Consider the following 229,317-nt stretch of genomic DNA (forward strand, 5'->3'; position numbering starts at 1 on the left):
CGCCTCGCTCTTCCAGTACCTCGAGCGCGAGCTCCGGCTCACGAGCAGCGCCGCCGCCCGGCGCATGACGGCCGCCGCGCTCGTCCAGCGCTTCCCCGCCGTCGTGGAGCCGCTCCGCGATGGGCGCTGTGCATGTCGGTCGTCTACGAGCTCTCGAAGGCGCTCACCCCTGAGAACGCGAGCGAGGTGCTGCCGCGCTTCTACGGGCTCTCGAAGCGCGAGGCGGAGGCGCTCGTCGCCGAGCTCAGGCCGGTCGCGAACCCGCCGCGGCGCGAGGTGGTCACGGCGCTCGCGCGCACCGCGCCGCCACTGCGCGCGAGCGCGCCCGCGGAGGCGCGCACCGCCTCGCCTGTACCCGAACGGACTTCGCCGGCGAAGTCCGAAAGGGTACAGCCAGACGCAGACCTCTTCTCCGCGCCGGCTCGCCCGCGCGACGAGGTGGTGCCCCTCGACGCCGAGCTCCGCCGCTACCACGTCACCGTCTCGAAGGCGTTCCTCGCCAAGCTCGACGCCGCGAAAGACGCGCTCTCCCACGCCATCCCCGACGGCGACACCGAGGCGGTGCTCACCGCCGCGCTCGACCTCCTCCTCGAGAAGGCCGCCCGCCGGCGCGGCCTCGTGAAGCGGCCGCGGCCGGCGCCTCAGAAGCCCTCCGCTGACCCGCGCCACGTCCCGGCGGCGGTCGCGCGGGAGGTGTGGAAGCGGGACGGCGGCCCCTGCAGCTTCCGCCTGCCGGACGGGAGCGTCTGCGGCTCGACCAAGCGGCTCGGGCTCGACCACATCCGGCCCGTAGCGCTCGGCGGGCGCAGCACCGCCGACAAGCTGAGAGTGGCTTGCTGCGATCACAACTCCCTGCACGCGGAGCACGTCTTCGGCAGGGAGCACATGGAACAGTTCCGGAAGAACGCGGGCCGGAGCGCTCCATCCACCGCCGCTGGCGGAAGCACTTCAGGGGCGTGCGGCGAGGGCGCTGAGGCCGCTGGCTCGACGCGGACGCAGGGACAGCGCTGTACCGGATCGTGAGCCGATCTCGCGGACGCCGCAGCGGACGTGGGGGGCGGCGCCTCGCCGGCGTCGCTCGCCGGACGGTGCCGCCCGGCTCGACGAGGCGGCGACCGCTGGACGCGCGACGACCCGCGCGCGGGCGCAGAGCGGCGGGGGAAACGGCGGGGGGGCCGCTCGCGGAGCCGCACCAGGCGAGTTGCCTCGAGCTCGACCGCGGCGGGGGACGAGGCCCCGCCCGACAGCCCGAGGAGATCCCGACCCCGACCGCGATCTCGACCCCGACCGTGGAGTCGACGGCGACCTCGACCGCGACCCCGACCTCGTCCGCGGCCCCCACGACTGCTACTGCGACGCCGCGAGCGCCGGCCGATGTCAGTGCGGCAACGGATCGAGCGGGGGGGGGTCCTTGCGCGGGCGCGGGGGCGCCTTGAGCTCCAGCTCCACCACCATCTCGACGCGGCGGTTGAGCTCGCGCGCCTCGAGGGTGTCGCCCTGGGCGATGGGGCGGGTCGAGGCGAAGCCGGTGGCGGAGAGGCGGTGGGGGTCGGCGTGGTGGGCGCGCTCGAGGTAGCTCGCCACCGTCGCGGCGCGGGCCGCGGACAGCTCCCAGTTGTCGTGGAACCGGTCGCCGGCCACCGGGGTGTCGTCGGTGTGCCCCTCGATCCGGAGCGGGCGCTCGAGCGGGACCACCTCCTCGGCGATGGCGTCGAGCAGCGGCATGATCTGCGGGCGGAGCGCCGCCTGGCCGGCGTCGAAGAAGTCGGCGGCCGCGAGCCGCACCGTCACGCGCTGGCCCTCGACCGACACCGTGACCGCGGTCGGGCCCGGACGCTGCATGATGAACGGGCGGACCCGGTTCTCGATCTTGCGGCGGAAGTTCTCGATGGCCGCCCGCTGCGCCGCCGAGGTGCCGCCTCCGCCGGCGGGCGCCGAGACCACGTCGCCGCCGTCCGACGGCGGCCCGTCGAAGAGCGGGAGCTTGCCGACGCCGCCGGTGCCGTTCATGTGCAGGGCCCACTTGATCGACTCGGTCGCCTGGGAGAGCCGCTTGTTGTCGACGCGGCTCACCGAGTACATGACGACGAAGAAGGCGAAGAGCAGGGTGATGAAGTCGGCGTACGAGACCAGCCACCGCTCGTGGTTCTCGTGCTCCTCCTCGTGCTTCTTCTTCGCCATGGCGGTCCCGGGCGCGCGCTAGGCGGCCTTCTTGGCCTCGTCCTTGGGGGGCGGCGGCTCGCCGGTGAGCGCCCGCAGCTTCTCCTCCAGGACGCGCGGGTTGAGCCCCTCCTGGATGGCGAGCACGCCCTCGGTGATGACCACCTTGCGCTCCATCGCCAGCGCGAGCTTCCGCTTCAGCTTGTTGGCGATCGGGAGGTAGATGAGGTTCGCGGTGGCGACGCCGTACACCGTCGCCACGAAGGCGACCGCGATGCCGCCGCCGAGCTTGGAGGGGTCGGAGAGGTTCTCCATCACGTGGATGAGCCCCAGCACCGCGCCGATGATGCCGATCGTGGGCGAGTAGCCGCCGGCCGCCTCCCACACCTTGGCGCCCATCATGTTCTCGCCGTGCTCGGCCTCGATGGAGGCCTCGAGCGAGGAGCGGGTGACGCTGGCGTCGACGCCGTCCACCACGTACGTCAGGGCCTTCTTGAGGAACGGGTCCTCGATCTCGGCGAGCTTGCCCTCCAGCGCCAGCACGCCGTCGCGACGGGCCACGCTGGCGAGCTCGACGATCTGCTTCGTGACCGCCGGCAGGTCCTCCTTCTTCTCGGTGAACCCCATCTTGAACATCTTCAGCCCGCGGACGAAGTCCTTCCTCGGGAAGGACACCATGACCGCGCCGAAGGTGCCGCCGATCACGATGATGGCGGCGGTGTCCTGCATGATGGAGCCGACGTGCCCACCCTCCAGCACCTGGCCGAGGAGGATGGCGCCGAAACCGAGGACGAGGCCGGCGACGGTGGTGAGGTCCATGAGGCGCTACTCCTGCGGCACGCCGCGGGGGAAGGGGAGCACGGTGCCGCGCGCCTCGGGGGGGCCGTGGACGCGGCGCTGCCAGGCCGCCATCCGCTCCACCACCTCGCTCACCGGCTCGAGCACCATGAGCTTCAGGCCGGTGGTGAGGAGGAGCACCGTGTCGGGGGTGGCCTCGGCGGTGAGGATGTGGTCGGCGTTCACGACCAGCTCCTTTCCGTCGAGCCGCGTGAGCGCGATCATCGGCTGGTCCTCCGAGCGTTCATCGTCACGCGCGGCGCGGGCGATAAGGGCTAGCGCTTCATCTGGATGAGCTCGGAGAGGAGCTGGTCCGAGGTGGTGATGGTCTTCGAGTTCGCCTCGAAGGCGCGCTGGGCGGCGATCATCCGCACGAACTGCTCGGCGATGTCGACGTTCGACTGCTCCAGCGTGCCGGCCGAGATGTAGGCGCGGCCGCCGTCGCCCGCGGCGCCCATCACCGCGTCGCCCGAGCTCGGGGTGAGGGCGTAGAGGTTGCCCCCGACCCGCTCCAGCTGGTCCGGCGCCGCCACCCGGGCCACGCCCACCTGCCCGAGGGCGCGGGACTGGCCGTTGGTGAAGATGCCCATCACGGTGCCCTTCTTGTCGATCTGCACCGAGGTGAGCTCGCCCGGCGCGAAGCCGTCCTGGCCGACGAAGGTGGTGGCGCTGGCGCTCGCGAACTGCGTGATGCCGTCGAGCCCGCTGCCGCCGGCGCCGGTGGGCGTGCCGAAGTTGAAGGCGAGCGCCTGCGGGGCGGTGGCGTTGAGCGGGTTGAAGCTCGACGCCTGGGTCTGCGCGGTGAGGAGGCCGTTCGAGTCGAAGGTGAGCGTGCCCCCCGCGATCTCCGAGGGCACGCCGGCCGTGCCGCCGGCGACGGCGCTGCCGTCGGTCACGGCGTGCCACTCCCAGGTGCCGGCGCCGGAGCGGCGGAAGTAGACCTGCGCCTGGTCGGCCTTGCCGAGCGAGTCGTAGATGGTGACGCTGGTCGAGAAGTTGGAGGTCGCGGCGGGCTGGGTGGGGTCCCACGCCGCCGGGATGACCGCGTCGGACTGGAGGTTTGCCTTGAGGCTGATGGTGGTGGTCGGCTGGGGGGCGGAGCTGGCGTTGCCCACCTGGAGATCGCCCACCGCGCTCGTGACGTTGCCGGCGGCGTCGGCGCCGTAGCCCTGCACGCGGAGGCCGTCGAGGTTCACCAGGAACCCGGTGCGGTCCACCGTGAACTGGCCGGCGCGGGTCACGTAGGTGCCGTTGCGGCCGTCGCCGGTGGTGCCGCGCACCTCGAAGAACCCGCCGCCCTGCAGCGCGAGGTCGGTCGAGACGCCGGTGTTGGAGAGCGCGCCCTGGGTGATCAGCTTCTGGACCGCCTGCAGGCGCGAGCCGAGGCCGATCTGGCCGGCGCCGCCGATGACGGTCTGGGCCAGCGCGTCCTCGAAGGCGGCGCGCTCGGCCTTGAAGCCGACGGTGTTGGAGTTGGCGATGTTGTCGCCGATGACGGCCAGCTCGGTGGAGGCGGAGGCGAGGCCGCTGGTGCCGGAGGCGAGGGAGGTGAGGAGGCTCATGGCTGCGTTCCTTTCGTGCTCGTGCGCATCTGCCCGCCCGCGGGTCAGGCCTGGGTGATCTCGGAGACGTCGGAGAGCTTCACGTGGTCCTGGCCGATGAGGAGCTCGGCCGCGCCGCCGTCGAAGGTGATGCCGGTGACGCGGCCCTGACCGCGGGCCTCGACCGCCACGTCCTGGCCCTGCGCGTCGCGGGCCGAGAGCTGGAGGGTGTACTGGCCGGCCGGCAGCGGGGCCCCGGACGCGTCCCGCCCGTCGAAGCCCAGGTCGAACGTGCCGGCGTCGCGCGCGCCCAGGACCAGGCTGCGCACGGTGCGCCCGCTCGCGTCCTGGACCAGGCAGGTGACGCTGGCGTTCGCGTCGAGCTTCACGGACAGGCCCGGCGCGGTGGTGCCGTCGAGGGCGACCGAGCTGGTCTTGTAGGAGACGCTCTTCCCGACCAGCGAGGCGGTGCTGAGCTGGTTGTTGGAGGCGGTGGCGAGGAGGAGCGTGTCGAGCCTGGAGGTGACGTTCTGGAGCTGCTCCAGGCTGGAGAACTGCGCCAGCTGGGCGATGAACGCCTGGTTGTCGACCGGCTGCAGCGGGTCCTGGTTGGCCAGCTGCGCGGTGAGGAGCTTCAGGAAGTCGTCCTTCCCGAGCACGTTCTTGGCCGCGGCGCTGGCGCTGTCGCCCTGGGTCGCGCTGGAGCTGCTGGTGACGGCGGTGGTGTCCATGGGTGTCCTCGCTAGGCCTCGACGTGCACGCCGCGGTCGCTCCTGGTCGGGGGCGCGCCCCGGCCGGCCGGGGCGGGCGGCGCCGCGGTGGGGCCCTGGCGGGCGTCGGCCGCCTCCTGCCACGCCTCGCGCCGCTCCTCGAAGCCGCGCCCGCCCTGACCGCCGAGCGAGGCGCCGGCGTCGCGCGCGCCGACCTCGATCGGCGCCAGCTCGAGGCCGTGCCCCGCCAGCGACCGCGAGAGCTCGCCCGCGTGCGACTCGACCGCGCGCGCGGCGTCGCCGTCCACGCGGAGCAGGACGGCGCCGTCGCGCACCCGCAGGTGCAGCTCGATCGCGCCCAGGGCGCCGCCGGCGTCGACCTTGAGGTGGGCCGCGCTGTGCAGCACCGCGCCCTGGACGTCCTGTCCCGCCGGCGCCGCCGGGAGCGGCGCGGGAGCGGCGGCGGCGGGCGCCGCGGCGCGGCTGGCCGCCCGAGGCTCGGCCAGGGCCGGCGCCGGGGCCGTGAGCTCCGCGCGCGCCGGGGTGGCGACCTGCTCGGCGCGAGGCGCCTCGCGCTCGCGCGCCTTCTCGCGGGCGGGCGCGGCCTGGGCAGCGCCCTTGCCGGCGGCGTGGACCGGGTCGGCGGGTGCGGCCGTGCCGGGCGCCGCCAGGGGGCCCTTGGCGGCGGCGCGCGCGGCGAGCCGGCCCACCGCGGCGTCGACGCTCGCGAGCGGGGCCTTCACGCCGGCGGCGCCGGCCGCGGCGGCGGGCGTGCCGCCCTGCGGCGCGTCGCCGGCCCGGGCCGGAGCGCGGCGGGCGGCGGGGGTGCCCGCCAGCGCAGCGGCGGCCGCTGTCTGCGCGGCGGTGGGCGCGTCGCCGGCGGCCTTGGGCTCCGCCTCCTTCGGCTCGGCGCGCCGGCCGCGCCGCTCGCCCGCGGGGCCGGTCCGCTCGTCGCTGACCTCCGCCGCCGGGCGGGCGCGCGCGCCCGGGCCGGCGGCCTGGGCGCCGTGCGCGAAGGCGGCGGCGGCGTGCCCGGCGGCGTCGTCGGCCGAGAGCGCCCGGCCGAGCGCGGCGCCGAAGGCGGCGTGCCCTTCCTTGGAGCCGCGGCCGGGCTGGGCGGCGCGCGGGTCGCGGGCCGGGGAGGCCTCGCCGGCCGGCGCGGGGTCGAGGAGCTGCAGCGAGAGCGTCGTCACTTCGTGCCTCCAGCGAGGTTCGAGAACAGTTCGGCGGCCAGCTCCGGCTTCATCTTCTCGAGCACCGCGGCCGAGTCGCCGGGGCGCATCCGCCGCAGGAGCCCGACCGCCAGCGGCCGGTCGAGGCGCGCGAGCAGCGCCGCCGCCTGGTCCGGCTTCATGCTCCTCAAGGTCTTCGCGAGCGCCTGCCCCTCCGCCTCGGCGGGGGCGCCCGGGCGCGGCGGGCCGCTCGGCCGGGCCGCGCCGGCCGCCTTCTCGGCGGCGGCCTTCTTCACCCGCTCGTCCAGCCGCGCCGTCTCCTCGCGCAGGGCGGCGCGCGCCGCGGCGAGGTCGGCGGTGAGCTTCTCCAGCCGCGCCCGCTCGCGCGCCAGCGCGGCCAGGTCCTCCTGCCGCTTGTGCGCGGAGGCGCGCAGCTCGTCGCGGAGCGCGGACCCGGTGAGGGCGGGCGGGAGCGTCGGCGGCTCCGCGATCGGCGGCCGCTGCGGCGCGGACAGCTCGAAAAGCGGCTCCTCCGCCGCCTTGCGCTCGGCGCGCGCCGCGCTCTTGTGCCCCCGCCCCCTGCCGCCCGCGGTCGGGTGCGACGTCGAGGTCGCAGTCGCAGCCGGGTTCGGGTTCGCGCTCGGGGTGGGGTTCGGGTTCGCCGTCGCGGGCGCGGGCGCGGGCGCGGTCGCCGTCGCCTTCGGGGTCGAGGTCGCGGTCGAAGTCGAACTCGGGCTCGCGCTCGCGGCCGGCCCCTCGACGACGGGCGCCACCGGCGCCGCCGGCGCGGCCGGCGCCTCGGGCGCGGCGGCGACGAGCAGCGCCGCGAGGATCAGGCTACCCACGGGCCACCTCCGCTCCGAGCGCGCGCTTCAGCCCGGCCAGCATCTCGGGCAGCGCCGTCCGCTCTCCCGGCTCCTGCCGCAGGAAGGCCTGCAGCGCCGGGAGGCAGCGCAGGGCGCGGTCCACGCGGGGGTTGGAGCCCGCGGCGTAGGCGCCCACCTCGATGAGGTCGGCCGCCTCGCGGTAGGCCGAGAGCGCCTCGCGCGCCTGGCGCGCCAGCTCCCGGTGCGCCGGCTCCACGATGTCGTTCATGACGCGCGAGATGGAGGCGAGGACGTCCACCGCCGGGAAGTGGCCCGACTCGGCCAGCTTGCGCGAGAGCACCACGTGCCCGTCGAGCGTCGCCTTGGCGGCGTCGGCGATGGGGTCGGTCTGGTCGTCGCCCTCGGCCAGCACCGAGTAGAAGGCGGTGATGCTGCCCGGGCCGGCGTCGTTGCCGGCGCGCTCCACCAGGCGCGGCAGGATGGCGAAGGCGGAGGGAGGGTAGCCCTTGGTGGTGGGCGGCTCGCCCGCGGCGAGGCCGATCTCGCGCTGCGCCTGGGCGATGCGTGAGAGCGAGTCCACCAGCAGCAGCACCCGCTTGCCCTGGGCCCGGAAGTGCTCGGCGAGGGTGGTGGCGACCATGCCGGCGCGGACGCGCTTGAGCGGCGACTCGTCGCTGGTCGCGACGACCACCACCGCCCGCCGCAGCCCGGCGCCGAGATCGCGCTCGATGAAGTCCCGGACCTCGCGGCCTCGCTCGCCGACCAGCCCGACCACCACCACGTCGGCGTCGGCCGAGCGCGCCAGCATCCCGAGCAGCACGCTCTTCCCGACGCCCGGGCCGGCCAGGATGGCGAGGCGCTGCCCCTCGCCGACGGTGAGGCACGCGTCGATGGAGCGGATGCCGAGGCCGAGGGGACGGGTGACGCGGCGCCGCTCCATGGCGGGCGGCGGCGTGGCGTGGAGGCGGGCGCGCCCGCGCAGCATGGGGGTGGGGCCGCCGTCCATGGGGTGCAGGGCGGCGTCCACCACCCGCCCGAGGAGGCCGTCGCCCACCGCGATCTTGTCGGCGGAGGCGCGCGGGACGACCGTGCACCCCTCGCCGATGCCGTGGATGTCGGCGAGCGGCATGAGCCGGGCGGTCTGGCCGAAGAAGCCCACGACCTCCGCCATCACCGAGGCGCCGTCCACCGCGCGGATCTCGCAGGCCGTCCCCACCGGAACCCGGGGCAGCGCGGCCTCCAGGACGAGGCCGGCGGCGCGCACCACCGTCCCGGTCAGGGGGAGCGGGTCGGCCTCGGCGATGGCGCGGGTGATGGCGTCCATGGAGAGCACTAGGCGGCCCCCTCGCTGGCGCCGTCCACCGCGCGCCGGACCTCGGCCAGCCGCGTCGAGAGCCGGCCGTCCACCTGCCCGAAGTCGGTGTCCACCACGCAGTCGCCCCGCTCCAGCGCGGCGTCGGCCAGGAACTCGACCCGGGCCGCGGTGACGCCGTCGAGCGCGGCCCGTCCGGCCTCCGACTGCAAGAGCGCAGCGTCGTCCGGCGCGAGGCGCACCGCGATGCGGCGCGACTCGCCGGCGCGGCGGACCGCCGAGCGCACCAGCGCGAACAGCGCCTCCGGGCTCTGCCGCACCTCCAGCTCGAGGATCTTGCGCGCCACCTGGAACCCGATCTCGATGGCGTCGGCGCGCGCCTGCTCCGCCAGCCGGTCGGCCTGGGCCCGCAGGGTCTCGAGGGCGGCGTTCACCTTCTCCATCGCGTCCCGCCGGATCTCCGCCAGCGGCACCTCGACCTCGACCCGCGCGGCCGGGAGCGCGCCGGCGGGAGGGGCGGGCGTCCTCGCGGGGCTCCCCGCGGCCGGGGCGCGGGCGGCGGCCGCCGGGAAGCGGGCCGGCTCGGCCGAGGGCACCTCGGGCAGGGAGGCGAGGAAGCGGGGGCGGCGGGCGAGGGGGGTCGTCATGGGCTAGAGCATCGTCTCGTTGGCGCCGACGATCGTGATGCGGCCCTGCTGCGCCACTTCCTGGGTCAGCTTGGCGATCTCGCCCTGGGCCGTCTCGACCGTGGAGAGCTTCACCGGGCCCATCGCCTGGAGGTCGTCCTCCAGCATCTCGGCGGCGCGGGCGGAGAGGTTCGAGAGCAGCTTCTGCTTGAGCTCCGGCGTGGCGCCCTTGAGCGCGATGGCGAGCTTGGTGGTGTCGATCTCCCGGAGCAGGGTCTGGAGGTCGCGGTCGGAGAGCGTGCGCAGGTCGTCGAAGGTGAAGAGCCGGCCGCGCAGCTCGGCGGCGAGCTGGGAGGAGTCCTTCTCGATCTCGGCGATCACCTCGCCCTGCTGCTGCGCGCTGCAGCGGCGCAGGATCTCGAGCGCCACCGCCTTGCCGTTCACCTTGCGCATCCCGCCCGCCACCAGCGCCTTGAGCTCGGAGGTGAGCGCCTGCCCGATCTCGCGCAGGACCTCGGGCGCCACCGCGTCGATGACCGCCATGCGGCGGAGGATGTCGGCCCGGTGCTGCTCCGGGATCCGCTCCACCACCGCCGCGGCCCGCGCGGGCTCGAGCGAGGAGAGGACCAGCGCCACCGTCTGCGGCTGCTCGTGCGAGAGGACCATCGCGAGCGACTCGGGGTCGGCGTGCGAGACGTGGCCGAGCGCCTCGTCCGGCGGCGGCGGGGGCTCGGTGCCGTCGAAGGCGCGGGCGGCGTCCGCCCCGAGCGCCTTCACGGCCGCCTCGCGCAGCAGGTGATCGGAGGCGAGCGTGTCGCCGCCGAGGGACTCCATGGCGTCCACGAAGGAGCGGAGCGCGTCCGGGACCGCGCCGGGCGACTGCTTGCGCAGCCCCTTGGCGCCGAGCGCCACCAGCCGCAGCTCCCCCTCGCCGAGCTGCCGGAAGAGCGAGCCGGCCGCCTCGGGGCCGAGCCCGAGCAGCACGGCCGCGGCGCGCGCCAGGCCCGGGCCGGGCTCCGGCGGCGGCGGGGCGTCGCCGGCGGGGGTGAGGGTCTCGTCAGGCATTCGGGCCTCCCTCGCTCATCCAGGCCTTGAGGATGTGCGCCGCGCGCGCCGGGTCCTTGGCCGCGAGCAGGCGCGCCTTCTCGCGCAGCTCCTCCTGCGGGTCCCTGGGGGCGGCGGGGAGCGCGCCGGCCACGCCGGCCACGCGCGCCTCGAGCTGGGCGACGCTCTGGCCCGGCACGAGCTCCGGGCCGCCGCCGCGCGCCGGGGCCCGGCCGCGCGCCAGCAGCAGCACGAGGACCACCAGCGCCGCCAGCGCCGCGCCGCCGCCGATGAGCCAGCTCCGCGGCGGCAGCTTCGAGGCGGCCGGGGGCGGCGCCGGGGCCGCGGCGTCCTCGGCGCGGACGAAGGGGGCGCTCGAGATGTCGAGGTCGTCGCCCCGCGCCGCGTCGAAGCCGACCGCGCGCTTGGCGAGCTCGCCCAGGCGCGCCACCTCGGCGTCGGGCCGGGGCTTGCCGGCGACGCCGTCGAGCAGCACCGCCACCGACAGCTTCTTGAGGCGCGGCGCGCGCTGGACGGTGGTGGTGGTGGTGCGCGACACGTCGTAGTTCTTGATCTCGTCCTGCATCGAGGAGGAGCCGCGGTTGACGGCGCCCGCCGGCTGCGGCTGGGCGGCCAGCGGCTGGTTGGCGGCCGCGCCCGCCACGCCGGCCGGCGCGCTCGCGTCCTGGCTCTGCGACTGGGTCACGTGGCGCTCGCTGCGGAGCGCCGTCGCGTCGGGGTCCACCGTCTCGGAGCTGGTGCTCACCTCGGCCGCGTCCACCTGGGCGCTGACCTTCGCCACCACCGCGCCGGCGCCCACCGCCTGCTCCAGCAGCTCGCGGACGCGCGTCTCGAGGTCGCGCTCCAGCTTGCGCTGGAAGGCGTTCGCCTCGCCCCACGACGTCTCCGCGGAGAGCACGTTCCCCTTGCCGTCCACCACCGTCACCGCCCCCGGCGCGAGGCCGGGCACCGCCGAGGCGGTGAGGTGGCGGATGCCGGCCACCTCGCGGTCCTCGAGCGTGCGGCCCGGCTGCAGGTTCAGCACCACCGCCGCCGAGGCCTTGCGGTCGTCGTCGCGGAAGAGGCCCTTCTCAGGCAGCGTCAGGTGGACGCGGGCGGAGCGCACCGGCCCGAGCCGCGAGATGGTGCGGGCGAGCTCGCCCTCGATGGCGCGGCGCAGGTTCACCTTCTGGGTGAACTCGGAGACCCCCAGGTCCCCCTTGTCGAACAGCTCGAAGCCGACGCCGCCGCCGCGGGGCAGGCCCGAGGCCGCCAGCAGGAGCCGCGCGTCGTAGACCTTCTGCGACGGCACCGCCAGGGCCGTGCCCCCCGCCTCGAGCCGGAAGGGGACGCCGGCCGCCTTGAGCTGCGCCGCGGCCTCGCTCGAGTCCTCGGCGGTGAGGTTGGTGAAGGCGTACTGCCAGGTGTCCGCCGAGGAGAGCGACAGCGCCGCCGCCGCGGCGCCCAGGCCAACGAGGACCACGAGCAAGAGCGCCTTGGTGGCGGCGGGGAGGGCGCCGAGGCGGGACGGGAGCTGACCGAGCTGCTTGAGGAGAGGATCCATGGGTCAACCGCTCAGACGCTCATCCGCATGATGTCCTGGTACGCGTCGACGACCTTGTTGCGCACCTTCACCGCGAGGCGCATCGCCACGTCCGCCTTCTCCATCGCCAGCGCCGCCTCGTGCAGGTTGCCGCCGCCGAGCGCCACCTCCTGCGCGTTGCGATCGCCCTCCTGCTGGAGCTGCTCCGCCTTGCCGAGCGCGTCCGAGAGCGCGTCGGCGAAGCTGGCGCCGCCCTGCGGGCCGGCGGCGCCGGGCAGCGCGCGGGAGGGGTCGAGGGCCTCGGTGGGCCGGAGGACCGGCGGGAGGGTGACGGGCATGGGGGCCATCCGCTACCTCGCGATGTCGAGGGCCCGCTGGGCCATGGTCTTGAGGGTCTCGACCGCCGACGCGTTGGCGTCGTAGGCGCGCGAGGCCGACATGAGGTTGACGACCTCGTGGATCGGGTTCACGTCGGGCAGCGTCACGAACCCCTGGGCGTCGGCGTCGGGGTGCGACGGGTCGTAGACGCGGCGGCCGGCGGTCTCGGCCTGGCGCACCTGCGCCACCTGCACCCCCATGGCCTCGCCGCCCCCGGCCGCGCTGGCGAGCTGGTCGCCGAAGGGGACCGCCTGCAGCACCGGGTCGAGCCGCTTGTAGGGCTTGCCGTCCGGGCCGCGGGTGGACTCGGCGTTGGCGAGGTTGGAGGAGGCGAGGTTCACCCGCACGCGCTCGGCGGCGAGGCCTGAGGAGCTGATGCGGAGGGCGGAGAGGAAGTCCATGCGTGCTCCTCTAGGCGGCGCCGTCGGAGGCGACGTAGCGCAGGATGGCGAGCTTCTTCCCGGCCGCCCGCGCGGCGGCGTTGTACTGGATGGCGTTCTCGGCCACGGCGGCGAGCGCCCGGTCCACGTCGACGGCGTTGCCGTCGAGCCCGGCGCCGGCCCCGCGGGCCGCGATCACCGGCGAGCCGGGCGCGCCCGGGGCGGCGGCGTCGAGGGCGCCGGCCGAGGCGAGCGGGATCTCCCCCGCGCCGCCCGCGCCCGCCACCGGGTGGCCGGCGCTGGCGAGGTCGAGCGGCGCGCGCGGGACGAGCGGAGCGCGGTCGAGCTCGCGGGCGCCCTCGCGCATGGCTGCGGCGAAGTCCACCTCCCGCGGCACGAAGCCGGGGGTGTCGGCGTTGGCGAGGTTGCCCGCCAGCACGTTGTGCCGGAGGAGCCGCGCGTCGAGCGCGCGCTCCAGGGTGCCGAGGGTCTGGTCGAAGATCTTCACGAGCGCTCCTCTTGCGAGGGGCGTGCCTGCCAGCGCGTCAACGCACCGTCGCGCTCCGGCTCCAGACCGGCGGCGCGCGCGCTCGGCCGAAGCTGCCCACCGGCCGGCCCGGCCGGCTCCACCTCCACCCCGGCCTGCCGGTACAGGCGCAGCTTGTTGCGCAGGGTGCGCAGCCCGATCCCCAGCAGGCGCGCCGCGTGGGTGCGGTTTCCGCCCACCCGCCGCAGCGCCTCCGCGATGGCGAGCTTCTCGAGCTCCGCCAGATCGACGGGGAGCTGCCCCGAGGCCAAGGCGTTCGCGGTCGCGGCCGAAATCGTGTTCACGGTCGAGGTCGAGGTCGAGGTCGAGGTCGCGGTCGCGGTCGCGGTCGCGTTCGCCCCCAACCCCAGCCCCAGCCCCCCCGCCGTCAGCACCGCCCCCCGGCACCGGACCAGCGCCCGCTCGAGCGCGTTCCGCAGCTCGCGCACGTTCCCCGGAAACGGGTGCGCGGCCAGCGCCGCCAGCGCGGTGGCGTCGAGCGCCGGCGCCGGCCGCCCGAGCGCCGCGGCCAGCTCCTCGAGGAGCTCCGCCGCGAGCGGGGGGAGATCCTCGGAGCGCTCGCGCAGCGGCGGCAGCGCGATGGGGAACACGTTCAGGCGGTAGAAGAGGTCGGCGCGGAACTCCCCGCGGCGGACCATCTCGCCGAGGTCGCGGTTCGAGGTCGCGACGACCCGCACGTCGACCGGCACCGGGCGCTCGCCGCCGACGCGGTCCACCTCGCGCTCCTGCAGCACGCGCAGGAGCTTGGCCTGGAGCGCCGGCGGGAGCTCCGAGACCTCGTCCAGGAGCAGCGTGCCGCGGTGCGCCTGCTCGAACCGGCCCGCGCGCCGCTCGGCGGCGCCGGTGAAGGCGCCGCGCTCGTGACCGAACAGCTCGCTCTCGAGCAGCTCCCCGGGGAGCGCCGCGCAGTTCACCGCGACGTAGGGGCCGGGTCGGCCGGACGCGTCGTGGAGGAAGCGGGCGACGAGCTCCTTTCCGGTGCCGCTCTCGCCGAGGAGAAGGACGGTGGTGGGGGTGGCGGCGACGTCGCGCGCCGCCTCCATCACCTCGCGCATGGCCGCGCTCGCCGCCACGGGGGCGGGGCCGGGCGCGGCGGCGGGGGTGAGCTCGAGCGACGGCGCGGGCAGGCTCACGGGGTGCCTCCTTCCAGGGCGCGCGCCGCGCGCGTGGCCTGGTCGGCCGCGGCGAGCAGCGCGCTCACGTCTTCGGCGGGCGCGGCGGGGGGCGGGGTGCGGCTTGCGGTCCGCCGGGCGGCGGGCGTCAGGGCCCGGAGCACCGCAGCCCAGCGCGTCCCGGGGAGCGCCCTGCGAACGGCGCGGGCGCGCGCGAACTCGGCGACCACGCCGGCGCGGATGGGGTCGCCGGCGGCGAGGTACATCTCGGCGGTCCGGAGCAGGTGCTCCGGCAGGGCGGCGGCGGGCGCGCGCGCCGCGGCGGCGGCGAGGACGCTGGCGGCGAACCCCGGCGCGCCCTCGCGCTCGGCCACGGCGGCCGCGGCGAGCTCGGTCTCGTAGGCGGCGGGGCCGCGGTCGCGGGCCGGCAGCTCTACCCACACGGCGAGCGCCTCCACCGCCGCCGGCCCCGGCTCGCGCAGCGCGAGGAGGGCGAGGCGCTGGCAGACCGCGGGCGCGGAGGCGCAGGCGGAGGCGGCGTCGCCGGCGAGGGCGCGCAGCGCCTGGGACGGCTCGCCGGCGAAGGCGAGGGCGCGGGCGCGGCGGAAGGCGAGGTCGCGCGCGAGCGGCTCCGGCAGGCCGGTCGCGGAGGGCGCGGCCGCGAGGCTGGCGGCCCCGACGCAGGGGGCCGAGAGCTCGCACAGGCGCGCCGCCGCGGCGCGCTCCCAGGGTTGCCCGTGAGCCCGCGCCCAGTGGGTGGCGGCGCCGCGGAGGTCGCCGGCGGCGTAGGCGAGGTCGCCGAGGCGCAGCGCCGCGTGGCCGGCCGCGGGGTCGGCCGCGATCAGCTCCTCGGCCAGCGCGGCCCGCGCGGCGTCGAGGTCGCCGCGGGCGAGGGCGCACTCGCCGCGCCCGCCCGGCGTCGAGCCGGGGCAGCCGTGGCCGAGCCCGACGGCGGGCGGGTCGAACGGGAGCAGCGGGGGCGCGTCCTCCCCCTCCCACGGCAGCCCGCGCGTCTCCCAGATCTCGAGGAGCGCGCCGCGCGGGCGGTCCACCAGGCGCGCGACGATGCGGCGGGAGCGGCAGGTGAGGCGGAGCTCGCTGCCGCGCGCGCTGAGCCCCGGGCAGACCGCCCGCGGCGCGGCGCGCACCGCCCGCGCCACCTCGGCCGCGTCGCGCGGCGCCTCGAGCACGATGAGGCTCTCCAGGGCGCGGACGCGGAGCCGGACTGCGCTCCTCCCCACCGGCAGGGCGACGTGCTCGATGGCCTCGAGGCCGTCCACCGGCGCCGGCGCCGGCGGCGGAGGGGCGGGGGCGGCCGGGGCGGCGGCGAGCGTCAGGAGGGCGACGAGGAGCGTCACGCGGCTGTCTCACTGCAAGCCGCTTGCCGCGGGGCGGCGTCAGCGGCGCGTCACCCGGCGGTGGCCGTCGCCGCCGGCGCGCTCTCGCGCTGGCGCCGGCGGAGCTTCTCCACCAGCGTGGTGCGCTGCAGCCCGAGCAGATCGGCGGCGGCCTTCTTGTTGCCGCCGGTGCGCGTCAACGCGGCGTCGATGTATGCGTCCTCGAGCGTCCGGAGCAGGCCCGGCAGGTCGATCCCGCCCTCCTCCGGGAGGTGCACGGCGCCCGGCGCCACCGGCGCGGGCGCCTCCGCCTCGCGGAACAGCGCCCGCACCTCACTGGCGGAGCTGGGGGCCTCCACCACCGGCCGCGCCAGCGGCGGCGCCGCCAGCGGCGTGACCTCGAAGCTGTCCGGGCGCAGGTGGCTCGGCAGATCGGCGACGCGGATGGCGCTCCCCTCGCTGCAGACCGACAGCCGCTCGACCAGGTTCTCCAGCTCGCGCACGTTGCCGGGCCAGGCGTGCTCCTCGAGCAGCTTCAGCACGGTCGGGTCGACCGGCCGGCGCTCGCCGCGCGCGGCCCAGAAGTGCGCGAAGAGGTGCGGGATGTCGCCGCGGCGCCGGCGCAGCGGCGGGACCTCGACCGGGCAGACGAGGAGCCGGTAGTAGAGGTCGCGCCGGAAGCGGCCGGCCTCGACGTCGGCGGCGAGGTCGCGGTTGGTCGCCGCCACCAGCCGGAAGTTCGCCGGGACCGCCTCGGTCGAGCCGACCGGCTCGTAGCACCGCTCCTGCAGGACGCGCAGCAGCTTGACCTGCAGGCTGAGCGGCAGCTCGCCGATCTCGTCCAGGAAGAGCGTCCCGCCCTCGGCCGCGGCCAGGCGCCCGCGCCGGGCCGAGACGGCGCCGGTGAAGGCGCCCTTCACGTGGCCGAAGAGCTCGCTCTCGAGCAGCGCCTCCGGGATGGCGCCGCAGTTCACGGCGACGATGGGCCGGGCGGCGCGCGCGCTCCGCTCGTGGACCAGGCGCGCGAACACCTCCTTGCCCACCCCGGTCTCGCCGGTGATGAGGACGGTCGCGTCGCTCATCGCGATCCGGGCGCAGGTGCGGACCAGATCGAGGAGGGGCGAGCCGGGGCCGTGGACGAGGGCCGTGCGCGGGGTCGAGGCATCGGGGGTGGCAGCGGTCAGCGGCATGTCGGTCTCCGTCACGTCGATGCCGGACCTCGCAAGCTGGAGGCCAGCTCGTCAGCGCGCTGACGTCGGCGGAGAAAACGCGGGGTTATGCGTGCCGGGGGGCTGACACGGGTGGGAGTCGGGCCAGCCCCGGGGTCCTGGGCGGTATCCCAGGTCGGCGCGGGTGGGGCGGCGCCTCCGGGCGCCGCCCACCTGTCACGACAGCGGCGCCGGGATGCCGGGCCGGATGAAGGCGGCGGCGATCCAGCCGATGACGGCGAAGAGGACGACGGCGCAGATCATCACCACCGCGGTGTACGCGAGCGCCTTCTCCTTCGGCACCTTCATCAGCACCGGCAGGCCGAGGTAGAGCAGGTACAGGCTGTAGAGCCCGAGGATGCCCAGGATCGCGAGCGCCGGGATGAGCGCGAACAGCCCGGCCAGCCAGGCCGCGGTGCTGGCGTAGGCCGCCACCTTGAGCGCCTGGATCCGGCTCCGCTGGCCGCCGAAGGAGGGCGCCAGCGCGTCGATGACGAGCGCCAGCACGAACACGCCGCCGAGCGCCAGCGCGTAACGCACCACGCCGCTCGCGAGCGCGCTGCCGAACGGCGCGCGGTAGCGCCCGAAGAAGGGCAGCTCCACGCCGAAGAGCGACATGCCGATGAGCGTGGCGATGGGCCCGATGGCGGCCAGCGGGGCGATGTACGTCCGGTAGAGGCCCGCCACGCTGGCGGGCTCGCGGTCGATCACCTCCCATTCCTGCTGCGGGTGGACGAGGATCTCGCGTGCGTGCACGACGAGGCTGTTCGCGCTCATGAAGCCCTCCCTGCGCCGGCGTCCGGCGGCTGGAACTCCAGTGCAGTATGTGGCCCGGGGGCGGCGGGGGTGACGGGTTCGGGCGGGGCGGGCGGCGGCCGCGGGGCCCCGCGCGGGCGTCCGCTATCTTGACGGGTGCGCGCGGCGGCGATTAACGTCCGCCCCTTCCCGATGGCCCTCTCCGAGACGCCAGCCGACCCCGGCGCGGCGGCGCGCGCCGCCTTCATCGCGCCCGAGACGCGCTTCGTCGAGCTCCGCGCCCCGCTCCCGCTCGAGCTGGGCGGCGAGCTGCCGGGCGTGCGCGTGGCCTACCGCAGCTGGGGCCGCCTGGCGCCGGCGGGCGACAACGCGGTGGTGGTCTGCCACGCGCTCACCGGCTCGGCCGACGCCGACCGGTGGTGGACCGGCATGTTCGGGCCCGGGCGGGCGCTCGATCCCGAGCAGGACTTCATCGTCTGCTCCAACATCCTGGGGAGCTGCTACGGGACCACCGGCCCCGTGTCCCTCGACCCGGCCACCGGGCGCCCGTGGCTCGGCGACTTCCCCCTCGTCACCATCCGCGACATGGTGCGCGCGCAGCGGGAGCTCCTCCGGGCGCTGGGCGTCACCAGGGTGCGGCTGGTGGTGGGCGGCTCGCTGGGCGGCATGCAGGTGCTGGAGTGGGCGCTCACCTTCCCCGAGCTGGTGGAGGCGATCGCCCCCATCGCCACCAGCGCCCGCCACTCGGCCTGGGCCATCGGCCTCTCCGAGGCGCAGCGGCAGGCCATCTACGCCGACCCGCGCTGGCGGGGCGGCCGCTACGACCTCGCCGATCCGCCGGCGGGTGGGCTGTCGGCGGCGCGCACGATGGCGATGTGCACGTACCGTCACAAGGGCAGCTTCGAGGAGCGCTTCGGCCGGCGCCTGCAGGCGGCCGGGCTCTTCGCCATGGAGAGCTACCTCCGGTACCAGGGGCGCCAGTTCGTGGAGCGCTTCGACGCCGCCAGCTACGTGGCGCTCACGCGCGCCATGGACACCCACGACGTGGCGCGCGGCCGGGGCGACTTCGACGAGGTGCTGCGCTCGGTGCGCTGCCCGGCGCTGGTGGTGTCGATCGACTCGGACGTCCTCTACCTGCCCGAGGAGCAGGAGGAGATCGCGCGCGGCATCCCGGGCGCGCGCCTCCTGCGCCTCGCCTCCAGGGACGGCCACGACGCCTTCCTCATCGACGTGGACTGGCTCTCGGGCGCGGTGGCCGAGTTCCGCGGCCGCGCGCCGGCGCGCCGCGCCCCCATCCGCAGCCCCTCCCGCCCTGCGGTCGAGGGGGGCGAGCGACCCGAGGTGTCGCTCTTCGTGCTCGGCAAGGGCAAGGTGGGCGGGGAGCTGCTCGACCAGATCGCCCGCCAGCTCCCCACGCTGGAGCGCGACTACGACGTCGCGCTGCGGGTGGTGGGGCTGGCCGACCGCCGGCGGACGCTGGTGGACGAGGGCGGGGTGGACCTCGCGCGCTGGCGCGAGCTGCTCGCGGCGGCGCCCGAGACCGGGCCGTTCGGGCCGGCCACCGCGCGCCCGGCGCTGGAGCGGCTGGCGCGGGCCGCGCTGCCGGTGCTGGTGGACGTCACCGCCGCCGACGGCATGGAGCAGGTGTACGCGGAGGCGTTCCGGCGCGGCGTGCACGTGGTGGGCGCCAACAAGCGGCCGCTGGTGGTGCCCTGGGGCGCGCGCGAGGCGCTGGTCGCGGGGCGGCGCCAGGCGCACCGGCACTGGCGGTACGAGACGACGGTGGGCGCCAGCCTCCCGGTCCTCGACACGCTGCGCGGCCTCGTCCGCGCCGGCGACCGGGTGCGCCGGGTGGAGGGCTCGCTCTCCGGCACCCTGGGCTTCGTCACCAGCGAGCTCACGAAGGGCTTCCCGCTCTCGCTCGTGGTGCGCTGGGCGCGTGAGCTCGGCCACACCGAGGAGGACCCGCGCGACGACCTGTCCGGCCTCGACGCCGCCCGCAAGGCGGTCATCCTCGCCCGCGAGCTGGGGGTGGCGGCCGAGGTGGCGGACGTGGCCGTGGAGCCGCTCGTCCCGCGCGAGGCGCTCCCCGGCGGGTCGCTGCAGGAGCTCTACGAGGGGCTGCGCCGGCACGACGCCGGCTTCGCCGCCCGCTGCGCCGCGCTGCGCGATCGCGGCCTCGTGCTCCGGTACGTGGCGCGGCTCGACCTCTCCGGCGACCGGCCGGCGCTCTCGGTGGGCCCGGTGGAGGTCCCCGCCTCGCACCGTGCCGCCTCGCTGCAGGGGGTCGAGGCCTATGTCGCCTTCACGACCGATCGGCACGCCGACCTGCCGCTGCTCGTCCAGGGCGCCGGCGTGGGCGGCGCGCTCACCGCCGGCGGCCTGCTGTCCGAGATCTTCGAGGTCGCGGCCGGGCACGGGGCGCGCTGAGCCCCGCGACGCTACGGCGCCGCGACGCCGTACTTCTTGAGCTTCCCCTGCAGCGTGCTCGGCTTGAGCCCGAGCAGCGCCGCCGCACCCTGCGCGCCGTAGATGCGCCCCTCGCTGGCGGCCAGGGCGCGGGAGAGGAGGTCGCGCATCTCCTCGTCGAACCGGCGCGGCGGCCCCGCGGGCTGCTCCGCGCGGGGCGCGGCGTCGGCGGCGGCGGCGGGGGAGGGGAGCTCCGGCAGGCGCAGCTCCGGCCCCGGCGAGAGGATGAGCGCGCGCTGCACGAAGTTCTCGAGCTCGCGCACGTTCCCTGGCCACGGGTAGCTGGCGAGCGCGCCCCAGGCCGCCTCGGGCACCAGCGGCGCCTTGCGGTGCATGAGGGCCGCCTCGCGGGTGAGGAAGTAGCTCGCCAGCGCCCGGATCTCCTCGCGCCGGTCGCGGAGCGGGGGCAGCTGGAGCGGGAAGACGGAGAGCCGGTAGTAGAGGTCCTGCCGGAAGGTGCCGCCGGCCACCATGGCCTCGAGGTCCCGGTTGGTGGCCGCCACCACCCGCACGTCCACCTTCAGGCTCTCGGTGCCGCCCACGCGCTGGAGCTCGCGCTCCTGCAGCACGCGCAGGAGCCGTACCTGCACCGAGGGCGGCGCGTCGCCCACCTCGTCGAGGAAGATCGTCCCGCCCTCCGCCTGCTCGAACTTGCCCGGCCGGCGTCGTGCGGCGCCGGTGAAGGCGCCCTTCTCGTGCCCGAACAGCTCGCTCTCGATGAGGGTGTCGGGGAGCGCGCCCAGGTTCACCGTGACGAACGGAGCGTTGAACCGGGGCGAGAGGTCGTGGACCATCCGCGCCAGCCCCTCCTTGCCGGTCCCGGTCTCCCCCCGGACGAGGACGGTGGTCTGCGAGGGCGCGACGAGCCGCACCCGCTCCAGCACCGCCTGCATGGCCGGGCTCTCCGCCACGTACCGCGCGTCGCGCTTGATCTGGCGGAGCTCGTCCTTGAGGAGCCGGTTCTCGCGGTCGAGCAGGCGGTTGAGGCGCTGCACCTCGTCCACCATGAGGCTGTTGTGGAGCGCGATCGCGACGAGGTGCGCCACCTGCCGCGCCACCTGGAAGCAGCAGTCGAGGAGCCCCTCCCGCGGCGGGTGGGCGATGTTGAGGACGCCCAGCGCCTGGTCCTCGAAGAGGAGGGGGAACGAGACGAGGGAGCCGTAGCCGAGCCCGGCGAGCCAGGTCTCCTCCCGGAAGCGCGGCCGATCGGGGTCGATGGGGTCCACCACCACCGGCTGCTTCGAGGCGAGCGCCTCGCCGGCGATCGACCCGGACAGCTCGAACCACTCGCCGAGCCGCGCCCCCGGGTGGAGCGGATCGGACACCAGCGCCACCTGGGCCCGGCCCGGGGCGTCCGGGAAGAGGCGGTGGATCGCGACGCGGGTCTGGCCGAACCGGTGGTTGAGCAGGCGCCCGGTGCGCTCGAGGACGGCCTGCAGGTCCACCGTCGAGAGGACCGCCTCGATGGCCTCCTCCACGATCTTCTCGTGGATGTCGTGCTGGGGAAGGACGGGCAAGACGGCCATGGCTTCCTTTCGACGCGTGCGCGCGGCTACCCAAATGCCGGTATTACCCATATCCCGGTGGACCTGCACCCGAATCGCGGTGGCGCCGCGCCCGCTTCGGGTGGGGCGCGTCGTGCAAGTGGCGGAATCACAGGCTGAAGTGGTGAGCGGGCCCCGTGGCACGCCCCTCGCTCATGCAACTCGCTTTCCCCGAGCCGAGCCGACCGCGGGGTCGGCTCCGAAGGACGAGCGAGATGGACGCCATCGAGACCCTGATGACCGAGCACCGGCTGATCGAGCGCGCCATCGGCGCGCTGGCCGGCTTCGCCGACGAGGTCCGCCGGAAGGACGGCGACGACAAGGAGGAGCTGGCGCGGTTCGTCACCTTCCTGCGCGAGTTCGCCGACACGCACCACCACGGCAAGGAGGAGGACATCCTCTTCGCCGCGATGGTCGAGGCGGGGTTCCCCCGCCACGGCGGCCCGGTGGCCGTGATGCTCATGGAGCACGAGGCGGGGCGCGCCCACATCCGCGCGCTCGCGGAGCTCGCCGCCCAGCAGGCGCCCTGGAGCCCGGACGATCGCCAGCGCCTGGCCGACGCCGCCCACGGGTACGGCAACCTCCTGCGGGCCCACATCCACAAGGAGGACGCCGTCCTCTACCCGATGGCGGAGCAGCGCCTGCCGCAGGAGAGCCTGGAGCGGGTCTCGGCCGAGTGCGCCGCGCACGACGCCGCCGGGGCCGACTCCGGCCGCCAGGACGAGCTGCACGCCCTCGCCCAGGCGCTCCTCGCCCGGCACGCTCCCCTCGACCGGGACGAGAGCTCGGCCAGGCCGCCGCCTCGCTCCCTCCAGGGCTGCTGCTGAGGCCCCCCAGATGACCTCTCCTCTGAGTGGAGTTCACACCCGCGCAGGCGCTTGTCGCCCCTGCGCGCGAGGGCTGTAGTCCCGGGCCATGCCGATCAAGGCGCGCCTCCCGGAGCTCGGCGACTGGAAGGCCCAGGTGAAGTGCCAGATCGGCTGTCCGGTGACCACGGACGCCGGCCGGTACGTGCAGCTCATCGCCGAGGGCCGGGACGAGGAGGCTTACCTCGTCGCGCGCGCGCCGAATCCGTTCGCGTCCGTGTGCGGCCGCGTCTGCGCCGCCCCCTGCGAGGACGCCTGCCGGCGCGGCTCCGTCGACGCGCCCATCGCGATCCGCGCGCTGAAGCGGACCGTCACCGAGAAGTTCGGCGTCGAGTCGATGCGGCCCGACACCCAGGACCGGCTGCTCGACGCCGGCTTCGGCGAGGGCAACCGGTACGTGGACCACCTCCCGGTGACGCCGTTCGGGCGCGCCCACGCCGCCGGTCGCAAGGTGGCGGTGGTGGGCGCCGGGCCGGCGGGCCTCTCGGCGGCCCACGACCTGGCCCTCCTCGGCTACGCCGTGACCGTCCTCGAGGCCTCCGAGGAGCCGGGCGGCATGATGCGCTTCGGCATCCCCGAGTACCGGCTCCCGCGCAGCCTCATCGCGGCGGAGATCGACAAGATCCGCGGGCTGGGCGTCACGCTGGAGCTCTCCTCGCCCCTGACCGCCGAGCGCGGGCTGGCGGCGCTCCGCGCCGAGGGGTTCGAGGCCGTCTTCCTCACCGTCGGCGTGCAGCGCGGCCGCGACCTGCAGATCCCCGGCGTCGAGCTCGACGGCGTGGTCAAGGCCGTCGACTACCTCCTCAACGCGAACCGCGGCTACCGGATGGACCTCGGGCGGCGCGTGGTGATCATCGGCGGCGGGTTCGTCGCCTTCGACGCGGCCCGCACCGCGCTGCGGGTCGGCCGCGAGGACGAGCCTGCGCTCTCGCAGGCGGTGGGCGTGGGCGGCGAGCGCATGAAGGAGGCGTTCGACTCGGCGCGCGAGGCGCTCCGGGGCGGCGCGGCGGAGGTGACCATCGCCTCGCTGGAGTCGTTCGAGGAGATGCCGGTCCTCCGCACCACGCAGGGGCACGAGGAGTTCGAGGAGGCCCGGCGCGAGGGCGTGCGCTTCCAGCCCCGCCGCGGCCCCCGGCGCCTCCTGGGCGACGGGCGGCTGCGCGCGGTCGAGCTGCGGCGGGTCACCTCGGTCTTCGACGCCGCCGGCCGGTTCGCGCCGCAGTACGACGACGCCGATCTCCTGACGGTGGAGGCGGACGCCTGCGTGCTCGCCATCGGCCAGCGCGCGGATCTGTCCTTCCTCCAGCCCGGGGACGGGGTCGCGCTGACGCCGGGGGGCACCATCCAGGTGGACCGGGAGACGCTCGCCACCACCGCGCCCGGCGTCTACGCCGGCGGCGACGTGGCGTTCGGGCCGCGCAACCTCATCGAGGCGGTCGCGAACGGCAAGCGGGCGGCGCGCTCCATCCACCGCTACCTGGCGCGCGACGCGGCGCGGCTGGAGGCGGTCGTCGACGTCGAGAAGATCCCGACCCGCAGCTACCGGATGATCGCCGGGTTCGAGCTCCTCGATCGCGTGCCGCCGGACACCTTGCCGCTCGGGCGCCGCACCGGCATCGCGGAGGTGGAGACGGGGTACGGCGAGGTGGAGGCGCGCCGGCAGGCCGCCCGCTGCCTCGTCTGCCACGTCCAGACCATCTACGACCCGGAGAAGTGCGTCCTCTGCAACCGGTGCGTCGACGTCTGCCCCGAGTACTGCCTGGCGCTGGTGCCGCTCGAGGAGCTCGACCTGCCCGAGGCCGAGCGGGCCGCCCTCGTCGCCGCCGCGGGGGCGAACGGGCTGCCGCTGTCGGCGATGGTGAAGGACGACACCGCCTGCATCCGTTGCGGCCTGTGCGCCATCCGCTGCCCGACCGACGCGATGACGATGGAGCGCTTCACGATCAGCGAGCGGTGGGCCCCGGCGCAGCCGGCCGCCCCCGGCGAGGAGAAGCGATGAGCGACGGCTCGGATCGCAGGGAGTTCCTCAAGCGGCTCGGGATCGGGGCCGGCCTGGCCGCCGTCGCGTGCCAGGGCGCCGCCTCGCTGCGCTCGCTCGTGCCGAACGTCTCGTACGACGCGCCCACCACCGTCAAGCTGGGCCCCCCGGCCGAGTTCCCCGACGGGATGAAGTTCCTCCCCGAGCAGCGCCTGTTCGTGTTCCGGGAGAACCGGATCTTCCACGCCATCTCGGCGGTGTGCACGCACCTCGGCTGCACCGTCCGCGCCGAGGCGCTGGCGCACTACGAGGTGCGGAAGATCGGGGGGTCGGAGGTGAAGCTCACCCACCGCTTCCTCTGCCCGTGCCACGGCTCGCGCTACGAGGGCGACGGCACGAACGTGGCCGGCCCCGCGCCGAAGCCGCTCGCCTGGTACGAGCTGTCGATCGCGCCGGACGACGGGCAGCTGGTGGTGGACCTCGCGAAGCCGGTGGATCACGCGTTCCGGCTCACGATCGCGTAGGAGCGCGCCATGGCCATCTCCCCCGATCAACCCGAGCGGCAGCCCACCAGCGCTCCCGGCGTCCACCCGCGCCCGGGGTGGAGCGTCGCGCCGGCCTCGGATCGCGAGGCGGGCGACGCGGTGGTGGCGAACTTCCTGCTGCACTGGTTCCCGGCGCGGGCGCTGAAGGACTCGCTCGCCTGGCGCTACTCGCTGTGGCTCGGGACCATCAGCACCGCGCTGCTCGCGCTGCTCGTCGCGTCGGGGATGCCGCTCCTCTTCCTCCACGTGCCGTCGGTGGAGCGCGCCTACGGCTCGGTGAAGGACATCGAGAACGTCGTCACCTTCGGCGCGTGGCTGAGGTCGGTCCACCGGCTCTCCGCCCACCTCATGGTGGCGCTCGTCTTCCTGCACCTCGCCCGGGTGTTCCTCACCGGGGCCTACAAGAACGGGGTGGGCCGCGGGCAGCACCGCGAGTGGAACTGGGTCATCGGCGTCGCGATGTTCCTCGTGACGCTCTTCCTCAGCTTCACCGGCTACCTGCTGCCCTGGGACCAGCTCGCCTACTGGGCCGTCACCGTGGGCACCAACATCGCCTCGGCGGTCCCGCTGGTGGGCGACCAGGTGCGGGAGCTCATGCTGGGCGGCCGGACCATCGACCAGCCGACGCTGACCCGGTTCGAGATGCTGCACGTCATCGTGCTGCCCGCCGTGCTCGGCGTCCTCTTCGCGTATCACATGTGGCGCATCCGGAAGGACGGCGGGCTCGCCACCGCCGATCGCGCCGCGCTCCTCCCGGCGCGCGCGCCGGTGCCCGAGGCGGCCGGCCGGACGAAGACGTACACGCTGCTCGGGATCGCGCGCGGGCAGGGGCCGCTCATCCGGAGCGCGTCGCTGGAGCGCCCGGAGACGACGGTGAACGCGGTGCCGGACCTCACCCGGCGCATCGGCATCGTGATGCTGGGGACGGTGGCGCTCATCTCCATCCTGGCGGTGTTCGTCCACTCGCCGCTCGAGGAGCCGGCGAACCCGCTCGTCACGCCCAACCCGGCCAAGGCGCCCTGGTACTTCCTCTGGCTGCAGGAGATCGTGACCGACACCACGATCCGGATCGGCTCGTTCACGGTCAACGGCGCCTTCGTCGGCGGCGTGCTCCTGCCCGGGTTGCTCGTCGCGCTGATGGTCGTCTGGCCGTGGCTCGACCGGAGCACGGCGGCGGCCGCCGGTCGCTGGTTCCCGCGCAGCCGGCGCACGCAGAACGTCGTCTTCCTGGTGCTCGTCGCGGTCGTGATCCTCCTCACTCTCATCGGCACCTTCGTCCGCGGGCCCTTCTGGCGCATGTACTGGCCGTGGCAGGGCTGGCCCGAGATGCCGACCCGGTTCTGACCATGGAACGGCGCACGCTCTTCCCGCAGGCCCCGCGCGACCGGCTCATCCTGGGGATCGTCGGCGTCCTCCTCGTCGTCTCGACGGTGCTGTTCATCTGGAGCGACCGGGCGAAGGACTGGCGCTGGTACCAGGCCGAGTTCCGCCGGCGCGTCACCGAGAAGTACGGCGCGGAGAAGGCCGCCACGGTGCCGTCCGGCCTGAAGCAGCTCTGGATCGCCGACCTGCGCCGGGCCGATCGCTGCATCACCTGCCACCAGGCGGTGGCGTGGAAGGGGTTCGAGACGGCCGAGGAGCCGTTCCGCACCCACCCGCCGGAGCTCCTGCGGTCCCACCCGGTCGAGCGCTTCGGCTGCACCGCCTGCCACGGCGGCGAGGGCTACGCCATCGACGCCGAGGACGCGCACGGGCCGACGCCGCACTGGGAGGAGCCGGTCCTCGGCACCACGCTGGGCGAGGCCTACTCGATCCAGGGCGACCAGGGCGCGCTCATCCAGATGAACTGCAACGTCTGCCACCGCTACGACCGCGAGACGAAGGGCGCCTCGGCCATCAACCTCGCGAAGCAGCTGGTGCGCGAGAAGGGGTGCCGGGCCTGCCACGTCGTGAACGGGCGCGGCGGGCAGATCGGGCCCGACCTCACCTACGTCGGCGACAAGGCGCCCGAGCAGTACGACTACTCGCGGCTCCTCGGCCAGAAGACCGCCTTCGCCTGGCACGTCGCGCACGTGAAGGAGCCGAAGGCGCTCGTGCCCGACACCGTCATGCCGACCTTCGGCTTCTCCACCCAGGAGGCGCAGGCGCTGGCGATGCTGGTCATGTCGTGGCGCCGCGCCACGGTGCCGGCCGCCTACGTCTCGGGCGCGCCCCGGGGCGAGCCGCAGACGCCCCGGGAGGTCGCCGAGGAGGAGCGCATGAAGACCGGTCCCGGCGCCTGGTTCGTCAAGACCGGCTGCTACATCTGCCACAACATCTCCTCGCTCGGAGTGAAGAGCCCGGCGCAGATCGGCCCCGACCTCTCGGTGGCGGTCGAGGACGTCCAGAAGCGCTTCGGGCGCACGCTGGACGACTTCCTGCGCGAGCCGACCGGGACCATGTCGGTGGTGCTGTCCCGCCAGATCGTCCTCACCCCCGAGGAGAAGGCCGTCGCGGTGCAGAAGCTCCGCGAGGCGTTCGCCGAGTTCCAGAAGCAGAAGGCGGAGGGCGAGGGGGCCGGGGCGAAGCTGCGCAAGCCCGGCAACGAGCCTTCCAACGAAAGGAAGACGCCATGACGAACCGGATCGGTGGCTCCCTCGCCCTCGCCGCCGCCGCGGCGCTGCTCGCGGCCGGCTGCGCCCCCTCGAAGCCGAAGGGCGCCCAGCGCCAGCAGCGCGGCGCGTCCGACCTCGCCGTCGCGGCGGAGAAGACCTACGTCGCGCCAGGGGATCTCGACGAGTACTACATGTTCTCGTCGGGCGGGCACTCCGGGCAGGTCTTCGTCTACGGCATCCCGTCGATGCGCCACATCACGACCATCCCGGTCTTCACCCCCTACCCGGGCGTCGGGTACGGCTTCGACGACGACACGAAGAAGATGCTGGGCGAGTACACCTGGGGTGATGCCCACCACCCGGCGCTCTCGGAGACGAACGGCGACTACGACGGCCGCTGGCTCTTCATCAACGAGATGAACGGCCGGATCGCGCGCATCGACCTGCGCGACTTCAAGACGAAGCAGATCCTGGGGCCCATCGCGAACATCTCGGGGAACCACGGCTCGTCCTTCGTCACGCCCAACACCGAGTACGCGATGATGTCCACGCGCTTCTCGGCCCCCATCCCGAACGGCACCTACGCGCCGATCGAGAAGTACGCCACCGACTACAAGGGCGTCATCGCCGGCATCAAGATCGACCCGAAGTCGGGCGAGATGTCGCTCGGCTGGGAGGTGGTGACCCCGCCCTTCGACTGGGACCTGGGCGACGCGGGGAAGGGCCCCTCCGACGGCTGGATGTTCTTCACCTGCTACAACTCGGAGCGCGGCACCGGCAAGCTCGAGGTGACCGCGTCGCAGCGCGATCGCGACTACATCGGCGCGGTGAACTGGAAGCTCGCCGAGAAGGCGATCCAGGAGGGCAAGGGGAAGCTCATCGGCGGGGTGAAGGTGCTCGACCCGCGCGACGTGCCCGGCCTCATGTACCTCATGCCCTGCGGCAAGTCCCCCCACGGCGTCGACGTGTCTCCCGACGGGAAGTGGATCGTCGGCTCCGGGAAGCTGCAGGGCGTGACGACCGTCTTCAACTTCGAGAAGGTCCAGACCGCCATCCGGAACAAGGAGTTCACCGGGGACGAGGACGGCATCCCGGTGCTGCGCTACGAGGCGATCAAGGACGCCGAGGTGCCGGTCGGGCTCGGGCCGCTCCACACCCAGTTCGGCGGCGACGGCTACGCCTACACCTCGCTCTTCGTCGACAGCGCCATCGCCAAGTGGAAGCTCGGCACCTGGGAGGTCATCGACAAGATCCCCGTCTCCTACTCGGTCGGCCACCTGGCGGTGGCCGGCGGCGACAGCGCCCACCCCTGGGGCAAGTACCTCGTCTCGCTCAACAAGCTCTCCCACGGCCGGCACCTGTCGGTCGGCCCCTCTCAGCCGGAGAGCTCGCAGCTCATCGACATCAGCGGCGAGAAGATGAAGCTGCTCTACGACGCCTTCACCGAGCCCGAGCCGCACTACGCCCAGATCATCAAGGCGGACAAGGTCCACCCCATCGAGATCTATCCGAAGGAGGAGAACCACCACCCGCTCGCCATCTGGGACGTGAAGGAGGCCGGCCCGACGCGGCAGGGCGACAAGGTGGTGGTGAAGACGGTGGTGGTGCGCTCCACCATCACGCCCACGAGCGTGGAGGTGAACCAGGGCGACACCGTGACCTTCGCCATCACCAACATCGAGCAGACCACCGACGAGCTGCACGGGTTCGGCCTGCTCGGCTACAACAAGAACATCGTCATCGACCCGGGCGAGACGAAGACGGTCACCATCAAGGCCGACAAGCCGGGCGTCTTCCCCTACTACTGCACGAACTTCTGCTCGGCGCTCCACCAGGAGATGCAGGGCTACCTCATCGTGAAGCCGAGGAAGTGAGGGAACCGTGAGCGGGATCTTCGAGCGGGAGGGCCGGGTCCTCCAGTCGACGGCGGGGTGGGCGCCGCGCGCGCTCCTCGTCGCGGCGGCCGTGCTCGTGGCCGTGGCCGGCACCACCTCGCTCTGGGACATGACGATGTTCGCGCCCCAGTACGGGGATGGCCTCCGGCTGCACATCCACAGCTCCCGGCTGGAGGGCGGCAACCGCGGCCAGGACCTGAAGGAGATCAACCTCCTCAACCACTACATCGGGATGCACGAGCTCTCGCAGGAGAGCTTCACCGAGTTCCAGTGGATGCCGTTCATGATGGGCGCGCTGGCGCTGCTCTTCCTGCGCGCCGCCTTCTTCGGCACCGTCGGGCACCTCGTGGACGTGGCGGTGCTCTTCCTCTACTGCAGCCTGTTCTCGCTCTGGTCGTTCGCCCACAAGCTGTGGGCGTACGGGCACGAGCTCGCGCCGACCGCGCCGGTCAAGGTGCCCGGCTTCATGCCGCCCATGTTCGGGCGCTCGCAGCTCGCGAACTTCGAGGTCTACTCGTACCCCGGGCCGGGCAGCTACGCCTTCGCCGCGGTGGCGCTCGCGCTCGCGGCGGCGCTCTTCCTCGGGCTGCGCGGCGCGCGCACCGCCTCCGTCGCTCACCCGCGGGGAGCCTCGGCCACGGGGTCCTGAGCCATGGCGTCCGGGGCCGCGCTCCTCGCGCTCGTCGCCGCGGCCGGTGGGGTCGGCGACATGGCGAGCATCCAGCCGGGCGGGCTCGAGGGGCGGCCCCCGCCGTCCGAGGCCTCGCCGCTGCAGGCGCTCGTGGACGCGGCGGCGCAGGGCGCGACCGTGACCATCCCGGCCGGCACCTACCGGGGCGATCTGATCGTCGATCGTCCGCTGCGCCTCACCGGCGTCGGCCGGCCCCGGCTGGTGGGGTCGGGCCAGGGCAGCGTGGTGCGCATCCGCGCCCCGGACGTCACGGTGGAGGGCCTCGACGTGGACGGGGTGGGCGGGGGCGACCTGGGGCGCGACAGCTCGGGCGTCCACGTGGCCGCGCCGCGCGCCACCGTCCGCGACGTCCGGATCGAGCGCTCGCTGTTCGGCGTCTACCTGCGCGAGGCGCCGGGCGCCGTGGTCGAGCGCTGCGTCGTCCACGGCATCCCGGGGAAGGACGCCGGCGAGAAGGGCTCGGGCATCCACGTCTGGAACACCGAAGGGTTCACGCTCACCGGCAACGACCTCTCCGACGTCCGGGACGGGCTCTACATCCAGTCCTCCTCGCACGGGCTCATCCGGGGCAACGCCGCGCGCGACCTCCGCTACGGCATCCACTACATGTACTCGGACGACAACGTGTTCGAGGACAACGTGTTCGAGCGCTCGGCGGCGGGCGGCGTGCTCATGCACTCGCGCCGCATCGTCTTCCGCCGCAACCAGTTCCTCCACAACCGCGGGTACGCCTCGGTGGGCCTGCTCTTCAAGTCCTGCGACGACTCGCTGGCGGAGGACAACCTCATCGCCGACAACGCCCGCGGCGTCTTCCTCGAGGGCTCCTACCGCGACGTGCTGCGCCGCAACGTCGTGGCCCGGTCGGACGTCGCGCTCGTCCTGTTCGACTCGTGCGGCGACGTGCGCGTCGAGGGGAACGCGTTCCTGGGCAACCTCGCGCCGCTGGAGCTCGTCGGGCGGCGCACCGACACCCGCCTCGACGGCAACTACTGGTCCGACCACGACGCCCCGGACCTCGACGGCGACGGGGTGAGCGACGCCCCCTTCGTCATCTCGAGCCTCTTCGACCACCTGCGCGGGAACGTCCTCGCCGCCGACCTGGTGGCGCAGAGCCCGGCGGCGGCCGCGCTGGGCGCGGCCGAGCGCGCCTTCCCGGTGCTGCGGCCGATCGAGGCGGTGGATCACCGGCCCCTGGCCCGCCGCCCGGCGCTGCCGGACGTCCCGCGCCCGGCGCGGCCCGGCCGCGGCGCCGATCCCGCCGGCCTGGCGCTGGCGCTGGGGACGCTCGCCGCGGGGGTGGCGGTCCTCGCGGGCGCGGGCCGCGGCGCGGGGGGGCGGGCGTGATCCGGTTCGAGCGCGTGTCGAAGCGGTACGGGCGGCACGTGGCGCTCTCCGGCCTCTCGCTCGAGGTCCGGCGCGGCGAGGTGGTGGCGCTGCTCGGCCCCAACGGCTCGGGCAAGACCACCACGCTCAAGGCGGCGGCGGGCCTGGTCCACCCCAGCGAGGGGACGGTGATGCTCGGGGAGCCGCCGCGGCCCGCGGCCGAGCCCGACGCGCGGCGGACGCTCTCCTACCTGCCGCAGAAGGTCGCCTTCCCGGAGGCGCTCACCGGGCGCGAGGTGGTCGAGTTCTACCGGCGGCTGCGCGGCCTCGGCGCGGCGCGGACCGACGAGGCGCTGCACGTGGCCGCGCTGAACGGCGCCGGCGCTCGCCAGGTGGGCACCTACTCCGGCGGGATGGTGCAGCGGCTCGGGCTCGCCGTGGCGGCGCTGCCGGACGCGCCGGTGCTGCTGCTCGACGAGCCGACGTCGTCCCTCGACACGGCGGGGCTGGGAGCGGTGTACGCGCTGGCGGTGCGGGCGCGGCGCGAGGGGCGGGCGGTCCTGTTCACCTCGCACCAGCCCGCGGACGTGGAGCGGCTGGCCGATCGGGTGGCGGTCCTGGTGGGCGGCCGCCTCGTGGCGCTGCTCGGGCGGGGGGAGCTGGCCGAGCGGCTCGCCGCGCGCGGCGTGCTGCGCGCGCGCGTCGAGCGGGTCCCGCCCGGCCTCGGCGAGCGGCTGGCCTCGCTCGCGCCGGGCGCGGCGGTCGAGGGAGACCAGGTGGTGGTGCCGGGCGACGCGCGGACGCGCGCGGCGGCCCTGCAGCTGCTGGCCGAGGCGGGCGCCCGCGTCCGCCAGCTCGCGGCGGAGGAGGGGCGCCTGGATCTCCTCTACCAGGAGCTCGCCGGAGGGGACGCGTGACCGCCCCGCGCACCGCGGTCGCGCTGCTGGTGCTGGCCGCCTGCTCCCGCGGCCCCGCGGGGCCGGCCCCCCTGGACACGCGCGCGGAGACCTGCGCGTCCTGCAGGATGGCCGTCTCGGACGCGCGCTTCGCCGCGCAGCTCGACGCCCCCTCGGAGGAGCCGCGCTTCTTCGACGACGTCGGCTGCCTGCGCGACTGGCTCGCCGCCCACCCGCGCCTGCCGCGCGGGGCGGTGGCGTGGGTGGCGGACCACCGCACGAAGGCGTGGGCGCGCGCCGCGCGCGCCGCCTACGCCGAGGCGCCCGCCGTCGAGACCCCGATGGCCTCCCACCTCCTCGCCTTCGCCGACGCGGCGTCGCGGGCCGCCGATCCCGCGGCCGCCGGCGCGCGCCCGCTCGGACCGAGCGAGGTCTTCGGACCCCACGGTCCGCCGGACGGCGCTCCGTGAAGCGCGCCACGCCGCTCCTGCTGGTCGCGCGCGAGGAGCTGCTCCTCGCCGTCCGCTCGCGCTGGACGCTCATCTTCGCGGGCGTCTTCGCGGTCCTCGCCACCGGCGTGGCCGCCGCGGGCTACGTCCTGTCCGGCGGCAGCGGGCTGCAGGACCTGGCGCGGACGAGCGCCTCGCTGGTGCAGCTCGTCGTGCTGGTGGTGCCGCTCGCGGCGCTGCTCATGGGGGTGCTCTCCATCGCGCCGGAGCGGAGCACCTCCGAGCTGCTGTTCGCGCAGCCGGTCTCGCGGCGGGCCATCCTGCTCGGCCGCGCGGCCGGCCTGTTCGCCGCCCTCGCCGCCGCCGAGGCGGTCGGGTTCGGCGCCGCCGGGCTGCTCGTCTTCGCCCGCGCCGGCGACGAGGGGGCGGCCGGGTTCGCGCAGCTCGTCGGGTTCGCGCTGCTCCTCACGGCCATCTTCGTCTCGCTCGCGGCGCTCATCGCCTCCACGGCCACCGGGCGGCGCCGCGGGCGGGCGCTGGCGGTGGCGCTCGTGGTCTGGTTCGCGGCCGTCATCCTGGTCGACCTGGCGGCGCTGGGCCTCGCGTCGCTGCTGCCGTCAGGCCCCGCCTCGCGGGTGCTGGTCGTGGCCGTGCTCGCGAACCCCGCCGCCGCGGTGCGCACCGGCGCGCTCCTCGGCATCGAGGGCACGGCGGCCTTCGGCGCGGGGTCGCTGGCGCTGCTGCGCGCGACGCACGGGCCGCTCGGCGCCGCGCTCGCCATCGCCGCGTCGAGCGCGCTGTGGGTGTGTGTCCCGCTCGCGTGGGCCGACCGCCGCCTCCAGCGTGTCGACCTATAGGCAGAGAGGGTCCGAGCGGGGGCGGCGGGGTGGCCCTCCGGCGGTGCTCGGCAAACGACCTGCCGGGCGGGATCCGGCGGCCGGTGCAGAAACGCTCGGCGGCTTGCACCGCAACGTGCCGCGCCGCGGAGGCGCGAGAGGAACGCGCGCCGGCGCGGCACCGGCGGTGCAGCGCCCGTTCATCGGGAGTGGTCTTCCGCAGGTCGGCCTGCGCTCCGGCGGAGGGCCACCCCGCCGCCCCCCTGGCGGACGGGATCACGCGATCCCGCCGAGCGGTCGGACCCCAATGCGCGGGAGTCGGGGTGGCCACTCGCCGGAGCGCAGCCAGACCTGCGGACGGACCCGCCCGCCCTACGCCCGGCCAGCAACGCCGGTGCCACGCCGACCCGCGCGCCGCGCGTACCGCGGCGGCGTGGCACGTTGCGTTGCCCGGCCTGGAGCGTTTCCGCCGACGCCCGCCTACCCAGCCCGGCAGGTCGTTGGCGAGCACCGCCGAGTGGCCACCCCGACGCACGCAAACCGGAACCGATCTTGCGGGGGCGAAGGGGAACTCCCCCGAAGCCGCTCCCGCGCCGCGCTGCGGCACCCAAATCGCGTCGCCCACCGGGATATGGGTGCGGGGCACCCGCATATGGGTGACCCCGCCCGAAATCCCTCGTGTTGTCGCGGCGGGGCCGCTGGCCGCTCTCTTGCTCTTGGGGCGCGCGCACCGAGAGCTTCGGCCGGGGTCGACCCCGCCGTGAGCCGGAAAGGACTCAGCGTGAACAACCAGCGTTCCAAGGCGATCCTCCTGTTCGTCCTGGTGGCCGCCTTCAGCGTGCTGATCTTCGGCGGCGCCAAGATCAACCAGCACAAGCCGCCCATGCCGGCGAAGATCGTCGACGCGCAGGGCCAGGTCGTCTTCACCTACGACGACCTCATGGCCGGCCAGCGCTTCTACCTGGCCCACGGCGGTCAGCACATCGGCTCGATCTGGGGCCACGGCGCCTACCTCGCGGCCGACTGGTCGGCCGACGCGCTCCACCGCACCGGCCTCGTCGCCGCCGGCCTCGCGCACGGGCTCGCGGCGGACGCCGCCCGCGGCTTCCAGCAGGCGGACCTCGACGCGCTCGACGCCGGCGAGAAGGGCCGGGTCCAGGCGCTCGTCGCGCAGGAGCTCCGGCAGAACCGGTACGACGCCGCGAGCGACACGCTCGTCCTCTCCACCGGGCAGGCCGCGGCCGTCCCGTCGCTGGTCGCGTACTACACGCAGCTCTGGCAGGGCGGCTCCGACGCGATGTCGATCCCGCCCGGCGTCGTGAAGACCGCCGAGGAGGGCCGGCAGCTCACCGCCTTCTTCTGGTGGACCGCCTGGGCCGCCGGCACGAACCGCCCCGGCGAGACCTACACCTACACCGCGAACTGGCCGTATGACCCGCTCGTCGGCAACGGCCCGCTCCCGTCGGCGCTGGTGTGGTCGATCGCGTCGGTGCTCCTGCTCATCGCCGGCACCGGGCTCGCCATCTACCTCTACATGAAGGGCCGCGAGGGCGACGACGAGAAGCCCGAGTTCGCGAAGTTCTCCGAGCCGAACCCCACCCCCAGCCAGCGCGCCACGCTGCCCTACTTCCTCGTCGCGCTCGTCCTCTTCATCCTGCAGGCCGCGCTCGGCTCGATGACCGGCCACTACGCCGTCGAGGGCAACAAGGTCTTCGGCGTGGACCTCACCCACCTCCTGCCGTACGCCGCCAGCCGGACCTGGCACCTGCAGCTCGCCGTCTTCTGGATCGCCACCTGCTGGCTCGCGACCGGCCTCGTCATCGGCCCGGCGGTGGGCGGCAAGGAGCCGAAGGGCCAGAAGGCGCTCGTGCTGACCCTGCTCGGCGCGCTGGTGGTGGTCGTCCTGGGCGCGCTCTTCGGCACCTGGGCCGGCATCCAGGGCAAGCTCGGGAACGACTACCTCTTCGGCACGCAGGGCTACGAGTACATCGAGCTCGGCCGCGTCTGGCAGGTGGCGCTCATCGCCGGGATGCTGCTCTGGCTCGCGCTCGTCTACCGCGCCATCCAGCCGGCCCTGCGGCAGGAGAAGGACGCGGGCGGCCTCACCCACCTGCTCCTCTACGCCGCGGTCTCCATCCCGCTCTTCTACGCGGTCGGCCTGTTCTACACGCCGGGCAGCCACATCTCGAACGCCGACTACTGGCGCTGGTGGGTGGTGCACCTCTGGGTGGAGAACTTCTTCGAGGTGTTCGCCACCGTCGCGCTCGCCTTCGTGCTCTCCCGCGTCGGCGCCGTGAAGCAGGCCTCCGCCACCCGCGCCACCTACTTCTCGATCATCCTCTACCTGGGCTCGGGCATCATCGGGACCTTCCACCACCTCTACTTCACCGGCTCGCCGCTCTTCATCACCGCGCTCGGCGCGAGCTTCTCGGCGCTGGAGGTGGTGCCGCTCACGCTGCTCGGCTTCGAGGTCTACCAGACCCTCAAGCTCGCGAAGCTGGGCGGGGACGCCGCGCCCTACAAGTGGCCGCTCTACTTCTTCACCGCGGTCGCCTTCTGGAACATGGTCGGCGCGGGCGTGTTCGGGTTCCTCATCAACCCGCCCATCGTCCTCTACTACGCGCAGGGCCTCAACACGACGCCCATCCACTCGCACGGCGCGCTCTTCGGCGTGTACGGCTTCCTCGCCATCGCGCTCATGCTCTTCTCGGTGCGCAACATCGTGAAGCAGGCCGCCTGGTCCGACACGCTCCTGAAGTACGCGTTCTGGGGCCTCAACCTCGGGCTGGCCGGCATGATGGTGATGTCGCTCATCCCGGCGGGCTTCTACCAGTTCGCCATCGCCATCAAGCACGGCATCTGGTACGCGCGCAGCCCGGCGGTCACCGGCAGCGACTTCATCCACACCGTGACCTGGCTGCGCGTCATCCCGGACGTGGTCTTCGACCTGGGCGCCTTCGCCCTGGTCGGCTTCCTCGGGCGGGCCATCGCGGTGGACGTTAGGCTCCGCCGTGCCGAGCGGAACGCGACCCCGAGCCAGAGCGCGCCCGGCCGCCGCGCCGCCTAGCACCCGAGCCGAAAGGAGTCCCACGTGACGCACCCGCGCACGCTGGCCCTCCTCGCGGTCCTGACCCTCGCCCCCGCCGCCGCCCTGGCGGCGGGGGGCGAGGCGCGCCCGAAGAAGGCCGCCCCGGCGAAGCCCGCCGCGGCGGCCGTCGCCGTTCCGGCGCGCTCGCAGGGCTGCGTGGAGTGCCATCAGACGTCCAGCCCCGCCCTCGTGACGCAGTGGCACGACAGCACGCACGCCCGGAAGGGCGTCGCCTGCCTCGACTGCCACCAGCGCCAGGCCGGCGCCGCCGACGCGTTCCAGCACGGCGACGCGCTCATCGCCACCGTCGTGACGCCGCGCGACTGCGGCCGCTGCCACCAGAAGGAGGCGGAGGAGTTCGGCCGGAGCCACCACGCCAAGGCCGGCAACATCCTCGCCTCGCTCGACAACTACGTGGCGGAGACGGTGGAGGGCGCGCGCGTCCCGTTCAACCCCCACGGCACCACCCCCGGCTCCTCGCCGATCATGGTGAACGGGATGGCCAGCGCCGAGTCGGGCTGCCAGCAGTGCCACGGCACCAAGGTGGCGCTCCGGGCGAAGGACGGGGGGAAGCCCATCACGGTCGACGACCTGAAGCCGGGCGCCGACGGCAGGCCCACCGACCAGGCGGCGCTGGCGCGCGTGGCGCGCGACGCCGACGGCAAGCCCGCGCTGGTCGAGGCGACCTGGCCCAACACCGGGATCGGCCGCATCAACCTGGACGGCTCGCTCGGCTCCTGCTCCGCCTGCCACAGCCGGCACGACTTCGCGCCCCGCCGCGCCCGCCAGCCGGAGAACTGCGGGAAGTGCCACCTCGGCCCGGACCACCCGCAGAAGGAGATCTACGAAGAGTCGAAGCACGGCATCGCCTACCGCGACCAGCGCGACAAGATGAACCTGGACGCGAAGAAGTGGGTGCTGGGCGAGGACTACGCCGCGGCGCCGACCTGCGCCTCGTGCCACATGTCCGCCAACGCGAACGGCGGGAAGGTGACGCACGACCCCGGCGAGCGCCTCTCCTGGACGAACCGCCCCCCCATCTCGCTCCGCATGGACACCGACGCCCAGCACCGGGTGGTCACCGAGCAGGACCCCGCCAAGCGCCAGGCGCTGGTGGCCGACACCGCCGCGCAGAAACGCGACCGGATGAAGGGGGCCTGCACCACCTGCCACGCCTCGTCCTACGTCGACGCCTTCTACAAGCAGTACGACGACTTCCAGGCCCTCTACGCCGAGAAGTTCGCGAAGCCCGGGCAGGAGCTCATGAAGGCGCTCCACGACAACGGGCTGCTCACCAAGATCGACTTCGACGAGAAGCTCGAGTGGGACTGGTTCTACCTCTGGCACCACGAGGGCCGGCGCGCGCGGATGGGCGTCAGCATGAACGCCCCCGACTACGCGCACTGGCACGGGATGTACGAGGTGGCGGAGGACTTCTACCAGAAGATCGTACCCGAGGCGCGCGCCCTCATCGACGAGGCGGCCCGGCACGGGAAGGCGGCGCAGGCGAAGGCCGCCGGCGCCGTGCTCGACGCCATCCTCGCCCGCCCGGAGCACGCCTGGTACCTCGAGCAGCGGGCGCAGAACCCGCCGGTGCAGGGCGAGTCCGTTCGCCCGCCGGCGCGGGCGAACTGAGGAGCGCTCACACCTCCAGCCCGACCGCCCGCATGAGCGCGAGCGCGTTCGACCTCGTCACCACCCCCGGCCGCAGGCGGTAGTCGAACACCACCTCGCCGCCGTGCACCTCGTCCTCGAAGTGGGCGTTCGCCGCCTCGCCGAGCGCGGTGGCGGCCTCGGAGAGCGCCAGGTCGTGGGTGGTCACGAGGCCCACCGCGCCGCGGGCGAGGAGGGTGCGCAGCACCGCCTCGGCGCCGATGCGGCGGTCGCGCGAGTTGGTCCCGGCGAGCAGCTCGTCGAGCAGGAACAGGAGCGGCGGCGTCCCGGCGGCGAGGTCGAGCAGCGCCCGCAGGCGCGTGATCTCGGCGTAGAAGCGCGAGCGCCCCTCGGCCAGCGAGTCCTGGATGCGCAGCGTGGCGCCGGCCTGCAGCGGGGTGAGCGCGAGCCGCCGCGCCCGCACCGGCGCGCCCGCCAGCGCCAGCGCGGTGTTCACGCCCACGGTGCGGAGGAGCGTGCTCTTCCCGGACATGTTGGAGCCGGACACGATGAGCAGGCGCGCGCCCGCGCCGAGCCGGACGTCGTTGCGGACCGCGCGCCCCTCGTGGAGGAGCGGGTGGGCGAGGCCCTCCGCCTCGAAGCGCGCGCCGCCGGCCGGCTCGAGGAGCTCCGGGTACGGGTCGCCCGGGTGCAGGAAGGCGTGGGCGCCGAGCGCGGAGAGCGCCTCGAGCTCGGCCGCGGCCCCGAGCCAGGCGCGCACCTGCCGCCCGTGCGCCGCGCGCCAGCGCTCGACGGCGAGCGCCGCCTGGAGCCGCCACAGGAGCAGGAACGCGACCGGGGCGAAGACCTGGTTGTCCGCCCAGCCGCCGCGGTCGACGATCCGCCCGAGCTGCCGGATGCGAGCCGAGGCCGCCTCGCGCCCGGTCCCGAGGGCGGCGCCCAGGTCGCGCAGCCGGGCATCCTCGAGCGGCTCGCGCTCCAGCCGCGCCAGGAGGTCGGCGAGCAGGAGCAGCTCCGCGCCGGGCCGCTCGACGCCGCCGAGGATCTCCGCCAGGGTCCCCTGCGCGGCGCGCAGCGCCAGCCACTCCACCGCCGCGACGCCCACCACCGCCAGGCCCGGCACCGCCCCCGCGAACCAGCCCACCAGCGCCGCCAGCGCGACCCCGCCGGCGAGGAGCGCGGGCAGGGCGAGCCAGCCGGGCAGGGCGCGCGGCAGCTCGGCCCAGGCGGCGAGCCGGTCCGGGTGGAGCTCGGCGCGGGCGTCGCCGCCCAGCACCGCCAGGTCCTCGCGCAGGTCGAGCCGGGGCGCGAGGTCGGCAGCCGCCCCCTGGCGCGCGCGCACCTGGGCGACCGGGGCCGGCGCGAGGAGCCAGCGCGCGAGCAGGTCGGCGCCGGGGCGCGTCCGCGCGGTGCAGAGGAGCTCGAAGACCGAGCCCCGGCCGAAGAGGTCGAGGTCCTTCGCGTAGGGGTGGTCGTCCGCCGCGTACCGCTCGCCGCCGTCGCCGCGGCCGGCCCACGAGCCGTCGAGCCGCGCCAGCCCCTCCTGGTGGAAGGCGACCGCCCGGCGGGCGCGGGTGAGCCGGCGCAGCGTGCGGTCGTGCCATACGACGAGCGCGAGGAAGAGCGCGCCGGGCGCGAGGAGCCACCAGGCCGAGAGCCGGTGGAGCGCGAGCGAGAGGACCGCCACCGCCGTCAGCGCCGCGAAGCCGAGGAGCCGCAGGAAGGCGATGCGCGCGTCGCGCCGCTCCCACGCCGCCACGGCGCCGCGCCGCGCGCCGAGCCGCGCCTCGAGGATCGCCCGGGGATCGTGCATGGCGCGACAGGGTAACCCGCGACCGGGCGCGGCGGCTGCGCTAAGTAGGTGGCCCGAGGAGAAGCCCATGGCCCGCCCACCGCTCACCGTCCCGGTCGCCCGCGCCCGCGAGGAGGAGCTCGCGCTGCTCGCCCGCATGGCGAACCGGCACGGCCTCGTCGCCGGCGCCACGGGCACCGGCAAGACCGTCACGCTGCGGGTGCTGGCGGAGGGGCTGTCGCGGCTCGGGGTGCCGGTCTTCATGGCCGACGTGAAGGGCGACCTCTCGGGGTTGGCCCGCCCGGGCGCCGACGCCCCGCCGGTCTCCGAGAGGGTGAAGAAGCTCGGCCTGTCCGACTTCGCCTACCAGGCCGCGCCGGTCGCGTTCTGGGACGTCTTCGGCAAGCAGGGCCACCCGGTGCGCGCCACCGTCACGGCGCTCGGCCCGCTGCTGCTCGCCCGGATCCTGGGCCTCAACGACGTCCAGGAGGGCGTGCTCCAGATCGTCTTCAAGTTCGCCGACGAGCAGGGGCTCCTCCTGCTCGACCTGAAGGATCTGCGGGCGGTGGTGGCGGAGGTGTCCGACCGCGCCTCCGAGCTGCGCGCGAAGTACGGTAACGTCTCCACGGCGAGCGTGGGCGCCATCCAGCGCGCGCTCCTCGCGCTCGAGGCGCAGGGCGGGGACAAGCTCCTCGGCGAGCCCGCGCTGGAGCTCGAGGACCTCATGCAGACCGCGGAGGACGGCCGCGGGGTGGTGAACGTCCTCGCCGCGGACGAGCTCATCCGCGCGCCGCGCGTCTACGCGACGCTCCTCCTCTGGATGCTCTCGGAGCTCTTCGAGCGGCTGCCCGAGGTGGGCGACCCGGAGAAGCCGCGGCTGGTCTTCTTCTTCGACGAGGCGCACCTCCTCTTCGACGACGCGCCGAAGGCGCTGCTCGACCGGATCGAGCAGGTGGTGCGGCTCGTCCGCTCGAAGGGCGTGGGCGTCTACTTCGTCACCCAGAGCCCGCTCGACGTGCCGGAGACGGTGCTGGGGCAGCTCGGCAACCGGGTCCAGCACGCGCTGCGCGCCTTCACGCCGCGCGACCAGAAGGCGGTGCGCACGGCCGCGGACACGTTCCGGCAGCGGTCTGGGCTCGACGCCGCCGAGGTCATCACCCAGCTCGGCGTGGGCGAGGCGCTCGTGTCGCTGCTCGACGAGGGCGGCACGCCCACGCCCGTGGACCGGGCGCTGGTGCTCCCGCCGCGGAGCCGGCTCCAGCCGCTCACGCCGGACGAGCGCGCCGAGGTGGTGCGCGCCTCGCCGCTCGCGGCGCACTACGGCCAGGCGGTGGATCGCGAGTCCGCCTACGAGCAGCTGCGCGCCCGCGCCGGCGCCGCCCAGCGTGGCGAGCCGGCGCCGCGCGGGCGCTCCGGGGGCGGGTGGGGTGGCCGCGCGCCGCTCCCCGGCGACGCGGCCGGCGCCGCGCTCGACATGCTCGGCTCGGCGGCGAAGAGCGCCGCCCGCGCCGCCGGGTCGCAGCTCGGCCGCGAGATCATGCGGGGCGTGCTCGGCTCGCTCTTCGGGGGCGGGGGGCGGCGGCGGTGAGGAGGGGAGGCGCGCGTCGCGAGGAGCCCGCTGGCGCTCGAGGGCCCCTCCGCCTGGGAGTCTCGGCCTGCCTGCTCGGGCAGAACGTGCGCTACGACGGCGGGCACAAGCGGAACGACTTCCTCACCGGGCTCCTCGCGCGCTTCGTCGAGTTCGTGCCGGTGTGCCCCGAGGTGGAGCTCGGGCTCGGCACGCCGCGCGAGGCGATCCGGCTCGTGCGCGACGGAGGCCTGGTGCGGCTCGTGGGTCGCGCGACCGGCGCCGACCACACCGCCGCCATGCGGCGGCTGGCGGAGCGGCGCGTGGCCGAGCTCGCCCGCCTGGACCTCGACGGCTACGTCCTCAAGAAGGACTCGCCGTCCTGTGGAATGGAGCGGGTCAAGGTGTACGGCGGCGCGGTGGCGACGAAGGACGGCCGCGGCGCCTTCGCCGCCGTGCTGCTCGACCGGTTGCCGCTCCTGCCGGTGGAGGAGGAGGGTCGCCTCCAGGATCTGCCGCTGCGCGAGGCCTTCGTCGAGCGCCTCTTCGCCTACCGGCGGCTCAAGGCCCTCTTCGCCGGCCGCTGGGCGCTGGGCGAGCTGGTGGCCTTCCACGCGGCCGAGAAGCTCCTCCTGCTAGCCCACGAGCCGGCGGCGTACCAGCAGCTCGGGCGGCTCGTCGCGGGCGCGAAGGGGATCCCGCGCGCCGAGCTCGCCCGCCGCTACGGCGAGCGCTACCTCCGCGCGCTCGCGAAGCCGGCCACCCGCGGCCGCCACGTCAACGTGCTGCAGCACATGGCGGGCTACCTGAAGGACCTGGCCGCCCCCGGCGAGCGGCAGGAGCTGCAGGAGGCCATCGCCGACTATCGCCAGGGCCTGGTGCCGCTCGTCGTCCCGGTGACGCTCCTCCGCCACCACGTCCGGCGGCACGGGATCGCGTACCTCGCCGGGCAGCGCTACCTCGAGCCCCACCCCAAGGAGCTCATGCTGCGGAACCACGCCTGAGGGTGGCGCTACCGCGCGCTCGCCTTCACGTAGCGCAGCCCCGCGGCGGTGGTGAGCGGCTGGCCGTCGCCGAGGATCCCGGCGTCGACCACGTTCCCCACCACGAGGACGTGGTCGCCCGACTCGTAGATCGCCGCCACCTCGCAGTCGAGGTACGACAGCGCGTCCTTCAGGATGGCCGCGCCGGAGTCGCCCTCGCGGGTCGCCACCGCGTCGAGCTTGTCCTCCTCCGCCATCGCCTGGCGAGAGAAGTGGGCGGCCAGGCGCTGCTGGCCCTCGCGCAGCACGTTCACGGCGAAGTTCTTCGTGCTGCGCAGGAAGTCCACGCTGTAGTGGTGGCGGTCGGCCGCGAACACGACCTGCGGCGGGTCGAACGAGGCCGGCGCCACCCAGGAGACGGTGAGGGCGTTCTCCGCGCCGCCGCGCCCCACCGTCACCACCGTCACCGGCAGCGGGAACTTCTGCAGCACCTGCGTGAAGGCGTTCTTGTCCATGAGGGACCTTTCGCCTCGCTGGGACGCTCCGTCAACGCCGGGCGCCGAGGACGCCCCCTCCGAGACGGACCGGGATCAACCCCGGGGCTCGGGGCCCGCCCTCGGCTCGGCCGGGGCCCGGTCCTCGCCCCAGCGCGCGAGGTACCGCGCGAGCCGCAGCTTGCGCGCCGTGTTCGCGCTCGTCATGTAGCGCACCGTCCCGAAGACGGGCCGCTCCGGGCCCCACGGCCGGTCGTAGCGGCCGAAGCACCACAGGATGCCCGCGTACGAGCACGGGTCGCGGCCGTCGAGCGCCCAGCGGTCGTTCAGCGCCACGGCCGTCTCGAGCGCCTCCTCCGGCGAGCGGGACCACTCGAGGATCTTCTTTCCCCACAGCATGCGCAGGTAGCCGTGGATGCGCCCCTCGCCGCGGAGCTGGCGCTGGGCGGCGTTCCAGAGCGGGTCGCCGGTGCGCGCCTCCTCCAGCGCGGCCCGGCCGTACACGGCCGGCCGCGGGTCGGCGGCGTGCTTCGCGAGCGTCGCGCGCGCCCAGCCCGGCAAGGAGCCGTACGCCGCGTGGTCCTCGCGCTTCGCGGCCATGTTGAAGCCGAGCTCGCGCCAGGTGACGAGCTGGTCGAGGAAAGCCTCGGCCGAGGGGCTCGTCCCCCACCACCCCTCCCGCTGGCCCCGGGGGCGCGCGCCGAGCCGCGCGGGGGTCCATCGCTCCGCCTCGGCGACGGCGCGGAAGACCTCGTGGGCCGAGAGGTGCCCGAAGTGGAGCCACGGCGAGAGGCCGCTGCCGGCGTCGAGGTCCGGGTGGTTGCGATCCCGGGCGTAGCGCGCGAGCCGCTCCTCGACGAACCGGCGCAGGGCGGCCCTCGCCGCGCGGGTCCCGCCGGGGATGGGCGAGGGTGGCACCGCGTGGTCGATGGGGAGCCGCGCCAAGTGGGCGGCGTCGCCGGCGAGGAGCGCCGGGGTCGCCGCGGGCCAGCGGCGGAGGAGCTCGGGCGGGAGCGGCGGCGCCTCCGGCAGCGGCTGGCCGCGGAAGGGGTGGGGGGAGGGGGAGGCGGTGAGGTGCTCCGGCAGCTCGGACTGCAGGAAGCGGCGGAACGCGTGGGCGGTGGGGAAGACGCGCGTCGCCGCCGCCACCGGGAGGAGCCCGTTCCCGTCCACCGCCTCCAGGCGTACCGCGAGCCTCGCCCCGGCGGCGGCGAGCATGCGCGGGAGGAAGAAGGTGGGGAAGTCGTCGGTGACGACCGCGCAGGCCTCCGCCGCGAGCGCCTCGAGGAGCCCCCGGCCGTCGCCCGCGCGCGCCTCGACGTAGGGGTGGTAGACGACGCGAGCGCGGGCGAAGGCGGCGGCCTGCTCGGCCATCCCCTGCAGGACGAAGCGGTGCAGCCGGTCGCTCGCGTGCGGGTACCCGGCCCGGAGCGCCTCCAGCACGACGAGCGGCCGCGCGAGCTCGCGCGCGAGCCCGATCGCCCGGTCGAGCGCGAAAGAGTGCGAGGCGCGCCGCGCGGCGACCATCCAGTACACCACGTACCGACCGTCCGGCCGGAGCGGGGCGGCGTTCAGGGCGCGGAGGCGCGCGGTGGGCACCTTCACCCGGGGCGCTCCGCGGCCGCCGCGCTGGCGCTCGCGCCGACGCGCTCGATCAGGTGACGGAAGATGAGGGCGTGGATGGGGTAGAGCAGGTACCAGTAGGCGAGGCCGGCGAGGCCCCGCGGCGCGAAGAAGGCGGTCTGCACCAGCCGCGTCGCCCCGCCGGCCGCCGGGTGGACCTCGAACTGCAACCAGGCCCGGCCGGGCACCTTCATCTCGGCGCGCAGCCGCAGGAGCCGGGCCGGCTGGACCTCCTCCACGCGCCAGAAGTCGAGGGCGTCGCCGGCGCGCAGCTCGTCGCGATCCCGCCGGCCGCGGCGCAGGCCCACCCCGCCGAGGAGGCGGTCGAGCGCGCCGCGGAGCCGCCACGCCCAGCCCGCGTACAGCCAGCCCCGGTCGCCCCCCAGGCCGGAGAAGGCGCGGAACACGTCCGCCGGCGCCGCCGCCACCTCGCGCTGGCGCCGCTCGACGATGAGCCCCGCGCCCTGCGCCAGCGTCACCGGCGCGCGGTCGCCCTGGCTGGTGGCGAGCGCGTCGCTCCAGCTCGCCTGGACGTCGCCCCGGTCGAGCCCGGAGAGCGCCTCGGCGAGGGCCTCGCGGTAGCCGAGCGGGACGATCTCCGGGAAGAGCCGCCGGGCCAGGTCGTCGCGCACCACCACCTCGCTCCGCAGCCCCTCGATGAGCGGCCGCGCCAGCCCCCGCGGTACCGGGGTCATCCAGTGGACCCAGTGCGAGGAGAGGCCCGGCGAGAGCACCGGCACGGGCACGAGGACGCGCCGCAGCCCGCGCAGCGCCGCATAGCCCAGCATGAGCTCGCGGTAGGTGAGGGCGTCGGCGCCGCCGATCTCGATCACGCGGCCGGCGGCCGCCGGCGAGGTCAGGGCGGCGACGAGGTAGGCGAGCACGTCCCGGACGGCGATGGGCTGGACCCGCTGGAACACCCACCGCGGGCAGATCATGACGGGGAGCCGCTCGGTGAGGCAGCGCACCATCTCGAAGGAGATCGAGCCCGCGCCCACCACGATGGCCGCGCGCAGCTCGGCGACCGGCACCGCGCCCTCACGCAGCCGGTGGCCGGTGGCGTGGCGCGAGGCGAGGTGCTCGGAGAGCGGCCCGCGCTCGTCGCCGAGCGCCCCCAGGTACACGATCCGGCCGAGCCGGGCCGCCTCGGCCGCCTCCGCGAAGTGTCCCGCGGCCGCGCGATCGCGCTCGTCGAAGCGCGCGTGCGGGCCCATGCTGTGGACGAGGTAGTAGGCCGCGTCGCAGCCGGCCAGCGCGGGCCGCAGCGTCTCGGGCGCGAGCACGTCGCCGCGCGCGATCTCCACCTGGGGAGCCCAGCGGCGTCCCGCCACCCGCGCCGGGTCGCGCGCGAGCACCCGGACCTGGTGCCCCGCCTCGAGGAGGCGCGGCACGAGCGACCCCCCGATGTAGCCGGTCGCTCCGGTGACGAGGACGCGCATGCCCTCTCTTAAGCCGTCCCGCGCGAGCGCGCGGAGGGTCAGCGGGGAACCGCCCGGATCGCCCTCGCAAAAGCCCCGTGGCGAGGTGCGCCCGGGCGGGCCCCCTCCCAGGCGGACCCAGACCGGCGGCCGGTTGCGAGGCCGGCTGAGGCACCGCAGCTTGCGGGGAGCGATGGACGCCTCCGCCCAGCCGAGCCACGCGCCGCCCGCCCGCCCGTCGCCCGCTCCGGGTACGCCGGCCGCGGCGCGCTATCGCGCGGTGCGGGCCCGCACGGAGGCGCTCTGCGCGCCGCTCGGGCCGGAGGACATGGTGGTGCAGTCGATGCCCGACGCGAGCCCCGCCAAGTGGCACCTCGCGCACACCACCTGGTTCTTCGAGACGTTCCTCCTCGGGCCGCGCGAGCCTGGGTTCGAGCCGTTCCACCCGAAGTACGGGTTCCTCTTCAACTCCTACTACGACACCGTCGGCCCGCGCCACGCGCGCGCCAAGCGCGGCCTCCTGACGCGGCCGCCGCTCCCCGAGGTGCGCGCCTACCGGCGCCAGGTGGACGATCGCGTGCTGGCGCTCCTCGAGCGCGGGCTCGATCCGGAGGGCGCGGCGGTGCTGGAGGTCGGCCTCCACCACGAGCAGCAGCACCAGGAGCTGCTCCTCACCGACATCAAGCACGCCTTCTCGGAGAACCCGCTCCGCCCGGCCTACGCGCCGCCGCTCGCGCCGTCGCGCCGGTCCGCGCCGCGGCTCGCCTGGGTGGAGCACGAGGGCGGCCTGTGCGAGCTCGGGCACGGCGGCGGCGGCTTCGCCTTCGACAACGAGGGGCCGCGGCACCGGGCGTGGCTCGAGCCCTTCGCGCTCGCCTCGCGGGCGGTGACCTGCGGCGAGTACCTCGGCTTCCTCGAGGACGGCGGCTACCGCCGCCCCGGGCTGTGGCTCTCCGACGGCTTCGCCGCGGCGGCCCGGGCCGGCTGGGAGGCGCCGCTGTACTGGGAGCGCGACGGCGCGGGCTGGAGCGTGTTCACCCTCCACGGGCCGCGGCCGCTCGATCCCGCCGAGCCGGTGGTCCACCTGTCGTACTACGAGGCGGACGCCTACGCCCGCTGGGCGGGGGCGCGGCTCCCCACCGAGGCGGAGTGGGAGGTGGTCGCGAGGGGCGCCGCCGAGGACGGGGCGCTGGCCGACGGCGGTCGCTACCACCCGGCGGCGGCGGGGGAGCAGCGCCCGGCCCAGCTCCTGGGCGACGTCTGGGAGTGGACGGCGAGCGCGTACGCGGCGTATCCGGGGTACCGCCCCGCCCCCGGCGCGCTCGGCGAGTACAACGGCAAGTTCATGGTGAACCAGCTCGTGCTGCGCGGGGGCTCCTGCGCCACGCCGGCCGGGCACGTGCGCCCCACCTACCGCAACTTCTTCTACCCGGAGGCCCGCTGGCAGTTCTCGGGCCTCCGCCTGTGCCGGGAGGCGCGCCGATGCTGACCACCACCGAGGGGCTGTTCGAGGTCCGCCCGCTCGCCCGCGAGAGCCGCGCCGAGTTCCTGGAGGACGTCCTGTGCGGCCTCGCCCGCGCGCAGAAGGAGCTCCCCTGCAAGTGGCTCTACGACGCGCGCGGGTCGGCGCTGTTCGAGCGCATCTGCCAGCTCGAGGAGTACTACCCGACGCGGGTCGAGCTCGCGATCATGGAGCACCACGCGCGGGAGATGGCGGCGCTGCTGGGACCGGACTGCGCGCTCGTCGAGTACGGCTCGGGGTCGAGCCTCAAGACGCGGCTGCTCCTGCAGCACCTCCGGCCGGCCGCCTACGTGCCGGTCGACATCTCGGGCCCGGCGCTGACCGAGGCCAGCGACCGGCTGGCGCGCGCCTTCCCGCAGCTCCCGGTGCTGCCGGTCTGCGGCGACTTCACGAAGCCGCTCCTGCTCCCGCTGGACGGCGTCGCCGCGGGGCGGCGCTGCGTCTACTTCCCCGGCTCCACCATCGGCAACTTCCACAAGCCCGAGATGGTCGGGTTCCTGGCCTCGGTGGCCCGCCAGTGCGGCCCCGGCGGCGGGTTACTCCTCGGCGTGGACCTGCGCAAGGAGCGTGACGTGCTGGAGCGCGCCTACGACGACGCGCAGGGGGTGACGGCGTCGTTCGACCTCAACGTGCTGGTGCGCGCCAACCGCGAGCTCGGGGCCGACTTCCGCCTCGACAGCTTCCGCCACGAGGCGCGCTGGGACGAGCGGCAAGGGCGGATGGAGATGCACCTCGTCTCCACCCGGGAGCAGACGGTCCACGTGGGCGGCGAGGCGTTCCGCTTCGACGAGGGCGAGAGCATCTGGACGGAGTCCTCGTACAAGTACGACCTGCGCGAGTTCGCCGTGCTGGCTGCGCTGGCGGGGTGGCGCTCCGAGTCGGTGTGGACCGACCACCGCGCCTGGTTCAGCGTCCAGTACCTCACGTGCGCCTGACCCCGGGGGCGGTTAAGCCCCCGCCATGATCTCTCCCGAGATGCAGGAGGCGCTCTCCGAGCACGCCTCGCAGGAGGTGTACTCGGCGTACCTGTACCTGGCGATGGGCGCCTGGTGCGACACCAAGGCCTACAAGGGCTTCGGTCGCTGGCTGCGCGTCCAGCACGGCGAGGAGCTCGAGCACGCGCGCAAGTTCGTGGACTACGTGCTCGACCGCGGCGGCCACCCCAGCTTCGCCGCGGTGGCGGCGCCGCCGCGCGAGTTCGGCACCATCACGCAGGTCTTCGAGGCGGTGCTGGCGCACGAGCAGCAGGTCACGCGGCGGATCCACGGGCTCTATCAGGCGGCGCTGGCCGGGAAGGACACGGCGGCGCAGGTCTTCCTGCAGTGGTTCGTGGGCGAGCAGGTCGAGGAGGAGGCCGCGGCCCAGGAGATCGTCGACAAGCTCCGGCTCGTCGGCGAGCGCCCCGGCGCCGCGCTCTACCTCGACAAGGAGTACGGTAAGCGCGGGAAGAGCGGGTAGGGCGCGGGGTCCTCCCCTCCACCCCCTCTCCCCCCCCGGAGCGCCCGTGCCCCACGCCACCGACGACCGCAACTACCGCCTCCCCACCTCCGTCCGCCCCGCCCGCTACCAGCTGACGCTCTCGCTCGACCCCGGGCGGCGCGTCTTCGCGGGCGAGGGTCAGGTCGGGCTCGAGCTGGCGGCGCCCACCGGCGAGCTCGTGCTGCACGCGGCGGCGCTCGACCTCACGCGCGCCGAGCTCCGGACCGCCGACGGCCCGCGGGCGGTGCGGGTGGTGCCCGCGCCGGCCAGCGAGACGGTCCGGCTCGTCCTCGAACGGCCGGCGCCGGCCGGCGCGGCGACGCTCGAGCTCGCCTGGAACGGCCACGTCAGCGACGGCCTGCGGGGGCTCTACCAGGCCGCGGGGGTGGCGGTGACGCAGTTCGAGGCGGCCGACGCCCGCCGCGTCTTCCCGTGCTTCGACGAGCCGGGCTTCAAGGCGCCCTGGGCGCTCACCGTCGAGGCGCCCGCCGGGCTGGCGCTCCTCTCGAACGGCGCGCCGGAGCGGACCACCGAGGCGGCCGGCCGGCAGCGCGTCGCCTTCCGCGAGACGCCGCCGCTCCCCACCTACCTCGTCGCGCTCGCCTGCGGCGCCCTCGAGGCGCGGCCGGCCGGCGCGGCGCGCGGCGTCCCGGTGCGGACCTGGGCCGTCCCGGAGAAGCTCGCGCTGACCGCCTTCGCGCAGGAGGTCGCGCTCGAGGTGCTCCCGCGCCTGGAGGACTACTTCGGCCTCCCCTACGCCTTCGGGAAGCTCGACCAGGTGGGCGTGCCGGAGTTCGAGGCGGGCGCGATGGAGAACGCCGGCCTCGTCACCTACCGCGAGGCGGCGCTCCTGCTCGACCCCGCCACCGCCGCGCTGCCGGTGAAGAAGCGCGTCGCCGAGGTCATCACCCACGAGCTGGCGCACCAGTGGTTCGGCAACTGGGTCACCATGCAGTGGTGGGACGACCTGTGGCTGAACGAGTCGTTCGCCACCTGGATGGCGGCCAAGATCGTCGACGGCTGGCGGCCGGAGTGGCGGGTCTGGCTCGACTTCGACGCCGGCAAGGCGGCCGCGCTCCACCTCGACGCGCTCCGCTCGACGCACCCGGTCCGGGCCGAGGTGAAGAACCCCGAGGACATGACCGAGAGCTTCGACGTCATCACCTACGAGAAGGGCGGCGCGGTGCTCCGGATGATCGAGGGGTACCTGGGCGAGGGCCCGTTCCGCGACGGCATCCGCCTCTACATGCGGCGCCACGCGAAGGCGAACGCGGTGGCCGGCCAGCTGTGGGCGGCGCTGGCGGAGGCCTCGGGCCAGCCGGTGCCGGAGCTGGCCGACGCGTGGATCGGAGGGCCCGGCTACCCGGTGGTGGAGGTGCGGCGCGAGGGGCGCCGGGTGGCGCTGGGCCAGCGGAGGTTCTACTCGGAGCCGGGCGTGGCCGAAGCCGGCGAGCGCTGGCCAGTGCCGCTCGTGCTGCGGTACGAGGACGCGGGCGGGGTGAAGGAGGCGCGCCACCTCCTGCGCGGCGCGGCGGGCGAGCTCACGCTCCCGGGCGAGGGCGAGGTGCGCTGGCTCGTCGCCAACGGGGGCTCGACCGGCTTCTACCGCGTCGCCTACGACGCCGCGTCGGCGGCCGCGCTGGCGCGCCACCTGCCTCGGCTGGCGCCCTCCGAGCGCATCGGGCTCATCGCCGACCAGTGGGCGCTCGTCCGCGCCGGCGCGCGCGAGCCGGCCGACTTCCTCGACCTGCTGGCGGCCTTCGGCGGGGAGGAGGACTACGCCGTCCTCGACGAGCTCGTCGGGCGGCTGGCGGGCCTCGAGGCGCGCCTCGCCGACGAGCCGGTCCGCCAGCGCTTCCAGCGCTTCGTGGCGAACCTGGTCGGCCCCGCCTTCGCCCGCGCCGGCTGGGATCCCGCGCCGGGCGAGCCCGACGCCTTGCGCATGCGGCGCGCCGCCCTGCTGCGCGCGCTGGCGCTGGTGGCGCGCGAGCCGGCGGCGGTGGCGGAGGGGGCGCGCCGCCTCGACCGGTTCCTCGGCGGCGACGCCGCCGCCCTCGAGCCGAACCTGCACGACGCGGCGGTGGCGATGGCGGCGCGGGCGGGCGACGAGCGCCGGTTCGAGGCGCTGCGCGCGCGCTTCAAGGTCGAGCCGGACCCGGCCCTCAAGCGCCGCTACCTGACCGGCCTGGCGCTCTTCGAGGACCCGGCGCTGGCGGCGCGCGCCGAGGCGCTCGCCTTCGGCGACGAGATCCCGCTCCAGGACGCGGCCTCGTACATGGGCGCGCTGCTCGCGAACCGCACCGCGCGCGAGGGCTTCTGGGGCGCGCTGCGGCAGCGCTGGGACGCGGTGCAGCAGCGCGTCGGCGGCGCCCCCATGCTGCTCCGCCGGGTGGTGGAGGCGGTGGGCCAGCTCCCCGAGCGCCGCCACCTGGAGGAGGCGACCGCGTTCTTCGCCGCGCACCCGGTCCCGGCGGCGCGGCAGGCCATCGCCCAGACCCTGGAGCGGATGCGCCAGGACGTCGCGCTGTGGGAGCGCCTCGGTCCGGCCGTCGCCCGGTGGCTCGCGGCGCGGTAGGTCCGGCGGGGGGTTCGGGGTAGATTCCGGCCGTGACCGAAGCCCGCCCCTCGCCCCCCTGGATCTTCTCGCTCACCATCCTGCCCTTCGCGGCCGCCATCGGCTACGTCACCATCGCGGCGCCGTTCTGGCTCGCGACGCGGGGGGTGTCGCTCGTCGCCATCGGGGCCATGAGCGCCACGGCGCTCGCGCCGCACGCCTTCAAGTTCCTGTGGGCGCCGCTGCTCGACCTGGGGGCGCGCCGGCGCGCCTGGTTCGCCGCGACCAGCCTGCTCAGCGCCGCGCTGCTCGGCGCGCTGGCGCTCCTGCCCGCGCCCGAGGCGCACCTCGGCGCCTTCACCGCGCTGGCGTTCGCCGCCAACGTCGCCGCCACCACCGCCTGCGCCGCCGCGGACGGGCTCATGGCCATCACCACCGCGCCCGAGCGCAAGGGCGCCGCCGCGGCCTGGCGCATGGCGGGCAACGTCGGCGGCACGAACGTGCTCGGCGCGCTCGTGCTGTGGGTCTCGAAGTACAGCTCGGTCGGCGTGGCGGGCGGGGCCCTGGCGGCGCTCACCGCCGGGTCGGCGGTCGCGGCGCTCTTCATCCACGAGCCGCGCGCCGCCGCGTCCGCGCCCGGCGCCCGGCTCCTCGCCGCGGCGGGCCGCAGCCTCGCGGCCATCGGGCGGGACCTGTGGGGGATGGTGCGGAGCCGCGAGGGCTGGACCGGCATCGTCATCTGCGCCGTGCCGGTGGGGGCCGGGGCGCTCACCAACATCTTCAGCGCCATGGCGCCGGAGTACGGCGCCAGCGAGGACGTGGTGGCGATGGTCAACGGGCTCTGGGGCGGCCTGGTGGGCGCGGGCGGCTCGTTCCTGGGCGGGTGGCTCGCCGACCGGATGAACCGGCGCATCGCCTACGCCATCTCGGGCGTCCTCATCGCCGCGAGCGCCCTCGCCATGATGGCCGGGCCGATGACCCCGGCCACCTACACCTGGGGCACGCTCCTCTACAACTTCGCGACCGGGATCTCCTTCGCGGCGCTGGCCGCCTTCGTGCTGGAGATGGTGGGCCACAGCGTGGCGGCCGCGACGAAGTACACCCTCTTCATCGCGGTGGCGAACCTGGCCGGCTCCTACGTGACCGCGCTCGACGGGTGGGCCTCCGAGTTCCGCCACCTCGGCGCCCGCGGCGCGCTGGCCGCCGACGCCGCGCTCACCGTGGCGGGGATCGCGGTGCTGGCGGCCATGGTGTGGGTCACGCGGCGGCCGCGCGCCGCGACGCCGGAGGCGGTGCAGGCGTGAGCCACGACCCGGGGCGCGGCGCGCCCTCCTCGCTGACCGCCCGCTTCCCCGCGCTCCGCCACCGCGACCTCGCGCTGCTCCTCGGTGGCCAGCTCGTCTCGCTCACCGGCACCCAGATGCAGCAGGTGGCGGTGGTGTGGCAGCTCTACCTGTTCACCCGCTCGCCCTGGGCGCTCGGGCTGCTCGGGCTCTTCCGCGTCCTCCCGCTCATCGTGTTCGCGCTGGGGGGCGGGGTGGTGGCCGACGTCTTCGACCGGCGCCGCCTCATGATCGCGACCCAGTCCACCCTGGCGCTCGTCTCGGTGGCGCTGGCGGTGCTCTCGGCCACCGGCGCCGCCGGCGCCTGGGCGCTCTACGCCGCCGCCGCGCTCACCGGGGCGGCCGCCGCCTTCGACGGCCCCGCGCGGCAGGCGCTGCTCCCGCTGCTGGTGCCGCGCGAGGACCTGCCGTCGGCGCTGGCGCTCTCCGCGTTCGTCTGGCAGATCGCGACCGTGGTGGGACCGGCGGTGGGCGGGGTGGTGCTGGCCTGGACCGGCGTCGTGCCCATCTACGCCCTCGACGCCGCCTCCTTCCTGGCGGTGATCGGCGCGCTCCTCGCCATGCGCCACCGGGCGCCGCCGCGGAGCGGCGCGGCGGTGGGGCTCTCGGCGGTGCTGGAGGGCCTGCGCTTCATGCGGCGCGCCCCCATCATCCGCACCACCATGCTGCTCGACTTCGTCGCCACCTTCTTCGGCGGGTCGATGCTGCTCATGCCGATCTTCGCCGACCAGCTCCTGGCGGTCGGGCCGCGCGGGCTGGGGCTGCTCTACGCGGCGCAGCCGGCCGGCGCCGCCCTGGCCGGGCTGGTCCTCTCCTCCCGGGGCGTGCCGCGGCGCCAGGGCCTGGCGGTGCTCGTCTCGGTGGCGGCCTACGGCCTCGCGGTGGCGGTGTTCGGCGCCTCGCGCTGGTTCCCGCTCTCGCTGCTCGCGCTCGCCGCCTCGGGCGCGGCCGACACGGTGAGCATGGTGATCCGCCAGACGCTGCGGCAGCTCCTCACGCCCGACGCGCTGCGCGGCAGGATGACGTCCATCAACATGATCTTCTTCGCCGGCGGCCCGCAGCTCGGCGAGGTCGAGGCCGGGGCGGTGGCGCGCGCGTTCGGGGCGCGCGTCTCGGTGGCGTCGGGCGGGCTCCTGTGCGTCGTCGCGGTGGCCGCCACCGCGCTGCTCGCCCCGTCCCTGCGCCGTTACGAAAGCGCGCGCTGAGCACCTCTCGGAAGGCGCGCCGGGCCTCCGCGCGGCTTACCTTCCGAGGTGCGAGCGCGCCCTGCGCGGGCGCTCGACCAGGCACCCACGGTGTTCCGCCGCGACACCAGAACGCCGGACGATCCGGCCAACGGGACGGCTGCCGAGCAGCCGGTCTTCTACCGTTCGGTCCGCGAGTTCCTGGGGCAGCTCCCCGGGGTCGCGCAGCGGTTCTGGCTCCTCGTGGTCGCCACCGGCGTCATCTCGGGGCTGGGGGCGGTGGCGCTCCTCGAGCTGCTCGCGCTGGTGAAGCGGCTCGCCTGGGACGGCGGGCCCACCTTCCTGGCCGCGTTCCAGCACGCGTCGCCCGCCCGGCGGGTGATCGTGCCGACGCTCGGCGGGCTGCTCGTGCTCCTGGCGATGCTGGGAGTGAAGCGGCGCCTCGGCGGGCACGGCACCTCCGGCATCATCGAGGCCATCTGGGTCCACCAGGGACGGCTGCAGCTCGGCCGCGCGCTCCTGCGCGGCGCCCTGGCCATCGTGTCGGTGGGGATGGGCGCCTCCCTGGGGCGAGAGGGCGCGCTCCTGCAGACCGGCGCCGCGGCCGGCTCCTGGCTCGCCGACCGCTTCGGCGTGACGCGCCGCCAGGCGCGCCTCCTCGTCGCCTGCGGGGCCGCCTCCGGGCTGGCGGCCGCCTACAACGTGCCGATCGGCGGCGCGCTCTTCGGGCTGGAGGTGCTCCTCGGCAGCTTCGCGCTCGAGCTGTTCGGCCCGGTGGTGGTGAGCTGCGTGACCGCCACCATCATCGCGCGCATCGCCCAGGGGCCCTCGCCGAGCTACGTCATCCCCGCGTACGAGCTCATGCGCCCGCGCGAGGTGCTGGTGGGGCTCCTGCTCGCGCCGGTGCTCGGCCTCGCCGCGGCGGTGTTCGTGAAGGTTATGGGCTGGGTGGAGGTGCAGCTCTACCGCGTGAAGCCCGGGCCGGCGCGGCTCCTCCCCCCGCTCGCCATGGCGCTCCTGGGCCTGGTCGCGGTCCGCTTCCCGGACCTCCTCGGCAACGGCTACGACACGGTCAAGTCGGCGCTGCTGGGCGAGGTGCCGCTGGCGCTCCTGCTGGCGCTGCCGTTCCTGAAGCTCGCGGCGAGCGCGCTCTGCGCCGGGGCCGGGGTGCCGGGCGGCCTCTTCACGCCCTCGCTCTTCTACGGCGCGCTCCTCGGAGGCGGGCTGGGCGAGCTCCTGCAGCGGGCCTTCCCGTCGCTGCACGCCGCGCCGGGGGCGTTCGCGCTGGTGGGCATGGCGGGGGTGCTGGCGGGCACGACCCACGCGGCGGTCTCGGCGGTGCTCATCATCTTCGAGCTCACCGGCGACTACGGCGTCATCCTGCCGCTCATGCTCTCGTCGGCGGTGGCGGCGGCGACGAGCCGCGCGATCGAGCCCGACTCGCTCTACACCGCCCCGCTGCAGCGCCGCGGGGTGAAGCTGCCGGAGCTGCCGCGCCCGGAGTGGCTGCGCGCGACGCCGGTCTCGGCGCTCCTCTCGCGCGACGCCGAGCGGTGCGGCCCCGAGACGCCCTTCCGGACGCTCTTGCCGCGCCTGCTCGCGCTGCCGCCCGGGCACGACCTGTACGTCGTGGGGCCGGGGGGCGAGCTGCTCGGGATCCTGGCGCTCGACGCGCTCAAGGGCACCATCTCGGACGAGGCGCTGCTGTCCATGATCGTCGCCGCCGACGTGATGGACGAGGGCGCGGCGCCCATCACCAGCCACATGACCCTGGCCGAGGTCGCCGCCCGCTTCGCCGAGGCCGACCTGGAGCGGCTGCCGGTGGTGGACGACCAGCACCGCCTCATCGGGACGGTGTCGAAGCGCGACCTCCTGAAGCACGGGAGGTTCTGACCGGGGCGGAGCCCGAGGGGTCGCGCTGCCGCGTTCGCCAGCTACCGCAGCGCCACCACCGCCCCCGCCACCACGACGTAGTGGCACACCGCCGCGATCACCACCAGCGCGTGGAACACCTCGTGGTACCCGAACACGCGCGGCGCGGGATCGGGGCGCCGGAGGGCGTAGACGGCTGCGCCGGCGGTGTACGCGAGGCCGCCGGCGAGGAGCAGCAGGACGCCGCCGAGCCCGACCGCCGCCCGCAGCTCCGGGAGGAGCGGGAAGATGATCCAGCCGAGCCCGACGCACAGCGCCGCCAGGAGCGCCTTCGGCGCGTGGAGCCAGAACACCGCCTGCACGACCCCGAGCGCGGCCCCCGCCCAGACCGCCACCAGCAGCCAGAGGCCGCGGCTCCCGCCCAGCAGGAGGCAGAACGGGGTGTAGGTGCCGGCGATGAGCAGGAAGATGGCCGAGTGGTCGAGGCGCCGCATGAAGGCGCGCGCCGGCGGCCGCCAGGTGGGGCGGTGGTAGAGCGCGCTCACCGCGAACAGCGCCGTGAGCGTCACCCCGTAGACCGCCGCCGCCAGCGCGGCGCGCGGCGTCGGGGCGGCGCGGACCAGGGCCAGCGCGCCGGCCGCCGCGGCGAACGCCGCGATCTCGTGCGAGACGCCGCGCAGGAGCGGCTTCTCGCGCGCGGGGAGGGCCTGGCTGCTCATGTCCACCATGCTGCGCGCCCGCTGTCACGTGCGTGTCACGGCGGGCGCGGCCGGTGAGGGGAGGGTGCGCTCAGCTCAGCGGAGCAGCCCCAGCGAGCGCAGCGCGCTCACCACCGCGGCCCGCTCGGGCTGGCCCGACCCGCGCGCCGCGCCCTGCGCCAGCTGGTCGACGATCTCGTTCACCGCGTGCCCGTCGTGGCCGCGCACCCAGCGATACTGGACGCCCAGCTCCCGGGAGCGCGCGTCGAGCGCCTCGATGAGATCCCGGTTCAGCACCGGGCTGCCGGACGAGGTGACCCAGCTCTTCTTGCGCCAGCCGTGGATCCACTTCGTCATCGCGTCGACGACGTAGCGCGAGTCGGAGACGACCTCGATGCCGGCCGCCGCGGGGAGGCCGTCGAGCGCCTCGAGCGCGGCGCGCAGCTCCATCCGGTTGTTGGTGATGGGGTATGGCCCGTCCACCTCCCAGCGCGTGCCGCCGAAGCGGAGCGCGTGACAGGCGCGGTCGACCACCACGAACCCGGTGCCTCCCGGGCCGCCGGGGTTCACGAGGGCGGAGCCGTCGCAGAAGGCGACGAACCTGGCGTCAGGAGGCATGCGGCGCGCAGCCTAGACGACGGGGCTGACGCCGGCGGGGCGGCTCACCGGCCGCGCTGGCTGCTGCGGGCCGCGGGCTGGTGCGCGACGAACGGGTTCTTCGGCTTGCCCGCCTTCATGACCGGGTGCGACGGGTGTCCCTCGGGGTGCTCGGTCGACGCCTGGGCGCCGCTCGACGGGGCCTGGCGCTGCACCGGCTTGCCGGCCTTCTTCCGCTTCTTGCTGACGGGCATGTCGTCTCCCTCTCCGTGGCCCGATGGATGCGCCCGGTCCGGGCGGTTGTCAACGGCGAAGCGCCTCGTCCAGGAAGGTCGCGGCGCGCGCCTCGGCGAAGAACTCGAAACGCCAGGGCCGGCCCGAGACGAAGCCGACGTGGCCGCCCGCCGGGTAGGTCTCGAGCCTGAGCGCCGGGGTGTGGCGCGCGACCTCGAGCGGCAGGCTCTCGCGCGGCACGATGGGGTCGTCCTCCGCGGCGATGGCGAGGAGCGGCCGCGCGAGCCCGGGGAGCGCGCGGCCGGACGAGCAGCGCGTCCAGTAGTCGCGCGCGCCCGCGAACCCGTGGAGGCGCGAGGTGACGGCGTCGTCGAAGCGAGCGAACGTGTCGCAGGCGCGCACCTCGGCGGCGGTGAAGGGGAGCCCCTCGAACCGCCGCGTCTTGTCCAGCGCCTTCGCCCGGAGCGTGCGGAGGAAGCGCGCCCGGTAGAGCCGCGCCATGCCGCCCGAGCCGTCGATGGCGTCGGCGCAGCGGGCGAGGTCGAAGGGCACGGAGATGACGGCGCCGGCGCGCACCTCGGGGGGGAGGCGCTCGCCGCCCTCGCCCAGCCACTTCGCGACCACGTTGCCGCCGAGGGAGAAGCCCGCCACGCCGAGCGGGCGCCCGGGGCGCTCCGCGACGAGCCGCGCCACCACCCGGTCGAGGTCCGTCGTCTCGCCGGAGTGGTAGAGGCGCGGCAGGCGGTTGCGCTCGCCCGAGCAGCCGCGGAAGTTCACCGCCACGCTGGAGAGCCCGCGAGCCGCGCACGCGGCGACGAGGCGCAGGACGTAGGGCGCCCGGCTCGAGCCCTCCAGGCCGTGCAGGATCACCACCGCCGGCGCCCCCGGCTCGCCGTGCCGGTCCACGTCGAGGAAGTCGCCGTCGTCGAGCTCCCAGCGCTCGCGCCGCGGCGCGAGGCCGGCCGGCCCGCGCGCGAGGCGGGCGAAGATGGTCATGAGGTGCGGGCCGGGGAGCCAGCGCGCCGGGGCGTAGCTCACGCGCACCTCGCCGCCGGGCCCGCGGAGGGGCGCCGGAGCCGCCAGCTCCGCTCCAGCGCGGCGGCGTGGAGCGCGTCGAGCGCGCGTGCCGCCTCGGCCTCGCCGAGCAGGTGGAGCGCCCCCGCCATCGCCTCGAGGGTGCAGCGCCCGCCCGCGACCGTCGGGCGACGGATGGGGTCGGCCCCGCCGGCGGCGGCGCGCTCCGGGAGCGCCAGCCTGGGCAGGGTCTGGAGCGCCGGGACGCGCTGGATCATGCGGCGCGCCTGGGCCCAGGTGGCGTCGAGCACCACCACCTGCCGCGGCGGCGGGACGAGCGGCGCGGGGTGAGGGGAGGGGAAGAGCACCACCGTGCCCGGCTCCGCCAGCGCCGAGAGGTCCGGCTCCTCGCCGGGCAGGGCGTAGTCGACGAGGCGCAGGCCCGGCAGCGCGAGCGCCGCCCAGCGGCCGGAGTTGGTGGGGCGGTTGAGCTCGCTCGCGTGGCGCAGGACGAGGAACCGCGTGCGCGTCGCGACCGGGCGGACGTCGGGGCAGAGGCACGCCTCGGGCGGGAAGAGGCACCGCGCGCAGCGGCGGGCGAGGTCGACGGGGCCGCGGGCCATCGAGGAGCAAGAAACAGCGCCGGGGCCGGTCAGGTCAACCCCGACTATGCTCCTGGCATGGCGCCGCGGCGGGGGGCCAGGGAGCTGGAGCTCGAGGCGGCGGCCCGGCCGGCGGCTCCCGCCGCGCCCGCGGCCGCGGCCGGGGCCGCTGGAAACGAGGCGCTCGCCATGCTGGCGCGGCGAGGGCTGCGCCCGCGGGTCGCGCGGCCCGACGTCCCGTTCCCCCGCGAGCTCGACGGGGCGCTGGCCGACGCGCTCGCGGCGCGGCTCGGCCACTACGGATTCCGCCTCTTCCTGCGCGGGGCGATCGCGGGCCAGGGGCCCTTCCGGCCGGCCGAGGTGACGCGGTACCTCACCCCGGCGCAGGCGGAGCGCGCCGCCGAGGAGCTCGTGGACCTCGGCCTCGCCGCCCGCGTGGACGGCGGCCTCGTGCGCCTGCGCTGGCGGGCGCGCAGCTTCGGGGGCACGCTCGAGTGGTGGGTGGCGCGCGAGCTGCGGCGGCGGCTCGCGGCGGACGTGGCCGCCTGCGTCCGCTCCGGCGCGCCGGGCGTGGGGGGCGACCTCGACGTGGTGGCCGCGGTGGAGGGGAAGCTCGTCTACGTCGAGCTCAAGTCGTCGCCGCCGAAGCACCTCATGCCCGCCGAGGTGGCGGCCTTCCTGCGGCGGGTGCGGTCGCTCCGGCCCCACCTCTCCCTCTTCGCCGTGGACACCGCGCTCCGGCTCCCGGACAAGGTGCTGCCCATGCTGCTCGAGGCCGCTGGCCGGTCCGGGCCGCCGCGGCGCCTCCAGCGCGACTGCTGGGAGGTGGCGCCCCGGCTGTACGCGGTGAACGCGCGGCCGGACCTGGTGGCGAACCTGTGCCTCGCCATCGCGGATGGGCTCCACCAGCTCGCGCCCGAGCCGCCGTGACGCGCGGCCCTCCCGCGCCGGCTACACTTCCCCCATGCGCGCCATGGTCCTCGACCGTCCCGGCCAGCCGCTCCGGCTGCGCGACCTGCCGCTCCCCACGCCCGGCCCGGGACAGCTCCGCGTCCGCGTCCGCGCCTGCGGGGTCTGCCGCACCGACCTGCACGTCGTGGACGGCGAGCTGCCCGACCTCGGCCGGCCGGTCGTCCCGGGGCACGAGGTGGTCGGCCTGGTGGAGGCGCTGGGGGAGGGCGTGCAGGGGTTCGCCCTGGGCGCGCGCGTCGGCGTCCCCTGGCTGGGCTGGACCTGCGGCGCCTGCGAGTACTGCCGGTCCGGCCGCGAGAACCTGTGCGACCGGGCGCGCTTCACCGGCTACACCCTCGACGGCGGGTACGCGGAGGCGATGGTCGCCGACGCGCGCTACTGCTTCCCGCTCGCGCCCGGGCCCAGCGACGCGGAGGCCGCGCCGCTGCTCTGCGCCGGCCTCATCGGCTACCGCGCCTGGCGGCTCGCGCGCGGCGCGCGGCGGCTCGGGCTGTACGGCTTCGGCGCCGCCGCCCACCTGGCGGTGCAGGTCGCGCGCCACGCCGGCCAGGAGGTGTTCGCCTTCACGCGGCCCGGCGACGAGGCCGGACAGGCGTTCGCGCGCGAGCTGGGCGCCGCCTGGGCGGGCGACTCCACCGCTCGGCCGCCCCGGCCGCTCGACGCCGCGATTCTGTTCGCGCCCGTCGGCGCGCTCGTGCCGCTCGCGCTCGCCGCCGTGACGAAGGGCGGCACCGTGGTCTGCGCCGGGATCCACATGAGCGACATCCCGTCCTTCCCGTACGCGCTCCTCTGGGGCGAGCGGACCGTCTGCTCGGTGGCGAACCTCACCCGGCGGGACGGAGACGAGCTCCTGGCGCTCGCGCCCGCGATCCCGCTGCGGACCGAGGTGGAGACGTTCCCGCTCGCGGAGGCGAGCGAGGCGCTGGCGCGGCTGCGCGGCGGAAGGATCCGCGGCGCGGCCGTGCTGGTGCCCTGAAGCCTGGCGGGCGCGCCGGGAGGCGCGCCCGCGCGCTCACCCGGCCGTGTGGCAGGCCAGGCACATCCCGTTCTTCCGGATGTCGGCGCGGCTGTGCTTCAGGCGGAAGTCGCCCGGGTGCGGATTGCCGCCGAGACCCGGCTGGCCGGGGCCGAAGGAGCGGTGGCAGGTGGTGCAGATCGAGGCCGCGCCCTGATCGTGGCAGCCGGCGCAGGCGATGATGTTGTTGCGCGCGGCATTGCCGTGGAACGCGGAGCCCTTGCTCTTGTCGTTGGCCCAGCCGAGCGGGTGCGGGTTGTTCGGGTTACCGCCGGCGACGAGGTTCGAGGAGAGGTTCTGCGCCCGGTGGCAGCTGTCGCAGAAGAAGGAGCCGTGGCACTTGCGGCAGCTGGCCGGGTCGGCCGCGGCCTCCATCTGGTGGCGCGAGACGTAGTCGCCGCGGTGGATGAAGTCGGCCTCGACGCGCTCGGGGAAGCGGATCTCGGGGCGGAAGGGCACGGTCGCGGCCGTGTGGCAGGTCGCGCAGTAGGTCTGGTCGTGGCACTGGGCGCAGGTTTCGGCGCCGTTCTTGGCGGCGCCGCCGTGGCCGCGGATCCAGTTGCCCTGGTGCGATATGGCCGCCAGCGCCTCGATGGGCTTCAGCGGGTAGCGGCGCAGGCTCACGTGGCAGGGCGAGCACCTCGCCAGGGCCACGTCCTGCTGGTGGTGGTGACAGGAGGTGCAGGTCGCCATGGTCGGCGTGACGTCGCGGACCACCCCGGCCTCGGGCAGGTCCTTGTGGCACCGGGCGCAGGCCTGGTTCACATCCTTCGCCTGGAGCCGCTTGAGGTGGCCTTCGTGGTCGAAGGTGAGCTGGTAGTCGCGCGCCGGGCGGTGGGCGAGCGACGCGGCGGCCGCCGCGGCGTTGCGGGTGGTGTCGTCGGTGGGGTTCGCGAGGTCCGGGTGGCACTCCTCGCACTTCGACACCGGCGGCAGCTTCGCCTCGCCGAGCCGCTTCGCCTGCGCGATCTCGGTGTGGCAGTCGACGCAGTCGACGCTGCTGTGCTTCTCGTGGGTGAAGAGGCTCGGGCGCGCCTCCTCGTGCGTGTCGCCGGAGATGCGCCTGGCGCTCTTGCACCCGGCGGCGAGGCCGCCGGCGAGGGCGGCGATCAGGGCGAAGCGAAGGCAGGTCGTCGTGGTGGTCATGAGGCGCGGGTCCGTGCTCGGCCGTTGCTGCGAGCCAGCCGCCAGGCAGCGCGGGGGGCCGAGGGGGCGGCCGATTGTAGCCCTTCGCGGGCCCGGCGTGGGGGCGAGAGCGCCGGTGAGGCGGGATCACAGCGACCCACCTCGTGCGCCCGGCCCGGCGCTACGCCTCGAGGAACTCCAGCACCACCCGCGCCACCGCCTCCGGCCGGTGGCGCATCATCATGTGGCCGGCGCCCTCCACCACCACCCGGCGCGCGTCGGGGAAGGCGGCGAGCCGTTGCGGGTAATCGATGGGGACGCGCTCCGAGAGCGCGCCTTCCACGAGCAGCACCGGGCAGCGGGCCGCCTGCCAGAAGGCGCGGGCGTGGTCGGTGCGGAAGGCGTACGGCGCGCGGGTGACGTGGAGGGGGTCGTGGAGCCAGGCGACGCCGCCCGGCACCGGGCGCGTGCCGCGCTCGGCGATGAAGCGCGCCTCCGCCTCCGGGCAGAGCGGGTCGTGCAGCCGGATGCGCGCCGCGGCCTCCTCGAGCGAGCGGTACACCTTCTGGCCGTGGGCCCGGGCGCGGCGCACGCCGTGGATCCACTCCTCCACCCGGTGCGGCATCGACTCGGGCGCCACCTCGGGGATGCGGATGCCCTCCATGATCACCCCCCGCCAGACGCGCTCCGGGAAGGCGCCGGCGAAGTAGCCGGTGATGGAGCCGCCCATGGAGTGCCCGACCAGCGCCAGCCGCTCGCGCCCGAGGGCGTCGGCGAGGTCCGCCACGTCGAGCAGGTAGTCCATGAAGTGGTAGTAGCCGCCCGCGCCGACGCGCTCCGTCTCGCCGTGCCCGCGCAGGTCGGGCGCGACGACGTGGTAGCCGCGCGCGGCCAGCGCGGGCGCGACCTGGTGGAAGGCCCAGGCCAGATCGAGGAAGCCGTGGAGGCAGAGCAGGGTGGTGCGGCCGCCGCCGTCCCACTCGAGGACGTGGTGGCGCAGGCCGTTCGCGAGCAGGGTGCGGGAGGTGGGCTGCACCTTCGACCTGTACCAGGCGAGCGGGCGACGCGCCACGGCAACGCGGCCGCGGACGCGCCCTGCGGCGGGCCGCCGCCGCCCGTGCTGCTTGACGGGTCACGAGCACTCGTACGACGTTGCTCCCCGGCATGACGGGAGCCGGGACGGAGGAGCGAACGGAGGTGACGGCGCGCGGCGCGCCCGCCGGAGCGCGGGCTCAGGACCGCGGCGGCCCCGAGCGTCGTGGCCCGTGGTGGGCCCCGCCCGCGATCGGCCTCGGCCTGTACGTGCCCGCGGCCGTCCTGCTCGTGGCGGTGCTCGGCTTCGCGGGCCTCTGGTACGGGCTGTTCGACATCTCCGACATCCCCCTGTACCACTCGTACGCGACGGCGATGGACCGCGGCCTCCGCCCGTTCCTGGACTTCCCGGCCGAGTACCCGCCGCTGGCCTTGCGCCTGTTCGCGTACCCCGGTCACCCCGCGGAGCTCGAAGCCTACGCCGCCTGCTTCTTTCTCCTGATGCTGCTGGCGCTGGCGGTGGGCGCGGTGGTCACCGCCGCCGCCGCCGCCCGGCTCTGGGCCGGCCAGCGCCGGGTGGCGACCGTCGCCGCGACCTACGGGCTCTCGGTCCTGGCGCTGGGCGCCGTCGTCGCGAACCGCTTCGACGCGGTGGTGGCGACGCTCCTCGCCTGCGCGCTCTGGGCGACCGTCTCGCGGCGGTGGGTCCTCGCCGGGCTGGCGCTCGGCCTCGGCACCGCCTTGAAGCTCACCCCCCTCATCCTGCTGCCGGCCGCCGCGCTGTTCGCGGCGGATCGGCGCTCGCGCGCCGCCCTCCTCGGCGCGTTCGCGGTGGCGGCGCTGGGCCCCTTCGCCGTCGAAGGGCCCTCCACCGCGTGGGCCGCGGTCCTCCGCGTCTTCGAGTTCCACGGGGCCCGGCCGGTCCAGCTGGAGAGCGCGCTGGGGACGCCGCTCCTGCTCGCGCACCTCGCCGGGCTGCAGCCGGCGCGGGTCGGGCGAGCGTTCGGGTCGGAGTTCATCGACGCCCGCGGCGCGGGGCTCCTGGCGCGCGCCTCGGGGCCGCTGGCCCTCGCGCTCCTCCTCGGGACGTACGGCCTGGTCTGGCGGCGGCGCGCCGAGCTGCGGGCGTCGCCACGGCGCCTCGCGCTCGTGGCGCTGGCCGCGCTGCTGGCCTTCCTCGTGCCGGCCAAGGTGCTCTCGCCCCAGTTCCTCGTCTGGCTCCTGCCCGCCGTGGCGCTCGCCGCGCCGGAGGCGCCCGGGCTCGCCGCCTGGCTCGTGGTCGTGCTCTTCCTGACGCAGCTCGAGTTCCCGTCGCGGTACCTCGAGCTGGTGGCCCTCCGGCCCGCCACGGTGCTGCTCGTCGCGGCGCGCAACGCCGGGCTGGCGGTGGCGCTGGTATGGGTTTTGGTGCGGCTTGCTCAGCCTCGCACCCCTTCACCTGAAGTTCCCTGATGTTCACTGGTGTGAGTCTTCGCCGGCGGGCGCGCCTGGCGAGGGGCTTCTCGCAGCGGGCGGAGAGATATGAACCACAGTGCATTGAACCGACATATGCGCTACGCCGTCGGCGCCAAATCGTATTAGAAGCCGGTTCTGCGTGCTATAAGGAGGCCACTTGGTGCAGGCGGCTGGTTCGAAGGGCTTCCCATTCTTGTTCGGAGGCGGCAGGCAGTTGCACTGCGACCCGACTTTTCATGGACTCGGCACCTCACGTAGAAACACTCGATCGCTGGATATGCTCGTATACGCGACATGCGCCGCTTGCGCTCTGCATTCGCGAACTGAACCGTCTGCTTGCGCTCGAGAGTGTCGCGCCAGCCATAGGCGGCAACGGCCCGGTGCTCGATGTCGGCTGCGGAGACGGGTTCTGGTGGACTCTGCTCGACCGGAAATCTGAGGATGTCTACGGCGTTGACATCGCTCGGACGGAGGTGTCTCAGGCGGCGTCCCGTATCCGCGCGGAAGTCGGCGACATATCGCGCGACCGGCCGTTTCCGGATATCGAGTTCGAGCAAATCATCGGGAACTGCTCGTTGGAACACGTGCGCGACATCGACTCGGCCTTGAAGAATCTACGCTCGTGCGCTGCGCCCGGCGCACGCCTTGTGCTGTTTGTGCCCTCGGTGCAATGGGCCTTTCACGGAATAACCCAGCGGATGCTGCTTAGGCGTGCCCCTCGGATCTCCATGGCCATCGCCGGGGCATTCAATGGCTTTTTCCAGCATTGGCACCTATACAGCGTCCCCGTTTGGCAGAGGCTGTTGAGCCAGCACCGCTGGACGGTGACAAAGGCATATGGTCTAGGTAGCCCGCGGTCCGAGTTCTTGTTCCGGTTGTTTCTCCCGAGTTCGTTTGTGGCCTTCCTCTTCAAGTCAGTATTCGGTAGTTACCCCAATCGCGCGCTCGTTCTCGTTCCAGACATGGCCCTGACGCCTGTCCGCCGCCTGCTCGCCTGGGCGTTACAGGGTCCTCTCGTGCCGTTCGAGTCGCCTACGGCGTACGAATACATGATTGTCGCGGAGGCGACTGGCGATGGAAGCTGAGTACTTCGTAAACCATGGAAGAGTGTATCGCTTCCCATGGTCGCTCTATCATCGGCCTATCCAGGGCGATCTACGGAAGTTCCTGCGGTTGGTAGCTGACAGCAAGACGTCCCCACGTGTCTTGGTGGTCGGATGCGGGCTCGGTCAAGAGATCGACGCGGCTCCGTCGAATATCAAACTTACGGCAGTTGACATCGACCCGCGGGCGATCGCGCTGCTGCAGGCACGCCGGGACCCCCGTGTTGTTCGCGCCGAGGTCGTCTTGCCGGACCAAGATTTGCGAACGCTCGGGGAAACGTTCGATGCTGTGTTCGCCAAGGAAGTTATCGAACATATCGAGCACTGGCGTTCGTATCTCGATGTTCTTCGGCGGATCCTTGAGCCTGGAGGCCGGCTCTGGCTCAGCACGCCTAATTACGGGGAACCCTGGCTCCCGCTCCTCGAAAGGACGTTCCTGGAGATCGTTGCACGACATGGCGGATACTCGCGAAAGAACATCCATCCGAGCCAGTTGTCGGCAAAGACCCTTGAGCATGGACTGGCGAGTGTTCAGTTCACCGACATCGATGTCCGGGTGACATCGTTTCGGCTCGCACTCGTGGCGTGGGCGACTGCGGGGCCGACACGGTGAGTCGACATGCCGACCGATGCGAACATGCATCCCAGGATCAGGTAGTAGTAATTGCAGAACGCCTGTCGGTTGAAGACTACGAACCACAAAAACACGAAGCCGAAGGACATGGTGAAGCCCGAAGCCGTCCTTGGAGCTCTGATGAAGACGAGGATGCCGGCGGCCATAGCTAGCGCGAACCCGACCCAATAGTGCGGTTCTTGGCCCCGAACCGCCGCCCACCATGCGCTATAGCTGAGAGAGTCGCCTCTGAAGGGCAGATGAAGCTGAGTAGTTATTAGATCGCGAAAGAGCGCCACCGGCGACCATAGAAGGAACGGCAATGTGACCACTGCCGCCACTCCCATGGTCACGGCAATCGCCCGTACGCGTATAAGTCTGCTTCCTTCGTCGCGCCACAGGGGCAGCAGCGCTGCGGTTCCGATGAAGAGAACTGCATACTGCTTGACCGCAAGAAGCAGGCCGAGCGTGACGAGCGCTAGGCGTGGGCGGCGAACCGAAAGCATGGCAGTTGCCGACACCAACATCAGCACGAAAGGCTCCGTCCAGCCCTGCTCGAGAACGAATAGAGAACGGGGTGTCAGGAGCAGCAGCGTCGCTGCGATGACCCCGGTGCCTGTTGGACGCGCGTAAGCGATGCACCCTGCCGCGATCGTAATCGCGGCCAAGAGTGCGTATCGATAATCGCCTGCGAAGGAACCGAGGGTTGCGAGAAGTAGGCTGAGCGGCGGGTATGTGTACCCGAACATCAACCGGCCATCCTTGACCATCCCTGGCCCATACATGGCGGGATCGTTGTAGATGTCTGGAAACGTAATCGTATACGGATTGGTTCCTTGCAGCAGCGCGCTGATGCTCGTGTTGTGGACCTCGACGACATCAATGAAGGGGCTCGGTGACGCTGTGATCAGCCAAGTCCCTAGACCGACAAAAACCAAGAGTACCAGGGCGACGTGCCATCGTCTGAGCCAGTACGGGCATCCCAGCGCCGCTCCCCCCAGTGCTGTCAACGCAGCAATGCCGAAATAGAACGGCCGCAATTGCTCAATGGACTCGATACGAAGATCTTGCGCTGGCGCGGCGGTGAGGAAGCTCCAGCTGTGGATGAGCAGGCCGGCGAGAAGCGTCCAGGGCAATAGTGTGTCGGCAATCCGTTCGACGCTTGGCAGGCGGGGCAGGCTCATTCCCAGGGAAGCGCTGATGATCGCGAGCGTGAGCCAGGCGACGGCGGTCGGTGCGAGATGACCGTCACGTACCTGGATCGCTAAGCCGAGTGCTATCGCACAAATGGCAGCACCCAACGTCAATGCGGCGCTGTCGGTGGGCGCACGATGAAGCGACTGATGTGCAGCCTGATCAGGACGCGTCTCCATCAATCGATCGCTCCCTTGAGGTTGGCGGCCACGGTCGGCGGAGACCGTAGCCGCGAGCCACCGGCCCGTCAAACGCGCTGGGCGCGCTGCTCCGCCGCAGCCCGGCGCCAGCGCTGTCGTCTCTCCTCTTGACGCAGCGCGGCCGCAGCCGGGATGCTGGCCGCGATGAGAAACGCGCCGCCGCCCGCCGCGCCTCGCCGCTCCCGCGACGGGCGCTGGGCGCTGCTCATCGCCGCGGCGCTGTGCGCGAGCTACGGGGCGAACCGCGACTTCCTGGTCGGGAGCGACGCCGTCGGCAACGTGTTCGTGGCGGCGAACCTGGTCGAGGATGGGCGGCTCTCCTTCACGCCCACCCGCGACCCCGCGCACTTCGAGTGGATGCTCCGCCCGCCGGACGGGCAGCCCGTGGACGGGATCCTGAGCGGCGACACGCTCCTCGGCGGCGTGCGCGCGGCGGACCTCTGGTCGCGGGGGCTCCTCGTCCCCACCTCGAGCTACTACCACCTCACCCCCTCGCGGCGCTCGGACCCGGCGACGGGCGAGCCGGTCTTCGTGAACACGTTCGGCCCCGGGGCCGGGATCGCCGCGGCGCCGGTGCTCGCGGCGGTGCGCCTCTTCGCCGGGGACCTGCGCCGGCACCCGGAGGCGCTGTGGTACGGGGCCAAGCTGGCCGCCTCCCTGCTCGTGGCGGCTTCGGCGGCGTTCGTCTTCCTGGCCGCACGCGCCTGGCTCTCGCCGGCGCTGGCGGCGCTCGTGGCGCTCGGGTACGGGCTCGGCACCTGCGTCTTCAGCGTCAGCAGCCAGGCGCTGTGGCAGCACCCGGCGGCCGAGTGCTTCCTCGCGCTCGGCGCGCTGCTCCTCGTCCGCGCGGTGGGGGTGGCGCCGGTCGGCGCCGCCCTGCGCGAGCGCTGGTGGTACGCCGGGGCCGGCGCGGCCTTCGCGTGCGCCGCGGCCTGCCGGCCCCCCGACGCGGTCTTCGCGCTGGCGGTCGCGGGGTGGCTGGCGGTGGTCCGGCCGCGCGCGCTCGCCGCGTATCTCGCCGGCGCCGCCCCGTTCGCGGCCGCGCTGGCGGCCTACAACGCCTACTTCTTCGGCGCGCCCTGGTCCTTCGGCCAGACCGCGGCCGGGCCGGCGATCGCCCTCTCGAAGACGGGCAGCCCCGACCTGTGGCAGACGCCGCTCCTCACCGGCCTGGCGGGGACGTTGCTGAGCCCCTCGCGCGGCCTGCTCGTCTACTCGCCGGTGCTGGGGCTCGGGCTGGCGGGCGCCGCCCTCGCCTGGCGGCGCGCGGGCTGGGCGCCGCTGCGCCCGCTCGCGGTCGGCGCCGCGCTGCTCCTCCTCGTCGAGTCGAAGTGGTTCGACTGGTGGGGCGGGTGGGCGTACGGCTACCGCCGCGTGGTCGATCTGGCGCCGATCCTGGCGCTGCTCGCCGCCCCGGCGCTCGGCTGGATCGTCGCCGCGCGCTGGCGCCGCGCCGTCTTCGGCGGGCTGCTGGCGTGGTCGGTGCTGGTGCAGGTCGTGGGAGCGTTCGCCTACGAGCCGCGCGGCTGGAACGCGCGCCGCGAGGGGCCGGCCGGACCGGCCCAGCTCGCGCAGGACATCGACGACCCGCGCTACCGCGGCCGGCTCTGGTCGTGGAGCGACGCGCAGATCCCGTACTACCTCGCGCACTTCGCGGCGGCGCGGGCGGAGCGGGAGGAGCTCGTCCGGACGTCGATCGACCGGTGGCGACCCGGGCCGGGGGAGTGATCCCCGCCTCAGGGCGCGGCCGGCGCGGCCTCGCCGCGCGGGAGCAGGCGCCCGTGCCGGTAGAGCTCGAGCGCGGCGGCGGTCGCGGCGGAGAGGGCGCCGTCGCCCGCGGCCGCGGCCAGCTCCGCGGCGCGCTGCTCCGCCGCGACCGCGTCGCGGAATTCGCCCGCGGAGGCGTAGGCGGCGGCGAGCGTCTCCAGCGCCGCCGGGTCGCGCCCCTCCGTCAGCTCCGCCGCCCGCCGGGCGAGACGGACCGCCTCGCGGACGTCCTCGGAGGTGGCGTGCGGCCGGATCGTGAGCAGGAGGGCGAGCCGCATCATGGGCTCCGGCCAGGCAGGCGCGAGGCGCAGCGCCTCGCGCACCTCCGGCACGGCCTCGTCGAGCTGGCCGCTCATCGCCAGCGCCAGCGCCAGCACCTCGTGCGCGTCGGCCAGCTCGGGGCCGACCTGCGCGGCCGCGCGCGCGTGACGGACGGCGCCCTCGGCGTCGCCCAGCTCGGCCAGCAGCCGCGCCAGCGCGCGGTGCGCGGCGCCGGAGTCGGGGTTGAGCTCCAGCGCGCGCCGGAGCTCGGAGCCCGCCTCGGCGGCCTGCCCCTGGGCCGCCAGCAGGCGGCCCAGGTTGAGGTGGGCCTCGACCAGCTCCGGCCAGGCGCGCAGGGACGCGCGGTAGAGCTGGGCGGCGGCGGCCTGCTCCCCCTGGACGTCGAGCCGGCGGCCCAGGTCGAAGATCGCGAGCGAGGCCCACTGCTGGAGCGCGCCCGCCGCCGAGGCGTTGGCCGCGGCCTGGCCGAGGAGGTCGGCGCCGCGCGCGTCGCCCCGCGAGGCGAGGTCGAGCCCGGCCACCAGCCGCGCCAGCGCCTCGGTGGCGCGCGGTGGCGCGGTGCCCGTCACCCGGACGGTGGTGAGCGGCCCGCGCCAGGTGGCGGCCAGGGCGGAGAGGTTCGCGCTCTCGCGCCGCGCGTCGGAGGTGGCGAGCTCGCTCGGATCGTAGAACTCGAGCACCGGCCGCTCGAGCGAGTTCACCCGGTCGTCGCCGGCGAGCCACGGCTGGAGCGCCGGCGCGTCGTCCACGAGCAGCCCGGCCACGTCGGCGACCGTCCGCCAGCCGTGGCGGCGGAGGTCCGCCGCGGCGGGCGCGTCGAGCTCGCGCTGGACGTGCACCGGGTCGAAGACGAGCGGCTCGGCCCGGCCGACCAGGAAGCACGAGTCCTGCGACAGCCAGAGGTAGGCGTAAGGGAAGCTGCCGAGGAACGTGCGCACGATGGTGCGCATGTCCCGCGACGGCACGTCGAGCGGGATCCACTGCATCATGATCCCGTCCGGCGCGAGGTGCTCGCGCGCGCTGCGGTAGTACTCCTCGGAGTAGAAGAGCGCGTTCCCCGCGTGGCCGGAGCGGGACTTGCCGTCCGAGATGATGGCGTCGTAGCGGTCCGGCGCGCGGCGGAGGAAGTTCACCCCGTCGTCCGCGATGATCCGCGCCCCGGGCCGCTCCAGCACGTGCCCGTTGTAGTCGCCGAAGGTGCGGGCGCCCTCGATGACCGAGGGTGACAGCTCCACGCAGTCCACCCGCTCCACGCCCGGGTGGTGCGCCACCTCGCCGCTCAGGATGCCGCTGCCGAGGCCGATGGTGAGCACGAGCCGCGGCGTCGCGCCGGGGTGCAGGAGGAACGGGAAGTGGGCCAGCACCTGCTGCTTGCGGTCGACGCCCACCTGGCTCTGGCCGATGCGGACGCCGTCCACGAACATCTGGAGCTGCCGCGCGTCGTCGGCGCGCTGGGTCACCTTGACGGTCGAGACGAGGCCCTCGTGGTAGTAGAGCACGCGGTCGCCCTCGTGCTCCTCGCTGGTGACGAAGGGGGCCGGCCGCCACAGGACCACCGCCAGCGCGCACGCCGGGAGCGCCGCCGCGATGGCGCCGGTGCGGAGCAGGGTGACCCGGCGCCGCCGGTCGGCGGGCTCCGGCCAGAGCGCCCACAGCGCGGCCGCCAGGTTGAGCGCGGTCACCGAGGCCACCGCCCGCTGGATCCCGAGCGCGGGGAGGAGCACGAACCCGCCCACCGCCGCCCCGGCGATGTTGCCGAGCGTGTTCGCGCCGTAGAGCTGGCCGAGGCGACCGCCCAGGTCGCGGGTGGTGCGCGCCCACAGGCGCGCCGCGAGCGGGAAGGTGGTCCCGATGAGCGTGGTCGGGACGATCATGACGAGGAAGCTCAGCCCGAAGCGCCCGGCGAAGAGCTCCACCCAGCGGAGCTGGTGCCCGTCGAACCAGCGCTGTCCGGTGGCCACCAGGGCCCGCATGGCCGGGACCGTGGCGAGGGTCGAGAGGGCGATGGCGACCTGCACCCAGCCGAAGGTGCGGCGCGGCGCCTGGAGCCGGTCGACGACACCGCGGCAGACGAGGCTGCCGAGCGCGATGCCGACCAGGAAGGCCGCCAGCATGGTGACGAAGGCGTAGGTGGAGGTGCCGAAGACCAGCACGAGGAGCCGCGTCCAGAGCACCTCGAGCGTCAGCGAGGCGAAGCCGGAGAGCGCCATCGCGACGAGCAGCAGGCGGGCGCCGCGGCCTGCCGGGGCGGCGCCGCCTGGCGACGGCGCGGGCTCGGGCTCGGCCGGCGCCGCCGCCACCGGCAGGGGCGCGGCGAGGCTCCCGAGCAGGAGCGCGGCGAGGCCGACGGCCGCGTTCGCCGCCACCGCCGCGAGCAGGGTGGGGTGGACCCCCAGCGTGCCGATGAGGACGAAGCCGGCGAGGAGCGTGCCGGCAACGGCGCCCGCGGTATTGAGGCCGTAGAGGAGGCTGAGCCGCGCGCCGAGCGCGCCGACCCGCTCCACGCAGGCGCGGGTCATGGCCGGGAGCGTCGCGCCCATGAGGGCCGTCGGCGGGAGCACGACAGCCGAGGCGAGCCCCACACGCACGAGCAGCAGCGCCGGCGAGGCGGGCGCGAGGTGGTTGGCCGCCCAGACGTGCGCGGGCTCGAAGGTCCGGAGCAGGAACGCGCCGCCCAGCGCCGTCGCCGCCGCCCCGAGCTCGAGCCAGCCGTAGAGCCGCAGCGGGCGCGGCGTACGGTCGGCGAACCGCCCGAGCCACCACGCCCCCAGCGCGAGGCCGCCCAGGTAGGTGGCGAGCACCGCGGTGACCGCGTAGGCGGTGACCCCGAACACCTCGTTGAAGAGGCGCGACCAGACGACCTGGTAGACGAGGCCGACCGCCCCGGAGACGAAGAACATCGTCGCGGCTGCGAGCGCGTAGGCGCGAGACCGTGGCATGGCGGCGCACTCTACCGTGGCCGGCGGGCGCACCCCAAGTGGGCAGACGGCCTGGCGGGCGGTCGCCGCGCCGGCGGACGCAGCGTGCAGCGTCAGCGCCGGTCGGGCAGCCGCTCCTCCCCCGCCATGAGGAACAGGTTCACCCCGTGCCGCGCCCAGCCCTCCTCGGCCATGAGGAGGTCGAGGGCGAGCGTCGCGACGTCGTCGGCGAAGGGCTCGAGCGCCGGCGCCTGCTCGACGTAGAAGAGCTTCGTGTACGCCTTGCAGGCGGCGCAGGCCTCCGCCTTCACGTAGGCGGCGGGGAGCTTCGCCGCGGCCGCCTGCTCGGCGCCGAGCTGGTAGTAGGTGAGCCCCTTCCCCTCGTGGCAGGCCGTGCACTGGACGCGGGTGTGGTGCCACTGCGCGCCGCAGAGGCTGCAGACGAGGTAGCGGAGCTTGTCGTCGCCGAGCACGATCCCGACCACGGGCAGGGAGCCGCAGGCGGGGCAGCCGTCCCGCGTACGCGGCGCGGCGTCCGGGGTGAGCTGGGCGGCGAGCCCGGTGAAGTGGACCTGGAGCGCCGCCGCCACGAAGGCGCCGGCGGCGAGGTCCGCCCCGGCCACCGCGTTCGCGAGCACGCGGTCGGCGAGCGCCTCCAGCTCCGGGGGCGGCAGCTCGGCGAGCAGCGCGAGCGCGGCCCGGCTCTCCCCCGGCACCTCGGCGGCGGAGAGCGCGTCGAGGACGACCTTCAGGGCCGCCAGCCACTCCGGCCCGCGCCGCAGGTTCGTCGCGTCGAGCGGGCGCTCCGGGGCGAGCGCGCGGGGCAGGGCGGGCGTGAGCGTGGCGGCCGCGACGCGCTGGGCCTCGGCCACCCGACCCAGGAGCTCGAGGTACTCCGAGAGCGTGTGCCCGGGCGCGAGCGCGGCGAAGCGCTCGGCCCGGCGCCGGAAGAGCGCCTGCGCGTCGGGGAGGCGCAGGTGCGGGATGTCCGTGAGGCCGCCCGGGCCGGAGGGCGACTGCGGGTCGGCCGTCACGGCTCCTTGCCCGTCATCTGCCGGTACCAGCCGGGGTAGTGCAGGCGCGCCCAGCCGCGCGTGACGGTGCCGCGCGTCATCGCCCGGAACGACCCCTTGGTCCAGAAGCCCGCGTAGACGTGGATGCCGATGCCCACGAACATGATGAAGGCGCTGATCGCGTGCAGCACCGCCGCCGCCTTGCGCGTGGTGGCGGAGAACGCCGGCGCGAAGTAGGGCTGCCAGATGAGGACGCCGGTCGTCACCAGCACGGCGATGACGGCGACCATCGACCAGTACATGAGCTTCTGGCCGCCGTTGTACTTGCCGGTGTCCGGCGGGTTCTCGTACCGCTTGTTCATGTAGTCGAACGCGTGGCGGGTCCACCGCCAGTCCGTCGGCGTCATCAGGTTGTCGCGCCAGAGCTGCGCCGCGTACGGGTAGAAGAGCAGGGCGAGCGTCACGCCGAGGAACGGGTGCAGGATCCGCAGGAGCGGGCCGCCGCCGAAGAGCGCCGCCGTCCAGAAGAAGAAGGGGTGGAAGAGCGCCAGGCCCGACAGGAAGAGGAAGATGTACGCGATGGCGACGCCCCAGTGGACGAGCCGCTCCCACTCCGGGTAGCGGCGGAGGAGCGGCTGCTCCTCGCCGTGACCGACAGCCGCTGGGGTCCGGAGGTCCTTCTCGGTGGTGGCCATCTCAGGCCTCCTTCCGCGGCGGGCTCGGCGGCGCCGGAGGGTCGTCCTTCGGCTCCTCCAGCGGACCCACCTTCATGTAGTGGAAGACGCCCGCCACCACGACCGCGAACATGGTGAAGACGCCGAGCGAGCGCGACACCCAGCTCCGCCACACCGAGAGCAGCGGGCCGAGGTGCGGGTCCTTGGGCAGGCCGTACTTCTCGGGCTGGTCGCCGTGCGGCAGCACGAACACCACGTGCGTCCCGCCCACGCCCTGCGGGTCGTAGACGGCGGCCTTCGTGAACCCGCGCTCGCGCAGGTCGTCGAGGCGGTGCTCCGCCTGAGCGAGCATGTCCTCCTTCGACCCGAAGGAGAGCGCCTGCGTCGGGCAGGTCTTGATGCACGCCGGCTCGAGCCCCACCGAGACGCGGTCGGAGCAGAGCGTGCACTTGTAGGCCTTGTTGTCGTGCTTCGAGAGCCGCGGGATGTTGAACGGGCAGCCGGAGATGCAGTACCCGCAGCCGATGCAGTTCTCCTGGTGGAAGTCGACGAGGCCGTTCGTGAACTGCACGATGGCGCCCGGCGCCGGGCACGCCTTGAGACAGCCCGGCTCGGTGCAGTGGAGGCACCCGTCCTTCAGGATGAGCCACTGCAGCGAGCCCTCGATGTTCTCCTCGTAGAACCGCATCAAGGTCCACGACTGGTCGGAGAGGTCCTTGGGGTTCGTGTAGAACCCCTCGTTCACCCCCACCTCGTCGCGGAGGTCGTTCCACTCCATGCAGGCCGACTGGCAGGCCTTGCAGCCGATGCAGCGGGACACGTCGATGAGCTTCGCGACCTCGAGGGTCTTGCGTGCCTGCGGCGAGGCGGTCGAGGTGGCGGAGCGGCGCTGGACGTCGAGCGACTGGAGAGCCATGGCGTCGTCCCCCTAGGCCTTCCGGACGTCGACCAGGAACGCCTTGAACTCCGGCGTCTGGATGTTGGCGTCGCCCACGAACGGCGTGAGCGTGTTGACGAGGTAGCCCGGCTTCGTGAGCCCCTCGAAGCCCCAGTGCAAGGGGAGCCCGACCGTGTGGACCGGCTTCCCCTCGATGCTGAGCGGCTGGATGCGCTTCGTCACCACCGCCTTCGCGGTCAGCTCGCCGCGCTTCGAGCGCACCACCACCCGGTCGCCGTTGGCGATGCCGCGCTCGCGCGCCAGCGCCTCCCCCAGCTCCACGAACTGCTCCGGCTGCAGCACCGCGCCGATGCGGGTGTGCTTGGTCCAGAAGTGGAAGTGCTCGGTGAGCCGGTAGGTGGTCCCGACGAACGGGAAGTCCTTGGCGGTGCCCATCCGCTCTCGATCGCCCTTGAAGAGGCGCGCGGCCGGGTTGGAGAGGCTCTTGCCGAAGGGGTTCTTGTCGAGCGGGGTCTCGAACGGCTCGTAGTGCTCGGGGAAGGGGCCCTCCGCCATCTTGTCGAGCGCGAAGAGCCGCCCCACGCCCTCGGGGTTCATGATGAAGGGCGAGAGGCCCTCGTCCGGCGCGGCGTCGGGCCGGTAGTCGGGCACGTCGACGCCGGTCCACTTCTTCCCGTTCCAGGAGATGAGCTTCCGCTCCGGATCCCACGGCTTCCCGGACGGATCGCAGGAGGCGCGGTTGTAGAGGACGCGCCGGTTGGCCGGCCAGGACCAGGCCCAGCTCTGCGTCTGGCCCAGGCCGCTCGGGTCGGCCGGGTCGCGCCGCGCCATCTGGTTGCCCTTCTCGGTCCAGGAGCCGCAGAAGATCCAGCAGCCGGAGGCGGTGGTGCCGTCGTCCTTGAGCAGGCCGAACCCGGGGAGCAGCTCGCCCTCGCGCGCCAGGAACTGGCCCGGGTTCTTCGGATCGGGCTGGTCGGCGAGCGCGTAGCCGTTGAACTCCTTCGCCAGCTCCTCCGGCGACGGCGCCCGCGGCTGGCGGTAGGGCCAGGTCAGCTTCAGGATGGGATCCGGGAAGGCGCCGCCCTCCTTCTGGTAGAGCGCGCGCAGCTTCAGGAACAGCTCGCCCACGATCTCGGTGTCGTGCTTCGCCTCGCCCGGCGGCTCCGCCGCCTGCCAGTGCCACTGCAGCCAGCGGCCGCTGTTGACGAGCGAGCCCTCCTCCTCGGCGAAGCAGGTGGAGGGAAGCCGGAACACCTCGGTCTGGATCTTCCGCGGGTCGACGGCGTTGAGCGGGCCGTGATCCTTCCAGAAGGTGCTGGTCTCGGTGACGAGCGGATCGATGACCACCAGGTACTTGAGCTTCGAGAGCGCCTCGACGTTCTTGTTCTTGTCCGGCACCGAGGCGAGCGGGTTGAAGCCCTGGCAGAAGTAGCCCTCGAGCTTGCCCTGGTGCATGAGGTCGAAGGCGGTCAGGACGTCGTACGGCTTGTCGAGCTTGGGCAGGTAGTCGTACGCCCAGTCGTTCTCCTTCGTCGCCGCCGCGCCCCACCACGACTTCATGAGCGAGACGTGGAACTTGGGGTAGTTCTGCCAGTACGACATCTGGCCGGGGCGAAGCGGCTTCTGGATCCGCTTCTCCATGTACCCCTGGTACTTGTCCTCGGTGTCGCTCGGCAGGGTGAGGTAGCCGGGCAGCGACTGCGACAGGATGCCGATGTCGGTGAGGCCCTGGATGTTGGAGTGGCCGCGCAGCGCGTTCACGCCGCCGCCGATCATCCCCATGTTGCCGAGGAGCAGCTGCACGCAGGCGATGGCGCGGATGTTCTGAGAGCCCACCGAGTGCTGCGTCCAGCCGAGCGCGTAGAGGCTCGTCATGGTGCGGTTCGGCGCCGCGGTGCTGGCGATGACGTCGCAGATCTGCGCGAACTTCGCCTTCGGTACGCCGGTCACCCGCTCCACCAGCTCCGGGGTGTAGCGGGCGTAGTGCTTCTTCATGAGCTGGTAGACCGAGCGCGGGTGCTCGAGCGTCGGGTCGACCTTGGCGAACCCCTTCTCGTCGAGCTCGTACGACCAGCTCGACTTGTCGTACTTGCGCTTCTCGGCGTCGTAGCCGGAGAAGAGCCCGTCGTCGAAGCCGTAGTCGCCGCGGACGAGGAAAGGCGCGTTGGTGTAGCTCTTCACGTACTCGCGCTGGATCTTGCCGGTCGAGAGCAGGTGGTTCACGAGCCCGCCCAGGAAGGCGATGTCGGTCCCGGGGCGGAGCTGCGCGAAGTGGTCGGCGACCGCGGCGGTGCGGGTGAAGCGTGGGTCGACGACGATGAGCCGCGCCCCCTTCTTCACCTTGGCCTCGATCACCCACTTGAAGCCGCAGGGGTGGGCCTCGGCGGGGTTGCCGCCCATCACCAGCACGACATCTGCGTTCTTGATGTCGGCCCAGTGGTTCGTCATCGCGCCACGGCCGAACGTGGGGGCCAGACCGGCCACCGTGGGGCCGTGTCAGACCCTGGCTTGGTTGTCGATGGCGGTCATGCCGAGCGACCGCAGGATCTTGTGGGTGAGGTAGCCGGACTCGTTGGAGGAGGCGCTGGCGGCCAGGAAGCCGACGGTGGTCCACCGGTTGACGGTGACGCCCTTCTCGTTCCGGGCGACGAAGTTCCGGTCGCGGTCGTCCTTCATGAGGCGCGCGATGCGGTCGAGCGCCCACTCCCAGGTGACCTTCTTCCACTCGGTCTCGCCGGGCCCGCGGTACTCGGGGTGCTTGAGCCGGTTCGGGCTGTGCACGAAGTCGAGCAGGGCGGCGCCCTTGGGGCAGAGGGTGCCCCGGTTCACCGGATGGTCCGGGTCCCCCTCGACGTGGACGATCTCGCTGCGGGCGTTCTTCGAGCGGTCGCCGAGCGTGTAGAGGATGACGCCGCAGCCCACCGAGCAGTAGGGGCAGGTGTTCCGCGTCTCCGAGGTGTGGGTCAGCTTGAACTGCCGCACCTCGGCCAGCGCCCGGGCGGGCGAGAAGCCGAGCGCCGTGAGGCTGGTCGCACCCACGCCGCCCGCGGCGTACTTCACGAACTGTCTACGCGTGATCTGCATTCGAGCCGTCCTCCGAGAGGGAAAAACGCTACCACCGCCTGGTGAAGTCGATGTTTAGAGATCGTGACTCTTTTGGGTCACGACGCACCGCGGCGCCCGTCGCCCAACGTGAAGCAAGCCCCGACTGAGGCCCCCTCAGGGGCACTCAGGTCGGTTAAGAAGGAGGCCCTGCGCGCTGGCGCGCACTTCACTCATGGTCGACGACACCCTGCTCGAGACGCGCCACCTCACGAAGGAGTTCGCCGGCTTCGTGGCGGTGAACGACGTGTCCCTGCGCGTCCGGCGCGGGACCATCCACGCGCTCATCGGGCCGAACGGCGCCGGGAAGACCACCGTCTTCAACCTCCTCACGCGCTTCCTGCCCGCGACCCACGGGCAGATCCTCTACCGCGGCGAGGACATCACCCACGCCCGCCCGGCGGAGGTGGCGCGGCGCGGCCTGGTCCGCTCCTTCCAGATCTCGGCCGTCTTCCCCAACCTGACGGTGCTGGAGAACGTGCGGGTGGCGCTGCAGCGGAAGCTCGGCACCTCCTTCCACTTCTGGCAGAGCGAGCGCTCGCTGGACGCGCTCGACGAGCGCGCCACCGAGCTCCTCGCGCAGGTGGACCTGGCCTCGCACCGCGAGCTCCTGGCGGTGGAGCTGCCCTACGGCCGCAAGCGCGCGCTCGAGCTCGCCACCACGCTCGCGCTGGAGCCGGAGCTGCTCCTGCTCGACGAGCCGACGCAGGGGATGGGGCACGAGGACGTGGGGCGCGTCACCGCCCTCATCCAGCGGGTGGCGCGCGACCGGACCGTCCTCATGGTCGAGCACAACCTCTCGGTGGTGGCGGACCTGTCCCACGTCATCACGGTGCTGGCGCGCGGGAGCGTCCTCGCCGAGGGGCCCTACGCCGACATCTCCCGCGACCGGCAGGTGCTCGAGGCCTACATCGGCTCGGCCGAGCCGGAGGCGGCGGTCTGATGGCGAGCCCCCTCGCCGCCCCGCCGGTCGAGCTGCTCCGCGTCACGGATCTCCATGCGTTCTACGGTGAGTCGCACATCCTGCACGGGGTGGACTTCAGCGTGAACCAGGGCGAGCTGGTGACGCTGCTCGGCCGCAACGGCTCCGGGCGCACCACCACCCTCAAGGCCATCCTCGGGCTCACCGGCCGCCGCACCGGCTCGGTCATGATGAACGGGCGCGAGACGGTCCACCTGCCGACCCACCAGATCGTGCACCTCGGCATCGGCTACTGCCCGGAGGAGCGCGGCATCTTCTCGTCGCTCAGCGCCGAGGAGAACCTGATGCTCCTGCCCAAGGTGGGGGGCGGCGGGCTCTCCGTGGACGAGCTGTACGCCATGTTCCCGAACCTCCGGGAGCGGCGCCACAGCCAGGGCACGCGCCTCTCCGGCGGCGAGCAGCAGATGCTGGCGGTGGCGCGCATCCTGCGCGTCGGCGCGCGCCTGCTCCTGCTCGACGAGATCACCGAGGGCCTCGCCCCGGTCATCGTCCAGGCGCTCGGACGGGTGGTGCGCCAGCTCAAGGAGCGCGGCTTCACGATGGTGCTCGTGGAGCAGAACTTCCGCTTCGCCGCCCCCCTCGCCGACCGCCACTACGTGGTCGAGCACGGCCGCATCGTCGACATGGTCACCCAGCACGAGCTCGCTTCCAGCATGGAGAAGCTGCACCGCTACCTCGGCGTCTAGTCTCCCCCTCAACCCCGGAGGTCGCATGAAGAAGACCGTCAGCATCGCGCTGCTCCTCGCGCTGGCCGCCCCGGCCGGCGTCCTCGCCCAAGGGAAGGGCATCTCGGACGGCGTCGTGAAGCTCGGCGTCCTCACCGACATGACCGGCTACTACTCCGACCTGGCCGGCCCCGGCTCGGTGCTCGCGGCGAAGATGGCCGTGGAGGACTTCGGCGGCAAGGTGGACGGCAAGCCGATCCAGGTCGTCTCGGCCGACCACCAGCTCAAGGCCGACGTCGCCTCGAACACCGCCCGCAAGTGGATCGACGAGCAGCAGGTGGACGCGCTGGTGGACCTCGTCTCCTCCTCCACCGCGCTCGCGGTGATGCCCATCGTGAACGAGAAGAAGCGCATCGCGCTCTTCTCCGGCCCGGGCACCACCGCCATCACCGGCGACAAGTGCAACCCGTACACGGTCCACTACACCTACAACAACTGGGCGCTGGCCAACGGCACCGGCCGCGAGGTGGTGGAGCAGGGCGGCAAGAGCTGGTTCTTCATCACAGCCGACTACGCCTTCGGCAAGTCGCTCGAGGAGGACACCTCGGCCGTGGTGAAGGCGGCCGGCGGCAAGGTGCTCGGCTCGGTGCGCTTCCCGTCGCCCGGCACCACCGACTTCTCCTCGTACGTGCTGCAGGCGCAGAGCTCGGGCGCGCAGATCATCGGGCTCGCCAACGCCGGCCAGGACACGGTGAACTCCATCAAGGCGGCCACCGAGTACGGGCTCACCAAGAGCCAGAAGCTGGCCGGCCTGCTCATCTTCATCTCCGACATCCACAGCCTGGGGCTCCAGACGGCGCAGGGCCTCTACGCCACCACCGCCTTCTACTGGGACCACGACGACGCGAGCCGGAAGTGGGCCAAGCGCTTCCAGTCGCACCCGGACAACAAGAAGAAGGCGATGCCCACCATGGTGCAGGCCGGCGTGTACTCGTCGGTGCGGCACTACCTCGAGGCGGTCAAGGCGGCCCACACCGACGACGCCGACGCCGTGATGGCCAAGATGCGCGAGCTGCCGGTGAACGACTTCTTCGCCCAGAACGGCCGCATCGGCCCGGACGGCCTCCACCGCCACGACATGTACCTGGTGCAGGTGAAGACGCCGAAGGAGTCGAAGGGCCCGTGGGACTACTACAAGATCCTGAAGACCATCCCGGCCTCGCAGGCGTTCCCGTCGGTCGAGGCGCAGAAGTGCCCGATCGCGGTGAAGAAGTAGGGCCGGGGAGCCGGGGAGGAGCCTCATGCAAGCCCTGTTCGGCCAGCTCCTCCTCGGCCTCATCAACGGCTCGTTCTACGCGCTGCTGTCGCTCGGGCTGTCGATCATCTTCGGGCTGCTCAACGTCGTGAACTTCGCCCACGGCGCCCTCTACATGTCGGGCGCCATGGTGGCGTGGCTCCTCGCGCAGTACCTGGGGATCGGCTACTGGCCGGCGCTGCTCCTCGCGCCGGCGGTGGTGGGGCTGGTGGGCGTCGTCATCGAGCGGACGATGCTGCGCCGCCTCTACCAGCTCGACAACCTGTACGGCCTGCTCTTCACCTTCGGGCTCACCCTGGTCATCGAGGGGCTCTTCCACGAGCAGTACGGCAACTCCGGCAACCCGTACCCCGTCCCGGAGGTGCTCCAGGGCGGGGTGCGGCTGCCGTTCATGTACCTGCCGGAGTACCGGGCCTGGGTGGTGGTGGTGGCGATGATCGTCTGCTTCGGCTCGTGGCTCGTCATCGAGCGCACCAAGCTCGGCAGCTACCTGCGCGCCGGCACCGAGAACCCGCGCCTCGTGCAGGCGTTCGGCATCAACGTGCCGCTCATGTTCACCATCACCTACGGGTTCGGCGTGGCGCTGGCCGCCTTCGCCGGGGTGATGGCGGCCCCCATCTACCAGGTGTCTCCGGGCATGGGGTCGAACCTCATCATGGTGGTGTTCGCGGTGGTGGTCATCGGCGGGATGGGCTCGATCCTCGGCTCCATCCTCACCGGCGTGGGCCTCGGCGTGATCGAGGGGCTCACCCGCTACTTCTACCCGCCCGCCTCGTCGGTGGTGATCTTCGTCATCATGGCGCTGGTGCTGCTCGTGCGGCCGGCCGGGCTGTTCGGGAGGCAGAAGTGAGCGAGGCGCTCAGGGCCGGCGCGAGCGTCGGGTGGCCGGTGGCGCGGGTCCGCGGCGCGTTCGCGGTCATGTTCGTGGCCGGGCTGGTGCTGCCGTTCTTCGTCTACCCGGTCTTCGTCATGAACGTGCTGTGCATGGCGCTCTTCGCCAGCGCGTTCAACCTGCTCCTCGGCTACTGCGGCCTGCTCTCCTTCGGGCACGCCGCCTTCCTCGGCGCGGCCGGCTACCTGTGCGCCCACGCGGTGAAGGACTGGGGGCTCCCGCCGGAGGTGGGGCTCCTGCTCGGCGTGCTGCTCTCGGCCGGCCTGGGCCTCGTCATCGGCGGCCTCGCCATCCGGCGCTCCGGCATCTACTTCGCCATGATCACGCTGGGGCTGGCGCAGGTGGTCTACTTCCTGGCGGTGCAGCTGCCCTTCACCGGCGGCGACGACGGCCTGCAGGGCGTCCCGCGCGGCAAGCTCCTGGGCCTCCTCTCGCTCGAGGGCCGCTACGCGATGTACTACTTCGTCTACGCCGTCTTCCTGGCCGGCTTCTTCGCCATCTACCGGGCCATCCACTCGCCGTTCGGCCACGTGCTGCGCTCGATCCGCGAGAACGAGCCGCGCGCGCTCTCCCTCGGCTACGACGTCGACCGCTACAAGCTCATGGCCTTCGTGCTCTCGGCGGCGCTCGCCGGCCTGGCCGGCGCCACCAAGGCGCTCGTCTTCCAGTCCGAGACGCTCACCGACGTGCACTGGCACATGTCCGGCGAGGTGGTGCTCATGACGCTCCTCGGCGGCATGGGGACGGTCATGGGCCCCTCGGTCGGCGCGCTCATCGTGCTCGTCCTGCAGAACTACCTGTCCGGCTTCGGCTCGTGGGTCACCGTCATCACCGGGCTCGTCTTCGTGGTGGGGGTGCTCGCGTTCCGCCGGGGCTTCGTGGGCGAGGCGATCGCGCTGGCGAAGAAGTTTCCGTTCTAGGAGGTGGTGCACCATGGCTGGTCTCGTTCAGGACAAGGTCGCCTTCGTCACCGGGGCCGCGAGCGGCATCGGGCTCGCCATCGCCGAGGCGCTGGCCGGGGAGGGCGCCCGGGTGGCGCTGTCGGACCTGCGCGAGGAGGCGGTGCGCGCCGCCGCCGAGGGCGTGGCGAAGCAGGGGCACGAGGCGGTCGGCCTCGCCTGCGACGTGACGAGCGAGGCTCAGCTCCAGCAGGCCCTCGACGCCGCGGCGCAGCGCTTCGGGCGGGTGGACATCCTGGTCAACAACGCCGGGCTCCAGTTCGTGTCGCCCATCGAGAGCTTCCCGACCGAGAAGTTCGAGCTCCTGGTGAAGGTCATGCTGGTGGCGCCCTTCATGGCCATCAAGCACGTCTTCCCCGGCATGAAGCAGCGAGGGTTCGGGCGCATCGTCAACGTGGCCTCCATCAACGGCCTGGTCGGCTTCGCCGGCAAGGCGGCCTACAACAGCGCCAAGCACGGCCTCATCGGGCTCACCAAGGTGGCGGCGCTGGAGGGGGCGACGAGCGGCGTCACCGTGAACGCCATCTGCCCCGGCTACGTGGACACGCCGCTGGTGCGGAACCAGCTCGGCGACCTGGCGCGCACGCGGGGCGTGCCGCTCGAGCGCGTGCTCGAGGAGGTGATCTACCCCTTGGTCCCGATGCGGAAGCTGCTCGCGGTGAAGGACGTCTCGGACTACGTCCTCTTCCTGGCGAGCGACAAGGCCGGCTGCGTGACCGGCCAGGCGGTCGTGGTGGACGGCGGCTACACGGCGCAGTGACGCCGCGCCCTGCTTCAGCGCGCCAGGTAGACGATGGCCCAGTAGCTGAGGACCACCGCCCCCATCGCAATGACGAGCGACAGCGCGTAATCGCCGAGCTCTCGCATCCCCCACCCCCTGACGAAGAGTGTAGGGGGCGCTCGTCCGCTCGTGTGGTGCGATGTGGTGCGGCGAAAGGCCGCGCCGCTAGGTCCCCGAGGACTCGGGCGGGTGCGCCTTGGCGAGCTTGCCGAGCCGCTCCATCACGCCCGGCATCTGCTGCTCCATCTTTTGCTGAGTCTCTCCAGCCACCTTCTCCGTGAGCTCCGGGGTCACCTGCAGCCATTTCTGGCCCAGGGGCGAGCGGTAGAAGGCGAGCAGGTCCTTGAGCTCGGGCTCGGAGTAGGTGGCCGAGAGGGCCCGGGCGTGCAGGCCGAGGAGCTCGCCGTAGGGCAGGACCTTCTCCAGCTCGGCGCGGACGCTGGTCTGGAAGTCGGCCGGGAGCCGGAGGTGCGAGCCGGGGTGGCTCTGGAGGCGCCCCTGGACGTCCTTGGCGAGCTGGGAGAGGCCGGCAGTCCAGGCCTCCTGCGGGACGAGCAGCCGCGCGATGTCGGCGGCGGTGCCCTTCGGCTCCTCCGCGAGCGCCGCGCCGGAGGAGAGGCAGAAGAGGACGAGCGCAGCGGCGATTCGAAGGGGGTTCAAGGGGGCTCCTGGGGTGAGGTGCTGAGGCGGGAAGGCGCCTGGATCACTTGCAGACGCCGGCCACGCAGGTGAGGCCCGCTCCGCAGGTCGTCCCGTCGGGCTGGCCCGAGCAGGAGATGCACGCACCCGCCGAGCAGAAGAGTCCGGTTCCGCAGACGGTGCCGTCGGCGACCGGCGTGGCGCCGGGGGTGCACACGGGGTTGCCCGAAAGGTCGCAGGTATAGGACGCGACGTGGCAAAGGTCCGCGGGGGCGGTGCAGGTCCCGCCCGGCGCGCAGGTGCAGGCGCCGGCGGTGCACGCCATGGCCGTGCCGCAGCTCGTCCCGTCGGGCTGGCTCGCGCCGGTGTCGGTGCAGGTCGAGGCGCCGGTGGAGCAGGAGGTCGTGCCGACGTGACAGAGGTTCGTCGCCGGGGCGCAAGCCAGGTTGGCGCTGCACGCGACGCAGCTCCCCGCCGAGCACACGAGGTTCGTCCCGCAGCTCGTCCCGTCCGGCTGGTTGCCGGAGGCGACGCACACCGAGGTGCCGGTGGAGCACGAGGTGGTGCCGGTGAGGCAAGGGTCCGCGGGGGCGCAGGTGACGTTCGCCGCGCAGGCGTTGCAGGCCCCGGCGAGGCAGACCTGCCCGGTGCCGCAGGCGGTCCCGTCGGCCAGGCTGGTCCCGGAGTCGGCGCAGACCGGCGCGCCGGTCGAGCACGAGATGGCGCCGGTGTGGCAGGCGTTGGCCGGCGTGCAGGCAGTGCCGGCGAGACAGCTCTGGAAGTTCCAGCTCGCGAGCAGCGTGCCCCGGGCGCCGCAGTCCACGAGCATGGTGCCCTGCACCAGCGTGCCGCTGAAGATCGGGGTGCCGCTGTAGGTGCGGGTGCAGCCGAGGGTGCTCCCGCCGCTCTCGCCGCTGGTGTCGAAGGCGAAGAGCTGCGTGGCGCTCGAGCCCGCGCCGCCGCTGCTGGTGCAGGTCAGGTTCCAGTGGCCGCTCACGCCCCACTCGAACTTGGTCGGGTTCGGGTTGGGGAGGAGGTCCGCGATGTTGGTGAGGAGCGGAAGGGTGGGCGCGTCGGGCGTGCAGGTGAGGCCCGGGACCGACACCGAGGTGAGCGTCAGGGTGCCCGACTGCAGGTAGTAGGCGCCGACCGGGTCCTCTCCGGCGAAGTTGAGGGTGGACTGACCGGAGACGGCGTACGTCCCGTCCACCGTGGACTGGACCGAGAAGTTGCCGACCAGGTCGCGCGCCGTCGAGCCGGTGGCGACCGCCCAGTCGCCGAAGCCGGTGGCGGCGACGGTGAGCGTGCCGGCGGTCGCGTCGCGGGTGACGTTGCCGGGGCGGATCCAGTAGCCCTGGCTCTCCTGCGTCTCGAGCACGAGGTCGGCGAGGGCGTGGGCGGTGAGGTCGGGCTTGAAGACGAGCGTGAGGGGGCTTGCGAAGGTGGTGCCGGCCGGTCCCAGGCGGTAAGCGGTGCCGACGCCGCCCGGGGCGGTGTTGGTGATGGCGTCCACGGTGACGTTGACCGGCCCGGTGAGCGCGCCTGCGGGGACGGTGAGGGTGAGCACTCCGTCGGTGGACGCGACCGTCCCGCCCGTCGCGTCGATGACGAGCGAGCGGCGGTGTCCAGTGGGCTGGCCGACCGCGGAGGGCGTCGGGCGACCCTGGCCGCCCGGCGCGGACTTCGTGCCGCAGCCGGCGGCGGCCAGGAGGAGACCCAGGGACAGGCCGACGGCCCATCCGGCGCGCTCTCGGTGAGGGGGCATGTGCGGCGAGGCTAGCATCGCGGACCGGGCGGGCGCACGCGTGCGTCAGACGACCGCACTCTCGTGCCCAGGGTAAATGACCCGGGTCAAACGGCGTGTCCCCCATTCGTGAAAAACTGCGGGCACACCAACTGGAGCTTTACGTCTCAGGACCGGACGGGGTCGATCCCCGGCTGGTCCGCGACGTCACCTGGGAGCACCCCGATGTCGCCTCGCTGCGCCTCGTCACTCGCGGTGCTCGCCGCCGCGGCCCTGGCCTGCGGGGCCCGGCCGGTGCGTTCCGGCTCGTCGGCGAGCGCCGCGCTCGCCACGTGCACGCAGTGCCACGGAGATCCCGCCCACGAGAACGCCGCGCCTCCCCGCGCCGTCAACGGCGCGACCGACACGGCCGACCCGGCGGTGGGGGCCCACCAGAGCCACCTCGTCGCCGGGCACTTCCGCGGCCCGGTGGCCTGCCAGGAGTGCCACGCCGTGCCCGCCTCGGTGACCGAGCCGGGCCACCTGGGCGGCGGCGTGGCCGTGGTGCGCTTCGACGCGCCCGGATCGAGCGGCCTCGCGCGCGCCCGCGGGGTGGCGCCGTCCGTCGCCTTCGGCCCCGCCGACGCGGCCGACGCGCGGAGCCGGCCCGACGCCACCTGCACCGTCTACTGCCACGGCGTCACCCTCGATGGCGGTACGCGCACCCAGCCGAGCTGGGCCGGGCGCTACCAGGCCGGGAGCAGCACCCTCGACTGCTCGAGCTGCCACGGGTTCCCGCCCGGCGGGCGCCATCCCCAGGGGTTCGTCCGGACGCCGGACGCTCCGGCGGCCGCGTGCGCGCGCTGCCACTCGCGCACGGTGACCGCCGGGGGGGAGATCGATCTGGCAGGCGGCAAGCACCTGAACGGCGTGGTGGACTTCGGGGGCGGCGAGGCCTGCTCCGCCTGCCACGGGGACGGGACGCGCGTCGCGGTCGCGGGCGCCGACCCGCTGGTCCGGGCCGCGCCGCCCGGGACGGTGACCGGCGCTGCGGCCGGCGCGCACCTCGCCCACGTGAACGGGGAGGGGACGCCGCTCCGGCCGCCGCTCGCCTGCGCCGAGTGCCACGCGCGGAGCGCCGCCGAGGTCCAGGGCGAGCACCCGGACGAGAAGGTCGACGTGGACTTCGGGCCGCTGGCCGCCGGGCTGGGCGCGGCGCCGGCCTGGGACGCCGCCTCCGGCTCCTGCGCCGCCACCTACTGCCACGGGGCGACGCTCTCCGGCGGGAAGCACCCGGTCCCGCTCTGGAACGGCGGCAGCGCCGAGGCCGCCTGCGGCAACTGCCACGGCGTGCCGCCGCCGGCGCCTCACCCGCCGAACAGCTCCTGCGGCACCTGCCACCCCGGCTACACCTCGTCGTCGGTGAACGCCGCCCTCCACGTCGACGGCAAGCTCGACGTGGCCGGGCTGACGTGCAGCTCCTGCCACGGGTCGGCGCTGAATCCCGCGCCGCCGGCCGGGACGCGCGGCGAGACGCTCACCACCGATCGCGCGGTGGGCGCGCACCAGGCGCACCTCTCCGGCGGCGGGGTGGCGCGCCCGGTCCTCTGCGAGGAGTGCCACGTCGTGCCATCCTCGCCCCTGCACGCCGACGGCGCGGCGAAGGTCACCTTCGGCGGCGTGGCCCTCACCGGCGGCGCGAAGCCCGCCTGGGATGGGACGAGCTGCACCGCGAGCTACTGCCACGGCCAGTTCACCGGCGGGAACGCCCTGAACGCCCCGGCCTGGACCGGGGGGAGCGGGCAGGCGGCGTGCGGCAGCTGCCACACCATCCCTCCGCCGTCGCCGCACCCGCAGAACAGCGCCTGCGGCGGCTGCCACACCGGCTACACCTCGTCGTCGGTCGTCGCCGCCACGCACGTCGACGGCAAGAACGACGTGGGCTCCATGACGTGCAGCTCGTGCCACGGCTCGGCGCAGAACCCCGCGCCGCCCTTCGGGACGCGCGGCGAGACGGCCACCACCGCGCTCGCGGTCGGGGCGCACCAGGCCCACCTCGCGGGCGGCACGGTGGGGAAGGCGGTCGCCTGCTCCGAGTGCCACGTGGTGCCGAGCTCGCTCACGCACGCGGACGGCACCGTCCAACTCACCTTCGGCGCGCTCGCCACCCAGGGCGGCGCCCAGGCGAGCTTCGCCGTCGCGACCGCCACCTGCAGCAACGTGTACTGCCACGGTCAGTTCACCGGCGGGAACACCGCCAACGCGCCGGTCTGGACGACGGTGGACGGCTCGCAGGTGGCGTGCGGGAGCTGCCACACGCTGCCGCCCCCGCCGCCGCACCCCGTGAACACGAGCTGCGGCAACTGCCACCCGGGCTACGGGCCGGCGAGCGTGAACGTCGCGACCCACGTGGACGGCCACCTCGACCTGCTCCCGATGACCTGCACCTCGTGCCACGGCGACGCGAGCCGCGTCCCGCTCGCCGGCGCCGACGCGAACGTCAAGGCCGCGCCGCCGGCCGACTCGCACGGCAACCTGACGGCCTCCGCCCGCGGGGTCGGCGCCCACGCCGCGCACGTGAACCAGGCCACCTTCCGCTCGGCGCCGCTCGCCTGCTCCGACTGCCACTCCAACGCCGTGCCGCCGCCCGGCGACACGGCGCACGTGAACGGCACCGTCGCGTTCGCGTTCGGCCCGCTGGCGAAGAACGCCACCTGGGGCGGCGTCACGCCGGCGCCGACCTGGGACGGGACGAGCTGCGCCAGCACCTACTGCCACGGCGCCTTCAAGAACGGCGCGAACGCGACCATGACCTGGGCGCAGGACGTGACGCTCGGCTGCACCTCGTGCCACGGCGCGCCGCCCGGCGGCGGCCACCCGGCCAGCACCGCCTGCGGGAGCTGCCACGGGGCGGGCTACAGCGCGACCACCGTCAACCCGGCGACGCACCTCGACGGCAAGCTCGACGTGAACGCGATGACCTGCACCTCGTGCCACGGCGACCCGACGCGCGTGCCCGTCGCGGGCGCGGACCCGACGAACGCGAAGGCGGGGCCGCCGGTGGACACCTCCGGCCAGACCTCGTCGACCGCGGTCGGCGGCCACCTGGCGCACTTCAACCGGGCGGTACTGACGTCGCCGCTCTGGTGCTCGGAGTGCCACACGGTGCCGACCTCGACCACCCATGCCACCGGGACGGTCGCGATGGCGTGGGGCGCCCGCGCGACGGCGGGCAGCGGGGCGAGCTATGGGGCTGGGAATGGGACCGTCACGCCGGGCGGTGCGGCGGCCCCGGTCTGGAATGGCGGGGCTGCCTCCTGCTCGGCGACGTACTGCCACGGGAACTACGCGGGGACCTTTACCTACAGCAATTGGGATTGGTCGCTCGACCAGCCGGGTGCGCCCATCGTCGTGAGCTACGCCGGGAAGGGCAGCGCGCCGGCATGGTCGGATGGGGCCATGGCCTGCGACTCGTGCCACGCCAACCCGCCGCGCACGGGGAGCTGGCACGGCGCCCATCAGGGCGGCAGCGCGTGCCAGGTCTGCCACCCCGACGCGATCGGGACCGACGCAGGCGTCGGCACGGGAATCACCAATCCGGCCCAGCACGTCAACGGTCAGATCGAGATCAAGGGTTTCGGATCGACCTGCATCGGCTGCCATTGAGAGTGGCTCCGCGTCACCCCGCCGCGCGGCATGGTGCCCCGCCGGGGTACCCGGCTCCTCCTCGGAGTCCCGCGCGCACTTCTTCCGTGTTAACTGCCCTCGACCTCTCCTCCGCCTTCGAGCGCGAGGAGGTAGGGGGTGCGGATGCGGATCGGAGTCCCACGCGAGACCGCCGCCGGCGAGCGCCGGGTGGCGCTCGTCCCGGAGACGGTGGCGCGGCTCACGAAGGGTGGCCACGAGGTGGTGGTCGAGCGCGGCGCCGGCCAGGCCGCGGGCTTTCCGGACGCGCCGTACGCGGCGGCCGGGGCGCGCCTCGGCGACGCGGCGGAGGCGCTGGGCGCCGAGCTGGTGCTCAAGGTGCAGCGCCCGTCGCTCGAGGAGGCGGGCCGGCTGCGCGAGGGCGCGCTGCTCGTGTCCTTCCTCGCGCCGGCCTCGAGCGCCGGGGCCCTCGCGGCGCTCGCCGCGCGCAAGGTGACCGCCCTCGCCATGGAGCTCGTGCCGCGCATCACGCGGGCCCAGGCGATGGACGCGCTCAGCTCGCAGGCGAACCTGGCCGGCTACAAGGCGGTCGTCATCGGCGCGGAGGCGCTGAACCGCATCCTGCCCATGATGACCACCGCCGCCGGCACGCTCGCGCCGGCGCGCTGCTTCGTGCTCGGGGCGGGCGTGGCGGGGCTGCAGGCCATCGCCACCGCGCGGCGGCTCGGCGCCGTGGTCTCCGCCTTCGACGTGCGGCCGGTGGTGAAGGAGCAGGTGCAGTCGCTCGGGGCCACCTTCGTCGAGGTGGCGGTCCAGGCGGAGGGGCAGGGCGGCTACGCGAAGGAGCTCGCCGAGGACCAGCAGCGACGCGTGACCGAGGCGGTGGCGAAGCACCTCGTCTCCCAGGACCTCGTCGTCACCACCGCCCAGATCCCCGGCCGGCCGGCGCCGCGGCTCATCTCGGCCGAGATGGTGCGCGCGATGAAGCCGGGCGCGGTCATCGTGGACCTCGCCGCCGAGAGCGGCGGGAACTGCGAGCTGACGCGGGCCGGCGAGGCGGTGGACGTCGGTGGGGTGCTCGTGCTCGGGCCGGTGAACGTGCCCTCCACGCTCGCCTTCCACGCCAGCCAGACCTACAGCAGGAACCTCCAGGCGCTGCTCGGGCACCTCCTCGACAAGGAGGGGAAGCCGAAGCTCGACCTCCAGGACGAGATCACGGGGGCGATGGTGGTGACGCACGCCGGGGAGATCCGGAAGAAGTGAGCGCGCGGCGCGCCGCCTCCAGGGAGAAGCGATGCACGGAACGTCACTGATCGAGCTCTACGTCTTCGTCCTGGCCGGCTTCGTCGGGTTCCAGGTCATCACCAAGGTCCCGGCGCTGCTGCACACGCCGCTCATGAGCGCCACCAACGCCATCAGCGCCATCTCGCTCGTCGGCTCGCTGGTGGCGGCCGGCTCGGACCAGAACCGAGTCGCCACCTGGCTCGGCTTCGTCGCGGTGACCGCCGCCACCATCAACGTGGTGGGCGGGTTCCTCATCACCGACCGCATGCTGAAGATGTTCCGCCACGCGGAGAAGCCGAAGGCGAAGGAGGTGAAGGCGTGAGCGCCTCCTACCTCTTCACGCAGGCGAGCTACCTCGCCGCGTCGGTCCTCTTCATCCTCGGCCTGCGCAGCCTCACCAAGCCTGACAGCGCCCGGCGCGGCATGCAGCAGGCGGCGCTGGGGATGGCGCTCGCCATCGTCGGCACGCTCACCAAGCACGAGATCGTCGACTACAGGTACATCGTCGCCGGCCTCGCCCTGGGCAGCGCCATCGGGTACCCGCTCGGCATGTTCGTGCCGATGACGGCCATGCCGCAGCGGATCGCCATCTCGCACATGTTCGGCGCGCTGGCGGCCACGCTGGTCGGCATCGCCGAGTTCTACACGCTGGGCAACGGCGCCCAGGTGCCGCACGCCACCATGGCGGCGCTTGGCTTCGAGGTGCTGTTCGGCTCGCTCACCATCACCGGCAGCTTCATGGCCTTCGGGAAGCTGCAGGAGTTCCTGCCCGGCGTCCCGGTCACCTTCAAGGGCCAGAACGCGGTGAACGGCCTCGTCTTCCTGGGGACGGTGGGCCTCTTCGCCTGGCTCGTCTTCCAGCCGTTCACGCCCTGGGCCTTCTACCTCATGGTGGGGCTGGGGCTGGTGGTGGGCGTGTCGCTGGTGCTCCCCATCGGCGGCGCCGACATGCCGGTGGTGATCTCGCTGCTCAACAGCTACGCCGGCCTCGCCTCCGCCGCCACCGGCTTCGCCATCGGGAACGAGGTGCTCATCATCGCCGGTGCCCTCGACGGCGCCTCCGGCTTCATCCTGTCGATGGTGATGTCGAAGGCGATGAACCGCTCCTTCGGCAACATCCTCTTCGGCGCCTTCGGCAAGCCGCCCGAGAAGAGCGCCAAGACCGCCGCCGGGCTCACCGTGAAGCCCATCTCGCCCGAGGACGCCGCCATCCAGCTCGGCTACGCCCGCTCGGTGATCGTGGTCCCCGGCTACGGGATGGCGGTGGCGCAGGCGCAGCACGCGGTGCGCGAGCTGGCCGACCTCATCGAGAAGAACGGCGGCGAGGTGAAGTACGCCATCCACCCGGTGGCGGGCCGCATGCCCGGCCACATGAACGTCCTCCTCGCCGAGGCGAACATCCCCTACGACAAGCTGAAGGAGATGGACGAGATCAACGGCGAGTTCCCGCAGGCCGACGTGGCGCTCGTCATCGGCGCGAACGACGTGGTGAACCCGGCGGCCCGGAACGACAAGGCGAGCCCGATCTACGGGATGCCCATCCTCAACGTGGACCAGGCGAAGAGCGTCATCGTCCTCAAGCGGTCGATGAACCCCGGCTTCGCCGGCATCGAGAACGAGCTGTTCTACTCGGACCGGACCTCGATGCTGTTCGGGGACGCGAAGTCGTCCTTGGAGAAGCTGGTGGCCGAGGTGAAGGCGAACGCGGCGTGAGCGGCGGCGCCGTCACATGGGGTGGCAGGCGTTGCAGGTCGGGCCGCCGTCCGTGATCCACTGGTAGGGGCGTCCCCACACCGGCTGCTCCACGAGGTGGCACGCCACGTTCGAGCAGGTCTTGGTGGCGGGGTCGTAGCTGCTCGCCGCCAGGCTGAACGATGCCGTCCCCCCGTCCCAGGTGACGTCCGGCGGCCAGGGCATGTACGTGCCGGCGTTCGTCTCCCAGTAGGGCCGGGACGGCCGGCCTGGCGCGGGAGGCAGCCAGTCGAGGGCGGTCAGCGACAGGCGCGGGTCGAAGGCGACGTCGCGCCGCCCGTTCACGTGCCGCAGCGGCAGCACCTTCCCCGCGCCCGCGGGCGCCCCGCCCGCTTGACCGGTGTGGCAGGTGGTGCACTGGAGCTCCGCGTACCAGGAGGTGGTGAGGCGCGAAGGATCCCCGCCGGGGAGCTGGTAGGCGCCGGTGGTGTCGAGCCAGTAGAACCCCGACGGCCCGGCGCTGGACGGATCCGTCGTGTCGAAGTGGCAGGTCTGGCAGGTGATGGGCGCCGCGTCCTCTCCCGCCCAGGCGCCGCCGTGCTTGGGGCCGTGGAAGGGCCCGGGTAGGCCGAGGAAGTGGCCATACTCCCAGCCGTCGTCCGCCAGCGCGAGGTGGCTGTTGGCGTCGGCGGCGCCCGCGCCGCCGGTCGCATAGCGCGGCGGGTTGGCGTGGCACCCGTCGCACCCCGGCTTCGCGCCCGAGGTCCAGCCGGGGGTGGCCACGTAGACGGGCGTCTCCTGCCCGCCGGAGTGGCAGTAGACGCCGCTGCAGGTGCCGGTGGCGGGGTCGTACGCGGCCGAGGCCGAGGCGCGCGCCTTCGGAGAGCCCGCCGGCGCGGCGGCCTCGTAGAGCGTCACCTCGACCGTGCCGTCGAAGTGCCGGGCGCGATCGATCGGGTGGCAGTTTCCGCAGCCGAAGGAATAGACCGGCGGCGCTTCGGCCGGCGACGCGGCGGGGAAGAGGTCCTGCAGGATCCAGACGCTGCCGTAACCCGCCGCCGGGCGCGGCGCGCCGAGGCCGTCGTGCGCCAGGTGCGCCCCGGTGGCCGGTGGGAATCCGTGGCAGGCGGTGCAGTCGGCGCCGACACCCCCCGCGTCCACGTCCACGACACCGTCCAGGTGATGTCCGCCGGCGAGGTCGATGGTGCCGTCCGGCAGGACGGTGGACGGGTGGCAGCCGCGGCAGGCGGTCATGGGGAGGTGGGGCGCCGGGGGAGGGTAGCCGTGGCAGACGGAGCAGGCCACGGCGAGCGGCCGCGTCGGGGCGTTGTCGACGTAGACCCAGGATGGCGCGGGTGGAGGGGACCGCATCTTCGCGCCGTGGCAGTAAACGCCGGAGCAGGTGCGCGCCGCCGCGTCCCACTGCGGCGACGCTCCGCCGGCGCCGGCCAGCGCGCCGAACCGCACCGTGGCAGGGGGCTCGCCAGGCGCGCAGTCGCTGGCGCGGGCGTGGCACTCGGCGCAAGCGAGCGCCGGGTGAGCCACGGAGTCGCGGTCGTGGTCGACGTGAGCCGCGACGGCGGGGTTCGCGGGGTCGCACGCCGGCGCACCGGTGGCTCGCGCCGGCGCGGTCCGGCGGGCACCCGTGGCGGGCGCCAAGGACGCCTCCCAGCTCGGCGCGACGGAGCAGGCGAGCAGCGTGGACGCGAGCGCGAGCGTGAACGGCGAGGCGCTGCAGACGAGCCGTGAGCGCACGGTTTCCCTCCGGGCGGCGCGACGATGGAAAGTCGAGGCGACGCATCATGCACTGACAGTGCATGGCTGGGGCCGCGACCTCTCGCCGCGGCCTGAGCGCCTAGGCGAGAGGAGGCACGCAGCGGCGGCGCGCGACAACGCGACGGACACCAGCCGCCACGCGACGGCGGACTGCTCGGGCTGGGCCCTGCTCGGGGTGCCTGCTAGGGTGCTTCGGGCCTGCGGGCGGTACGCGTGCGTGCCACGGCGCGTGGGAGCGGGTCGTCGAGAAAGGGTGCCCTTGCTGCGTCCACCCCCGCGAAACCGGATGTCCACGCTGGGCCTCGCGGCGGCCACCTTCTTCATCGTCTCCGGCGGGCCCTACGGGCTCGAGGAGATCGTGCTCGGCTACGGCTACCCGGGCGCGCTGGCGCTCCTGGCCGTCGTGCCGCTGGTGTGGAGCCTGCCGGTGGCGCTGCTCGTCGGCGAACTCGCCGCCGCGCTGCCCGCCACCGGCGGCTACTACGCCTGGGTCCGGCGGGCGCTGGGGCCGTTCTGGGGGCTGCAGGAGGCGTGGCTGTCGATGGCGGTCGGCATCGTCGACATCGCCATCTACCCGACGCTGCTCGTCACCTACCTCGGCCGCCTCTGGCCTGCGCTCGGCGGCGACCAGCCCGGCGCGCCCGGCTGGTGGCTCGGCGTCGCGATGATCGCGCTCTGCACGGCCTGGAACGCGGCGGGCATCCGCTCGATCGGGCGCGGCTCGGCCGTGTTCGGGGCGGCCTTGTTCGCGCCGTTCGCGCTGCTCGTGGCGCTCGCGGCCTGGCGCGCTGGCACCGCGGGGCTCGGGCCCGCGCGCGCCGCCTTCGCGGCGCCGGCCGCCGCGGGGGAGGGCGGCCTCGCGGCGGGGCTCATGCTCGCCATGTGGAACCTCATGGGCTTCGACAACGCCTCCACCTTCGCCGGCGAGGTGCGGCGGCCCGAGCGCTCCTACCCGCGGGCGATGGCGACGGCGACCGCGGCCATCGCGATCTCGTACCTCGTCACGGTGGCCGCGGCCGCCGTCTCGGGGCTCACGCCGCCTGCGTGGTCGGCCGGGAGCTGGGTGGAGATCGGCGCCGGGCTGGGTGGACCGGCGCTCGCGCTGGCGATCGCGCTGGGCGGCGCCATCTCCGCGGCCGGCATGTACAACGCGCTCCTGCTCTCGTGGTCGCGCCTGCCGGTCGCGCTGGCGGAGGACGGCTGGCTCCCGGGGCGCCTGGCGGAGCGGAGCGCGCGGACCGGCGCGCCCCTCGCCGCCGTGCTCCTCGGCGGCGCGCTCTCCGCGGCGTGCGTCGGGCTCGGGATGCGGCGCCTGGTCGAGATCGACGTCCTGCTCTACGGGGCGGCCCTGCTCCTGGAGCTCGTGGCGCTGGTGGCGCTGCGCGTGCGCGAGCCGGAGCTGCCGCGGCCGTTCAAGATCCCGGGCGGCCTGCCCGGGGTGGTCGCGCTCTCGGTGTGCCCGGCAGCCCTGCTCGCGCTGGCGGCGTGGCAGGGGCGGCGCGAGCCGGGGGCGTTCGGGCTGTCGTCGCTGGCGCTCGGCGCGGTGGTCGCAGCCGTCGGGCCGGCGTGGTGGCTCGCGGCGCGCGTTCGCCGCCGCGGCCCACGGAGCTGACGGCGCCTCCCGGCGCTACTCCCCCTCGCGCGCTGCCGGCGGCTCCGGCTGACCTTCGGGCGCAGGACCGCCCGAAGCGGTCCCCAGCGCGTCGAGGTCGATCTTCCCGGCCCCCACGTACTCGTCGAGGACCCGCTGGCTCGCGTGGGCGCGCTCCTCGGGGGACGGCGGCGGCTGCTGGGACTCCGGCACGTCGCGCCGGTCCCCGCGGGCCAGGACGGGCAACCCGGGCAGGGCGCAGCTCGCGAGATCCTCGTAGCGGTCGGCGGTCACCACGCACTCGTACTGGGAGCCGTTCGCGCGGCGGCAGGCGCGCAGCGTCGCATCCTCGAGGTCGGCCGCGACCTCGCCCGCCTCCGCGCGCGCCTCGGCGTGCTCCGCGGCCGCCGGGGCGCGGTCGCCTCCCTCGCGGGTGACGGTGGCATCGAGCGCGGCCTGGTGCTGGAGCAGCGCGCGGTAGTGCGACGTGAACCGGGTGCAGTCCTTCGCGGGTGGGCCCGGGTCGGGGCTCGTCGCCCCGACGAGCGCCGCGGCGAGGAGGTAGAGCGCGGTCATGCGGAAACGGTACGGACCGCTCGCGAGGTCCGCACCGCCGCGCGCACCCCGGTCCCCGCCGGGCGCGCCCCTCCCGCGACCCGCGGGATCAAGGAAAGCCCGTGTGGGCATTGAGTTGAATTGTCGCACCCTCGGTGAGAGGGCGCCCGCTTGGCGGCCTGGGACCTACCTTGCCTCCAACGTGCGTTGAGTGTGCGGCAGGAGGGGGACGCGATGGCTCGATCGACGGTGGGTGCGGTCGCGGCGGCGGCGGCGCTGGCCGTGCTGGCCGCCGGGTGCGGGAACAGCCGGTCGCCTCGCAAGTCCGGCTCGCCCAACGCCACCGAGACCTGCATCCGCTGCCACGGCGGCGGCGACAACCAGACCGGCGCGCCGCCGGTGAGCGTCGCCGGCCGGCACGAGACGACGTTCCCGGGCGTGGGCGCCCACACCGCGCACGTCACCGCGGGCGCGCTCGCCGGCGCCTACGACTGCGCGCAGTGCCACCCGGACCCGCGGTCGGGCTCCCAGGTCCACCGCGACGGCAAGGTCGAGCTCGCCTTCGGCGCGCTCGCCACCGCGAGCGGGAAGCTCGCGCCCGCGCTCGACCCGACCACCCATCGCTGCAGCAACGTCTACTGCCACGGGGCCACGCTCGGCGGCGGCACCGGCACCTCGCCCGACTGGACCCAGGTCGGCCAGGGCGAGGCGGCCTGCGGGACCTGCCACGGCGTCCCGCCGCCCGCGCCGCACCCCGCGGTTCCGGAGGGCGTCGCCGGGTGCCAGGCCTGCCACGCCACCACCGTGGACGCGTCCGGCGCGATCCTCTCGCCGGACGCGGGGGGGCAGCACGTGAACGGGCAGGTGGACTTCGGCCACCCGGCGGCGTTCACGGATCCGGCGAGCAGCGGGTTCCACGCGCTCAGCGCCGACCGCGGCCTCGCCACCTGCCAGGCGTGCCACGGGGCGGCGCTCGACGGCGGGATCGCCGCCGTCGCCTGCGCGAGCTGCCACGGCGCGAGCTGGCGGACGAGCTGCACCATGTGCCACGGCGGCGGCGACAACGCCACCGGCGCGCCGCCCAAGGCGCTCTGGGGCTACGCCGGCGATCCGCGGCGGGGCGGCGGCGCAGCCGACCTCCTGCGGGTCGGCGCGCACACCGCCCACCTGGCGGGCAGCGCGGCGGCCCCGCCGTTCGACTGCGGCGTCTGCCACGTGAAGCCGGCCGACGCGCTCTCGCCCGGGCACGTGGACGCGGTCGCCGCGGGCGCGACCCCGCGCGCCACCGTCGCCTTCGTGGGCATCGCCGCCCAGGGCACGGTGCCGGTCTGGGACCGGGCGACCGGGACCTGCAGCGGGACCTACTGCCACGGCGGCACGCTCGCCGGAGGCACCCGCACCTCGCCCGCCTGGGCCGGCGTCTCCGGCCAGGCGGAGTGCGGCACCTGTCACGGCCTGCCGCCGCCGGCGCCGCACCCGACCGTGCGCGCCAGCGGCACGGTGGCGTGCAACGGCTGCCACGCGCTGACCGTCGACGCCTCGGGCCAGCTCATCCCGCCCGCCGCCGGCGGCAAGCACCTCGACGGCCAGGTCGAGGCGACGAGCCCGCACGAGGCGTCCTGGATGGATCGCGCGAGCTCCAACTTCCACGCCTTCACGGCCGACCGCGACGTCGCCTCGTGCACCGCCTGCCACGGGACGGGCCTCGAGGGCGGCGTCGGCCCGCCCTGCGCCGACTGCCACCGCGCCGGCGGCAGCGCGCCCGACTTCGCCGGCTGCACCGGCTGTCACGGCGGCGTCGACAGCGCCACCGGGGCGCCGCCCCGCGCCATCTGGGGCAGCGACGCCGACCCGGCGCGCGGCGGCGGGTCTCCCGCCGAGCGCGCCACCCGCGTCGGCGCGCACACCGTCCACGTGGCGGGCAGCGCCCTCGCGCCCGCCTTCGACTGCGGCGCCTGCCACCTGACGCCCTCCGGCATCCTCTCGACGGGCCACCTGGACGGCCCGACCGCCACCCTCGCGTTCGGCGCGCTCGCCACGACCGGCGGCGCGAAGCCGGGCTGGGACCGCGCGGGCGCGCGCTGCGCCGGCACCTACTGCCACGGCGCGACGCTCTCCGGCGGCACGAACACCTCGCCCACCTGGAGCCGCCTCGACGGCACGCAGGCCGCCTGCGGCACCTGCCACGGCCTGCCGCCGCTCGCGCCGCACCCGGCGGTCGCGGGCGGCGCGCCCGCCTGCCACGGCTGTCACGCGCAGACGGTGGACGCGGCCGGCGCCGTCATCCCGCCGTCCGCCGGGGGCAAGCACCTCGACGGCCTGCCCGAGGGCGGGCACCCGGGGAGCTGGATGGACCAGGCGAGCCCCGACTTCCACGCCTTCCACGCCAACGCCGGCCTCGCCACCTGCCAGGGCTGCCACGGCGCCCGGCTCGATGGCGGCCTCGCCGGCGTCGCCTGCGCCACCTGCCACGGCGCGAGCTGGGCGACCACCTGCACCATGTGCCACGGCGGGCGGGACAACACGACCGGCGCGCCGCCCGACTCGATCTGGGGCACCGGCGTCCCGAACCGCGGCGGCGGCACGCTCGACCCGATCCGCGTCGGCGCGCACACCATCCACGTCACCGGCGGCGCCGTCGCGCCTCCCTTCGACTGCGGCGTCTGCCACCTGAAGCCGGCCGACGCCTTCGCGGCCGGCCACCTCGACGGCCCGACCGCCACCGTCACCTTCGGCGGCCTGGCGGTGCAGGGGGTGGGGCAGGGCGTGAGCTGGGATCGCGGCAGCGCCACCTGCTCCAGCACCTACTGCCACGGCGCCTTCCCGGGCGGGAACGCCTCGAACGCGCCGGTGTGGACCGGCGGGGCGGCGCAGGGGGCGTGCGGCACCTGCCACGGCCTGCCTCCCGCGGCGCCGCACCCGGCGATCACCGGCGGCCTCACCTCCTGCAACCCGTGCCACCCGGCCACCATCGACGCGAAGGGGGTCCTCGTGCCGCCGGCGAGCGGCGGCAAGCACCTCGACGGCTTCGTCGAGTTCACGGGTGGTCACGACGCCTCGTGGATGGACCAGGGGAGCAGCGGGTTCCACGCCTTCAGTGCCGACCGCGGCCTCTCCTCCTGCCAGTTCTGCCACGGCGCGAACCTCGACGGCATCGGCGGCTCGACCAGCGTCGGCTGCCGCGACTGCCACGGCGCCACCTGGCGCACGAGCTGCACGATGTGCCACGGCGGCACGGACAACCTGACCGGCGCGCCGCCCAGGGCGACCTGGGGCCAGGCCGCCGACCTCGTCCGCGTCGGCGCGCACACGCCGCACGTCACCGGCGGCGCCCTCGCGCCCCCCTTCGACTGCGGGGTCTGCCACGTGAAGCCGGCCGACGCGCTCTCGCCCGGCCACATCGACGGCGCCACCGCGGCCGTCGTCTTCAGCGGCCTCGCCGCGCAGGGCACAGCGCCGGCGTGGGCGCGCTCGCCGGGGACCTGCGCCAGCACCTACTGCCACGGCGGGACGCTCACGGGCGGCTCGGTGCCCGCGCCGGTGTGGACGGCCGGCCCGAGCCAGGCCGCGTGCGGCGCCTGCCACGGGGTGCCCCCGCCGCCGCCGCACCCGGCGGTGAGCGGCGGCACGCCCGGCTGCAACCCCTGCCACGGCGCCACGGTCGACGCGGCCGGCGCCGTGATCGCCCCGGCGGCGGGCGGGAAGCACCTCGACGGCCTGGTGCAGGCGACCGGCCACGGCGCCGACTGGATGATCACCTCGAGCCCGGGCTTCCACGCCTTCAGCGCGGACCGCGGCCTCGCCGATTGCCAGGCCTGCCACGGCGCCGCGCTCGACGGCGGCCTCGCGGGCGTCGCCTGCGCGAGCTGCCACGGCGCCGCCTGGCAGACGACCTGCACCATGTGCCACGGCGGCGCGGACAACGCGACCGGCGCGCCTCCCAAGGCGATCTGGGGCTACGCGGCCGACGCGGTCCGGACCGGCGCGCACACCGCGCACGTCACCGGCAGCGAGCTCGCCCCGCCGTTCGACTGCGCGCTCTGCCACGTGAAGCCGGCCGCCGCGCTCGACGCCGGCCACATCGACGCCGTCGCGGCGGGCGGCACGCCGCTCGCGACCGTGGCGTTCTCCGGCCTGGCCGCGCTGGGCACCGCCCCGAGCTGGACCCGCGCCGGCGCCACCTGCACCACCTACTGCCACGGCGCGACGCTCCAGGGCGGCTCGGTCCCGGCCCCCGTCTGGACCAGCGTCGGCACCGGCCAGGCGGCGTGCGGCGCCTGCCACGGGATCCCGCCGCCCTCGCCGCACCCGGCGGTCACCGGCGGCACGTCGGCGTGCAACCCCTGCCACGGCGCCACCGTGGACGCGGCCGGCCACGTCATCCCGCCCTCCGCGGGCGGCAAGCACCTCGACGGCGCCGTCCAGGCCACCGGCCACGGCGCCGACTGGATGAACGCGGCCAGCCCCGGCTTCCACGCCGTGAGCGCGAACGCGGGCCTCGCCGCGTGCACGTCCTGCCACGGCGCGGCGCTCGAGGGCGGCACGGTGAACGTCGCCTGCGCCAGCTGCCACAAGGCGGGCGGGACGGCGGCCGACTTCGCCACCTGCACCGCCTGCCACGGCGGGGCCGACAACGCGACCGGCGCGCCGCCCAAGGCCACCTGGGGCCACGCCGGCGATCCGGGGCGCGGCGGCGGCGCGCTCGACGCCGTCCGCGTCGGCGCCCACACCGTCCACCTCGCCGGCAGCGCGATCGCGCCCGCGTTCGGCTGCGACGCGTGCCACGTGAAGCCGGCGACGCTCCTCGCCGCCGGCCACGTCGACCAGCCCACCGCCACCGTGACCTTCGGCGCCCTCGCCGTCGCCCAGGGCGCGGTGCCCGTCTGGACGCGCTCCTCCGCGACCTGCGCCAGCACCTACTGCCACGGCGGCTTCCACAACGGCGCCACCGGCAACGCGCCGGTCTGGACCGGCGGCCCGGCGCAGGCGGCCTGCGGCACCTGCCACGGCACCCCGCCGCCCTCGCCGCACCCGGCCGTCTCGGGCGGCCTGCCCGCCTGCCGGACCTGCCACCCGGACACGATCGACGCCACCGGCGCCATCATCGCGCCCTCCGCTGGCGGCAAGCACCTCGACGGCGTCCTCCAGGTGACCGGCCACGGGGTCGACTGGATGAACCAGGCGAGCACCGGCTTCCACGCCTACTCCGCGAACCAGGGGCTCGCGAGCTGCCAGGGTTGCCACGGCGCCGCGCTCGACGGCGGCAGCGTGGGCGTCGCCTGCGCCCAGTGCCACGGCGCGGCGTGGAGGACGAGCTGCACCATGTGCCACGGCGGCGCGGCCAACGCGACCGGCGCCCCGCCCGGCGCGACCTGGGGCCACGGCGATCCGGCCCGCGGCGGCGGCACGCCCGATCCGATCCGCGTGGGGGCGCACACGACCCACGTCGCGAAGAGCCCGATCGCGCCGACGTTCGACTGCGCGGTCTGCCACGTCACGCCCTCGGACGCGCTCGCGGCCGGCCACGTCGACCAGCCCACCGCCACCGTGACCTTCGCCGGCCTCGCGGCGGCGCAGGGAGCGGTCACGAGCTGGACCCGCGCCGGCAGCACGTGCAGCACCTACTGCCACGGCGCCACGCTCGCCGGCGGCACGAACCCCAAGCCCGACTGGACGAAGGTGGGCCAGGGCCAGGCGGCCTGCGGCACCTGCCACGGCCTCCCGCCGCCCGCGCCGCACCCGAGCGTCGGATCGGCGCTGACCGGCTGCAACCCGTGCCACGGCCAGACGGTGGACGCGGCGGGCGCGATCATCGATCCCGCGGCCGGCGGGAAGCACCTCGACGGCCAGGTGGAGGCGACCGGCGGCCACGACGCCGCCTGGATGGACCCGGCGAGCGCGACGTTCCACGCCTTCAGCGCCGACAAGGGGCTCTCGGCCTGCCAGCCTTGCCACGGGCCGAACCTCGACGGCGCCGGCGGCTCGACCAGCGTCAGCTGCTACGGCTGCCACCGCCCGGGCGGCGCGGGGCGCGACTTCGCCTCCTGCACCGGCTGCCACGGCGGCGCCGACAACGCGACCGGCGCGCCGCCCGGCGCGACCTGGGGCCACGGCGATCCGGCGCGCGGCGGCGGGACGCCCGACCCGGTCCGCGTCGGCGCCCACACCGCGCACGTCGGCGGCGGGAACCTCGCGGCGGCCTTCGACTGCGCGGTCTGCCACGTGAAGCCGGCGAGCCTGCTGTCGGCGGGCCACGTCGACCAGCCCACCGCCACCGTGACCTTCGGCGGCCTGGCCACGCTGGGCACGACGCCCGCCTGGACGCGCTCCGGCGCGACCTGCGCCAGCACGTACTGCCACGGCGGGTACCAGGGGACGTACTCCTACATCCAGTGGGACTTCTCGCTCGACCAGGGGGTCACCGTCACGGTGCCCTACGCTGGCAAGAACGCGACGCCCACCTGGACGGCCGGCCCGATGGCCTGCGACTCCTGCCACGGCAACCCGCCGCGCACCGGGTACTGGCACAGCGGGAATCACGGCGGCGGCAACCAGTGCGAGCTCTGCCACACCGACGCGGCCGGCACCGCGGCGGGGGTGGGGACGGCGATCACCGACCTCGCGCAGCACGTGAACGGGATCGTGGACGTGAGCCCGCGGTGGGGCTCGAGCTGCTTCGGGTGCCACTAGCGCGCCGGGGCGGCGCCCGCGGGGTCACTCGCAGGGCGCCGCGCCGGGGCTGCGCTTGCCCTCCCGGAGCCGCTGGGCTTCGGCGTCGCACTTCTCCGCGGGCGCGCAGGCCTGGCACGCGTCCATGAACTTCTTCTCGGACTCCTTGAGGAGGTTCACGTACTCGGGGTCTGCCGCCTTGGTCCCGGCCTCGCAGCGGCCGGGGGGCGCGCAGAGGTCGAGCGCCGTCCGGAAGGCGCGCTTGGCGCGGAGCACGGCGGCTCCCGAGGAGGCGGTGGGAGCGGGGCGAGCAGGGGCGCCGCCGCGCGGGGGCGCCGTGGCGACGAGCGCGAGCAGGAGCACCGTCGTCGAGGTCATCGCGAGGTATCCTCCAGTTGCAGGGCGGAGATTGAATAGTACAACGATCCGGCCTGTCCCTCGACCACCGTGGAGGCCCCCGTGACCTGGAAGCTCCCTGCCGTCCTGGCCCTCGCACTGGGATCCGCCTCGACCGCGTGTACGCGCGCCCAGGCCTTCGAGAGCTTCACCCTGGAGGATTCGGACAAGCTCATCGCCGAGGCGCCCGGGTGCAACGCCGAGTGTCAGGCCGCCGGCCCGCACCGGCGGATCTGCACCCTGAAGGACGACGCTTGCCGCGCCATCTGCCAGACGGTCCCAGAGTGCAAGCTGGAGGGCACGACGCGCCTGCTCCAGGTCTGCGCGGTCGTGCGCTCCAACCGCTGAAGCCCCCGCGCTCGCCGAGCGGTTCCGCCCGGGCTGGCCCGGCGCGCGGGCCCCGAGGCTGTTCGCTTGTGGTGCCCGCCCTCGCTGTCCACGTTTCGCGGGGCGGTGTCATATGGGACGGGTGCGGGGAGGCGGGCGGGCGGGCGGGCCAGCGCCTGAGGCTTCGGAGCCTCGGGTAGCGCCCGAGGCGGGGAGGGCCTTCGCGCCGATATCGCCTGTGGAAGCGGCGGCTTGCGGTTCGCGCGGGGGGTCGCGGGAGCCGCATCCCGCGTTCGCGGGGCAGGCCGATATGGCCCACCATCCGGGCGCTTGCGACCCGGGACCGGTGGCGCGCCGCTCGCTCAGGCGAGCGGCCATGAGAAGCCCTACGAGGCTCGCCGTCCTCCTCCTCGCCGCTGCGGGACCATCGGTGTCGCTGGCGCAGGCGGCGCGCACGACCTCGAACTCGCTGTCACTGGCGGGGACGCAGGACCGGAGGGCGCTCACCCAGTACCAGGCGGACCTCGCGCGGCTCATCGCCGAGGAGGACGCGCGGTCCCGGGGTGCGGCGCCGAAGGCCGCCCCCGAGGCCACGCCCGCGGCGACGGGCGTGGCTGGGTGCAAGCTGTTCGACGCCGACGCCTACCGGAGCACCGCCCAGGACTGTACCGCCTGCCACGCGCTCCACTCGACCCATCCGGTGGACTTCGATTATGCGGCCGGGACGGCGAGGTCGCGGGGAGAGCTCCGCAGCGCCGCCGAGGTGGTGCGGCGAGGCGTCTTCCTTCCCGACGGGCAGGTCCGCTGCGTCTCCTGCCACGACGCGCGCTCGCGCTGGGCGCACCGGCTCGCGATCCCCCCCGGCGCCGGAGTCCGCCCCTCCGTCAACGTCGCCGACCCATCCACGTACGAGCGGCGGGTCGCGAGCACGGACGGCCGCGGTCTGTCGGACGGTACCTCGGTCAGCCCGACCCCGCTCTGCAAGGTCTGCCACACGCTCGGCGACTGACGGTCCCTAGTCGAACAGGTGGCAGGCGACGCAGAGCCGCTGCTCGACCGGTCCACCTGTCGGCGCCGCCAGGTGGCTCGGCAGCGCCGAGCGCGCGTCGTGGCAGGTCATGCAGGTGATGCGCCCGCCGGGCAGGACGACGTTCACCTTCCGCTCCTCCGGCTTCGGGCGAAGTCCGGCCGGGTAGGGGGCGTAGGCGATCTCGACCCGGTGACCGCCGTGCTCGAAGCTCCCGCCCAGGGCGCCGTCGTGGCAGCCGGTGCAGACGCTCGAGGCGGTGGTCCGCTCCGCTCCGAGCTCGAGCGCGCATACCGCCGGACCGGAGGCCTGGCCCGGCGGCGGCGCGGCAGGCTCGGCGGCCGCGGCCAGCACCAGCGGCGCGCACAGCGCGGCCATCGTGAACCAGCCGGATCGAGCCACGAGATCCCCCCCGCGCGATCTGATAGCACGCCCCCGGAGCCGCGTCTTCACCCGGAGCGTGGGTCCCCGCGGGCCGGACGGGCGGCCGGCACCTCGATGGGGCATGGGCTATCATCGCGCCCATGGACCGCCTCGCCGACGTCCCCCGCCGCTGGCAGGCGGCCGCGCTCGCCGCCCTGACGTGGGTGGCGCACCTGCCGGCGCTCCGCGGCGGGTTCGTCTTCGACGACCACGCGCTCGTCGAGCAGGGGGCGGTCGTGCGCGGCGCCCTGTGGCGGATCTGGAGCGGCGCCGGGGTGAAGGACTACTGGCCGCTCACCTGGACGGCGCTGTGGGCCGAGTGGCGGCTGTGGGGCGCGGACCCGGCTGGCTACCACGCGGTGGACCTCGCGCTGCACGCGCTGACCGCGCTGCTGCTGTGGCGCGTGCTGCGGGAGCTGCGCGTCCCGGGGGCCTGGCTCGGGGCGCTGCTCTTCGCGGTGCACCCGGTGACGGTCGACTCGGCCGCCTGGATCTCGGAGACCAAGAACACGCTCTCGGCGCTGCCGTTCCTGGCGGCGGTGCTGGCCTGGATCCGGTGGGTGGACGGCGGCCGGAGGCGCCACGCGGCGGCCGCGTTCCTCTTCTACGGGCTGGCGCTGCTGGCGAAGGCGTCGGTCCTCACGCTCCCGGCCGTCCTCCTCGGGGTGGGCTGGCTCCGCCGCGGCCGGCTGGCGCGGCGCGACCTCGCCGCGCTCGCCCCGCTGGCGGCGCTCGCGGCGCTGTTCGCCGGCATCACCGTGTGGTTCCAGCACCAGCACGCGCTCGGGGGCCACCTGGCCGCGGCCGGGCTGGGGGAGCGCCTGGGCGGCGCGGGCTGGGCGCTCGCCGGGTACCTCACGACGGAGCTCCTCCCCTGGACCGCGGCGGTGATCTACGCGCCCTGGCCCGTGCCGCCGGCTGATCCGCGGTACTTTGCGCCGCTCGCCGCGCTCGCCGCCCTGGCGGCCGCGCTGTGGGCCCTCCGCGCCCGCCCGTGGGCGAGGGCGCTCGCGCTCGCGCTCGGCTACACCGCGGTGGTGCTGCTGCCGGTCCTCGGCCTGGTGGAGATGGCGTACGCCCGGCTCGCCCCGATCTCGAACCACCTCCAGTACCTGGGGGTGATCGGCCCGGCGGCGCTGGGCGGGTGCGCCGTCGCCGCCCTCCGCCGCCACGCGCCGCGCGCCGGCCTGGCGGCTGCCGTTGCGCTGACCGGGATCCTGGCGGCGCTGACTTTCGAACGCGCGACCGCGTACCGGGACGACCTCGCCCTGTGGAGCCGGGCGGTCAGCGACGCTCCGGAGAGCCCGGTCGCGCACGCCCAGCTGGCGGCGCAGCTCCTCGATCTGGGGCGGGTCGAGGAGGCGCGGCGGGAGACCGAGCAGGAGGCGCGGCTCACGCGCGAACCGGACCGCCGCGCGCGCGCCCGGGCCTACGCGGCGCTGCTCGGCGACGCGCCGGACCAGGCCGCCGCCGCCGCCCGGGAGGCGGTGCGGCTGTCCTCGGACCCGGACGTGTGGCGCGACGCCGGGGTGATCCTCTCCCGGACCGGGTTCCCGGCGGAGGGCGAGGCTGCGCTCGCGGCGGCCGTCGAGGCCATGCCGGACGCGACGGACTACCGGTACCAGTACGGCGCGCTCCTGGCGCGGCAGCGGAAGCTAGGGCGGGCGGAGGAGGTCCTGCGGGAGGGGTGCCGGCGCAACCCGGGGCACCCGGGCCTCGAGGAGGCGCTCGCGTTCGTGCTCGTGGCGGAGGGCCGCCCGGGCGAGGCGCTGCCACACGTGGCGGCGGCGCTCGACGTGGCGCCGAGCGATCCCCGCGCCGCCGCCCGGATCGCGGAGCTGGCCCGCGACGCGGGGCAGCCGTCCGCCGCGGCAGGGGAGGCGGCGCCGGCCGGCCGCTGAAAGGCGGGCGCCGGCGGGCCGTCTACTGGACCAGGGAGAACTCCTGGACGCGGTTGTTGTAGCGGTCCGCCACGAACGCCGCGGACTGCGTGAAGCAGAGCTGGCTCGGGTAGTACACGAACCCCTCGTTCCACCCGATGCTGAGCTGCCGGCCCTGGAAGCTGCCGTCGATCCCGAGCACCACGATGCCGTTCCCGTGCGCGTCGACCAGGAAGAGCTTCCCCTGCCTCGCGGTGAGGTAGACGGGGAAGTTCATCCGGTCCTTCATGCCCTTCGTGAGGGCGTGGAAGGCGCTGGAGCCCTTCTCGGCGGCCCAGACCGCGGCGCCCACCGCGTCGAGCGCGTAGAGGGTGCCCGCGGCGTCCACGGCGACGTCGGTGAACTGCCCGCCGGCGGGCAGCTCGAGCTGGCGTCCGCCTCCGTTCGCCTCGAGCACGAGGACGCGCCGGCCGGCGACGTCGAGGAGGTAGAGGTTGTCCGACGCGTCGACCTTGAAGCTCCCCACCACCACCGAGGAGGCGTTGGCCACGCCCCGCGGCTCGACCAGACCGCCGAAGGCGCCCTTGTCGTCGAGGCGGGCGATGCGGTGCGTCTTGCCGTCGAGGACCAGGATGCCGCCGTGGCTGTCGAGCTGGACGCGGGTGGGGTAGGAGACCTGCACCAGCTTGAGCTCCGCGCCGGCGCCGAGCCGCCCGTTCTTGAACGGGTAGCTGAGCAGCCGACCGTTGCCGGTGTCGGCGACGACCACCTTCTCCTCGGAGCACGCGACGCCCTCCGGCGTCTTGAGCGGCGCCTCCTTGGCGTCCTGGTACAGAGCCTGCTCGAAGAGGAACGCGACGGGCTCGGCCGACGCCGCCGCGGGCACGAGGAGCAGGCCCGCGAGGAGCGCCGCCATCTTCCTGGGCGTGGGCACGGTCATCACCTCTTCAGGTTCTCGTGGCACTTCGTGCACAGGTCGTTGGTCGTGGCGTACGGCATCATGTGCTTGTACTCGGTGCCGTGGCTGCGGTGGCAGCTCAGGCACTGCACCGTCAGGTTCTTGTTGCGCGGGTCCTTGAACTTCTCGCCCATCGGGTGCGAGCTGTGCTTGAGCCAGTCGTGGCAGGTGCCGCACAGCTCGACCACGTCCGACTTCACGAACAGGAGCGGCACGTCCGCGCCGTGCGGGTCGTGGCAGGCGGTGCACTGCCCCTCGTTCACCGGCTGGTGCTTGGTGGGCGAGAGCTGCTGCCGCTTGATCGAGTCCTCGTGGCAGGCGCCGCAGACGCTCGTCATGCTGGCCTTGAGCAGGCCCTTCGCGGGCGACGCGTGCGGCCCGTGGCAGGCGAGGCAGTTCCCGTCCACCACCGGCCGGTGGACCTGGCCCTTGGTGGCGATCGCGTTCATCTTCTGCGCGTGGCAGCCGCGGCAGAGGTTCGCGCCCTGTGCCCGGGTCCGCAGCGCGTTGGCCGAGCCCGCCGGCTCGTGGCACTGCGCGCACATGCCCTTGGCGACCGGCGGGTGGACGCGGTTGTAGAGCATGCCGCGGCTGTCCGAGCCGTGCGGGTCGTGGCAGCTCGTGCAGCGCGCCTTGCCCACCGGGTAGTTGAGGTGCTTCTGCGCGATGATCGGCTTGTCGATCTTGTGGCACTGCAGGCAGAGGCCCGGCACGTCCGCCCGGAGGAGCGAGGGGCCCTTGTCCGAGCCGTGCGGGTCGTGGCAGGCGGTGCAGCCGCCCTGCTCGATGGGCCGGTGCTTGAACTTCGCCTTGGCGGCGGCCTCGGCCACCGGCTTGTGGCAGCCCGCGCACAGGTCGGCGGCGGGCTTCACCAGGTTGTTCTTGTTGGCCGCGGCGTGCGGGTCGTGGCAGGCGACGCAGCCCTTCTCGGCGATGGGCTTGTGCGTGCTCTTGGGCGCCTTGGGCACCACACCGGCGTGGCAGCGGAAGCAGGCGCCGTTGCCCTGGTTGGCGAGCAGCTTGCCGTGCTCCGAGGAGTGCGGGTTGTGGCAGCCCGTGCACTGGCGCGAGCGCACCGGCGTGTGGACGAAGGGGCGCTTCAGCACGTCCTCGAATGCGCCGACGTGGCAGTCGAGGCAGAGCCGCCCCTCCGCGCCCGCCTTGAGCTTGAAGACGGCGGGGGCCTGGGCGGAGGAGACCGGCTGCGTGGTGGCGGCCGCCGCCGCCTTGCCCTGGGACTTCGGGGCGGCGCGGGCCGCGCCCGCGGCGCCGGCGGAGACGGCCAGCGCGACGACGAGGGAGAGGTGTCTCGCGGTCATGAGCTCGTCCTCTACTTCGGGTTCGCCAGGTGGCAGGCGTCGCACTGGCGCGCCGCGAAGGGAGCGTGGACCATCGCCTTGAAGAACTTGGGATCCTTCGACGCGTGCGGATCGTGGCAGCTGACGCAGCGGACGCGCTGCGGGTCGATGGAGAGGTGGGCCGCCGCGAACTCCTTCGCCTTGAAGTCGTGGCACTGGCTGCAGAGCTCGGCCACCGGCTGGGTGGTGAGCCACGGCTCGGTCGAGCTGTGCGGCTTGTGGCAGGTGAGGCAGTCGTCCACCGGCTGGTGCGGCTTCTCGGCGGCGAGCTTCTCCTTCATCTGCTTGTGGCAGGAGAGGCAGAGGTCGGGGCTCCCCGCCAGGAGGAGCGACTTCAGGGCCGACTTGTGCGGGCTGTGGCACTTGCTGCAGTCGCCCGCGTCGAAGGCGGCGTGCAGGCTCTTCGCGCCGGCCGCCTCCTGGCCCTGCTTCGCGTGGCACTTGAGGCAGACTGCCTTCTGGTCGGTGACCAGCATGCCGGTGGCGTTGGTGCCGTGCGCGTCGTGGCACCCCAGGCAGTCGCCCTTGGCGAACGGCGGGTGGTTCGAGCCGCTGCCGGGGTCCTTCATCAGCTCGCCGTGGCACTGCTGGCAGAGCTGGGCGCCGGTGGCGCGGAGCAGCTTGGGGTTGTCGGAGCCGTGGCCCGAGTGGCAGCTGTCGCACAGGCCGTCGAGCACCGGCTTGTGAGTGTGGGTCTTGATGAAGCGCGTCTCGGCGTCCTGGTGGCAGCCGTAGCAGACGCGGTCGACGCGCGCCTTGGCCATGGCGCTGAAGTTCGAGCCGTGCGGGTCGTGGCAGGCGATGCAGGCGCCCTTGGCGAACGGCTGGTGCACCGTCTTCCGCTTCTGCTGCACCGTCTTCGCGTGGCAGGAGGCGCACAGCGCGGTGGCCTCGGTGTCGAGCAGGGACTTCGCCTTGCTGGCGTGGGGCTTGTGGCAGGAGGCGCAGCCCCCGGTGGCGAGCGGCTTGTGCTTCACCGCCACCGGCTCGGCCATCTTCTTGTGGCAGCGCAGGCAGAGCTGGTCGCCCGCGGCGCGGACCAGCTTGGCGGAGTCTGAGGCGTGCGGGTCGTGGCAGGAGAGGCACTCGCCCTTCTTGAAGGGGGCGTGCAGGACCGTCCCGCCGTTGGCGAGGGCGGCGTCGTCGTGGCAGCTCGCGCAGAGCTTGCCGCCCTGCTCGGTCACCGCGAACGGCTTGGGCGAGGTCGCGGGCTGGTGGCAGGCATCGCAGGAGCCGCTCGACACGGGGTTGTGGAGCGACGCGCGGAGGAGCTTCGGCTCGGAGGAGGAGTGCGGCGCGTGGCAGGTGGTGCAGGACTTCGTCGCCACCGGGTAGTCGCCGTGCGCCTTCTTGAAGTTGCCCTTGCCGGCGTCGTGGCACTTCACGCAGAGCTGGTTCGGCGCCGCGACGAGGAGGGCCTTCTGGGCGGAGGCGTGGGCCAGGTGGCACGCCTTGCAGCCCTCCTTCGCCAGCACCGGGTGGACGACCTTCTGCTCGAAGGGCGCCCGCTTGTGGCACTCGTAGCAGGCCTCGTTGCCGGCCGCGCGCAGCATGTGCGGCTGGTTGGAGCCGTGGGCGTCGTGACACTTGGTGCAGTTGCCGTTGCGGAGCACGGGGTGGACGTTCGGCTTGTCCATCCCGATGGTCTGCTTCGCGTGGCAGGCGTAGCAGAGCTGGTTACCCGGCTGCTTCAGCGCCAGCTTGGGGACGATGCCGTGGCGGAGGTGGCAGTCCTCGCAGCGCTTCTGCTTCACCGCGCCGTGGACGAACTTGGCCGAGCCGTACTTCTCGTTGAACTTCTTGTGGCACTCGGTGCAGTCCTTGCCCTTCATGGCGCGCTGCGCCGCCGCCGCGCCCGGGGCGGCGGCGAGCAGCGCCGCCGCGGCCAGGCCGAGCAGGGTGGTCCACCGTCGCATGGTCCAGGTCACGGGCGTGTCCTCGGTAGGCGTGGAGGGCGTCAGGAGCCGATCTTGGTCAGGTACACCTTCACCGGGTGCGCCTTGCGCAGCTTGCCGGCGTAGTCCTTCAGTGCGGCCTCGACGTGCTCGGCGAACAGCTTCTTCGCGATCTGCCCCTTCACCTCGGCGAAGGGCTGCGCGCCGGTGGCGATGGCGTCGGAGACGTGGACCACGTGGTACTGCGCGCTCTTCGCGGCGTACAGGCGGTAGTCGCCCTTCTTCGTCCCCGCGAGCTGCTGCGCCAGGTCGGCCGGGATGGTGGTGGCCGCCACCGTCGAGCCATCGAGCGAGGGGTTGGCGAGCTCGTCCGGCACCTGCCGCTCGGCGTTGGCCTTGAACCACTTGTAGTCGGTGCCCGAGCGGAGCTTGGTGAGCGCGGCCTGGGCGTCCTTCACGTCGCGGAAGGCGACGCTCTCGAGCTTGTACATGGCGGGGTAGCTGAACTCCGCCTTGTGCTGCTCGTAATACTTCTGCTCCTCCTCGTCGGTGACCTTGATCGAGGGGGCGATGGTCTTCTCGAGGAAGGTGCCGAAGGTGGTGGAGCGCTCGTACTCCGCCAGCTCCTGCCGGTAGGCCGCGCTCTTGTCGAGCCCTTGCCGCCGCGCCTCGAGCACCACGATCCGCGGCGAGACGAGGCCGTCGAGAGTGCTCGCCTTCTGCGCGTTGACCCGCTTCTCGCGGATGGCGCCCTCGAGCCCGTGGTAGAACTGCCCCTCGAGCCCCTTGGCGAGGTCGGCCACGGTGATGGGCTTCTCGCCCTTGAGCTGCACCAGCGGGCGCTCGTCCTTCTTCATCGCGGCGAAGCCGGGCTTGGCGGCCTCGAAGTCGAGCTTCGCGAGCAGCTTCTCGTCCACCTTGGCGTACTTCTTCACCAGGCCCTTGTAGAAGCGCGCCAGCGCGAGCTGCTGGTTGCCGGTGAGGGACCGCTTCTCGGCCTCCTGGCGCGCCTTCGGGTTCTCGGGGTAGCGGAACGCCTCGACCTTGAGGACCGCGAACCCCTCGCCGACCTTGACCGGCGCGCTCACCGCGCCCACGTCGAGCGGCTGCACCGCCTCCAGCACCTGGGGGAGCATCTCCTTGCGAGGCAGGAAGACGGCCGGCTCGCCGCCCTTGGCCTTCTTGTCCGCGACCGCCTTCTTCGCGAGCTCGTCGAAGCTCTTGCCGGCCGCGACCGCCGCGCTCATCGCCTGGGCGTCGGCCTCGGCGGGGAACAGCACCGACTTCACCTTCCACTCCTTCACGGTCTCGCGGTAGGCGCGCTCGACCGCCATCTGGTCGGGCCGCACGGGCGCGAGGACCTTCGCCTTCACCATCTCGCGGAGCGCCTGCTCGCGGTGCTCGGCCACCGCCTTCTTGAGCTCGGGGAGCTCCGGGATGCCCATCGCGCGCGCCTCGATGACGAGGAGCCGCGCGTCGATCATCCGGTCGAGGAGGGGCGCGAAGTCCTTCTTGCCGGCGCTCTTGGCGTCGCCCATGGCGCCGTGGGCGCCGGCGAGCACCTTCGACAGCTCGCCCAGCGTGATGGCCTCGTTCTCCACCTCGGCCACCGGCAGCGTGGCGGAGGCGGGCGCGAAGAGGGGCACCTTCGTGCTCTTCCCGTCCCGCGTGAAGTAGGCGTTCACCCCGGACGAGGAGGCCTTGGCCTCCGCCAGCGCGGCGGCCGGCGAGACGAGGAGGAGGAGCGTGGCGAGCAGCCGGCGGTTGTTCACGTGACTTGCCCCTTCTGGACGGACGGTTCGGTACGGCCGTGGCGAAGCGCCGCGGCGAAGCTCGACAGGGTCCGGTTGTGTGCCCGGCCGTGCTGCAACCCACGTGCCCCGCCGGGGTGACCGCAGCACGCGCAGGTGTAGAGGATCTCAGCAGGTTTTCCCCTGCGACGGCGGGCGCAGCGCAGGACTTGCGCGGTCGCCCCCTCGGGCCGGTGCGAATTGCGCTGCGGCAAGGCGGCCGAAGGGAGGGCGAGCAAGCGGGCGATCTCCGGGGCGTCAGCGGGCATGATCGGGCTTCCGCTGCGGATCGGCCGCGCCCGCTGGCCGGCGCGGCGCGCTCACCATCTGCTCGACCGCGGAGCGCGCCATCCGGCAGGCGAGCCGGGGCACCGTGCCCACCTTGCCGGCGTCGAAGAAGAAGACCCCGTCGTCCCCCTGGTTGTAGGACGTCGATTGCCAGAGGACGCGCCCCGCCCGGTCGTCGAGCACGGAGACCGTGAAGTTGGCGGTCGGCGCGCCGCTGCCGCCGGCGTCCGTGTAGTCGAAGACGTCGCCGGCCACGAGCAGGTCCACGCCGAGCGCGCCGTGCAGCGTCCGCAGCTGGTCGAGCGAGACGCCGCCCTCCATCACGATCCGCTGCCGGAGAAGCACGTCCCGCACCACCCCCGGCTCGACGAGGGTGAGCCCCGGCATCGAGGCGAGCTGCCGCGCGAACGTCAGCGCCACCGCCTCGCCGGCGAAGCGGCGGCGCGAGAGGTTGCGGAATGGGACCACCGCCACCGTGAGCCGCTCCTCGTCCTGCGCGAAAATCCCCGTCCGCGACCGGACCTTGGGGCGGAAGCGCCGGCCGTCGGGGCAGGGCGGGGCGCTCGGCCCCTTCCCCTGGAGCGCGTCGGCGAGCGACTGGCCGAGCCGCGCGAGCACGCGGTCCCGCAGCGTGCGCACCTCGCGCACGATCCCGAGCCCGAGCAGGCCGGGCGACTCATCGCCCGCCTGGGCGACGCCGTCGATCCAGCGCACGGTCGCCTCAGGCCCGGAGACGAGGCGCATGGTCATGCCGAACGAGGGCCGCGACTCGTCGTAGAAGTCGAGCGAGGAGACGACGACCCCGTCCACGTCGAGGTCGCGCGCCGCGGCGGCCGAGGTGGCGGCGTCGATTCCGCCCGTGTAGCGGATGCGGTGTCGCGCGAGGAAGCGCTCGAGGAGGTCGCCGCCGATGACGTCGAGCCCCCGTCGCGCCAGGGCCAGCTCGACGGCGCCGCGGAGCTCGCGCGCGCCGATCGCGGCGCCCGAGAGGTTCTCGACCGGGAACACCGCCACCCGCGCCAGCGCGCCGGGCTCGCGCGGCGGGACCGGCAGCGGGGCCTCCTCGGCCGGCTCGGCCGGCTCGGCCGGCGCCTGCGCCGCCGCGGGCGGGGGCAGCGCCCACGCCGCGGCGGCGAGCAGCGCCAGGAGGGCGCGGCGGCTACTTGAGGAGCTTGTCGATGAGGTCATTGACCGCGGCCTCGGTCACGTCGTTGATGGGCTCTCCGCCGCCGCCCAGCAGCCGGTCCCGGAAGCGGATCCCGCCCTTGGTGGTGGAGCCGGCGAAGACCACCTTGCCGGTGGCGGTCTCCTGCATCTGGATGCTCAGCGAGATGACGTTGGCGCTCGCGGTGCCCGAGCGCACGTCGCCGTACTCCTTCACCACGCCGGTGATGACGGCGTCGGCCTTGAGCGTCTGGCCGAGCTTCACCACCTCGTCCACGCTCGGGGCCGTCGGAGAGGCGACGCCCACCTTGCCGAGCCCCCGGATCACCTCGCCCTGGGGGAGCACGTACACGGCGCCGGTGGAGAGCAGGGCGTTGGCGAAGACGTCGCGCACCCGGTCGCCGGCGAGGTTGTCGCGGCTCAGGTTCGTGAAGGGGACGACGGCCACCGTCTTCACGGAGCCGAAGTCCATGTTCGCGTCCTGATAGCGGTGCGAGGTGTGAGACGCGCACGCCGCCAGGATCACGAGCAGCGCGGCGGCGCGCGATGGGTTGAGGGACGGGTGCATGTGGCTCCTCGGCATGCGCGGTCAGCGGAGCGCCAGCACCAGCCCCGCGAACAGCGAGCGGGAGCTGGTGTCGAGCGCCGGAGAGTGGGTGTCGTTGAGGCTGTAGGAGACGTCCACGAAGGTGCCCTGGCGGATGTTCCAGCGCAGCGACGGCCCGTACTGGCGGGTCTTGAGGTCGGCGGCGGTGTCGAGCGTCTCCGAGTATCCGAATCGGAGCAAGAGGGTGCCGCCGGGGAAGGGCGAGAAGCTGCCGTTGAAGTTGGCGAGCGTGGTGGTGCCGCGGGTCCCGATGACGCGGGCGACGCCGCCGGAGAGCGCCAGCGCGGGCACCGGCGTGAACGAGGCGGTGCCCTCCAGGCGGCGCGAGCGATCGGTCGTCTCGGGGCGGCCGGCCCCGGCCGAGGCGCTGGAGGAGCTGACGGCGGCGCTGCCGGTGAGCGCGAGGAGGCGGTTCGGGGTGAGGGTCGTGTTCGCGCCGAGGACCGCGTTCGTGATCGTCTGGCCGTTCTCGTTCCGGCCCGCGTTGTAGCTGGCGTTGGCGGAGAGGCTCACCCCCTGGTACAGGTCGGCCCGGACGCCGGCGGTGGCGCCGTTGCCGAACGAGGTGCCGGCCGCGTTCTGCCCGAGCTGGGCGTTGTAGGTGGCGCTGGCGCCGAGGGTCGGGAGCGGGTCGGCGGCCAGCGTGGCGCTGAAGCGGTTCGAGGACACGTGCCCGCGCGTCTCGTCCGAGTCGGCGCGGTCCAGGCGAGCGCTCAGGCCGACGATGGGCGAGAGCCGCTTCGTGAGCGAGAGGCCGTTCATGAGGCTCCACGTGTACTGCGCCGGGCCGAGGCGGTGGGTGATGAAGAGCGAGGTGTCGTAGGCGAGGTTCGGGACGCTCAGGATCTGGTAGCGCGCCGAGGCGGTCAGCACGCCGCTCACGTCGGTGTGGCTGGCGCGCGCCTGCTCGGCGGGGACGATCTGCAGGAACTGGAGCTCGGTGACGAGGATGTTCGCGTAGCGCTGGTCCGCGGTGACCGAGGGCAGGATGCCCTTGGCGACGACCTTGAGGTAGCGCGCCTGGGTCTGCTGGATGGTGATCTCGAACCGGTTGAAGAGCGAGCTGAACTGCACCGGCGCCCCGCCGCCGGCGGGGATCGCCTTGTCCACCCGCGCCCAGGTGACGTTGTCGTCGCTCCGGTAGACGTCGAAGGAGACGGCGTTCGCGACCGCGTCCGGGAGCTGCCGGTCCACCCAGAGGTAGAGGGTGTTGACGGTGGAGAGCGAGGTCCCGAACTGCGCGCCGAGATCGCGGAGCTTGACGTCGCCGGCGAGGACCGGGGCGAACCCGAGGTCGATCCCGGCGCTGCCGGCCAGGTCGCCGTCGACGAGGCGCTGGTTCGGCGCCAGGGTGTCGCGCTCCGGGGTGGCCGGGAAGTCCTCGATGAGGGAGAGGCCGGCGCTCGGCACCTGCGGCACCGCCACCGTGCCGCCGTTCCCTACCGCCAGCACGTCCGTGGTGCGCGCCGCCAGGCTGTAGGACACATAGGTCTGGAGCCGGTTGTCGAGGAGGTGGTCGGAGCGGGTGATCCGCCCGGCGTTCACGACGTCGCGCGACTCGCTGCGCTTCACCCGGTCGGTGTTGTCGGTGTAGCGGAAGCTGTAGCGGAGGTCGGTGTCGCGGTCGGGCGGGTAGATCGCGCCGAGGAACACCTCGTCGGTGGCGTTGTCGAGGGCGCGGCGGGAGCCGTCGTAGCTCAGGTTGCGCGAGAGGCGGAGCTGCAGGGAGGGCAGGTCGGCCGGGTTCCAGCCGGCGTAGGCGGTGTAGCTCTCGCGGAACCGGGTCGGGGCGCTCACTGCCTCCCCCGCGGTCGTCACCCTGGAGCTCTCCTCGGTGCGATCGTAGCTGAGGCCGCCGCCCAGCACCGGCGTGCCGAGGGTGAGCCGGCCGTAGCCCGTCCAGCGCTTCAGGTCCTGGTCGGTGCGGACGCCGTCGAGCGAGGTCTTCCCGAGCGTCCACTCGTAGAGCCCGCCGCCCGAGAAGCTCACGAGCGGGAAGAGCTGCTTGTCGAGCGCCAGCCGGTAGCGCTGCAGCCACTGGCTGATGCGGCTCTCGGTGACGTTGCCGGCCGCGTCGGTGGTGCGGGTCACCGAGTTGACGTAGCTCGGCTCGGCCACCGCGGAGAGGCTGTCGCCGCGCGCGGCGGCGGCCCACGCGGCGAGCACCAGGGCGCAGAGCGCCCGGGCCGCGATCGCGCTGGCATCGCTCCGCGCCGGCATCGCTCAGCGGAGCTCCCCCTCGATCGCGGTGGCGTAGGGCGACTCGCCGACGTCCACCAGGCCCGTCAGGTGCCGGCTGGTGAGGTCGATGAAGGCGACGGCGCGGAGGTCGGGGAGGACGGCCAGGAGGGTGTTCTCCACCTCGTCCACCGCCAGCGTCGAGGCGGCGCCGGGCAGCTCGAAGCTGTCGATGGGGACGATGGAGAGCGGGTCGAACACCTCGAGGGTGCGACCGACCGCGACGTAGACGCGGTCGGTGCGGACGTCCACCTCGACCGCGCTCGCCCCCAGCCCGACGTAGAGGCGGCTCGCCACCGTGAGGTCGGGCAGCGTGAGCACCGTCAGGTAGGAGGAGCCGCCGTGGACGACGTAGAGCCGCCCGCCCGTCCGGTCCACCTGGCCGCGCAGCGGCTCGGCGTCCACCGGCACCGTCGCCGCGACCTGCCGGCTTGGCAGGTCCACCACCGTGACGGTGTTGGAGCGCCGGTTGAAGACGTAGGCGCGGCGGCCCGAGCGGTCGAGCCGGAGCGAGTAGGGCTCCTCGCCGGTCGGCGCGCGGGCGAGCTCGCTGGCGGTGGACAGGTCGAGGAAGCTCACTGAGTAGGAGCCCTGGTTGAGGACCACCAGCGCCTGCCCGTCCGGCGTGAGCGCCAGCTCCCGCGGCCGATCGCCGCCGCGCAGCGGGAGGCGCTGCAGATCGGCGCCGGTGGCGAGGTCCAGGACCTCCACCTGGTCCTCGCCAGGGAGCGCGACGTACGCGCGGTGGGCGCGGCGGTCGAGCACGACGCCCTCCGGGGCGCGCCCGACCGGCGTCACCGCCAGCGCCCGGTGCCGGTGCCGGTCGAAGGCGGTGAGGCTGGCGAGGGCGGTGCTGGAGCAGTAGCCGATGAGCTGCTCGACGGGCGTCCGCGCCTGCTCGGCCGTGAAAGCGGGCGAGAAGGCGAAGCTCCGGTCCACGGAGCGCGCGTACTGCAGCGTGAGCGCGACCAGCGTGGCCCGCCCGCGCTCCACCTGGAACGCCACCGGGACGCGGTCGGGCTCCGGCGGTACGAGCAGGTCGGAGCGACCCTCGGGCGAGCCGAGGGTGGCGCGCTTCACCGTGAGGAGGAGCGAGGTGTAGTCCCCGGGCGGTAGCCGTCCCCAGGCGAGCAGCCGCTGCCGGCTGGTCCCGAGGCCACCCAGGTTAGGGAGAAGCAGCTCGAGCGGAGCGGCGGGCCCGTCGGCGCGCGCCACCTGCGCGGCGGACACGGTGAAGGCGAGGTGCTCAGCCTCGGCCGGGAAGGGCTCGAGGTAGACGTACACCTCCCCTTCGTCCCCGAGGGGAGGGAGGGTGCGCTGCGAGCGCGCCGGTGCCGCACAGGCGAAGGCGCACATGGCCAGCGCGAGCCAGGTCGTGGCGCTCCTCATCGGGCCTCCCAGGAAGAGGGCCATCGTAACCCGGCCGAGCGACCGGGCGATCGCGAAATCGGCTGCGGCGGCATCGCGCCACGGTCGGGAATAAAAAAAGGGAGGCCGCTTTCGCGGCCCCCCTCTCACGTCAGCAGCAGCGGAGGACGGCTAGTCCTTCGCGTGGCACTTGTTGCAGAGACCGCGGGCGTACGGCCCGAACGCGGTCGCCGCGCGGCCGTAGTACGCGACCTGCAGGGCGGTCTGGTCGAGGCCCATGTTGATCTTGCCGTCGGCCGTGCTCGGGTCGTAGATGGCGTTGCCCGAGGCGTCCGCGATCGTCATGAACTCGTTGTAGATGCTGTAACGGGTCATGCTCTCGAAGGCCGACGCGTGCGCGCGGTGGCAGGAGAGGCAGATGACGTTCGGGGCGTTGGTGGTGTCCGCGCCGAACTTCGGCGAGGCGACGGCCGCCGCGAGGGCGGTGTAGTCGTTCGTGCCGAGCTCGAAGGGCACCAGGGTGGTGTACGCGGTGGCCTGCGCGCCCGTCATGATGCCCGAGGTGACGTAGCTGTTGTAGTTCGTCACGATGAACGACGGGAGCTTGGCGAGGTTACCGGCCGGGTGAACCAGGCCGGGCATGCCGGAGGTGTAGCCGTTCTCGAGCATCCCACCGTGGCAGTTGGCGCACCACTCGGCCATGCCCTGGCCGTAAGCGACGCGGACCAGCGCGGAGCCGTCCGTGCCCTCGGAGGCGTTGTAGTTGCCGGCGACGACGGCGGCGGGCGGGTCGTTCGCGAAGGCGAAGCTGCCCGTGCCGGAGAAGGACTTCGGCTGGTAGTTCTTGCCGGCGAGGAGGCGATACACGCCGACCGCACCCTTGCCAGCGACCGGGGCGGCGCTGGTGTTGTACGAGCCGGAGTTGAAGATCGGGAGGCCAGTGGTGGCGATCGCGCCGGTCGCGTCACGGCGGTAACGGCCGTGCGGGTCGTGGCAGGAGGAGCAGGCCAGGTTCTCGCGGGGGAACGTGCCGCCCGGCGCGACGGTCTGGATCGCGTCCTTGTTGTAGCCGTAGTCGGCCGCGACGATGTTGTGGCCGTGGCGGTCGCCCTCGATCGAGGTCAGCGCGCCGCGCACCTTGAAGTTCAGGGTCTTCTTCACCCAGCCGAAGTCACCGCCCGGGGTCTGGGTCTGGGGGACCTGCGCCGAGGTGAGGAGCGTGCCCGGCACGGAGTCGCCGACCATCAGGCTGTCCGGGGTGGCGATGTGGTAGCTGCTCGGGCGGTCCAGCGGACCCTCGTGGCAGTTGAGGCAGGCCGACGACTGGTCGCTGGCCTTGAGGAGGTAGATCCCCGACTGGAGGATCGTCCCGCCCTTCGGGGTCATCTTCGCGCCCTCGAAGGAGTTGTGCATCGTGTGGCAGCCTTCGCACTCGCCGACGCCGCCGGAGTGGAAGGCGTACGCGTTGCCGAAGGCAAGCGCGAACACCGCCGCGAACGTGATCTTGAGAAGCTTCATTGACTCTCCCCTTCTGTTGGACTGCTGACCTGCTGCGTTTGAGCTGCGACTGCGACTGCTCTCCCCCACAACAGTGAATGAACTCTCAGTTCAAAAGCTGCGCGGCGTCCTCGATCTGGAAGACGCTGACGCCGCGCCGCGCGTACTGCGAGACGAAGACGCGGCCATGGCCCGCCTCGATGTCGACCGGCGCGAGCAGGTTCTCCGGGTTCGGGCCGCGGTAGCCGAACTCGCGCTGGAAGCGGAGCTCCTTGTCGAACACCAGCACCGCCGACTTGAGGAGGTCGGTGACGTAGATGCGGCCCTGCTCGTCGGCGGCGATCCCGGCGACGATGTTGAACTTGCCCGGCGCGCCGCCGCGCTGGCCGAAGGGGCGGAGCTTGCCGTCGAGCGAGAGGACGAAGGCCCTGAAGAGCGGCTGGATGGTGAAGAGGACGTTGCCCTCGCGATCGACGTTGAACCCCTTGAACCCGAGGTCCTGCCGCTGCTGCTCGTTCTTCACCTCGAGCATCGGGCCGACGTCGAGGAGCTGCTGAAACCGGCCCTCGAGATCGGTGACGACGACCTTCATCGCGCCGAAGTCGCACAGGTACAGGTGACCCTGGGCCTGACGGAGCCCGCCCGGCCGAAAGTTCGTGAGCGACGGAGGCAACCCGGTGACCGCGACCTTGTGCAGCACCTCGCCGCGGAAGTTGCAGCGGACGAGCGTGAGCTGCTGGTCGGCGGTGAGGGCCATGAGCTCGCCGTCGTCGAGCGCGGCGATGGAGAGGACGCTGCCGAGCTCGCGGTCCTCGCCGAAGGCGAAGACCTCCATGCCGCTCTGGTTGAAGACGCGGACCCCGCCGCCGCCGAGGACGAACAGCTCGTCGTCGCGGGCGTCGTAAGAGAGTCGGGCGCCCTGGAACGGGATGAAGCCGTTCAGGGTGGAGAGGCTGTAGAGATAGCGGGCGCGGATCGCCTGCGCGTCGGCGGCCTGCGGCAGGGCCGCGAGGGCAGCGAGGACGGCGGCGATGGCGACGCGCTGCTTCATGTCTCTCCTGTGGGCGGGCGGCCAGGCCCCACCTCTCCCTGCGACCAGCCCCACTTCGGTGCAGGAGCCCTAAGCATCGAAAGTGCCAGCGCGGCAAAGGCGCCAACCGCTGTAAAAGCAGATGGTTGGCTGCGGCAGGGCGATGGGGGAATTGGCGGCGAGTGGGCGCTATCACCCAAGGCGCTGGTCAGGTCGCCCCGGTCCCAGGCGCTCGCTCCATGGGCGCTGCGGCGGAAGGTCGCAGGCCTTACCGCGCAGTGAGCGACGGTCCGTCACTCCCGGTGCGTGCGAGGCGCATCGGTTGCGCGGACGGCGCTCCGCACGGGGGACGAGCGCCTGCTTTGGGCCATCGTCCGGGGGAGAAACCAGCCGGACGCGACCGCTGGGGCTTTTCACCCGCTCGCGAAACGCGAACGGCCGCCCACCCTGTCCGGGCGAGCGGCCGTGAGCGAGGTCTTCAGCGCGTCAGTGACAGCCGAAGCAGCTCGAGCCCCAACGCGGCGCCACGTCCACCGCCCCGTTGACGTGCAGCGCCGGGTTCGAGATGCCGGTGCCCACGCCGGCGGTGGTGCCCGTCGCGTCCGGGTGGCACACCTGGCACTGGTTGCCGCCGCCGTGATTGCCGCTGTGCCAGTAGCCGGTGCGCGGCGGGTTGCCGTGGCAGGAGCCGCAGGTCATCGGTCCGTCCGTCCAGGCGGGCGTGGCGTTCTTGCCGGCGTAGGAGACCGTCACGTAGACGGGCTGGTCGAGCGACCAGTCCCACGAGGTGTACGTGTACGTGCCCTTGAAGCCGCCGTGGCAGTACGTGCTGGCGCAGGTGGCGCCGTTCGGCCGTGAGTAGGCCGGCGGCGCGAACCCCTTCGTCGCCACGCCGCCGAAGGTGACGGTGGCGTAGGGGCCGTCGATGTGGCCCGGCGAGAACATGTCGGTGGGCGTCACGTGGCACACCGCGCAGTCGAACGGCGTGGCCAGCGTCGAGCCCACGTGCTTCGTGTGGGCGCCCACGCGGATGAGGTCGTTCCCCTGGCCCCAGATCGTCCGCGGGGGAGCGCCGGTCGCGTTCGCGTCGCCGCCGTGGCACCCGATGCAGGTGGCGAAGTTCGAGGCCCGGCTGCCGTTGTGGCAGTCGGCGCAGGCGACGCCGCTCACGCCGCCGTCGAGGAGCGCGCCGTGGCAGGTCTTGCAGCTCGAGAGGCCGCGAACGGCCGTGAAGGCGTGGAAGTCGGGGCTCGTCGGGTCGATCCACGAGGGGTCGTGTCCGCTCGCCTCGATGGCGCCGTCGAGGTGGAGGCCGCCGTTCGACGGCGGGATCATGGTGCCGTCGGGGTTCATCGTCTTGTCGTGGCAGATCGAGCAGACGGTGAGGCTGCTCCCGCTCTTCGGGTGCGGCGCCGGGGGCGGGATGCCGTGGCAGGTGCCGCAGGCGGCCTGCTGCTGGCCGACCTTGGTCCAGTCGGGCGCGTTGGCGGTGTTCCCGTTCCGCATGTTGCCGTGGCAGTAGGTGCCGGAGCAGGTCGGGGCGGCGCGGTTCCAGGCGGCGGGCGGCGTGTCGCCGACGGCGGTGCCGCCGAACGTGACGGTGGCGGTCGGGCCGTCGATGTGGCCGGCGGCGAAGGCGTCGGCGGGCTTCACGTGGCAGACGACGCAGCCGAAGCCGGGGGAGATGGCGGTCGGGGCGAGGTGCGCGCTGTGCGCGCCGACGCGAACCGGATCGCTCGCCTGGCCCCAAGTCGCCCTGGGCGGAGCGCCGGTCTGGTTGTCCGTCCCGCCGTGGCACATGACGCAGTTCTGCGACCAGGTGGTCACGCCGGCCGGCAGCGCCTGGTCGTGGCACTGCCCGCACGCCACGCCCACCGAGCCGCCCTTCAGATCCTGGCCGTGGCAGGCCTGGCAGGTGGCGAGGCTCTTGTCCGCGGAGAAGGCGTGGAAGCCAGGGTCGGCCTGGTCCATCCAGGAGGTCGCGTGCGAGATGAACTTGACCGTTCCCTGGGTGTGCTTCGTGACGTCGTGGCAGATCTGGCAGTCGTCGCGGGTCGGGTTCGCGATCCCGAGGGCGGGGTGCGTGGCCGGGAGCGCCGTGAGCGTGTGGCAGTCGGTGCAGTTGAGCGTGCCCTGGTTCCACGCCACCGTGTGGGCGGGCGCGCCGAGCGGGCTGTGGCAGCCGACGCCGCAGGTGGTCGGCGTGGTGCCGCTGCCGGGCGTGAGGGTGCCGGTGGCGGAGGTGCCGCCCGTGTACGTGTAGCCGTTGAAGGCGAGGACGCCGCCACAGGGATGACACACGGCGCAGGCGATGCCGGACGCGTCGTGCTTGGCGTGCGCGCCGGTGGGCGTGCACTGCGTCGCGGTCGCCGCCGGCCGCTTCGAGACGACACGCCGCTGCCACGTGGCGCCGTCGGCGCTCCCGCCACAGCCGGCGACGAGGAGCGAGAGCCCCGCCGCCGCGGCCAGCGTCGCCGACCACCTTGTCGTGCGCGTCATGCTTCCCCCCTGCTCGGACCTTCGCCGATCAGGCGAGGGCCAGTGTCGCCGCGTACCATGGTCCCAGGCGTCAAGACCTTGACGCGGATCCAGCGGTGTGAGGTCAGGTGGGGCGAGGCGAGTTGGCGCTGAGTCAAACCGCGGCGACGGGCCGCAGGCGCCCCTCGTGAGCTGAAGCGGCCGGCGCTCCCTCCCCGTGCCGGGAAGGGGCGCCGGTCCATTCAGGAAGCGGTCGCCACCGTCAGTGACAGCCGAAGCACGTCGACTTCCACGTCGGCGTGACCTCGACCGTGCCGTTCACGTGCAGCGCCGGGTTGGTGATGACCGAGCCGGCGCTCCCGGAAGAGGCGTCGGGGTGGCAGAGCTCGCACTGGCTCCCGCCGGGGTGGCCGACGTGCCAGTACCCGTTCTTGTTCGGCGGGTTGCCGTGGCAGGAGGTGCAGGTCATCGGCCCGTCGGTCCAGAGCGGGAGGCCGTTGCCGCCGCTGTAGCTGGTCGTGACCTGGACCGGCTGATCGACCGAATAGTCCCAGGCGGTGTACGTGTACGTCCCCGAGTAACCGCCGTGGCAGTACGTGCTGGCGCAGGTCGCGGTGGCGCGGTTCCAGGAGGGGTTGGCGCCCCCCGCCGTGGCGAGCCCGCCGAACGTCAGGTGGGCCATGCCGTTCATGATGTGGCCAGGGGTGAACACGTCGGTGATGGCGGTGTGGCAGCTCGTGCACGCCACCGGGCCGGAGAGGGCGCTGCCCGCGAGGTGGAGGGTGTGGGCGCCCACGCGGACCGGGTCGGCGGCGTTGCCCCAGGTGGCGCGGGGCGGGGCGCCGGTCTGGCTGTCCACGCCGCCGTGGCACATGAGGCAGTTCTTCGACCACGCGAGGACGGTGCCGTCGGGCTGCGTCCGGTCGTGGCACTGGCCGCAGGCGACCTGGGCCAGGCCGCCGGAGAGGTCCTGGCCGTGGCAGGCCTGGCAAGGACCGAGGCCGCGCTCCGCCGCGTAGGCGTGGAAGCTCGTGCTCGCCGTGTCCATCCACGACGGGTCGTGGCCGGTGGACTGCACCACGCCGTCGAGGTGCATGCCGCCCTGGCTGGGCGGGATGATCTGGCCGGCCGCGTCCATGGTCTTCGCGTGGCAGACCGCGCAGCCGGTCAGCTCGGCGGCCACCACCGGGTGCTGCGCCGTCGCGGGCGGGAGACCGTGGCAGGTGCCACAGGCGCCCTGGGACGGGCCGCCGGTCCAGACGGGCTGCGCCGTCCCGTGGCAATAGGTGTTGCTGCAGGTGGCGGTGGTCCGGTCCCAGGCCGGCGCCACGGCGCCGACGCGCAGGGCGAGCCCGCCGAACGTCACCGTGGCGGTGTCGCCGTCGAGGTGGCCGATCGCGAAGGCGTCGGCCGGCTTCACGTGGCAGAGCTCGCAGTCGAAGGCGGGCGCGAGCGCGCTGCCGCCGGCGTGCGGGGCGTGCGCGCCCACCCGCACGAGGTCGGCGTCCTTCCCCCAGGTGGTGCGCGGCGGGGCGCCGCTCGCGTCGTTCTGGCCGCCGTGGCACATGGTGCAGTTCTTCGCCCAGGTGGTCACGCCGGCCGGCAGGTTCGCGTCGTGGCAGGAGGCGCAGGCGACGCCGCTCGCGCCGCCGGTGAGGTCGCGGCCGTGGCAGTCCTCGCACGCAGCGAGGCCGCGGTTCGCGGAGAACGCGTGGAAGCTCGGATCCGTCTGGGCCATCCAGGCGGGCTCGTGCGCCCGCAGCTTCACCTTGCCGCTCGTGTGCTGCGACTGGTCGTGGCAGCCGAGGCAGGTGTCGCGGGTGACCGCGTCGGGCAGCTTCGGGTGTCCCGGCGCGAGCGCGGTGGTGCTGTGGCAGGCGGTGCAGTCGAGCGGCCCCGCCGTGCCCCAGGTGACGTAGTGCGGATCGCTCCCGAGCGGCGCGTGGCAGGCGACGGCGCAGGTGGTCTGGCCGGCCGCGGAGCCGACCAGCACCGTGCCGCCGGCCGTGCCGGTGCCGCCGGGATAGGCGTAGGCGCTGAAGCCGTACGTCCCGCCGTCCGGGTGGCAGACGGCGCAGTCCATCCCCATCGCGGCGTGCTTGTCGTGCGCGCCGCTGCCGGTGCAGGTGGCCGGCGCGGTGAGCGCCTTCGAGGCAGCTGCCTTGGCGGCGGTGCCGGTCGCGGCGGACGGCGCGGTGCCGCCGCAGGCGGCGAGGACGAGGCCCATCCCAAGGCAGCAGAGGAGGGCGAGCTGGTGAATCGGCATCTCGAAGCTCGAGCGTGTCATGGTTCGGTTCCCCCTCGGTGCGCTAGTGGCCCCAGCCGCCGCTGCCGCCGCTTCCACTGTCCCAGGTCTCGCTGCCGTGGCAGGTCGGGGAGCAGGTCCGCGTCGAGGCATTCCAGCTGCGGATGCGCGAGCCGTTCACCTCGATGACGCCGTTCACGTGCCGCGTCTTGTCCACGGTCGTGCTGGTGTAGGTGCCGCCGTGGCAGTAGCTGCAGGACACCCGGTGCGCGCTCTCGCTGCTGTGCCGGCCGGTGCTCGGAGGCGTGCCATGGCAGGCGGTGCACGACGTGATGCTGCCGGACCACGCCGGCGTCTGCAGCGTGCCGCCGGAGCTCGAGCCGCTCACGTCCTTCACGGCGTGGCACCAGGTCGAGGCGCAGCTCGCGGCCGTCGTCCCGCTGCGCGCGGTATAGGTGCCGACGTTGAAGCTCGCGCTCGTGCCGTTCGTGAAGGCGACGTTCGTGACGCCGTTCGCGTGCGTCGAGGTGTAGGTCCCGACGCTCGGATGGCAGTCCTGGCAGGCGATGCCGCTCGTGTACGTCTTGCCGGCCACGTGGGCCTGGTGCGCGCCGACGCGGAGGCCGGTCGAGGCGCCGAGCGTGTCGACCGGCGGGGCAGCGTTGAGCGGCGCGGCCGCGGTGGCGGTCTGGCCCGCCTTGCCGTGGCAGGAGGTGCAGGTCATCGCCACGACATCGAGCGCGCCGTTCGCGTGCGTTGCCTTGTTGACGCTCGTCGCCGTGTAGCCGGTGTGGCAGTTGCCGCACGCGGTGTTCTGCGGGTGGCCGCCGCCGGGGGGCGCCCCGTGGCAGGAGGTGCACGAGAGCGTCACGTCCTGCGCCCAGGCGATGGTCGCGTTCGCGCCGTTCTTGAACGCGCCGTGGCAGTACGTGCTGGCGCAGCTCGTCCCGTTCCAGGTGGGGTTGGGCGTGACGCCGCCCCAGCTCGCGTTCTTCGCCAGCGGGCCGAAGGCGAAGGCGACCGCGCCGTTCGCGTGGCTCGTGTCGCCCGCCGCCGGCACGGCGTTGAAGTGGCACTCCGCGCAGCCGATCGGCGCCGCCCGGAAGTTGGCCTGGTTCACGTGGCCGAGGTGGGCGCCCACGCCGCGCGCCGTCACCGCCGCGCTCCCGTGGCTGTCGACCGGCGGCGCCGCCTGGACGTTCGCATCCGCGCCGGAGATCCCGGCGCGGGTCCCGTCGCCGTGGCAGAGGCTGCAGGTCATGGGGACCACGTCGACCTTGCCGTTCACGTGCGCCGCGGCGTTGACCGTCGTCGCGGTGTAGCCGGCGTGGCAGGTGCCGCAGTCGGTGCGCGCGACGTGGCCGGAGGTCGGCGGGAGGCCGTGGCAGGTGCCGCAGGCGTCCTGCGTGCCGTCCACCTTGGTCCAGACCGGCTTCGTGAGGGTGCCGCCGGAGAGCGCGGTGCCGTGGCAGCTCGCGGTCGCGCAGGTGGCGCTCGCGCGGTCCCAGCCGAGCGAGGCGCTCACCTCGGCCGACCCGGCGCCGAGGTGGCCCGCCGCGAAGGCGTCGGCCGGCTTCACGTGGCAGGCGCCGCAGTCGATGGGCGAGGAGAGCTTCGCGCCGACGTGGGACGAGTGCGCGCCGACGCGGACGAGGTCGGCCGCCTGGCCCCAGGTGGTGCGGGGCGGCGCGCCGGTCGCGTTGTCGGTGCCGCCGTGGCAGGTGGTGCAGCGCGACGCCCAGCCCGCCCCGTGGCACTGCGCGCAGGCCACGCCGGCGGAGCCGCCGTCGAGCGCCGCGCCGTGGCAGCTCTGGCAGGTGGCGAGGCCCTGGTTCGCCGTGAAGGCGTGGAAGCCTGGGCTCGCCTGATCACCCCAGCTGGCCGGGTGGTAGGCGTTGTTCTGGACCGTGCCGTCGAGGTGCTGGCCAGCCGGATAGGGCTTCACGGCGCCCGTGGCGTCGACGGAGCCCTGGTGGCACATGGCGCACGAGCCGAGGCCGCCCGAGACGGCCGGGTGCGGCGCCGGCGGCGGCGCGCCGTGGCAGGTGCCGCACTTCGCCTGCGTGCCGTCGAGCGTGGTCCAGGTGGGTTTCGTGTTCGTGCCGCCCTGGAGCGTCGCGCCGTGGCAGTAGGTGCTGGCGCAGGTCGCCGAGGAGCGATCCCAGGTCGGGACGAGCGAGCCGGTGGTCGCGACGCCGCCGAAGGTCACGGTCGCGAGCGGGCCGTCCACGTGGCCGGCGCTCAGCGCGTCGGCCGGGGTGACGTGGCAGACGACGCAGTCGTAGGCCTGCGCGCGGGCGCTGCCGCCGACGTGCGCGCCGTGCGCTCCGGTCCGCACGGCGTCGCCGGACTGGCCCCAGGTGGCCTTGGGGGGCGCGCCGGTCGCGTTGTCTGTACCGCCGTGGCACATCGTGCAGGTGGTCTTCCAGGCCGCCCCGTGGCACTGGGCGCAGGAGACGCCGGCGAAGCCGCCGCCGAGGTCCTGCCCGTGGCAGGTCTGGCAGGCGGCGAGGCCCCGGTTCGCGGAGAGGGCGTGGAAGCTCGCGCTGGCCGGATCGACCCAGCTCGGGTCGTGGCTCGCCTTCACGTCCACCGCGCCGTCGAGGTGCTTGCCGCCGGCGCTGGTCGGCTTCACCGCGCCCGAGGCGTCCACCGAGTCGGGGTGGCAGACCGCGCAGCCGGTGAGCTCGGCAGCGACCGCCGGGTGCGCGCCGCCGGGCGGGAGGCCGTGGCAGGTGCCGCAGGAGGCCTGGCCCTGGCCGATCTTCGTCCAGTCGGGGAGGTTCTGCGCGTTGCCGTTCGGGAAGGCGCCGTGGCAGTAGGTGCTGGCGCAGGTGGGCGCGGCCCGGTTCCAGGGCGGCGGCGCGGCGCCGCCCGCGAGCGCGAGCCCGCCGAGCTGGACCGCCGCCGTCGCGCCGTCGATGTGTCCCGGGGCGAAGGCGTCGGCGGGCTTCACGTGGCAGAGCGCGCAGTCGTAACCCGGCGCGGACGCGCTCGCCTTCACGTGCGCGGTGTGGGCGCCGACGCGGACGAGGTCGGCCGCGTGGCCCCAGGTCGCCTTGGGCGGCGCGCCGCTCGGCTCGTGGGAGCCGCCGTGGCACATGGTGCAGGTGGTCGCCCACGCGGCGCCGTGGCACTGCGCGCAGGAGACGCCGGTGAAGCCGCCCGCGAGGTCCTGCCCGTGGCAGCTCTGGCAGGCGCCGAGGCCGCGGTTGGCGGAGGTCGCGTGGAAGTCGGGGCTCACCGGCGCCATCCAGGTGGTGGAGTGGCCGGCGGTCACGTCGACCGCGCCGTCGAGGTGCTTCCCGCCCGGCCCAGGCAGCACCTTGCCGGCGGCGTCGACCGAGGCGGGGTGGCACGTCGCGCAGCCGGTCAGGTCGCCCGGGACGGACGGGTGCGTGCCGCCCGGCGGGAGCGCGTGACACGTGCCGCACTTCGCCTGCTCCTTGCCGACCTGCGTCCAGTCGGGCGCGTTCTGCGCATTGCCGTTCTTGAAGTTGCCGTGGCAGTACGTCCCGGAGCAGGTGGGCGCCGCGCGGTCCCAGGCGGCCGGGGTGGCGCCCCCCTGGACCGCCAGGCCGCCGAAGGTGACGGTGGCGTTCGGGCCGTCGACGTGGCCCGGGTCGAGGGCGTCGGTCGGGACCACGTGGCAGACGTCGCAGGCGAGCGCCTGGGCGGTGGCGCTGCCCGCCACGTGCGCGGTGTGCGCGCCGACGCGGACGGCGTCGCCCGAGTTGCCGTAGGTGGCCTTCGGCGGCGCGCCGGTCGTCCCATCGGTGCCGCCGTGGCACATGGTGCAGCTCGTCCGCCACGTGGGCCCGTGGCAGCTCTGGCACCCGACGGTCGTCTGGCCGCCGACGCCGTCCAGGTTCGCGCCGTGGCAGGTCTGGCAGTCGGAGAGCTTCCGGTTGGCGGCCAGCGCGTGGAAGGCGGGGCTCGCCGGGTCCATCCAGGTGGCGCCGTGGCCGGTGGTGATGCCGCCGCACGGGTGGCAGTCCGCGCACGTGTACCCGGCCGCCTTGAACTCCTGGTGGCTGGCGGCCGCGGTGGGGGCGTTGAGCGCGCGAGCGCCCGGGGCCACGCGCCGGGCGGCAGTGGCCGGCGAGGCGGCCGGCGGCGTCGCGGCGGCGGAGCCCGCTCCCGTAGCGGCCGGGCCTTGTCCGCCACAGGCGAGGAGCAGTGCGGCGAGGGAGCACAGCGCTCCCCGGTGCATGCGCGGAGCCGGGATACCCGGACGTGATGGCATCGTGAACCCCCATACGCTCCGCGCGCCGCCACGCCTCGCGGGCGCGAGGAGTCGGGTGCTGGAGCCGAGCCGAGCTGCGAAGGCGTCACGGTTAGCAAATGTCGGCGAGCCTGCCTACACTCCGCGTCTCGCGTGCGGCAACGTGCCGCACGCAACGCAGGAACTGCATGATCGTCGTCACTAGGGGTAAGAAAACTCTGGGTTCAGTGGGTGAAGTGCCGCAAGAACCGCCTGCGCGGGTGAGAGGAAACCCCGCCCGTGGGAGGCGCCCTGCGAGAGCACGCCGCGCGCTTGATTCAGCGCCGTCCCGAGGGCGGCGGCGGCAGCGACCCCTCGTCCAGGACCACCCGCGCCCCTCGCCGCAGCCGCGCGACGAGCGCGTCCACCGCCGCCTGGGCCCGCTCCCGGCGCAGCTGCTCACCGATGACCGCCCGGACTTCCTGGAAGGGCCGCGCACCGGCGGGAGTGACCACCGCCAGCTGCTCGCGGTAGCGCGCCTCGATCTCGCGGTCCGAGGGGAGGCCCGCCGCGCTCGCGGTGCGCCTCGCCAGCGCGCGCGCGAGCGCCTTGCGCTCGAAGAGCTGGAGCTGCGCCTCGACCTCCGGCCCCCGGCCGTGGCCGCGGGCGAGCGCCTCCCGCTCGAGGAGCGCTTGATCGTCGAGCGCGGCCGGCGGCCCCTTTTGCCGCTGGTCCGCGCGCGCCTGGCGCTGCCGCAGCCCGGCCACGTACCGCTCCAGCGCGGCCTGCCGCAGGCGGTGCTCCGCCTCGGCGCGCAGCTCCGGGTCCGCCTCGGGGAGCCGCGCCTCGTCGGCGATCTCGCGCTCGTGCACCACGAAGATCGTGTACCCCTTCGCCACCTGGACCGGGCCGGTGGGCGTGTCGAGCGGGGCGGCGAAGGCCGCCTCGGCGAGCGCGGGCGCGAGGTTCCGGCGCGCCACCCACCCCAGCACGCCCGACTTCGACTGGATGATGGGGTCGGGCGAGCCCTTCGCCTCGTCGATGAGGCTCTCGCCGCCCCGGAGCCGCGCCAGCGAGCGCTCGGCCTCCTCGCGGGTGGCGCGCAGCACGAGCGAGAGCCGGACCTGGTCCTCGCGCGCGTGGAACGGCGGCACGAGGTCGGCGCGGGTGACGCGGACCGCGCGCCACACCTCCGCCTCGAGGAGGCTCTCGACCGCGAGCTGCCGGCGCGCGGCGGCCACGGCCTGCGCGAGCTCGGGCTCGCGCTGCAGCCCCTCGGCGCGCGCCGCCTGCGCCAGGAGCACCTCGCGGATCTCCGCCTCGAGCGCGGCGAGCATCGGGAGCCCCGCATCCTGGGCGCGGGCCGCCACCTCGTCGGAGGTGATCGCCTCGTCCTCGACCCGGGCGACCACGGCGCTCGACGGGGGGACGGCGAGCGCGGCGGCGAGGAGGAGCCCCAGCATGGGAGCAGTATGGCACGCCGCGGGCCCAGCGGAGGGCGAGGGGCGTCAGCGCGGCGGGGGAGGGGTGAGCGCCGCGAGCAGCGTCCGCGGATGGTAGAGGTCGCGGAGCGGCCCCGGCGCCGCCGGGACCGCGCCGAGCACCGCCTCGCGCCAGCGGGCGGGGATGGCGGCCTCGCCGTGCGCGGCGCCGGCGAGCGCGCCGGCGATGGCGCCGTTCGTGTCGGCGTCCCCGCCCCGGTTCACCGCGTCGACCAGGGCCTCCTCGAAGCTCGGCGCGTGGAGCAGCTCCCAGAAGGCGAGCCGGAACGCCACGCGCACGAAGCCCTGGGTGCGGTGCAGGTGGACGTCGCGGCCGTGGAGGCGCGGGTCCGGCTCCCCCGCGAGCGCGAGGTCCAGCTCGAGCGCCCGCGCCGCGCTCGCCACGTCGCGCGCGCCGGCGCCCTCCGCCCGCAGCGCCTCCGCGGCGAGCGGGAGCTCCCGGAGGGCGGCGTCGCGCATCGCCTCGGGCCGCGCGTCCGCCTCGATGGCCGCCGCCAGCGCCGCGTCGAAGGCGGCGCAGGCGAGGCGGCAGCGCGGGTCGAAGTGCGTGATGGCCGCGTCGGCCAGGGCCGCCGCGCGGCGCGCCCCGGCGCCGGCGAGGAGCACGGCGATGGGCGCGGTGCGCATCAGGGCGCCGTTCCCGGCCGGTCGGCGCGCGGCGCGCTTCCACAGCTCGAACCCGGCGCGCTGGGCGGGGCGGCCCTCGCGGATGGCGTTCAGCGCCGCGGCCGTCTGGGTGCCGATGTCGAACGCGGCCTCCTGCCAGGCCACGTAGCGCGACGCGACGTCGTCGCAGTCGAAGCCTCCCCGTGCCTGCAGCGAGGCGGCCAGGCAGCAGGCCATCTGCGTGTCGTCGGTGACCTGGCCCGCCACGAGCCGGAATGGGCCGCCGCCGAGGATCTCGCGGTGTGGGCCGCGGGCGAGGGTAGGGAAGGGCGGTGCCCTGGGCTCGCTGAACTCGAGCGTGGTGCCCAGCGCGTCACCGACCGCCAATCCGAGGAGCGCCCCCCGCGAGCGCTCCTGGGACGGCGGCGGCGACGGCTGAGCCCCCGCATCCTGCGAGACCATGAAGTTCGCTGTCAGCCCGAGCCGGCGGGCGACTGCTTGTGAGGAGGAGGTCGGAGGTGGCCCCCTTGTGACTGCGGCAGGACGCCGCAGCTGCGGGACGGCTACGCGGCGCGGGTCCGAAACTGGCCGCGGAACAGGAAGCCCTGCACTGCGTCCACCCCGAGCGCCGCGGCGAGCTCGAGCTGGGACTCGGTCTCCACGCCCTCGAGGATGGTGCGGGCGCCGAGCCGACGGGCGAGGCCCAGCAGCGCCTCCAGGATGGCGCGCTCGCGGGGGTCGCCCATCCGGCCGAGCCAGGAGGCATCGAGCTTCAGCACGTCGGCGTCCTTGAGGGTCTCGAGCGAGAGGAGCGCGTCGGGCGCCCCCACGTCGTCGAGCGCCACCGGCATCGAGCGCTCGCGCAGCGCGCTCACCAGCTCCCGGCCGTAGCGGGCGTCGGCGAAGCACATCGTCTCGATGACCTCCACCACCACCGGCTGCTCCCGCGCCTGGATCACGTCGAGGAGCCCGTTCGCGCTGCCGTTCCGGCCCGCATGGAAGCTGTCGGGGTCCACGTTGAGGTGGAGGGGGCCGTCGGGGGCGTTCTCGATCTGGAACCGCTTCGTCTCCGCCTCCACGTACAGGAGGAGCGAGGGTTCCTCGTGCAGGCGCGCGAACACCGCGCCCGGCGAGACGGGGCCGCCCTGCGCGTCGAAGAAGCGCGAGAGCGCCTCGTGTCCGATCGTCTCGCCGGTGTGCAGGTCCACGATGGGCTGGTACTCGACGGCGAAGCGGCGCCCGAGGACGAGCGCCAGAACGTCACACGAGCTCGGAACCGAGACGGGCAGCCTCGGGCGCCCGTCTTCCGCGAGGTGGCCGTGAGCACGGGCGCTTCCGAAGAGCTGTTCGTTCATGGAGGGGCGCACCTGGGTCATCCGCCTACACGTAGCATTATTGCGGCACGTGTGGGATGACACCAGAGACGCACAGTGGTCTGACGCGAGGTCCCGTCACCGCAAGAAACGCCTGCAGTGACGATGGCTTAGGCCCCAGGGCTTCAGTCCGCGACCACCCAGCCCACCGAGGCGGCGACGGAGAGCGTGAAGCCTCCGACGCTCCCCCCCGCGCCGTCGGACGGACGGGTGAGGTCCGAGAGCCCGGTGAGCGTGAGGCCGACCGTCGATCGATTGCCCAGCCATTCGACGCCCACCCGGCCGCCGAGCGCTGGCATCATGTTGAGCGACGGCCGCTGAGCGGCGTCGAAGCCGCCGACGCCGAGGACGATCGCGTTGAAGCGGGGGCGGAGCGGGATGACGGTGCCGCCGCCCAGCAGGCCGAGCGTCCGGCCGGGGGTCTCGACGCTGACCGAGAGCAGGTAGCCGTCCTGGCGGGCCGTGAAGTAGAAGGCGGGCCCGCCCGACGCCCCCTGGCCGGCGCCGCTCGAGCCCGCGAAGCCGGCCGACAGGATGCGGGTGAACCGCCGGTCGCGATCCACGGGCGAGTCCAGGTCGGCGGGGGTGGAGCGCGCGATCAGGGCGCCGGCCGCGGCCGGCGGGGCGGCGCCGCTCGCAGCGGGCGCGGCGACGCCGCTCGCGGCGGGGGCGGCGACCCCGCTCGTGGCGGGCGCGGCCGCGGCGAGGGCGGGGGCGGCGGCCGCGGGCGAAGCGGGCGCGCCGGCGGTGGGCGCGGCGGCCTGCGGCGGCGGCTCGGCCTTCGCCTGCATCATCGCGGGCGCGGGGGGCGGCTTCACCTCGTGGCACTGCCGGCAAGCCATCGGCCCGCGCTGCTGCTCGCGGTGGCAGCCGATGCACCGGTCGTGGGCGACGCGCGGCGTGAACTCGATCTTCGTGACCGGCCCCTTGCCGTGGCAGTCGGCGCAGTGCGCCTTGCGAGCCAGGTGAGCGCGGTGGTCGATGGTGACGGTGCCGAAGGAGCGGGTGGTGCGGACGACCTTCTCGGGCGGCGGAGCGAGCGCGGCCAGCGCCGCGTCGCGCAGCGCCTCGGCGCCTCCCGACGCGGAGAGCGCCTCGCCGAGCACGGCGCGATCCGGCACCGAGGTCGAGGCGGACAGCGCCGTGTCGCGCACGGCCTGCTGCGGTGCGCCGCCCGCACCGAGCGCCAAGGCCGCCAGCGTGGCGAGCAGCGAGACAGGCATCCACTCGAGCGTACAGCAACTCACCCCCATCTGGGAAATGGGGCGGCTGGTTCGGTGGGTGGCGCGGGACAGACCCTGCGCCCGGGTGCGCGTCAGTGCCCGGGGAGGGCGTCAGGGCGGGGCCGCGGCGAGCATCCGCGCCGCGGCGCCGGGGTCGACGCGCTGCACCAGCGCCAGCTCGAGGTCGATGGCGCGCGCCTCGTCCTCGGCCGGATCGTCGGGGTGAGCCTGGATGGAGACGTAGCGCACGATCGAGGTGCCGCGCCCGAGGTCGGTGCCCTGCACGCGGAAGCGCCGGCGCTCGCCGTCCGCGTTCGACTCGGCCACCCAGCGGCCTCCGCCGTCCTCGCGCGTCTCGAAGCCCTTGCTGAGGAGCTGGCCCCAGGTGTTCTGCTCGGGCTGTCCGACGGTCGCGCGGTCGCGTCCGACGAGCTGCACACCGCGCTCGGAGAGGACCCGCAGCGCGTCTGGCCACACCGCCGCCAGCGGGCGCGGGAGCTGGTACCCGTTCAGCTCGCGGCGAAGCGCCGACTCGCGCTTCGCGCCCGCGAGGGAGGCGCAGGAGAGCGCGAGCGAGGCGAGCAGGGCGAGCGCGAGGAGGGCGCTCGGGTTCCGGAGGCGGGGCATCGGGGCGAGCTCCTGATCGGGACGGGGCGAGTCTACCGCTCGCGCCGGGCGGCGCCAGTTCGGGCGCGCGGCGGTATCGGGCGCTGTCGGCCGGCGGCTCACCGACGTCCGTCGGCGCGGCGCAGGACGTCCTCGACGGCGCGCAGGCCGATGGGCTTCGTGAGGTGAAAGTCGAACCCCGCGTCGAGGGAGCGCTGGCGGTCCTCCGGCTGCCCGTACCCCGTCGCGGCGACGAGGAAGGGCGCCCTCCCCAGCGCGCTCCGGATGCGGCGCGCCACCTCGTACCCGTCGAGCTGGGGCAGGCCGATGTCGACCAGGATCACCTCGAAGGGCTCGGCGAGCGCCTGGGCGACGGCGCTCGGGCCGTCGGAGGCGACCCGGACCTCCTGGCCCAGGCCCTCGAGGCACATCTGCATCACGGCGCGGTTGTCCTCTCCGTCGTCCACCACCAGCACCCGGCGGCGGCGCAGGGGCGGCGCGCGCTGGGCGCCGGCGGCGGGCGCTTCCTGCCCGGCGGGCAGGAGTGGCAGGCGCGCGGTGAAGGTCGAGCCGCGCCCGACGCCGGCGCTCTCGACCGTGATGGCGCCGCCGTGCATGGCCACGAGCGTCCGCGTCACGGTGAGCCCGAGCCCGAGCCCGCCCTGCGAGCGGTCGAGCGTGGTGGGCACCTGCATGAAGAGGTCGAAGACGTGCGCCAGGTGGTCAGGGGCGATCCCGATCCCGTCGTCGCGCACCACGAGGACCGCGTCGGAGCCGTCGCGGGCGAGGGCCACCTCCACGTGCCCGCCGGGCGCCGTGTACTTGATGGCGTTGCGGACGAGGTTCGCGACCACCTGCTCGAGCCGCGCCGGGTCGCCCTCCACGGCGAGCGGCTCGCCCGGCGGCCGGAACGCGAACGCGACCGGGCGCGCGGCGGCGACCGGCTCCAGGGCCTCGAGCGAGCGCGTCACGAGCTCCCCCAGGTCGAGCGGGCGTCGCTCGAGGGTGATCTTCCCGGAGGTGACGCGCGCGACGTCGAGCAGGTCGTCCACCAGCCGCCCGAGCTGCGCGGCCTGCCGCTGCACCACCCCGAGCTGCCGCGCGTCGGCGCCGCCCTTGCGCTCCATGACCTGCGCCGCGAGCGTGATGGCGCCGAGCGGGTTGCGGAGCTCGTGGCCCAGCATGGCGAGGAACTGGTCGCGTGCGGTCATCGAGCGCCGCTGCGCGGCGAGGACGTCGCGGGCGGCGTACTGGCGCCGGCGCGCGCGCAGCGCGGCGCGGGCGGCGCTCACGAGCATCATGCGGCGGAGCGGGCGGTCGAGCAGGGTGACGTTGCCGAGCGTGCCGAGCCGCGCCAGCGCCGGGCCGCGCAGGTCGAGCGGGCCGCCCTGGCTCGTGAAGATCAGTACCGGGAGGTCCGACCAGGGCGGCTGCCGCGCCACCCAGGCCGTGAGCAGGGCCGCCTGCGCCGGGGACAGCACCTCCTCGGCGAGGAGGGCGGCGCCGGCCCCGGCCTCGAGCGCCTCGCACAGGGGCGCCATCCCGCGGCACGCCTCCCCCTCCAGGCCCGCCCCCCGCAGCACCTCCAGCGCCAGCTCCGCGTCGCGCCCGGTGGGCGCCAGGACGAGCAGCCGCTCCGAGCTGGCCTCCTCGTTCACTCCGCCTCGCCCGGCCGCCCGCCGGCCTCGCGCGGGAGCGGCACGCCGGTGAGGACGCCGCGCAGATGGGAGAGCGGCTCGCCCAGCGCGACGCCGCTCGAGGAGAGGAGGTACTCGCGGATGGTCGTCTCGTGCGCTCCGGTGCGCTTCTTCATGACGGAGATGGCCTTGCGGACCGCGCCCTCCACCTCGAAGAACCGGAGCAGCACCACCGTGTCGGAGAGGTAGCTCACGTCGGCGGGGGAGCTGAGCTCCTCGCCGAGGAGGCCGTGCTGCGCCACGAGCAGGAGCGCCATGACGCCCTTCTGCGCGAGGTAGGCGAGCAGCTCGTGCAGCTGCAGGATGAGGAAGCTCTCGTCGGGCATCGCCTGCAGGAAGCCGTTCAGGCTGTCGATGATCACCATCCGCGCCCCATGCTCGTCCACGGCGCGGCGGACCTGGTGCACGAACTCGCCGGGCGCGAGCTCCGCGGGATCGACCTGCTGGAGGCTGAGGAGGCCCGACGCGAGCGCGCTGTCGAGCTCCATCCCGAGCGAGCGGGCGCGCGCGAGCATGGTCGCGCGGCTTTCGTCGAACGCGAACACCGCGACCCGCTCGCCGCGCTGCGCCGCGCGGCGCGCGTAGAGCGTGCCGAGCGAGGACTTCCCGGAGCCCGACGGCCCCATGACGAGCGTGCTCGTGCCGCGCGCGAGCCCGCCGCCGAGCAGCGCGTCGAGGGCGGGGAGCCCGCTCGGGAACGCCTTCTCGTCGAGGCTCCCCCGGTGCTCGGCGGCGACCAGCCGCGGGAAGACCTGGAGGCCGCCCGTGCGGATGACGAAGTCGTGATAGCCGCCGCGGTAAGCCACCCCCCGCATCTTGAGCACCCGGAGCCGCCGCCGCTCGGCGCCGAAGGCGGGGTGGAGCTGCTCCATGGTGAGCACGCCGTGGGCGAGGCTCTGCAGGAGGACGTCGGGCGCGTCGGGGGAAGGGTTGTCCACCAGCAGGATGGTGCGATCCGCGACGGCGAGCTCGCTCTTCAGAGCCAGGATCTCGCGCCGGTAGCGGAGCCCGTTCTGAGCCAGGAGCCGGAGCTCGGTGCAGGAGTCCAGCACGACGCGGGAGGGCTTCACCCGCTCGACTTCGCTCAGGATGCGCCGCATGCGCTCGCCGAGCTCCACCTCGGAGGGGTGGAAGAGGGTGTTCTCCTCGGGCGCGTCCTCGGCCAGCTCGAGCACGTCGAGCGCATCGAGGGACCAGCCATGGGAGCGCGCCACGGCGACGAGCTCCTCGCGCGTCTCGGACATCGAGATGTAGAGCGCGCGCTCCCCGCGCGCGAGGCCGGCCAGCAGGAACTGCAGCCCGAGCGTCGTCTTGCCCGCGCCGGGGGTTCCCTGCAGGAGGTAGAGGCGCCGGCTGGGGAAGCCGCCGCCCAGGACGTCGTCCAGACCCGGGATGCCTGAGGTGCACCTGGGAGAGGAGCCTGCGTCGGGCATGTTCGCTCGTTCCGTTCTCGTTGGACCACCCGGCGGCCGGGCGGGCCATGAGAGGCCACCCCCTTCTTTAGCTCGCCCATCCGGTGGAATCGACTCTCCTGCGGGAGGCTGGCGAGCGGGGCGGGAGCGGCAGGCCGCGCACTCACGGCGTGCATGCACCGCGGGCGCCGCGTTCCGGGCGGGGCGGGTCCCTCGGCGCGGTTGCGGGGCGGGCCTCGCGGTGCTTTGTACCGCTCCCATGAGAGCTTTCGCGCGCTTCGCCTGGGCGGTCCTCGCGTACGACGTGGCCGTGATCGCCTGGGGCGCCCTCGTGCGGGCCACCGGCTCCGGCGCCGGGTGCGGGCAGCACTGGCCGCTCTGCAATGGGGAGGTGGTGCCGCGGGCGCCGGGCGCGGAGATGGCGGTCGAGTTCACCCACCGCGCGACGAGCGGGATCGCGCTGGTGCTGGTGGTGGCGCTCTTCGTCTGGGCGCGGCGGGCGCTGCCGCGCGGGCACGCGGCGCGGCGGGCCGCCGCGGCCTCGCTCGCCTTCATGGTCGCCGAGGCGCTGCTCGGCGCGGGGTTGGTGCTCTTCGGCTGGGTGGCGAAGGACGCCTCGGCCGGCCGCGGCTTCGCCATGGCGCTCCACCTCGCGAACACCTTCTTCCTGCTCGCGTCCCTGGCGCTCACCGCCGGGTGGGCGGACTCCAGCGGGAAGCTCGCCCTGCGCCGTGACACCCTCTCGCGCCTCGCCGCGCTGGGCGCGGTGGCGCTTCTCCTCGCCGGCGTCTCGGGCGCGGTGGCCGCGCTCGGAGACACGCTCTTCCCGGCGGTGAGCTTCGCGGCGGGGCTGCGCGAGGAGCTGTCCGGCGGCGCGCACGTCCTCCTGCGGCTGCGGGTGGCGCACCCGTTCGCCGCGCTGGCGGCGGCCGGGGTCCTCCTCGGCGCGGCGGCGGTCGCGCTGCGGCCGGAGGGGCACCCGCGGGCCCGCCGGGCGGCCCTGGCGCTGGCGGCCCTGGTGGTGGTGGAGTTCGCCGCGGGCGTGGTGAACCTGCTCCTCCTCGCCCCGGTGGCGATGCAGGTGGTCCACCTCGTCCTGGCCGACCTCACCTGGATCGCGCTGGTCCTCACCGCCGGCTGGAGCGCGCTCCCGGACGCCCGCTCGCGCGAGGTGGCGGCGCCCGCGCGGCAGCCCGCTCCCGCGGCAGGGTGAAGGGCTCGCCCGGCGGAACTAGCTTCGGGGGATGCGACCTCTCCCCCTGACGCCCGCCGTCTCGCTCGCCTGAGGACCAGCCATGTGGCTCGTCCGGCTGGCGCTGCGGCGGCCTTACACCATCGCGACGCTGTGCCTCGCCATCGCTCTCTTCGGGGCGCTCTCGCTGGCGCGGCTGCGCGTCGACATCCTGCCCTCGGTGGACATCCCGGTGGTGGTGGTGGTGTGGGCCTACCCGGGGCTCAGCGCCGACGAGATGGAGAAGCGCGTCATCTACCTCACCGAGCGCGCCTTCTCGACCACCGTCGGCGACATCGAGCGCATCGAGTCGCAGGCCATCGACGGCATCGGCCTGGTGAAGGTCTACTTCCAGCCCGAGGTCGAGATCGGCGGCGCCATCGCCCAGATCACCGCCGTGGGCCAGACCATCCTCCGCGTCATGCCGCCCGGCATGACGCCGCCCACCGTCCTCCAGTTCAACGCCTCGAACGTCCCGGTGGCGCAGCTCACGCTGGGCGGCCGGGCGGGCGAGCAGGAGTCGTTCGACTACGGGCTCAACGTCCTGCGGCTGAAGCTCTTCACCATCCAGGGGCTCGCCACCCCGGCGCCGTTCGGCGGACGCCAGAAGCAGGTCATGGTGGACCTCGACCCGGAGCGGCTCGCCGCGCGCGGGCTGTCGCCGCAGGACGTGGTGAACGCGCTGACCGCCGGCAACGTCATCCTGCCCGCCGGCACGGCCCGCCTGGGCGACACCGAGTACGACGTCCTGCTCAACGGCAGCCCCACCCGCGTGGGCGAGTTCGACGAGCTGCCGCTGCGCCAGGTGGAGGGGCGGCTGGTGCGGCTGGGCGACGTCTCGCACGTGCGGGAGGGCTACGCCGTGCAGACGAACGTGGTGCACGTGGACGGCCGCCGCTCCACGTACCTCGCCATCCTGCGCAAGGCGGGCTCCTCGACCCTGGCGGTGGTGGACTCCGTCCGCGAGCTCCTGCCGGCGCTGCAGAAGACCGCGCCGGAGGGGATCGAGCTCCGGCTCGACTTCGACCAGAGCACCTTCGTGCGCGCCGCGCTGCACGAGGTGCTGCGCGAGGCGCTCCTCGCCTCGGCGCTCGTCTCGCTCATGATCCTCTTCTTCCTGGGCAGCTGGCGCGGCATGGTGATCGTCTGCAGCTCGATCCCGGTCGCCATCCTGGTCTCGGTCATCGGGCTCTTCCTCACCGGCCACACGCTCAACGTCATGACGCTGGGCGGCCTCGCGCTCGCCATCGGCATGCTGGTCGACGACGCGACGGTGGAGGTGGAGAACATCCACCGCAACCAGGGGAACCGCTGGCCCGACGGCACCCCGCACTCGCTCACGCGGGTGGTCATGGACAGCGCCCAGCAGATCGCCACCCCCGCGCTCGCCGCCACGCTCTCCATCTGCATCGTCTTCTTCCCGGTGGTGCTGCTCACCGGGCCGGCGCGCTTCCTGTTCCGGCCGCTGGCGCTGGCGGTGGTGCTGGCTATGCTCGCCTCGTACGCGCTCTCGCGCACGCTCGTCCCGACGCTGGCGCGGCTCCTCATGGAGAAGCAGCACGGCCGTCCGGACGAGGGGGCCGGGCGCCTCGCGCGCGCCTCGCGCCGCTTCAACGCGTGGCGCGACCGCCAGTTCGACCGGCTGCGCGACGCGTACGGGGCGGCGCTGGCCGCCGTGCTGGCGCACCGGGGGCTGGTGCTGGTCGCGGCCACGGTGCTCCTCGCGCTCTCGGCGCTCCTCACCCGGGTGGTCGGGCTCGACTTCTTCCCGGCGGTGGACACGGGCCAGCTGCGGCTCCACGTCCGCGCCGCGGCGGGCACCCGCATCGAGGTGACCGAGCAGCAGGTCATGGCGGTGGAGGGCGCCGTCCGCGAGCTGGCGCAGGGCGACGTGCAGGGGCTGGTGGACAACCTCGGCGTCCCGGTCTCGTACAACCTGGGCTTCGTGGCCTCGAGCAATGCCGGGGGCGAGGACGCCGAGGTCCGCGTCTCGCTCCGGCCCGGGCACCGGCCCACCGCGGCGCTGCAGGACCGCCTGCGGGCGGAGCTGCCGCGCCGCTTCCCCGGCGTCCAGTTCTGGTTCGAGCCGGCCGACGTGGTGAGCCAGGTGCTCTCCTTCGGGCTGCCGGCCCAGCTCGAGGTGGAGGTGGCGGGGCACGACACGGCGGCCGCGCTGAGGTACGCGCAGGCCGCCATCGCCGAGGTGCGGCGCGTCCCAGGCGCGGCGGACGCGCACATCGCGCAGGTCTTCGACCGGCCCGCGATCCAGGTGGACGTGGACCGGCAGCAGGCGCAGGCGCTCGGGCTCTCCGAGCGCGACGTGGCGGCGAGCCTGCTCACCTCGCTCTCATCGAGCTCGCTCACCGCGCCGAGCTTCTGGGTGAACCCGGCCACCGGCATCAACTACAACGTCGCGGTCCAGACCCCGCTGGCGCGGCTGCGCGACCTCGGCGACCTCGCCACCACCCCGCTCTCGGCGCCCTCGGCCGCGCCGCAGCCCGCCTCGCCGGCCGACCCGGGCGTCGGCGCACCCTACCTCGGCTCGCTCTCGGTGCTGCGGCCGCGCACCACGACCGCCTACATCGCGCACGACACGGTGCAGCCCATCGTCGAGGTGCAGTTCGCCGCCTCCGGGCGCGACCTCGGCGCGGTCGCCTCGGACGTGCAGCGCGCGATCGACCGGCTGAAGGCGCCCCCCGGCACGACCGTCAAGCTGCGCGGCCAGAGCGAGGCCATGTTCCAGGCGTTCGGCCGGCTCGGGCTGGGGCTGTTCCTGGCGGTCGCGCTCGTCTACCTGCTCTTGGTGGTGCTGTTCCAGTCCTGGTCCGACCCGCTCATCATCCTCATGGCGGTGCCGGGCGCGCTGTGCGGGATCCTGTGGCTGCTCTCGGTGACCGGCACGACGCTCAACGTCGAGTCGTTCATGGGCGCCATCATGGCGGTCGGGATCGCCACCTCGAACAGCATCCTGCTGGTCTCGTTCGCGAACGACTTCCGCGCCGAGGCGGAGCGCGATCCGGGGCCGCTCCCCGCCATGCTGGCCTCCGGGGAGACGCGCCTGCGGCCCGTGATCATGACCGCGCTCGCCATGATCCTCGGCATGCTCCCCATGGCGCTCGGGCTCGGGGAGGGGGGCGAGCAGAACGCGCCGCTCGGGCGGGCGGTGATCGGGGGGCTCCTCGCGGCGACGGTGACCACGCTCTTCCTGGTGCCGGTCGTCTACACGTTCGTCCGCCGCAAGCCGCCGCACAAGCACGTGCTCGACGTGCGCTTCGAGGGCGAGCTGCGCGACCCGGGGGCCGGCGGGCCGGCACCCGCGCACGGGTGAGGGGGAGGGCGCGTGGACTGGCAGCGGCACGAGGCGGAGCCGGCGGCGGGCGAGGGCGCGCGGCGCGGGCGGGAGCGGCGGGCGCTCGGGCTCGTCCTCGCCGTCGCGCTCGTGGCGGCGCTGGCAGGGGTGGCCCTGCTCCTCGCCGCCCGCCACCGCCGCGAGGCGGGGGAGCGCGACCGGCTGGCACGCGCGGCGGAGCGCGGGCCGGCGGTGCTGGTGGCGCGCGCCGAGCTGCCGAGCGGCGCGCGGACGGTGACCCTGCCCGGCGACGTGCGCGCCTTCTGGCAGGCGACCCTCTACGCCAAGGTGAACGGGTACGTGCAGGAGATGAGGGTCGACAAGGGCCAGGCGGTGAAGAAGGGCGAGGTGCTGGCCCGCATCGCCTCGCCCGAGACCGACCAGCAGGTGCGCGCCGCGCGCGCCACGCTCGAGGTCCGCCGGCGAAACGCGGCGCGCGCCGAGCGCCTGGCGCCGCACGGCGTGGTGTCGCGGCAGGAGCTCGACCAGGCGCGCGCCGATCTGGGCGTGGCGCAGGCCGACGCCCGCCGCGTCGCGGCGCTGCAGGAGTACCAGGTGCTGCGCGCCCCCTTCGACGGCGTGGTGACCGCGCGCTACGTCGACCCCGGCGCGCTCCTCACCGCCAGCGCCACCGGCGCGCCGGTGGTCGACGTGGCCTCCCCGGGCCGCGTCCGCATCCTCGTCTACGTGGGCCAGGACGTGGCGCCGTTCGTGAAGCTCGGCGACCCGGCGGAGGTGGCGCTCGACGCCGTGCCCGGCGTCCGGATCGCGGGGCGGGTGGCCCGCCTCGCCGACGCGCTCGACCCGCGCACGCGCTCCATGCTGGTGGAGGTCTGGCCGGAGGGCGAGGCGCCGCTGCGGCTCGTGCCGGGGCTCTTCGTCCACGTCGCGCTGCGCCTCTCGATGCCGCCCTTGCCGTCGATCCCCTCGCAGGCGCTGGTGGCGCGCGGGGCGAAGCTGCAGGTGGCGCTGGTGCAGGGCGGGAAGCTCCACTTCGTGGACGTCGAGCCGGGCGTCGACGACGGCCGCCGCATCCAGGTGCGGCGCGGCCTCGCGGGCGGCGAGGTGGTGGCGCTCTCGCCCCCGAGCGACCTCGGCGAGGGCGCGCCGGTGGAGGCGCTGACGCCGGAGCAGCAGCAGGCCGCGCAGCCAGGCCGGACCCCCGGCGGGGGAGGGAGCGCGCGGGCGGCGCGCGCCCCGCTCGATCGCTGAGGTTGCCCCAGTTGGGCCCGGGGGAGGTCGCGCCCTTCCGGACCGCGGCCTCCGCCGATAGACACCATGAACCGACTCCGAGCTCACCTTGGACCCTTCCCCCACGCCCGCGCCGCTGAACGACCTCCCGCTCTCGCTCGACGGCGCCCACGCGCTGGCGCGGCTCCGGGCGCACCTCGCCGCCGCGCTCGAGGCGGCAGGGCTCGGGACCTTCTCCCTCGACCCCGGGAGCTTCGAGGGCGAGTGGGATCCGCGGGCGGCGGAGGTCCTCGGCGCGTCCACCTGGCGAGGCCGCCTGCTCGACCACGCCGCGCCCGAGGAGGAGGCGCCGCTGCGCCGCGCGTTCGGAGCCCTGCTGGGGCCCCGCGCGGCCGGGACCGTCCATCTCGACTTCAAGGTCGCCGGCGCCAGCGCCCGGCCGCGCTGGTGCTCGCTCGCCGGCGCGCTGGCGCCGCGCGAGGGCGGCGGCCTGACGGTGGTGGGGACGCTGCAGGACGTCACCGAGGCGCGCCTGTCGCGGGAGCAGCGGCAGCGCCTCGAGGCGGAGCTCCGCGAGGCGAACCAGCGGCTGGCGCGCTCCCAGGCCCTCCTCGACGCGATGATCGAGCACGCCCCGGTGGGCATCGGCCTCGTCGACCGCGAGCTGCGGTTCCAGCGGGTGAACGAGCGGCTGGCGGCCATCAACGGCCTCGCGGCCGCGGAGCACGCCGGGCGCACGCCGCGCGAGCTGCTGCCGGACCTGCCGCTCGACGCGTGGGAGGCGGCCTGGCGGCGCGTCCTCGAGACCGGGGAGCCCGCCACCGGCCTCGAGCTCTCGGGCCGCACGCCCGCGAGCGACGAGCTGCGCTACTGGAAGGAGGCGCTGTACCGGGTCCGCGCCGGGGAGGAGACGCTCGGGGTCGGGGTGCTGGTCGAGGACGTCACCGACACGAAGCGCCGCGAGGAGATGCAGCGCCTGCTCGTGGGCGTGGTCGGCCACGACCTGCGCAACCCGCTCTCCACCTTCCTCAACGGACTCCACGTCCTGCGCGCCGAGCCGGCGCTGAGCGAGCGGGGCCGCCGCACCCTCGACCGCATGCGGAACGCGGCGGCGGGGATGGACCGGCTGGTGAGCGACCTCCTCGACTACACGCGCATCCGGGCCGGGCAGGGCATCCCGGTGAGCCGGTTGCCCGCGCGCCTGCGCGACGTCGTCGTCCCGCTGGTGGAGGACGCGCGGCTCGCCCACCCCGATCGCTCGATCGTGTGCTCCGGCCAGGGGGACGACGCCGGCCGCTGGGACCCCGACCGCCTCGGCCAGGTGGTCTCGAACCTGCTCACCAACGCCCTCAAGCACGGGGCGCGGGGGGAGCCGATCGAGGTGCGGTGGCGGGGCGAGGAGCGCGCGGTCGTGCTGGAGGTGGCGAACGGCGGCCCGCCCATTCCCCCCGAGCTCCTCGCGCGGCTGTTCGAGCCGATGACGCAGGGCGAGGCCCGGCGCGACGGGGTGGGGCTCGGGCTGTTCATCACGCGCGAGGTGGTGCGGGCGCACGGCGGCCGGGTGGTGGCGCGCTCCTCGCCGGAGCTGGGCACCGTCTTCGAGGTGGAGCTGCCGAGGGGCTGAGGCCGCGCGGCGGGGGACGAGCCCCCGCCCTACGGCCCGCTGCCGGCGGCTCGCGCCCCCTCCCTACGGCCCGTTGCCCGCGCTGGGCTCGAGCCGCAGCCGGAACGAGAAGGTGCTGCCGCGGCCGACCTCGCTCTCGACCGACACCTTCCCCCCGTGCGCCTCCACGATCTCGCGCACGATCATGAGCCCGAGCCCCGTGCCGGCGATGTCGCGCGGCAGGTCGCCCGCGCGCGCGTAGGGCCGGAAGAGGTGGGGGAGGGCGCTGGCGGGGATGCCGCGCCCGGTGTCCTGCACCGCCGCCTCGACGGCGTCGCCCTCGAGCCGGAGCCGCACCAGCACCCGGCCGCCCGAGGGCGTGAACTTGAGCGCGTTCGAGACCAGGTTCGACAGGACCTGCCCGATGCGGCGGCGGTCGCCGAGCACGCGGGCCTGCGCCGCCGCCGGCTCGAACCGCAGCTCCAGCCGGCTCGCCTGCGCGACCGCCTGGTACTCGTCGACCACGCGGCGGACGAGCGCGTTGAGGTCGATGGGCGCCGGCTCGAGCTGCACCCCGGCGCTCTCCATCCGGGCGAGATCCAGGAAGTCGTTGATCATCGAGACGAGCTCGCGGATGCGCGCCTCGATGCGCTCCACGTCGGTGCGCGCCTCGGGCGGGAGCGCCCCGCGCCGGCCGGCCAGCAGCCACTCGACCCGCATCAGCATGGCGCTGAGCGGCGAGCGGAGGTCGTGCGCCACCATGGCGTAGAAGTCCACCCGGCGCGTCTCGACCCGTCGCTGCTCCGTCACGTCCCGCAGGGACACCGCCAGGGAGACGCCCCCCTCCTCCACGAGCCGCTTCACCGCCGGTGCGTAGTGCCGGGCGCCCAGTGCCAGGTCCGGCAGGTGGGCGGGCGCCGCGCCGAGCCCCGCGTCGGACTGGAGCGGGAGCTCGGGGGCGCACTCCGCGAGCGGCCGGCCGAGCAGCGGCCGGTCGAGGGCGGCGAACAGGCGCGCCGCCTCCTCGTTCGCGAACACCACCCGCCCGGCGGGGTTCACGAGCAGCACCGCCTCGGGGAGCGACGCGAGCAGGGTCCGGAGCGAGGCCTCGGCCTCCTCGGCCCGCCGCCGCAGGGCGCGCGAGCGCGCCAGCGCGTCCACCCGCGCCCGCAGCTCCTCGGGCGCGAAGGGCTTGGCGAGGAAGTCGTTGGCGCCGGCGCGCAGCCCCTCCACCACCTGCGCCGTCTCGCGGTGCGCGGTGAGGAGCAGCACCGGCGTCTCGGCGGTGGCCGGCGAGGCGCGGAGGAACTTGCAGACGTCGATGCCGGAGACGCCCGGCATCATCCAGTCGAGCACCAGCACCTCGGGCTGGCCGCCGGCCGCGAACCGCTCCAGCACCGCCGCGCCGTCGGAGAAGCTCTCGACCCGGTGCTGCGGCTCGAGCACGCGGCGCGCGTGGTCGCGCTCGAGCCCATTGTCGTCGACCACCCACACCCAGGGTAGATCGGCCGGCCTGGCGTCGGGAGCGGGCACCGCCCACGTCGTGTAGCGCGGGCTGGCCCGCGCGCCAAGCGCGCCGCGGGGCCCAAGGGGGGGCCGCGCGAAGCGTGGGAGCGGCGGGGGGCCGGGAGTAAGTTCACCCACCGAGCGGTCAGCGCGGAGGCGTGCGTGGCGGACGTCCTGGTGGTGGACGACAGCAAGGTGATGCGCGACATGATCGTCGCGTGCCTGCGCGCGCGGGCGGGCCTCGAGTTCGTCCACGCCGCGAGCGGGCTCGAGGCCATCGAGCGGCTGTCGCTGCACCCGTTCGACCTCGTGCTGCTCGACCTCAACATGCCCGACATCGGGGGCATCGAGGTGGTCGAGTTCATCCGGGCCCAGGACAAGCTCCGCGCGCTGCCGATCGTGGTCATCACCACGCGGGGCGACGAGGCGTCGCGCGCCCGGGCCCTGGCGGCCGGCGCCGACCGCTTCCTGACGAAGCCGTTCACGCCGGAGGCGCTCGTCCGCGAGGTGAGCGGGCTGCTCGGTGCCGCGCGCCCATGACCGGCCGGGTCGACCTGGGCGAGTTCGTCGCGGCCTTCCTGGTGGAGGCGGAGGAGCTCCTGCGCGCCGCCTCGAGCCAGCTGCTCGCCGTCGAGGCGGAGGCGAAGCAGGGCCGCGCGCGCCCGCGCGCCGTCCGGGAGGCCTTCCGCGCCACCCACACGCTGAAGGGGCTCGCCGCCATGGTGGGCCAGGAGCCCATCGTGGGGCTGGCGCACCGGATGGAGGCGGTGCTGCGAACCGCGGACGCGGCCGGGGGGCGGCTCGACCCGGCCGCGCTGGACGTCCTCCTCCGCGGGGTCCGCGAGCTCGAGCGGCAGGTGAGCGCCGTCGGGAAGGGCGGGGCCGCCCCCGAGCCCCCCCGCGCGCTCGTCGAGCGGCTCCAGGGGCTCGAGGAGGAGGCGCCCGCCGCGGCCGCGGCGGCGCCCGCGCGGCTCGATCTGGACCCGGCGCTGGCGGCCAAGCTGTCAGGCTACGAGCGCGATCAGCTCCTCGCCGCGCTCGGCGAGGGGCGGCGCGCGCTGCGGGTCGACTTCACCCCCTCGCCCGCCCGCGCCGCCGAGGGGCTCAACATCACCACCGTCCGGGAGCGGGTGGCCGGCGTGGCCGAGATCGTGAAGGTCCTGCCGCGCTCGGTGCCCGCCAGCGACGAGGCGCCCGGGGGGATCGCCTTCGCGCTCCTGCTGGTCGCCGCCGGCTCCGACGAGGAGGTGGCGGCGGCCGCCGGGGTCGCGCCCTCGGCGCTGCTCCCCATCGGGCGGACCCGAGGCGAGGCCGCCCCGCCGCAGCACGCCCCCGAGCTCGAGCTCGAGCTCCCGGAGGTGGCCGCCGGCGCCGGCGTGGTGCGGGTCGAGGTGGCGCGGCTCGACGAGGCGCTGGAGGGGCTGTCGGCGCTGGTGGTGACGCGCTCGCGGCTGCGCGGGGCGGCCGCCCGGCTGGCGGAGCGGGGCGCCGACGTGCGCGAGCTCGACGGCGTGCTGGCGGAGGCGGGGCGGCAGCTGCGCGACGTGCGCCGCGCCTTCCTGCGGGTGCGGATGGTGCGGGTGACCGAGGTGCTCGACCGGCTGCCGCTGCTGGTCCGCGGGCTGCAGCGCGCCACCGGGAAGCGCGTGCGCCTGGAGATGGACGCGGGGGAGGCCGAGCTCGACAAGGGCGTGGCGGAGCGCCTCTTCCCGGCGCTGGTGCACCTGGTCCGGAACGCGGTGGATCATGGGCTCGAGGACGCCGCCGGGCGGCGCGCGGCCGGGAAGCCCGAGGAGGGCGCCATCACCGTCTCGTGCTTCGAGCGCTCCACCAGCCAGCTCGAGCTGACGGTGGCGGACGACGGCGCCGGCATCGACCGCGAGGCGGTGGCGCGCCGCGCCGGCGCGCCGCCGCCGGAGACGGATGCGGCGCTGCTCGACCTGCTCTGCCGGCCCGGGCTCTCGACGCGGCCGGCGGCCAGCACCACCAGCGGACGCGGCATGGGCATGGACATCGTGCGCCGGGTGGTGGTCGAGGAGCTCGGCGGCGAGCTGTCGCTCCGCACGGTGCGGGGGCAGGGGAGCGCCTTCACCCTGCGGGTGCCGCTCACCATCTCGATCGTCGACGCGTTCTCGCTCGTCGCCGGCGGCCAGCGGTACGTGGTGCCCGTCTCGGCGGTGGAGGAGATCCTGGAGCTCGATCGGGCGCGGGTGGTCGAGGGGCCTTCGCCCGGGCGCGGACGCGGCGTGGGGCTCGTCGAGCGCCGCGGCGAGGCGGTGCCGCTCCTCGATCTGTGCGCCGCGCTCGGTGCGCCGCGGGCCGGCCCGCCCGCCGGCCAGGCGCTGCTCGTGCGGCGCGGCGGCGACCCGGTGGCGTTCGCGGTGGACAAGATGGTGGGGCAGCAGGAGGTGGTGCTCCGGCCGCTGCTGGACCCGCTGGTGCGCCGGACCGGCGTCGCGGCCGCCACCGACCTGGGTGACGGGAGGCCGACCCTGGTGCTCGACCTCGTCGCGCTGGGCGGCGCGGCCCTGACGGCGGGGCCCGGGGAGGCGATCGCGTGAGCCGCGCGCTGCACGTGCTGTTCCGGGTCGGCGCCGCCGAGTACGCGCTGCCCGCCGCCGAGGTGCTCCAGATGGAGTCGTACGCCGGCGCGACGCCCGTCCCCGGCGCGCCCGCCTTCGTGGCGGGGGTGGTGCAGGTACGAGGCCGGGTGCTGCCGGTGCTGGACCTGCGGGCGCGCTTCGGGCTCGCGCCGGCGGAGCCCTCGCTCGATCGCCGGCTCGTGGTGGCGCAGCACCGGGAGCGCCCGGTGGCGCTGCTCGTCGACAGCGCGCGCGAGGTCCTGACGCTGGAGGCGGACGACTTCCGGCCGCCGCCGCCCATGGTGTCCGAGGAGGCCGAGGGCCTCGTCAAGGCGGTGGCGCAGGTCGGCCCCCGCCTCGTCCTGATGCTCGATTTCCCGAAGCTCATCGGTGAGGAGGCGCTCGATGCCGCGCAGCAGGCCTGACACGAAGAAGGCGGGCCGCGGGGCCGCGCCGCGCCGTGGCGCCTCGCCCGCGGGCCCCGCCGCCCCTTCCAGCCGGGGCGGGGAGCTGTCGGCGATGCGGGACGCCACGCAGCGGCTCATCGCGGGCCGCAACGAGCAGGCCGCCGCCGGCGAGCAGCTGCGCGCCGGCATGGAGGGGATCGCGGCGGGCGTGGAGGAGTCCGCGGCCTCGGCGCAGGAGCTGGCGCGCGCGCAGCGCGGCGTGGCCGAGACGAGCGCGGCGCTCCAGCAGGGCTCCGACGCGAACGCCGCCTCCGCCCGGGAGCTCGCCGCCTCGGTGGCGGGGGTGCGGCAGGACGCGGAGCGGCTCGCCGCCTCGGCGGAGGGGAACGCGGCCACGGTGGAGGAGCTGGCGCGCTCGGTCAAGGGCGTCGCCGGCAACGCCGAGGAGCTGGCCGCGTCGAGCGAGGAGCTGCTGGCGTCGGCGACGCAGATGGGCGCGACCGTGCGCGAGCTCGGGTCGCAGGGCGAGGCGGGGGCGGCCGCGACCGAGCAGGTCGCCGCCACCGCCCAGCAGATGTCGAAGGGGCTGGGCCGGCTGGCGGCCGACGCCAGGACCGCCGGGGAGCGGGTGGCGAGCGTCGCCGCCGGCACGGCCAGGGTGGGCCGCGGCGTGGACGAGGTGGCGCGCGACGCCTCCTCGGCCGCCGCGGCGGTGGAGGAGAGCTCCGCCGGCGCGGAGGAGCTGGCGCGGTCCATCAAGGCGGTGGCGGAGCACGCCCGCGGGCTCGAGGCGTCGGCGGCCTCGAGCGCGGCCGGGCTGACCGAGGTCGCCGCCTCGGTGGAGCAGGTGACGGCCAACGCGGAGCGGACGGCCTCCTCCGTGGAGGCGAACGCGGCCACCGTCGAGCAGCTGGCCCGGAGCGCCGCCGGGACCGCCCAGGCGGTGGACGAGGTGAGGAAGCTCGCCGAGTCGAGCGCGGCCGGCGCCGCCCAGCTCGGCGAGTCGGCCCGGCGCATCGCGCAGATCGGCGAAGAGGCGCGGGCGGTCGGGGAGCACGCGGCGGCGGCGGCCCGGGCCGGCGGGGCCACCGTCCAGCGCTCGATGAAGGGGTTCGGCAAGCTGCGCCAGGCCATCGGCGGCTCGGCCGCGGTCATGAAGGAGATGGGCGAGCGGGCGGAGCAGATCGGCGACATCGTGCAGACCATCAACGTCATCGCCGACCGGACCAACCTCCTCTCGCTCAACGCCAGCATCGAGGCCGCCCGCGCCGGCGAGCACGGCCGCGGCTTCGCCGTGGTGGCGGAGGAGATCCGGGCGCTCGCGGACCGCGCGGCGGCCCAGAGCGGCGACATCGCCAAGATCGTGCGCGGGCTCCAGGCGGTCGTGCGCGAGGCGCTGGAGGCCACCTCCGAGGGCGTGCGCGCCGCGGACGAGGGGAGCGCCCAGGTGGAGGAGGCGGAGCGGGCGCTCTCGACCATCCTGGAGGGCGTCGAGTCGCTGACCGGGTCCGTGCGCCAGGTGACCGCGGCCGGCGCGGAGCAGGCGGCGGCGGTGCGGACCGTGACCGAGGGCACCTCGCGCGTGAGCGAGCAGGCGCGGCTCATCGCGCGCGCCGCCGCCGAGCAGGTGGACGCGACGCAGGCGCTCGCCCGCAACGGCGGCGAGCTGCGGCAGATGGCGCGGCAGACCACGCAGGCGCTGGCCGAGCAGGCGCGCACCATGAAGGAGCTGGTGCGGCAGAACGCGGGGGTGGCCACCGCCGCCGAGCAGGTCTCGCGCGCGGCCCAGGAGCAGGCGGCGACCTCGGCCCAGCTCGCGAAGGCCATCGTCGAGGTGCGCAACGTCACGCAGCGCACCGCCACCGCGATGGGCGAGCAGAGCCGCACCGTGGCGGAGGTCGCGGGGGCGGCGCAGGAGATGGCGGGGCTGACCGAGGCCACCCTGCGCGGGCTGGCGGAGCAGGCGCGGGGCGCGGCCGAGGTGGCGAAGGCGATGGACGACACCCGCCGGCAGGCGGCGCAGACCGCGCGGGCGCTGGCCGAGCAGGGGCAGGGGACGAAGCAGGTCGAGACGGCGGCCCGGGACGTCGCGCGGCTCGCGGCGGAGGTGACGCGCGCCACCGCGGAGCAGGGAAAGGCCGCCGGGAACATGGCCCAGGCGGCGGAGGAGGTGCGGCGGGTGGCCCGCCAGACGGCGCTCGCCGTGTCGGAGCAGGACGAGGCGATCCGGAGCTTCGGGGAGGTGGTCTCGCGGCAGGCGGTGGGCCTCGCCAGCCTCGCCCGCTCGAACGGGGAGCAGGCCGTCGCCACCGAGCAGCTCGCGCGCGGCCTGGCGCAGATGCGCGGGCAGGTGCGGGAGATCGCGACCACGCTCTCCTCGCAGGCGCGCGGGTCCCAGGGCATGGCGGACGAGATGGACCAGATGGCCGACGGCCTGGTGCGGCTCGGCGCGGCGCGCCGGCGCGGCCGGCGCGGCGCGGCCGCAGAGCCGGGGGAGGGCGCGTGAACCGGCCCCTCCCGCTCGGGCTGTCGCAGGACGACCAGCGCCGGCTGGGCGAGGTGGAGGCGCTCGCCGGGCGCGGGGCGGTGCCCGAGCTGGTGCAGCGCCTCTCCGACCCGAGCTGGGCGGTCCGGCGCGGCGTCGTCGACGCGCTGGCGAGGCTGGGAGATCCCGCCGTGGAGCCGCTCTGCGCCGCGCTCGCGGGGGACCGGGGGGACGAGGCGCTCCTGGCGGCCGCCGTCGACGCGCTCGCGGCCAGCCGCGGCGAGGTCGACGGCCCGGTCGGCCGGCTCGCCGAGCACGCCGACCCGCACGTGGTGGCCGACGCGGCGCAGATCCTGGGCCGGCGCCGCAGCGGGAAGGCGGTGCCGATCCTGACCCGCCTCGCCGCGCACGCCGACGACAACGTGGCGGTGGCGGCCCTGGAGGCCCTGGGCCGCATCGGCGGCACGGCGGCGGTCGACGCGCTCCTCTCCACGGTGGCCGGGGGCAACTTCTTCCGGACCTTCCCGGCGCTGGAGGTGCTCGGACGCAGCGGGGATCCGCGCGCGATCGCGCCGCTCGCCAGGCTGCTCGACAGCACCTTCTACGCCCCGGAGGCCGCGCGCGCGCTCGGACACACCGGCCTCGCCGCGGCGGTCCCGCCGCTGGCGGCCCAGCTCCACCGCGGTCCGGAGGCGCTGGTGCGCGCCGCCGCCGTCGCCCTGGCCGACTTGCACGACGCGCAGCGCCGGCAGTACGGCTCGGGGCAGGGCGCGGAGAAGGCGCTCCGGTCGGCCGCGCTCCCGCAGCTGGCCGCGAGCCGGCTGGCGCAGTCCGTCCCCGGCGCCACCCCCGACGAGCAGCGCGCGCTGGCGCGCGTGCTCGGCTGGCTCGGGTCGCCGGAGGCGAGCGCGACGCTGCTCGGGCTGCTCGAGGTCGCGCCCGAGCCGGCGGCCGAGGGCCTGCGCTCGGTCGGGCACGACGCCGATCGGCAGCTCGGGGAGGCGGTCCGCCTCGGCGACAGCGCCCGCCGGAAGCTGCTCCTGCCCCTGCTGGTGGGGCGGGCGCACGCGCTGGAGCACGCCCTGCTCTGCCTCGACGACCCGGCGCCCGAGGTCCGCGCCGCGGCCGCCGAGGTGCTGAGCAGCCTGCGCGAGCCCGCCGCGGTCCCCGTGCTCTTCGCGCACCTGGGCGACCCGGACCTGGGCGCCGCGCGGGCCGTGGTGGGGGCCGTCGAGTCCATCGCCAGCGCCGAGACCGAGCAGCTCGCGCTGGCGGCGGCGCGCTCGCCCGACCCGCGCGTCCGCCACGCCGCGCTGGGCGTGGTCGCCTACTTCGGGTTCTCCGGCGGGCTGCAGGTCATGGAGGAGGCGCTCGCGGCCGGGGACGAGCGCCTGCGCGACGCCGCGCTGGCAGGCCTGCCGTACCTGGACGAGCCGCGGGCGCAGGAGCTGCTGCTCGCCGCCGCGGAGCACCCGTCGCCGCGCACCCGCGCCTCGGCCATGCGCGCGCTGGGGCAGACCGCCGGCGCGCCGGCCGCGCTGGCGGCCCTGCGGCGCGGCGTCGGCGACCCGGACCCGTGGGTCGCGTACTACGCGTGCCAGGCGCTGGGGAAGCAGCGGGACGAGGCGGCCGCGGGGCAGCTCGTCGCCGCGGCCCGCCACCCCTCGGGCCAGGTGCGGGTCGCCGCGGTGGAGGCGCTGGCGCACCTCGCCTCGGAGGCCGCGGGCGCGGCGCTGCGGGCCGCGGCGAGCTCGAGCGACCAGGACATCAGGCGCGCCGCGCTGCAGGGCCTCGGCGCGTCGCGCGCGCCGGGCGCGCTCCCGACGCTGCTCGCCGCCGCCGGCGCGGGCGACCGCGCCACGCGGGTGGTGGCCCTGACCGCGCTGGCCGACCGCGACGAGCCGGAGGTGCTGCCGGTGCTGGCGCAGGCCGCGGCCGACCGGGACGAGGAGGTGCGCGCGGCGGCCGTGGCGCGCCTGGCCGAGTGGCGCAACGCCGGAGGGACGCACGTCCTCATCGGGCTGCTCGGCAACCCCGCCGCGCGCGAGCGCGCCCTCGAGGCGCTCTCCCTGCCGACGCCGGGGCGCATCGCGGGGCTCCTCTCGGCGCTCGAGGTGGCCGACGGCGAGCTGCCGCCGCTGCTCGTCTCGGCCCTGGCGCGCATGGATCGTCCCGACGCGCGCGCCGCCATCGTGAGCGCGGTCGAGCTGGGTGGCCCGGCCACCCGGGCCGCGGCGGTGGAGGCGGTGGGCGCGCTCGACCTCGCCGACGGGCGGGAGGCGCTGGCGCGGGCCGCGGAGCGTGACCCCGACCCGGGCGTGCGCCGGCTCGCCGCGGCCGCCCTCGCTCGCTGATGCCGCACCCGGTGATGCCCGCGCTCACGGTCCATCCCCAGGTGCTGAGCCTCCTGGCCGGCCTCGTCGAGGACCGCGCCGGGCTGCACTACGGCCTCGACGACCGCGCGCTGCTGGCGGAGAAGGTGGTCCCGCGCGCGCTCGACCGCGGCTTCGGCTCGCTCCTCGACTACTACTACTTCCTCCGCTACGACCCGGCGGGCGACGCCGAGCTGGACCGGCTGGTGGAGGCGCTCTGCGTCCACGAGAGCTACTTCTTCCGCGAGGTCCAGCCCCTGCGGGTGGCGGTGGAGGAGGTCCTCGCCCCGGCGATCCGGGCCGGCCGCCGGCCGCGGGTGTGGTGCGCGGCGGCGGCGCAGGGCGAGGAGCCTCTCACGCTGGCGATGCTGCTCGACGAGCGCGGGTGGCTCGGGCAGGTCGAGCTGGAGGCGACCGACGTCAGCCTCCGCGCGCTGGAGCGGGCGCGGGCGGGCGTTTTCGGCCAGCGCGCCCTGCGCGCGCTGCCGGCGGGCGTGCTGGGCCGGTGGCTCGAGCCGCAGGGGCAGGGGGCGGTGGCCCGGCGCGAGCTGGTGGAGGCGGTGCGCTGGCGGCGCCTCAACCTGATGGACGCGGCGGCGGTGCGCGCCATGGGGCCGGTCGAGCTCCTGCTCTGCCGGAACGTCATCATCTACTTCGCGGACGAGACGGTGCGGCGCCTCGTGCGCAGCCTGGGCGAGGCGCTGGCGCCCGGCGGGGCGCTGGTGGTCGGCGCCTCCGAGTCGCTCCTCCGGTTCGGCAGCGCGCTCGCCTGCGAGGAGCGGGGCGGGGTCTTCCTGTACCGGGCGGCGCGATGAGCGGCGCGCGCGTCAAGGTGCTGGTGGTGGACGACTCCGCCTTCGCGCGCAAGGTGGTGCGGGAGACGCTCGCGGCCGAGCCGGACCTGCAGGTGGTGGGCTCGGCCCGCGACGGGCTCGAGGCGCTGGAGAAGATCGCCGAGCTGGCGCCCGACGTCGTCACCCTGGACCTGAGCATGCCGGGCCTGGACGGCCTGGGCGTGCTGGGGTCGCTGGCCGGGCGGCCGAAGCCGCGGGTGGTGGTGGTGAGCACGGTCGAGAGCGACAGCGAGCGCGGGCTGGCGGCGCTCGAGGCGGGCGCGGTCGAGCTGGTGCGCAAGCCGACCGCGCTCGCCACCGGGCGGCTGCTCGGGATGGCGGGCGAGCTCGTGCGCGCGGTGCGGGCGGCGGCCAGCGCGCGCAGCCCGGAGCCCTGGGAGGTGTTCGAGGCGCCGCTGGCCGCGCCGCCGACCGCGCCGCGCCGGCGGCTGGTGGTGCTGGGGGCGTCCACCGGCGGCCCGCAGGCGGTGACCCGGCTCTTGAAGGCGCTGCCCGGCGACTTCCCGGCGCCGGTGGCGGTGGTGGTGCACCTCCCGCCCGGCTACACCGGGCCGTTCGCGGAGCGGCTCGACCGCGAGTGCGCGCTGCGGGTCCGCGAGGCCGAGCCGGGGCTGGCGCTCGTGCCGGGGCTGGTGGTCGTGGCGAAGGCGGGGGTGCACCTCAAGGTGCGCGCCGGCGCGCGCGGCGAGCTGACGGCCGTGCTCGATCCCGCCCCGGCCGACGCGCTGCACCGGCCGGCGGTGGACCAGCTCTTCGCGAGCGCGGCCCGGGCGACCGGCGCCGCCACGCTGGCGGCCGTCCTGACCGGGATGGGCCAGGACGGGCTGGAGGGCGCGCGGCTGCTGCGGGCGGCGGGGGCCGACGTGCTCACCGAGACCGAGGCGAGCTGCGTCGTCTACGGCATGCCGCGCGCGGTGTGGGAGGCGGGGCTCGCCACCGCCGAGGCGCCGCTCTCCCGCATGGCGGCCGAGATCCTCGCGCGGCTGTAGCAGCGCTGGGCAGCGGCGGGTGCACCCACCGTGAGGCCCCCCCCCTTTTTTTGGCCCTCTCCGCCGGTGGAATGCGCAGCGGGAGGCGTCGCTCAGTGACCGCCCCGCCTCGCGCGAAACGCTGGCAGCGGTTCCGAGCGGGCGGCGGGGTGGCCCGCCGGCGTCGCTCCGGACGACCTACCGGGTTCGTACGGCGGCCGGCCCAGAAACGCGCGGAGGCCGGGCAACGCATCGTGCCGCGCCGGCACGGCGCACGAGGTCCGCGCGCCGGCGCGGCACCGGCGTTGCTGGCGGCAGTACGGCGGGCGGGAGTCTCACGCAGGTCGGCCTCCGCTCCTTCGGAGGGCCACCCCGCCGCCCGCTGGCGGGCGGTGCCGTCCGCAGGTCGGGGTCGCGGTCGCGGTCGCGGTCCCCACCCCAGGCGGCCCTTGACTCCGGCTGGCCAGGCGCGTATTTGCGAGCCGCAACAATTGCGTATGCAAGAATATCTCGGTCTCCTCATCGCCGCGGCGCGCAGCCGCATCAAGCAGGTGGTGCTCGCCCAGGTGGCGCAGTTCGGGCTGGCGCCGCAGCAGTTCTGGATGCTGGTCGCCCTCCGCGAGCACCCCGGGCTCTCGCAGGCGGCGCTCGCCGAGCGCGTCCGCGCGGACGCGCCGACGGTGAGCCGCACGCTCGCGGCGCTGCTCGAGCGCGGCCTGGTGCGCAGCGAGCCCGATCCCGAGGACCGGCGGCGGTCGTGCGTCTTCCTCACCCCGGCGGGCGAGCGGCTGGCGGGCGAGGTGGCGGCGGTGGCGGAGGGGGTCCGCAACGCCGTGGTGGACGGGATGAGCCCCGCCGAGCAGGCGACCGTGCGGCGGGGGCTGAAGCGCATCCTCGAGAACCTCGACCGGTACGAGGCGCAGGTGCGCGGGAGGCGGGCGTGAACGCGATGACCCTGGTGCTGCTGCTCGCGTCGGCGCAGGCAGGGCCGCAGCCCCAGCCGCAGCCGCCGGCCCTCCCCACCCTGACCCTCGCCGACGCCGAGCGGAGCGCGCACGCGCACCAGCCGCAGCTCCTCCAGGCCCGCTCCCTCTCGAGCGCGGCCTCGGCGCGGGCGGACGAGGCGCGCGCGCCACTCCTGCCGCAGGTGCAGGGGACCGCCGCCTACGAGCGCTCGACCGGCAACTACGTGGCCCGCCCCGGCGCGCTGCCGAGCACGGTGGCCAGGACCGTCCCGAGCCCGAGCTGGGCCACCAGCGACTACTTCAACTTCGGGCTCACCGCCTCGCAGCTGGTGTGGGACTTCGGCCAGTCGAGCGGCCGCTGGCGCGCGGCCCAGGCCTCCGCCGGCGCCCAGCGCGAGAGCGAGTACGCGACCGAGAGCCAGGTGCTGCTCACGGTGCGGGCCGCCTACTTCAACGCGCGGGCCCAGCGCGACCTGGTGCGCGTCGCCCGCGAGACGCTCGCGAACCAGGGGGCGCACCTCAAGCAGGTGGAGGGGTTCGTGCGGGCCGGGACGCGGCCCGAGATCGACCTCCTGCAGGCGCGCACCGACCGCGCCAACGCCCAGGTGCAGCTCATCAACGCCGAGAACGCCTACGCCACCGCGCGGGCGCAGCTCAACCAGGCGATGGGCGTCGCCGGCTCCACCGAGTACGAGGTCGGGAGCGACACCCTGCCGCCGGTGGACGGCGAGGACGCCGCGGTCGACGCGCTCCTCCCCGAGGCGGAGCGGAACCGGCCCGACCTCCTCGCGCTGGAGGAGCAGGCGCGGGCGCAGGAGCTGACGGCGACCGCGCTGCAGGGCGGCTACGGGCCGGCGCTGGGCGTCTCCACCGGCTTCACCGACGCGGGGCCCTCGCTCGGCTCCACGGTGTGGAACTGGAACGCGACCGCCACCCTGACCTGGAACCTGTTCCAGGGCGGGCTCACCCGCGCCCAGGTCGAGGAGGCGCGCGCCAACACCTCGGCCGCGCGTGCCCAGGCCGAGGTGCTGCGCCTCCAGCTCCGGGTCGACCTGGACCAGGCGCGCCTGGCGGTGCGCGCGGCGAAGAGCTCGCTCGGCGCCGCCGGCGAGGCGCTGGTGAACGCGCGGGAGCGCCTGCGCCAGGCGGAGCGGCGCTACCAGATGGGCGTGGGGAGCCTCATCGATCTCGGCGACGCGCAGCTCGCGGCCACCAGCGCCGCCGCGCAGCTCGTCCAGGCCGAGTACAACCTGTCCACCTCGCGCGCGCAGCTCCTGCGCGCGCTGGGGCGCGAGGTGTCGCGTGGCTGAGACCGTGAACCGTCGCGGGCGCTGGGCGCTCGCCGTCGTCGCCGTGGCGCTCCTCGCCGCGGGGGCGGTGTGGCTCCTGCGCGGGCGCGGCGCGGACCAGCCCAAGGGTGGGGCGGCCGCGGCCGGCGCCCAGGCCCAGCGGCCGGTGCCGGTGGCGGTCGCCGTGGCGGCCCGCCGCGACGTGCCGATCTGGCTCGAGGGCCTCGGCAACGTGGTCGCCTACCAGACCGTCACCGTGAAGCCGCAGGTGGACGGGCGACTCGACCAGGTGCTCTTCCGGGAGGGGCAGGCGGTCCGCAAGGGCGACGTGCTGGCCCAGATCGACCCGCGGCCGTTCCAGGCGCAGCTCCGGCAGGCGGAGGGGGCGCTCGCCCGCGACCAGGCGCAGCTCAGGAGCGCGAAGCTCGACCTCGAGCGGTACCGCTCGCTGGCGGCGGAGAAGCTCGTCCCGCAGCAGCAGGCGGACCAGCAGATCGCGGTGGTGGGGCAGCTCGAGGGCGCGGTGCACATCGACGACGCGAACATCGCCACCGCCCGCCTCAACCTCGACTACGCGCGCATCACCGCCCCCATCGACGGCGTCACCGGGATCCGGGTGGTCGACCCGGGCAACGTCGTGCACGCCTCGGATCCGAACGGCCTGGTGGTGGTGACCCAGCTCGACCCCATCGCCGTCCTCTTCACGCTGCCGCAGGACCAGCTCACCGCCATCGCCTCCGCGCAGGCGCGCGGCCGCCTGGCGGTGGACCTCTACGCGCGGGACGGCACGACGCTGCTCGGCTCGGGACAGCTCCTCGTCATCGACAACCAGATCAACCAGGCGACCTCCACCGTGCGGCTCAAGGCGGTGGCCCCGAACCCGAAGCGCGCGCTCTGGCCGAACCAGTTCGTGAACGCGCGGCTCCGGCTCGGCACGCGCGAGGGCGCGCTCGTCCTGCCCGCCTCGGCGGTGCAGCGCGGGCCGAACGGGACCTTCGTCTACGTCGTCGGGGCGGACAGCACCGTCTCGCCGCGCCCGGTGGAGGTCGAGGCCACCGTGGGCGACCTGGCGGTGCTGGCGAAGGGGGTGGCGGAGGGGGAGCGGGTGGTGACGGAGGGGCAGAACCAGCTCAGGCCCGGCGCCAAGGTGGCGCCGCGCGAGCCGGGCAAACCGGGCGGCGCCGGCGCGCCGGCCGCGGCCGCGGGCCCCGGCCCGGGGTCGGGCTCGGCCGCGGGCGGGCAGGGCCCGGCGGGCGGCGACGGGGGCGGGCGCGCGGCGGGGGCGTCGAGCCGATGAGCGTCTCGGAGCCCTTCATCCGGCGGCCGGTCGCGACCGCGCTCCTGACCTTCGGGCTCCTCCTGGCCGGGCTCGCGGGGTACCGCCAGCTCCCGGTGGCGGCGCTGCCGCAGGTGGACTACCCGACCATCGTGGTCTCGACCGCGCTCCCCGGCGCGAGCGCCGAGACCATGGCCTCGGCCGTCACCACGCCGCTCGAGCGCCAGTTCGGGCAGATGCCGGCGCTCTCGCAGATGACCTCGGTGTCGAGCTTCGGCACCTCCCAGATCACGCTCCAGTTCCAGCTCGATCGCAGCATCGACGCCGCCGAGCAGGACGTGCAGGCGGCCATCAACGCCGCCACCACGCTGCTCCCGCGCGGCCTGCCGAGCCCGCCCACCTACTCGAAGTCCAACCCGGCCGACACGCCCATCCTGACGCTCGCCGTCAGCTCGGACTCGCTCCCGCTGCCGCAGGTGAACGACCAGGCCGACTCGATCCTGGCCCAGAAGATCTCGCAGGTGGCGGGGGTCGGGCTCGTCACCCTCAACGGCGCCCAGAAGCCCGCCGTCCGGGTGCAGGTCGATCCGGCGGCGCTGGCGGCCAACGGCCTCACCCTGGCCGACGTCCGGCTGGCGCTGGCGGCCGCGAACGTGAACCAGGCCAAGGGCAACCTCGACGGCCCGCGCCAGGACTACACGCTCGCCACCAACGACCAGCTGTACCAGGCGAAGAGCTTCGGCGCGCTCGTGCTCGCCTACAAGAACGGCGCGCCGGTGCGCCTCGACGCGGTGGCCGACGCGGTGGACGGGGTCGAGAACGACCAGCTGGCGGGCTGGGCCGGCGAGAAGCGCGCCATCATCCTCAACGTGCAGCGGCAGCCCGGCGCCAACGTCATCGACGTGGCCGAGCGGGTGAAGGCGCTCCTCCCGCGGCTCTCGTCGGCGCTGCCGCAGGGGCTGCAGGTCACCATCCTCTCCGACCGCACCGAGACGGTGCGCGCCTCGGTGGACGACGTGCAGTTCACGCTCGTCCTGTCGGTGCTGCTGGTGGTGGCGGTCATCTACGTCTTCCTGCGCTCGCTGCGCGCCACCTTCATCCCGGGCGTGGCGGTGCCGCTCTCGCTCATCGGCACCTTCGGGATCATGTACCTGTGCGGCTACAGCCTGAACAACCTCTCGCTCATGGCGCTCACCATCTCGACCGGCTTCGTGGTCGACGACGCCATCGTCATGATCGAGAACATCTCGCGCTACGTGGAGCAGGGCGACCCGCCCTTCGAGGCGGCGCTCAAGGGCGCGAAGCAGATCGGCTTCACCATCGTGTCGCTCACCGTCTCCCTCGTGGCGGTGCTCATCCCGCTCCTGTTCATGGGCGGGATCATCGGGCGGCTCTTCCGCGAGTTCGCGGTCACCCTCAGCATCGCCATCGGGGTCTCGGCGGTGCTCTCGCTCACGCTCACCGCCATGATGTGCGCCCACCTCCTGCGCGCGCACGAGGAGCCGGGGCGGCTGGCGCGCGCCTTCGAGCGCTTCTTCGACCGGCTGCTCGCGTTCTACGACCGCACCCTGCGCTGGGTCCTCGACCACCAGCCGCTCACGCTGGCGGTGACGATCGGCACGCTCCTCCTCACGCTGGCGCTGGCGCTCGTCATCCCCAAGGGCTTCTTCCCGCTGCAGGACACCGGGCTGCTCGTCGGCGTCACCGAGGCCGCCCCCGACGTCTCGTTCCAGCGCATGGCGTCGCGGCAGCAGGCGCTGGCCGAGGCGGTCCGGGAGGACCCCGACGTCGCGACGGTGGCCTCCTTCATCGGGCCGGACGGCACGAACCCGACCGTGAACAGCGGGCGGCTCTCCATCGCGCTCAAGCCGCGCTCGGAGCGGAGCGCCAGCGCCGCCGAGGTCATCGCCCGGCTCCAGCCGCGCCTGGCGCAGGTGGAGGGCATCCGCGCCTTCCTCCAGCCGGTGCAGGACCTCCAGATCGAGACGCGCGTCTCGCGCACCCAGTACCAGTACACGCTGGAGGACGCCGACCCCGAGGAGCTCGCCACCTGGGCGCCGCGGGTCCTGGAGCGGCTGCGCCAGCTCCCGCAGCTCCGCGAGGTGGCGAGCGACCAGCAGTCGGGTGGGCTCCAGGTGAAGCTCACCATCGACCGCGACACCGCCGGCCGCCTCGGCATCCAGGCGCAGGCCATCGACGACGCGCTGTACGACGCCTTCGGGCAGCGGCAGGTCTCGACCATCTTCACCCAGCTCAACCAGTACCGCGTGATCCTGGAGGTGAAGCCCGAGTTCCAGCAGGACCCGCGCGCGCTCGACCGCATCTACGTGAAGTCGGCCGCCGGCGACCCGGTGCCGCTCTCCAGCTTCACCCACATGGAGCGGACCACCGCCCCGCTCGCCATCAGCCACCAGGGCCAGTTCCCCGCCGTGACGCTCTCCTTCGACCTCGCGCCCGGCGCGGCGCTGGGGAGCGCGGTGGACGCCATCGCCGCGGCCGACGCCGAGATCGGGCTCCCGCCCGGCGTGCGGGCCGGGTTCACCGGCACGGCGCAGGCCTTCCGCGAGTCGCTGGCGAGCGAGCCGCTGCTCATCCTGGCGGCGCTCCTCACCGTCTACATCGTGCTGGGCGTGCTCTACGAGAGCTACATCCACCCGGTGACGATCCTGTCCACGCTGCCCTCGGCCGGGGTGGGGGCGCTCCTCGCGCTCATCCTGTGCCGGAGCGAGTTCGACATCATCGCGCTCATCGGGATCGTGCTGCTCATCGGCATCGTGAAGAAGAACGCCATCATGATGATCGACTTCGCGCTCGAGGCCGAGCGCGAGCAGAAGCTCCCCACCCGCGAGGCCATCTACCAGGCCTGCCTGCTGCGCTTCCGGCCCATCATGATGACCACCATGGCGGCGCTCCTCGGCGGGCTGCCGCTCGCGCTCGGCACCGGCACCGGCTCGGAGCTGCGCCGCCCGCTCGGCATCGGCATCGTGGGCGGGCTCGTCATCTCGCAGCTCCTCACGCTCTACACGACCCCGGTGGTCTACCTGTACATGGCGCGGCTGGGGCGGCTGGTGAAGCGCGGCCGCGAGCCCGAGGCGCAGCCGACGGCGGTGGCCGGCGGGGCGGAGTGAGGGGGCAGCGGTGAGCATCTCGGAGCCCTTCATCCGGCGGCCGGTCGCGACGACGCTCCTGGCGGCGGCGCTGCTCCTCGCCGGGGCCGCGGCCTACACCCAGCTCCCGGTCTCGCCCCTGCCGCGGGTGGACTTCCCCACCGTGAACGTCTCGGCCGGCCTGCCCGGCGCGAGCCCGGAGACCATGGCCTCCTCGGTGGCGACGCCGCTCGAGCGACGCTTCGGCCGCATCGCCGGGCTCTCCGAGATCACCTCGGTCTCCTCGCTCGGCTCGACCAGCCTCACGCTCCAGTTCGACCTCGACCGCGACGTGGACGCCGCCGCCCGCGACGTGCAGGCCGCCATCAACGCCTCGCTCGGCGATCTGCCCGCCGGGCTGCCCGTCCGCCCCAACTTCCGCAAGGTGAACCCGGCCGACGCGCCCATCATGATCCTGGCCGTCAGCTCGGAGACCCTCCCGCTCTCGCGGGTGTTCGACACCGCCAACACCGTCCTGGCCCAGAAGATCTCGCAGGTGGAGGGGGTGGGGCAGGTCTTCGTCGGCGGCGGCCAGCAGCCCGCGGTCCGCATCCAGGTGGACCCGGCGGCGCTGGCCGGGGCGGGCCTCTCCACCGGGAGCCTGAGGACCACCATCGGCGCCGCCACCGCGAACGCGCCCAAGGGGTCGCTCGACGGGCCCGAGCAGGCGCACGCGGTGGCCGCCGACGACCAGCTCCTCAACGCCGCCGCCTGGCAGCCGCTCATCGTGGGCTACGCGAACGGCAGCCCGGTGCGGCTGCGCGACGTGGCGCGGGTCGTCGACAGCGTGGAGAACACCCGGGTCGCCGGCTGGGTGGACGGCCGCCGGGCGGTGGTCATGATCGTCCGGCGCCAGCCGGGGGCGAACATCATCGAGGTGATCGAGCGGGTGAAGGCGCTGCTCCCGCAGCTCACCAGCGCCATCTCGCCGGCCATCAAGGTGGAGCTGGCGCTCGACCGCAGCACCACCATCCGCGCCTCGGTGCGCGACGTCCAGCTCACCCTGTTCCTCAGCGTGGGGCTGGTGGTGCTGGTGGTGTTCCTGTTCCTGCGCAGCGCGCGGGCCACGGTCATCCCCAGCGTGGCCGTGCCGCTCGCGATCGTCGCCACCTTCGGCGGCATGTACCTGCTCGGCTACAGCCTCGACAACCTGTCGCTCATGGCGCTCACCATCTCCACCGGATTCGTGGTCGACGACGCCATCGTGGTGACGGAGAACGTGACCCGCTTCGTGGAGGCGGGCGAGCCGCCCATGCAGGCCGCGCTCAAGGGCGCGAAGCAGATCGGCTTCACCATCGTCTCCATCACCGCCTCGCTGCTGGCGGTCTTCATCCCCATCCTGCTCATGGGCGGGGTGGTGGGCCGGCTCTTCCGCGAGTTCGCGGTGACCCTCAGCATCGCCATCGCCGTCTCGGCCGTCATCTCGCTCACCCTCACGCCCATGATGGCCTCGCGGCTCCTCGCGCCGCGCTCGACGCAGCGGCGCGGCGCGCTCTACCGCGCCTCGGAGCGGTTCTTCGACGGCATGCTCCACGGCTACGAGCGCGGGCTGCGCTGGGTGCTCGACCACCACGGGCTCATGCTGGCGGTGACGGTCGCCGCCGCGGCGGTGAGCGTGTGGCTGTACGTGGTGGTGCCGAAGGGGCTCTTCCCCCAGCAGGACACCGGGCAGGTGGCCGGCATCTCCGACGCCCCGCAGGACATCTCCTTCCCCGCCATGCGCGCCCGGCAGGAGCTGGTGAACCAGGTGGTGATGGCCCACCCGGCCGTGGACCACATGGTGTCGTTCATCGGCGGCGGTACCATCAACAACGGCAACGCCTTCATCCAGCTCAAGCCGAAGCCGCCGCGCCGGCAGACCGCCGACCAGGTCATCGGCGAGCTCCGACCCAAGCTGGCCCAGGTGCCGGGCATCCAGCTCTTCCTCCAGTCGGTGCAGGACGTCCGGGTGGGCGGCCGCGTGGCCCGGACGCAATACCAGTACACGCTGCAGGACGCGAACCTGGCGGAGCTCAACGCCTGGGCACCCCGGATGGTGGAGAAGCTGAAGACGCTCCCGGAGCTGCGCGACGTGGCGAGCGACCAGCAGACGAGCGCGCTCGAGCTGCGGGTGGACGTCGACCGCGACACGGCGGCCCGGCTCGGCATCACCCCGCAGGCGGTGGACGACGCGCTCTACGACGCCTTCGGGCAGCGGCAGGTCGCGACCACCTTCACCCAGCTGAACCAGTACCGGGTGGTGCTGGAGATGAAGCCGGAGCTGGCGCAGCACCCCGACGCGCTCTCGAGCATCTACGTCCCCACCCCCGGGGGCGGGCAGGTGCCGCTCTCGAGCATCGCTCGCTGGACGCCCGGCCCCACCTCGCTCTCGGTGAACCACCAGGGCCAGTTCCCGGCCGTGACGCTCTCGTTCAACCTGGCGCCGGGGGTGGCGCTCGGGCAGGCGCTCACGGCGGTGCACCGCGCCGAGCAGCAGATCGGGCTGCCGGCCAGCATCCGCGCGGCGCCGCAGGGGACGGCGCAGGCCTTCGTCGAGTCGCTCCGGAGCGAGCCGTGGCTCGTGCTGGCCGCGCTCATCGCCGTCTACATCGTGCTGGGCGTGCTCTACGAGAGCTACGTGCACCCGGTGACGATCCTCTCCACGCTGCCCTCGGCCGGCGTGGGCGCGCTGGTGGCGCTGATCGTCATGAGGACCGAGTTCAGCATCATCGCGCTCATCGGCGTCATCCTGCTCATCGGCATCGTGAAGAAGAACGCCATCATGATGATCGACTTCGCCATCGAGGCGGAGCGCGACGAGGGGCTCAGCACGCGCGACGCCATCTACCGCGCCTGCATGCTGCGCTTCCGCCCCATCATGATGACCACGCTGGCGGCGCTCCTCGGCGCGCTGCCGCTCGCGTTCGGGGGCGGGGCGGGCGCCGAGCTGCGCCGGCCGCTCGGCATCACCATCGTGGGCGGCCTCGTCTTCTCGCAGGCCCTCACGCTCTTCACGACGCCGGTGGTCTACCTGGCGCTCGACCGCTTCACCCGCCGCCGTCAGCGGCCGGTGTCGCCGCGGCGGTAGGCCGCCGTCAGCTCGTCGAGCCGCGCCTTCAGGTCGGCCGGGAGCGGCGCCTCGGCGGCGGCGAGCGCGGGGCCGAGCTGCTCCGGGCGGCTGGCGCCGACGATGGGCGCGGTCACCGCGGGGTGCGCCATCACCCAGCGGACGGCCATCGTGACGAGGTCGAGCCCGGCCTCGGCGGCCAGCGGGCGGAGCCGCCCCACCACCTCGAACATGTCCTCGTGCCAGTACCGGTCCTGGTAGCGCTGGGCGGCGGTGCCGAGGGTGAAGCGCGAGCCCTCCGGCGGCTGCCCCGGCGCGTGCTTCCCGCTGAGGAGCCCGCCGGCGATGGGGTTGTAGGGGATGACCCCGATCCCCTCCTCCAGGCAGAGCGGCAGGAGCTCGCGCTCGATCTCGCGGAAGAGCAGGTTGTAGCGCGGCTGCACCGAGTCGAAGCGGGCGACGCCGAGCGCCTCGCTCCGCCCCAGGGCGCGGGCCACCTGGTAGGCGAGGAAGTTGGAGCAGCCGGCGTAGCGCACCTTGCCGGCGCGGACCGCGTCCTCGAGCGCGCGCAGCGTCTCGTCGATGGGCGTCTCGGGGTCGGGCGCGTGGAGCTGGTACAGGTCCACGTAGTGCGTGCCGAGCCGGCGCAGCGAGGCGTCGAGCGCGTCGAGCACGTGCTTGCGCGAGTTGCCCCGATCCCACGGCCGGGCGGAGGTGGGGAAGTGGCACTTCGTGGCGAGCACGAACTCGTGCCGCCGGCCCTTGAGCCAGCGCCCGACGATCTCCTCGGTGCGGCCGACGGTGTCGAAGGTCCCGCCGAGCGGGTAGACGTCGGCCGTGTCGAGGAAGGTGACGCCGCCCGCCGCGGCGGCGTCGAGGATCGCCACCGAGGTGCGCTCGTCGCACTGCAGGCCGAACGTCATGGTGCCGAGGCACAGGCGCGAGACCTGGAGGCCGGTCCGGCCGAGGCGGGTGTGCTGCATGGTCGTTCCTCCTCAGCGGGCGGCGGCCGGCCGGGGACGGCTGGCGCGCTCGAGGTGCTCGAGCTCGTCGGGGCCGAGCACGAGGGTGGCGGCCGCGACCAGCTCCGCCACCTGCGCCGGGGTGGTGGCGCTGGCGATGGGGGTGGTCACCGGGGGGTGATGGAGCTGCCAGGCGAGCGCGACCTGCGCCGGCGTGACCTGGAGCGAGGCGGCCACCTCGCCGAGCGCGGTGAGCGCCCGCATGGCCTGCGGATCGGCGAGGTACCTGGCGGCGCGCTCGGAGCGCGGCCCGGCCGGCGCGCCCGGGCCGCCGTACTTGCCGGACAGGAAGCCCGAGGCGAGCGCGTAGTAGGTGCAGACCCCGAGGCCCCGCTCCTTGCACAGCGCCGCCAGCGGGCCCTCGAAGGCGGCGCGCTCGACCAGGTTGTACTCGGGCTGGAGCACGGCGTAGGCGGCGAGGCCGTTCGCGGCGCTCGCGTCGAGCGCGGCCCGGAGGCGGGGGGCGTCGTAGTTGGAGGCGCCGAGCCAGCGCACCTTGCCCTCGCGCACCAGCGCGTCGAAGGCGCGCAGCGTCTCCTCCAGCGGGGTCTTCGGGTCGTCGCGGTGCGCGTAGTAGAGGTCGATGCACTCGACGCCCAGGCGGCGCAGGGAGGCCTCGCAGCCGCGGCGGATGAGGTCGGCCGTGAGCCCGGCGGCGAGGCCCGGCCCGCCCGAGCCGACCTTGGTCGCGACGATCACCTCGGCGCGGCACCGGCGCTCGCGCAGCCACGCCCCCAGGATCTCCTCCGACTCGCCGCCGTGGTTGCCGGGCGCCCAGGCGCTGTAGACGTCGGCGGTGTCGACGAAGTTGCCGCCGCCGGCGCGGTAGGCGTCGAGCACCGCGAAGGAGGCGTCGCGGTCGGCGGTCCAGCCGAAGACGTTTCCGCCCAGGTTGACGGGGAAGACGTGGAGGTCGGTGGCGCCCAGCCGGCGCCGGGCGGGTTCGGAACGCATCGGCGCAGGATAAGGGCCCGGGGACCCGGAGGCGACCCCGAAGTTGCTCAGGGCGCGGCCGCCGCGGTCGCCGGCGCGCCGCCGCGCGCGACCGCGGGCGGGAGCGCCAGCGCGTCGGCGAGGGTCCCGGGGGCGTCGGCCGTGCCGGGGCAGAGCCGTTCGGCCATGTCGACCGAGGCCTGGGCCAGGTCCTGCCGCGAGCCGGCGGACCGCCGCAGGCTCCGCTCGAGCCGCGTCACCTCGTGGAACCGCTCCCGCGAGGCCATGCCGTGCCGCGCGGCCGCCCGGTGGCGCGCCGCCAGCAAGGCGTCGCGGCGGAGCGCGTCGAGGAGCTTCGCCGCGAGCGCCTGGCCCTCGCCGTCGAGCGCGGCGTGGTCCACCAGCCGGAGCCCCTGGCGGTTGCCCGCCCAGACGCGCCCCAGCTGGCCGAAGCTACCGGCGGCGGGGAGGTCCTCCAGCACCAGCGCCGGCCCGCCCTGGACGGGGAAGTCCTTGGCCATCAGCTCGAACAGGAGCGCGCCGTCGCCGCGCGCGCGCACCGCCGCCACCAGGCCGCCGAACGGGAAGAAGGGCTCGTCCGCGCCGCGCGCGCTCGCCAGGAGCGCCGCGCGCTCGCCCGGGTCGAGCGCGGCGGCCGGGTCGGTGCGCGCGGCGGGCTTGGCGCGCTTGAGGGTGGTGAGCAGGTCGCGCAGCTGATCGACGCCCACGACGACGTTGAGCGCGGCGCCCTTGGCGTAGCCGGCGTGGTAGACGCCGACGAGCTCGAACTCGCCGGTGCGGCAGGAGATGGCGAAGACCGGGGAGCCGGAGTTGCCGGGCGACAGCAGCGCGTCGACCACGAAGTCGTCGTGGTCCCAGTCCTTCTCCTCGTCGTGGTCATAGGCGGAGACCACCTTGCCCACGTTGTTGGCGCGCAGCACGCCGAGCGGGAAGCCGCGCACGTCCACCGCGTTCCGCTCGCGCAGCGCCGCGCTGTGGCCGATCTTCCACGGCACCACGGGGAGCGCGCCCTTCGCCTTGAGCACCGCCACGTCGAGGGCCGGGTCCGCCACCACGCGCGCGAGCGGCACGTCGTCGCGCTCGTAGGCGTCGGACTCGTTCTCCACGATGCGGAGCGCGTCCGAGACGCGCTTGCAGCCGGACGGGACGTCCTCGACCGGGTGCTCCTCGGAGGTCACCGCCGGCCACTCGGCGACGTGGTCGTTGGTGACGAGCAGCGTCTCGCCCGCCTGCTGCCGGTAGCCGAACCCGGTGCCGTGGGCCGCCACCTTGCGCCGGGTGCGCCGGAGCGAGCCGTCCGGCGCGTAGGAGGGGCACTCGTAGACCGCCGTCGACCGGATGCAGTAGGTGTACGGCCGCTGCTGCTGCTCGAACTCGCGCGCCTTGGCGGAGAGGGCAGCCAGGTCGTCGGCGTACTCCCCCGAGCAATACGGCCCGGCCGGCGCGGTCGGCGGACGCGCCGCCGGGGCCTTCACGCGGGACCGCGCGGCCGCCCACGCCGGCGGGACGGCCGCCAGGGCCAGCACGAGGGCGAGGCCGGCGAGCAGGGTGGGGCGGCGGAGCGGGAGGAGCGGCACCGGACCTCCGTGAAGGAGAGGGCTCGTGGAGGAAGTTAGCAGCGCGGCGCCCGTGGAGCCGCCAATCGAGCAGGCAAGGGCCCGACGGGGTGGCCGTGGCGCGCCGGGTCCTCCGGACGCAAGATGCGCGCCGATGAGGCGCCGCCCCGTGCTCGCGGCCGCCGCGACGGCCGCGATCCTGCTCGCCGCCCGCGGCGCGCACGCCGCCGATCCGACCTTCACCTTCACGTCGCCCGACAAGGCCAGCCACGACGGCTGGAAGGCGTCCGCCCAGGCCGGCGTCAACGTGAGCACGGGAAACGCGCAGGCGGTCTCGCTCTCGGCGACCGGCTCCGTCTCGCACCGCTCGGGCGACGACCGGTTCTCCCTCGACGCCTTCGGCGCGTTCGCCCGCAGCCGGGTGGACGTGGCCGCCGACACGAACGGCACCCCGGGCATCGGCCCGGACGAGATCCACCGCGTGGTGCAGACGACCTCGCGCGCCTGGTCGCTCAAGGGCCGGTACGACCGCTTCGTCGGCGCGCGCGACTCGCTCTACGGCGCGGTGCTCGCGTCGGGCGACGAGCCCGCCGGCAAGAAGCTCCTCGCGGGCGCGCAGGTGGGCGTGAGCCGCGACGTGCTGCGGCGGGGCCCGAGCACGGTCACGCTGGAGCTGGGCTACGACGTCGCGCACCAGGAGTACGTGGCGACGACGCCGGATCTGACGGTGCACTCGGCGCGGTTCTTCGCGGGCTACGAGCTCACCCCCGCGCCGGTGGTCGGGGTGAAGGTCTCGCTCGAGCTGCTCACGAACCTCAACGCCGAGCCGATCGCGAGCGGGCGTGTCGGCCCGTTCCACGACGACCGGCTGGTCGGGCGCGCCGAGCTCAACCTGAAGCTCACGGACCGCGGCTCGCTGGGCGTGCGCGTGCGCGGCCGCTACGACAGCGCCCCCGCGCCTCGCCCGCCTCCCCAGGGCACGTCCTGGCAGGCGGGCTACGTGCCCCTCGCCGATCGGCTCGACACCGTGAGCGAGCTGGTCTTCAGCTTCAACTTCCTGTGATCCCTCCGCGGGGCTGCGCGAGTGCGCGCAAGCGGGTCGCTCGGGGCGGCCACGCCCGGGATCGACGGCGCGCGGCCTCGCTCTGCGACACTGTGCGGCGAGGAGGCACCATGCTGCCCGAGACGAAGCCGGCGCAGGCACCTGACCCGACGATCGTGATGAAGGACCACGCGTTCGATCGCGACCTCGACGACCTGGGCATGAGCCCGGAGGATCTGGAGCGCGAGGTGGAGAGCGAGACCCCGGCGGCCCCCGAGCACCAGGAGCTGATGCTCCGGCACTGAGCGCCGCCCGCGGGCGGGCGCGGCCGCCGCGCGCGGGTTATCAGACAGTGCATGGCCGAACGGACCACGACGGAGCAGCCGACGCACGAGCTGGCGGTGCGGCACGCGGGCGGCGCGCGCGGCGGCGCGTTCCTCGTCGAGCGCGGCGGGGAGCGGCTGGCGGAGCTCACCTACCGCCGCGACGAGGCGGGGCGCGCCGTGATCGAGCACACCGAGGTCTCCGAGGTGCTGCGCGGGCAGGGCGTGGCCCGCCGCCTCGTCGACGCGGCCGTCGCCTGGTCGCGCGAGTCGGGGGTGAAGCTCGTGCCGGTCTGCACCTACGCGAAGAAGGTGCTCGAGCACGATCCCGCGCTGCGCGACGTGCTGGGCTGAGCGGCCCCGGAGGCGAGCGCTGGCCCTCGCCACCGCCGCTCCCCGAAACATTTCGCAACACTCCGCACACGCAGGCGCGACGCGGCCGGGCGATGGTGGCGGCGTCGCACGGCGCGCTCCCCCGCGCGCCTTTCGCGCTCCGCGCGGACCGGTCGTCGGCGAAACCCTCCCGCCACCGGCCGGTCCGCGGCGGGGCTCGTCCGACGGCCGCGGCCCGGCCGCGCCTTCCAGGGAGGATCCCGCCATGACCAGCGCCGAGCCCGAGCGGTTCCGCGTCCTCTACGTCGAGGACGACGAGCGGCTCGCCTCGATGACCACCCGTTACCTGGAGGCGCACGGGCACCAGGTCACCTGGGTGGGAGACGGGCGGCAGGGCCTGGCCGAAGCGGTGAAGGGCCAGCACGACGTGGTCGTGCTCGACGTCATGCTGCCGCGGCTGTCCGGGATCGAGGTCTGCCGCGAGCTGCGGGCCCGCTGCGGCGTCCCCATCATCATGCTCACGGCGCTGGGCGAGGAGGCGGACAAGGTGCTCGGCCTGGAGAGCGGCGCCGACGACTACCTCGCGAAGCCGTTCTCCTCGCGCGAGCTGCTGGCGCGCCTCAAGGCGCTGGTGCGGCGCGGGCGGGGCGCGGTCGGCCCGCCGCGCGACACCTTGCGGGTCGGCGACCTCGAGGTGTCGCCGCGCAGCTTCACCGCGCGCCGCGCCGGCCGGCCGCTGCGGCTCACCACCGCCGAGTTCGTGCTGCTGCGCGTGCTGGCGGAGCGCGCGGGCCAGGTCCTCACCCGCGAGCAGCTGCTCGACCTGACGAAGGGGAGCGCCGACGAGGTCTTCGACCGCTCCGTGGACGCGCACATCTCGCGCCTGCGGCACAAGCTAGACCCTCGTCGAGCGGAGCCGTCCTCGGTGCTCGCCATCGACGAAGCGGAGGAGGATCTGGCCGGGTCCTCTCGGAGCTGGAGCGCAAGTGAGGGTAGGCCCCCCGCCGGGGAGCGCGCCGGGCAAGAGGGAGGGGGGCAGACACGGTGTCGCGGTCCGTCTCCCCTGTGACGGGGCAGGGGGGCCGCGCAGCCCGTCCTGGGCGGCTCCACCCGCCGCCGGGCGAGCGCACCATGGCGGAGAGGAGGGTGCCGCCATGCTGGTCAAGGACGTGATGAGCCGCCGCCCGGAGATCGTCGCTCCCGGGGAGACCGTGGCTGCGGCGGCGCGGAAGATGCGCGCCGCCGGGGTGGGGGTGCTCCCGGTGTGCGAAGGCGACCGGCTGGTCGGGATGCTCACGGACCGGGACATCGTCGTGCGCGCCGTCGCCGCCGGGGAGGACCCGCGCTCGCTTCGGGTCAGCGCGGCGATGACGCCGCAGGTGGTGTCGTGCTCCGAGGGCGAGGATCTCGAGGCCGCGGCGGCGCTCATGGACGAGCACGCGGTGCGCCGGATGGCGGTGCTCGGCGCCGGGGGTGCCCTGGTGGGCGTGCTGAGCGTGGACGATCTGGCGACCTTCAGCCGCGCGCTCGCGGGCGAGGTGATCGAGCACAGCCGCGACCCGGGCCGCCCGCTGGAGCGGGGCGGCTATCCGTGGTGGGAGGAGGAGGAAGTGCGCTGAAGCGCGCGCCTCTCGCCAGGTTCAGCGCGGACCGCGGCGGCGCCGCCGGCGGTGGCCGCTGCCCGGCGCGGCGGCCGGCGGCGCGGCGTGCGCGCCCGGCGGCGGCCGGGGATGCGGGTGCTGCGCGTGCTGAGGCTGCGCGCGCGGGTGCTGCGGCTGGGAGCGCAGCGGCTGCTGCTGCGGATGTGGGTGCTGCGGCTGAGACTCTGGGTGCGTGTGCTGCGCCGGGCGGCTCACCCTGATCACCTCGGGCCCGGGGCCGCCGCGGGGCGGCGCGCCGGACGGGCGCCGCGGCTCCTGCGCGCGCGGCTCCTGGCGCCGCCCTTCCTGGCGCCGCTGGTCGTGACGGCGCGGCTCCTGCGGGCGCCCCTCCTGCCGGCGCTGCGGGCCGCCCGCCTGCGCGCGCGGAGGCGCGCCGTGCGAGGCGGCGTGCGGCCGCGGGGCCTCGCGGCGCGGCGCCTCGGGGGCGCGCCCGCTCGGGACGAAGTCGGGCCTCAGCTCGCGCCGCTCGTAGGCACGCCAGATCTCGGCGGCGTCGCCGGCCGCGGCGTGCAGCGCCGGGTCCAGGGCGGCGAAGAACCGGCGCACGTTCTCGACGTCGCGCTGGAAGAACCGCTGCGCCTGGCTGTTGTGCGCGGCCCCGATCACCTGCGGGAAGTCGATGACCACCGGCCCGTTCCAGCCGGCGAGCACGTTGTAGGGCGAGAGGTCCCCGTGGATGAGGTCGGCCGCCAGCATCCGCACCGCCTGGCTGCGCAGGTCCGCGTACAGGGCGGCCGCGTCCGCGCGCGCGATCTGCGCGTCGACGAGGCGCGGCGCGGGGCGGCCCTCGGCGTCGACCACCACCTCCATGAGCAGCACGCCCTGGTAGAAGAGGACGGGCTTCGGGACGCGCACGCCGGCCGCGTGCAGCGCGTACAGCGCGTCCGCCTCCTTGGCCTTCCACGCCTCCTCGGCGGCGGCCTGGCCGAACCGCGAGCCCCGGTCCATGGCGCGCTGCATGCGCGTGTCGCGGACCTGCCGCCCTTCCCGGTAGGCGGCGTTGTTGCGGAAGCTGCGCGCCTGGCGCTCCTTGTAGATCTTCGCCGCGACGATCTCGCCGCCGTGGCGCACCAGCCACAGGTCGGCCTCCTTGCCGCTCTTCAGGCGGGCGACCACCTCGTCGATGATGCCGTCGGCGAGGAGCGGGGCGAGCGGGTCGTGCATGCGGGCGGGACAAGTAGAGGAGTGCCGCGGCGCGGTCAACCCCTCCCGCGCGTCCCGGCGCACGCCTAGGCCGCGTGGACCACGGCGGTCGAGCCTTCCTCGCCCCGCCTCACCTCGATCCGGGCCGGGATCCGGCGCCGCAGCTCCGGGACGTGCGAGATGACGCCGACGAGCCGGCCGTGCTCCCGCAGGTCCTCGAGCGCGCGGACGGCGTGATCGAGCGTCTCCTCGTCGAGCGAGCCGAACCCCTCGTCCACGAACAGCGCGTCCAGGCGCAGGCCGCCCGAGCGGCGCAGGACCACGTCGGAGAGGCCGAGCGCGAGCGCCAGGCTGGCGAGGAAGCTCTCGCCGCCGGAGAGCGCGCCGACCGGCCGATCGGTGACCCCCGTCCAGGCGTCCTCGACCACCAGCCCGAGCCCCGAGGCCTGCCCCTTGTGGCCGACCGCGGCGTCGTGGCGCAGGCGGAAGCGCCCGCGCGACATGGCCAGGAGCCGGCGGCTGGCGGCCTCCGCCACCTCCTCCAGGCGCGCGGCCAGCACGAAGCGCTGCAGGCTCATGTTGAGGCCGTTCTTGCCGTTCGCGACCTCCGCCACGCGGCCCAGGACCTCCGCCTCCCGCTCCAGGGCGGCGAGCTGGGTCCCCAGGTCGCCGAGCCGCCGCTCCTGCTTGCCGATGGCCTGGAGCTCGCCGTCGAGGGTGACGGCGGCGTCGCGCGCGGCGGCGGCGGTGGTCGCGGCGGCGTCCCGCGCCGCGCGCGCGGCCGCGAGGTCGGGGGGCGAGCTCGCGGCGAGCTCCTCGCCGAGGGCCGCGGCTCGCTCGGCGGCCGTGCGCGCCGAGACCGTGCGGTCCTCGATGGCCCGCGCCAGCTCGCGCCGGCGCTCCTCGGGCAGGAGGGCGGCCTCGCAGCCGGCGGTGCTCGCGAACTCCGCCGCCTGGCACGCCGCCGCGGCCTCGGCCTGGGCGGCGCCCGCGCGCTCCGCGGCGCGCTCGCGCTCGTCGCGGCAGGCCGCCCGCCGCGCGGCCGCGGCGGCGCGGGCCGCCCCAGCGCCGGCGTGCGCCGCGGCGGCGGAGGCGAGCGCCTGCTCCAAGGCGCGCAGCTCGGCCTGGACCCGCGCCAGCCGCTCGCGCGCGTCGGGGCCGGCCCCGGTGGCCGCGAGCTGGCGGCGCAGCTCGTCGCGGGCGGCGGCGGCCGCGCCGGAGCGCTGGGCCGCGGCCGCCGCGGACTCACCGGCGGCGCGGCTCGCGGAGAGGGCCTCCGCCTCCCGGGCGCGCGCCTCGTCGAGCGCGCGCTCGGCCCGGGCGAGCTCCTTCGAGGCGGCGCGCGCGGCCGCGAGGGCCTGGCCCGCCGCCGCGGCCTCGGCCTGGAGCTGCGCGAGCGGGCGCGGCTCGGCCTCGCGCGCCCGGGCGGCGCGGGACCGCGCCTCCTCCAGCAACGCCGCCGCGCTCGACCGCTGCCGCTCCCGGGCGGAGGCGCCCTCGGCCAGCTTCTCGGCGCCGGCGCGGGCGGCGTCCACCTCCTTCTTGTCCGGCACCTTCGCCGCGGCGCGCGCCGGGGCGGGGTGCTCGACCGAGCCGCAGACCGGGCAGGGCTGAGCGGGTTGCAGCTTGTTGGCCGCGAGCCACGCCGCGAGCCCGGCCTCCCGTGCGGCGTTGAGCCCGTCCGCCTCGGCCCGGGCCCGGGCCGCGGCCTCGGCGGCGTGGGCCGCCTGCCGCTCCAGCCCGGCGAGCTCCTGCTCCAGCCTCCGCGCGTCGGCCTCGAGCCCGTCGCGCTCCTGGGCGGCTCGGGCCGCCGCCTCGAGCGCGGCCGCCGCCTCGGCGCGTCGGCCCTCGTCCTGCGCCGCGGGGCGGAGCGCCGCGGCGCGCGCGCCGAGCGCCTCGGCCTCCCGCGCGGCCGCCTCGTGCGCCTCGCGGGCGGTGGCCAGGGCCGCGGCCGCGCGCGTGGACTCGGAGGCCAGCGCCCGGAGGTCCTCCTCCGCGCGGTCGAGGCGCTCCAGCTCCGGGAGGGCGCGCGCGAGCGCCTGGGCGCGCCCCGCCAGCTCGGGGAGCCGCGCCGCCCCGGCCTGGGCGCGGTCGAGCGCCTCCTGCGCCTGGGCGGCGTCCGCCGCGGCCAGCGCCTCGGCGCGGACGGCCTCCTCCTCGCCGGCCGCGCGCTCGGCCCGGGCTGCCTCGGCCTGCGCGGCGGCGGCGAGCCTCTCGCGCACGCGCTCGGCGCGCTCGGCGCGCGCGAGCCGCTCGCGGTCGGCGGCGAGCTCCGCCGCCGCGCCGGCCGCGCGCTCGACGGCGAGGTGCGCCCGCGCGAGCTCGTCGAAGCGGCCGGCCAGGGCGGCCGCCGCGGCGAGCCCCGCCTCGGCCTCGGCCCGCGCGCCGTCGAGCGCCCCCGCCTCGGCGCGCGCGGCCGCGAGGCGAGCCTCGACGGCGGCCCGCCGCTCCGCCAGGGCCGCGGCGCTCTCGCCTCCGAGCACCTCGTCCTGGCGCTGGCGCAGCTCCTTCGCGCGCCGGAGGAGGTCGTTCTTGCGCTCGGCGAGGAGCCGCTCGACGTCGGCGTACCGCTCGGTCCCGAAGAGCCGTTGCAAGAGCGCTTCGCGCTCGCGGGCGTCGGCGACGAGGAGCTTCTTGAAGTCGCCCTGCGGCAGGAGCACCACCCGCTGGAACTGCTCGGGCCCCATCCCGAGCAGCGCCTCGACCTTCTCGGAGACGGCGGTGGTCCGGGTGGCGAGCGGCGCCGGCTCGCCCTCGCGAAAGAGCGCGGCCGACCCCGGCTCGGCGGTGGTGCCATCGCCGCGCTTCTTGGGGCGGTTCCAGGCGGCGGTGCGCTCGACCCGGTAGACGGCGTCGCCCAGCGAGAACCGGAAGGTGACCCGGGGCGCGGCGCCCTCGGCGGCGCGGTCGGCGCGGAGGCGGCTCTCGGGTCGCGTGCCGGGCACGACGCCGTACAGCGCGAAGGTCATCGCGTCGAACAGGGTCGTCTTGCCGGCTCCGGTCGGGCCGTGGATGAGGAAGAGCTCGCTCGGGCCGAGCGCGGTGAAGTCGACCGACTGCCGGCGCGCGTACGGCCCGAACGCCTGCAGCTCCAGCGACAGCGGCCTCACGCCGCGCGCTCCTGGCGGTCGATCTCGGCCAGCGCGGCCGTGAACACCTGGCGGTGCTCGGGGCCGGGCAGGGCGCCCGTGACGGTGGAGAAGAAGCTCTCGAAGAGCTTCAGCTCGTCGCGGCCCGCGCCCGCCACCTGCTGCCCGAACGCGCCCTGGCCCGGTGCCGCGGCCAGCTCCAGGCGCACCACGTTGAGCACGTGGGCGAAGCGCGCCTGGAGCTTGCGCTTCGCGTCGAGCACGTACCCCTCGTCCTCGAGCGTCACCTCCACCAGATCGCGCTCGTGCCGCGCGAGCTCGGGGCGGCGCAGGAGGTCCGCCAGCTTCCCGCGCAACCGGACCACCTGGCGCTTCGCCCCCAGGGCGACCGTGCGCGCCGTGGCGCGCCCGCGCTCGACCTCCACCAGGGCTACGCTCTTGTCCTGGTCCGCCTCGCTGAAGGAGTACCTGAGGAGGGAGCCGGCATACCGGAGGCCGGGCGCGATCTCCTGCGGCGCGTGCAGGTGCCCGAGCGCGACGTAGTCGAAGCCGGCCAGGGTCTCCGCCGGGACGGAGCCCGCCGTGCCCACGACCACCGGCCGCTCGCTGTCGGGCGTCTGCTGGGCGCCCTGGACGAAGGCGTGGGCCACCAGGACGGCGGGCAGCCCGCGGCGCGCGGCGTCCGCGCGCGCCCCCGCCACGGCGCGCGCGGTGGCGGCGGCGTGCCCGCGGATCGCCTCGTCGCCCTCGAGCCCGCGCACGACGTCCGGATCGACGAAGGGGAGGGCGTAGACGAGCCCCCGGCCCGGGAGCTCGATCGGCTCGGCGGCGCGCTGGAGCTGGCCGCGCAGGTGGACGCCGCGGGCGGCGAGCAACCGGGCGCCGAAGGAGAGCCGCTCCGCCGAGTCGTGGTTCCCGGCGATGGCGACGACGGGGATGGCGAGGTCCGCCAGGCGGGTCAGCACGTCGTCGAGCAGCGCGACCGCCTCCGGCGGCGGGACGGCGCGGTCGTAGACGTCGCCCGCCACCACCAGCGCGTCCGGGCGCTCGTCGCGAGCCAGCGCCACGAGCTGGTCGAGCGCGAACGCCTGGTCCTCGAGCAGCGACTCCTCGTGGAGGGCGCGCCCGAGGTGCCAGTCGGAGGTGTGGAGGAGGCGGAGGGCCACGGCGACCATGGTACTCGGGGGAGCCGACATCGCCCGGCCGCCGGCCCCGGAGCGCGCCTCAGGGCCCGAGGGCCTGGAGGACGCTCCGCGCGAAGGGGAGGTCGGGCCGGGCGCGCAGCGCCTCGAGCGGCCCGAGGTGGACGATCCGGCCACGGTCGAGGACGGCGGTGCGCGGGCCGAGCGCCTGCGCCTCGCGGGGATCGTGCGTCACGTAGAGCGCCGTCGCGCCCCGCTCGTGGAGGAGCTCGCGGAAGAGCGCGAGCAGCTCCTGCTTCAGGCCGACGTCGAGGTTCGAGAGCGGCTCGTCGAGGAGCACGGCGCGCGGTGCGAGGACCAGCGCCCGGGCGATGGCCACGCGCTGCCGCTCGCCGCCCGAGAGCTCCCCCGGGTGGCGGCGCGCCTTCCCGGCCAGGCCGACACGGGAGAGGATGGCGGCCACGCGCTCCTCCCGCTCCGCGCGCGCGACCTTCCTCCCCTCCAGGCCGAAGCTCAGGTTCCCGTGGACGGTGAGGTGGGGCCAGAGCGCGAGGTCCTGGAACACCATCGCGAGCCCCCGCTCCTCGGGGGCGAGGACGAGCCGGCCGGCCTCGGAGGCGAGCGCGTCCCCGATGCGCACGGCGCCGCGCGCCGGCGCGAGGAGCCCGGCGACGACGCGGAGGAGCGTCGTCTTGCCCGACCCCGAGCTCCCCAGCACCGGGAGCGTCTCGCCGGGCGCGACCCGCAGCGAGACCTCGGCGAGCACCTCCTGGCCGCCGCGGAGCGCGGTGACGCGGTCGAGCTGGAGCGCGGCGCTCACCGCCCCCTCCGGAGGAGCAGCGCGGCGCCGAGCGCGAGCACGGCCGCGGTCATCGCCACCTGGGCGCAGCTGAGCGCCGCGACGACCGCCCCCGGCCCGTTGGCCTCGAGCGTGAAGATCCGGACCGTGAGCGGCTCCTGGCCCGCCGGGTAGAGGAGGACCGCCGTCTCGAGGTCCCGCAGGCAGAAGACGACCGCGAGGAGCCAGGCCGCCGCGAGCCCGCGCGCGTGGAGCGGCACGAGGATGCGGCCGAGGCGGCGCAGGAACCGCGCGCCCGCGATCGCGGCCGCCTCCTCGTGGTGCGCCGAACCCTGCGCGAACGACACCGCCGCGGTCCGGAGCGCCACCGCCGCGTGGCGCGCGGCGAGCGCCAGGCCGACCATCGCGCTCGACCCGTAGACGGGCTGGAGCGACGGCCGGTTCCAGGCGGCGACGAGGCCCACGCCGAGCACCGCGGCCGGGGTCACGAAGGCGAGGACGGCGAGGGCGTCGAGCGCGGCGCCCCCTCGCCGGCGGCGTGCGGCGGCGTGGCCGATCACGATCGCGAGGGCGAGGACGACGGTGCCGGCGCCGAGCGCGTCGAGGAGGCTGTACCAGGCGCTCGCGCCGATCCACCGCGGCAGCTCCGCGAAGCCGCCGCCGCGGGCGGCGCGGAGCGCGAGCGCCGCCAGCGGGAGGAGCGGCAGGAGCGAGGCCCCCGCGGCGAAGAGCGCCGCGGGGAGGCGCCAGCGGCCGAGGCGCAGGTCGGGCACCTCCCGGCTGCGGAGCCCGAGCACCGCGAAGGAGCGGCGGCCGGCGGCGCGGCGCTCGAAGGCGAGCAGCCCGGCCGCGACCGCGAAGAGCGGCGCCGCCAGGGCGAAGGCCTCGCCCGGCGCGAAGTCGACGCCGCCGAGCCGGGAGAACACGAGCGCCGGGTACACGGCCACGCGGAGGAACATCGGGACGCCCAGCTCGGAGAAGGCGAGCGAGAACACGATCAGCGCCGCGAGCGCGATGGCCGGGCGGATGAGGGGGAGGAGGATCCGCGCCGCGGCGCGCCCCGGCCCCGCGACCAGGAGCGCCGCCTCCTCCAGCGAGGGATCGACGGCGCGCAAGGCGACCGCGACGAGGGAGGTGACGACGGGCGTGAGCGCGAGCGCGAGGACGAGGACCGCGCCCGGCGCGGAGAAGAGGAGCCGCCCGCCGGGCCCGCTGGCGGCGATCCCGCCGCGGCCGAGCAGGTGGAACCAGCCGAGGGCGAGCAGGAACGGCGGGAGGAACAGCGGGAACGCGTGCAGCCCGAGCGCCAGCCGCCGGAGCGGGAGGTCTGCGCGGCCGAGCAGGACGCCCAGCGGGAGCCCGATCCCGAGGGCGAGGAGCGTGACGGCGGACGCGAGGCCGAGGGACGACAGGAGGAGGAGCCACGTCCGGGGCGCCGAGAGCGCCCGCGCGGCGTGCCGGAGCGCCTCGGCGCTCGCGAGCTGGCCGGAGAGGGCCACGAGGGGCGAGAGCGCGAGCGCGGCGAGCGCGAGGCCCGCCGCGGCCAGGAGCAGGGGCTCCTCGCGCCGCCGCAGCGCTAGAGCCCAGCCCATTCGCGGAGCCATGGCTGGAGCCGCTCCATCGTGTCGGCGAGGCGGGCGTAGTCGACCCGCATCGCCCGGACGTCCTCCGCCCGCCGGCCGCCGGGCGCCGGCGACACGCCCGCGCGGAGCGGGAGGTGCGCGGCGAGGTCGACCAGCTTCTGCTCGGCCGCCGTGGACAGGAGGAAGTCGACGAGGCGCCGCGCCGGCTCGGGGTGCGGTCCCGCGAGCATCGCCACCGCCGTCGGCATCAGCAGCGTGCCCATCCCGTCCTGGTCGGGGTAGACGACGTCGACGGGCGCGCCCTCGCGGAGCGCCTCCGCGGCGTCGTCCGTGTCGGCCAGCCCGAAGGCCACCTCGCCCGAGGCGACGAGCCGCTTCACCTCGCCGTTCGAGCTCGCGATCCGGCAGCCGTTCGCCCGGAGCTGGCCGAGGAAGGCCTTCAGCGCCTCGTCGCCCCAGACGTCCGCCAGCGCGGCCACGTGCATGGTGGTCGTGCCGAAGAGCGGGTTGGCGAGCGCGGTCTGGCCCTTCCACCTCGGGTCGGCGAGATCGCGCACCGAGCGCGGCCGCGCGTCCGGCTTCACGCGGTCCCGGTTCACGAGCAGCAGGCGCGCCCGCGCCGCGCCACCCGTCCAGCTGCCGTCGGCGGCCTTGAACGCGGGCGGGACGCCGGCCGCGCTCGGGGACGCGTACGGGCGCACGAGGCCGCGCTTCGCGAGCAGGAGCGGGCGGACGGGATCGCCCGACCAGAACACGTCGGCCTGCGGGCTCCCGGCCTCGGCGACGATCCGGTTGAGCACGCCCGTGCTCTTCGTCTCCTCGGTGTCGAAGACCGCGCGGACCTTCACCCCCTCCTGCCGCTCGAAGTCGCGCAGGATGGGCTCGGTGAAGACCTGGTCGATGGAGAGGTAGACGACCACCTCGCGCCCGCGGCTCCGGCAGCCCAGGGCGGGGCCGAGGGCGAGGGCGAGGAGGAGGAAGGTCGGCCGCAGTCGGCTCATCTCGGGAACCCCAGGCTCCAGGCCCACGTGAGCCCGGCGCGGAGCTCGGTCGTGCTCACGCCGCCGGCGCGCGCGAGGCGCAGGGCGGCGTCGAGGGAGAGCCCCTCGGAGGCGCGCCAGATCGCGCCGGCGAGGCCGGAGACCGTAGTCGGCAGGGCGCGCTCGCGCTCCACGAACGCCTCCGCGACCGGCCGGACCGGCCAGGCGTCGTGCCCCTCGAGGATGACCCCGCCGAACACGCCCGGTCATGGGCGCGGGTCCAGGCGGCGGCCCCGTTCACGTGCACGGTCAGGTCGCGCCAACGCTGGGAGACGATGAGCGCCCACTCGGCGCCGACGCCGCTGTCGCCGCGGAGGGTCGGGAGCAGGATCCCGAGCTCCGTCGCCACGCTCGGGCCGGCCTTTTCCTGGAGACTCCCTTCGCGCAGGACGCGCTTCAGGGACAAGGCCGTGTCCTCGACCCGCAGCCTCGGCTCGTGGAGGGCGCTCCCGAGCCCCACGAAGTGCCGCCCCTCGAGCACGGCCTCCCACCGGTCGGCGAAGCCCCAGTTGAGGACGAGGCTCGGCGCGACCAGCGTCCGGTCGGAGCCCTCCACGAGGTATCCGAGCGGCCCCAGCTCGATCTCGAGCGCTCCTGTTCCTCCGGCCGGCTCATGAGAGCGGTCCGCCGAACCATCCCGGCGCGAACGCGCGCAGCAGCCCGAGGACGCCGCCGGCCAGCACCACGACCACCACGTTGAGCCGCCACCTCCACCAGGTGAGCGCGGCGAAGGCCGCGAGCCCGAGCGCCACGGTGACCCAGTCGATCCTCCCCGCGGGCCTGAACGCCACGTTCGCGAGCGGGATCGAGATCGAGAAGATGAGGCCCACCACGCCGGAGGTGACGCCCTTCAGGAACTCCTTCAGGCCTGGCCTGGAGGTGAACCAGTTCATGTGCCGGGCGGCTGGCAGCACGAACAGGAACGACGGCAGGAACAGCCACAGCGTCGCCGCGGTGGCGCCGAGCCACGGCGCGTGCACCCCCTGCCCGGCGAGGAAGCCGACGAAGATGCCGATGGAGATGAGCGGCCCCGGCGTCGTCTCGCCGAGCGCGAGCACGTCGATCATCTGGCGGTCGCTGATCCAGCCGTAGGTCGCGACGGCGCCTTCCCGGAGGTAGGGCAGCACCGCGTAGGCGCCGCCGAAGGAGAACAGCCCCACCTTGAAGAAGAACCACGAGACGTCGAGCAGGCGGCTCGCCGTCGAGCCGGCGGCGTCGGCGCGCGCGGCGAGGAGGAGCGAGGCGGCGGCGGCGGCGGTGCGCGAACCCGGCCCCAGGCGGTGCCAGGCGACGTAGCCGAGGCCGCACGCGAGGAGCACGAGGACGAAGGGCACGCGTCCGAAGTAGAAGGCGGCGAACGCCGCGGCCGCGAGCACGGCCGGGAAGACGCCCTTCAGCGCGGCGCGCGAGATGCGGACGAGCGCGGCGAGGAGCAGGGCGAGGCCGACCGGCCGGAAGCCCCACAGCACGCCCAGCACCTCCGGCGTCTTCCCGAAGTGGACGTAGATCCAGGCGAGCGCGGTGAGCGTGAGGTAGCCGGGCAGGATGAACAGCACGCCCGCGAGGAGGCCGCCCCGGTAGCCCCCTTTCTTGTAGCCGATGTAGATCGCCAGCTGCAGCGCCTCGGGGCCGGGCAGCAGGTGGCAGAAGTTCAGCGCGCGGACGAACTCGTCCTCGTCGATCCACCGCTGGCGCTCGACCACCTGCAGGTGCATGAGGCCGATCTGGCCCACCGGCCCGCCGAAGGCGAGCCAGCCGAGCGCGAGGAAGTACCAGAAGATCTCGGAGATCGAGACCCGCTGGTCGGCCGCGGACGCGGCGGGGGGAGGCGCTGGGGTCGGCTCGGGCATCGGACACCGGCGCGGCGGGGGCACCCCTCCCGTTCACTCGAGCGGCGTCGCGGTCAGCGCGTCGAAGGAGGTGACCGAGTCGGCCTTGGTCCAGACGCCCACCTGGCCGGCCTCGCGGAAGGTGTCGTCCCGCGCCTCGAGGATCGGCTTCCCCTCCCAGTACACCCGGAGCCGGTCGCCGCGCGCCTCGACGGCGAGCGCGTGCCAGGTCCCCGTCGCGACCCGGCCGCGCCAGCCCTCGACCTCACGGCGGCGGCCGTTCACCACCTTGTAGAGGTTGACGTTGTCCTCGAGCGCGTTGGCGCGCACGACGTAGTAGTCGCCGGCGTCGCGGTACCGGAAGACGAGACCGCAGGCCTGGTCGATCTTCCCGCTCACCGGCTTGCACCGCACCTCGAGCCGGAGGTCCGCGAGCCTGGGCGCGTCCGCGATGGCCACCGGAAACCGGTAGTCCGTGCCGTCCGCGTCGAGCTGCGTGAGCACGTGGTCGCCGGCCGGGGCCGACGGGTCCCGGGTGACCACCCACTTCCCCTCGCGCCCCTCGCCAGTGCGGCCGAACGAGAAGCCAGCCGGCGCGGCGTCCAGGGCGTCGGTCTGGAAGTCCCAGGTCCTCGCGGCCGCCCCCTGCGCGCGGGCGATCGCCCAGGCGCCGAGCAGCGCCGCCAGACCGGTGATCGCGAGCCCTCGCATCCCGTGCTCCTCCCGCGCGGCGCGCGGTCAGTGCCTCGTCGCGCCGCCGTGGACGGCGTACAGGTCGTCGAACACCGCCGCGCCGCGCGCGAGCCGCGCCTCGTCCTCCGGGTGCGCGGCGGCGATCCCCGCCACCAGCTGGCCGATGCCGGGCGCCTCCTCGCGGCCGTGCTTCGCGTCCTTCACGTCGATGTCGTGGACGATCTCCGCGATGGCTCGGAGCGCGGGATCGTCGAGCCCGAACCGCCGCACCAGCACCTCGAAGGTGCACAGCTCGCCCTCGTGGGTGAACTCCGCCCCCTCGAACATGTCGAAGCGCAGCTCGCCCGGCGCGGGCCGGTAGCCCTTCGCCGGCACGAACTTGAAGGTCGCCCGCGGGTCGATGAACCGGCGGATGAGCCAGGCGCTCGCCATCCGGTCCACCTTGATCCCCGCGCGCGTCACCCAGGTGCGGCCCTGGTGCTGGGCCCGATCCAGCGCCGGCTTCGCCGGCTCCACGCCCTCGACGGTCCTCATGCGCGCCTCCATGCCGGACAGGAGGCCCTCGACGACCTCGCGCCCGGGTGCTCCGAAGAAGTCGATGGCGGCGAGCTCCACGGCGCGCTGGCGGAGCCGCGCCACCTGCCCGGCCAGCTCGCCCCCGCGGGCGCGGGGGAGGGCGTCGCGCCGGGGCAGCGCCGCGGCCACCGCGCGCGCCTGCCCGGCCAGCTCCCGGTAGTCGGCCTCGCGGGCCGCCTGGAAGAGCGCGGTGAGCTCCTCGTCGGTCAGGCCGTCGACGAAGCGGGCCTCGACCAGCGAGCCGTCCCCGCCGCCCTCCACGATCTCGCGCAGGATCCACTGCAGGTCCTCCTGCGTCTCGTCGTTGTGCGGCAGGGCGTAGACCGAGTTCTTGATGGCCACCGCGCCCACCCGCGCGAGGTGCCGGCCGACCTTCACCCGCAGGTAGGCGGGCACCGGTGGGATCTGGTGGATGAGCAGCATCCAGCGCGCCACGGAGCGGGCAGGGGAGTCGGGGGATCGCCTCGTCGAAGGGCTCAACTGTATCGGAGATGTAGCAACCGCATCATGGCGCGGGAACCCCCGGCACGACGCACGGGGGGCCGGCCGCCAGCGCGCCCGGCCGCTTCCCCGCTCGCCGGGCGCACGGGCAGCGGCGCCCCTCGCTGGTGGTGCGCCCAACTGAGGATGGCTCCCGCGCCGCGCGGGCGCGAAGAGGCGGAGCGCACCCTCACTCGCAGCGGAGGTCCCCATGAAGATCGCAACGGCCCTCGCCCTCGCCCTCGCGGCCGCGGGCTGCAGTTCCTCGCGCTCGGCGGAGCGGACCAGCTCGGCGCCGCAGCCTGTGGCGACCGCGGCGCCGGCGCCGGCGCGCGCCTCGATGATGGACGTGTGCCCCATGGCCGTCCCAGGCACGACGGTGTCGGCGGCGGACACGCCGCAAGGCGAGGCGCTCACGTTCGTCACGAGCTCGGGTCAGGTGGACGACCTGCGCCGCCGCGTCCGCGCGATGGCCGACATGCACAACGAGCACCACGCCGGGATGCACGGCGGGATGCAGGGCGGGATGGGGGAGGGCGGGATGATGGGCGGCAGCGGCGAGGGCGGGATGGCCGGGATGGGGCACGGCGGGATGATGATGCCGCCGCCGTCCCGCGCCAGCGCCGAGGACACCGAGGGCGGCGCGCGCCTCACGCTGGTGCCCGAGGACCCCGCGCAGGCCGACCAGCTCCGCAGCGCGGTCCGGATGCACTCGGAGCGCATGCAGCAGGGCGGCTGCGCCGGGATGATGGACGGCCACGCGCAGTGATCGCGCCTGCGGGCGACGGCCAGCGCGGGTGACCGGGAGCGGCAGCCCGGAGTGACAAATGTCGTCACCCGCGCGCGGCGGGGAGAGGTGGGCGGGGTGCGTGCCCGCGCCCACCTTCGAAACGGCAACGCGTCCGGCCGCTTGAGCGCAGGGTGGCCGCGACCCGGATCGGTGCGGGCGCGGCGTGGAACTTGCTGACTGCTCCGTGGCCGGGCGCGCCCCGCGCACCCCTCACGGAGGACGCCGTGTCCCTCGAACGCAAGCCGAGCAAGGTCGCAGGAGAGCCGCCCCCGGACGGGAAGCCGTTTCACGTCGGCGCGCACGTCGTCCGGGTGAGCTCCACGAACGCGCGCTGGCACGTCACGGTCGACGCGGCCGCCTTCGACCGCTGGTTCACCAGCGAGGCCGAGGCGTGGGCCGCCGGGGTGCGCGAGGCCGATCGGCTGCAGCGGCTGGCGGATAGCTGACGCCGCGCGGCGCCTAGCGCGGCCCGGCGGGCGCGGGCGCGAACAGCCGGTGATGGGCCCGGTCCTGCTGCGCCAGGGCCTCGAAGAACCCGCGGACGTCGGGGTCCGCGTCGCGCGCCATGCGCTCCGCGTGCAGGCCGAGCCGCTCCTCCATCTCGAGCAGGCGAGGGTGGACGAGCGCGACCTCGGTGCCCCAGGCGCCGCGCGCGACCTCGTCGCGGAGCTCCCGCACGTAGCGGTCGACCGCGTCCAGGTCCTCCTCCAGCCACTCCATCCGCTCGAAGAGGGCGGGGTTGGTGCGGTACCGCTCGCGCATGAGGCGGATGCGGAGCGCGTGCTGCTGCTCCTCCTCGGCGAGGGCGCGGAAGGCGGCGCTGACCTCCTTGTCGGCGGCGAAGTCGCGCGCGAGCTGGGCGTAGATCTCCGCCGAGAGCTGCTCCACGCGCTCCGCCCGCCCGAAGTATTCGTAAGCCGTCACGTGGGCTCCTGCTCGCTCGCTCCCCACCTTTCCTATAGGCCTGCCCGCGCGGAAGAGCCTGTGCCGCGTCCATGGCGGGTGCGATCCCATGCCACGCGGTCGGGGTGCCCGGGAGGCGATCGGGCGCCCTGCCCCCCTCGGCGTAGACGGACCGACGGTCGCGGAGCGCGCGCCCGCACGATCAGTGCAGATCGCCGGCGCAGGCGGCAGCTTGGGGGGTGGCCTGCGCGAAGATCCTGCTCCTCGAGACCGACGAGGACCTCAGCAGCTCGCTCACCGACGTCCTGGCGGGCGACGGCTTCCAGTGCTGTGTCGCGAGCTCCGCCGGAGACGCGCTGCGCCTGCTCGACCGGGGCTGCGCCCCGGCGGTCGCCATCATCGACGTGCCCGAGCCTCCGGGCCGGACCGCCGAGCTCTTCCAGCGCCTCCGGACGGAGGAGCGCCTCCTGAAGGTGCCCGTGGTGGTGCTGACGGCGCGGGACGCCGAGCCGGTACCGGGCGCGGCGACCGTGCTGGCGAAGCCGTTCACCGTCGAGGAGATCGTCGAGGCGGCGCGGGCGTCCCTGCGGGCGGCCGGCCGGGGCTAGGAAGGCCCCCCCACGCGCTCCGTCCCGCGGCGGCGGAGTGGACAAACCCCGGCGCTGCTCCAGAATCGCGGGCCATGAGCGCTCCGCGCCGGCACGCGCCACCCGACGACCTCGGGGCCGAGTTCGGCCCCGCGCTGAGCTTCCTGCGCGCGCTGTGGGAGCTCAACCACACCCTGGAGAGCGCCTCGAGGGCGATGAAGCGGCACCTGGGCGTGACCGGGCCGGAGCGCCTCTTCATCCGGATCGTCGGCCAGATCCCCGGGATCACGCCCGCCGCCGTCGCCGAGATCCTGCACCTCGACCGCAGCAGCGTGACGCCGCTGCTCAAGCGCGTGGAGCGGCGTCGGCTGGTGAGGCGGGACCGGGACGCCGCGGACGGCCGGAGCTTCCACCTGACGCTCACCCCCGCCGGCGAGCGCATCGACGCCCTGCAGACCGGTACCATCGAGGCGGCCGTGGGCGCGGCGATCGCGGCCACCGCCGCGAGGGACGTCGACGTCACCGCGCGGACGCTCGGGCACGTCGCCGGCCGGCTCCGGGCGAGCGCCGCGCGCACCCGGCGTCGCGCGCCGCGGCGCCGGCCCCGCTGAGGCGCGGGCCCGCGCGCGGGACGGCGAGCGCGCCGTGGACCGCGCCGCCGCACTTTGATATGCAACCATCGCCAGCGCCCGGAGGGCCTCCGCGTGCGCGGCGCTGGACAGCCCCCGAGCGTGAGCGACATGGACCGGCGAGACCAGGCGAAGCCTCCCCAGGGCGGAGTGCCGCCGGCCGCGGACTCCGGGCGCGGCGCCGGCTGGCGCAGCGCGCCGCCGCGGGCCTTCGCCCTGCTCGGCGAGGTCGCCCCCCTCGACCTCCGGATCGTGGGCCGCACCTTGCTGTACGCCGGCGTGGTGGGCGCCGTCGCGGGGCTCCTGGGCGCCGCCTTCTTCGCCTCGCTGGAACTCGCGCAGCGGGTGCTCCTCGGGCTGGCCGGGTTCGAGCCGCTCCGCGCGCGCGGCGAGACCTTCGTCGCGCCCGGCGTCGCGGCGCCGCTGCGCCCGTGGCTCCTGGCGCTCCTCCCGGCCGCGGGAGGGCTCGCCAGCGGGCTCCTGACCAGCCGCTTCGCCCCGGAGGCCGCGGGCGGTGGCGGGGACGCCGCCATCGAGGCCTATCACCACGGCGGCCTCGTGCGGCGGCGGGTGATCCCGGTGAAAGCGGCGGCGGCGATCCTGGCGCTGTCGTCGGGCGGCTCGGGCGGTCGCGAGGGGCCCACCATGCAGATCGGCGCCGCCATCGGGGCGGCGGTGGGGCGGCTCCTGCCCACGCGGCGCGCTGAGCGGCGCGTACTGCTCGTCGCCGGAATCGCCGCCGGCATCGCGGCCGTCTTCCGGACGCCGCTCGGCGCGGCGCTGCTCGCGACGGAGCTGCTGTACCGCGACGACTTCGAGGCGGACGCGCTCGTGCCCGCCATCTTCGCGAGCGTGGTGTCCTACTCGGTGGTCATCACCCTGTTCGGCGAGACGACCCTGTTCGGGCACCTGCCGCGGTTCGGCTTCCGCCCCGTCCACCTGCCGCTGTACGCGCTGGCGGCGCTGCTGGTGTCGATCGCAGCGGTCCTGTTCGTCCGGCTCCTCCGCGCCGTCCAGCGGGCGAGCGCCCGGAGCGGCCTCCCCGGCTGGCTTCGCCCCGCGGTAGGGGGCCTGCTCATGGGCTGCGCCGGGGCGGCGCTCGTCGCCTTCATGCTCCGGCATCACGGGCCGGCGGCCGGCGCCTTCGGCGTCTTCGGCGGCGGGTACGGCGTGCTGCAGGTGGCGATCACCGGGGCGGACTGGCTGCCCGCGGGCGCGGGCGTGGTCGGCCTGCTCGCGGGCGTGGCGGCGCTCAAGATGCTGGCCTCCGCGCTCACCATCGGCTCGGGAGCGGCGGCGGGGGACTTCGCCCCCTCGCTGGTCATGGGGGGGCTGCTCGGGAGCGCCTTCGGACACGGCGCCCGGCTGGCCCTCGCCGACCCCTCGATCCAGCCGGGCGCGTTCGCGCTCATCGGCATGGGCACCTTCTACGGCGGGCTCGCGCATGCGCCGCTGTCGGCGCTGGTGCTCGTGGCGGAGCTGGCGGGGAGCTACGACCTGCTCGTCCCGATGATGCTCGCCATCGGGATCGCCTACGTCGCGCTCCGGAAGCACTCGCTCTATCCGGCCCAGGTCGCTAGCCGCGCCGCCTCGCCCAGGCACGCGCCGCGGCCCCTGCGCGAAGAGCTCGACGAGCTCGGGGGCCGCCCGGCTGCGCTGCTCGTCCCGTCCGAGCTCGCGCCCGTCGCGGAGCAGGCGCCGCTCGCGCAGCTCGCGGAGCCGGCGCGGGCGGGGCGGCGCCAGCGCGTCGTCCTTGTCCGGGACATGGCGGGGCCGCGCGGCCTCCTCGAGCTCGAGGTGCTGCAGCAGGTGCCCGCGGCGGAGCTCGCCTGGCTCCGGGCGGCCGACGCGATGGTGCCGTTCGCCGGGGTCGACCTGCGCGCGACCTGGAGCGAGGTGGCCGCCGTGCTCGAGCGGTGCGGGGTGAGCCAGGTCCCCGTCATGGAGGGAGGCGAGGTCGTCGGCTGGATCGGGGACCGCGAGCTGCGGCTCGCGCTCCTCGAGCGGAACCGGGCCGCGGGCGCCTGAGCGTCCGGCCGGTGCCGGTCAGGCGTGGGTGAGCGCCGCGGTGGCTGTCAGGCGCCCGGCGGCGGTGCGGTAGGCGCGCAGGACGCCACGGGAGGTGAGGAGGCCCACCGCCCGGCCGGCCTCCACGACCGGGGCCGTGTCGGTGCCGGCGTCGGTGAGCACCTGCATGCCCTCCTCGAGCGTCTGGCCGGGCGCGAGCGCCACGCGCACCGTCGCGGTCGAGACCGGGGCCGTACGCTCGTCGGGGGCGACGCGGCGGAGCGCATCGCGGCTGACGCTCCCCACGACCCGGCCGTCGTCGGCGGTGATCGCCGCGCCGTCGGCGCCGGCCTCGGCGAGCCGGGCCAGCGCGTCCTCGATCGGCGTCGCGTCGGACAGGCTGAGCGGGACCCGCTCCCACGCGTCGCGCACGGCGAGCGAGGCGAGGAGCGGGACGCTGAACCGCGCGCGGTGGAAGGCAGAGCTCGCGCGGTCACGGAGCTGGGCCCGGTAGATGGTCTCGTCCCCCACCATCGCGGTCGAGATCGCGACCGCGATCATGGCCGGCGCGAGCAGCGAGAGCGTCCCGGTCATCTCCGCCACCATGAGCATGACCGCCAGCGGCGCGTGGGCGATCCCGCCGAACAGCGCCATCATGCCGATGATGACGAACGGCGCCGGCTCGGGCGGCAGGGAGGGGAGGCCAAGGGCGTGCCCGGCTAGCCACAGCGCCGCGCCGAGCATCCCGCCCACCACCATCCCAGGGCCGAAGATGCCGCCCGAGCCCCCGGAGCCGATGCTGAGCGACGTCGCCACGATCTTCGCGATCGGGATGATCAGGATGAGCAGCGGCGAGAACGCGAGCAGGCCCTCCCGGCTCATGACGAGCTGGACCCAGCCGTACCCGGTGTGCAGCACCTGGGGTAGCGCGAGCCCGAGCAGGCCCACCGCGAGGCCGCCCAGCGCCGGCTTGAGCCAGCGCGGCAGGGCCAGCCGGTGGAACGCGTCGCCGACGCGGTAGAAGGTCCGCGCGTAGAGGAGGCCCCCGGCGCCGCTCAGGACCCCGAGCGCCGCGTAGTAGAGCAGCTGGATGGGCGCGCCGAGCTCGAGGGCGGGGTGAGCGCCGAAGATGGGCGCGAAGCCGTTCGCCGCGCCGTAGACCGTGTAGCCCACGATCGAGGCGATGAGGGAGGGGATGATCGCCTCGACCTCCATGTCGTGCAGGTAGAGGATCTCGGCCGCGAGCAGCGCACCCCCCAGCGGCGCCCGGAAGATGGCGCCGATGCCGGCACCGATCCCCGCCGCCACCGCGATGCGCCGGTCCTGGGGACTCTTGAGCACGGCGTGGCCGAGGAGCGCTCCGAAGCCTGCCGAGATCTGCGCGGCCGGCCCCTCTCGCCCGGCGGAGCCGCCCGTCCCGATGGTGATGGCGGAGGCGACGAGCTTCACGAGCGGGATGCGCGGCCGGATCCAGCCGCCGCGGCGGTGGAAGGCCTCGATGGCGGCATCGGTCCCGTGCCCCTCCGCCTCGGGGGCGAGCCCGAAGACGAGGACCCCGGAGACGAGCCCGCCCAGGGTGGTGAGGACGGGGAGGAGCCAGGGACGGGCCATCCGGGACACGGCCGCGCCGCCTTCGCCGACCGGCCCCGGGGGCGCCCAGCCCACCAGGGTGCCGAGCCCGAGCTGCGTCACGCCGCGGATGGCCCAAGTGAAGGCGACCGCGCCCAGCCCCGCGACCGCCCCGATGGCGATGCCGACGAGGAGCCACTTGCCGAGCCGCCGCGAACTCTCATAGCCGCCGCCGGTGCCGAGCGGCGCGAGCCAGCGCACGAGGGGAGCCCAGGCGGGCGCGGCGGGGTGATCGCGGTCTTCCGGGGGTCGCGCTCCGGTGGCGGGGAAGGTCTGCACGACGGGCCTCTCCGGTGCACCGCGCGAGAGAGCCTGCGGGGGAGGGGCGAGGCGCGGAGCGAACCGATAGTTGGAGAACAAAGTATATGCCCGCGGGCGGCGCCGCGCCGCCGCGGGACGCCGCCGCTGAGGGCCGCTGCCGGGCGGTCCTCAGGCAGGAGCGCCCTCCTCGGGTCAGCGCCCGAAGACGACCGCGAGCCGTCGGCGCAGCTCGTCCCGGACGTCCCGAAAGGCCTGGAGCCGCTCCTGCTCGTCCATCCCCGAGGCGGCCGGATCGGGCAGCCCCCAGTGGACCCGGTGGGCCTTCCCCAGGAACACCGGGCAGACCTCCTCGGCGCACAGCGTGACGACGGCGTCGACCCCGTCCGGCGAGATCGCGTCGAGGCCCTTCGAGCACTGGCCTCGGAGGTCGATCCCGAGCTCGTCGAGCGCGCGGACGGCGAGCGGGTTCACGCCCGTGGGGCGCGACCCGGCGGAGGAGATCGTGACCCCCGCCGGCGCGAGCGCGCGCGCGATCCCCTCCGCCATCTGGCTGCGGGCCGAGTTCGCGACGCACAGGAAGAGCACGTGGCGCGGCGCGAGCGCGCGCAGCTCCTCCGCCTGGCGCCGCCAGGCCTCGCTGCTCACCGGGTCGCCTCGCGCGAGGCCGGGAAGCGCCCGGCGCAGTTCTTGACGCCTGCGAGCTCCGCGGTCTCGCCGGGGAAGAAGCGGTCCCGCAGCCTGAGCGCCACGTGGACGAGCCCGATGAGGACCGGCACCTCGACCAGCGGGCCGATGACGGCCGCGAACGCGGCGCCGTGGGACATCCCGAAGGTCGCGACCGCGACGGCGATGGCGAGCTCGAAGTTGTTCGAGGCGGCCGTGAACGACAGCGTCGCGGTCTGTCCGTAGGGCGCCCCGACCCGCCGGCTCATGAAGAAGGAGACGAAGAACATCACGACGAAGTAGACGAGGAGCGGGAGGGCGATGCGGACCACGTCGAGGGGGAGCTGGACGATGGTCTCGCCCTTCAGCGAGAACATGACGACGATGGTGAAGAGCAGCGCGATGAGCGTGATGGGGGAGATGCGCGGGATGAACTCGCGCCGGTACCACGCCTCGCCCTTCCAGGCGCGGAGGCCGAAGCGGCTCGCGACGCCGGCGAGGAAGGGGATGCCGAGGTACACGAAGACGCTCCTCGCGATCTCGCCGATGGTGATGTTCACCTGGGCGCCGTGGAGGCCGAGCCAGCCCGGCAGCACCGTGACGAAGATCCAGGCGTAGACCGAGAAGAAGAACACCTGGAACAGCGAGTTGAAGGCGACCAGGCCGGCGCAGTACTCGGTGTCCCCCTTCGCCAGGTCGTTCCACACGATGACCATGGCGATGCAGCGCGCGAGCCCGATGAGGATGAGCCCGACCATGTACTCGGGCTTGTCGCGCAGGAAGATCACGGCCAGCCAGAACATCAGCACCGGGCCGATGAGCCAGTTCTGCACCAGCGACAGCGCGAGCACCTTGCCGTTCCTGAAGACGCGCGGGAGCTCCTCGTACCGGACCTTCGCCAGCGGCGGATACATCATGAGGACGAGGCCGACCGCGATGGGGAGCGAGGTCGTCCCGACGCTGAGCCGGTTCAGCGCCGGCACGACCCCGGGCACGAGCCAGCCGAGCGCCACGCCGGCGCCCATGGCGAGGAAGATCCAGAGCGTCAGGTAGCGATCCAGGAACGAGAGGTCGCGGGCGACGCCGGCGCGCGACGGAGCAGGGATGGCGGAGGTGGCTTCGGGCACGGGGGCTCCGGGAGGGGCTTCCGACGAGCGCCTCGAGCGGCGCTGGTTGCGGCTCTACGATGAACCCGGCACCCGGTCAACCCGCGCGGCGGGCGAGCGAGGGGGGGGGCCGCGGGGCCGCGGCCGCCCGGGCGAACCTCCCCGGCCCGGGCGGGCTCGAACACCGCACCGGAGGGCGCGGCCATGAGCGAGTTCGACGCGAAGGCGAGGACGTGGGACGACGACCCCCAGAAGGCCGAGCGCGCGAGGTGCGTCGCGGACGCGATCGCGGCGCGCGTGCCCGATCTCGCGCGCCGGAGGGCCCTCGAGTACGGGAGCGGCACCGGGCTCCTCGGGTTCGCGCTGCGGGGCCGCGTCGCAGCGCTGACGCTGGCCGACAGCTCCAGCGAGATGACGCGGGTGGCGCGCGAGAAGATCGCGGCGCTCGGCGCCCGGGACGTCACCGCCGTGCAGCTCGACCTCACGACCGGTCCCGCGCCGGGCGAGGTCTACGATCTCGTCTGCACCTTGCTCACCCTGCACCACGTGCCCGACGTGCCGGCGCTCCTGCGCAGGTTCCACGCGCTGGTCGCCCCCGCGGGATACGTTTGCGTCGCGGATCTCGACGAGGAGGACGGCTCGTTCCACGGCGCGGGCTTCGAGGGCCACCGCGGCTTCAGGCGTGAGGTGATGGCGTCCTGGCTCGCGGAGGCCGGCTTCTCCGCCATCGAGCTGCAGGGGGTGTTCGAGATCGAACGGCCGGGCCCGGGCGGGATCCGGCGCTACCCGGTCTTCCTGGCCGTCGGCCGTCGGGCCGCGTGACCTGGTCGTAGGCGCGCGAGAGTGGCCGCGCCGCCGGCCCGCGCCCGGGGATCACGGCGTGAGGAGCTGCCGGATGGCCTCGACGGTCAGCACCTTGCCCGTCGACCGCACCTGGCCGTCGAGCACGAGCGCCGGCGTGCTCATCACCTTGAACTTCATGATCTCGCGGAGGTCCTCGACCTTCTCGACGCGCGCGTCGACGCCCGCGGCGCGCGCCGCGGCCTCCGCGTTGGCGGTGAGCGCCTTGCACTTCGCGCAACCCGTCCCCAGCACCTGGATGAGCATGACCTCTCCTCTCGCGATCAGAGGACCGCGTTGAACAGCCAGCCGACGAGCAGGATCCCGCCCGCCACCACGCCGAAGAAGGTCGCGATGAGCGGCGGCCGCAGGACCTTGCGCAGGATGATCGCCTCCGGCGCGGACAGCCCGATGACCGCCATCATGAAGGCGAGCACGGTGCCGAGCGCCGCGCCCTTCTCGAGCAGCGCCTGCACCACCGGGATGATGCCGGCCGCGTTCGAGTACATGGGCACGCCGAGCACGACCGCGAGCGGCACCGACCACCAGGCGCCCTTGCCCAGGACGCCGGCCATCAGGCCCGTCGGGACGTACCCGTGGACGCCGGCGCCGACCGCGATGCCCGCCACGACGTAGGGCCACACCTTCCCGACCACCTCGCGCACGGCTGTCAGCCCCTGGTCGAGGCGCTCCGCGAACGGGAGCGGCGGGGCGTCTTCCGCGGGCGCGGCCGCGGCCATCGACTCGTACACCCAGGGCTCCACCCAGCGCTCGAGCCCGAGGCGGCCCAGGATGAAGCCGGAGACGACCGCGACGAGGAGGCCGGTCGCGAGGTAGAGCGCCGCCACCTTCCAGCCGAAGAGCCCGAAGAGGAGGACGAGCGCCACCTCGTTCACCATGGGGGCCGAGACGAGGAACGAGAGGGTGACGCCGAGGGGGATCCCGACCTCGACGAAGCCCAGGAAGAGCGGCACCGCCGAGCAGGAGCAGAAGGGCGTGACGACGCCGAGGAGCGCGGCGAGGACGTTGCCCGCCGACTCGCGCCGGCCGGAGAGGATGGCGCGCGTCCGCTCGGGCGTGAAGTAGGAGCGGACGACGCCCACGGCGAACACCACCAGCACGAGCAGCAGCAGGACCTTCGGCACCTCGAACAGGAAGAAGGCGACGGCGGAGCCGAGGTGCGTGGTCGGGTCGAGGCGCAGCAAGCGGCGCGTCACCAGCTCCGCGCCCGGCTCGATGAGGCGATAGAGCGCGTACCAGAGCACGAGCGCGCCGCCGAGCGCGCCGTAGAGGCGGGCGCGGCCGCGCGGCGGAGGCGCGACCGCCCGGGCGGACGCGGCGAGCTCGCGGGCGTGGGCGCTCACGGCCGGCCCTCCACCCGGCGGGCGCGCTGCTTCACGTCCTCGGCCAGGACCGCCTCGATGCAGGCGAAGAGGCGCGTGATGCACGGCACCCGCAGCCGGTAATGGACGTTCGTCCCCTCGCGCCGGGCGGCGAGGAGCCCGGCGGCCTTCATGAGCGCGAGGTGGCGCGAGACGGTGGACATGTCCGACCCGACGACCTCTTGCAGCTCGCAGACGCACCGCTCGCCCTCGGCCAGCGCGTCCACGATCGCGAGCCGGCTCGGGTGCGCGAGCGCCTTCAGGATCTCGGCGCGGGCCTCGTACACGGTCTCTCGGTTCATCGGTCCCTCTCGGCCGGGTCTTCAGGCGGACCACAGGAAGTACGCGCCGACCGCGGCGACGGCCGCCCCGGCGCCGCGTCGGGCGCGCGCGGTCCACCGCGACCGCTCGCTCCAGCGGAGGTAGGTCTGCACGCTCCCTCCCGCGGCCCCCGCGAACGCGATGGCCGCCGCGTGCCCGATCCCGAACAGCGCCAGCAGCAGGGCGCCGTAGGCCCCCGCGGCTGCGCCGAGGCGGAAGGTGAGCGCCAGGAGCGGCGCCATGAACGCGAAGCTGCACGGGCCGAGCGCCATGCCGAAGACGAGGCCGAGGAGGGCCGCTCCGGCGGGTCCCTTGCGCCGAAACGAGGCCGGCGCGAACCGGACCTGGGGGAGCGGGAGGAGGCCGGCCAGGTGGAGGCCCATCGCGATGAAGACCGCCGCGAGGAGGTAGCTCCCCGCCGGCCCGACGTCGCCGAGCATGCGGCCGGCGAGGGCCGTGGCCACGCCCACCGCGGCGACGCTGGCGAGGATCCCGACCGCGAAGGCGCCCGAGATCCGGAGCGCCTGGCGTGGCGCCGGCGCCTCCTCCGCCGACCACAGGTAGCCGACGACGAGCGGGATGCTGGCGAGGTGACACGGGCTGAGGGCGACGCTCAGCGCGCCCCAGGCCACGGCCGCGGCCATCGCGAGCGGCGCCGAGCCGGCGAAGGCGTGTGCGAACCCGGAGAGCAGCTCGCCCACGTTCACTCCAGCGCGACGCCGAGGGACTCGAAGCGCGCGAGGATCTCCTCGCGGGAGATGAAGCCCTCGTGCCGCCCGAGCTCGCGCCCGTCCGCGGCGAGGAAGATCTGGGTCGGGATCATCGCGATGTGCCAGGGTTCGGCGGCGGCGCGGTCCTGCCAGACGTCGACGAAGTCGACCTGGAGCTTGCCGGCGTAGTCGCTCCGCAGCCCCTCCAGCACCGGCGTCATCGCCTTGCATGAGACGCACTGGTTCGCGCCGAGGTCCACCAGCCGCGGCAGCCGCCGTGCGGTCGAGGCCAGCGCGCGCTGCGCCGCGGGGGGAGGCGTCGCCTCGCCGGCCGAGCTCCTCGCGCATGAGGCGAGGGCGAGTGCGGCGGCTGCGAGGGCCATCCAGGGCGCGCCGGGCTTCTTCGGCGCCGCCCATCGCTTGCGGGGGAGCTCGCTCGGGCACGAGGACATCGTTGCATCCTTGCAGGAATAGCCAAGAACGCATGTGCGGCCGGTTGTCGCACCGTTGCCGGGGCGCTGTTGCCCGGCCCTCGCGTCGCCTCGGCCACGCGTGGCGACGTGGATGGACGGCGGTGCCGGCTTGGGTCGTTCCCGTAGGGCGGGGGCTCGTCCCCCGCCGCGGCGCGCACGGCGGCGGGGCTCCCGAGGCGCTAGTGGATCCGCAGCGCGAGCTTGCCGAGATGGTGCTGGCCGAGCTCCCGGTGGGCCTGGGCCGCGTCCTCGAGCCGGTACGATCGGCCGACCTCGACGTGGAACGGGCCGGCGGAGACGAGCCGGTTGAGCCGCTCCAGCACGTCGCGGCCCGGCTCGCCGTCGTAGGCCAGGACCGAGACGCCCGGGGGGCCCTTCGGCGCCGGCTCGACGCCGTTCGGGTGCGCGATGCGGCCGCCCTTGCGGACCGTCCTGAGGGCCGACTCGAGGCTCTCGCCCTGGACCAGCACGAGCGCCGCGTCGAGCCCGCCCGGCGCGAAGTCGCGAGCCGCTCGCGCCACGTCGTCCCGCTTGCCGTCGACCGCCGCGTCGGCGCCGAGCTTGCGCACGAGCTCGACGCCGTCAGGCCCCGACGCGACCGCCAGGACCGCTCCGCCCATCCGCTTCGCGAGCTGGACCGCGAGGTGGCCGATCCCTCCGCTCGCGCCGTAGATCATCAGGGTCTGCCCCGCCGACAGGTGCAGCTGATCGTCCAGGCCCCGCAGCGCCGTCACACCGTCCGCGCCGAGCGGGCCCGCCTCCTGGGTGCTCAGCCCCTGCGGGAGCGGCGCGATCGTCTCCTCCTCCAGCGCCACGTACTCTGCGTAGAAGCCACCCGCGAACGAGTACGCGTACACGCGATCCCCGACGCGAAAGCGCCGCACGCCGGCTCCGACCGCGACCACCTCGCCCGCGCCGTCGTTGCCGAGGACCTGCGGGAAGCGGCTCGGTCCGAGCTTGAGCTCGCCCGTGCGGACGTACGGGTCCCACACGCCGATCCCCGCGCAGTCCAGGCGGACGAGGGCCTGGGTCGGCCCCGGCCGCGGGACCGGCAGCGTCTCGGCGTGCAGGACCTCGGGCCCTCCGTACCGGTCGAAGGCGGCGGCCTTCATCTGCGCAGGAATGGGTGCAGGCATGACGCGTGTCCCCCGAGTGGTGTTGGAGGAAGCGCGATAAGCGAGGACCGGGGCCGATGCACGGTCGCGGTTCACGTCGGGCCGGCGAGGCGGCGTGCCCTCCCACTGCGACCGGGCCGCCTCACGAACCCGCGGGGGCGGCGCGCCGGAGGTCCGCCTCCTCGCGCTCGTCCCTGGGGCACAGAGGTGTGCTATACCGCCGCCCCGTGGTGCAGCTTCGCGAGCTGGATGAAATGCTTGGCCCCGTAGCTCAGCCGGATAGAGCGGCGGTTTCCTAAACCGCAGGTCCCGTGTTCGAGTCACGGCGGGGTCACCATCCATCGCGGGTGAGGCTCGCGCTACGCCGGGGCCGCCGGGGCGTGCTCGCCGCCCCGCCGCTCGCCGGAGGCGGGCAGGGCGCCAGCGCCGGAGAACGCGATGAGCAAGACCCCCTCAACACCCGCCACCCGGCTGCTCCGCCAGCACGGGGTGGCCTACACCGAGCACCCCTACCGCTACGAGGAGCACGGCGGGACGGCGGTCTCGGCGCGGGAGCTCGGCGTCGACGAGCACGCGGTGGTGAAGACGCTCGTCATGGAGGACGACGGCGGCGCGCCGCTCGTCGTCCTCATGCACGGCGATCGCGAGGTGTCGACCAAGGCGCTCGCGCGCCAGCTCGGCAAGCGGTCGGTCCAGATCTGCAAGCCCGAGGTGGCGCAGCGCCACAGCGGCTACCTCGTCGGCGGCACGAGCCCCTTCGGCACCCGCAAGGCCATGCCCGTCTACGTGGAGAAGGGCGTGCTCGCCCTCGAGCGCATCTACATCAACGGCGGCTCGCGCGGCTTCCTGGTCGGGATCGCCCCGGCGGAGCTGGTGCGGGTCCTCGCCGCGACGCCGGTCGAGGTCGCCATCCAGGCGTGACCTCCGGGCGGGCGCGGGCTCGCGCGGGCCTTGTGGATCGCCGGGCGGGTCCGCAGATCGCCCGTGCACGCACCGTGCGATCCGGAGGATCCATGCGACGCACCTCGCCTTCGAGCTCGGGCCCGCTCGCCCTGGATCGCCGGCGCTTCCTCGCCGGGCTCGGCCTGGGAGGGGCGCTCGCGGCGGCGCGGCTGGGCGGGGTCGCGCGCGCGGTCGAGAGCGCCGGGAAGGGCGAGGTGCTGCCCGCCCCGGTGGGCGGCTCCGCCGAGCCCTCGGCCATCCCCTGGCTGGACAAGAACGGCAGCCACAACCAGTCGCCCGGACCGCGCGCCGAGCCGTCGTCCATCTTCCACTTCAAGGGGCGGATCGCGCGGGCCAACGACTTCGAGGGCACCGGCCAGGACGGGCAGGGGAACGCGCTCCCCTGGGGTGAGCCCTCCACCGACTTCTCCTTCATGGACGGCGTGTACTGGCCGACCACCCGGATCGAGCGGCGGGGCACCTTCTCGCACCTCTGACTCACGCTCTTCAAGGGCCAGTTGGCCCCCGAGCTGAAGGTGCACGACTTCCACCCCGCCATCCGCCCGAACGGCCTCTACTGGATCGCCGACGTGCCGTCGGGCGGGCTCACCGTCTCGCAGGACGGGCGCAAGGCGACCCTGAAGCTCGCGGCGCTCGCCGTCATCGACCAGCCGCGCTGGCCGGCGCCGGACGCGGAGGCGCGCCGCGCCCGGCTCGACGTCACGGTGGTGTGGACCGCCACCGACGAGCCGGTGACCCTCGACGACCCCGCCCACCAGTTCCGGTTCAAGGGGTGGAAGGCGATCGCGCAGGCCGAGTGCCGGGCCGAGGTCCCGTCGCTCGGGTTCACCTGGCGCTCGGGCCCGCTCGCCACCTCCCGCGCCAGCTTCGCGGTCATCGGCGAGGAGGCGAACGGCAAGTACTACGGGGCCTCCTCGCCGTAGCCGCCCAGGGCCACCCGGTCGCGGCCGGCCGCCTTGGCGGCGTAGAGGCCGCGGTCGGCCCGCTCCAGCCAGCGCCGGACGTCGTCGCCGCGCTCGAGGGCCGCCACGCCCACCGAGACCTGGACCGCGATCGTCTGCTCGCCGGCGGGGACGCGGAGCGACCGCACCCGCCCGACCAGGCGCTCGGCGAGCCGGGCCGCGTCGGCCAGCGCCGTCTCGCGCAGCACCACCGTGAACTCGTCGCCGCCGTAGCGGCCGACGAAGTCGCTCCGGCGCATGAACACGCGCGCCAGCGCGTCCGCGACCTCGCGCAGCACGGCGTCGCCCACCACGTGGCCCCGCCCGTCGTTGATCTCCTTGAACCGGTCGACGTCGACGAGCAGCAGGCTGGCCGGCTCGCGGAACGCCTCGAACATCCGGACGGTCTCCTCCAGGTAGGCGTCGAGCGCCTTGCGGTTCGCGAGCCGCGTGAGGGGGTCGGTCTCCCCGTCCCGGCGCGCCGTGGCGAGCTCGTCGCCGAGCGACCGCACCGTCGCGCCCAGGGTCGCCATCTGCGCCTGCTGCCGCGCGCGCCGCTCCTCCAGCGCCTGGGTCAGCGCGCCCACCGTCTCCACCACCTCGCGCTTCAGCTCCGAGGCGGCGCTCGCCTCGACCAGCCGGCCCAGCCGCGCGATCTGCTGCCGCAGCCGCTCGTCGCTCGCCTCCTCGGTCGCGAAGGCCTGGGTGAAGTTCCGGACGAAGACCCAGATCACCTCGCGCAGGTCGGCCGCCACGCCCTGCGCGTGGGCCGCGCTCGACCGGCAGTACTCGCGCACGAAGCGCCGCACGCCGTGCCAGTCGCGGCGGCCGCCGGGCGCGGGCGCGCCCGCCGGCGCGCCGGGCGCCGGCGCGGCCACGACGACGTGCTGGGCCCACGCCTCGGCCTGGAGGCGGAAGCCCTCGAGCTCCACTCCTTCCTGCTCCTGCGCGAACTCCGCCATGCTGCGGAGCGCGGCCGCGAGCGTGTCGAGCGCCAGCTCCGGGCTCTCGGGCGGCTCGGTGGAGGTCGGGGGAGCCCTCATGCCCGGCGGGGAAGGCACGGCGCATGCCACGGCGCAGGGGCGACGGGCCGCCACCCGCGCGGGGCGGACGGGGTGTCGCGACGGACCCGCGGTCGAGCCGCCCCGGGTCAGGCGCGCGGGGCAGGGCCGCTCGCCGGGGCGGGAGCGGGCGCGGCGGAGGTGCTGCCCGCCGCGCCGCCCGCCGGCGGATCACTTCTGCTTGTAGGCGCCGGCCACGATCACGAGGTCGTCGACGCGCTCGATGTACGAGACCTTGGTCTCCACCTTGTTCGTGGCCGGGTTGCGGTAGCCGTACTCCTGCCAGCCCGAGCCCTTGGTCTTCGCGATCTCCAGCCGCTCCTGGACGTAGAGCTTGCCGTTGGGGTCCTTCGCCTTCGACACGTCCATCCCGATGCGCTCGGGGTCGGTCGGGTGCACCAGCGTCTTGCCCTCGATGCTGTTCACGAAGACGTAGAGGTCCTTGTAGACGAACGGACCGTTGAGCTTCTGGAACTCCTTGAACGCCTTCTCGCGGCCGTGGCGCTTCAGGTAGGCGACCGCGTTCTTCACCAGCGCCTCGGCGTCGGCGGGGGTGGCGCGCTCGTCCGCGAAGGCGGGGGCGGCGAGGAGGAAGGCGGCGCCGAGCGCCGCGAGCAGCTTCTTCATGACGTGTGGACCTCCGGACGGTGGGTGGGTCGATCCGCGGGTGGAGCGCCGAGCCAGGGCGACGGGATCGACCCGGCCTGGGCGGCCGCGGCTCGGGGTGGGCTCGAGGCGAGCTCGAGCTGGAACGACGCGATGAGCCCCGCCAGCTCGGAGGCCTGCGAGGACAGCTCGGCGGCCGCCGACGACGACTCCTCGGCGCTGGCGGCGTTCTGCTGCGTGACCTGGTCCATCTGGCCGACCGCGCGGGTGACCTGCTCGATCCCGGCCGCCTGCTCCTTGGCGCCGGCCACGATCTCGGCCACCACCGCGGTGACCTTCTGCACGCCGCCCGCGATCTCGCCGAGCTTGTCGGAGACGTGGCTCGACGTCCGCTCGCCCGCGGCCGCCTCGTTCACCGACTGGCGGATGAGCTCCTCGGTCCGGTTCGCGGCCTCCTTCGAGCGGAGCGCCAGCGAGCGCACCTCCTCCGCGACCACGGCGAAGCCGCGCCCCGCCTCGCCGGCGCGGGCGGCCTCGACCGCCGCGTTGAGCGCGAGCAGGTTGGTCTGGAACGCGATCTCGTTGATGTCCTTGATGATCTGCGAGGTGCCCTCGGCCGAGGCGCGGATCTTGGCCATGGCCGCGGCCATCTGCGCCATGGCGGAGGTGCCCTCGCCGGCGGCTGCGCGCGCCGCGTCGGCGAGCCCGTTCGCCTCCTGGGCGCTGTCGGCCGAGTGCTGGGTCATCGACGAGATGGACTCGAGCGAGGCGCTGGTCTCCTCGAGCGAGCTGGCCTGCTCGGAGGCACCGCCGGCCACCGCCTGGCTGGTGGAGGCGATCTGCTCGGCGGCGTTCGACACCTCGGTCACCGCCCGCGCCACCTGCGCCAGCGCGTCGTGGAGCGAGCCGGCGGTGGCGTTGAGCGCGGTCTTCATCTTCGCGTGGTCGCCGCGGTAGGCGCCGGTCATCCGGGCCGTCAGGTCGCGCTCGGCGAGCTGGCTCAGCACGCGGGTCGCCTCCTCGACGGGCGCGAGCAGCGCGGCGAGCGTCGTGTTCACGCCGTCCAGGATCCGGCGCGCCTCGTGCTGGTACCGGCCTGTGTCGCAGCGCGCGGCCAGATCGCCGCCGGCCAGCCGGTCGAGCGCGGCCGCCAGGTCACGGATGGGCGCCAGCAGCGCGTCCAGCGTGTCGTTCACCCCGGCCATGATCTTCGCGTAGTCGCCGCGGTGGCGCGCGGGGTCGGCGCGCACGTCGAACCGGCCCTCCACGGCCGCGCGCGCCAGGTCCCCGGCGTCGCCGATGAGCGCCTGCACCGCCGCCACCACCGCGTTGAGGCTGTCCCGCACCGCGTTGAAGTCCTGCCCGCGCACCTCCGCGATGGGCTCGGGCATGTCGCCGGCGGCGATCCGGTCGAGGTGGCCGCCCACCAGCGTGAAGACGCGCGTGATGTCCTTCGCCACCAGCGCGCCGATCACCAGCACGAGCGCGATCACCGCCGCGATGGCGAGGCAGAGCGCGACCGTCGCGCCCTGGGCGGCGGCGCTGGCGCGGTGGCCGTCGACCGCGACCTGCGCCTCCACCGCCTCCTTCGCCTTCCGCAGCAGCTCGACCGAGGCGTCGTAGGCGTCGCGGTGCATCATCAGGGCGCCCAGGATGCGCTGCTGCGCGAACTCGACCCGCGGGCTGTCCGCGGGGGCGCCGGAGGCGAGCAGCGCGTCGCGCGCCTTCTCCTGCTCGACCGTCTTCCGCACCTCCTCGCGCCAGGCCTGCAGCGCCGGGCCGACCTTGCTCCAGGCCTCGGCGGTGGCGGCGCTCTTCCTGCGGCCCTGCAGCGCCGCGATCTCGGCGTCGATGCGCTGGAGCCCCTTCTCGACGTCGGCGTGGAGCGCCGCCCGGTAGTCGTCGTCGAAGCGCGCGTTGGAGAGGGCGTGGATGGCGCGCGAGACGTCGGTCTCGGCCTGCTCGATCTGCTGCATCGAGAGGAGGTTCGGCACCCGCACCTCGACGAAGGTGACGGAGATCCCGCTCAGCATGCGCAGGGCGACCACGGTCCCGGCGAGGAGCAGGCCCAGCAGCGCCGCGGTCACGACGTAGCCACCGATGACCTTGGTCCCGAGCTTCATTCGACGCAGCATGGGAACGGCTCCCGAGAGGAGGACGGCCTGGTTTCAGGCCGCTCGTGACGCGCCGCGGCGACCGCTCGGGTCACCCGCGCGGGGAGGGTGTTCAGCACGTCCCGTGCCCAGTGGGCGCCGCGGGCGGATCGCCCAGGAACCGAGGCGCGGACCGTCCCGCGGCCGCGTGACGCGGGACGAGAGGTGCGGGTCGCCGGGGTCCCAGGGTCGGCCGCCGACCCCAGGCTGAACCGCCCGCGTCAGGCGGGGTAGCGCGCCGGCTCCCCGCCGAGGACGCGCAGCACGTCCTCTGCGACCAGCTCGGCCGTCCGGTCCTGCGCCTCGGCGGTGAGCCCGGCGACGTGCGGCGTGAGCAGCACGTTCTCGAGGCCGGCCAGCGCGTCGGGGGCGGGCGTCGGCTCGCGGTGGCGCACGTCCAGCGCGGCCCCGGCGATCGCGCCGCGGGCCAGGGCGGCCCGCAGCGCCTCCTCGTCGACCACCTCGCCGCGGGAGGTGTTGACGAGCCACGCGTCGCGGCGCATGCGCGCGAGCTGCGGCGCGCCGATGAGCCCCCGGGTGGCGGGCGTGAGCGGCACGTGCAGGGAGACGAAGTGGCTGCGCGCGAGCAGCTCGTCGAGCGGCACGCGGCGCGCCAGGCCCGCGGCCGCGTCCGGCCAGTCCGGCGAGGTGGCCAGGACCTCGAGCTCCAGCGCGGCGGCCCGGCGCGCCAGCCGCAGGCCGATGTCGCCCAGGCCCACGATGCCGAGCGTCTTGCCCGCCAGCTCGACGCCGGTGAAGCCGCGCCGGTCCCACTCGCCGGCGCGGACGGAGCGGCTGGCCGCCTCGACCCGGCGGGCGATGGCGAAGAGGCATGCGAGGACGTGCTCGGCCACCGCCACGGCGTTCGCGCCCCGCGCGACGACCACGGCGATCCCGCGCGCGCGGCAGGCGGGAAGGTCGATGTTGTCGAGGCCCACGCCGAGCCGGCCGACCACGCGCAGGCGCGGGGCGCGCGCGAGCAGCGCCGCGTCGACGCGCGTCTGGTTGCGCACCACCAGCGCCTCCGCCGAGGCCAGCTCCGCCTCGAGCCGCGCCCGGTCCTTCCACAGCCCGTCGTCGGCGGTGACGGCCGCGTGCCCGGCGAAGATCTGGTGCGCGCGCTCCGCGACGAACTCGGTGACGACGACGCGCGGGAGCTCGGGCATGCGGCGCAGGGTCCTCGCGAGGTGGGATCGTGTCAAGGTGCGACCCGCACCCTCCGTGGTCCCCCCGCACGTACGTCGTGGGCGCGCGGGGAGCCGCGGCGGCGCGGTGCGGCGCTTGCAGCGACCACGGTGCCGTCGACCACAACCAGCCGCGGAGCCGCGCCATGCCTAGCCTCGTCGTCGAGAGCCTCCCCTCCCGCGCCGCACCGCCGCCCGCGCCGCCGGCCTGGTGGCGGCGGCGCGGCGCCCGGCTGGCCTTGCCCGCTGCGCTCGCCGCCAGCTGCTTCGTGCTGCCGGCGCCGGCCGGGCTGACCGGCCCGGCGTGGCGGCTGCTCGGCATCTTCGTCGCGACCGTGCTCCTCATCCTCCTGAACGCGCTGCCCGAGCCGAGCGCGGTCCTGCTCGGCGTCACCGCCGCGGCGCTCACTGCGGTGCCGCTCAAGGCCGTCCTGGCGGGCTACGCCGACTCGACGTTCTGGCTCATCATCACCGCCGTCATGATGAGCGTCGGCTTCCGCAAGAGCGGGCTGGCCGGCCGGGTGGGGCTCCTGCTGCTGCGCGCCTTCGGCCGCACGCCGCTCGGGCTGGCGTACGTCTTCGGCGCGCTCGACCTGCTGCTCGCGACCTCCATCCCGGCGGCCCCGGCGCGGACGGGCGGGCTCGTCTACCCGCTCGCGCGCGGAGTGCTCGACGTGACCGAGGCCAAGGGCGGGGAGGGGGGGCGACGCCTCGGCGCGTACCTCACGGTCTCGCTCTACATGCTGAGCATGGTGACGGGCAGCCTCTTCCTGACCGGCATGGCGCCGAACGTCCTCAACGCCTCGCTCGCCGCGAAGATCCTGGGGGTGCAGCTCACCTGGCCGCTCTGGACGCTGGCGGCCGCGCCCGGATTCCTCCTCTTCCTCGGGTTGCCGGTGCTGGTGAGCCGCCTCGCCCCGCCCGGCGTCCTCCCGGTCGCCGCGGCGCGCGAGCGGTCCCGCGCGGCGCTGGCGGCGCTCGGCCCCATGAAGCCCCGCGAGTGGATCGTCGCGGCGACGTTCTCGCTGGCCCTGGGCCTCTGGGCGACGAGCTCGCTCACCGGAGTGAACATCGCGGTGGTCGCCTTCGCGGGCGTCTCCGTCCTCCTCGTCACGCACGTCATCGAGTGGAAGGACCTGGCCGACTCCAAGGAGACCTGGTCGGCCCTCGTCTGGTTCGGAGGCATCCTGGGGCTCGCCTCGGCCCTGGACGGCACCGGCTTCTTCAAGTGGTTGACGGCCGCCATCCAGGGGTGCCTCCCGCCGGGCCGCATGGGGACCGGCGCGGCGTTTCTGCTCATCGCGCTCCTCGCCACCTTGCCGCACTACCTGTTCCCGTCGCTGGTGGCCTACGTCGCGACCTTCTCGCCGGTGGTGTTCAGCTTCATCGCCGCCACCGGCGCGCCGCGCTACCCGGCCGCGCTGCTCGCCTGCTTCCTCATGACCATCTCCTCGACCCTCACGCACTACGGGAACGGGCTCGGCCCGATGCTCTTCGACACCGGCTACGTCGGGAAGGCGACCTGGTGGAAGGTGGGGCTCGCCGTCACCGCCCTGGCGGCCGCGCTGTACCTCGCGGTGGGCCTCCCGTACTGGAGGCTGGTGGGCCTCTATCGCTGAGCCCGGCTCCCGGGCGCTCTGCTAGGCTCCGGGGGCGGCGCGCGCGCCGCCGTCCTCCTCTCGACCTGGTGCTCGCCCCGTGACCTCGCGCCGCCTCGCCCTCGCCCTCGACCGCAACCCCTGCGCGGGGGCGGGCCGGTGACCCGGCGCCCGTCCCGGGTGCCGGCCGCGCTGCGGCGCGCCCGCTTCGCGCCGGCCGTCCTGGAGGTGCTGCGCCGGCTCGACGCCGCCGGGCACCGCTCCTGGCTGGTGGGCGGGGCGGTGCGCGACCTGCTCCTGCGGCGGCGGCGGCTCGATCCGGCCGACCTCGACGTGGCGACGCCGGCCCGTCCGGAGCAGGTGAGCGCGCTCTTCGAGAAGGTGATCCCCACCGGCGTCGAGCACGGCACCGTGACGGTGCTGGGCCCGGGCGGCGTGCCGGTCGAGGTGACGACCTTCCGCGGCGAGGGCGCCTACCTCGACGGCCGGCGGCCCTCGTCGGTCGTGTTCCTCTCCGAGGTGGACGAGGACCTGTCCCGCCGCGACTTCACCGTGAACGCGCTCGCGTACGACCCCCTCGGCGGCGAGCTGCGCGATCCGTTCGGCGGCCAGGACGACCTGCGCCGGCGGCGCCTGCGCGCCGTCGGCGACCCGGCCGCGCGCTTCGCGGAGGACGGGCTCCGGCCGCTGCGCGCGGCCCGCTTCGCGGCGCAGCTCGGGTTCGCGCTCGATCCCGCCACCCGGCGCGCCATCCGCCCGGCGCTGGCGGTCACCGCCAAGGTCTCCGCGGAGCGGGTGATGGCGGAGCTCTCGAAGCTCCTGCTGGCGGCCCACCCGGCGGCCGGGCTCGCGCTCCTAGACGCGACCGGCCTGCTCGAGGTGGTGCTGCCCGAGCTCGCGGTCCGCCCCCCCGCCGCGCGCCGCCACGCCTACGAGGTCGTGCGGCGCGCCCCCCGCGAGCTGCCGCTCCGCCTCGCGGCGCTGCTGCACGTCCTGCCGCGCGGCGGCGATCCGGCCGGCGGCGCCGAGGCCGCGGCGCGCGCGCGCCAGCTCCTCGTCCGGATGCGCTTCCCGGGCGCGGTGGCGGAGCTCGCGGCGGCGCTCGCCGCCGCCCAGGGGTGCGTGCTCGCGGCGCCGAGGCCGGCCGCCCCCCGCTCGCCGGCCGAGGTGCGCCGGTTCGTCGCAGGCGTGGGGCGGGAGCGCCTGGCGCCGCTCCTCGCCCTGTGGGAGGCCGACGCCTCGGCCGCCCGCCCGCCCGCTCGCTCGCGGAGGGAGCTGGCGACGCTCCGCGCGCTCCGAGCCCGGATCGCGCGCGTGGAGCGGACGCGCCCCCCGCTCACCTCGGCCGAGCTCGCCCTGGACGGCCGCGCGGTCATGGAGGCGCTGGGCCTCGCGCCGGGGCGCGAGGTGGGCGAGGCGCTGCGGCATCTGCTCGAGCGCGCGCTGGAGGACCCGGGCCTGAATACGGCCGAGGCGCTCACGTCCGAGCTGCGGACCTGGTGGGCGAGGCGGCCCGGCCGGGCAGCGCCCGGCGCCCCAGGGTGAGCGGCGGGCGAGCCCGGCGCGCCTCCTTATACTTGGCGCGAGGCGAGCCGATGGCGCAGCAACTCCGGAAGGGTGACGAGCTCGGGGACGGCGAGGCGGTGGAGCGCGACCGGCGCCGGTCCGCGTTCATGAAGGAACTGGCGCACGAGCTCGCGACCCCCCTCACGCCGCTCGCCGGTTACCTGAAGCTCCTCCAGGGAGGGCGGCTGGGCGACCTCTCGCCGGCGCAGCGCAAGGCGATCGACGCCATGTCGGGCGCGGTGGCTCGCCTGACCCGGATGGTCGACAACCTGGCCGACTTCGCGAGCCTCGCGCCGGGCGAGGCGGCGCTCTCGACCGCGACCCTCGACCCCGACGCGCTGGCGGAGGACGTGGCGGCCGAGGTGCAGCCGTACGTGAAGGACGCGAGGCTCCACCTCGAGATCCGGCGCGCGGGGGGCGGCCCGGTGCTGGCCGACCCGAAGAAGCTCCGGCAGGCGCTCGCGAACGTGCTGCAGAACGCCGTCAAGTACTCGCCGCACGGCGGAGAGGTGCTGCTGGAGGTGACGCGCGACGGCGGCCGGCTCCGGTTCGCCGTCTACGACCAGGGGCCCGGGCTCTCGGCGGCGGAGGTGGAGCGCATCTTCGAGCCGTTCCAGCACCCTTATCGCCCGGAGGAGAGCCGCCGGCCGGGGTCCGGGCTGGGCCTCCCAGTGGCGCGGCGCATCGCCGAGGCGCACGGCGGCGGCGTCACGGTGGAGAGCCCACCGCGCGCGCAACCCCCCGGCGGCAGGCAGTTCACCGGCTCCAAGTTCGTCATCGACGTCGCGCTGCGGAGCGGCGCGCCCGCGGCCGCCTCGGCGGCGCCCGCCTCGTTCCCGGGCTAGAATCGCGCTCCCATGCGCGTCCTCGTCGCCATGTCGGGCGGCGTCGACTCCTCCGTCGCCGCCGCGCTCCTCCAGGAATCCGGGCACGAGGTGCTCGGCGTGTCGATGCGCGTCTTCGACTACGCCGACCCGGCCCGGGGCCGCTCCTGCTGCGCGCCGGACGACCTGGACGACGCGCGGGCGGCGGCCCGGGCCCTCGGGATCCCGTTCTACGTGGCGAACCTCGAGGAGCACTTCGGCCGCGCGGTGATCGACCGCTTCGTCGAGGACTACGTCGCCGGCCGGACTCCGAACCCGTGCGTCGCCTGCAACGGCGAGGTCAAGTTCGGGTGGCTGCTGCAGCGCGCCCGGGCGCTGGGCGCGAAGCTCGCCACCGGGCACTACGCGCGGGTGGAGCGGCGCGGGGGGCGCCTGGCGCTCTGCGCCTCGCCCCACGCGAAGGACCAGAGCTACTTCCTGTACGGCCTGGGGCAGGACGCGCTCGCCGACGTGCTGTTCCCGGTGGGAGAGCTGGAGAAGGCCGAGGTGCGGCGCATCGCGGCCCGGCGCGGGCTGCCGGTGGCGGAGAAGCCCGAGTCGCAGGAGATCTGCTTCGTCACGCGCGGCGACGCGGGCGACTTCGTGGCGCTGCGCGCGCCGGGGCGGGTGCGCGCGGGCGAGGTGGTCTCGACGCGAGGGGAGGTGCTGGCGCGGCACCCGGGCGTGCACCGGTTCACGGTGGGGCAGCGCCGCGGCCTCGGGCTCGGGGGCGGCGCGCCGCGCTACGTGGTGCGCCTCGAGGCGGAGGCGGGGAGGGTGGTGGTGGGGAGCGCCGCCGAGGCGTCGCGGCGGGCCTTCCGGGTGGGCGAGGTGAGCTGGGTGGCGGGCCGCGCCCCGGCCGGCGAGGTGGTGGTGCGGGTGCGGGTGCGGCACCGGCACGAGGGCGCCGCGGCCACCGTGCGGCCCGCCGGCGCGGAGGCGGAGGTGGAGCTCGAGGCCCCGGTGCGCGGCGTCGCGCCCGGGCAGGCGGCGGTGTTCTACGACGGGGACGAGGTGCTGGGCGGAGGGAGGATCCTCGCGGAGTGAACGTTCCGAGGGGGGCAGGGCGCGGGGCGCTCAGCTCCCTCTCCCCCACCGGGGGAGAGGGCCAGGGAGAGGGGGCCGCACCGTGAGGAACCAGCTTGGACGCCTGTGACCTCCTCGTCGTCGGCGCCGGACCCGCCGGCTGCGCCGCGGCGGTCGCGGCGCGGCGGGCGGCGCCCGGCCTCGACGTCCGCGTCGTCGACGCCGCCCGCTTCCCGCGGGAGAAGCCCTGCGGCGGCGCGCTCACCGGGGGCGCGCAGCGGGAGCTGGCGCTGGCGGGGCTCGAGCTGCGGGTCCGGCACGCGGTGGTGACGCACGCGCTCCTCCGCGTCGAGGGGCTCGCGCGGCGGGTGGAGCTCCCCCGGCCCGCCGCGGTGGTCCGCCGGATCGAGCTCGACCACGACCTCGTGCTGCAGGCGCGGGCGGCGGGGGCGCGGGTGGACGAGGAGGCGCCGCTCCTGGCGCTCGAGCCCGGCCTGGCGCGGACCGGCGCCGGGCCGCTCCGGTTCCGCGCCGCGGTGGCGGCCGACGGGGTGGGGGGCCCATCGCGGCGCGCGCTCGGGCTCGGGCCGGGCCGGCGCGCCCCCCTGCGCGAGACGCAGCTCGAGGCGGCCGGGCAGGGGGATCTCCTCTTCGACCTCGACGCCGCTGGCGCCGGCTACGCCTGGCGCTTCCCGTGCTTCGTGGAGGGCCGCCCCGCGGAGAGCTGCGGCGTCTACGCGCTCGCGGGCGGGGCGGCGCTCACGGGCGCGCTGCGCGAGTTCGCCCGGCGCGAGGGGGTCCTGCCGGCCGCGCCGGCCACCCCGAGCGCGCTCCGGCTCTTCGAGCCCGGCGGCCCGGTCGGCGCGGGCGCGGCGCTGCTCGCCGGCGACGCCCTCGGCGCCGACCCGCTGGCGGGCGAGGGGCTCCGGTACGCGCTCTGGTCGGGCCGGATCGCCGGGGCGCTCGCCGCGCGCGCGCTCGCCCGCGGCGGCGCGCCCTCGCTGCGCGCCTACCGCGCCCGGCTTGCGGGCTCTCGCTCGGGGCTCCTCCTGCAGCTCACCGCGAGGCTCGCGCCGCGCCTCTACGCCGGCCAGGGCCGCTGGCGGCGCGCCGCGGCCGATCCGCGCGTGGCCGAGGCGCTCGCGGCGCTCGTCTCCGGCGCGGCGCCGGCGGGGCCGCTCCTCGCACTCACCGTGCGGCTGGCCGCGGGCGCCCCCGCGCTCGTTTCGCGCTCCGGCCCCGCCTAGTTCCTTGCGGGGAGGTCCGGGCGGGCCTATCAAGCCGCCATGCGCCTCGCCGACGGGAGGATCGTCCCCGACCTGCCGCTCGACGCCGGCAAGGTCGAGCGCTGCCGGGCGCTCGCGGACCGCGTCACTGCCCAGGTGCTGCAGCTCGTCGGCCGCCACACCACCACCTCCATCGAGCGCACCGTGCTGCGGATGTTCGGGTTCCACGGCGCCGGGCCGCGCGGGGTGCCGTGGGTGAACCTCATGGTGGACGAGCTCCACGCGCGCGGGCTGCTCGCGCAGGGCGCGGCGTACTGGCTCGGGTACGTGCTGCGCGCCGGGGCGCGCGATCCGGCCGAGGTCGCCGCGCGCTTCGCGGCGCTGCCGCGGTCGCCCGCGCCGCTCGCGCCGGCCGAGGAGGCGGCGCTGCGGGCCGAGGTGGCGGACGAGGCGCGGGCCGCCGCCCGCGAGCTGCGCCGCCGGGTCGAGGCGCGCGAGGCGCTGAAGCGCGAGCTGGGGGTGGGCGCCCGGCCGCACCGGTACGTCATCGTGGCCACCGGCAACATCCACGACGACGTGGAGCAGGCGCGGGCCGCCGCCGAGGCCGGCGCGGACGTGATCGCGGTGATCCGGTCCACCGCCCAGTCGCTGCTCGACTACGTGCCGGACGGCGCCACCACCGAGGGTTACGGCGGCACCTACGCCACCCAGGAGAACTTCCGCATCATGCGGGAGGCGCTGGACGAGGAGTCGCGCAAGCTCGGGCGCTACCTGCACCTCACCAACTACTCGTCCGGCCTGTGCATGAGCGAGATCGCCTTCGCGGCGGCCTGGGAGCGGCTCGACATGCTCCTCAACGACGCCATGTACGGCATCCTCTTCCGCGACATCAACATGAAGCGGACCCTCTGCGACCAGCACTTCTCGCGCCGGATCTGCGCCTTCGCCGGGATCGTCATCAACACCGGCGAGGACAACTACATCACCACCGCCGACGCCGACGAGGCGGCGCACACCGTCATCGCCTCGCAGTTCGTGAACGAGAGCTTCGCCCACCGCGCGGGGCTGCCCGACCGCCTCATCGGCCTCGGCCACAGCTTCGAGATCGACCCCGCCCGCGAGGACACCATCGCCCGCGAGCTGGCGCAGGCGCTCCTCGTCCGGACGCTCTTCCCGGACGCGCCCATCAAGTACATGCCCCCCACCAAGCACAAGCAGGGCGACATCTTCTTCAGCCACGTCTACGACGTGATGGCCGACGTGGTGGGGCAGGTGACCGGGCAGTCCATCCAGCTCCTCGGCATGATGACCGAGGCCATGCACAACCCCTTCCTCCTCGATCGCTACGAGGCGCTCAAGGGCGCCGCCTACGTCTACCGGGCCTGGCGCAGCATGGGGGCCGAGATCCAGCTCCGCCCGGACGGGCTCGTGGCGCGCCGCGCCGACGAGACCCTCTCGAAGGCGCTCGCGCTCCTCGAGGAGGTGGCGGAGGATGGGCTCATGAAGGCCATCGGCCAGGCGCGCTTCGGCGACGTGGCGCGGCGCGAGGACGGCGGCAAGGGCCTCTCCGGCGTCGTCGAGCGCGCGCCCGGCTACCTCAACCCTTTCCTCGACGTGCTGGAGGCCCCATGAACCAAAGCGAACGCTCCGCCCCGCGGGCGCGGGGGAGGCCCGGGACGAGGGCGGCCGTCGCCCTCGCGCTGGCGCTCGCCGGCTGCACCCTCGTCCACGAGCGGGCCCAGGAGCGCGGGCCCGTCTCCCGGCCCGCCGGCGACGAGGGGATGCTGCTCTACACGGTCGGGCGGCTCACCTTCGAGGCGCCCGCTGCGTGGCAGGCGCGCGGCGACGACCGGCACGTGCTCCTGGTGAGCGTGCGCGACGACGCCCGCATCGACGCCCAGGTGGCGGACCGCGCCTTCAAGGACGACGCCGAGTGCCTGGCGCAGGCCGAGCAGGCGCTGGCGCGCGGCGCCGAGAAGCTCCAGAACGTGCGCCGCCACCCGACCACGCTCGCCGGGAAGAAGGCGCTGGTGCAGGAGGCCGACCAGCAGGGCTGGCACGGCTGGGCCTGGGCGGTCTGCGACGGCGGCGAGCAGTACCGCGTCTTCTTCACCGGCCGCTCGCCGCTGGGCGAGGAGGCGCTGCGCGCCTCCCGGCTCATCCCGTCCTCGTCCACCCTGGCGGGGAGGCCCGTCTCTTGACCGCCGCCCCCGCGCCGCAGCTCGTCCGGCCCTACGGCGACCGCCGCGACGACGGGGTGGTGCAGCTCGCCTTCACGCTGCCGCTCGCCGCCGGCGAGCGCGCGCGCGAGGCGGCGGCGGAGCTGGTGCGGCGGATGGGGCTCGAGCAGGTGCTGGTGGCGTCGATGGAGCGCGCCGCCGACGGCTTCACCTGCTTCGTCGTCTACGGGCGGACTCCGGTGGCGGTGGACGCGGCGGCGCTCGACGTCCCGGAGGTCGTCTCGCGCAAGAAGGGGTTCGACGAGCTCAACGCGCTGGTGGCGCGCGAGGTGGGCCGCCGGATCGTCGTGCTGGGGGCGTGCACCGGCTCCGACGCGCACGCGGTGGGCATCGACGCCATCATGAACATGAAGGGGTACGCGGGGGACTACGGCCTCGAGCGCTACCCCATGTTCGACGCCCGCAACCTGGGGGCGCAGGTGGAGAACGCCACCCTGGCGCGCCTGGCGAAGGAGGCGCACGCCGACGCGGTGCTGGTGTCGCAGGTGGTGACCCAGCGCGACGTCCACAAGGAGAACGCCCGCCAGCTCCTCGACGAGCTCGCGCGGCTGGGCGTGCGGGAGCGGGTGATCACGCTGCTGGGCGGGCCGCGCATCGACCACCGCACCGCGCTGGAGCTCGGGTTCGACGCCGGGTTCGGCCCGGGGACCCGGCCCTCCGACGTGGCGAACTTCCTCGTCGGCGAGGTGCTGCGGCGCATGGGGAAGACCTGGACCTGAGGAGGGCGGGATGGCGGACGTGGGCAAGGTGACGCTGCGGCTCCGCCTCTCGCAGGCGGACGCGCACTACGGCGGCGACCTCGTCGACGGGGCGCGGGTGCTGGCGCTCTTCGGCGACGTGGCGACCGAGCTGCTGGTGCGCCACGACGGCGACGAGGGGCTCTTCCGCGCCTACGACGCGATCGAGTTCCTGGCGCCGGTGCACGCCGGCGACTTCCTGGAGGTGTCCGGCGAGATCGTGCGGACCGGGGCCAGCTCGCGCGCGATGCGCTTCGAGGCGCGCAAGGTCATCGCCCCGCGCCGCGACCTCTCCGACAGCGCGGCCGAGGTGCTGGCCGAGCCGGTGCTGGTGTGCCGCGCCAGCGGCACGTGCGTGGTGCCCAGGGAGAAGCAGCGCAGGTGAGCCGAGGAGGGCGCGGCATGGCGGACCCGGTCATCATCACCGCGGCGGTGGTCGGCGCCGAGGTCACGCGCGCGCAGAGCCCGCACGTCCCGTACACGCCGGCCGAGATCGCGCAGGCGGCGGTGGACGCCTGGCGCGCCGGGGCGGCGGCGGTGCACCTGCACGCGCGCTGGCCCGACGGCCGGCCCTCCCAGGAGGCGGCGCACTTCCGCGAGATCCTCGATCGCGTCCGCGCCGCGGGCTGCGACGCGGTGCTCCAGTGCTCCACCGGCGGCGCGGTCGGCATGGGCCTGGAGGAGCGCCTCGGCTCGCTCGTCGAGGGGGCCGAGATGGGCACGCTCAACCTCGGCACCATGAACTTCGGCGACGAGGTCTTCCTGAACTCGCGCCCGGACATCGTCCGGGTCGCGGCGCGGTTGCGCGAGCGCGGGCTCGTCGCGGAGTGCGAGGTCTACGACGCCGGCATGCTCGACACGCTGCGCTGGCTGCTCGCGCACGGGCACCTGGCGGCGCCCTATCACGTCCAGTTCGTGCTGGGGGTCCCCGGTGGCCTCGGCGCCAGCGAGCGGAACCTGCGCTTCCTGGTGGAGGGGCTGCCCGAGCCGGCGCACTGGACGGCCGCCGGCGTCGGCCGGGCGCAGCTCGAGCTGGCGGCGCTCGCGCTGCGGCTCGGGGGCCACGTGCGCGTGGGGCTGGAGGACAACCTGTACCTCTCGAAGGGCGTGCTGGCGCGCGGCTCGCACGAGCTCGTCGCCCGGGCGGTGGAGCTGGCGCGCGACGCCGGCCGCACCCCGGCCACGCCGGCGGAGGCCCGCCGGCTGCTCGGATTGGCGCCCTGTCCCGTCCCCGTTTGACACTGCGGCAAGGCGCACCCCTGCGCGCCTGAGCGCATCAGGCGAGCCTTGACGCCCACCCGAGCGGGGCGCTAGGTTCCCGCGGTTCGCGACGGCGCCGCCGAGCAGCAGGGGGAAGGCTCCAATGACGAAGGCTGACCTCATCGAGAAGGTGCAGGCGACGCGCCCGGATCTCTCGAAGCGGCAGGTGGCCGAGCTGGTCGACACGGTCTTCGAGCACCTCGCGCGCGCCATCCGCAAGGACAAGCGCTTCTCCATGCCGGGGTTCGGGACGTTCGTGGTGAAGCGGCGGGCCGGCCGCGTGGGGCGCAACCCGCAGACCGGCGCCGCGATCGAGATCGCCCCGACCAAGACGGTGGGCTTCAAGCCCGCGCCCGAGCTGAAGAAGGCGCTCTAGGCCACCGATGAGCTTCGCCGACTGGCTCCGCGAGTTCCGCGCCCTTCACGAAAAGTCGAAGCAGGGGGCGCTGCGCGCGGGGGAGCTGGCGGCCTATCGGGCCGGCCGGGACGAGCTGGCCCGGGCCTTCCTCGCGGCCCAGCGGATGGCGCTGCCGGCGGGGGTCCTGCCGCGGCACGCGCTGCGGGTCCCGCGAGCGCTGCAGGTCGATCTCGAGTTCATGGACGGCACCGTGCGCGCCATGACGGTGGACGTGTCGGCGGGCGGGTTCGGCGCGCTCCTCGCGAAGCCGCCCCGGGTCGGCGAGGAGCTCAAGGTCAGCCTGCGCGTCCCCGGGGGCGGCGAGCCGCTCAAGGCGGAGGCGCGCGTCGTCGACGTGAAGTCCCAGGTCGGGACCGCGCGCGCCTCCTTCCAGCTCGGGCGGCTGGAGGAGGCGGACGCGGAGCGGCTGGAGACGCTGGTGTTCGACGCCGTGCTCGAGCGGCTGCAGGGCTAGCGCGAGGCCACTTTCGCCGGCCGCAGGTCGAAGTCGACGTCGAGCTGGACCGTCCAGAGGAAGTCGGGGCGGTTGGCGCCCGGCGCGATCCCCGGCCCGGCGAGCTGGGTGGTGGCGTTCGAGTCGAAGAAGAACACCGGGCCGGTCAGGAGATCGATCGAGGGCGTGAAGTAGAGCCCGATCCCGCCGCCCACCGCGCCGAAGGCGTTCTTCCCCGTCTGGACGTCGGCCATGAAGGTGATCTTGTTGAGGCCGGTGAGGTTCAGCACGAGGTCGGGGCTCGTCCAGGCGGCGAGGAGGCCCGCCCGCTGCTTGTCGCCCGTCGAGCTCACGAGGAGCTTGTCGTTGAGGCCATAGTAGCCGCCCACCACCAGGTTGCCGACGATCGGGAAGGTCTTGCCGATCTCCAGGTGGAGGATGTCGAAGTCGCTCACGTCGGACTTGAAGCCGACGCCGAGGATGCCCGCCGAGAGGCCCGGGGCCCAGTCGCCCAGCGCGCCCTCCGGCACGCCGAGCTTGGCGTTCAGGTAGAGGTTCGTCTGGGCGAGGCCCGGCATGAACGAGTCGATCCCGACCTCGCCCTGGAGCTTCTCGAACGGGAGGAAGCCGACCGTGAGCCCGTAGTCGTTCTGGAAGGCCGACCGCTCCGAGACGTACGTGTCGTACGTGACGTGCGGCACGAGGTAAGGCTGGACGTACGTGGTGGCGGGCGTCCAGAACGTGGTGGAGGGCGTCGCGTGGGCGGCGGTCGAGGCGAGCGCGAGCGCGCACGCGGCGACGGCGCGGAGGACCTGCTTCATCGAGTGTTCTCCTGATCGGGTGGAGTGCGGCGGCGAGCTGTGCAGCGAGCGTGCCGCGGGCCGCCTCCTCGCAGAAGCCCCTCCATCCGCCGCGATCGGCCGGCGCGCCGCGGGCGGCGCGCGCCGCCGGGCGCCGGGTGCCCGCCGGGAGGGCAGGCGTGTGCACCCGGCCAGGGCACCCTCGGCCAGCCCCCGCCACGCCGCGCGCCGCCGGCGGCCGCGTGGCGAGGGAGGAGCGAGGGCGGGGCGGGGGGAGGCCGGCGGGGCGCGCTACTCGGCGGTCGCCCGGTGCAGCTCGGGCGCGTGCGGGCGGGGCGCGTCCGGGCGCTGCCCGAACGCCGACTCGTCGGCGTTGAGGTACGCCCGCTCGCCGGACTCGGCGATGTCGAGGCCCGACCACTCGTCCTGCTCGTCCGAGCGGAGCGGCGTGACGAGCGCGACCAGCCGCAGGATGCCGTAGGAGAGGCCGCCCGACCAGGCGTAGGTGGCGGCGACCCCCAGGAGCTGGACGCCCAGCAGCCGCAGGCTGCCGTCGGCGCCGTCCGGGTTCACGGCGCGGGTGGCGAGGACGCCCGTGAGGAGCGCGCCCAGCGTGGCGGCCACGCCGTGCACCGCGAAGACGTCGAGCGCGTCGTCGAGCCCGAGCCGCGGGCGCACCCGCACCGCCAGCAGCGAGGCGAGGCCCGCCACGGCGCCGAGGCCCATCGAGGCGAGGGGGGTGACGAAGCCGGCGGCGGGCGTCACCGCCACCAGCCCGGCGACCGCGCCGGAGGCGAGGCCGACGCCCGACATCTTGCCGTGGAAGAAGAACAGCTCTGCGAGGCCCCAGGCCAGGGAGGCGGCGGCCGGCGCGAAGAAGGTGTTGGCGAAGGCGGTGGCGGCGAGGCCGTTGGCGGCGAGCGCGCTGCCGCCGTTGAAGCCGAGCCAGCCGAACCAGAGCAGGCCGGCGCCGAGGATGGCGAACGGCACGTTGTGCGGGAGGACGGTGGGGACCCGCAGGCCGCGGCGGCGGCCGAGCACGATGGCGAAGACCAGAGCGGCCGCGGCGGCGTTGATGTGCACGACGGTCCCGCCCGCGAAGTCCAGCGCGCCGAGCTGGCGCAGCCAGCCCCCGGGGGCCCACACCCAGTGCGCGACGGGCGTGTAGACGACCACGCTCCAGACGGCCACGAACAGGAGGAAGGCCTTCACCCGGACGCGCTCGACGATGGCGCCCGAGATGAGCGCCGGCGTGATGACCGCGAACATCGCCTGGAAGAGCATGAACGCCCCGTGCGGCACGGTCGGGGCGAGATCCTTCGCCACCTCGCCCCCGACGCCGCGCAGGCCGGCGAAGCCGAGGCCGCCGACGAAGCGGTCGAGGGCGCCCGGGCCGGGCGCGAACGCGAGGCTGTAGGAGACGAGCCCCCACAGCACGCCCACCAGCGCCATGCAGGCGAGCGACAGGATCATCGTGTGCACGACGTTCTTGGCGCGGACGAGGCCGCCGTAGAAGAAGGCGAGCCCGGGCGTCATGAGCAGCACCAGGCCGGCGCTGACGAGGACCAGGGCGGTGTCGCCGGAATCGACCGTGCCCGGCGCGGCGGCGAGGGCGGTGGCGGGCGCAACGAGCGCGAGAGCCAGGGCGAGCAGCTTTCTCAAGGGGCTTCCTCCGAAGGGGGCGGGCGTCCGGCGGTGGGTTGCAGCCCGTGTGCCGTGCAGGCGCGGGCCCGTTTCCGAGGCACCCGCGGCCCCGCGCCGCGGCGCTGCTCGGGAGGGAGGCAGGGCGCTGCCCGCCGGCCGGGCACGGCGCAGGCCCGCGGGAGGTCCGCAGGGCGCTCCCGGGACCGGAGCCCCTCGGCCCTTCTCGCGCCAGGCCGACGGGCGGCGCGCGGTCCCACGGCCCGGCGACTTGCCGGAGCTCGGCCGGCGCACCCACCGTCGACCTCACCGGGCCGAGCCTGGAGCGTGACCGTGCGTGAGTGCCGCAGGTGCGCCCGCGCGGGGAGCGCGGTGCGCGAGTAAACGGTTGCTTCACGTACCGTGAGCAAGGGAGCCCCGCGGAGGGAGGATGCGACTCGAAGGCACGCCCTGCCAGAGCGCTTGCTGGCCCGCCCGCGGAGCGTGGACGATGCCCGGCATACTTAGCTGTGCGTTGAACGTCCGGCGGCTCGAGAGAGGGGAAACCACGTCGTGAGAGGTCCGCGGCAGGGTCCGCGGCCTCGCAGCACCGCGGGGAATCGCAGGAGGGGGTCTCACGTGAAGAACATGTGGAAGTGCGCCGGCGCGCTCGCCGTCGCTTGTTGCGTCGCGCCCGCGTGGGCGCAGCCGTATCCTCCGCAGAACTGGCCCAACGCGCCGACCGGGAGTGCCTGGCAGGCGCTGTACCCGTATGCCGGGCAGTGCTCGACGACGTCGTTCGCGGGCCTGCCGGCGTGCACGCTCTCCAACGCCCCGTCGTTCGCCTGCGACGCGGGCGGCACGTCGAACCAGACCGCCGCGCCGTGGGGCAAGTGCGGGACGATCGCGCCGCCGGTTCTGAACCAGCCGCTCCTCACCGGCGACACCCAGCGCGCGAACAAGTACACGTGGGAGGTGCTGAACCCGCTCGACTACACGCCGGACACGACCACCTACCCGGGCGCCGATTACTACCAGATCGGCGTTCACGAAGCGTGGGGGTTCCAGGGCATCGCCTCGGCCGGCCTGTTCCCGAACCCGAAGCCGCTCGACCCGGCGGGCGTGCCGAACGGCAAGCAGTGGACCGGCCTCACCGACGCGAGCGGGAAGCCGCTCTACACGCCGGTGTGGGGCGTCGGCCAGATCAACGTGAAGGGCGGCCCGATCACGACGACGCTGCAGTCCCTCGGCCTGTTCCCCAAGACCTCGTCGCCGTCCTCCTGGTCGCGCAACGACTACGTCGCCACCTGGCCCTCCATCAGCATCCGCGGCACGACCGGCCGCCCGGTGGTGGTGAAGTGGACGAACGAGTTCCCCAACAACCACCTCTTCTGCCCGCACCCGGAGGCCGCGGACTGGCCCTGCGCCATCGACCGTACGTTCATGGGGGTGAAGTCCGAGATCGACCCGCAGAAGGCGCCGGCGACCTTCCAGAACAACCCGCTGCCCTACAACGGCGTGAACCAGTTCGGCAGCCCGATGCAGCCCGACAACTCCTGGGTGACGCACCTCCACGGCGGGGAGATCCCGCCGCAGACGGACGGCTTCGCCGAGAAGTGGTTCGGCAACAAGAACACCGGCAAGCTCTACAGCCCGCAGCCGTGGCCGCTCGATCCCGCCTTCTTCCCGCCCCGGGGCGCGCTCCACGAGTACAAGGTCGGCACGGAGTTCTCCAACATCTTCCGGCCGGGCGGCGACCCCTCGGCCAACGGGCTCACCTCCTGGTACTACGACACGTACGCCTACCCGATGGTCAACCGTGAGTCGACGATCTGGTTCCACGACCACACCCTCGGCAAGACCCACCACAACGTGGTGGCCGGGCCGGCCGGCTTCTTCCCGGTCAAGGATCCCTCGCGCCACCACGCCATCCAGGGCGGGAGGTGCACCGGCCCGGCCGGCGGCTGCGACTTCACCTGGGTGGACGTGCTGACCGAGCCGCGCGACGGGCTGGGGATCCCCAAGTACGACCTCTTCCTGGCGGTGCAGGATCGCGACTTCAACGCCGACGGCTCCCTCAACTTCCCGAACGGCATGGCGAGCGTGCCGGGCGCCTCCGGCTACGCCGTGGCCCCGGGCAACACCTCCTTCGCCCCGGGTCCGAACCCGCAGGTCCACCCGGTGTGGGTGCCCGAGTACTTCGCCTCGAACGCGGTGGTGAACGGCGTCCTCTGGCCGAAGAAGAGCGTGGTGCCGGGCAACTACCGGATCCGGTTCGTCGACGGCTCGGACGCGCGCTGCTACAACGTGAGCTTCAGCACCCAGGACCCGTGGGCGAACCCGGTCATCGACCCCCTCACGAACGCGCCGGCGCCGACGCGGCCCGATCCGAGCACGCTCCTCACGTTCACGATGATCGCGAACGAGCAGGGCTACCTGCCGCGGCCGGTGGCGACCCAGTCGTTCGCGATGTGCCCCGGCGAGCGGTACGAGATCGTGCTCGACTTCGAGGGGTTCGCCCCCGGCGCGCGCGTGTACATGGTGAACGACGCGGCGGCGCCGTTCCCCGGCGGCGGTAACGGCCCGTTCGATCCGGGGAGCCCGTACCCCGACATGGCCACCATCATGCGCTTCGACGTCGTCGCGCCGTCGAGCGCCGTCCCGGCCGTCCCGACCTGCGGCAGCGCCGCCCTGGCCGCGAACCAGCCGGCGAGCTGCCTCGCCATCCCGGCGGTCCTCGACTCGAGCTTCGACGACATCACCCATCTGCCGACGTGCGCCTCGCAGAGCGCGGCCGACACGGTGGGCAAGCGGTGCATCGCGGCGGTGCGTAACCTCTACCTCAACGAGCGCATCGACGGGACCACCGGCGCGTCCCTCGGCCTGCAGATCAACGGCGTGCCCTTCGAGTACGACGTCACCGAGACCCCGCGGGAGGGCACGTACGAGAAGTGGAACATCGTCAACCTGACCGTGGACGCGCACCCCATCCACCCGCACCTCGTGAAGGCGCAGATCGTGCAGCGGCAGCTCTTCGACGTGACCGGCTACCGGCTCGCGCTCTGTCAGGGCGACCCGGCCGACAACGCCTGCACGCCGGGCACGACGCCGGGCGGGGTCATGCAGCTCATCCCCGACCCGACGCCCTTCCTGGCGAGCGCGTTCGATCCGGTCCCGCTCTCCGAGAAGGGCTGGAAGGACGCCATGCGCGCCATGCCGGGCGAGGTCCTCACCTTCGTCGCCAAGTGGGAGGGGAGCTGGAGGCAGGGCACGAGCGCGAAGGGCACGGACGTCACCGCGCCGGGCGCCGGGAACCCGAACTGCATGGTCCAGAGCACCTGCAACGTCACCAGCGGCGCCTACGGCTCGTCCGTGAGCTGCTCCAGCAGCTCGGCGAACACCTCCGCCTGCGGCGCGGGCAACGCCAGCACCTGGGTGTTCCCGAACGTCACCTCCGGCCCGTACGTGTGGCACTGCCACATCAACTCCCACGAGGACTCGGAGATGATGCGGTCGAGCCTGGTCGTGAAGTGACCGGGGTCGGCTGACGCTTCACCAGGGGCGGCGCCGTCCGGCGCCGCCCCTTCGCGTTCCGGGCTCGCGGCGCGTCACTTCCCGCGCTGCCGCCGGAAGGCGCGCGGTGGGCCGTGCGGTGCCGGCGCGGCGGCGCCGGAGGGCGCGGGCCCGGCGGAGGCCGGGGCGGGTCCCGCGCCGACCTCCCAGGTGGTGTCGAGGAGCTCGCCGGGCGCGAAGCCGGGCGCGTCGAGGCGCGCGCCTTGGACCGCGTCGCGCGCGCAGGCGATGAGCGAGGGGTCCGCGCCGCCGTCCGAGGCGACCTCGGCTCCGGTGACCTCCGCGCCGCCGGCGAAGGCGCGGAGCTGCAGCGCCAGCACGGTGGGGCCGGTCCCGCCGAGCCCGCCGCCGCGCAGGCATCGCGCGACCGGGGCGGTCAGCTCGGCCAGCGCGCGCGGCGGGAGCTGGACCGCGCGAGGCGCGGCCGCCTCCAGCGCCGGCGCGGGCGAAGGGAGCGCGGGAGCCGGCGGGGCGTCGGCCCGCGCCGCGCCGGCCTGGGCGAGCGGGGAGGGCGAGGGGACGCCGCCGCGGTCCTGCTCCACCGGCTCGGGCGCGAGGAGCGGCGCGGGGCGCGGCGCGCTCGAGGAGGAGCTGGTCGCTGCCACCACCAACCCGACCGCGGCCGCTCCCAGGGCGACGATGGCTCCGGCCGCGAGCCAGGGCGCGCGCGGCCTCACGGCGCCTGCTCCGGCGCGCCACCCGCGGGAGGCGCTGCGGGGCCGGCGTGCGCCGCCTGCGGCGCCCCCGGGGCGGTGCCGGCCGCGCCGGCGAGCAGCGCGCGGGCCTCCCCGTCGGCCGCGAGGAGGGCCGCGTTGGCCGTCTCGAGCGGCGTGAGCACCGAGGTCTGCCGCGCCAGGCAGCGGCGGGCCGCTGCGCGGGCCGCCTCCACGCGGCGCGCGCGAGCGGGGTCGGCCGCGCTGGCCATCACCACCTCGAGCTCGATCCCCTCGGCGCGGCAGCCGAGGCGCGGGTCGACCGGCCACGGGCGCGCGAGGAGCTCGCGGTCGGCGTCCCAGGCGCGCCGGAGTCGCTCGCGCACGGCGGCGCCGCGCGCGTCCAGCGCGGGGGCGGCTGCCGCCTGGCGCTCCAGCCGGCCGAGGACGTCCTCCTCGTGCAGGCGCTTCATGGTGCGGATGGCGAGCATCCTGCCGTCGAGGAGCCGCGCGTGCGTGGAGAGCATCGAGCCGAGCAGCGCCTGATCCTCCGGCGGCCCCGGGGGCGGGAAAGGTCGCCCGACGAAGGTGGTGGTGGACGCCGTCGCTGCGCAGAGGACGAGCGCCTGGACTGCCGTCAGGAGAGGGAGCGGCATGTGCGCATGATACCCCCGGCGCCGGCGCTCCTCGCACGGCGCGGCGCGCCGCCACAGGGCCCAGGCGGGTCAGGGCCGGGTCGTGCGCGGGGCCGCCTTCTTCTTGGCCTTCGCGTGCGGCGCGCTCTTCTTCACGTGCTTCGCGGCCGCGCCGTGGCCCCGCTGCGGCGCCTTCCTGGGAGCGTCGTGCACCTTGAACCCGTGCAGCACCTGCTGCTGCGGGGCCTCGACGCGGGGCGGCGGAGGGGGCGGCGGCGGCACGTACGGATCGTCGTCGCTGGCGGAGACGAGCGCCGCCGGCGTGCCGTCCGGCACGCGATACCGGTCGCGCTCGACCTCGAGCTGCCCCGAGGCCCGCTGCAGCCAGGCGCGGTTTCCGGCGTCGAGCCCGGTCGCCTCGAGGGTGGCGGCGGCGCCGGCGCGATCCCCGGCGCGCGCCTGGAGCGCGGAGAGGTAGAGCGCGGCGCGCGCGCGCTCGACCTGCGGGCTGCCGGCGGCGTCGCCCGCGAGGCGGCGCAGCGGCGCCAGCGCCTCCTCGGGCGGGAGCTCGCGCGACAGGGCGAGCTTGGCGAGCCCGAAGGTCGCGCGGGCGTGGGGCCCGTCGCCCGCGGCGTCTCCGCCCGACCGTCCGGCGGCGAGCGCCTTGGCCGAGGCGTCGAGCGCGGCGGCGTAGGCGACGCGCGCGTCGGCGGCGCGGCCGGAGCGGCGCAGGAGGTCGCCGCGGAGCGCGAGGGCGGCCGGCAGCTCGGGGTCGGCGGCGAGCGCGCGCTCGAGCGACTCCGCGGCGGCGGCGCCGTTGCCGGCGACGAGGGCGACGCGCGCCGAGATCACGTCCGCGAGGCCGCCCGGGCCCGCGCGGTTCGCGTACTCGAGCGCGGTGCCCGCCTTGCCGTCGCGCAGCGCGAGCCACGCGACCGCCAGCTGCGCCTCCGCGGGCACGCGCGAGGCGCGCATGGGCTCGACGAGCAGCGCGTTCGCCTCGGCCGCCGCCGGGCTCTCCCGGAAGTCCGCGGCGAGGAGGGCGAGCGCGAGCGCGCGGAGCGAGCCGGCCCGCTGCGGATCGAGGCGCGCCGCGCGGACTCCGAGCAGGTCCGCGGCGCGCTGCGCGCCGAGCCAGGTGTCCGCGCGCACGAGCTGGCGGGCGCGCGCCAGCGAGAGCTCGACGATGCGCTGGTCCTGGTGCGACCGGTAAGCGTAGACGCCGAGGGCGGCCGCGGCGGCCAGCGCCAGGGCGAGCGCTACCTTGGCCCAGCGCGGAAAGCCCCGCCCGCCGGGCGCGCGTCCGGCGGGGAGGCCTTCCTGGATGTCCTCGGGATCGACCTCGACCGGCTCGTCACCGGGAGGAGAGCCAGGGTCGTGGGGCCCGGGCGCGGCGGGAGGTGCCATCCGCAGCTGCGGCCGGGAACGCTACGGCGTGCCCTGGCCCTTGATCTCGCGCTCGTCCTCGCGGGCGACGCCGGAGAGCACGTCATTCACGGACGGGAACCGCATGATCTCGCCGCGAGCGATGCGCCACGCCTGCTGCACGATCCACGAGAGGGAGCGGTCCTGACGGTTCGCCTCTGCCTGGATCTCGTTGAGCATGTCCTCGGGAAAGTACAGGGACTGCTTGCGCTTGTCGGTACCGGGCATCGCCACTCCGTCCCCCTTGGGGTAAGTGTGTTGGGTAGCTTGTACGTTAGGCTCGGCCGCCTGGTCAAGTTACCGGCGATCGAGGCACATTGTGCGACAGACTGCCGCAGGCTCAAAAAAATGAGGAGCCGGCATTGCTGCCGGCTCCCCGGTGGGCCTAGAGGGGGAGGGGGGGGACCCCTAGGCCCAGCACCACGTAATCTTCACTCAACAACGAGGAACCCTACCATCGCATTCCCGACTCGACCGGGCAACAATGCGGCCACCGGAATCGGCCTTCGCCGGATGGGTTCGTCGCCAGCCACCCTTGAACGGCTCGCCCCGCCCGAGCATTCCCCGCGTCGCGCGCCGACCGGTTCACGGCGCCGCGGCTCGCGAAAAGACGAGGGACGACGGTGAAGCCCAGCTCGCTCCTCCCGTTCGAGGCCGCCGTCCTCGGCACCGTGCGCCGCCGCGCCCTGGTCCCGCCGGGCGCCTCGGTGCTCGTGGCGCTGTCCGGAGGCCCCGACTCCACGGCGCTCTTGCGGGCGCTCGCGGCGCTCCGCGGCGCCGGCGAGCTGGCGGCGCTCCACGCCTGTCACGTCGACCACCAGCTGCGGGCCGGGAGCGCCGCGGACGCGGACTTCTGCGCCGCCACCTGCGACGCGCTGCGCGTCCCGCTCCTCCGGCGGGCGGTCGAGGTCGGGGCGCGCGGCGGGCTGCAGGAGGCCGCCCGGCGCGCGCGCTACCGGGCGCTCGCCGGCGCGGCCGAGGCCTGCGGCGCGGCCTGGATCGCCACCGGCCACACGCTCACGGACCAGGCCGAGACGGTGCTCCTCCGGCTGCTGCGCGGCGCCGGCGCCCGCGGCCTCGCCGGCATCCCGGCGCGGCGCGGGCGGTTCGTCCGGCCGCTCCTCGATCGGACCCGGCGCGAGGTGCTCGACTACCTGGCGGCGAGCGGCGCCGCCTTCCTCTCGGACCCGAGCAACGCGTCGCCGCGCTTCCTGCGCAACCGCGTGCGGCACGAGCTCGCGCCGCTCCTCGAATCCCTGGCGCCCGGCGCGGCGCGGCGGCTGGCGCGGGTGGCGGACCTCCTGCGCGACGACGACCGGGCGCTCGAGCGGGCGGCGCGCCGGCTCGCCCCCCGCGGCGCGACGGCGGTGGAGGCCGGCCGGCTCGCCGCGGCGCCGCTCGCGGTGCAGCGCCGCGCCGTGCGCAGGCTGTGGCGCGCCGCGACCGGATCGCGGCGCGCGCTGGAGGCGGTGCACGTGGAGGCGGCGCTGCGCCTCCTGGCGGGCGGCCGCCGGGTGGCGGGGCCGGTCGCGCTGCCAGGCGGGCGGGCGGCGTGGTGCGCGGGCGGGCGCCTCCAGCTCGGCGTCACCGCGACGCGGCGCGGCTTCCCGGTGCGGCCGCGCGCCGGCGCTCGCTGAGGGTGCGCTCCCGCGCCCGCCAGGCGAGCGAGACGGCGTGCGTGAGCCCTGCGGGCGCCCGCAGGCCCTGCTATAACCATCGAGCCTGAGCGGCGCGAGGCCCTCGCCCGGATCCCGGAAGAGACCGGGCACCCCGGGGGTTCTGCGGACCAGCGTCTTCTCGGAAGGGGAACAGAGCCTTGCGCCAGTCTTACAAGACCGTCCTGCTGTGGGTCGTCCTGATCCTGATGTTCGTGGCGTTCTATCAGTTCTTCGCCCAGCACGACCGGAAGCAGAAGGAGCTCGCCTTCTCCGACTTCATCGCGAAGGTGGAGAAGGGCGAGGTCCGCGACGTCCAGGTGAAGGACAACGTCAACTACGTCGGGGTCCTG

At 74.9% G+C, this 229,317-nt stretch carries 186 protein-coding genes and 1 tRNA gene (1 of these 187 only partly in view); 91 read left to right on the forward strand and 96 right to left on the reverse strand.

Going from position 1 to position 229,317, the window contains the following annotated elements; genetic code table 11:
• Nucleotides 1-132: 132 nt before the first annotated feature.
• Nucleotides 133-1,023 (forward strand): HNH endonuclease signature motif containing protein, encoded by an 891-nt coding sequence (locus tag HWY08_RS08670; RefSeq protein WP_176064486.1) that lies wholly within the window; start codon nt 133-135, stop codon nt 1,021-1,023.
• A gap of 354 nt (nt 1,024-1,377) precedes the next feature.
• Here HWY08_RS08670 and HWY08_RS08675 read toward each other — a convergent pair whose 3' ends face one another.
• The 18 genes from HWY08_RS08675 to HWY08_RS08760 all read right to left on the reverse strand — a co-directional run bounded on the left by HWY08_RS08675 (nt 1,378) and on the right by HWY08_RS08760 (nt 17,511).
• Complete coding sequence (locus HWY08_RS08675; RefSeq protein WP_176064487.1) at nt 1,378-2,181, reverse strand: flagellar motor protein MotB; 804 nt, start codon at nt 2,179-2,181, stop codon at nt 1,378-1,380.
• 18 nt (nt 2,182-2,199) lie between these two features.
• On the reverse strand, nt 2,200-2,979 hold the full coding sequence (locus tag HWY08_RS08680) for a flagellar motor protein (RefSeq protein ID WP_176064488.1): 780 nt from the start codon (nt 2,977-2,979) through the stop codon (nt 2,200-2,202).
• 6 nt (nt 2,980-2,985) lie between these two features.
• A complete protein-coding gene (locus HWY08_RS08685; RefSeq protein ID WP_176064489.1) occupies nt 2,986-3,222 on the reverse strand; it encodes a flagellar FlbD family protein in 237 nt (78 codons plus the stop codon).
• A 50-nt stretch (nt 3,223-3,272) separates the two neighbouring features.
• Nucleotides 3,273-4,559, reverse strand: a complete 1,287-nt coding sequence (locus HWY08_RS08690) for a flagellar hook protein FlgE (RefSeq protein WP_176064490.1) — start codon at nt 4,557-4,559, stop codon at nt 3,273-3,275.
• A gap of 44 nt (nt 4,560-4,603) precedes the next feature.
• Nucleotides 4,604-5,269, reverse strand: coding sequence for a flagellar hook assembly protein FlgD (locus HWY08_RS08695; protein ID WP_176064491.1), 666 nt, complete (start codon nt 5,267-5,269; stop codon nt 4,604-4,606).
• Between the two features lie 11 nt (nt 5,270-5,280).
• Nucleotides 5,281-6,441 carry a hypothetical protein gene (locus HWY08_RS08700; RefSeq protein ID WP_176064492.1) on the reverse strand — a complete coding sequence of 387 codons (1,161 nt, stop codon included), beginning with the start codon at nt 6,439-6,441 and terminating at the stop codon, nt 5,281-5,283.
• Nucleotides 6,438-7,265, reverse strand: a complete 828-nt coding sequence (locus HWY08_RS08705; RefSeq protein ID WP_176064493.1) for a MotE family protein — start codon at nt 7,263-7,265, stop codon at nt 6,438-6,440. The genes HWY08_RS08700 and HWY08_RS08705 overlap by 4 nt, the downstream gene beginning before the upstream one ends.
• Complete coding sequence (locus HWY08_RS08710; RefSeq protein ID WP_176064494.1) at nt 7,258-8,571, reverse strand: FliI/YscN family ATPase; 1,314 nt, start codon at nt 8,569-8,571, stop codon at nt 7,258-7,260. Before HWY08_RS08710 ends, HWY08_RS08705 begins: the two co-directional genes overlap by 8 nt.
• Before the next feature lie 8 nt (nt 8,572-8,579).
• Nucleotides 8,580-9,206 carry a FliH/SctL family protein gene (locus HWY08_RS08715; protein WP_176064495.1) on the reverse strand — a complete coding sequence of 209 codons (627 nt, stop codon included), beginning with the start codon at nt 9,204-9,206 and terminating at the stop codon, nt 8,580-8,582.
• A 3-nt stretch (nt 9,207-9,209) separates the two neighbouring features.
• Nucleotides 9,210-10,250, reverse strand: coding sequence for a flagellar motor switch protein FliG (locus tag HWY08_RS08720; RefSeq protein WP_176064496.1), 1,041 nt, complete (start codon nt 10,248-10,250; stop codon nt 9,210-9,212).
• A complete protein-coding gene (fliF, locus tag HWY08_RS08725; protein ID WP_176064497.1) occupies nt 10,243-11,793 on the reverse strand; it encodes a flagellar basal-body MS-ring/collar protein FliF in 1,551 nt (516 codons plus the stop codon). Before fliF ends, HWY08_RS08720 begins: the two co-directional genes overlap by 8 nt.
• 11 nt (nt 11,794-11,804) lie before the next feature.
• Nucleotides 11,805-12,110, reverse strand: coding sequence for a flagellar hook-basal body complex protein FliE (fliE, locus tag HWY08_RS08730; RefSeq protein WP_176064498.1), 306 nt, complete (start codon nt 12,108-12,110; stop codon nt 11,805-11,807).
• Between the two features lie 12 nt (nt 12,111-12,122).
• Nucleotides 12,123-12,551, reverse strand: coding sequence for a flagellar basal body rod protein FlgC (flgC, locus tag HWY08_RS08735; RefSeq protein ID WP_176064499.1), 429 nt, complete (start codon nt 12,549-12,551; stop codon nt 12,123-12,125).
• Nucleotides 12,552-12,561: 10 nt separating this feature from the next.
• Nucleotides 12,562-13,038, reverse strand: a complete 477-nt coding sequence (locus HWY08_RS08740) for a flagellar basal body rod protein FlgB (protein WP_176064500.1) — start codon at nt 13,036-13,038, stop codon at nt 12,562-12,564.
• On the reverse strand, nt 13,035-14,210 hold the full coding sequence (locus HWY08_RS08745; RefSeq protein WP_176064501.1) for a sigma 54-interacting transcriptional regulator: 1,176 nt from the start codon (nt 14,208-14,210) through the stop codon (nt 13,035-13,037). Before HWY08_RS08745 ends, HWY08_RS08740 begins: the two co-directional genes overlap by 4 nt.
• Nucleotides 14,207-15,547: a hypothetical protein gene (locus HWY08_RS08750; protein ID WP_176064502.1), complete on the reverse strand. Its 1,341-nt coding sequence runs from the start codon at nt 15,545-15,547 to the stop codon at nt 14,207-14,209. Before HWY08_RS08750 ends, HWY08_RS08745 begins: the two co-directional genes overlap by 4 nt.
• 50 nt (nt 15,548-15,597) lie before the next feature.
• On the reverse strand, nt 15,598-16,716 hold the full coding sequence (locus HWY08_RS08755) for a sigma-54 interaction domain-containing protein (protein ID WP_176064503.1): 1,119 nt from the start codon (nt 16,714-16,716) through the stop codon (nt 15,598-15,600).
• A 195-nt stretch (nt 16,717-16,911) separates the two neighbouring features.
• Nucleotides 16,912-17,511: a Yip1 family protein gene (locus HWY08_RS08760; protein ID WP_176064504.1), complete on the reverse strand. Its 600-nt coding sequence runs from the start codon at nt 17,509-17,511 to the stop codon at nt 16,912-16,914.
• 171 nt (nt 17,512-17,682) lie between these two features.
• On the opposite strand from HWY08_RS08760, the gene metX reads away from it, so the two are divergent.
• On the forward strand, nt 17,683-19,920 hold the full coding sequence (metX, locus tag HWY08_RS08765) for a homoserine O-acetyltransferase MetX (RefSeq protein WP_176064505.1): 2,238 nt from the start codon (nt 17,683-17,685) through the stop codon (nt 19,918-19,920).
• 11 nt (nt 19,921-19,931) lie between these two features.
• On the opposite strand, the gene HWY08_RS08770 is transcribed toward metX, so the two are convergent.
• Nucleotides 19,932-21,485, reverse strand: a complete 1,554-nt coding sequence (locus HWY08_RS08770; RefSeq protein ID WP_176064506.1) for a sigma 54-interacting transcriptional regulator — start codon at nt 21,483-21,485, stop codon at nt 19,932-19,934.
• 233 nt (nt 21,486-21,718) lie between these two features.
• Here HWY08_RS08770 and HWY08_RS08775 point away from each other — a divergent pair, with 233 nt between their 5' ends.
• From HWY08_RS08775 to HWY08_RS08835, 13 genes are all read left to right on the forward strand, one after another.
• Nucleotides 21,719-22,330 carry a hemerythrin domain-containing protein gene (locus HWY08_RS08775; RefSeq protein WP_176064507.1) on the forward strand — a complete coding sequence of 204 codons (612 nt, stop codon included), beginning with the start codon at nt 21,719-21,721 and terminating at the stop codon, nt 22,328-22,330.
• Nucleotides 22,331-22,418: 88 nt separating this feature from the next.
• Nucleotides 22,419-24,368 carry an FAD-dependent oxidoreductase gene (locus tag HWY08_RS08780; RefSeq protein WP_176064508.1) on the forward strand — a complete coding sequence of 650 codons (1,950 nt, stop codon included), beginning with the start codon at nt 22,419-22,421 and terminating at the stop codon, nt 24,366-24,368.
• A complete protein-coding gene (locus tag HWY08_RS08785) occupies nt 24,365-24,871 on the forward strand; it encodes a QcrA and Rieske domain-containing protein (RefSeq protein WP_176064509.1) in 507 nt (168 codons plus the stop codon). Before HWY08_RS08780 ends, HWY08_RS08785 begins: the two co-directional genes overlap by 4 nt.
• A gap of 9 nt (nt 24,872-24,880) precedes the next feature.
• On the forward strand, nt 24,881-26,236 hold the full coding sequence (locus tag HWY08_RS08790) for a cytochrome b (protein ID WP_176064510.1): 1,356 nt from the start codon (nt 24,881-24,883) through the stop codon (nt 26,234-26,236).
• 2 nt (nt 26,237-26,238) lie between these two features.
• Complete coding sequence (locus HWY08_RS08795) at nt 26,239-27,507, forward strand: c-type cytochrome (RefSeq protein WP_176064511.1); 1,269 nt, start codon at nt 26,239-26,241, stop codon at nt 27,505-27,507.
• Nucleotides 27,504-29,360 carry a Sec-dependent nitrous-oxide reductase gene (nosZ, locus tag HWY08_RS08800; RefSeq protein WP_176064512.1) on the forward strand — a complete coding sequence of 619 codons (1,857 nt, stop codon included), beginning with the start codon at nt 27,504-27,506 and terminating at the stop codon, nt 29,358-29,360. Before HWY08_RS08795 ends, nosZ begins: the two co-directional genes overlap by 4 nt.
• A gap of 7 nt (nt 29,361-29,367) precedes the next feature.
• Complete coding sequence (locus HWY08_RS08805) at nt 29,368-30,030, forward strand: hypothetical protein (protein WP_235969531.1); 663 nt, start codon at nt 29,368-29,370, stop codon at nt 30,028-30,030.
• A gap of 3 nt (nt 30,031-30,033) precedes the next feature.
• Complete coding sequence (nosD, locus tag HWY08_RS08810; protein WP_176064513.1) at nt 30,034-31,416, forward strand: nitrous oxide reductase family maturation protein NosD; 1,383 nt, start codon at nt 30,034-30,036, stop codon at nt 31,414-31,416.
• The gene (locus HWY08_RS08815; RefSeq protein ID WP_176064514.1) at nt 31,413-32,312 is read left to right on the forward strand and encodes an ABC transporter ATP-binding protein; all 900 of its coding nucleotides are present in this window, start codon (nt 31,413-31,415) and stop codon (nt 32,310-32,312) included. Before nosD ends, HWY08_RS08815 begins: the two co-directional genes overlap by 4 nt.
• A complete protein-coding gene (locus HWY08_RS08820) occupies nt 32,309-32,761 on the forward strand; it encodes a nitrous oxide reductase accessory protein NosL (RefSeq protein WP_176064515.1) in 453 nt (150 codons plus the stop codon). Before HWY08_RS08815 ends, HWY08_RS08820 begins: the two co-directional genes overlap by 4 nt.
• Nucleotides 32,758-33,597 (forward strand): ABC transporter permease, encoded by an 840-nt coding sequence (locus HWY08_RS08825; RefSeq protein WP_176064516.1) that lies wholly within the window; start codon nt 32,758-32,760, stop codon nt 33,595-33,597. The genes HWY08_RS08820 and HWY08_RS08825 overlap by 4 nt, the downstream gene beginning before the upstream one ends.
• 760 nt (nt 33,598-34,357) lie before the next feature.
• Nucleotides 34,358-36,643 (forward strand): nitric-oxide reductase large subunit, encoded by a 2,286-nt coding sequence (locus tag HWY08_RS08830; protein ID WP_235969532.1) that lies wholly within the window; start codon nt 34,358-34,360, stop codon nt 36,641-36,643.
• A gap of 24 nt (nt 36,644-36,667) precedes the next feature.
• Nucleotides 36,668-38,299: a multiheme c-type cytochrome gene (locus HWY08_RS08835; protein ID WP_176064518.1), complete on the forward strand. Its 1,632-nt coding sequence runs from the start codon at nt 36,668-36,670 to the stop codon at nt 38,297-38,299.
• Between the two features lie 7 nt (nt 38,300-38,306).
• On the opposite strand, the gene HWY08_RS08840 is transcribed toward HWY08_RS08835, so the two are convergent.
• Nucleotides 38,307-40,091 carry a MutS-related protein gene (locus HWY08_RS08840; protein WP_176064519.1) on the reverse strand — a complete coding sequence of 595 codons (1,785 nt, stop codon included), beginning with the start codon at nt 40,089-40,091 and terminating at the stop codon, nt 38,307-38,309.
• A gap of 67 nt (nt 40,092-40,158) precedes the next feature.
• Between HWY08_RS08840 and HWY08_RS08845 the strand changes: the two genes are divergently transcribed.
• Nucleotides 40,159-41,658, forward strand: a complete 1,500-nt coding sequence (locus HWY08_RS08845) for a helicase HerA-like domain-containing protein (protein WP_176064520.1) — start codon at nt 40,159-40,161, stop codon at nt 41,656-41,658.
• Nucleotides 41,655-42,641, forward strand: coding sequence for a YbgA family protein (locus tag HWY08_RS08850; RefSeq protein ID WP_176064521.1), 987 nt, complete (start codon nt 41,655-41,657; stop codon nt 42,639-42,641). Before HWY08_RS08845 ends, HWY08_RS08850 begins: the two co-directional genes overlap by 4 nt.
• Nucleotides 42,642-42,649: 8 nt before the next feature.
• Here HWY08_RS08850 and HWY08_RS08855 read toward each other — a convergent pair whose 3' ends face one another.
• From HWY08_RS08855 to HWY08_RS08865, 3 genes are all read right to left on the reverse strand, one after another.
• On the reverse strand, nt 42,650-43,135 hold the full coding sequence (locus HWY08_RS08855) for a flavin reductase family protein (protein ID WP_176064522.1): 486 nt from the start codon (nt 43,133-43,135) through the stop codon (nt 42,650-42,652).
• A 75-nt stretch (nt 43,136-43,210) separates the two neighbouring features.
• The gene (locus tag HWY08_RS08860; RefSeq protein ID WP_176064523.1) at nt 43,211-44,719 is read right to left on the reverse strand and encodes a cryptochrome/DNA photolyase family protein; all 1,509 of its coding nucleotides are present in this window, start codon (nt 44,717-44,719) and stop codon (nt 43,211-43,213) included.
• Nucleotides 44,716-46,176, reverse strand: coding sequence for a DUF2867 domain-containing protein (locus HWY08_RS08865; RefSeq protein WP_176064524.1), 1,461 nt, complete (start codon nt 46,174-46,176; stop codon nt 44,716-44,718). The genes HWY08_RS08860 and HWY08_RS08865 overlap by 4 nt, the downstream gene beginning before the upstream one ends.
• A gap of 172 nt (nt 46,177-46,348) precedes the next feature.
• Between HWY08_RS08865 and egtB the strand changes: the two genes are divergently transcribed.
• The 7 genes from egtB to HWY08_RS08900 are packed head-to-tail and all read left to right on the forward strand — an operon-like array spanning nt 46,349 to nt 56,130.
• Complete coding sequence (egtB, locus tag HWY08_RS08870; protein ID WP_176064525.1) at nt 46,349-47,644, forward strand: ergothioneine biosynthesis protein EgtB; 1,296 nt, start codon at nt 46,349-46,351, stop codon at nt 47,642-47,644.
• Nucleotides 47,638-48,612 (forward strand): L-histidine N(alpha)-methyltransferase, encoded by a 975-nt coding sequence (gene egtD, locus HWY08_RS08875; RefSeq protein ID WP_176064526.1) that lies wholly within the window; start codon nt 47,638-47,640, stop codon nt 48,610-48,612. Before egtB ends, egtD begins: the two co-directional genes overlap by 7 nt.
• A 25-nt stretch (nt 48,613-48,637) precedes the next feature.
• The gene (locus HWY08_RS08880) at nt 48,638-49,135 is read left to right on the forward strand and encodes a ferritin (protein WP_176064527.1); all 498 of its coding nucleotides are present in this window, start codon (nt 48,638-48,640) and stop codon (nt 49,133-49,135) included.
• A gap of 46 nt (nt 49,136-49,181) precedes the next feature.
• On the forward strand, nt 49,182-51,731 hold the full coding sequence (locus HWY08_RS08885) for a M1 family metallopeptidase (protein ID WP_176064528.1): 2,550 nt from the start codon (nt 49,182-49,184) through the stop codon (nt 51,729-51,731).
• A 32-nt stretch (nt 51,732-51,763) separates the two neighbouring features.
• Nucleotides 51,764-53,014, forward strand: a complete 1,251-nt coding sequence (locus tag HWY08_RS08890) for an MFS transporter (RefSeq protein WP_235969534.1) — start codon at nt 51,764-51,766, stop codon at nt 53,012-53,014.
• Entirely contained in the window at nt 53,011-54,258 is a 1,248-nt protein-coding gene (locus HWY08_RS08895) for an MFS transporter (protein WP_209005142.1), read from the forward strand. Before HWY08_RS08890 ends, HWY08_RS08895 begins: the two co-directional genes overlap by 4 nt.
• A 48-nt stretch (nt 54,259-54,306) precedes the next feature.
• Complete coding sequence (locus HWY08_RS08900) at nt 54,307-56,130, forward strand: chloride channel protein (protein WP_235969535.1); 1,824 nt, start codon at nt 54,307-54,309, stop codon at nt 56,128-56,130.
• 41 nt (nt 56,131-56,171) lie between these two features.
• On the opposite strand, the gene trhA is transcribed toward HWY08_RS08900, so the two are convergent.
• The 5 genes from trhA to HWY08_RS08925 all read right to left on the reverse strand — a co-directional run bounded on the left by trhA (nt 56,172) and on the right by HWY08_RS08925 (nt 59,275).
• A complete protein-coding gene (gene trhA, locus HWY08_RS08905) occupies nt 56,172-56,828 on the reverse strand; it encodes a PAQR family membrane homeostasis protein TrhA (protein ID WP_235969536.1) in 657 nt (218 codons plus the stop codon).
• 75 nt (nt 56,829-56,903) lie between these two features.
• A complete protein-coding gene (locus HWY08_RS08910) occupies nt 56,904-57,425 on the reverse strand; it encodes a ribonuclease H family protein (protein ID WP_176064530.1) in 522 nt (173 codons plus the stop codon).
• Between the two features lie 44 nt (nt 57,426-57,469).
• Entirely contained in the window at nt 57,470-57,658 is a 189-nt protein-coding gene (locus HWY08_RS08915; RefSeq protein WP_176064531.1) for a hypothetical protein, read from the reverse strand.
• A 49-nt stretch (nt 57,659-57,707) separates the two neighbouring features.
• Nucleotides 57,708-58,676 (reverse strand): YheT family hydrolase, encoded by a 969-nt coding sequence (locus HWY08_RS08920; protein WP_235969537.1) that lies wholly within the window; start codon nt 58,674-58,676, stop codon nt 57,708-57,710.
• The gene (locus tag HWY08_RS08925) at nt 58,673-59,275 is read right to left on the reverse strand and encodes a tRNA-uridine aminocarboxypropyltransferase (RefSeq protein WP_176064532.1); all 603 of its coding nucleotides are present in this window, start codon (nt 59,273-59,275) and stop codon (nt 58,673-58,675) included. The genes HWY08_RS08920 and HWY08_RS08925 overlap by 4 nt, the downstream gene beginning before the upstream one ends.
• 57 nt (nt 59,276-59,332) lie before the next feature.
• Between HWY08_RS08925 and HWY08_RS08930 the strand changes: the two genes are divergently transcribed.
• Together HWY08_RS08930 and HWY08_RS08935 are read left to right on the forward strand one after the other, a co-directional pair.
• Nucleotides 59,333-60,184, forward strand: a complete 852-nt coding sequence (locus HWY08_RS08930; protein ID WP_176064533.1) for a hypothetical protein — start codon at nt 59,333-59,335, stop codon at nt 60,182-60,184.
• Between the two features lie 34 nt (nt 60,185-60,218).
• A complete protein-coding gene (locus HWY08_RS08935; protein WP_176064534.1) occupies nt 60,219-61,202 on the forward strand; it encodes a zinc-dependent alcohol dehydrogenase family protein in 984 nt (327 codons plus the stop codon).
• Nucleotides 61,203-61,238: 36 nt separating this feature from the next.
• Here HWY08_RS08935 and HWY08_RS08940 read toward each other — a convergent pair whose 3' ends face one another.
• Complete coding sequence (locus HWY08_RS08940) at nt 61,239-62,387, reverse strand: multiheme c-type cytochrome (protein ID WP_235969538.1); 1,149 nt, start codon at nt 62,385-62,387, stop codon at nt 61,239-61,241.
• 160 nt (nt 62,388-62,547) lie between these two features.
• On the reverse strand, nt 62,548-63,402 hold the full coding sequence (locus HWY08_RS08945; RefSeq protein ID WP_176064535.1) for an alpha/beta fold hydrolase: 855 nt from the start codon (nt 63,400-63,402) through the stop codon (nt 62,548-62,550).
• A gap of 161 nt (nt 63,403-63,563) precedes the next feature.
• Here HWY08_RS08945 and HWY08_RS08950 point away from each other — a divergent pair, with 161 nt between their 5' ends.
• The 3 genes from HWY08_RS08950 to HWY08_RS08960 all read left to right on the forward strand — a co-directional run bounded on the left by HWY08_RS08950 (nt 63,564) and on the right by HWY08_RS08960 (nt 66,569).
• Nucleotides 63,564-64,850 (forward strand): glycosyltransferase 87 family protein, encoded by a 1,287-nt coding sequence (locus HWY08_RS08950; protein ID WP_176064536.1) that lies wholly within the window; start codon nt 63,564-63,566, stop codon nt 64,848-64,850.
• Nucleotides 64,851-65,089: 239 nt separating this feature from the next.
• Nucleotides 65,090-65,938, forward strand: a complete 849-nt coding sequence (locus HWY08_RS08955) for a class I SAM-dependent methyltransferase (protein ID WP_176064537.1) — start codon at nt 65,090-65,092, stop codon at nt 65,936-65,938.
• Entirely contained in the window at nt 65,928-66,569 is a 642-nt protein-coding gene (locus HWY08_RS08960) for a class I SAM-dependent methyltransferase (RefSeq protein ID WP_176064538.1), read from the forward strand. The genes HWY08_RS08955 and HWY08_RS08960 overlap by 11 nt, the downstream gene beginning before the upstream one ends.
• Here HWY08_RS08960 and HWY08_RS08965 read toward each other — a convergent pair.
• Nucleotides 66,488-67,942, reverse strand: coding sequence for a hypothetical protein (locus HWY08_RS08965; protein ID WP_176064539.1), 1,455 nt, complete (start codon nt 67,940-67,942; stop codon nt 66,488-66,490). The genes HWY08_RS08960 and HWY08_RS08965 overlap by 82 nt on opposite strands.
• 165 nt (nt 67,943-68,107) lie before the next feature.
• On the opposite strand from HWY08_RS08965, the gene HWY08_RS08970 reads away from it, so the two are divergent.
• Nucleotides 68,108-69,691: a hypothetical protein gene (locus HWY08_RS08970; protein ID WP_176064540.1), complete on the forward strand. Its 1,584-nt coding sequence runs from the start codon at nt 68,108-68,110 to the stop codon at nt 69,689-69,691.
• A gap of 8 nt (nt 69,692-69,699) precedes the next feature.
• Here HWY08_RS08970 and HWY08_RS08975 read toward each other — a convergent pair whose 3' ends face one another.
• The 5 genes from HWY08_RS08975 to fdnG all read right to left on the reverse strand — a co-directional run bounded on the left by HWY08_RS08975 (nt 69,700) and on the right by fdnG (nt 78,599).
• Nucleotides 69,700-72,951, reverse strand: a complete 3,252-nt coding sequence (locus HWY08_RS08975; RefSeq protein WP_235969539.1) for a fused MFS/spermidine synthase — start codon at nt 72,949-72,951, stop codon at nt 69,700-69,702.
• Nucleotides 72,952-73,043: 92 nt separating this feature from the next.
• Nucleotides 73,044-73,964, reverse strand: a complete 921-nt coding sequence (gene fdhE / locus HWY08_RS08980) for a formate dehydrogenase accessory protein FdhE (protein ID WP_176064541.1) — start codon at nt 73,962-73,964, stop codon at nt 73,044-73,046.
• Nucleotides 73,961-74,638 carry a formate dehydrogenase subunit gamma gene (locus HWY08_RS08985; RefSeq protein ID WP_176064542.1) on the reverse strand — a complete coding sequence of 226 codons (678 nt, stop codon included), beginning with the start codon at nt 74,636-74,638 and terminating at the stop codon, nt 73,961-73,963. The genes fdhE and HWY08_RS08985 overlap by 4 nt, the downstream gene beginning before the upstream one ends.
• Nucleotide 74,639: 1 nt before the next feature.
• On the reverse strand, nt 74,640-75,533 hold the full coding sequence (gene fdxH, locus HWY08_RS08990) for a formate dehydrogenase subunit beta (protein WP_176064543.1): 894 nt from the start codon (nt 75,531-75,533) through the stop codon (nt 74,640-74,642).
• A gap of 12 nt (nt 75,534-75,545) precedes the next feature.
• On the reverse strand, nt 75,546-78,599 hold the full coding sequence (fdnG, locus tag HWY08_RS08995; protein ID WP_176064544.1) for a formate dehydrogenase-N subunit alpha: 3,054 nt from the start codon (nt 78,597-78,599) through the stop codon (nt 75,546-75,548).
• Nucleotides 78,600-78,792: 193 nt separating this feature from the next.
• Here fdnG and HWY08_RS09000 point away from each other — a divergent pair, with 193 nt between their 5' ends.
• The 6 genes from HWY08_RS09000 to HWY08_RS09025 are packed head-to-tail and all read left to right on the forward strand — an operon-like array spanning nt 78,793 to nt 84,190.
• A complete protein-coding gene (locus HWY08_RS09000) occupies nt 78,793-79,560 on the forward strand; it encodes an ABC transporter ATP-binding protein (RefSeq protein WP_176064545.1) in 768 nt (255 codons plus the stop codon).
• The gene (locus tag HWY08_RS09005) at nt 79,560-80,285 is read left to right on the forward strand and encodes an ABC transporter ATP-binding protein (protein ID WP_176064546.1); all 726 of its coding nucleotides are present in this window, start codon (nt 79,560-79,562) and stop codon (nt 80,283-80,285) included. The genes HWY08_RS09000 and HWY08_RS09005 overlap by 1 nt, the downstream gene beginning before the upstream one ends.
• Nucleotides 80,286-80,310: 25 nt before the next feature.
• Nucleotides 80,311-81,540, forward strand: a complete 1,230-nt coding sequence (locus HWY08_RS09010; RefSeq protein WP_176064547.1) for an ABC transporter substrate-binding protein — start codon at nt 80,311-80,313, stop codon at nt 81,538-81,540.
• 25 nt (nt 81,541-81,565) lie between these two features.
• Nucleotides 81,566-82,429 carry a branched-chain amino acid ABC transporter permease gene (locus HWY08_RS09015; RefSeq protein WP_176064548.1) on the forward strand — a complete coding sequence of 288 codons (864 nt, stop codon included), beginning with the start codon at nt 81,566-81,568 and terminating at the stop codon, nt 82,427-82,429.
• Nucleotides 82,426-83,391: a branched-chain amino acid ABC transporter permease gene (locus HWY08_RS09020; protein WP_235969540.1), complete on the forward strand. Its 966-nt coding sequence runs from the start codon at nt 82,426-82,428 to the stop codon at nt 83,389-83,391. Before HWY08_RS09015 ends, HWY08_RS09020 begins: the two co-directional genes overlap by 4 nt.
• A gap of 13 nt (nt 83,392-83,404) precedes the next feature.
• A complete protein-coding gene (locus HWY08_RS09025; protein ID WP_176064549.1) occupies nt 83,405-84,190 on the forward strand; it encodes a 3-hydroxybutyrate dehydrogenase in 786 nt (261 codons plus the stop codon).
• A 186-nt stretch (nt 84,191-84,376) separates the two neighbouring features.
• On the opposite strand, the gene HWY08_RS09030 is transcribed toward HWY08_RS09025, so the two are convergent.
• Together HWY08_RS09030 and HWY08_RS09035 are read right to left on the reverse strand one after the other, a co-directional pair.
• On the reverse strand, nt 84,377-84,871 hold the full coding sequence (locus HWY08_RS09030) for a DUF2059 domain-containing protein (protein ID WP_176064550.1): 495 nt from the start codon (nt 84,869-84,871) through the stop codon (nt 84,377-84,379).
• 43 nt (nt 84,872-84,914) lie between these two features.
• The gene (locus HWY08_RS09035) at nt 84,915-86,615 is read right to left on the reverse strand and encodes a hypothetical protein (protein WP_176064551.1); all 1,701 of its coding nucleotides are present in this window, start codon (nt 86,613-86,615) and stop codon (nt 84,915-84,917) included.
• Between the two features lie 204 nt (nt 86,616-86,819).
• Here HWY08_RS09035 and HWY08_RS09040 point away from each other — a divergent pair, with 204 nt between their 5' ends.
• The 4 genes from HWY08_RS09040 (at nt 86,820) to HWY08_RS09055 (ending at nt 93,215) form a co-directional block, all read left to right on the forward strand.
• Nucleotides 86,820-90,239 carry a CxxxxCH/CxxCH domain c-type cytochrome gene (locus HWY08_RS09040; protein ID WP_176064552.1) on the forward strand — a complete coding sequence of 1,140 codons (3,420 nt, stop codon included), beginning with the start codon at nt 86,820-86,822 and terminating at the stop codon, nt 90,237-90,239.
• 144 nt (nt 90,240-90,383) lie between these two features.
• Nucleotides 90,384-91,481 carry a Re/Si-specific NAD(P)(+) transhydrogenase subunit alpha gene (locus HWY08_RS09045; RefSeq protein ID WP_176064553.1) on the forward strand — a complete coding sequence of 366 codons (1,098 nt, stop codon included), beginning with the start codon at nt 90,384-90,386 and terminating at the stop codon, nt 91,479-91,481.
• Nucleotides 91,482-91,512: 31 nt separating this feature from the next.
• Complete coding sequence (locus HWY08_RS09050; RefSeq protein ID WP_176064554.1) at nt 91,513-91,824, forward strand: NAD(P) transhydrogenase subunit alpha part 2; 312 nt, start codon at nt 91,513-91,515, stop codon at nt 91,822-91,824.
• On the forward strand, nt 91,821-93,215 hold the full coding sequence (locus tag HWY08_RS09055) for an NAD(P)(+) transhydrogenase (Re/Si-specific) subunit beta (RefSeq protein ID WP_176064555.1): 1,395 nt from the start codon (nt 91,821-91,823) through the stop codon (nt 93,213-93,215). The genes HWY08_RS09050 and HWY08_RS09055 overlap by 4 nt, the downstream gene beginning before the upstream one ends.
• A gap of 12 nt (nt 93,216-93,227) precedes the next feature.
• Here HWY08_RS09055 and HWY08_RS09060 read toward each other — a convergent pair whose 3' ends face one another.
• A complete protein-coding gene (locus tag HWY08_RS09060) occupies nt 93,228-94,949 on the reverse strand; it encodes a CxxxxCH/CxxCH domain c-type cytochrome (RefSeq protein WP_176064556.1) in 1,722 nt (573 codons plus the stop codon).
• 307 nt (nt 94,950-95,256) lie between these two features.
• Between HWY08_RS09060 and HWY08_RS09065 the strand changes: the two genes are divergently transcribed.
• Entirely contained in the window at nt 95,257-96,582 is a 1,326-nt protein-coding gene (locus tag HWY08_RS09065) for an APC family permease (protein ID WP_176064557.1), read from the forward strand.
• 15 nt (nt 96,583-96,597) lie between these two features.
• On the opposite strand, the gene HWY08_RS09070 is transcribed toward HWY08_RS09065, so the two are convergent.
• Nucleotides 96,598-97,137, reverse strand: a complete 540-nt coding sequence (locus HWY08_RS09070; protein ID WP_176064558.1) for a hypothetical protein — start codon at nt 97,135-97,137, stop codon at nt 96,598-96,600.
• Nucleotides 97,138-97,350: 213 nt separating this feature from the next.
• Here HWY08_RS09070 and HWY08_RS09075 point away from each other — a divergent pair, with 213 nt between their 5' ends.
• Nucleotides 97,351-103,806, forward strand: a complete 6,456-nt coding sequence (locus HWY08_RS09075) for a CxxxxCH/CxxCH domain c-type cytochrome (protein ID WP_176064559.1) — start codon at nt 97,351-97,353, stop codon at nt 103,804-103,806.
• Between the two features lie 24 nt (nt 103,807-103,830).
• On the opposite strand, the gene HWY08_RS09080 is transcribed toward HWY08_RS09075, so the two are convergent.
• Nucleotides 103,831-104,163: a hypothetical protein gene (locus HWY08_RS09080; RefSeq protein ID WP_176064560.1), complete on the reverse strand. Its 333-nt coding sequence runs from the start codon at nt 104,161-104,163 to the stop codon at nt 103,831-103,833.
• Between the two features lie 81 nt (nt 104,164-104,244).
• Between HWY08_RS09080 and HWY08_RS09085 the strand changes: the two genes are divergently transcribed.
• Both HWY08_RS09085 and HWY08_RS09090 read left to right on the forward strand, forming a co-directional pair.
• Nucleotides 104,245-104,529 (forward strand): hypothetical protein, encoded by a 285-nt coding sequence (locus HWY08_RS09085; protein ID WP_176064561.1) that lies wholly within the window; start codon nt 104,245-104,247, stop codon nt 104,527-104,529.
• A gap of 355 nt (nt 104,530-104,884) precedes the next feature.
• Entirely contained in the window at nt 104,885-105,517 is a 633-nt protein-coding gene (locus HWY08_RS09090) for a hypothetical protein (RefSeq protein WP_176064562.1), read from the forward strand.
• Nucleotides 105,518-105,523: 6 nt separating this feature from the next.
• Here the strand turns inward: HWY08_RS09090 and HWY08_RS09095 are convergent, their stop codons facing one another.
• Nucleotides 105,524-105,937: a hypothetical protein gene (locus HWY08_RS09095; RefSeq protein ID WP_176064563.1), complete on the reverse strand. Its 414-nt coding sequence runs from the start codon at nt 105,935-105,937 to the stop codon at nt 105,524-105,526.
• 122 nt (nt 105,938-106,059) lie between these two features.
• Here HWY08_RS09095 and HWY08_RS09100 point away from each other — a divergent pair, with 122 nt between their 5' ends.
• The gene (locus HWY08_RS09100) at nt 106,060-107,859 is read left to right on the forward strand and encodes a hypothetical protein (RefSeq protein ID WP_176064564.1); all 1,800 of its coding nucleotides are present in this window, start codon (nt 106,060-106,062) and stop codon (nt 107,857-107,859) included.
• Nucleotides 107,860-107,881: 22 nt separating this feature from the next.
• On the opposite strand, the gene HWY08_RS09105 is transcribed toward HWY08_RS09100, so the two are convergent.
• From HWY08_RS09105 to HWY08_RS09200, 20 genes are all read right to left on the reverse strand, one after another.
• Nucleotides 107,882-108,778 (reverse strand): NHL repeat-containing protein, encoded by an 897-nt coding sequence (locus HWY08_RS09105; protein ID WP_235969541.1) that lies wholly within the window; start codon nt 108,776-108,778, stop codon nt 107,882-107,884.
• Nucleotides 108,778-110,115 carry a cytochrome c3 family protein gene (locus tag HWY08_RS09110; protein ID WP_176064565.1) on the reverse strand — a complete coding sequence of 446 codons (1,338 nt, stop codon included), beginning with the start codon at nt 110,113-110,115 and terminating at the stop codon, nt 108,778-108,780. The genes HWY08_RS09105 and HWY08_RS09110 overlap by 1 nt, the downstream gene beginning before the upstream one ends.
• A gap of 11 nt (nt 110,116-110,126) precedes the next feature.
• Complete coding sequence (locus HWY08_RS09115; RefSeq protein ID WP_235969542.1) at nt 110,127-112,082, reverse strand: cytochrome c3 family protein; 1,956 nt, start codon at nt 112,080-112,082, stop codon at nt 110,127-110,129.
• Nucleotides 112,083-112,111: 29 nt separating this feature from the next.
• Entirely contained in the window at nt 112,112-113,821 is a 1,710-nt protein-coding gene (locus tag HWY08_RS09120) for a peptidyl-prolyl cis-trans isomerase (RefSeq protein ID WP_176064566.1), read from the reverse strand.
• Nucleotides 113,822-114,097: 276 nt separating this feature from the next.
• Nucleotides 114,098-115,315 carry a hypothetical protein gene (locus HWY08_RS09125; RefSeq protein WP_176064567.1) on the reverse strand — a complete coding sequence of 406 codons (1,218 nt, stop codon included), beginning with the start codon at nt 115,313-115,315 and terminating at the stop codon, nt 114,098-114,100.
• Nucleotides 115,287-115,859 (reverse strand): GNA1162 family protein, encoded by a 573-nt coding sequence (locus tag HWY08_RS09130; protein ID WP_176064568.1) that lies wholly within the window; start codon nt 115,857-115,859, stop codon nt 115,287-115,289. The genes HWY08_RS09125 and HWY08_RS09130 overlap by 29 nt, the downstream gene beginning before the upstream one ends.
• 21 nt (nt 115,860-115,880) lie before the next feature.
• On the reverse strand, nt 115,881-118,118 hold the full coding sequence (locus HWY08_RS09135; RefSeq protein ID WP_176064569.1) for a hypothetical protein: 2,238 nt from the start codon (nt 118,116-118,118) through the stop codon (nt 115,881-115,883).
• A 3-nt stretch (nt 118,119-118,121) separates the two neighbouring features.
• Nucleotides 118,122-119,525 (reverse strand): YncE family protein, encoded by a 1,404-nt coding sequence (locus tag HWY08_RS09140; protein WP_176064570.1) that lies wholly within the window; start codon nt 119,523-119,525, stop codon nt 118,122-118,124.
• A gap of 150 nt (nt 119,526-119,675) precedes the next feature.
• Nucleotides 119,676-121,022 (reverse strand): cytochrome c3 family protein, encoded by a 1,347-nt coding sequence (locus HWY08_RS09145; RefSeq protein ID WP_176064571.1) that lies wholly within the window; start codon nt 121,020-121,022, stop codon nt 119,676-119,678.
• 85 nt (nt 121,023-121,107) lie between these two features.
• On the reverse strand, nt 121,108-122,052 hold the full coding sequence (locus HWY08_RS09150; RefSeq protein ID WP_176064572.1) for an NHL repeat-containing protein: 945 nt from the start codon (nt 122,050-122,052) through the stop codon (nt 121,108-121,110).
• A gap of 465 nt (nt 122,053-122,517) precedes the next feature.
• Nucleotides 122,518-124,530, reverse strand: a complete 2,013-nt coding sequence (locus HWY08_RS09155; protein ID WP_176064573.1) for a CxxxxCH/CxxCH domain c-type cytochrome — start codon at nt 124,528-124,530, stop codon at nt 122,518-122,520.
• A 241-nt stretch (nt 124,531-124,771) separates the two neighbouring features.
• Nucleotides 124,772-126,796: a CxxxxCH/CxxCH domain c-type cytochrome gene (locus HWY08_RS09160; protein WP_176064574.1), complete on the reverse strand. Its 2,025-nt coding sequence runs from the start codon at nt 126,794-126,796 to the stop codon at nt 124,772-124,774.
• A 22-nt stretch (nt 126,797-126,818) separates the two neighbouring features.
• Nucleotides 126,819-130,835, reverse strand: coding sequence for a CxxxxCH/CxxCH domain c-type cytochrome (locus HWY08_RS09165; RefSeq protein WP_176064575.1), 4,017 nt, complete (start codon nt 130,833-130,835; stop codon nt 126,819-126,821).
• 461 nt (nt 130,836-131,296) lie between these two features.
• Nucleotides 131,297-132,421: a peptidylprolyl isomerase gene (locus HWY08_RS09170; protein WP_176064576.1), complete on the reverse strand. Its 1,125-nt coding sequence runs from the start codon at nt 132,419-132,421 to the stop codon at nt 131,297-131,299.
• 45 nt (nt 132,422-132,466) lie between these two features.
• The gene (locus HWY08_RS09175) at nt 132,467-133,528 is read right to left on the reverse strand and encodes an ADP-ribosylglycohydrolase family protein (protein ID WP_176064577.1); all 1,062 of its coding nucleotides are present in this window, start codon (nt 133,526-133,528) and stop codon (nt 132,467-132,469) included.
• Nucleotides 133,529-133,629: 101 nt separating this feature from the next.
• The gene (locus HWY08_RS09180; RefSeq protein ID WP_176064578.1) at nt 133,630-134,421 is read right to left on the reverse strand and encodes an EAL domain-containing protein; all 792 of its coding nucleotides are present in this window, start codon (nt 134,419-134,421) and stop codon (nt 133,630-133,632) included.
• A gap of 143 nt (nt 134,422-134,564) precedes the next feature.
• Nucleotides 134,565-135,662 carry a cytochrome c3 family protein gene (locus HWY08_RS09185; protein ID WP_176064579.1) on the reverse strand — a complete coding sequence of 366 codons (1,098 nt, stop codon included), beginning with the start codon at nt 135,660-135,662 and terminating at the stop codon, nt 134,565-134,567.
• 111 nt (nt 135,663-135,773) lie between these two features.
• Nucleotides 135,774-136,289, reverse strand: a complete 516-nt coding sequence (locus tag HWY08_RS09190) for a hypothetical protein (protein ID WP_176064580.1) — start codon at nt 136,287-136,289, stop codon at nt 135,774-135,776.
• Nucleotides 136,290-136,387: 98 nt separating this feature from the next.
• Nucleotides 136,388-137,926: an ATP-binding response regulator gene (locus HWY08_RS09195; protein WP_176064581.1), complete on the reverse strand. Its 1,539-nt coding sequence runs from the start codon at nt 137,924-137,926 to the stop codon at nt 136,388-136,390.
• On the reverse strand, nt 137,923-139,398 hold the full coding sequence (locus HWY08_RS09200) for an ATPase domain-containing protein (protein WP_176064582.1): 1,476 nt from the start codon (nt 139,396-139,398) through the stop codon (nt 137,923-137,925). Before HWY08_RS09200 ends, HWY08_RS09195 begins: the two co-directional genes overlap by 4 nt.
• A gap of 238 nt (nt 139,399-139,636) precedes the next feature.
• Here HWY08_RS09200 and HWY08_RS09205 point away from each other — a divergent pair, with 238 nt between their 5' ends.
• The 4 genes from HWY08_RS09205 (at nt 139,637) to HWY08_RS09220 (ending at nt 146,772) form a co-directional block, all read left to right on the forward strand.
• On the forward strand, nt 139,637-140,590 hold the full coding sequence (locus HWY08_RS09205; RefSeq protein ID WP_176064583.1) for a COX15/CtaA family protein: 954 nt from the start codon (nt 139,637-139,639) through the stop codon (nt 140,588-140,590).
• An 82-nt stretch (nt 140,591-140,672) separates the two neighbouring features.
• Nucleotides 140,673-143,936 carry an efflux RND transporter permease subunit gene (locus HWY08_RS09210; RefSeq protein WP_176064584.1) on the forward strand — a complete coding sequence of 1,088 codons (3,264 nt, stop codon included), beginning with the start codon at nt 140,673-140,675 and terminating at the stop codon, nt 143,934-143,936.
• A gap of 12 nt (nt 143,937-143,948) precedes the next feature.
• Nucleotides 143,949-145,169, forward strand: coding sequence for an efflux RND transporter periplasmic adaptor subunit (locus tag HWY08_RS09215; RefSeq protein WP_176064585.1), 1,221 nt, complete (start codon nt 143,949-143,951; stop codon nt 145,167-145,169).
• An 88-nt stretch (nt 145,170-145,257) separates the two neighbouring features.
• Nucleotides 145,258-146,772 (forward strand): PAS domain-containing sensor histidine kinase, encoded by a 1,515-nt coding sequence (locus HWY08_RS09220; RefSeq protein ID WP_176064586.1) that lies wholly within the window; start codon nt 145,258-145,260, stop codon nt 146,770-146,772.
• A 63-nt stretch (nt 146,773-146,835) separates the two neighbouring features.
• On the opposite strand, the gene HWY08_RS09225 is transcribed toward HWY08_RS09220, so the two are convergent.
• Nucleotides 146,836-148,284: an ATP-binding response regulator gene (locus tag HWY08_RS09225; RefSeq protein WP_176064587.1), complete on the reverse strand. Its 1,449-nt coding sequence runs from the start codon at nt 148,282-148,284 to the stop codon at nt 146,836-146,838.
• Between the two features lie 135 nt (nt 148,285-148,419).
• Here HWY08_RS09225 and HWY08_RS09230 point away from each other — a divergent pair, with 135 nt between their 5' ends.
• The 12 genes from HWY08_RS09230 (at nt 148,420) to HWY08_RS09285 (ending at nt 167,668) form a co-directional block, all read left to right on the forward strand.
• Nucleotides 148,420-148,797, forward strand: coding sequence for a response regulator (locus HWY08_RS09230; protein ID WP_176064588.1), 378 nt, complete (start codon nt 148,420-148,422; stop codon nt 148,795-148,797).
• The gene (locus HWY08_RS09235; RefSeq protein ID WP_176064589.1) at nt 148,794-150,818 is read left to right on the forward strand and encodes a chemotaxis protein CheA; all 2,025 of its coding nucleotides are present in this window, start codon (nt 148,794-148,796) and stop codon (nt 150,816-150,818) included. Before HWY08_RS09230 ends, HWY08_RS09235 begins: the two co-directional genes overlap by 4 nt.
• The gene (locus tag HWY08_RS09240; protein ID WP_176064590.1) at nt 150,815-151,264 is read left to right on the forward strand and encodes a chemotaxis protein CheW; all 450 of its coding nucleotides are present in this window, start codon (nt 150,815-150,817) and stop codon (nt 151,262-151,264) included. Before HWY08_RS09235 ends, HWY08_RS09240 begins: the two co-directional genes overlap by 4 nt.
• 94 nt (nt 151,265-151,358) lie before the next feature.
• Nucleotides 151,359-153,752, forward strand: a complete 2,394-nt coding sequence (locus tag HWY08_RS09245) for a methyl-accepting chemotaxis protein (protein WP_176064591.1) — start codon at nt 151,359-151,361, stop codon at nt 153,750-153,752.
• A complete protein-coding gene (locus HWY08_RS09250; protein WP_176064592.1) occupies nt 153,749-156,085 on the forward strand; it encodes a HEAT repeat domain-containing protein in 2,337 nt (778 codons plus the stop codon). Before HWY08_RS09245 ends, HWY08_RS09250 begins: the two co-directional genes overlap by 4 nt.
• 14 nt (nt 156,086-156,099) lie before the next feature.
• Nucleotides 156,100-156,918: a CheR family methyltransferase gene (locus tag HWY08_RS09255; protein WP_176064593.1), complete on the forward strand. Its 819-nt coding sequence runs from the start codon at nt 156,100-156,102 to the stop codon at nt 156,916-156,918.
• Nucleotides 156,915-157,946 (forward strand): chemotaxis-specific protein-glutamate methyltransferase CheB, encoded by a 1,032-nt coding sequence (gene cheB / locus HWY08_RS09260; protein WP_176064594.1) that lies wholly within the window; start codon nt 156,915-156,917, stop codon nt 157,944-157,946. Before HWY08_RS09255 ends, cheB begins: the two co-directional genes overlap by 4 nt.
• 476 nt (nt 157,947-158,422) lie before the next feature.
• The gene (locus tag HWY08_RS09265; RefSeq protein ID WP_176064595.1) at nt 158,423-158,869 is read left to right on the forward strand and encodes a MarR family winged helix-turn-helix transcriptional regulator; all 447 of its coding nucleotides are present in this window, start codon (nt 158,423-158,425) and stop codon (nt 158,867-158,869) included.
• 5 nt (nt 158,870-158,874) lie between these two features.
• Nucleotides 158,875-160,200 carry a TolC family protein gene (locus HWY08_RS09270; protein WP_176065029.1) on the forward strand — a complete coding sequence of 442 codons (1,326 nt, stop codon included), beginning with the start codon at nt 158,875-158,877 and terminating at the stop codon, nt 160,198-160,200.
• The gene (locus tag HWY08_RS09275; protein WP_235969543.1) at nt 160,193-161,476 is read left to right on the forward strand and encodes an efflux RND transporter periplasmic adaptor subunit; all 1,284 of its coding nucleotides are present in this window, start codon (nt 160,193-160,195) and stop codon (nt 161,474-161,476) included. The genes HWY08_RS09270 and HWY08_RS09275 overlap by 8 nt, the downstream gene beginning before the upstream one ends.
• Nucleotides 161,473-164,583, forward strand: coding sequence for a multidrug efflux RND transporter permease subunit (locus tag HWY08_RS09280; RefSeq protein WP_176064596.1), 3,111 nt, complete (start codon nt 161,473-161,475; stop codon nt 164,581-164,583). The genes HWY08_RS09275 and HWY08_RS09280 overlap by 4 nt, the downstream gene beginning before the upstream one ends.
• A 10-nt stretch (nt 164,584-164,593) precedes the next feature.
• A complete protein-coding gene (locus HWY08_RS09285) occupies nt 164,594-167,668 on the forward strand; it encodes a multidrug efflux RND transporter permease subunit (protein WP_176064597.1) in 3,075 nt (1,024 codons plus the stop codon).
• Here the strand turns inward: HWY08_RS09285 and HWY08_RS09290 are convergent.
• From HWY08_RS09290 to HWY08_RS09300, 3 genes are read right to left on the reverse strand one after another with little or no spacing between them, the layout of a single operon-like run.
• Complete coding sequence (locus HWY08_RS09290; protein WP_176064598.1) at nt 167,641-168,630, reverse strand: aldo/keto reductase; 990 nt, start codon at nt 168,628-168,630, stop codon at nt 167,641-167,643. The two genes, HWY08_RS09285 and HWY08_RS09290, sit on opposite strands and share 28 nt — an antisense overlap.
• Before the next feature lie 12 nt (nt 168,631-168,642).
• Nucleotides 168,643-169,623: an aldo/keto reductase gene (locus HWY08_RS09295; RefSeq protein ID WP_176064599.1), complete on the reverse strand. Its 981-nt coding sequence runs from the start codon at nt 169,621-169,623 to the stop codon at nt 168,643-168,645.
• A gap of 47 nt (nt 169,624-169,670) precedes the next feature.
• Nucleotides 169,671-171,200, reverse strand: coding sequence for a S1 family peptidase (locus tag HWY08_RS09300; RefSeq protein ID WP_176064600.1), 1,530 nt, complete (start codon nt 171,198-171,200; stop codon nt 169,671-169,673).
• A gap of 133 nt (nt 171,201-171,333) precedes the next feature.
• On the opposite strand from HWY08_RS09300, the gene HWY08_RS09305 reads away from it, so the two are divergent.
• From HWY08_RS09305 to HWY08_RS09325, 5 genes are all read left to right on the forward strand, one after another.
• Nucleotides 171,334-172,242 (forward strand): DUF481 domain-containing protein, encoded by a 909-nt coding sequence (locus HWY08_RS09305; RefSeq protein ID WP_176064601.1) that lies wholly within the window; start codon nt 171,334-171,336, stop codon nt 172,240-172,242.
• Nucleotides 172,243-172,352: 110 nt separating this feature from the next.
• Nucleotides 172,353-172,526: a hypothetical protein gene (locus HWY08_RS09310; protein WP_176064602.1), complete on the forward strand. Its 174-nt coding sequence runs from the start codon at nt 172,353-172,355 to the stop codon at nt 172,524-172,526.
• Between the two features lie 51 nt (nt 172,527-172,577).
• Nucleotides 172,578-172,898 carry a GNAT family N-acetyltransferase gene (locus HWY08_RS09315; protein WP_176064603.1) on the forward strand — a complete coding sequence of 107 codons (321 nt, stop codon included), beginning with the start codon at nt 172,578-172,580 and terminating at the stop codon, nt 172,896-172,898.
• 244 nt (nt 172,899-173,142) lie between these two features.
• Entirely contained in the window at nt 173,143-173,946 is an 804-nt protein-coding gene (locus HWY08_RS09320; RefSeq protein ID WP_176064604.1) for a response regulator transcription factor, read from the forward strand.
• An 85-nt stretch (nt 173,947-174,031) separates the two neighbouring features.
• Nucleotides 174,032-174,496, forward strand: coding sequence for a CBS domain-containing protein (locus HWY08_RS09325; RefSeq protein WP_176064605.1), 465 nt, complete (start codon nt 174,032-174,034; stop codon nt 174,494-174,496).
• 21 nt (nt 174,497-174,517) lie between these two features.
• On the opposite strand, the gene HWY08_RS09330 is transcribed toward HWY08_RS09325, so the two are convergent.
• The 10 genes from HWY08_RS09330 to HWY08_RS22095 all read right to left on the reverse strand — a co-directional run bounded on the left by HWY08_RS09330 (nt 174,518) and on the right by HWY08_RS22095 (nt 186,867).
• Nucleotides 174,518-175,702 (reverse strand): RIO1 family regulatory kinase/ATPase domain-containing protein, encoded by a 1,185-nt coding sequence (locus HWY08_RS09330; RefSeq protein ID WP_176064606.1) that lies wholly within the window; start codon nt 175,700-175,702, stop codon nt 174,518-174,520.
• A gap of 65 nt (nt 175,703-175,767) precedes the next feature.
• On the reverse strand, nt 175,768-178,791 hold the full coding sequence (locus HWY08_RS09335) for an AAA family ATPase (RefSeq protein ID WP_176064607.1): 3,024 nt from the start codon (nt 178,789-178,791) through the stop codon (nt 175,768-175,770).
• Entirely contained in the window at nt 178,788-179,936 is a 1,149-nt protein-coding gene (locus HWY08_RS09340; RefSeq protein WP_176064608.1) for an exonuclease SbcCD subunit D, read from the reverse strand. The genes HWY08_RS09335 and HWY08_RS09340 overlap by 4 nt, the downstream gene beginning before the upstream one ends.
• A gap of 58 nt (nt 179,937-179,994) precedes the next feature.
• Nucleotides 179,995-180,732: an ABC transporter ATP-binding protein gene (locus tag HWY08_RS09345; RefSeq protein WP_176064609.1), complete on the reverse strand. Its 738-nt coding sequence runs from the start codon at nt 180,730-180,732 to the stop codon at nt 179,995-179,997.
• A complete protein-coding gene (locus HWY08_RS09350; protein ID WP_176064610.1) occupies nt 180,729-182,315 on the reverse strand; it encodes an ABC transporter permease in 1,587 nt (528 codons plus the stop codon). The genes HWY08_RS09345 and HWY08_RS09350 overlap by 4 nt, the downstream gene beginning before the upstream one ends.
• On the reverse strand, nt 182,288-183,295 hold the full coding sequence (locus HWY08_RS09355; RefSeq protein WP_176064611.1) for an extracellular solute-binding protein: 1,008 nt from the start codon (nt 183,293-183,295) through the stop codon (nt 182,288-182,290). Before HWY08_RS09355 ends, HWY08_RS09350 begins: the two co-directional genes overlap by 28 nt.
• A complete protein-coding gene (locus HWY08_RS09360; RefSeq protein ID WP_176064612.1) occupies nt 183,292-183,534 on the reverse strand; it encodes a hypothetical protein in 243 nt (80 codons plus the stop codon). Before HWY08_RS09360 ends, HWY08_RS09355 begins: the two co-directional genes overlap by 4 nt.
• A 411-nt stretch (nt 183,535-183,945) precedes the next feature.
• Nucleotides 183,946-185,184, reverse strand: a complete 1,239-nt coding sequence (gene chrA / locus HWY08_RS09365; RefSeq protein ID WP_176064613.1) for a chromate efflux transporter — start codon at nt 185,182-185,184, stop codon at nt 183,946-183,948.
• A 33-nt stretch (nt 185,185-185,217) separates the two neighbouring features.
• A complete protein-coding gene (locus HWY08_RS09370) occupies nt 185,218-185,874 on the reverse strand; it encodes a hypothetical protein (RefSeq protein ID WP_176064614.1) in 657 nt (218 codons plus the stop codon).
• A gap of 27 nt (nt 185,875-185,901) precedes the next feature.
• Complete coding sequence (locus tag HWY08_RS22095; protein ID WP_209005143.1) at nt 185,902-186,867, reverse strand: chromate resistance protein ChrB domain-containing protein; 966 nt, start codon at nt 186,865-186,867, stop codon at nt 185,902-185,904.
• Between the two features lie 256 nt (nt 186,868-187,123).
• Here HWY08_RS22095 and HWY08_RS09380 point away from each other — a divergent pair, with 256 nt between their 5' ends.
• Together HWY08_RS09380 and HWY08_RS09385 are read left to right on the forward strand one after the other, a co-directional pair.
• Entirely contained in the window at nt 187,124-187,681 is a 558-nt protein-coding gene (locus HWY08_RS09380; RefSeq protein ID WP_176064615.1) for a hypothetical protein, read from the forward strand.
• A gap of 245 nt (nt 187,682-187,926) precedes the next feature.
• Nucleotides 187,927-188,148, forward strand: a complete 222-nt coding sequence (locus tag HWY08_RS09385) for a hypothetical protein (protein ID WP_176064616.1) — start codon at nt 187,927-187,929, stop codon at nt 188,146-188,148.
• Between the two features lie 13 nt (nt 188,149-188,161).
• Here HWY08_RS09385 and HWY08_RS09390 read toward each other — a convergent pair whose 3' ends face one another.
• On the reverse strand, nt 188,162-188,626 hold the full coding sequence (locus HWY08_RS09390; protein WP_176064617.1) for a ferritin family protein: 465 nt from the start codon (nt 188,624-188,626) through the stop codon (nt 188,162-188,164).
• Nucleotides 188,627-188,844: 218 nt separating this feature from the next.
• Here HWY08_RS09390 and HWY08_RS09395 point away from each other — a divergent pair, with 218 nt between their 5' ends.
• From HWY08_RS09395 to HWY08_RS09405, 3 genes are all read left to right on the forward strand, one after another.
• On the forward strand, nt 188,845-189,213 hold the full coding sequence (locus HWY08_RS09395; RefSeq protein WP_176064618.1) for a response regulator transcription factor: 369 nt from the start codon (nt 188,845-188,847) through the stop codon (nt 189,211-189,213).
• A gap of 74 nt (nt 189,214-189,287) precedes the next feature.
• Nucleotides 189,288-189,803, forward strand: coding sequence for a MarR family winged helix-turn-helix transcriptional regulator (locus tag HWY08_RS09400; protein WP_176064619.1), 516 nt, complete (start codon nt 189,288-189,290; stop codon nt 189,801-189,803).
• Nucleotides 189,804-189,932: 129 nt separating this feature from the next.
• Nucleotides 189,933-191,849: a chloride channel protein gene (locus HWY08_RS09405; protein WP_176064620.1), complete on the forward strand. Its 1,917-nt coding sequence runs from the start codon at nt 189,933-189,935 to the stop codon at nt 191,847-191,849.
• 18 nt (nt 191,850-191,867) lie between these two features.
• Here HWY08_RS09405 and HWY08_RS09410 read toward each other — a convergent pair whose 3' ends face one another.
• The 3 genes from HWY08_RS09410 to arsB all read right to left on the reverse strand — a co-directional run bounded on the left by HWY08_RS09410 (nt 191,868) and on the right by arsB (nt 195,508).
• Complete coding sequence (locus tag HWY08_RS09410) at nt 191,868-193,736, reverse strand: chloride channel protein (protein WP_209005144.1); 1,869 nt, start codon at nt 193,734-193,736, stop codon at nt 191,868-191,870.
• Between the two features lie 174 nt (nt 193,737-193,910).
• A complete protein-coding gene (locus HWY08_RS09415; protein ID WP_176064621.1) occupies nt 193,911-194,363 on the reverse strand; it encodes an arsenate reductase ArsC in 453 nt (150 codons plus the stop codon).
• On the reverse strand, nt 194,360-195,508 hold the full coding sequence (gene arsB, locus HWY08_RS09420) for an ACR3 family arsenite efflux transporter (RefSeq protein WP_176064622.1): 1,149 nt from the start codon (nt 195,506-195,508) through the stop codon (nt 194,360-194,362). Before arsB ends, HWY08_RS09415 begins: the two co-directional genes overlap by 4 nt.
• 183 nt (nt 195,509-195,691) lie before the next feature.
• Between arsB and HWY08_RS09425 the strand changes: the two genes are divergently transcribed.
• Complete coding sequence (locus HWY08_RS09425) at nt 195,692-196,309, forward strand: class I SAM-dependent methyltransferase (RefSeq protein WP_176064623.1); 618 nt, start codon at nt 195,692-195,694, stop codon at nt 196,307-196,309.
• A 51-nt stretch (nt 196,310-196,360) separates the two neighbouring features.
• Here HWY08_RS09425 and HWY08_RS09430 read toward each other — a convergent pair whose 3' ends face one another.
• The 6 genes from HWY08_RS09430 to HWY08_RS09455 all read right to left on the reverse strand — a co-directional run bounded on the left by HWY08_RS09430 (nt 196,361) and on the right by HWY08_RS09455 (nt 200,349).
• Nucleotides 196,361-196,594, reverse strand: coding sequence for a thioredoxin family protein (locus tag HWY08_RS09430; protein ID WP_176064624.1), 234 nt, complete (start codon nt 196,592-196,594; stop codon nt 196,361-196,363).
• 17 nt (nt 196,595-196,611) lie between these two features.
• Entirely contained in the window at nt 196,612-197,691 is a 1,080-nt protein-coding gene (locus tag HWY08_RS09435) for a permease (RefSeq protein ID WP_176064625.1), read from the reverse strand.
• Nucleotides 197,688-198,011, reverse strand: a complete 324-nt coding sequence (locus HWY08_RS09440) for an ArsR/SmtB family transcription factor (protein ID WP_176064626.1) — start codon at nt 198,009-198,011, stop codon at nt 197,688-197,690. Before HWY08_RS09440 ends, HWY08_RS09435 begins: the two co-directional genes overlap by 4 nt.
• 21 nt (nt 198,012-198,032) lie before the next feature.
• Nucleotides 198,033-198,731: a cytochrome c biogenesis CcdA family protein gene (locus HWY08_RS09445; RefSeq protein ID WP_235969544.1), complete on the reverse strand. Its 699-nt coding sequence runs from the start codon at nt 198,729-198,731 to the stop codon at nt 198,033-198,035.
• Between the two features lie 2 nt (nt 198,732-198,733).
• Nucleotides 198,734-199,192, reverse strand: coding sequence for a thioredoxin family protein (locus tag HWY08_RS09450; RefSeq protein WP_235969545.1), 459 nt, complete (start codon nt 199,190-199,192; stop codon nt 198,734-198,736).
• A gap of 200 nt (nt 199,193-199,392) precedes the next feature.
• Nucleotides 199,393-200,349 (reverse strand): NADP-dependent oxidoreductase, encoded by a 957-nt coding sequence (locus HWY08_RS09455; RefSeq protein ID WP_176064627.1) that lies wholly within the window; start codon nt 200,347-200,349, stop codon nt 199,393-199,395.
• 239 nt (nt 200,350-200,588) lie between these two features.
• Between HWY08_RS09455 and HWY08_RS09460 the strand changes: the two genes are divergently transcribed.
• The 4 genes from HWY08_RS09460 to HWY08_RS09475 all read left to right on the forward strand — a co-directional run bounded on the left by HWY08_RS09460 (nt 200,589) and on the right by HWY08_RS09475 (nt 202,214).
• Nucleotides 200,589-200,665: transfer RNA gene (locus tag HWY08_RS09460), tRNA-Arg, on the forward strand.
• Between the two features lie 101 nt (nt 200,666-200,766).
• Nucleotides 200,767-201,249, forward strand: coding sequence for a Cys-tRNA(Pro) deacylase (gene ybaK / locus HWY08_RS09465; protein ID WP_176064628.1), 483 nt, complete (start codon nt 200,767-200,769; stop codon nt 201,247-201,249).
• Nucleotides 201,250-201,341: 92 nt separating this feature from the next.
• Entirely contained in the window at nt 201,342-201,767 is a 426-nt protein-coding gene (locus HWY08_RS09470; protein WP_176064629.1) for a hypothetical protein, read from the forward strand.
• A 21-nt stretch (nt 201,768-201,788) separates the two neighbouring features.
• Nucleotides 201,789-202,214: a hypothetical protein gene (locus tag HWY08_RS09475; protein ID WP_176064630.1), complete on the forward strand. Its 426-nt coding sequence runs from the start codon at nt 201,789-201,791 to the stop codon at nt 202,212-202,214.
• On the opposite strand, the gene HWY08_RS09480 is transcribed toward HWY08_RS09475, so the two are convergent.
• The 4 genes from HWY08_RS09480 to HWY08_RS09495 all read right to left on the reverse strand — a co-directional run bounded on the left by HWY08_RS09480 (nt 202,193) and on the right by HWY08_RS09495 (nt 207,218).
• Nucleotides 202,193-203,275 (reverse strand): GGDEF domain-containing protein, encoded by a 1,083-nt coding sequence (locus HWY08_RS09480; protein ID WP_176064631.1) that lies wholly within the window; start codon nt 203,273-203,275, stop codon nt 202,193-202,195. The two genes, HWY08_RS09475 and HWY08_RS09480, sit on opposite strands and share 22 nt — an antisense overlap.
• A gap of 189 nt (nt 203,276-203,464) precedes the next feature.
• Nucleotides 203,465-203,920 (reverse strand): cache domain-containing protein, encoded by a 456-nt coding sequence (locus HWY08_RS09485; RefSeq protein ID WP_176064632.1) that lies wholly within the window; start codon nt 203,918-203,920, stop codon nt 203,465-203,467.
• A complete protein-coding gene (locus tag HWY08_RS09490; RefSeq protein ID WP_176064633.1) occupies nt 203,917-206,034 on the reverse strand; it encodes a methyl-accepting chemotaxis protein in 2,118 nt (705 codons plus the stop codon). Before HWY08_RS09490 ends, HWY08_RS09485 begins: the two co-directional genes overlap by 4 nt.
• Nucleotides 206,035-206,273: 239 nt before the next feature.
• Nucleotides 206,274-207,218, reverse strand: a complete 945-nt coding sequence (locus tag HWY08_RS09495) for a hydroxyacid dehydrogenase (RefSeq protein WP_176064634.1) — start codon at nt 207,216-207,218, stop codon at nt 206,274-206,276.
• Nucleotides 207,219-207,382: 164 nt separating this feature from the next.
• Here HWY08_RS09495 and HWY08_RS09500 point away from each other — a divergent pair, with 164 nt between their 5' ends.
• The 12 genes from HWY08_RS09500 (at nt 207,383) to HWY08_RS09555 (ending at nt 218,624) form a co-directional block, all read left to right on the forward strand.
• Nucleotides 207,383-208,855 (forward strand): DASS family sodium-coupled anion symporter, encoded by a 1,473-nt coding sequence (locus tag HWY08_RS09500; RefSeq protein ID WP_176064635.1) that lies wholly within the window; start codon nt 207,383-207,385, stop codon nt 208,853-208,855.
• A gap of 138 nt (nt 208,856-208,993) precedes the next feature.
• The gene (locus HWY08_RS09505; RefSeq protein ID WP_235969546.1) at nt 208,994-210,379 is read left to right on the forward strand and encodes a CCA tRNA nucleotidyltransferase; all 1,386 of its coding nucleotides are present in this window, start codon (nt 208,994-208,996) and stop codon (nt 210,377-210,379) included.
• Between the two features lie 50 nt (nt 210,380-210,429).
• A complete protein-coding gene (locus HWY08_RS09510) occupies nt 210,430-211,245 on the forward strand; it encodes a sensor histidine kinase (protein WP_176064636.1) in 816 nt (271 codons plus the stop codon).
• Nucleotides 211,246-211,257: 12 nt separating this feature from the next.
• On the forward strand, nt 211,258-212,310 hold the full coding sequence (mnmA, locus tag HWY08_RS09515; protein WP_176064637.1) for a tRNA 2-thiouridine(34) synthase MnmA: 1,053 nt from the start codon (nt 211,258-211,260) through the stop codon (nt 212,308-212,310).
• Nucleotides 212,311-212,405: 95 nt separating this feature from the next.
• The gene (locus HWY08_RS09520; protein WP_176064638.1) at nt 212,406-213,536 is read left to right on the forward strand and encodes an FAD-dependent monooxygenase; all 1,131 of its coding nucleotides are present in this window, start codon (nt 212,406-212,408) and stop codon (nt 213,534-213,536) included.
• 39 nt (nt 213,537-213,575) lie between these two features.
• Nucleotides 213,576-215,147 (forward strand): lysine 5,6-aminomutase subunit alpha, encoded by a 1,572-nt coding sequence (gene kamD, locus HWY08_RS09525; RefSeq protein WP_176064639.1) that lies wholly within the window; start codon nt 213,576-213,578, stop codon nt 215,145-215,147.
• Nucleotides 215,144-215,716: a hypothetical protein gene (locus tag HWY08_RS09530; RefSeq protein ID WP_176064640.1), complete on the forward strand. Its 573-nt coding sequence runs from the start codon at nt 215,144-215,146 to the stop codon at nt 215,714-215,716. Before kamD ends, HWY08_RS09530 begins: the two co-directional genes overlap by 4 nt.
• Entirely contained in the window at nt 215,713-216,474 is a 762-nt protein-coding gene (gene kamE / locus HWY08_RS09535) for a lysine 5,6-aminomutase subunit beta (protein ID WP_176064641.1), read from the forward strand. Before HWY08_RS09530 ends, kamE begins: the two co-directional genes overlap by 4 nt.
• A 10-nt stretch (nt 216,475-216,484) precedes the next feature.
• Nucleotides 216,485-216,877 carry a 3-aminobutyryl-CoA ammonia lyase gene (gene kal, locus HWY08_RS09540; RefSeq protein ID WP_176064642.1) on the forward strand — a complete coding sequence of 131 codons (393 nt, stop codon included), beginning with the start codon at nt 216,485-216,487 and terminating at the stop codon, nt 216,875-216,877.
• Between the two features lie 17 nt (nt 216,878-216,894).
• Entirely contained in the window at nt 216,895-217,731 is an 837-nt protein-coding gene (locus HWY08_RS09545; RefSeq protein WP_176064643.1) for a beta-keto acid cleavage family enzyme, read from the forward strand.
• A 124-nt stretch (nt 217,732-217,855) separates the two neighbouring features.
• Nucleotides 217,856-218,128: an HU family DNA-binding protein gene (locus HWY08_RS09550; RefSeq protein ID WP_176064644.1), complete on the forward strand. Its 273-nt coding sequence runs from the start codon at nt 217,856-217,858 to the stop codon at nt 218,126-218,128.
• A gap of 7 nt (nt 218,129-218,135) precedes the next feature.
• Nucleotides 218,136-218,624, forward strand: a complete 489-nt coding sequence (locus HWY08_RS09555; protein WP_176064645.1) for a PilZ domain-containing protein — start codon at nt 218,136-218,138, stop codon at nt 218,622-218,624.
• On the opposite strand, the gene HWY08_RS09560 is transcribed toward HWY08_RS09555, so the two are convergent.
• Nucleotides 218,621-219,424: a hypothetical protein gene (locus HWY08_RS09560; protein ID WP_176064646.1), complete on the reverse strand. Its 804-nt coding sequence runs from the start codon at nt 219,422-219,424 to the stop codon at nt 218,621-218,623. The two genes, HWY08_RS09555 and HWY08_RS09560, sit on opposite strands and share 4 nt — an antisense overlap.
• A 270-nt stretch (nt 219,425-219,694) precedes the next feature.
• Nucleotides 219,695-221,065 (reverse strand): ammonium transporter, encoded by a 1,371-nt coding sequence (locus tag HWY08_RS09565; RefSeq protein ID WP_176064647.1) that lies wholly within the window; start codon nt 221,063-221,065, stop codon nt 219,695-219,697.
• A 597-nt stretch (nt 221,066-221,662) separates the two neighbouring features.
• Here HWY08_RS09565 and HWY08_RS09570 point away from each other — a divergent pair.
• Entirely contained in the window at nt 221,663-224,557 is a 2,895-nt protein-coding gene (locus HWY08_RS09570; RefSeq protein WP_176064648.1) for a cupredoxin domain-containing protein, read from the forward strand.
• 74 nt (nt 224,558-224,631) lie between these two features.
• On the opposite strand, the gene HWY08_RS09575 is transcribed toward HWY08_RS09570, so the two are convergent.
• The 4 genes from HWY08_RS09575 to HWY08_RS09590 all read right to left on the reverse strand — a co-directional run bounded on the left by HWY08_RS09575 (nt 224,632) and on the right by HWY08_RS09590 (nt 227,537).
• Nucleotides 224,632-225,273 carry a hypothetical protein gene (locus tag HWY08_RS09575; protein ID WP_176064649.1) on the reverse strand — a complete coding sequence of 214 codons (642 nt, stop codon included), beginning with the start codon at nt 225,271-225,273 and terminating at the stop codon, nt 224,632-224,634.
• Nucleotides 225,270-225,905, reverse strand: coding sequence for a hypothetical protein (locus HWY08_RS09580; RefSeq protein WP_176064650.1), 636 nt, complete (start codon nt 225,903-225,905; stop codon nt 225,270-225,272). Before HWY08_RS09580 ends, HWY08_RS09575 begins: the two co-directional genes overlap by 4 nt.
• 69 nt (nt 225,906-225,974) lie before the next feature.
• Nucleotides 225,975-227,291, reverse strand: a complete 1,317-nt coding sequence (locus HWY08_RS09585) for a tetratricopeptide repeat protein (RefSeq protein ID WP_176064651.1) — start codon at nt 227,289-227,291, stop codon at nt 225,975-225,977.
• Nucleotides 227,292-227,312: 21 nt separating this feature from the next.
• Entirely contained in the window at nt 227,313-227,537 is a 225-nt protein-coding gene (locus tag HWY08_RS09590) for a TIGR04563 family protein (protein WP_176064652.1), read from the reverse strand.
• A gap of 395 nt (nt 227,538-227,932) precedes the next feature.
• Between HWY08_RS09590 and tilS the strand changes: the two genes are divergently transcribed.
• Together tilS and ftsH are read left to right on the forward strand one after the other, a co-directional pair.
• Entirely contained in the window at nt 227,933-228,946 is a 1,014-nt protein-coding gene (tilS, locus tag HWY08_RS09595; RefSeq protein WP_176064653.1) for a tRNA lysidine(34) synthetase TilS, read from the forward strand.
• A 179-nt stretch (nt 228,947-229,125) separates the two neighbouring features.
• Nucleotides 229,126-229,317, forward strand: the 5' portion of a protein-coding gene (gene ftsH / locus HWY08_RS09600) for an ATP-dependent zinc metalloprotease FtsH (RefSeq protein ID WP_176064654.1). It continues 1,731 nt past the right edge of the window; only the first 192 of its 1,923 coding nucleotides appear in the window; the start codon lies at nt 229,126-229,128; its stop codon lies beyond the right edge, outside the window.

The organism is Anaeromyxobacter diazotrophicus (genome assembly GCF_013340205.1).
Classification (GTDB): domain Bacteria; phylum Myxococcota; class Myxococcia; order Myxococcales; family Anaeromyxobacteraceae; genus Anaeromyxobacter_A; species Anaeromyxobacter_A diazotrophicus.

What these genes read in the sequence shown, in the direction of transcription:
- HWY08_RS09160 (WP_176064574.1), bottom strand. Translation starts at nt 126,796, where the DNA reads ATGACACGCTCGAGCTTCGAGATGCCGATTCACCAGCTCGCCCTCCTC.
- trhA (WP_235969536.1), bottom strand. Translation starts at nt 56,828, where the DNA reads ATGAGCAGCCAGGCCCTCCCCGCGCGCGAGAAGCCGCTCCTGCGCGGC.
- HWY08_RS09000 (WP_176064545.1), top strand. Translation starts at nt 78,793, where the DNA reads ATGGTCGACGACACCCTGCTCGAGACGCGCCACCTCACGAAGGAGTTC.
- HWY08_RS09380 (WP_176064615.1), top strand. Translation starts at nt 187,124, where the DNA reads ATGAAGATCGCAACGGCCCTCGCCCTCGCCCTCGCGGCCGCGGGCTGC.
- HWY08_RS09205 (WP_176064583.1), top strand. Translation starts at nt 139,637, where the DNA reads ATGAGAGCTTTCGCGCGCTTCGCCTGGGCGGTCCTCGCGTACGACGTG.
- HWY08_RS09245 (WP_176064591.1), top strand. Translation starts at nt 151,359, where the DNA reads ATGCGGGACGCCACGCAGCGGCTCATCGCGGGCCGCAACGAGCAGGCC.
- HWY08_RS09110 (WP_176064565.1), bottom strand. Translation starts at nt 110,115, where the DNA reads ATGACCGCGAGACACCTCTCCCTCGTCGTCGCGCTGGCCGTCTCCGCC.
- HWY08_RS09145 (WP_176064571.1), bottom strand. Translation starts at nt 121,022, where the DNA reads ATGAAGCTTCTCAAGATCACGTTCGCGGCGGTGTTCGCGCTTGCCTTC.
- HWY08_RS08675 (WP_176064487.1), bottom strand. Translation starts at nt 2,181, where the DNA reads ATGGCGAAGAAGAAGCACGAGGAGGAGCACGAGAACCACGAGCGGTGG.
- HWY08_RS09070 (WP_176064558.1), bottom strand. Translation starts at nt 97,137, where the DNA reads ATGACCGCGCTCTACCTCCTCGCCGCGGCGCTCGTCGGGGCGACGAGC.
- HWY08_RS08790 (WP_176064510.1), top strand. Translation starts at nt 24,881, where the DNA reads ATGGCCATCTCCCCCGATCAACCCGAGCGGCAGCCCACCAGCGCTCCC.
- HWY08_RS09180 (WP_176064578.1), bottom strand. Translation starts at nt 134,421, where the DNA reads ATGAACGAACAGCTCTTCGGAAGCGCCCGTGCTCACGGCCACCTCGCG.
- HWY08_RS08935 (WP_176064534.1), top strand. Translation starts at nt 60,219, where the DNA reads ATGCGCGCCATGGTCCTCGACCGTCCCGGCCAGCCGCTCCGGCTGCGC.
- HWY08_RS08760 (WP_176064504.1), bottom strand. Translation starts at nt 17,511, where the DNA reads ATGAGCGCGAACAGCCTCGTCGTGCACGCACGCGAGATCCTCGTCCAC.
- HWY08_RS08720 (WP_176064496.1), bottom strand. Translation starts at nt 10,250, where the DNA reads ATGCCTGACGAGACCCTCACCCCCGCCGGCGACGCCCCGCCGCCGCCG.
- HWY08_RS08955 (WP_176064537.1), top strand. Translation starts at nt 65,090, where the DNA reads ATGGACTCGGCACCTCACGTAGAAACACTCGATCGCTGGATATGCTCG.
- HWY08_RS09590 (WP_176064652.1), bottom strand. Translation starts at nt 227,537, where the DNA reads ATGCCCGGTACCGACAAGCGCAAGCAGTCCCTGTACTTTCCCGAGGAC.
- HWY08_RS09330 (WP_176064606.1), bottom strand. Translation starts at nt 175,702, where the DNA reads ATGCACGACCCGCTCGCCCCGCTCCTCGCCGACGGCATCATCGACGAG.
- HWY08_RS08785 (WP_176064509.1), top strand. Translation starts at nt 24,365, where the DNA reads ATGAGCGACGGCTCGGATCGCAGGGAGTTCCTCAAGCGGCTCGGGATC.
- HWY08_RS09175 (WP_176064577.1), bottom strand. Translation starts at nt 133,528, where the DNA reads ATGGTCTCGCAGGATGCGGGGGCTCAGCCGTCGCCGCCGCCGTCCCAG.
- HWY08_RS09425 (WP_176064623.1), top strand. Translation starts at nt 195,692, where the DNA reads ATGAGCGAGTTCGACGCGAAGGCGAGGACGTGGGACGACGACCCCCAG.
- HWY08_RS09490 (WP_176064633.1), bottom strand. Translation starts at nt 206,034, where the DNA reads ATGCTGCGTCGAATGAAGCTCGGGACCAAGGTCATCGGTGGCTACGTC.
- HWY08_RS09455 (WP_176064627.1), bottom strand. Translation starts at nt 200,349, where the DNA reads ATGCCTGCACCCATTCCTGCGCAGATGAAGGCCGCCGCCTTCGACCGG.
- HWY08_RS09545 (WP_176064643.1), top strand. Translation starts at nt 216,895, where the DNA reads ATGGCGGACCCGGTCATCATCACCGCGGCGGTGGTCGGCGCCGAGGTC.
- HWY08_RS09580 (WP_176064650.1), bottom strand. Translation starts at nt 225,905, where the DNA reads ATGCCGCTCCCTCTCCTGACGGCAGTCCAGGCGCTCGTCCTCTGCGCA.
- HWY08_RS09315 (WP_176064603.1), top strand. Translation starts at nt 172,578, where the DNA reads ATGGCCGAACGGACCACGACGGAGCAGCCGACGCACGAGCTGGCGGTG.
- HWY08_RS08840 (WP_176064519.1), bottom strand. Translation starts at nt 40,091, where the DNA reads ATGCACGATCCCCGGGCGATCCTCGAGGCGCGGCTCGGCGCGCGGCGC.
- HWY08_RS08930 (WP_176064533.1), top strand. Translation starts at nt 59,333, where the DNA reads ATGGCGCCGCGGCGGGGGGCCAGGGAGCTGGAGCTCGAGGCGGCGGCC.
- HWY08_RS09135 (WP_176064569.1), bottom strand. Translation starts at nt 118,118, where the DNA reads ATGCCGGCGCGGAGCGATGCCAGCGCGATCGCGGCCCGGGCGCTCTGC.
- HWY08_RS09500 (WP_176064635.1), top strand. Translation starts at nt 207,383, where the DNA reads ATGCCTAGCCTCGTCGTCGAGAGCCTCCCCTCCCGCGCCGCACCGCCG.
- HWY08_RS09065 (WP_176064557.1), top strand. Translation starts at nt 95,257, where the DNA reads ATGTCCACGCTGGGCCTCGCGGCGGCCACCTTCTTCATCGTCTCCGGC.
- HWY08_RS08970 (WP_176064540.1), top strand. Translation starts at nt 68,108, where the DNA reads ATGAGAAACGCGCCGCCGCCCGCCGCGCCTCGCCGCTCCCGCGACGGG.
- HWY08_RS09310 (WP_176064602.1), top strand. Translation starts at nt 172,353, where the DNA reads ATGCTGCCCGAGACGAAGCCGGCGCAGGCACCTGACCCGACGATCGTG.
- HWY08_RS09320 (WP_176064604.1), top strand. Translation starts at nt 173,143, where the DNA reads ATGACCAGCGCCGAGCCCGAGCGGTTCCGCGTCCTCTACGTCGAGGAC.
- HWY08_RS09015 (WP_176064548.1), top strand. Translation starts at nt 81,566, where the DNA reads ATGCAAGCCCTGTTCGGCCAGCTCCTCCTCGGCCTCATCAACGGCTCG.
- HWY08_RS09280 (WP_176064596.1), top strand. Translation starts at nt 161,473, where the DNA reads ATGAGCGTCTCGGAGCCCTTCATCCGGCGGCCGGTCGCGACCGCGCTC.
- HWY08_RS08880 (WP_176064527.1), top strand. Translation starts at nt 48,638, where the DNA reads ATGATCTCTCCCGAGATGCAGGAGGCGCTCTCCGAGCACGCCTCGCAG.
- HWY08_RS09265 (WP_176064595.1), top strand. Translation starts at nt 158,423, where the DNA reads ATGCAAGAATATCTCGGTCTCCTCATCGCCGCGGCGCGCAGCCGCATC.
- HWY08_RS08940 (WP_235969538.1), bottom strand. Translation starts at nt 62,387, where the DNA reads ATGACCACCACGACGACCTGCCTTCGCTTCGCCCTGATCGCCGCCCTC.
- HWY08_RS08710 (WP_176064494.1), bottom strand. Translation starts at nt 8,571, where the DNA reads ATGGACGCCATCACCCGCGCCATCGCCGAGGCCGACCCGCTCCCCCTG.
- HWY08_RS09325 (WP_176064605.1), top strand. Translation starts at nt 174,032, where the DNA reads ATGCTGGTCAAGGACGTGATGAGCCGCCGCCCGGAGATCGTCGCTCCC.
- HWY08_RS09090 (WP_176064562.1), top strand. Translation starts at nt 104,885, where the DNA reads ATGAGAAGCCCTACGAGGCTCGCCGTCCTCCTCCTCGCCGCTGCGGGA.
- HWY08_RS08780 (WP_176064508.1), top strand. Translation starts at nt 22,419, where the DNA reads ATGCCGATCAAGGCGCGCCTCCCGGAGCTCGGCGACTGGAAGGCCCAG.
- nosZ (WP_176064512.1), top strand. Translation starts at nt 27,504, where the DNA reads ATGACGAACCGGATCGGTGGCTCCCTCGCCCTCGCCGCCGCCGCGGCG.
- fliE (WP_176064498.1), bottom strand. Translation starts at nt 12,110, where the DNA reads ATGCCCGTCACCCTCCCGCCGGTCCTCCGGCCCACCGAGGCCCTCGAC.
- HWY08_RS09550 (WP_176064644.1), top strand. Translation starts at nt 217,856, where the DNA reads ATGACGAAGGCTGACCTCATCGAGAAGGTGCAGGCGACGCGCCCGGAT.
- HWY08_RS09130 (WP_176064568.1), bottom strand. Translation starts at nt 115,859, where the DNA reads ATGCACCCGTCCCTCAACCCATCGCGCGCCGCCGCGCTGCTCGTGATC.
- HWY08_RS09190 (WP_176064580.1), bottom strand. Translation starts at nt 136,289, where the DNA reads ATGCCCCGCCTCCGGAACCCGAGCGCCCTCCTCGCGCTCGCCCTGCTC.
- HWY08_RS08695 (WP_176064491.1), bottom strand. Translation starts at nt 5,269, where the DNA reads ATGGACACCACCGCCGTCACCAGCAGCTCCAGCGCGACCCAGGGCGAC.
- HWY08_RS09495 (WP_176064634.1), bottom strand. Translation starts at nt 207,218, where the DNA reads ATGCCCGAGCTCCCGCGCGTCGTCGTCACCGAGTTCGTCGCGGAGCGC.
- HWY08_RS09100 (WP_176064564.1), top strand. Translation starts at nt 106,060, where the DNA reads ATGGACCGCCTCGCCGACGTCCCCCGCCGCTGGCAGGCGGCCGCGCTC.
- HWY08_RS09105 (WP_235969541.1), bottom strand. Translation starts at nt 108,778, where the DNA reads ATGACCGTGCCCACGCCCAGGAAGATGGCGGCGCTCCTCGCGGGCCTG.
- HWY08_RS09555 (WP_176064645.1), top strand. Translation starts at nt 218,136, where the DNA reads ATGAGCTTCGCCGACTGGCTCCGCGAGTTCCGCGCCCTTCACGAAAAG.
- HWY08_RS09305 (WP_176064601.1), top strand. Translation starts at nt 171,334, where the DNA reads ATGAGGCGCCGCCCCGTGCTCGCGGCCGCCGCGACGGCCGCGATCCTG.
- HWY08_RS09400 (WP_176064619.1), top strand. Translation starts at nt 189,288, where the DNA reads ATGAGCGCTCCGCGCCGGCACGCGCCACCCGACGACCTCGGGGCCGAG.
- HWY08_RS08960 (WP_176064538.1), top strand. Translation starts at nt 65,928, where the DNA reads ATGGAAGCTGAGTACTTCGTAAACCATGGAAGAGTGTATCGCTTCCCA.
- HWY08_RS09140 (WP_176064570.1), bottom strand. Translation starts at nt 119,525, where the DNA reads ATGAGGAGCGCCACGACCTGGCTCGCGCTGGCCATGTGCGCCTTCGCC.
- HWY08_RS09080 (WP_176064560.1), bottom strand. Translation starts at nt 104,163, where the DNA reads ATGACCTCGACGACGGTGCTCCTGCTCGCGCTCGTCGCCACGGCGCCC.
- HWY08_RS09405 (WP_176064620.1), top strand. Translation starts at nt 189,933, where the DNA reads ATGGACCGGCGAGACCAGGCGAAGCCTCCCCAGGGCGGAGTGCCGCCG.
- HWY08_RS08715 (WP_176064495.1), bottom strand. Translation starts at nt 9,206, where the DNA reads ATGACGACCCCCCTCGCCCGCCGCCCCCGCTTCCTCGCCTCCCTGCCC.
- metX (WP_176064505.1), top strand. Translation starts at nt 17,683, where the DNA reads ATGGCCCTCTCCGAGACGCCAGCCGACCCCGGCGCGGCGGCGCGCGCC.
- HWY08_RS09350 (WP_176064610.1), bottom strand. Translation starts at nt 182,315, where the DNA reads ATGGCTCCGCGAATGGGCTGGGCTCTAGCGCTGCGGCGGCGCGAGGAG.
- HWY08_RS09200 (WP_176064582.1), bottom strand. Translation starts at nt 139,398, where the DNA reads ATGCCCGACGCAGGCTCCTCTCCCAGGTGCACCTCAGGCATCCCGGGT.
- egtB (WP_176064525.1), top strand. Translation starts at nt 46,349, where the DNA reads ATGGACGCCTCCGCCCAGCCGAGCCACGCGCCGCCCGCCCGCCCGTCG.
- HWY08_RS08795 (WP_176064511.1), top strand. Translation starts at nt 26,239, where the DNA reads ATGGAACGGCGCACGCTCTTCCCGCAGGCCCCGCGCGACCGGCTCATC.
- HWY08_RS09025 (WP_176064549.1), top strand. Translation starts at nt 83,405, where the DNA reads ATGGCTGGTCTCGTTCAGGACAAGGTCGCCTTCGTCACCGGGGCCGCG.
- HWY08_RS09075 (WP_176064559.1), top strand. Translation starts at nt 97,351, where the DNA reads ATGGCTCGATCGACGGTGGGTGCGGTCGCGGCGGCGGCGGCGCTGGCC.
- HWY08_RS08775 (WP_176064507.1), top strand. Translation starts at nt 21,719, where the DNA reads ATGGACGCCATCGAGACCCTGATGACCGAGCACCGGCTGATCGAGCGC.
- HWY08_RS08965 (WP_176064539.1), bottom strand. Translation starts at nt 67,942, where the DNA reads ATGGAGACGCGTCCTGATCAGGCTGCACATCAGTCGCTTCATCGTGCG.
- HWY08_RS09040 (WP_176064552.1), top strand. Translation starts at nt 86,820, where the DNA reads ATGTCGCCTCGCTGCGCCTCGTCACTCGCGGTGCTCGCCGCCGCGGCC.
- HWY08_RS09010 (WP_176064547.1), top strand. Translation starts at nt 80,311, where the DNA reads ATGAAGAAGACCGTCAGCATCGCGCTGCTCCTCGCGCTGGCCGCCCCG.
- HWY08_RS09485 (WP_176064632.1), bottom strand. Translation starts at nt 203,920, where the DNA reads ATGAAGAAGCTGCTCGCGGCGCTCGGCGCCGCCTTCCTCCTCGCCGCC.
- ybaK (WP_176064628.1), top strand. Translation starts at nt 200,767, where the DNA reads ATGAGCAAGACCCCCTCAACACCCGCCACCCGGCTGCTCCGCCAGCAC.
- HWY08_RS09210 (WP_176064584.1), top strand. Translation starts at nt 140,673, where the DNA reads ATGTGGCTCGTCCGGCTGGCGCTGCGGCGGCCTTACACCATCGCGACG.
- HWY08_RS09270 (WP_176065029.1), top strand. Translation starts at nt 158,875, where the DNA reads ATGACCCTGGTGCTGCTGCTCGCGTCGGCGCAGGCAGGGCCGCAGCCC.
- HWY08_RS08845 (WP_176064520.1), top strand. Translation starts at nt 40,159, where the DNA reads ATGGCCCGCCCACCGCTCACCGTCCCGGTCGCCCGCGCCCGCGAGGAG.
- HWY08_RS08680 (WP_176064488.1), bottom strand. Translation starts at nt 2,979, where the DNA reads ATGGACCTCACCACCGTCGCCGGCCTCGTCCTCGGTTTCGGCGCCATC.
- flgC (WP_176064499.1), bottom strand. Translation starts at nt 12,551, where the DNA reads ATGGACTTCCTCTCCGCCCTCCGCATCAGCTCCTCAGGCCTCGCCGCC.
- kal (WP_176064642.1), top strand. Translation starts at nt 216,485, where the DNA reads ATGGCGGACGTGGGCAAGGTGACGCTGCGGCTCCGCCTCTCGCAGGCG.
- HWY08_RS09370 (WP_176064614.1), bottom strand. Translation starts at nt 185,874, where the DNA reads ATGCGAGGGCTCGCGATCACCGGTCTGGCGGCGCTGCTCGGCGCCTGG.
- HWY08_RS09045 (WP_176064553.1), top strand. Translation starts at nt 90,384, where the DNA reads ATGCGGATCGGAGTCCCACGCGAGACCGCCGCCGGCGAGCGCCGGGTG.
- HWY08_RS08865 (WP_176064524.1), bottom strand. Translation starts at nt 46,176, where the DNA reads ATGCGCGTCCTCGTCACCGGAGCGACCGGCTACATCGGGGGGTCGCTC.
- HWY08_RS09450 (WP_235969545.1), bottom strand. Translation starts at nt 199,192, where the DNA reads ATGTCCTCGTGCCCGAGCGAGCTCCCCCGCAAGCGATGGGCGGCGCCG.
- mnmA (WP_176064637.1), top strand. Translation starts at nt 211,258, where the DNA reads ATGCGCGTCCTCGTCGCCATGTCGGGCGGCGTCGACTCCTCCGTCGCC.
- HWY08_RS09430 (WP_176064624.1), bottom strand. Translation starts at nt 196,594, where the DNA reads ATGCTCATCCAGGTGCTGGGGACGGGTTGCGCGAAGTGCAAGGCGCTC.
- HWY08_RS08685 (WP_176064489.1), bottom strand. Translation starts at nt 3,222, where the DNA reads ATGATCGCGCTCACGCGGCTCGACGGAAAGGAGCTGGTCGTGAACGCC.
- HWY08_RS09125 (WP_176064567.1), bottom strand. Translation starts at nt 115,315, where the DNA reads ATGACCTCATCGACAAGCTCCTCAAGTAGCCGCCGCGCCCTCCTGGCG.
- HWY08_RS09585 (WP_176064651.1), bottom strand. Translation starts at nt 227,291, where the DNA reads ATGGCACCTCCCGCCGCGCCCGGGCCCCACGACCCTGGCTCTCCTCCC.
- HWY08_RS08975 (WP_235969539.1), bottom strand. Translation starts at nt 72,951, where the DNA reads ATGCCACGGTCTCGCGCCTACGCGCTCGCAGCCGCGACGATGTTCTTC.
- HWY08_RS09035 (WP_176064551.1), bottom strand. Translation starts at nt 86,615, where the DNA reads ATGCCCCCTCACCGAGAGCGCGCCGGATGGGCCGTCGGCCTGTCCCTG.
- HWY08_RS09050 (WP_176064554.1), top strand. Translation starts at nt 91,513, where the DNA reads ATGCACGGAACGTCACTGATCGAGCTCTACGTCTTCGTCCTGGCCGGC.
- HWY08_RS09155 (WP_176064573.1), bottom strand. Translation starts at nt 124,530, where the DNA reads ATGACGCGCACGACAAGGTGGTCGGCGACGCTGGCCGCGGCGGCGGGG.
- egtD (WP_176064526.1), top strand. Translation starts at nt 47,638, where the DNA reads ATGCTGACCACCACCGAGGGGCTGTTCGAGGTCCGCCCGCTCGCCCGC.
- HWY08_RS08755 (WP_176064503.1), bottom strand. Translation starts at nt 16,716, where the DNA reads ATGCCGCTGACCGCTGCCACCCCCGATGCCTCGACCCCGCGCACGGCC.
- fliF (WP_176064497.1), bottom strand. Translation starts at nt 11,793, where the DNA reads ATGGATCCTCTCCTCAAGCAGCTCGGTCAGCTCCCGTCCCGCCTCGGC.
- HWY08_RS09440 (WP_176064626.1), bottom strand. Translation starts at nt 198,011, where the DNA reads ATGAACCGAGAGACCGTGTACGAGGCCCGCGCCGAGATCCTGAAGGCG.
- HWY08_RS08915 (WP_176064531.1), bottom strand. Translation starts at nt 57,658, where the DNA reads ATGCCCGTCAGCAAGAAGCGGAAGAAGGCCGGCAAGCCGGTGCAGCGC.
- HWY08_RS09290 (WP_176064598.1), bottom strand. Translation starts at nt 168,630, where the DNA reads ATGCAGCACACCCGCCTCGGCCGGACCGGCCTCCAGGTCTCGCGCCTG.
- HWY08_RS08910 (WP_176064530.1), bottom strand. Translation starts at nt 57,425, where the DNA reads ATGCCTCCTGACGCCAGGTTCGTCGCCTTCTGCGACGGCTCCGCCCTC.
- HWY08_RS09005 (WP_176064546.1), top strand. Translation starts at nt 79,560, where the DNA reads ATGGCGAGCCCCCTCGCCGCCCCGCCGGTCGAGCTGCTCCGCGTCACG.
- HWY08_RS09470 (WP_176064629.1), top strand. Translation starts at nt 201,342, where the DNA reads ATGCGACGCACCTCGCCTTCGAGCTCGGGCCCGCTCGCCCTGGATCGC.
- HWY08_RS09355 (WP_176064611.1), bottom strand. Translation starts at nt 183,295, where the DNA reads ATGAGCCGACTGCGGCCGACCTTCCTCCTCCTCGCCCTCGCCCTCGGC.
- fdxH (WP_176064543.1), bottom strand. Translation starts at nt 75,533, where the DNA reads ATGGCTCTCCAGTCGCTCGACGTCCAGCGCCGCTCCGCCACCTCGACC.
- chrA (WP_176064613.1), bottom strand. Translation starts at nt 185,184, where the DNA reads ATGCCCGAGCCGACCCCAGCGCCTCCCCCCGCCGCGTCCGCGGCCGAC.
- HWY08_RS08985 (WP_176064542.1), bottom strand. Translation starts at nt 74,638, where the DNA reads ATGGCCACCACCGAGAAGGACCTCCGGACCCCAGCGGCTGTCGGTCAC.
- HWY08_RS09150 (WP_176064572.1), bottom strand. Translation starts at nt 122,052, where the DNA reads ATGAAGCAGCGCGTCGCCATCGCCGCCGTCCTCGCTGCCCTCGCGGCC.
- HWY08_RS08690 (WP_176064490.1), bottom strand. Translation starts at nt 4,559, where the DNA reads ATGAGCCTCCTCACCTCCCTCGCCTCCGGCACCAGCGGCCTCGCCTCC.
- HWY08_RS09530 (WP_176064640.1), top strand. Translation starts at nt 215,144, where the DNA reads ATGAACCAAAGCGAACGCTCCGCCCCGCGGGCGCGGGGGAGGCCCGGG.
- HWY08_RS09295 (WP_176064599.1), bottom strand. Translation starts at nt 169,623, where the DNA reads ATGCGTTCCGAACCCGCCCGGCGCCGGCTGGGCGCCACCGACCTCCAC.
- kamD (WP_176064639.1), top strand. Translation starts at nt 213,576, where the DNA reads ATGCGCCTCGCCGACGGGAGGATCGTCCCCGACCTGCCGCTCGACGCC.
- HWY08_RS09170 (WP_176064576.1), bottom strand. Translation starts at nt 132,421, where the DNA reads ATGCTGGGGCTCCTCCTCGCCGCCGCGCTCGCCGTCCCCCCGTCGAGC.
- cheB (WP_176064594.1), top strand. Translation starts at nt 156,915, where the DNA reads ATGAGCGGCGCGCGCGTCAAGGTGCTGGTGGTGGACGACTCCGCCTTC.
- HWY08_RS08770 (WP_176064506.1), bottom strand. Translation starts at nt 21,485, where the DNA reads ATGGCCGTCTTGCCCGTCCTTCCCCAGCACGACATCCACGAGAAGATC.
- HWY08_RS09185 (WP_176064579.1), bottom strand. Translation starts at nt 135,662, where the DNA reads ATGCCTGTCTCGCTGCTCGCCACGCTGGCGGCCTTGGCGCTCGGTGCG.
- HWY08_RS08670 (WP_176064486.1), top strand. Translation starts at nt 133, where the DNA reads ATGTCGGTCGTCTACGAGCTCTCGAAGGCGCTCACCCCTGAGAACGCG.
- HWY08_RS09235 (WP_176064589.1), top strand. Translation starts at nt 148,794, where the DNA reads ATGACCGGCCGGGTCGACCTGGGCGAGTTCGTCGCGGCCTTCCTGGTG.
- HWY08_RS09480 (WP_176064631.1), bottom strand. Translation starts at nt 203,275, where the DNA reads ATGAGGGCTCCCCCGACCTCCACCGAGCCGCCCGAGAGCCCGGAGCTG.
- HWY08_RS09560 (WP_176064646.1), bottom strand. Translation starts at nt 219,424, where the DNA reads ATGAAGCAGGTCCTCCGCGCCGTCGCCGCGTGCGCGCTCGCGCTCGCC.
- HWY08_RS09255 (WP_176064593.1), top strand. Translation starts at nt 156,100, where the DNA reads ATGCCCGCGCTCACGGTCCATCCCCAGGTGCTGAGCCTCCTGGCCGGC.
- HWY08_RS08925 (WP_176064532.1), bottom strand. Translation starts at nt 59,275, where the DNA reads ATGGCCCGCGGCCCCGTCGACCTCGCCCGCCGCTGCGCGCGGTGCCTC.
- nosD (WP_176064513.1), top strand. Translation starts at nt 30,034, where the DNA reads ATGGCGTCCGGGGCCGCGCTCCTCGCGCTCGTCGCCGCGGCCGGTGGG.
- HWY08_RS08855 (WP_176064522.1), bottom strand. Translation starts at nt 43,135, where the DNA reads ATGGACAAGAACGCCTTCACGCAGGTGCTGCAGAAGTTCCCGCTGCCG.
- HWY08_RS09510 (WP_176064636.1), top strand. Translation starts at nt 210,430, where the DNA reads ATGGCGCAGCAACTCCGGAAGGGTGACGAGCTCGGGGACGGCGAGGCG.